At 40.3% G+C, this 230,686-nt stretch carries 207 protein-coding genes, 1 tRNA gene, 1 pseudogene and 1 other annotated feature (2 of these 210 running past the window's edge); of the genes and pseudogenes, 115 read left to right on the top strand and 94 right to left on the bottom strand.

Translation table 11 applies throughout. The annotated features are described in order from the left end of the window. Nucleotides 1-165 carry the 3' end of a LysR substrate-binding domain-containing protein gene (locus Q4600_RS01990; protein WP_303512267.1) on the top strand. Its footprint begins 771 nt before the window's first position, so the window shows 165 of its 936 coding nt (coding positions 772-936); its start codon lies beyond the left edge, outside the window; its stop codon occupies nt 163-165. Nucleotides 166-270: 105 nt separating this feature from the next. On the opposite strand, the gene Q4600_RS01985 is transcribed toward Q4600_RS01990, so the two are convergent. Together Q4600_RS01985 and Q4600_RS01980 are read right to left on the bottom strand one after the other, a co-directional pair. Further along, nucleotides 271-1,293, bottom strand: coding sequence for a hypothetical protein (locus Q4600_RS01985; protein ID WP_303512269.1), 1,023 nt, complete (start codon nt 1,291-1,293; stop codon nt 271-273). A 74-nt stretch (nt 1,294-1,367) separates the two neighbouring features. Continuing rightward, the gene (locus Q4600_RS01980) at nt 1,368-2,669 is read right to left on the bottom strand and encodes an anaerobic sulfatase maturase (RefSeq protein ID WP_303512271.1); all 1,302 of its coding nucleotides are present in this window, start codon (nt 2,667-2,669) and stop codon (nt 1,368-1,370) included. A gap of 222 nt (nt 2,670-2,891) precedes the next feature. Between Q4600_RS01980 and Q4600_RS01975 the strand changes: the two genes are divergently transcribed. From Q4600_RS01975 to Q4600_RS01965, 3 genes are read left to right on the top strand one after another with little or no spacing between them, the layout of a single operon-like run. Continuing rightward, a complete protein-coding gene (locus Q4600_RS01975) occupies nt 2,892-3,740 on the top strand; it encodes an SUMF1/EgtB/PvdO family nonheme iron enzyme (RefSeq protein WP_303512273.1) in 849 nt (282 codons plus the stop codon). A 46-nt stretch (nt 3,741-3,786) separates the two neighbouring features. Beyond that, nucleotides 3,787-5,481, top strand: coding sequence for an alkaline phosphatase family protein (locus Q4600_RS01970; protein ID WP_303512276.1), 1,695 nt, complete (start codon nt 3,787-3,789; stop codon nt 5,479-5,481). Between the two features lie 46 nt (nt 5,482-5,527). Beyond that, the gene (locus tag Q4600_RS01965; protein ID WP_229368010.1) at nt 5,528-5,938 is read left to right on the top strand and encodes a hypothetical protein; all 411 of its coding nucleotides are present in this window, start codon (nt 5,528-5,530) and stop codon (nt 5,936-5,938) included. Nucleotides 5,939-5,962: 24 nt separating this feature from the next. On the opposite strand, the gene Q4600_RS01960 is transcribed toward Q4600_RS01965, so the two are convergent. Beyond that, nucleotides 5,963-6,484, bottom strand: coding sequence for a prepilin-type N-terminal cleavage/methylation domain-containing protein (locus Q4600_RS01960; protein WP_303524341.1), 522 nt, complete (start codon nt 6,482-6,484; stop codon nt 5,963-5,965). 234 nt (nt 6,485-6,718) lie between these two features. Between Q4600_RS01960 and Q4600_RS01955 the strand changes: the two genes are divergently transcribed. Then, nucleotides 6,719-8,458 (top strand): ABC transporter transmembrane domain-containing protein, encoded by a 1,740-nt coding sequence (locus tag Q4600_RS01955; RefSeq protein WP_303512942.1) that lies wholly within the window; start codon nt 6,719-6,721, stop codon nt 8,456-8,458. 129 nt (nt 8,459-8,587) lie between these two features. Here Q4600_RS01955 and Q4600_RS01950 read toward each other — a convergent pair whose 3' ends face one another. After that, nucleotides 8,588-10,186, bottom strand: coding sequence for an AMP-binding protein (locus tag Q4600_RS01950; RefSeq protein WP_102529867.1), 1,599 nt, complete (start codon nt 10,184-10,186; stop codon nt 8,588-8,590). A 480-nt stretch (nt 10,187-10,666) separates the two neighbouring features. Here Q4600_RS01950 and Q4600_RS01945 point away from each other — a divergent pair, with 480 nt between their 5' ends. Then, complete coding sequence (locus Q4600_RS01945; RefSeq protein WP_102529866.1) at nt 10,667-13,234, top strand: TonB-dependent siderophore receptor; 2,568 nt, start codon at nt 10,667-10,669, stop codon at nt 13,232-13,234. Between the two features lie 97 nt (nt 13,235-13,331). On the opposite strand, the gene Q4600_RS01940 is transcribed toward Q4600_RS01945, so the two are convergent. Beyond that, nucleotides 13,332-13,862 (bottom strand): thioredoxin family protein, encoded by a 531-nt coding sequence (locus Q4600_RS01940; protein WP_102529865.1) that lies wholly within the window; start codon nt 13,860-13,862, stop codon nt 13,332-13,334. Nucleotides 13,863-14,035: 173 nt separating this feature from the next. Here Q4600_RS01940 and Q4600_RS01935 point away from each other — a divergent pair, with 173 nt between their 5' ends. Continuing rightward, entirely contained in the window at nt 14,036-14,653 is a 618-nt protein-coding gene (locus Q4600_RS01935) for a LysE family translocator (protein ID WP_102529864.1), read from the top strand. A gap of 74 nt (nt 14,654-14,727) precedes the next feature. Here Q4600_RS01935 and Q4600_RS01930 read toward each other — a convergent pair whose 3' ends face one another. Continuing rightward, a complete protein-coding gene (locus Q4600_RS01930; protein ID WP_303512287.1) occupies nt 14,728-15,051 on the bottom strand; it encodes a DUF3144 domain-containing protein in 324 nt (107 codons plus the stop codon). 71 nt (nt 15,052-15,122) lie between these two features. Then, nucleotides 15,123-15,668, bottom strand: a complete 546-nt coding sequence (locus tag Q4600_RS01925; protein WP_102529862.1) for a prepilin-type N-terminal cleavage/methylation domain-containing protein — start codon at nt 15,666-15,668, stop codon at nt 15,123-15,125. A 94-nt stretch (nt 15,669-15,762) separates the two neighbouring features. On the opposite strand from Q4600_RS01925, the gene ung reads away from it, so the two are divergent. Next, a complete protein-coding gene (gene ung / locus Q4600_RS01920; protein ID WP_102529861.1) occupies nt 15,763-16,422 on the top strand; it encodes a uracil-DNA glycosylase in 660 nt (219 codons plus the stop codon). A gap of 100 nt (nt 16,423-16,522) precedes the next feature. Here the strand turns inward: ung and ispB are convergent, their stop codons facing one another. Continuing rightward, nucleotides 16,523-17,494, bottom strand: a complete 972-nt coding sequence (gene ispB / locus Q4600_RS01915; RefSeq protein ID WP_102529860.1) for an octaprenyl diphosphate synthase — start codon at nt 17,492-17,494, stop codon at nt 16,523-16,525. Nucleotides 17,495-17,771: 277 nt separating this feature from the next. Here ispB and rplU point away from each other — a divergent pair, with 277 nt between their 5' ends. The 7 genes from rplU to Q4600_RS01880 all read left to right on the top strand — a co-directional run bounded on the left by rplU (nt 17,772) and on the right by Q4600_RS01880 (nt 22,027). Then, the gene (gene rplU / locus Q4600_RS01910) at nt 17,772-18,083 is read left to right on the top strand and encodes a 50S ribosomal protein L21 (RefSeq protein WP_102529859.1); all 312 of its coding nucleotides are present in this window, start codon (nt 17,772-17,774) and stop codon (nt 18,081-18,083) included. 16 nt (nt 18,084-18,099) lie between these two features. Continuing rightward, the gene (rpmA, locus tag Q4600_RS01905; protein WP_055024328.1) at nt 18,100-18,354 is read left to right on the top strand and encodes a 50S ribosomal protein L27; all 255 of its coding nucleotides are present in this window, start codon (nt 18,100-18,102) and stop codon (nt 18,352-18,354) included. 231 nt (nt 18,355-18,585) lie between these two features. Next, entirely contained in the window at nt 18,586-19,752 is a 1,167-nt protein-coding gene (gene cgtA, locus Q4600_RS01900) for an Obg family GTPase CgtA (RefSeq protein ID WP_102529858.1), read from the top strand. A gap of 62 nt (nt 19,753-19,814) precedes the next feature. After that, on the top strand, nt 19,815-20,579 hold the full coding sequence (locus Q4600_RS01895; RefSeq protein WP_102529857.1) for a threonine/serine exporter ThrE family protein: 765 nt from the start codon (nt 19,815-19,817) through the stop codon (nt 20,577-20,579). After that, the gene (locus Q4600_RS01890; RefSeq protein WP_102529856.1) at nt 20,576-21,043 is read left to right on the top strand and encodes a threonine/serine exporter family protein; all 468 of its coding nucleotides are present in this window, start codon (nt 20,576-20,578) and stop codon (nt 21,041-21,043) included. Before Q4600_RS01895 ends, Q4600_RS01890 begins: the two co-directional genes overlap by 4 nt. Before the next feature lie 27 nt (nt 21,044-21,070). After that, a complete protein-coding gene (gene folA, locus Q4600_RS01885) occupies nt 21,071-21,547 on the top strand; it encodes a type 3 dihydrofolate reductase (RefSeq protein WP_102529855.1) in 477 nt (158 codons plus the stop codon). An 87-nt stretch (nt 21,548-21,634) separates the two neighbouring features. Beyond that, on the top strand, nt 21,635-22,027 hold the full coding sequence (locus Q4600_RS01880) for a DUF3718 domain-containing protein (protein WP_102529854.1): 393 nt from the start codon (nt 21,635-21,637) through the stop codon (nt 22,025-22,027). A 435-nt stretch (nt 22,028-22,462) separates the two neighbouring features. Here Q4600_RS01880 and Q4600_RS01875 read toward each other — a convergent pair whose 3' ends face one another. The 7 genes from Q4600_RS01875 to lptD form a co-directional block, all read right to left on the bottom strand. Continuing rightward, on the bottom strand, nt 22,463-24,484 hold the full coding sequence (locus tag Q4600_RS01875) for a methyl-accepting chemotaxis protein (protein WP_102529853.1): 2,022 nt from the start codon (nt 24,482-24,484) through the stop codon (nt 22,463-22,465). A 122-nt stretch (nt 24,485-24,606) separates the two neighbouring features. Further along, nucleotides 24,607-25,422 (bottom strand): symmetrical bis(5'-nucleosyl)-tetraphosphatase, encoded by an 816-nt coding sequence (locus Q4600_RS01870; RefSeq protein ID WP_102529852.1) that lies wholly within the window; start codon nt 25,420-25,422, stop codon nt 24,607-24,609. Nucleotides 25,423-25,426: 4 nt separating this feature from the next. Beyond that, nucleotides 25,427-25,807: a Co2+/Mg2+ efflux protein ApaG gene (gene apaG / locus Q4600_RS01865; protein ID WP_303512301.1), complete on the bottom strand. Its 381-nt coding sequence runs from the start codon at nt 25,805-25,807 to the stop codon at nt 25,427-25,429. 48 nt (nt 25,808-25,855) lie between these two features. After that, nucleotides 25,856-26,662: a 16S rRNA (adenine(1518)-N(6)/adenine(1519)-N(6))-dimethyltransferase RsmA gene (gene rsmA / locus Q4600_RS01860; RefSeq protein ID WP_102529850.1), complete on the bottom strand. Its 807-nt coding sequence runs from the start codon at nt 26,660-26,662 to the stop codon at nt 25,856-25,858. A 7-nt stretch (nt 26,663-26,669) separates the two neighbouring features. After that, complete coding sequence (pdxA, locus tag Q4600_RS01855; RefSeq protein ID WP_102529849.1) at nt 26,670-27,656, bottom strand: 4-hydroxythreonine-4-phosphate dehydrogenase PdxA; 987 nt, start codon at nt 27,654-27,656, stop codon at nt 26,670-26,672. A gap of 9 nt (nt 27,657-27,665) precedes the next feature. Further along, nucleotides 27,666-28,970, bottom strand: a complete 1,305-nt coding sequence (gene surA, locus Q4600_RS01850) for a peptidylprolyl isomerase SurA (RefSeq protein ID WP_303512304.1) — start codon at nt 28,968-28,970, stop codon at nt 27,666-27,668. A gap of 134 nt (nt 28,971-29,104) precedes the next feature. Then, nucleotides 29,105-31,405 carry an LPS assembly protein LptD gene (gene lptD / locus Q4600_RS01845; RefSeq protein WP_303512306.1) on the bottom strand — a complete coding sequence of 767 codons (2,301 nt, stop codon included), beginning with the start codon at nt 31,403-31,405 and terminating at the stop codon, nt 29,105-29,107. A 176-nt stretch (nt 31,406-31,581) separates the two neighbouring features. On the opposite strand from lptD, the gene Q4600_RS01840 reads away from it, so the two are divergent. The 5 genes from Q4600_RS01840 to Q4600_RS01820 all read left to right on the top strand — a co-directional run bounded on the left by Q4600_RS01840 (nt 31,582) and on the right by Q4600_RS01820 (nt 35,816). Further along, the gene (locus Q4600_RS01840; protein ID WP_241906502.1) at nt 31,582-32,541 is read left to right on the top strand and encodes an aminoglycoside phosphotransferase family protein; all 960 of its coding nucleotides are present in this window, start codon (nt 31,582-31,584) and stop codon (nt 32,539-32,541) included. A 48-nt stretch (nt 32,542-32,589) separates the two neighbouring features. Further along, complete coding sequence (murU, locus tag Q4600_RS01835) at nt 32,590-33,270, top strand: N-acetylmuramate alpha-1-phosphate uridylyltransferase MurU (RefSeq protein WP_102529846.1); 681 nt, start codon at nt 32,590-32,592, stop codon at nt 33,268-33,270. Between the two features lie 57 nt (nt 33,271-33,327). Further along, nucleotides 33,328-34,104 carry a co-chaperone DjlA gene (gene djlA / locus Q4600_RS01830; protein WP_102529845.1) on the top strand — a complete coding sequence of 259 codons (777 nt, stop codon included), beginning with the start codon at nt 33,328-33,330 and terminating at the stop codon, nt 34,102-34,104. 123 nt (nt 34,105-34,227) lie between these two features. Further along, complete coding sequence (locus Q4600_RS01825; RefSeq protein ID WP_102529844.1) at nt 34,228-34,851, top strand: outer membrane beta-barrel protein; 624 nt, start codon at nt 34,228-34,230, stop codon at nt 34,849-34,851. 14 nt (nt 34,852-34,865) lie between these two features. Further along, nucleotides 34,866-35,816: a D-2-hydroxyacid dehydrogenase gene (locus Q4600_RS01820; RefSeq protein ID WP_303512317.1), complete on the top strand. Its 951-nt coding sequence runs from the start codon at nt 34,866-34,868 to the stop codon at nt 35,814-35,816. A 92-nt stretch (nt 35,817-35,908) separates the two neighbouring features. Here Q4600_RS01820 and purT read toward each other — a convergent pair whose 3' ends face one another. After that, the gene (purT, locus tag Q4600_RS01815) at nt 35,909-37,105 is read right to left on the bottom strand and encodes a formate-dependent phosphoribosylglycinamide formyltransferase (protein WP_303512320.1); all 1,197 of its coding nucleotides are present in this window, start codon (nt 37,103-37,105) and stop codon (nt 35,909-35,911) included. Nucleotides 37,106-37,392: 287 nt separating this feature from the next. Here purT and Q4600_RS01810 point away from each other — a divergent pair, with 287 nt between their 5' ends. Together Q4600_RS01810 and Q4600_RS01805 are read left to right on the top strand one after the other, a co-directional pair. Then, nucleotides 37,393-37,776, top strand: a complete 384-nt coding sequence (locus Q4600_RS01810; protein WP_102529841.1) for a DUF3302 domain-containing protein — start codon at nt 37,393-37,395, stop codon at nt 37,774-37,776. 2 nt (nt 37,777-37,778) lie between these two features. Further along, nucleotides 37,779-38,927: an HlyD family secretion protein gene (locus tag Q4600_RS01805; RefSeq protein ID WP_303512323.1), complete on the top strand. Its 1,149-nt coding sequence runs from the start codon at nt 37,779-37,781 to the stop codon at nt 38,925-38,927. A 65-nt stretch (nt 38,928-38,992) separates the two neighbouring features. Here Q4600_RS01805 and Q4600_RS01800 read toward each other — a convergent pair whose 3' ends face one another. Further along, nucleotides 38,993-39,535 carry a DUF4136 domain-containing protein gene (locus Q4600_RS01800; RefSeq protein ID WP_303512325.1) on the bottom strand — a complete coding sequence of 181 codons (543 nt, stop codon included), beginning with the start codon at nt 39,533-39,535 and terminating at the stop codon, nt 38,993-38,995. A gap of 235 nt (nt 39,536-39,770) precedes the next feature. On the opposite strand from Q4600_RS01800, the gene Q4600_RS01795 reads away from it, so the two are divergent. Beyond that, nucleotides 39,771-40,076: a DUF1289 domain-containing protein gene (locus tag Q4600_RS01795; RefSeq protein WP_102529838.1), complete on the top strand. Its 306-nt coding sequence runs from the start codon at nt 39,771-39,773 to the stop codon at nt 40,074-40,076. 125 nt (nt 40,077-40,201) lie between these two features. On the opposite strand, the gene Q4600_RS01790 is transcribed toward Q4600_RS01795, so the two are convergent. From Q4600_RS01790 to glnD, 7 genes are all read right to left on the bottom strand, one after another. After that, complete coding sequence (locus Q4600_RS01790) at nt 40,202-41,455, bottom strand: ATP-binding protein (protein WP_303512328.1); 1,254 nt, start codon at nt 41,453-41,455, stop codon at nt 40,202-40,204. Between the two features lie 17 nt (nt 41,456-41,472). Continuing rightward, nucleotides 41,473-42,186, bottom strand: coding sequence for a winged helix-turn-helix domain-containing protein (locus Q4600_RS01785; protein ID WP_102529836.1), 714 nt, complete (start codon nt 42,184-42,186; stop codon nt 41,473-41,475). Beyond that, nucleotides 42,186-42,602 (bottom strand): DUF3019 domain-containing protein, encoded by a 417-nt coding sequence (locus Q4600_RS01780; protein WP_102529835.1) that lies wholly within the window; start codon nt 42,600-42,602, stop codon nt 42,186-42,188. The genes Q4600_RS01785 and Q4600_RS01780 overlap by 1 nt, the downstream gene beginning before the upstream one ends. 2 nt (nt 42,603-42,604) lie before the next feature. Then, nucleotides 42,605-43,480: a MipA/OmpV family protein gene (locus tag Q4600_RS01775; RefSeq protein WP_303512333.1), complete on the bottom strand. Its 876-nt coding sequence runs from the start codon at nt 43,478-43,480 to the stop codon at nt 42,605-42,607. 178 nt (nt 43,481-43,658) lie between these two features. After that, entirely contained in the window at nt 43,659-43,919 is a 261-nt protein-coding gene (locus Q4600_RS01770; protein ID WP_303512335.1) for a hypothetical protein, read from the bottom strand. Between the two features lie 150 nt (nt 43,920-44,069). Continuing rightward, the gene (locus Q4600_RS01765; RefSeq protein ID WP_102529832.1) at nt 44,070-44,588 is read right to left on the bottom strand and encodes a YcxB family protein; all 519 of its coding nucleotides are present in this window, start codon (nt 44,586-44,588) and stop codon (nt 44,070-44,072) included. Nucleotides 44,589-44,619: 31 nt separating this feature from the next. Beyond that, a complete protein-coding gene (gene glnD, locus Q4600_RS01760) occupies nt 44,620-47,268 on the bottom strand; it encodes a [protein-PII] uridylyltransferase (RefSeq protein ID WP_303512338.1) in 2,649 nt (882 codons plus the stop codon). Between the two features lie 123 nt (nt 47,269-47,391). Between glnD and Q4600_RS01755 the strand changes: the two genes are divergently transcribed. The 4 genes from Q4600_RS01755 (at nt 47,392) to Q4600_RS01740 (ending at nt 53,169) form a co-directional block, all read left to right on the top strand. Beyond that, nucleotides 47,392-48,114 (top strand): pseudouridine synthase, encoded by a 723-nt coding sequence (locus Q4600_RS01755; protein WP_102529830.1) that lies wholly within the window; start codon nt 47,392-47,394, stop codon nt 48,112-48,114. Nucleotides 48,115-48,190: 76 nt separating this feature from the next. Next, a complete protein-coding gene (locus tag Q4600_RS01750) occupies nt 48,191-49,150 on the top strand; it encodes a LysR family transcriptional regulator (RefSeq protein ID WP_102529829.1) in 960 nt (319 codons plus the stop codon). A 381-nt stretch (nt 49,151-49,531) separates the two neighbouring features. Continuing rightward, complete coding sequence (locus Q4600_RS01745) at nt 49,532-51,901, top strand: OmcA/MtrC family decaheme c-type cytochrome (protein ID WP_303512343.1); 2,370 nt, start codon at nt 49,532-49,534, stop codon at nt 51,899-51,901. A 635-nt stretch (nt 51,902-52,536) separates the two neighbouring features. Then, on the top strand, nt 52,537-53,169 hold the full coding sequence (locus tag Q4600_RS01740) for an acetate uptake transporter (RefSeq protein ID WP_303512345.1): 633 nt from the start codon (nt 52,537-52,539) through the stop codon (nt 53,167-53,169). 78 nt (nt 53,170-53,247) lie between these two features. On the opposite strand, the gene Q4600_RS01735 is transcribed toward Q4600_RS01740, so the two are convergent. From Q4600_RS01735 to Q4600_RS01695, 9 genes are all read right to left on the bottom strand, one after another. Further along, nucleotides 53,248-54,774 carry an MFS transporter gene (locus Q4600_RS01735; RefSeq protein WP_303512348.1) on the bottom strand — a complete coding sequence of 509 codons (1,527 nt, stop codon included), beginning with the start codon at nt 54,772-54,774 and terminating at the stop codon, nt 53,248-53,250. Nucleotides 54,775-55,056: 282 nt separating this feature from the next. Next, a complete protein-coding gene (locus Q4600_RS01730) occupies nt 55,057-56,283 on the bottom strand; it encodes a hypothetical protein (protein WP_303512351.1) in 1,227 nt (408 codons plus the stop codon). Between the two features lie 40 nt (nt 56,284-56,323). Continuing rightward, complete coding sequence (locus Q4600_RS01725; protein ID WP_229367931.1) at nt 56,324-58,678, bottom strand: EAL domain-containing protein; 2,355 nt, start codon at nt 58,676-58,678, stop codon at nt 56,324-56,326. Then, entirely contained in the window at nt 58,678-59,241 is a 564-nt protein-coding gene (locus tag Q4600_RS01720) for a hypothetical protein (protein ID WP_241906501.1), read from the bottom strand. The genes Q4600_RS01725 and Q4600_RS01720 overlap by 1 nt, the downstream gene beginning before the upstream one ends. Nucleotides 59,242-59,633: 392 nt before the next feature. Beyond that, nucleotides 59,634-59,969 carry a PBPRA1643 family SWIM/SEC-C metal-binding motif protein gene (locus Q4600_RS01715; RefSeq protein ID WP_229367928.1) on the bottom strand — a complete coding sequence of 112 codons (336 nt, stop codon included), beginning with the start codon at nt 59,967-59,969 and terminating at the stop codon, nt 59,634-59,636. Between the two features lie 301 nt (nt 59,970-60,270). Beyond that, nucleotides 60,271-60,687, bottom strand: coding sequence for a DUF4402 domain-containing protein (locus tag Q4600_RS01710; RefSeq protein WP_303512357.1), 417 nt, complete (start codon nt 60,685-60,687; stop codon nt 60,271-60,273). Nucleotides 60,688-60,772: 85 nt separating this feature from the next. Continuing rightward, nucleotides 60,773-63,922, bottom strand: coding sequence for a carboxypeptidase-like regulatory domain-containing protein (locus Q4600_RS01705; protein WP_303512360.1), 3,150 nt, complete (start codon nt 63,920-63,922; stop codon nt 60,773-60,775). A 42-nt stretch (nt 63,923-63,964) separates the two neighbouring features. After that, nucleotides 63,965-64,759: a hypothetical protein gene (locus Q4600_RS01700; RefSeq protein ID WP_303512362.1), complete on the bottom strand. Its 795-nt coding sequence runs from the start codon at nt 64,757-64,759 to the stop codon at nt 63,965-63,967. A gap of 234 nt (nt 64,760-64,993) precedes the next feature. Then, entirely contained in the window at nt 64,994-65,461 is a 468-nt protein-coding gene (locus Q4600_RS01695; RefSeq protein ID WP_303512365.1) for a VCBS domain-containing protein, read from the bottom strand. A gap of 644 nt (nt 65,462-66,105) precedes the next feature. On the opposite strand from Q4600_RS01695, the gene Q4600_RS01690 reads away from it, so the two are divergent. Continuing rightward, nucleotides 66,106-66,600 (top strand): hypothetical protein, encoded by a 495-nt coding sequence (locus Q4600_RS01690; RefSeq protein WP_303512367.1) that lies wholly within the window; start codon nt 66,106-66,108, stop codon nt 66,598-66,600. A gap of 220 nt (nt 66,601-66,820) precedes the next feature. On the opposite strand, the gene Q4600_RS01685 is transcribed toward Q4600_RS01690, so the two are convergent. The 3 genes from Q4600_RS01685 to pepA all read right to left on the bottom strand — a co-directional run bounded on the left by Q4600_RS01685 (nt 66,821) and on the right by pepA (nt 71,944). Continuing rightward, nucleotides 66,821-69,736: a valine--tRNA ligase gene (locus Q4600_RS01685; RefSeq protein ID WP_303512370.1), complete on the bottom strand. Its 2,916-nt coding sequence runs from the start codon at nt 69,734-69,736 to the stop codon at nt 66,821-66,823. 58 nt (nt 69,737-69,794) lie between these two features. Continuing rightward, on the bottom strand, nt 69,795-70,247 hold the full coding sequence (locus Q4600_RS01680; protein ID WP_303512372.1) for a DNA polymerase III subunit chi: 453 nt from the start codon (nt 70,245-70,247) through the stop codon (nt 69,795-69,797). Nucleotides 70,248-70,435: 188 nt separating this feature from the next. Next, nucleotides 70,436-71,944, bottom strand: a complete 1,509-nt coding sequence (gene pepA, locus Q4600_RS01675) for a leucyl aminopeptidase (protein ID WP_102529777.1) — start codon at nt 71,942-71,944, stop codon at nt 70,436-70,438. Nucleotides 71,945-72,198: 254 nt separating this feature from the next. Between pepA and lptF the strand changes: the two genes are divergently transcribed. Together lptF and lptG are read left to right on the top strand one after the other, a co-directional pair. After that, entirely contained in the window at nt 72,199-73,317 is a 1,119-nt protein-coding gene (lptF, locus tag Q4600_RS01670) for an LPS export ABC transporter permease LptF (RefSeq protein WP_102529776.1), read from the top strand. Beyond that, nucleotides 73,314-74,372, top strand: a complete 1,059-nt coding sequence (gene lptG, locus Q4600_RS01665; protein ID WP_102529775.1) for an LPS export ABC transporter permease LptG — start codon at nt 73,314-73,316, stop codon at nt 74,370-74,372. The genes lptF and lptG overlap by 4 nt, the downstream gene beginning before the upstream one ends. A gap of 234 nt (nt 74,373-74,606) precedes the next feature. Here lptG and Q4600_RS01660 read toward each other — a convergent pair whose 3' ends face one another. The 3 genes from Q4600_RS01660 to Q4600_RS01650 form a co-directional block, all read right to left on the bottom strand. Then, the gene (locus Q4600_RS01660) at nt 74,607-75,698 is read right to left on the bottom strand and encodes a GGDEF domain-containing protein (RefSeq protein ID WP_303512376.1); all 1,092 of its coding nucleotides are present in this window, start codon (nt 75,696-75,698) and stop codon (nt 74,607-74,609) included. Nucleotides 75,699-76,064: 366 nt separating this feature from the next. After that, nucleotides 76,065-76,574, bottom strand: a complete 510-nt coding sequence (locus Q4600_RS01655) for an RDD family protein (RefSeq protein ID WP_102529773.1) — start codon at nt 76,572-76,574, stop codon at nt 76,065-76,067. Between the two features lie 14 nt (nt 76,575-76,588). Further along, nucleotides 76,589-76,855, bottom strand: coding sequence for a DUF2960 domain-containing protein (locus tag Q4600_RS01650; protein ID WP_102529772.1), 267 nt, complete (start codon nt 76,853-76,855; stop codon nt 76,589-76,591). Nucleotides 76,856-77,036: 181 nt separating this feature from the next. On the opposite strand from Q4600_RS01650, the gene Q4600_RS01645 reads away from it, so the two are divergent. Next, complete coding sequence (locus tag Q4600_RS01645; protein ID WP_229367892.1) at nt 77,037-77,606, top strand: DsrE family protein; 570 nt, start codon at nt 77,037-77,039, stop codon at nt 77,604-77,606. 119 nt (nt 77,607-77,725) lie between these two features. Here the strand turns inward: Q4600_RS01645 and Q4600_RS01640 are convergent, their stop codons facing one another. The 6 genes from Q4600_RS01640 to Q4600_RS01615 all read right to left on the bottom strand — a co-directional run bounded on the left by Q4600_RS01640 (nt 77,726) and on the right by Q4600_RS01615 (nt 84,652). Beyond that, nucleotides 77,726-78,535 carry a regulatory protein RecX gene (locus tag Q4600_RS01640; RefSeq protein WP_303512381.1) on the bottom strand — a complete coding sequence of 270 codons (810 nt, stop codon included), beginning with the start codon at nt 78,533-78,535 and terminating at the stop codon, nt 77,726-77,728. 6 nt (nt 78,536-78,541) lie between these two features. Continuing rightward, the gene (locus Q4600_RS01635; RefSeq protein ID WP_102529769.1) at nt 78,542-79,189 is read right to left on the bottom strand and encodes a DUF2913 family protein; all 648 of its coding nucleotides are present in this window, start codon (nt 79,187-79,189) and stop codon (nt 78,542-78,544) included. A 244-nt stretch (nt 79,190-79,433) separates the two neighbouring features. Then, a complete protein-coding gene (locus tag Q4600_RS01630) occupies nt 79,434-79,853 on the bottom strand; it encodes a VOC family protein (RefSeq protein ID WP_248954479.1) in 420 nt (139 codons plus the stop codon). A 316-nt stretch (nt 79,854-80,169) separates the two neighbouring features. Next, nucleotides 80,170-80,805 carry a peroxiredoxin-like family protein gene (locus Q4600_RS01625; RefSeq protein ID WP_102529768.1) on the bottom strand — a complete coding sequence of 212 codons (636 nt, stop codon included), beginning with the start codon at nt 80,803-80,805 and terminating at the stop codon, nt 80,170-80,172. A gap of 365 nt (nt 80,806-81,170) precedes the next feature. Beyond that, nucleotides 81,171-82,472, bottom strand: a complete 1,302-nt coding sequence (locus tag Q4600_RS01620; protein ID WP_102529767.1) for a DEAD/DEAH box helicase — start codon at nt 82,470-82,472, stop codon at nt 81,171-81,173. A gap of 395 nt (nt 82,473-82,867) precedes the next feature. After that, complete coding sequence (locus Q4600_RS01615) at nt 82,868-84,652, bottom strand: aminopeptidase P family protein (RefSeq protein WP_303512390.1); 1,785 nt, start codon at nt 84,650-84,652, stop codon at nt 82,868-82,870. A gap of 223 nt (nt 84,653-84,875) precedes the next feature. On the opposite strand from Q4600_RS01615, the gene Q4600_RS01610 reads away from it, so the two are divergent. Continuing rightward, nucleotides 84,876-86,093 (top strand): Xaa-Pro peptidase family protein, encoded by a 1,218-nt coding sequence (locus tag Q4600_RS01610; RefSeq protein ID WP_303512392.1) that lies wholly within the window; start codon nt 84,876-84,878, stop codon nt 86,091-86,093. 182 nt (nt 86,094-86,275) lie between these two features. On the opposite strand, the gene Q4600_RS01605 is transcribed toward Q4600_RS01610, so the two are convergent. The 5 genes from Q4600_RS01605 to Q4600_RS01585 all read right to left on the bottom strand — a co-directional run bounded on the left by Q4600_RS01605 (nt 86,276) and on the right by Q4600_RS01585 (nt 89,839). Beyond that, complete coding sequence (locus tag Q4600_RS01605; protein WP_102529764.1) at nt 86,276-86,746, bottom strand: FKBP-type peptidyl-prolyl cis-trans isomerase; 471 nt, start codon at nt 86,744-86,746, stop codon at nt 86,276-86,278. 256 nt (nt 86,747-87,002) lie between these two features. Continuing rightward, entirely contained in the window at nt 87,003-87,341 is a 339-nt protein-coding gene (locus Q4600_RS01600; protein WP_102529763.1) for a DUF1294 domain-containing protein, read from the bottom strand. A 12-nt stretch (nt 87,342-87,353) separates the two neighbouring features. Beyond that, the gene (locus tag Q4600_RS01595) at nt 87,354-87,968 is read right to left on the bottom strand and encodes a YceI family protein (protein ID WP_102529762.1); all 615 of its coding nucleotides are present in this window, start codon (nt 87,966-87,968) and stop codon (nt 87,354-87,356) included. A gap of 20 nt (nt 87,969-87,988) precedes the next feature. Further along, nucleotides 87,989-89,260: a DUF418 domain-containing protein gene (locus Q4600_RS01590; RefSeq protein WP_303512396.1), complete on the bottom strand. Its 1,272-nt coding sequence runs from the start codon at nt 89,258-89,260 to the stop codon at nt 87,989-87,991. Between the two features lie 102 nt (nt 89,261-89,362). Further along, nucleotides 89,363-89,839: a hotdog fold domain-containing protein gene (locus tag Q4600_RS01585; protein WP_102529761.1), complete on the bottom strand. Its 477-nt coding sequence runs from the start codon at nt 89,837-89,839 to the stop codon at nt 89,363-89,365. Nucleotides 89,840-90,135: 296 nt separating this feature from the next. Here Q4600_RS01585 and Q4600_RS01580 point away from each other — a divergent pair, with 296 nt between their 5' ends. From Q4600_RS01580 to Q4600_RS01520, 13 genes are all read left to right on the top strand, one after another. Next, nucleotides 90,136-91,068, top strand: coding sequence for a DUF368 domain-containing protein (locus tag Q4600_RS01580; RefSeq protein ID WP_303512400.1), 933 nt, complete (start codon nt 90,136-90,138; stop codon nt 91,066-91,068). A gap of 227 nt (nt 91,069-91,295) precedes the next feature. Further along, nucleotides 91,296-92,258 carry a DUF523 and DUF1722 domain-containing protein gene (locus tag Q4600_RS01575; RefSeq protein WP_303512945.1) on the top strand — a complete coding sequence of 321 codons (963 nt, stop codon included), beginning with the start codon at nt 91,296-91,298 and terminating at the stop codon, nt 92,256-92,258. Nucleotides 92,259-92,355: 97 nt separating this feature from the next. Continuing rightward, on the top strand, nt 92,356-93,852 hold the full coding sequence (locus Q4600_RS01570) for a deoxyribodipyrimidine photo-lyase (protein WP_303512402.1): 1,497 nt from the start codon (nt 92,356-92,358) through the stop codon (nt 93,850-93,852). 219 nt (nt 93,853-94,071) lie between these two features. Next, nucleotides 94,072-95,283, top strand: coding sequence for an NnrS family protein (locus Q4600_RS01565; protein ID WP_102529757.1), 1,212 nt, complete (start codon nt 94,072-94,074; stop codon nt 95,281-95,283). Between the two features lie 146 nt (nt 95,284-95,429). Then, on the top strand, nt 95,430-96,743 hold the full coding sequence (locus Q4600_RS01560; protein ID WP_303512948.1) for an ammonia-forming cytochrome c nitrite reductase subunit c552: 1,314 nt from the start codon (nt 95,430-95,432) through the stop codon (nt 96,741-96,743). A 415-nt stretch (nt 96,744-97,158) separates the two neighbouring features. After that, entirely contained in the window at nt 97,159-97,698 is a 540-nt protein-coding gene (locus Q4600_RS01555; protein WP_303512406.1) for a nuclear transport factor 2 family protein, read from the top strand. Beyond that, nucleotides 97,695-98,465, top strand: coding sequence for an SDR family NAD(P)-dependent oxidoreductase (locus Q4600_RS01550; RefSeq protein ID WP_303512409.1), 771 nt, complete (start codon nt 97,695-97,697; stop codon nt 98,463-98,465). Before Q4600_RS01555 ends, Q4600_RS01550 begins: the two co-directional genes overlap by 4 nt. 95 nt (nt 98,466-98,560) lie before the next feature. Continuing rightward, complete coding sequence (locus Q4600_RS01545) at nt 98,561-99,826, top strand: NAD(P)/FAD-dependent oxidoreductase (RefSeq protein WP_303512413.1); 1,266 nt, start codon at nt 98,561-98,563, stop codon at nt 99,824-99,826. Then, nucleotides 99,823-100,644, top strand: a complete 822-nt coding sequence (locus Q4600_RS01540; protein ID WP_102529755.1) for a DUF1365 domain-containing protein — start codon at nt 99,823-99,825, stop codon at nt 100,642-100,644. Before Q4600_RS01545 ends, Q4600_RS01540 begins: the two co-directional genes overlap by 4 nt. Before the next feature lie 89 nt (nt 100,645-100,733). Beyond that, nucleotides 100,734-102,005: a cyclopropane-fatty-acyl-phospholipid synthase family protein gene (locus Q4600_RS01535; protein WP_303512416.1), complete on the top strand. Its 1,272-nt coding sequence runs from the start codon at nt 100,734-100,736 to the stop codon at nt 102,003-102,005. Between the two features lie 3 nt (nt 102,006-102,008). Then, complete coding sequence (locus tag Q4600_RS01530; protein WP_102529753.1) at nt 102,009-102,533, top strand: DUF2878 domain-containing protein; 525 nt, start codon at nt 102,009-102,011, stop codon at nt 102,531-102,533. 61 nt (nt 102,534-102,594) lie between these two features. Next, nucleotides 102,595-103,161, top strand: a complete 567-nt coding sequence (locus tag Q4600_RS01525; protein ID WP_303512419.1) for a chalcone isomerase family protein — start codon at nt 102,595-102,597, stop codon at nt 103,159-103,161. Continuing rightward, entirely contained in the window at nt 103,161-103,706 is a 546-nt protein-coding gene (locus Q4600_RS01520) for a DUF3833 domain-containing protein (RefSeq protein WP_303512422.1), read from the top strand. The genes Q4600_RS01525 and Q4600_RS01520 overlap by 1 nt, the downstream gene beginning before the upstream one ends. Nucleotides 103,707-103,880: 174 nt before the next feature. Here the strand turns inward: Q4600_RS01520 and Q4600_RS01515 are convergent, their stop codons facing one another. Beyond that, entirely contained in the window at nt 103,881-104,225 is a 345-nt protein-coding gene (locus Q4600_RS01515; protein WP_102529750.1) for a DUF3634 family protein, read from the bottom strand. 278 nt (nt 104,226-104,503) lie between these two features. Between Q4600_RS01515 and Q4600_RS01510 the strand changes: the two genes are divergently transcribed. Then, a complete protein-coding gene (locus Q4600_RS01510) occupies nt 104,504-105,952 on the top strand; it encodes an NAD-dependent succinate-semialdehyde dehydrogenase (protein WP_303512951.1) in 1,449 nt (482 codons plus the stop codon). An 82-nt stretch (nt 105,953-106,034) separates the two neighbouring features. Continuing rightward, entirely contained in the window at nt 106,035-106,769 is a 735-nt protein-coding gene (locus Q4600_RS01505) for a DUF599 domain-containing protein (protein ID WP_248954494.1), read from the top strand. 213 nt (nt 106,770-106,982) lie between these two features. Here the strand turns inward: Q4600_RS01505 and Q4600_RS01500 are convergent. The 5 genes from Q4600_RS01500 to rpsU all read right to left on the bottom strand — a co-directional run bounded on the left by Q4600_RS01500 (nt 106,983) and on the right by rpsU (nt 111,718). Beyond that, nucleotides 106,983-107,059: transfer RNA gene (locus Q4600_RS01500), tRNA-Ile, on the bottom strand. 204 nt (nt 107,060-107,263) lie between these two features. Further along, entirely contained in the window at nt 107,264-109,093 is a 1,830-nt protein-coding gene (rpoD, locus tag Q4600_RS01495) for an RNA polymerase sigma factor RpoD (protein WP_102529739.1), read from the bottom strand. Between the two features lie 150 nt (nt 109,094-109,243). Further along, nucleotides 109,244-110,968 (bottom strand): DNA primase, encoded by a 1,725-nt coding sequence (dnaG, locus tag Q4600_RS01490; RefSeq protein WP_303512426.1) that lies wholly within the window; start codon nt 110,966-110,968, stop codon nt 109,244-109,246. An 83-nt stretch (nt 110,969-111,051) separates the two neighbouring features. Continuing rightward, on the bottom strand, nt 111,052-111,495 hold the full coding sequence (locus Q4600_RS01485; protein WP_303512428.1) for a GatB/YqeY domain-containing protein: 444 nt from the start codon (nt 111,493-111,495) through the stop codon (nt 111,052-111,054). Between the two features lie 7 nt (nt 111,496-111,502). Next, nucleotides 111,503-111,718, bottom strand: a complete 216-nt coding sequence (rpsU, locus tag Q4600_RS01480; protein ID WP_055024252.1) for a 30S ribosomal protein S21 — start codon at nt 111,716-111,718, stop codon at nt 111,503-111,505. Nucleotides 111,719-111,957: 239 nt separating this feature from the next. Between rpsU and tsaD the strand changes: the two genes are divergently transcribed. Beyond that, entirely contained in the window at nt 111,958-112,971 is a 1,014-nt protein-coding gene (tsaD, locus tag Q4600_RS01475; protein WP_102529736.1) for a tRNA (adenosine(37)-N6)-threonylcarbamoyltransferase complex transferase subunit TsaD, read from the top strand. A 104-nt stretch (nt 112,972-113,075) separates the two neighbouring features. Here the strand turns inward: tsaD and plsY are convergent, their stop codons facing one another. Then, complete coding sequence (gene plsY, locus Q4600_RS01470) at nt 113,076-113,693, bottom strand: glycerol-3-phosphate 1-O-acyltransferase PlsY (protein ID WP_102529735.1); 618 nt, start codon at nt 113,691-113,693, stop codon at nt 113,076-113,078. A gap of 240 nt (nt 113,694-113,933) precedes the next feature. On the opposite strand from plsY, the gene folB reads away from it, so the two are divergent. The 4 genes from folB to Q4600_RS01450 all read left to right on the top strand — a co-directional run bounded on the left by folB (nt 113,934) and on the right by Q4600_RS01450 (nt 116,685). Then, nucleotides 113,934-114,287, top strand: a complete 354-nt coding sequence (folB, locus tag Q4600_RS01465; RefSeq protein ID WP_102529734.1) for a dihydroneopterin aldolase — start codon at nt 113,934-113,936, stop codon at nt 114,285-114,287. Nucleotides 114,288-114,364: 77 nt separating this feature from the next. After that, entirely contained in the window at nt 114,365-114,868 is a 504-nt protein-coding gene (folK, locus tag Q4600_RS01460; protein WP_102529733.1) for a 2-amino-4-hydroxy-6-hydroxymethyldihydropteridine diphosphokinase, read from the top strand. Nucleotides 114,869-114,955: 87 nt separating this feature from the next. Further along, entirely contained in the window at nt 114,956-115,756 is an 801-nt protein-coding gene (locus Q4600_RS01455; RefSeq protein WP_102529732.1) for an undecaprenyl-diphosphate phosphatase, read from the top strand. 107 nt (nt 115,757-115,863) lie between these two features. Then, a complete protein-coding gene (locus Q4600_RS01450; RefSeq protein WP_303512431.1) occupies nt 115,864-116,685 on the top strand; it encodes an SAM-dependent methyltransferase in 822 nt (273 codons plus the stop codon). A 523-nt stretch (nt 116,686-117,208) separates the two neighbouring features. Here Q4600_RS01450 and Q4600_RS01445 read toward each other — a convergent pair. Beyond that, the gene (locus tag Q4600_RS01445; protein WP_102529730.1) at nt 117,209-117,475 is read right to left on the bottom strand and encodes an Lpp/OprI family alanine-zipper lipoprotein; all 267 of its coding nucleotides are present in this window, start codon (nt 117,473-117,475) and stop codon (nt 117,209-117,211) included. A 285-nt stretch (nt 117,476-117,760) separates the two neighbouring features. Further along, nucleotides 117,761-118,993: a multifunctional CCA addition/repair protein gene (locus Q4600_RS01440; protein WP_303512435.1), complete on the bottom strand. Its 1,233-nt coding sequence runs from the start codon at nt 118,991-118,993 to the stop codon at nt 117,761-117,763. Between the two features lie 201 nt (nt 118,994-119,194). Here Q4600_RS01440 and Q4600_RS01435 point away from each other — a divergent pair, with 201 nt between their 5' ends. Together Q4600_RS01435 and Q4600_RS01430 are read left to right on the top strand one after the other, a co-directional pair. Next, nucleotides 119,195-120,799: an ExeA family protein gene (locus Q4600_RS01435; RefSeq protein ID WP_102529728.1), complete on the top strand. Its 1,605-nt coding sequence runs from the start codon at nt 119,195-119,197 to the stop codon at nt 120,797-120,799. Next, the gene (locus tag Q4600_RS01430) at nt 120,799-121,953 is read left to right on the top strand and encodes a general secretion pathway protein GspB (protein ID WP_303512438.1); all 1,155 of its coding nucleotides are present in this window, start codon (nt 120,799-120,801) and stop codon (nt 121,951-121,953) included. The genes Q4600_RS01435 and Q4600_RS01430 overlap by 1 nt, the downstream gene beginning before the upstream one ends. Nucleotides 121,954-122,191: 238 nt before the next feature. Here Q4600_RS01430 and hemL read toward each other — a convergent pair whose 3' ends face one another. From hemL to Q4600_RS01415, 3 genes are all read right to left on the bottom strand, one after another. Next, nucleotides 122,192-123,484 carry a glutamate-1-semialdehyde 2,1-aminomutase gene (gene hemL / locus Q4600_RS01425; RefSeq protein WP_248954513.1) on the bottom strand — a complete coding sequence of 431 codons (1,293 nt, stop codon included), beginning with the start codon at nt 123,482-123,484 and terminating at the stop codon, nt 122,192-122,194. Nucleotides 123,485-123,513: 29 nt separating this feature from the next. Continuing rightward, nucleotides 123,514-124,533, bottom strand: coding sequence for an aspartate carbamoyltransferase (locus Q4600_RS01420; RefSeq protein WP_102529725.1), 1,020 nt, complete (start codon nt 124,531-124,533; stop codon nt 123,514-123,516). Between the two features lie 215 nt (nt 124,534-124,748). After that, nucleotides 124,749-126,473 carry a chloride channel protein gene (locus Q4600_RS01415; protein WP_303512443.1) on the bottom strand — a complete coding sequence of 575 codons (1,725 nt, stop codon included), beginning with the start codon at nt 126,471-126,473 and terminating at the stop codon, nt 124,749-124,751. Between the two features lie 66 nt (nt 126,474-126,539). On the opposite strand from Q4600_RS01415, the gene Q4600_RS01410 reads away from it, so the two are divergent. Continuing rightward, nucleotides 126,540-127,253: a DUF6776 family protein gene (locus Q4600_RS01410; RefSeq protein ID WP_303512446.1), complete on the top strand. Its 714-nt coding sequence runs from the start codon at nt 126,540-126,542 to the stop codon at nt 127,251-127,253. Between the two features lie 79 nt (nt 127,254-127,332). Then, nucleotides 127,333-127,683 carry an iron-sulfur cluster insertion protein ErpA gene (erpA, locus tag Q4600_RS01405; protein ID WP_055024237.1) on the top strand — a complete coding sequence of 117 codons (351 nt, stop codon included), beginning with the start codon at nt 127,333-127,335 and terminating at the stop codon, nt 127,681-127,683. 87 nt (nt 127,684-127,770) lie between these two features. Here erpA and Q4600_RS01400 read toward each other — a convergent pair whose 3' ends face one another. The 5 genes from Q4600_RS01400 to Q4600_RS01380 all read right to left on the bottom strand — a co-directional run bounded on the left by Q4600_RS01400 (nt 127,771) and on the right by Q4600_RS01380 (nt 133,012). Beyond that, nucleotides 127,771-128,190, bottom strand: coding sequence for a hypothetical protein (locus tag Q4600_RS01400; RefSeq protein WP_102529792.1), 420 nt, complete (start codon nt 128,188-128,190; stop codon nt 127,771-127,773). 250 nt (nt 128,191-128,440) lie between these two features. After that, entirely contained in the window at nt 128,441-128,827 is a 387-nt protein-coding gene (locus tag Q4600_RS01395) for a DUF2750 domain-containing protein (protein ID WP_102529722.1), read from the bottom strand. A gap of 141 nt (nt 128,828-128,968) precedes the next feature. Continuing rightward, nucleotides 128,969-129,670, bottom strand: a complete 702-nt coding sequence (aqpZ, locus tag Q4600_RS01390) for an aquaporin Z (RefSeq protein WP_303512449.1) — start codon at nt 129,668-129,670, stop codon at nt 128,969-128,971. Between the two features lie 382 nt (nt 129,671-130,052). Continuing rightward, nucleotides 130,053-131,177, bottom strand: coding sequence for an anhydro-N-acetylmuramic acid kinase (locus Q4600_RS01385; protein WP_102529720.1), 1,125 nt, complete (start codon nt 131,175-131,177; stop codon nt 130,053-130,055). A gap of 305 nt (nt 131,178-131,482) precedes the next feature. Further along, nucleotides 131,483-133,012 (bottom strand): peptidoglycan DD-metalloendopeptidase family protein, encoded by a 1,530-nt coding sequence (locus Q4600_RS01380; RefSeq protein WP_303512451.1) that lies wholly within the window; start codon nt 133,010-133,012, stop codon nt 131,483-131,485. Nucleotides 133,013-133,137: 125 nt separating this feature from the next. On the opposite strand from Q4600_RS01380, the gene tyrS reads away from it, so the two are divergent. Beyond that, nucleotides 133,138-134,337, top strand: coding sequence for a tyrosine--tRNA ligase (gene tyrS, locus Q4600_RS01375; protein WP_303512452.1), 1,200 nt, complete (start codon nt 133,138-133,140; stop codon nt 134,335-134,337). 149 nt (nt 134,338-134,486) lie between these two features. On the opposite strand, the gene Q4600_RS01370 is transcribed toward tyrS, so the two are convergent. The 7 genes and pseudogenes from Q4600_RS01370 to gltB all read right to left on the bottom strand — a co-directional run bounded on the left by Q4600_RS01370 (nt 134,487) and on the right by gltB (nt 144,001). Beyond that, the gene (locus tag Q4600_RS01370) at nt 134,487-134,897 is read right to left on the bottom strand and encodes a nuclear transport factor 2 family protein (RefSeq protein WP_102529791.1); all 411 of its coding nucleotides are present in this window, start codon (nt 134,895-134,897) and stop codon (nt 134,487-134,489) included. Between the two features lie 75 nt (nt 134,898-134,972). After that, the gene (locus tag Q4600_RS01365) at nt 134,973-135,605 is read right to left on the bottom strand and encodes a trimeric intracellular cation channel family protein (protein ID WP_198589622.1); all 633 of its coding nucleotides are present in this window, start codon (nt 135,603-135,605) and stop codon (nt 134,973-134,975) included. Between the two features lie 61 nt (nt 135,606-135,666). Further along, nucleotides 135,667-136,038, bottom strand: a pseudogene (locus Q4600_RS01360) (DUF2721 domain-containing protein); the annotation flags it as partial. 80 nt (nt 136,039-136,118) lie between these two features. Beyond that, nucleotides 136,119-137,120: a cobalamin biosynthesis protein gene (locus tag Q4600_RS01355; protein WP_133146666.1), complete on the bottom strand. Its 1,002-nt coding sequence runs from the start codon at nt 137,118-137,120 to the stop codon at nt 136,119-136,121. An 84-nt stretch (nt 137,121-137,204) separates the two neighbouring features. Then, nucleotides 137,205-137,897: a 5'-methylthioadenosine/adenosylhomocysteine nucleosidase gene (locus tag Q4600_RS01350; RefSeq protein ID WP_102529716.1), complete on the bottom strand. Its 693-nt coding sequence runs from the start codon at nt 137,895-137,897 to the stop codon at nt 137,205-137,207. A 237-nt stretch (nt 137,898-138,134) separates the two neighbouring features. Beyond that, nucleotides 138,135-139,547, bottom strand: a complete 1,413-nt coding sequence (locus Q4600_RS01345) for an FAD-dependent oxidoreductase (RefSeq protein ID WP_303512459.1) — start codon at nt 139,545-139,547, stop codon at nt 138,135-138,137. Nucleotides 139,548-139,552: 5 nt separating this feature from the next. Further along, nucleotides 139,553-144,001 (bottom strand): glutamate synthase large subunit, encoded by a 4,449-nt coding sequence (gltB, locus tag Q4600_RS01340; RefSeq protein ID WP_303512956.1) that lies wholly within the window; start codon nt 143,999-144,001, stop codon nt 139,553-139,555. 516 nt (nt 144,002-144,517) lie between these two features. Here gltB and Q4600_RS01335 point away from each other — a divergent pair. The 3 genes from Q4600_RS01335 (at nt 144,518) to oxyR (ending at nt 147,067) form a co-directional block, all read left to right on the top strand. Continuing rightward, nucleotides 144,518-145,453 carry a TIGR01212 family radical SAM protein gene (locus tag Q4600_RS01335; RefSeq protein ID WP_229367785.1) on the top strand — a complete coding sequence of 312 codons (936 nt, stop codon included), beginning with the start codon at nt 144,518-144,520 and terminating at the stop codon, nt 145,451-145,453. A 179-nt stretch (nt 145,454-145,632) separates the two neighbouring features. After that, nucleotides 145,633-145,998, top strand: a complete 366-nt coding sequence (locus tag Q4600_RS01330; RefSeq protein ID WP_102529712.1) for an Hpt domain-containing protein — start codon at nt 145,633-145,635, stop codon at nt 145,996-145,998. Between the two features lie 154 nt (nt 145,999-146,152). After that, on the top strand, nt 146,153-147,067 hold the full coding sequence (gene oxyR, locus Q4600_RS01325; RefSeq protein ID WP_102529711.1) for a hydrogen peroxide-inducible genes transcriptional activator OxyR: 915 nt from the start codon (nt 146,153-146,155) through the stop codon (nt 147,065-147,067). A 126-nt stretch (nt 147,068-147,193) separates the two neighbouring features. On the opposite strand, the gene Q4600_RS01320 is transcribed toward oxyR, so the two are convergent. Both Q4600_RS01320 and mutH read right to left on the bottom strand, forming a co-directional pair. Further along, a complete protein-coding gene (locus tag Q4600_RS01320; protein WP_102529710.1) occupies nt 147,194-148,279 on the bottom strand; it encodes an adenylate/guanylate cyclase domain-containing protein in 1,086 nt (361 codons plus the stop codon). Nucleotides 148,280-148,399: 120 nt separating this feature from the next. Then, the gene (mutH, locus tag Q4600_RS01315; RefSeq protein WP_303512464.1) at nt 148,400-149,068 is read right to left on the bottom strand and encodes a DNA mismatch repair endonuclease MutH; all 669 of its coding nucleotides are present in this window, start codon (nt 149,066-149,068) and stop codon (nt 148,400-148,402) included. 727 nt (nt 149,069-149,795) lie between these two features. On the opposite strand from mutH, the gene rppH reads away from it, so the two are divergent. The 9 genes from rppH to Q4600_RS01270 all read left to right on the top strand — a co-directional run bounded on the left by rppH (nt 149,796) and on the right by Q4600_RS01270 (nt 158,318). Next, entirely contained in the window at nt 149,796-150,314 is a 519-nt protein-coding gene (gene rppH, locus Q4600_RS01310; protein ID WP_102529708.1) for an RNA pyrophosphohydrolase, read from the top strand. A 25-nt stretch (nt 150,315-150,339) separates the two neighbouring features. Beyond that, on the top strand, nt 150,340-152,574 hold the full coding sequence (gene ptsP, locus Q4600_RS01305; RefSeq protein WP_102529707.1) for a phosphoenolpyruvate--protein phosphotransferase: 2,235 nt from the start codon (nt 150,340-150,342) through the stop codon (nt 152,572-152,574). A gap of 30 nt (nt 152,575-152,604) precedes the next feature. Continuing rightward, the gene (locus Q4600_RS01300) at nt 152,605-153,408 is read left to right on the top strand and encodes a sulfite exporter TauE/SafE family protein (protein WP_102529706.1); all 804 of its coding nucleotides are present in this window, start codon (nt 152,605-152,607) and stop codon (nt 153,406-153,408) included. A 97-nt stretch (nt 153,409-153,505) separates the two neighbouring features. Next, the gene (locus Q4600_RS01295; RefSeq protein ID WP_102529705.1) at nt 153,506-154,357 is read left to right on the top strand and encodes a thymidylate synthase; all 852 of its coding nucleotides are present in this window, start codon (nt 153,506-153,508) and stop codon (nt 154,355-154,357) included. A gap of 642 nt (nt 154,358-154,999) precedes the next feature. Then, a complete protein-coding gene (gene nhaA, locus Q4600_RS01290) occupies nt 155,000-156,172 on the top strand; it encodes a Na+/H+ antiporter NhaA (RefSeq protein WP_102529704.1) in 1,173 nt (390 codons plus the stop codon). A 14-nt stretch (nt 156,173-156,186) separates the two neighbouring features. Then, nucleotides 156,187-156,576, top strand: a complete 390-nt coding sequence (locus tag Q4600_RS01285; protein ID WP_102529703.1) for a hypothetical protein — start codon at nt 156,187-156,189, stop codon at nt 156,574-156,576. Between the two features lie 27 nt (nt 156,577-156,603). Next, on the top strand, nt 156,604-157,536 hold the full coding sequence (gene nhaR / locus Q4600_RS01280; protein WP_102529702.1) for a transcriptional activator NhaR: 933 nt from the start codon (nt 156,604-156,606) through the stop codon (nt 157,534-157,536). A 31-nt stretch (nt 157,537-157,567) separates the two neighbouring features. Continuing rightward, entirely contained in the window at nt 157,568-157,816 is a 249-nt protein-coding gene (locus tag Q4600_RS01275) for a succinate dehydrogenase assembly factor 2 (protein WP_102529701.1), read from the top strand. 76 nt (nt 157,817-157,892) lie between these two features. Beyond that, entirely contained in the window at nt 157,893-158,318 is a 426-nt protein-coding gene (locus Q4600_RS01270) for a protein YgfX (RefSeq protein ID WP_303512473.1), read from the top strand. 73 nt (nt 158,319-158,391) lie between these two features. Here Q4600_RS01270 and nadB read toward each other — a convergent pair whose 3' ends face one another. Beyond that, entirely contained in the window at nt 158,392-160,005 is a 1,614-nt protein-coding gene (gene nadB, locus Q4600_RS01265; protein WP_102529699.1) for an L-aspartate oxidase, read from the bottom strand. A gap of 224 nt (nt 160,006-160,229) precedes the next feature. Between nadB and rpoE the strand changes: the two genes are divergently transcribed. The 12 genes from rpoE (at nt 160,230) to Q4600_RS01205 (ending at nt 170,495) form a co-directional block, all read left to right on the top strand. After that, nucleotides 160,230-160,808, top strand: coding sequence for an RNA polymerase sigma factor RpoE (rpoE, locus tag Q4600_RS01260; RefSeq protein ID WP_102529698.1), 579 nt, complete (start codon nt 160,230-160,232; stop codon nt 160,806-160,808). Nucleotides 160,809-160,833: 25 nt separating this feature from the next. Beyond that, complete coding sequence (locus tag Q4600_RS01255) at nt 160,834-161,448, top strand: sigma-E factor negative regulatory protein (protein ID WP_102529697.1); 615 nt, start codon at nt 160,834-160,836, stop codon at nt 161,446-161,448. A 12-nt stretch (nt 161,449-161,460) separates the two neighbouring features. Beyond that, nucleotides 161,461-162,417 (top strand): MucB/RseB C-terminal domain-containing protein, encoded by a 957-nt coding sequence (locus Q4600_RS01250; protein ID WP_102529696.1) that lies wholly within the window; start codon nt 161,461-161,463, stop codon nt 162,415-162,417. 72 nt (nt 162,418-162,489) lie between these two features. Further along, nucleotides 162,490-162,957, top strand: a complete 468-nt coding sequence (locus Q4600_RS01245; protein WP_303512958.1) for a SoxR reducing system RseC family protein — start codon at nt 162,490-162,492, stop codon at nt 162,955-162,957. 163 nt (nt 162,958-163,120) lie between these two features. Next, on the top strand, nt 163,121-164,911 hold the full coding sequence (lepA, locus tag Q4600_RS01240) for a translation elongation factor 4 (RefSeq protein ID WP_102529695.1): 1,791 nt from the start codon (nt 163,121-163,123) through the stop codon (nt 164,909-164,911). Nucleotides 164,912-165,171: 260 nt separating this feature from the next. After that, a complete protein-coding gene (gene lepB, locus Q4600_RS01235; RefSeq protein WP_102529694.1) occupies nt 165,172-166,086 on the top strand; it encodes a signal peptidase I in 915 nt (304 codons plus the stop codon). Next, a complete protein-coding gene (rnc, locus tag Q4600_RS01230) occupies nt 166,086-166,766 on the top strand; it encodes a ribonuclease III (protein WP_102529693.1) in 681 nt (226 codons plus the stop codon). The genes lepB and rnc overlap by 1 nt, the downstream gene beginning before the upstream one ends. Further along, nucleotides 166,763-167,767 (top strand): GTPase Era, encoded by a 1,005-nt coding sequence (gene era / locus Q4600_RS01225; RefSeq protein WP_229367768.1) that lies wholly within the window; start codon nt 166,763-166,765, stop codon nt 167,765-167,767. Before rnc ends, era begins: the two co-directional genes overlap by 4 nt. A 48-nt stretch (nt 167,768-167,815) precedes the next feature. Continuing rightward, nucleotides 167,816-168,523, top strand: coding sequence for a DNA repair protein RecO (gene recO, locus Q4600_RS01220; protein WP_303512484.1), 708 nt, complete (start codon nt 167,816-167,818; stop codon nt 168,521-168,523). Between the two features lie 85 nt (nt 168,524-168,608). Then, nucleotides 168,609-169,346: a pyridoxine 5'-phosphate synthase gene (gene pdxJ, locus Q4600_RS01215; protein WP_102529690.1), complete on the top strand. Its 738-nt coding sequence runs from the start codon at nt 168,609-168,611 to the stop codon at nt 169,344-169,346. Beyond that, nucleotides 169,346-169,726: a holo-ACP synthase gene (gene acpS / locus Q4600_RS01210; protein WP_102529689.1), complete on the top strand. Its 381-nt coding sequence runs from the start codon at nt 169,346-169,348 to the stop codon at nt 169,724-169,726. Before pdxJ ends, acpS begins: the two co-directional genes overlap by 1 nt. A 226-nt stretch (nt 169,727-169,952) precedes the next feature. Continuing rightward, nucleotides 169,953-170,495, top strand: a complete 543-nt coding sequence (locus tag Q4600_RS01205; protein WP_229367764.1) for a DUF962 domain-containing protein — start codon at nt 169,953-169,955, stop codon at nt 170,493-170,495. A gap of 76 nt (nt 170,496-170,571) precedes the next feature. Here Q4600_RS01205 and Q4600_RS01200 read toward each other — a convergent pair whose 3' ends face one another. Both Q4600_RS01200 and Q4600_RS01195 read right to left on the bottom strand, forming a co-directional pair. Beyond that, complete coding sequence (locus Q4600_RS01200) at nt 170,572-171,858, bottom strand: HlyC/CorC family transporter (protein ID WP_102529687.1); 1,287 nt, start codon at nt 171,856-171,858, stop codon at nt 170,572-170,574. Between the two features lie 113 nt (nt 171,859-171,971). Beyond that, the gene (locus tag Q4600_RS01195) at nt 171,972-172,760 is read right to left on the bottom strand and encodes an inner membrane protein YpjD (protein WP_102529686.1); all 789 of its coding nucleotides are present in this window, start codon (nt 172,758-172,760) and stop codon (nt 171,972-171,974) included. 265 nt (nt 172,761-173,025) lie between these two features. Here Q4600_RS01195 and ffh point away from each other — a divergent pair, with 265 nt between their 5' ends. The 8 genes from ffh (at nt 173,026) to Q4600_RS01155 (ending at nt 179,474) form a co-directional block, all read left to right on the top strand. Beyond that, a complete protein-coding gene (ffh, locus tag Q4600_RS01190; RefSeq protein WP_102529685.1) occupies nt 173,026-174,399 on the top strand; it encodes a signal recognition particle protein in 1,374 nt (457 codons plus the stop codon). Nucleotides 174,400-174,614: 215 nt separating this feature from the next. Next, nucleotides 174,615-174,866: a 30S ribosomal protein S16 gene (rpsP, locus tag Q4600_RS01185; RefSeq protein ID WP_055025607.1), complete on the top strand. Its 252-nt coding sequence runs from the start codon at nt 174,615-174,617 to the stop codon at nt 174,864-174,866. Nucleotides 174,867-174,886: 20 nt separating this feature from the next. Further along, a complete protein-coding gene (gene rimM / locus Q4600_RS01180) occupies nt 174,887-175,417 on the top strand; it encodes a ribosome maturation factor RimM (RefSeq protein ID WP_102529684.1) in 531 nt (176 codons plus the stop codon). Between the two features lie 15 nt (nt 175,418-175,432). Next, entirely contained in the window at nt 175,433-176,179 is a 747-nt protein-coding gene (gene trmD / locus Q4600_RS01175; RefSeq protein ID WP_303512501.1) for a tRNA (guanosine(37)-N1)-methyltransferase TrmD, read from the top strand. A 34-nt stretch (nt 176,180-176,213) separates the two neighbouring features. After that, a complete protein-coding gene (gene rplS / locus Q4600_RS01170; RefSeq protein ID WP_055025610.1) occupies nt 176,214-176,567 on the top strand; it encodes a 50S ribosomal protein L19 in 354 nt (117 codons plus the stop codon). 209 nt (nt 176,568-176,776) lie between these two features. Continuing rightward, nucleotides 176,777-177,850: a 3-deoxy-7-phosphoheptulonate synthase gene (locus Q4600_RS01165; RefSeq protein ID WP_102529787.1), complete on the top strand. Its 1,074-nt coding sequence runs from the start codon at nt 176,777-176,779 to the stop codon at nt 177,848-177,850. A gap of 36 nt (nt 177,851-177,886) precedes the next feature. Further along, entirely contained in the window at nt 177,887-179,026 is a 1,140-nt protein-coding gene (gene tyrA / locus Q4600_RS01160; protein ID WP_229367758.1) for a bifunctional chorismate mutase/prephenate dehydrogenase, read from the top strand. Nucleotides 179,027-179,141: 115 nt separating this feature from the next. After that, on the top strand, nt 179,142-179,474 hold the full coding sequence (locus Q4600_RS01155) for a hypothetical protein (protein WP_303512961.1): 333 nt from the start codon (nt 179,142-179,144) through the stop codon (nt 179,472-179,474). 283 nt (nt 179,475-179,757) lie between these two features. Here Q4600_RS01155 and Q4600_RS01150 read toward each other — a convergent pair whose 3' ends face one another. Further along, nucleotides 179,758-181,713 carry a chorismate mutase gene (locus Q4600_RS01150; RefSeq protein WP_303512507.1) on the bottom strand — a complete coding sequence of 652 codons (1,956 nt, stop codon included), beginning with the start codon at nt 181,711-181,713 and terminating at the stop codon, nt 179,758-179,760. Nucleotides 181,714-181,776: 63 nt separating this feature from the next. Beyond that, nucleotides 181,777-181,890 (bottom strand) — a sequence feature (Phe leader region). Nucleotides 181,891-182,067: 177 nt separating this feature from the next. Then, nucleotides 182,068-182,421, bottom strand: coding sequence for a ribosome-associated translation inhibitor RaiA (gene raiA / locus Q4600_RS01145; RefSeq protein WP_102529679.1), 354 nt, complete (start codon nt 182,419-182,421; stop codon nt 182,068-182,070). Between the two features lie 549 nt (nt 182,422-182,970). On the opposite strand from raiA, the gene Q4600_RS01140 reads away from it, so the two are divergent. Then, entirely contained in the window at nt 182,971-183,651 is a 681-nt protein-coding gene (locus Q4600_RS01140; RefSeq protein ID WP_303512510.1) for a cytochrome b/b6 domain-containing protein, read from the top strand. A 174-nt stretch (nt 183,652-183,825) separates the two neighbouring features. On the opposite strand, the gene Q4600_RS01135 is transcribed toward Q4600_RS01140, so the two are convergent. Further along, the gene (locus Q4600_RS01135; RefSeq protein ID WP_303512512.1) at nt 183,826-184,275 is read right to left on the bottom strand and encodes a cytochrome c; all 450 of its coding nucleotides are present in this window, start codon (nt 184,273-184,275) and stop codon (nt 183,826-183,828) included. A 207-nt stretch (nt 184,276-184,482) separates the two neighbouring features. On the opposite strand from Q4600_RS01135, the gene trpR reads away from it, so the two are divergent. Next, nucleotides 184,483-184,761, top strand: coding sequence for a trp operon repressor (gene trpR / locus Q4600_RS01130; RefSeq protein WP_102529676.1), 279 nt, complete (start codon nt 184,483-184,485; stop codon nt 184,759-184,761). 52 nt (nt 184,762-184,813) lie between these two features. On the opposite strand, the gene Q4600_RS01125 is transcribed toward trpR, so the two are convergent. Both Q4600_RS01125 and slyD read right to left on the bottom strand, forming a co-directional pair. After that, nucleotides 184,814-185,203 carry a hypothetical protein gene (locus Q4600_RS01125; RefSeq protein ID WP_102529675.1) on the bottom strand — a complete coding sequence of 130 codons (390 nt, stop codon included), beginning with the start codon at nt 185,201-185,203 and terminating at the stop codon, nt 184,814-184,816. Between the two features lie 310 nt (nt 185,204-185,513). Continuing rightward, nucleotides 185,514-186,071 (bottom strand): peptidylprolyl isomerase, encoded by a 558-nt coding sequence (slyD, locus tag Q4600_RS01120; protein ID WP_102529674.1) that lies wholly within the window; start codon nt 186,069-186,071, stop codon nt 185,514-185,516. 693 nt (nt 186,072-186,764) lie between these two features. Between slyD and thrA the strand changes: the two genes are divergently transcribed. From thrA to Q4600_RS01100, 4 genes are all read left to right on the top strand, one after another. Continuing rightward, nucleotides 186,765-189,233, top strand: a complete 2,469-nt coding sequence (gene thrA, locus Q4600_RS01115; RefSeq protein ID WP_102529673.1) for a bifunctional aspartate kinase/homoserine dehydrogenase I — start codon at nt 186,765-186,767, stop codon at nt 189,231-189,233. After that, the gene (gene thrB / locus Q4600_RS01110) at nt 189,230-190,162 is read left to right on the top strand and encodes a homoserine kinase (RefSeq protein WP_303512516.1); all 933 of its coding nucleotides are present in this window, start codon (nt 189,230-189,232) and stop codon (nt 190,160-190,162) included. The genes thrA and thrB overlap by 4 nt, the downstream gene beginning before the upstream one ends. Nucleotides 190,163-190,191: 29 nt before the next feature. Continuing rightward, on the top strand, nt 190,192-191,475 hold the full coding sequence (gene thrC / locus Q4600_RS01105) for a threonine synthase (protein ID WP_248954537.1): 1,284 nt from the start codon (nt 190,192-190,194) through the stop codon (nt 191,473-191,475). Between the two features lie 209 nt (nt 191,476-191,684). Then, nucleotides 191,685-192,227, top strand: a complete 543-nt coding sequence (locus tag Q4600_RS01100) for a hemerythrin domain-containing protein (RefSeq protein WP_229368153.1) — start codon at nt 191,685-191,687, stop codon at nt 192,225-192,227. Nucleotides 192,228-192,313: 86 nt separating this feature from the next. On the opposite strand, the gene Q4600_RS01095 is transcribed toward Q4600_RS01100, so the two are convergent. The 5 genes from Q4600_RS01095 to Q4600_RS01075 form a co-directional block, all read right to left on the bottom strand. Next, on the bottom strand, nt 192,314-192,499 hold the full coding sequence (locus Q4600_RS01095) for a DUF3545 family protein (protein WP_055025622.1): 186 nt from the start codon (nt 192,497-192,499) through the stop codon (nt 192,314-192,316). A 199-nt stretch (nt 192,500-192,698) separates the two neighbouring features. Beyond that, complete coding sequence (pgi, locus tag Q4600_RS01090) at nt 192,699-194,336, bottom strand: glucose-6-phosphate isomerase (protein WP_303512519.1); 1,638 nt, start codon at nt 194,334-194,336, stop codon at nt 192,699-192,701. Between the two features lie 25 nt (nt 194,337-194,361). Next, nucleotides 194,362-195,315, bottom strand: a complete 954-nt coding sequence (gene tal / locus Q4600_RS01085) for a transaldolase (RefSeq protein ID WP_229367740.1) — start codon at nt 195,313-195,315, stop codon at nt 194,362-194,364. Between the two features lie 305 nt (nt 195,316-195,620). Then, complete coding sequence (locus Q4600_RS01080; protein WP_303512524.1) at nt 195,621-196,739, bottom strand: OmpA family protein; 1,119 nt, start codon at nt 196,737-196,739, stop codon at nt 195,621-195,623. A 339-nt stretch (nt 196,740-197,078) separates the two neighbouring features. After that, nucleotides 197,079-199,445: a phosphoketolase family protein gene (locus Q4600_RS01075; protein ID WP_102529785.1), complete on the bottom strand. Its 2,367-nt coding sequence runs from the start codon at nt 199,443-199,445 to the stop codon at nt 197,079-197,081. 551 nt (nt 199,446-199,996) lie between these two features. Between Q4600_RS01075 and Q4600_RS01070 the strand changes: the two genes are divergently transcribed. Together Q4600_RS01070 and yaaA are read left to right on the top strand one after the other, a co-directional pair. Continuing rightward, a complete protein-coding gene (locus Q4600_RS01070) occupies nt 199,997-201,433 on the top strand; it encodes a sodium:alanine symporter family protein (RefSeq protein ID WP_303512967.1) in 1,437 nt (478 codons plus the stop codon). 171 nt (nt 201,434-201,604) lie between these two features. Further along, the gene (yaaA, locus tag Q4600_RS01065) at nt 201,605-202,381 is read left to right on the top strand and encodes a peroxide stress protein YaaA (protein WP_303512525.1); all 777 of its coding nucleotides are present in this window, start codon (nt 201,605-201,607) and stop codon (nt 202,379-202,381) included. 119 nt (nt 202,382-202,500) lie between these two features. Here yaaA and Q4600_RS01060 read toward each other — a convergent pair whose 3' ends face one another. Further along, nucleotides 202,501-203,946 (bottom strand): M28 family metallopeptidase, encoded by a 1,446-nt coding sequence (locus Q4600_RS01060; RefSeq protein ID WP_303512526.1) that lies wholly within the window; start codon nt 203,944-203,946, stop codon nt 202,501-202,503. A 135-nt stretch (nt 203,947-204,081) separates the two neighbouring features. Between Q4600_RS01060 and Q4600_RS01055 the strand changes: the two genes are divergently transcribed. Beyond that, a complete protein-coding gene (locus Q4600_RS01055; RefSeq protein WP_102529665.1) occupies nt 204,082-204,378 on the top strand; it encodes a metalloregulator ArsR/SmtB family transcription factor in 297 nt (98 codons plus the stop codon). Between the two features lie 201 nt (nt 204,379-204,579). Here Q4600_RS01055 and rpsT read toward each other — a convergent pair whose 3' ends face one another. After that, nucleotides 204,580-204,846: a 30S ribosomal protein S20 gene (rpsT, locus tag Q4600_RS01050; RefSeq protein WP_102529664.1), complete on the bottom strand. Its 267-nt coding sequence runs from the start codon at nt 204,844-204,846 to the stop codon at nt 204,580-204,582. A gap of 255 nt (nt 204,847-205,101) precedes the next feature. Here rpsT and murJ point away from each other — a divergent pair, with 255 nt between their 5' ends. From murJ to Q4600_RS00990, 12 genes are all read left to right on the top strand, one after another. Further along, entirely contained in the window at nt 205,102-206,661 is a 1,560-nt protein-coding gene (gene murJ, locus Q4600_RS01045; RefSeq protein WP_303512527.1) for a murein biosynthesis integral membrane protein MurJ, read from the top strand. Between the two features lie 64 nt (nt 206,662-206,725). After that, complete coding sequence (ribF, locus tag Q4600_RS01040) at nt 206,726-207,661, top strand: bifunctional riboflavin kinase/FAD synthetase (RefSeq protein WP_303512529.1); 936 nt, start codon at nt 206,726-206,728, stop codon at nt 207,659-207,661. Nucleotides 207,662-207,693: 32 nt separating this feature from the next. After that, nucleotides 207,694-210,516, top strand: a complete 2,823-nt coding sequence (gene ileS / locus Q4600_RS01035; RefSeq protein ID WP_303512530.1) for an isoleucine--tRNA ligase — start codon at nt 207,694-207,696, stop codon at nt 210,514-210,516. 9 nt (nt 210,517-210,525) lie between these two features. Next, entirely contained in the window at nt 210,526-211,023 is a 498-nt protein-coding gene (gene lspA, locus Q4600_RS01030) for a signal peptidase II (protein WP_303512533.1), read from the top strand. 11 nt (nt 211,024-211,034) lie between these two features. Continuing rightward, nucleotides 211,035-211,469, top strand: a complete 435-nt coding sequence (fkpB, locus tag Q4600_RS01025; protein WP_283108210.1) for an FKBP-type peptidyl-prolyl cis-trans isomerase — start codon at nt 211,035-211,037, stop codon at nt 211,467-211,469. Nucleotide 211,470: 1 nt separating this feature from the next. Beyond that, on the top strand, nt 211,471-212,430 hold the full coding sequence (gene ispH, locus Q4600_RS01020; RefSeq protein WP_102529659.1) for a 4-hydroxy-3-methylbut-2-enyl diphosphate reductase: 960 nt from the start codon (nt 211,471-211,473) through the stop codon (nt 212,428-212,430). A gap of 287 nt (nt 212,431-212,717) precedes the next feature. Next, nucleotides 212,718-213,266, top strand: coding sequence for a type IV pilus modification protein PilV (gene pilV, locus Q4600_RS01015; protein ID WP_102529658.1), 549 nt, complete (start codon nt 212,718-212,720; stop codon nt 213,264-213,266). A 9-nt stretch (nt 213,267-213,275) separates the two neighbouring features. Then, nucleotides 213,276-214,247 (top strand): PilW family protein, encoded by a 972-nt coding sequence (locus Q4600_RS01010; RefSeq protein ID WP_102529657.1) that lies wholly within the window; start codon nt 213,276-213,278, stop codon nt 214,245-214,247. Between the two features lie 88 nt (nt 214,248-214,335). Beyond that, nucleotides 214,336-214,773: a PilX N-terminal domain-containing pilus assembly protein gene (locus tag Q4600_RS01005; protein WP_102529782.1), complete on the top strand. Its 438-nt coding sequence runs from the start codon at nt 214,336-214,338 to the stop codon at nt 214,771-214,773. Nucleotides 214,774-214,775: 2 nt separating this feature from the next. Then, complete coding sequence (locus Q4600_RS01000; protein ID WP_303512542.1) at nt 214,776-218,306, top strand: pilus assembly protein; 3,531 nt, start codon at nt 214,776-214,778, stop codon at nt 218,304-218,306. 4 nt (nt 218,307-218,310) lie between these two features. Continuing rightward, nucleotides 218,311-218,706: a type IV pilin protein gene (locus tag Q4600_RS00995; RefSeq protein ID WP_303512544.1), complete on the top strand. Its 396-nt coding sequence runs from the start codon at nt 218,311-218,313 to the stop codon at nt 218,704-218,706. Then, nucleotides 218,703-219,005 carry a TapY2 family type IVa secretion system protein gene (locus Q4600_RS00990; RefSeq protein WP_303512546.1) on the top strand — a complete coding sequence of 101 codons (303 nt, stop codon included), beginning with the start codon at nt 218,703-218,705 and terminating at the stop codon, nt 219,003-219,005. The genes Q4600_RS00995 and Q4600_RS00990 overlap by 4 nt, the downstream gene beginning before the upstream one ends. Before the next feature lie 139 nt (nt 219,006-219,144). On the opposite strand, the gene Q4600_RS00985 is transcribed toward Q4600_RS00990, so the two are convergent. Both Q4600_RS00985 and Q4600_RS00980 read right to left on the bottom strand, forming a co-directional pair. Then, nucleotides 219,145-219,669, bottom strand: coding sequence for a GspH/FimT family pseudopilin (locus tag Q4600_RS00985; RefSeq protein ID WP_102529653.1), 525 nt, complete (start codon nt 219,667-219,669; stop codon nt 219,145-219,147). Nucleotides 219,670-219,756: 87 nt separating this feature from the next. Continuing rightward, entirely contained in the window at nt 219,757-220,275 is a 519-nt protein-coding gene (locus tag Q4600_RS00980; protein WP_303512551.1) for a GspH/FimT family pseudopilin, read from the bottom strand. 226 nt (nt 220,276-220,501) lie between these two features. Here Q4600_RS00980 and Q4600_RS00975 point away from each other — a divergent pair, with 226 nt between their 5' ends. Beyond that, nucleotides 220,502-220,840 carry a P-II family nitrogen regulator gene (locus Q4600_RS00975; protein ID WP_144210077.1) on the top strand — a complete coding sequence of 113 codons (339 nt, stop codon included), beginning with the start codon at nt 220,502-220,504 and terminating at the stop codon, nt 220,838-220,840. Between the two features lie 97 nt (nt 220,841-220,937). Here the strand turns inward: Q4600_RS00975 and Q4600_RS00970 are convergent, their stop codons facing one another. Then, on the bottom strand, nt 220,938-221,948 hold the full coding sequence (locus Q4600_RS00970) for a LacI family DNA-binding transcriptional regulator (RefSeq protein WP_303512558.1): 1,011 nt from the start codon (nt 221,946-221,948) through the stop codon (nt 220,938-220,940). 443 nt (nt 221,949-222,391) lie between these two features. Here Q4600_RS00970 and Q4600_RS00965 point away from each other — a divergent pair, with 443 nt between their 5' ends. From Q4600_RS00965 to Q4600_RS00950, 4 genes are all read left to right on the top strand, one after another. Then, nucleotides 222,392-224,989, top strand: a complete 2,598-nt coding sequence (locus Q4600_RS00965; protein WP_303512561.1) for a TonB-dependent receptor — start codon at nt 222,392-222,394, stop codon at nt 224,987-224,989. A 94-nt stretch (nt 224,990-225,083) separates the two neighbouring features. Further along, nucleotides 225,084-226,613, top strand: coding sequence for a tryptophan halogenase family protein (locus Q4600_RS00960; RefSeq protein ID WP_303512564.1), 1,530 nt, complete (start codon nt 225,084-225,086; stop codon nt 226,611-226,613). 253 nt (nt 226,614-226,866) lie between these two features. Next, the gene (locus Q4600_RS00955) at nt 226,867-227,571 is read left to right on the top strand and encodes a SapC family protein (RefSeq protein WP_248954558.1); all 705 of its coding nucleotides are present in this window, start codon (nt 226,867-226,869) and stop codon (nt 227,569-227,571) included. Between the two features lie 659 nt (nt 227,572-228,230). After that, a protein-coding gene (locus Q4600_RS00950) for a family 20 glycosylhydrolase (protein WP_303512568.1) crosses the window boundary here: on the top strand, nt 228,231-230,686 show its 5' portion. 235 nt of this gene lie beyond the right edge of the window; the window shows 2,456 of its 2,691 coding nt (coding positions 1-2,456); it begins with the start codon at nt 228,231-228,233; the stop codon falls past the right edge of the window.

Genomic DNA, 230,686 nt, shown 5'->3' with positions numbered 1-230,686 from the left:
AAATCATTCGCTTTACCCCTCGACAAAAATACACTGAGTATCAAATTGTACTGGCATCCTTCTAGAGATACCGATGCTGGGCATGTGTGGCTAAGAAACTATTTAGTAAATGAAGCATCCCAGTTTGGTAAATCACAGTTTGGTCTAGAGAAAAACGCTGATTAAGTGTCAGATATTATGTGGCTGTGAATGACATAATATAAAAGCTAAAGCCTGCTATTTGCAGGCTTTTTCTTATGCGTTCTTTATTGTTCGTCTTTACTGTATGTGTTACTGCGCCTGTTTAGCGCGTAGGTCATTAATAACTTGTGGTGGGGCGATGTCAGCTAACGCACTGATGCATTCTTCTGTGTTTTTGTGGTTATTACGAATATAAATATCGCACATTGCATACAGGTTTTCAGGTGAGCCTGAAATTAAATATGCTTGCTCAAATGATTCAATAGATAATTCGATATCCAGTGGCTCTTGAAGCACACCATTTAAATACCAGTAATAGGCATTTTCAGGCGCTAATTCAGTGGCTTTACTCATCGAGATTGCGGCAATGTTTTTCTGATTTAAACGAACTAGCGTCAGCGCTTTAGAGTAATGCAGGTTAGCATTACTGCTATCAAACTCAATGCCTTTATCCAATGTACTCAGTGCGAGTTCATCTTGTCCCTGTGCATAGTAATTAGTGGATAGATTTAAATATAACTCTGTAGTCTTATCTACTGATGTTAATAAACCGAGATATATGTTTTGCGCCAAATTAGGACGTAATGTCCAACGATAAACATCAGCTAATAACAGTTGCTGGGTATAAGACTCATCAAGTTTAAGTTGTGCAATCAGCTTATCAGCTTGGCTTCTAAGCTCTGCTTGTTGTCCCATTTGTAATTGTTCAAAATCTTTTATCAAGCTAACTGTTGCGCTAAAACGTACAGACTCAACGTCATCTTGCAGTAACGGTGCGACCATACGGTAACGGTGTTCTAAAGGGTAGGGCATTGCACCTGCAATTGCTGCTTCACGGACTATAGGTTGGCTGTCCTTTAAAGCTCTAGCGACTGCAACCAGACTGTTTTCATTTGGGTATTGGGCAATAAATCGCAGTGCTTGAGCGCGTTTTTCTGCAGGCTCATTAATATTTTGGGCAATATAAGCCATTGCTTGAGGAGTTACTGTTTCACTTGAATCACTGGTTGTCGTTTCAGTTTGTGCAGCATTGGCTGGCAAGCTGATACTGATTGCAGGGAGCGACATTGAAAGCGCTACTAAGGTGAACAATGTCAATGGACGAAATGTCATAGTTAAAACCTATCAATTCATGTAGTGAAGGCATACAAATACCCTCTATTAAAAATAATATGTAAAGGTAAATGTTATCGGTTTTTTGTGGCTTGTTGGATTAACTTATCGCTATATTTACCGTGTGCGACAGGGTGGCCTGTATTGCGTAAAATGTACGCTAAAGGTTTATCGATATAGGCGAAAAACTTTTTCCAGCCTGCACATAAGTAATTCAGGCCAGGCTCACCATCACGGCTGCTGATAAAGCGGTTTTTAGGGCATTCGCCATAACATGCAAACTGATACTCACACTGGCTGCACTGGGAGTTTATCCCGCGTGATTTTGCTAAACCAAAACTTTGCTGTTTTTCTGAAAATGCCATATCAGCTAAAGGCGTGTCTTTTATATTGCCAATTTTATATTCAGGGTAGACATAGTGATCACAGGCAAAAACATCACCATTAGGCTCGAGCGCTAAGCCTTTGCCACAGACTTGACCTAAAGTGCATAACGGATTTTTATTGCCCATCCAGGCTTCAACACTGGCTTCGAAATATTGCACCATGATTTTACCAAAATCATGCATCACCCATTCATTAAATACAGCAATGAGGAAGTTACCCCATGCTTCATCTGAAACACACCACGGCTCCATTACAGAACTTTTGTTTCCCGGAATAAGACGTTTATCACCTTGACGATATTGCGGAGCTTTAGTGTCGGTTTGAGGTGCATCGGTTCTAAAGGTTTTTTGCTCAACAATTGGGATAAATTGCATTTGCGGAGACTTCACCACATCGCGTAAAAAGCGGTACACCTCAACAGGGCTTTGGCTGGTCACTTTGTTGACACAGGTTAATGTTGCGAACCTGACTTCATATTTATGCAGCAGTTCTACCGCAAGCATGACTTGTCTAAATGTGCCACGACCAGCACGGTTGGTGCGGTAAGTGTTATGCATCAACTCTGGACCATCAATGCTCAGTCCAATCAGGAAGTTATTTACTTTAAAAAACTGACACCATTCGTCGTTAAGCAATGTGCCGTTGGTTTGCAAGTCGTTAGAGATGACAACCCCTTTCGGACAATGCTTTTGTTGGTATTCAACGACTTTTTTAAAGTAATCGAGCCCCAGCATCGTCGGCTCACCGCCTTGCCAAGAGAAGATGATTTCTGGTGTGTTCTGCTGAAGAATATATTGCTGAATATATTCTTCTAGTAAGGCCTCATCCATTTCAGGGGAGCAGCCTTTTTTATATTCTAGCAAGTCTTGTTTACTGAGGTAGTAACAATAGTCACAATCAATGTTGCACACAGCGCCAATGGGTTTTGCCATGACGTGCATACGTTTTGAGGCTTTACCATTAAATTGTGGACCTTGAGTTATCTTCATATCACTACCTCTTAATGGCTGAGCGTGTCTGTTTCGTACAGAATTACTTTGTATCGTATGTAAGCTGACAGGTTTGTATCAATTGAGGTAAATTGTAAGCTATTCACTTTGACGATATAAGCTCAATTCGGCTATATCCAATATAACCATTAGTTTGGTTAACAAATCGATATAGCGTTTTATAATTGCTACTTAAAACAGCGGATTAATAATGGGAAATATATGAAACAAGCTGGTGAAAATCTTGGTCACATTAACCATAGTGTTAAACCGTCAATACTGCAGAGCACTCGCACGATAGTGTCGGGAGTGATTGGCGCTACATGTCTTGTTTTTTTAAGCGCTTGCAGCACCACTAACATTTCATCTCACCCTGTTTCTGTGTCGATTATGGCTGACATGGTGTTAGTTGATGGCGGCTCCTTCGTCATGGGTTCCAATTTGGAAACCGCTAAAAAGTCAGAACAGCCGGCTCATGAAGTCAGTGTAGATAGTTTTTATATTTCAAAATTTGAAGTGACTCAGGAACTGTTTGAGTCAGTCATGGGTGGTTCAAATAGCTTTTTTGTTAACCCTAAAGTGCCAGTTAATAATTTAAGTTGGCAGCAAGCGGTATATTTCATTGAGCGTTTAAATGAATTAACTGGCGATAATTATCGTTTACCTACGGAAGCTGAGTGGGAATTTGCTGCCATTGGTGGCAATAAGTCTAAAGGCTTTACTTACAGTGGCTCGAACAATATCGATGATGTTGGCTGGTATGCCCACAATGCTGATAATCGTGCACAAGCTGTAGGGCTCAAAAAACCAAATGAACTTGGCCTTTACGACATGACAGGTAATGTTGGCGAGTTTGTTATTGATAAATTTGATGAAGGTTTTTATCGAGTATCGCCTAAGCATAACCCTAATAACGCTCAGCACTCAGATATCAATTTAGCCCATAAAACTACCCGTGGTGGCAGCTTTGCTTATGATGCCAACGAGTCTGAAAACTTTCGACGAGACTTTGCAAGTCAGTCCATCTTAATGTCTGATTTAGGGCTAAGGTTAGCAAAAGATGCTAACTAGTTTTAAATGAATATGGAACGTTCTATTTTTAAATCACGGAGTCCTAATGAATAAACTTAGTTTGTCTTTATATGCTTTGGCGTGCATGACGAGTTTAAGCCCACTGGCGGCAATTTCAGCAGAAACACCACCTAAATTAATTCTACAAATTACCGTAGATGGTCTACGAGGTGATTTACTGGATCGCTACAAGCATAACTTTGGTGATAATGGGTTTAAGTATCTGCTTGATGAAGGCACTCATTATACTAATGCCCATTATCAACACAGTAACACTGAAACGATTGTAGGCCACGTATCGCTTGCGACAGGCGCGACACCCAGTGTGCATGGCATGGTGGGTAATGTTTGGTATGACCGAAGCCAAGAACGCCTCGTTTATAATGTTGAAGATGAAAATTATCATATGTTGTCAGCGAATGCTGGCGTTGATAAATCAACTGAAATAGACCCAACTCAGAAGACGGCTTTAATGGATGGTCGTTCTCCAATTCCAATGCTGAGTACTACGTTTTCTGACGAGCTGATGGTGGCGACCAATGGTCAATCAAAAGTGTACTCCGTATCCGTAAAAGATCGTGGCGCGATTTCACTTGCAGGGCATATGGGAAAAGCTTTTTGGTTTTCTAAGAGTCAAGGTGAGTTTGCCACCAGTAACTATTATTACCCGCAATATCCTCAGTGGGTTAATGATTGGAATGACAGTAAGCTTTTCAAGCGTTACTCAGATAAAAGTTGGCAGTTAAGTTTAGCGAAAAAAGAATATACCTTAGTCGATTCATCCGCGACTCATAAAATTGACTTAGCAGGATTTAATAACCAATTTCCTCACCCTTACGGCGCAGGTGATAGTAAGTATTTCACGACAAAATTAACTTTAAGCCCTGCAGGGGATGAGCTGACTGCAGATTTTGCTAAAACCTTATTATCTAAAGAAGCATTAGGACAAAATAAGCATACTGACTTTTTAGCGGTGAGTTTCTCGTCTAATGATTATGTCGTGCATATGTTTGGCTCCAATAGTCTGGAAACCGAAGATAATTTACTGCGTTTGGATAAAACCCTTGCTGATCTATTCAGTCATGTTGATAAGCAAGTCGGTCTAGAAAATACTGTGATAGTGTTATCGGCGGATCATGGTGTACCTGAAACTGCGCCACATGTGCATGATATCGGGTATCACGATGCGGGATACTTTGAAGTTGATAGCTTATTAAACCAAGGGGTTAAAAAACGCTTAAAACAAGAGTTTGGTTTAAATGGTGATGTAATAACTTTGTTTTCAGAACCTTATATTTATTTAGACCGTGAATTAATTGCCGAAAAGAATCTGTCTCTTGCACAAGTGCAAACCGCGATAGCCCAAGAAGTGATGAAAGTAAAAGGGGTTGAAATGGCCATTACGTCGACTGATATTGAGTTGAATAATGTTCCGCCAACCCGAGTCGGGCAGCTGGTAATGAACAACCATCATCGACAGCGTTCTGGCGACGTTTATATCGTGTTTGCTCCACGTAAGTATATTAATGATTTAGAAGGTTTGGTTATCGCATCTAAACACGGTTCACCTTGGCGATACGATACCCATGTACCAATTATTTTTGCTGGGTATAATATTAAAGGTCAACGCATTGATCGTGAGGTGACGCCATATGACATTGCGCCAACCTTATCGAATAAATTACGGATCACTCAACCAAGCGGTGCAACAGGGCAAGTGCTTGAAGAAGTAAGCCGATAAACACTCAATACAGAAATAGTAATTTTACTCAAAACAAAGGAATGATATGAACGGTGCAGGTGGAACATCAGGTGGGATTGGCTCATTTTTTATTGGATTAATTATGATGTGCGGTGGCTTTTATATGCTATTAAAAGCGATAAAAGTGACCAGTTCATTCGGCTTTAGTCATAGCCTTTATAATGTGGGCGGGGTTGGGTTAACCAGTGGCATGATCATGATCCCATTCATGTTTGGTATTGGACTGATGTTTTATAATGCTAAGAATATCTTTGGTTGGATACTCACTTTTGGTTCATTAGTCGGCTTGATATTTGGTGTGATAAGTTCAATCAATTTCCGCTTTAGCCATATGAGCGCGTTCGATTTAATCGTTATATTGGTGTTAAGTGTCGGTGGGTTAGGGATATTTCTACGCTCGTTAAAAAGTATAGAAAAAAGATACCCTGATGCTTAATGCTGTGAATAAGGTGGCGTGTCGTTAACAGCCATTGGTGACGACATTAATAATAGGTCTTGCACTTGCTGAAGTAGCTTGTCGATAACGTAAATAGCAAGCTGCTTGACCTGCATCTTCAGTGATAACGCCATGCCAATAAATCCAAGCGCCATCAAATATACTTGGACGTTTGTTCCAGTCTCCTTCTGGGAAATCCATTAGTAAATCAATACCTGCAGCGGTGCCATCTGGATAACCGTAGGCTAGTTCTACATCAATATTGTTAATGCTTAGAGTCGATGTGGCTAGTTTTTCAACGCCAGCGATAGATGCTTTTGAATAGGTTAGTGTTGCAGCCGACTGCATGGCACTTTCCATTCCATCCATTGTTGCGACAATAGAATCTTTTCTAAAATCAATAAATTTGCTGCTAGCTACTATGGCTAAAATAGCCAATATAATGATAACCACAACCAGTTCAATTAATGTGAAACCAAATGATTTTTTCGAATAACTGAATTGGGCTGAGTGATTTTTAGGTGAGCAAAATAATGTTTTATTCATATATTTTAAAATGTATTTCTATGTATTGTTATTATTTGGGGCTTACTTATGTTGTTAACAATAGTAGCAGCATTTTAGGTTGTGTTGATACATAACGCCGATTGATAATACATCTACATTACTTGTTTTTGTTGTTATTATCCTAATCAACTTAGTTTCTGGTGGATGTAAACTGTGCCGAATTCAAAAGAGAGAGCGTCAACAGAGGCTCTCTTATCTAATACTTCCTCTTCTATTGCTGTATTACCTTGGATATTTGATTTTCTCAAACCTTATAAACTAAAAGTGTTTGCTGCAATAATCTTTTTGTTTATTGGCTCCTTTGCTTGGCTTTCCTTAGGTCAAGGCGTGCGGATGATGGTGGATGAAGGCTTCTTGGCTGATAACGCTGAGCGCCTTAATGAAATTGTATTGTTCATATTAGTCATCACGGCCATTAGCGGCAGTGCCGTATTTTGTCGTTTTTACTTAATGACCTGGCTTGGCGAACGAGTTATCGCTGATATTCGTTTGACTGTTTACAACCATTTATTGAATTTATCCCCTGCATTTTTTGCCGAGCAGCGTACTGGTGAAGTCATATCAAGGTTTACCGCTGACAGCACACTATTACAAAGTGTTGTTGGCAGTAGTTTATCAATGGCATTTCGCTCAACTGTGACAGTACTCGGTGCTATTGTGATGATGGCGATAACCAGTCTTAAACTCACAGGACTAGTGTTACTCGCTGTGCCAATGGTGTTTATTCCGGTGATCTTTTTAGGCAAAAAAGTGCGTCAGTATTCACGTAAAAGCCAAGATAAAGTCGGTGATTTAGGCGCATACATTGATGAAACTCTGCATGAGATCCATACCGTGCAGGCTTATGGGCATGAGCGTAAAGATAGAACCGAGTTTAATAGCCAAGTTGAATCGGTTATGACCGCAGCGAAAGGGCGAATTTTATATCGGTCAATTTTAATCTCGTCAGTTATGTTCTTAAGTATTGCAGCAATAGCCTTGGTTTTGTGGGTAGGCGCACAAGATGTAATGCAAAATAATATCAGTGCGGGTGAATTGTCTGCCTTTATGTTTTATGCGGTGATGGCAGCAGGTTCTGTTGCCACAATCAGCGAAGTCTTTAGTGAAATACAACGTGCTTCAGGGGCTGCAGAAAGACTGATTGAGTTAGTACGTACTCCGGTTGATATCCCCGAAGTGACAACCCCTGTAGTTTTACCTGCCAACATCAATGGGTGTTTGAGTCTTGAAGCGCTTCGTTTTGCCTATCCAAGTAGTAAAGAAGACGTTATTAAAGGCATTGACCTTACTATATCAGCAGGCGAAAGGGTGGCCTTAGTGGGCGAGAGTGGTGCAGGTAAAAGCACGCTGTTTGAGCTATTACTGCGCTTTTATCAGCCTAAAGCAGGTTTGGTTAAGTTAGACGATATTGATGTATCGAGGTTAAGCCTAGAGCAGCTTAGGGCGCAATATGCATTGGTGCCTCAAGAGTCAGTCATATTTGCCACCAGTGTATTTGAAAACGTCCGCTACGGTCGTATTGATGCAACAAAAGAGCAAGTGCAGCAAGCTTGCATTACCGCAAAAGCGGATGAGTTTATTCAGGAGTTATCGGACGGTTATGATACTTATCTTGGTGAGCGTGGGGTTAAGTTATCAGGTGGACAAAAACAGCGTATTGCCATTGCTAGGGCAATATTAGCCGATAGACCAATATTGTTATTAGATGAAGCCACGAGTGCGTTAGATGCTGTGAGCGAAGTCAAGGTTAAGCAAGGGTTAGACAACCTAATGCAGGGGAGAACAACGCTCATTATCGCTCATCGACTCGCGACAGTGATTAATGCCGATAGAATTGTCGTGCTTGAAAAAGGCCAAATAGTTGCCATAGGGACACATCAAGAGCTAATGCAGTCTAGTGATGTTTACCAAGAGTTTGCCAGCTTGCAGTTACTGACAGAGCAGAGTAGTTAATCGTAATCGTAATTGACATGAGTTAAGCAATAACAACAAGAGTGTTAACATAAGCAAACGCCACTATCTAAGCTGATAGTGGCGTTTTTTATTAAGACTTGCCAATGAAATATTAGCGACTTAATGAGATTACTTTCTGAGTTCACGCCTTAGAATTTTGCCGACAGTACTTTTCGGTAACTGGGGTGTAAATTCAATGATGCGCGGCACTTTATAAGCGGTTAATTGACTGCGGCAATAGTCAGATATTTGTTGCTTGATTTGCGCTTCATCAGTTGTCGCTTCTTTTAATACAATAACAGCTTTGACTGCTTCACCTGACTTGTCATCTGCTACACCGACAACTGCACATTCAAGTACTAATTCATTTTGCGATAATACGTCTTCAACTTCGTTAGGGTACACATTAAAGCCTGATACGATGATCATGTCTTTTTTACGGTCAACTATTTTATGAAAGCCATCAGCTGTCGCGACAGCAATATCACCGGTTTTAAAGAAACCATCTTGGGTCATCACTTTGGCTGTTTCAGCTGGCTGTTGCCAATAGCCTTGCATAACTTGTGGCCCTTTTACTGCTAATTCACCCGCATCTGCGAGTGGTACTTCTTCATCATTGATATCAAGGATCTTTACTTGAGTCTCAAGTACGGGTTTACCTATGGTACCTAGCTGCTGAAAACCCGGAGCATTAAGGCTTACAACTGGTGATGTCTCTGATAAACCGTAACCTTCTGAGATCATGCAATTGGTGGTTTGTTGCCAAATATTGGCTGCAGCGCTAGTGAGAGCGGTACCACCAGAGATAGTAATGGTTAACTTACTGAAGTCGAGAGCTTGAAATTCTGGCTGGTGGCATAAGCCAACAAATAAGGTATTTAGGCCGGCAAAACCTGTAAATGGGTAGCTGGCCATGGTCTTTATAAGGCCACTAATATCACGTGGGTTTGGAATGAGTACCGAGCAGCTGCCTGATTCAAAATACAGGACTAGATTCACCATGAAGGCATAGATGTGATATATCGGTAAAGGCGCAACAAAAATATCTTCTCCCGGCGTCATGGTGCTAGCTATACGAGATTTAACTTGCGCTGAGTTAGCTAACATATTGCGATGACTTAACATTGCGCCTTTTGATAACCCTGTGGTGCCACCAGTGTATTGCAGTGCGGCAAGATCAGTTTGTAATGGTTTTACAGGAGTGTAATTTGATTGCGCGCCAAGTGCGAGCATCTGATTAAATTCAATCTTTTCAAATGGGGTATCAGCTTGAGGTTGTGGATTAATTAAGTCCAATGCATGCGTACTAATAACTAACGATACTGAAGTTTGTTCAATGACGTTATTTAGTGTTGGCAGTAAATCCGATAACACCACCAAGGCTTTGGCACCAGAATCATTAAATTGATGAATTAATTCACGCTCGGTATATAACGGGTTGGTATTAACAATAATCAGCCCTGCTCGAATCGCGCCGTAAGCTGCAATGACAAATTGGGTAATATTGGGAAGTTGAATTGCAATTCTATCTCCCACTTCAAGTCCACTGTGTTGTTGTAAGTAAGTGGCAAAATGACGTGATGCTGCTTCAATCTCATTAAAAGTGGTTTGCTTGCCTAAACAGGCATAAGCGACATTGTCTCCATACTGCTGACAAGTTTGTTCAATTAAATCTACCAGCGATTGATACTTTTCTAGGTTAAGTATTGTATCTGCGTCGTATGCCATGGTTATCACCTTTATTGTGTTTGTTCTTCTGATAATCAAACGAGCGTTTAGATTAGAGCTATTGTGCTCAAAAGGTCAACAGAATTCGCGATATATTTTTATTATCACATTAATATATATAGAGTTTTTACTCTACATGTGTAATTTTATACTTGTACAACGAAGGTATTAATGCTGGTTTTTTAAACTAAATAAAGTTATCTGGATGGTGCTACTAATTAAGTAATGCCTAATTTGCAGGTTAATGTGCTGCTTGGTTGTGTTTTTCTATATATATTTAGTTAATTTATCTTTTTTATTGACTGAAAGGCGTTGATTATTTTGATGAATAATAGAAATTATTAGCAATTGTGTTTTATTTGTTATAAAAATGTAACTGCAAATGGAGTTACTTCATTTTGGGAGAGACGATGTTTACGTCATTGAATTGATTTAAACACCTGTCACAAGCATGAAATTATAATAAATAAAGAGACACCAATGATGACTAATTTAAAGAAAAGGAAGTTTGGCTTAAATTCATTAAGCCTTGCTGTAACAGTGGCTTTAGCCGGCTCTGTTATGTCAACACAAGCAATGGCCGAAGATGAAGAAGTCGCAGAAAATGTAGAAAAAATTGCTGTTGTGGGTAGTCGCGCTGCACCTCGTTCAGTGGGTGAGTCCCCAGTACCTGTGGATATTATTAGCGCTGATGATTTAAGGAAAAATGGCTCAACTGACATGATTGATATGTTAGTTACTTCTGTGCCTTCTTTTAACTCTCGTGCACAACCAATTAGTGATGCTGCAACCTTAGTTCGTCCAGTAAATTTACGTGGTCTTCCATCAGATAGTACTTTGATTTTAGTGAATGGCAAACGTCGCCATCGCGCTTCGGTAATTGCTTTCCAAGGTGGTGGTATTAACGATGGTGCTCAAGGGCCTGATATTTCAGTCATTCCAAGTATTGCTTTAAAGCAAGTTGAAGTACTTCGTGATGGAGCTGCTGCACAATACGGCTCAGATGCAATTGCAGGGGTGATGAACTTCCAATTAAAAGATAGCGCTGAAGGTGGCTCAATTAGTGTCAGCCATGGTGAGTATTATGAAGGCGACGGCGCAACAACGACAGTTGATGGTAACATCGGGTTACCACTAACAGATGCTGGTTTCGTGAATATTAGTGCACAATATAAAACCGCTGATGCTACAAGTCGAAGCGTACAGCGTCCGGATGCTGCGGGTTTAATTGCTGGAGGCAACACTTTTGTCAATGACCCTGCACAAGTATGGGGTAATCCAGAAATAAACGATGATTACACCATTTTTGCTAATCTTGGTTTTGATTTTAATGACAAACACAGGGTTTATGCATTTGGTAACGTTTCATCAAGAGAAGCAATTGGTGGCTTCTACTACCGTAACCCTCACAATCGTGGCAATGTCTATTCAGTTGACGGCGGAGAAACTTTATTAGTCGGTGCGGTCAATGGAGACCAATCAACTTGTGATGTTGTTCCTGCAAATGTTCCTAATGTACTTGATACGCCAGAGTATGCCGCTATGGTTGCGGATCCTAACTGTTTCTCTATGAACCAAGTTCGTCCAGGTGGTTACACGCCACAATTTGCCGGTACGATTGAAGATATGTCTTTCTTCTTCGGCTTTGAAGGTGAGATGGGTGAATGGAATTATGATGCTAGTGCTGGCACAGGTTCAAACAAATCTAGCTTTAGTCTTTATAATTCTTTAAACCCTTCACTTGGCCTTGCTGCTAACCCTGAAGATACGCAAACAGATTTTGATACTGGTGCTTATGAGCAGGTTGAAACAACGGTCAATTTGGATTTCTCTCGTTTCTTTACCCTAGGTTCAGTTGAAGATATTAGCTTTGCTACAGGTTTTGAATGGAGAGAAGAATCATTTGAAATTACTCAAGGTGAAGAAGCCTCTTGGATTGCTGGTCCTTATGCTGATCAAGGCTTTAATATCGGCTCACATGGTTTTAAGGGCTTTGGTCCAGAAGCAGCAGGTAAAAATGATCGTAGTAACATTGGTATTTATGCTGATGTTGAAGCCTATTTAACAGATGACTGGTTATTAGGTGTTGCACTTCGATATGAAGATTTCTCGACATTTGGTGATACGTTAAATTATAAAATCTCAACCCAATATTCATTTACTGATTATTGGTCTATGCGAGCATCTCACAGTACTGGATTTAGAGCGCCGACTGTAGGTCAGGAAAATGTTGTGAATACGCAAACATCGATTGTAAATGGCGATTTGATTCAGACATTTATTGCACCTCCAACGGATCCATTGGCGGCATTTTATGGCGGTGAAGTGTTAGAACCTGAAGAATCTGTAAACTATGCAATTGGTACAGTATTTGAGTATGAAGATTTCTTCTTAACAGTTGATTACTACAATATTGAAGTGACAGGTCGTATTGCGCAATCAAGTCAAATCGAAGTGAAAGCTGAAGATTATGATGACTTACGTGATGCAGGTGTTGAATTTCCTGAGTTGATTTCAGCGGTGACCTATTACACCAATGATTTTGATACAACGACTCAGGGTGTGGATATTGTCGGCTCTTACGAGACAGAGTTGATGTCTGGTGACACAATGTTCAGTCTTGCTTATGGCTGGACAGATACAAACGTTGATAAGTTCGATCCGGATACAACTGATGAGGGTAAGGTACGCCGTCTAGAAGATGGTATTCCAGCTCATCGTGCAACCCTGACATGGAATCAAACTTGGGATGATTTAAACGTTTCATTACGTGGTAATTACTTCGGTGAATACTACGCTACTCATGCAGATGATACTTCTGACTGGGGTTCTGAAACGGCTGATTCTGCAGTGACAGTAGATTTAGAGGTTAGCTACACAATGTTCGATCAGTTAACCCTTTCTGTCGGAGCAAACAACTTGTTTGATCAAGAAGCACAAGAGTTAAAAGATGGTACTCAAGGTGTGCTAGGTGCAGTTTACTATGAAAGTGGTCCATTTGATTACAATGGCGGTTTTTACTACGGTAAAGTTAGTTATGTATTCTAAGTTTATGGATATGATTTAATAAAAAACCTTGCCAGTTGGCAAGGTTTTTTTTTGGCTGATAGGTAGGTTTACATTTAACTTATCTTAATCAGACTGATTACTTAGCTGCTTCTAAAGATTGAAATACAGCGTTCATGGTTAACTCTACAGGAAGTAGTATTCCTTGAGGATGACTGGGACCATAGACTTTGTTAAATGGTGTACCCATTCCACCATTTTTGCCTACATAGCTTTCAATCATGGGGTTGGGCTCTGTCCAGTTACCTTTCATTAGTACAATATTATCTGCTTCTAATGCATTTACTATCGTTTCACGACGAGTGACATTCGCTTTATTGCTTCGACACGGTAAACACCAGTCAGCGTATATATCCACAAAAACGGTATAACCTTGATCGACTAATGGGGCTATCTGTGCAGGGTTGAGAGGCTGCCATTGTAGTCGTTTATATGCATTATAATCTTCAGTTTTTTGTAAAAATGCATATATCCCAGTAAAGCATATCGTCATAAAACCTAACAATATAATAATGGCGGTAGGAATATTTTTCCCTTTGATTTTAAAGAAAATAAGTAACGCAATACCAGCAAGCAATAAACCAAGCAATATAGGAAACATTAAGGTCATGATGATGTTCTCTGAGATGTGTACAGTATATTGACATTCACTATATCAAGGATTACTTAATTTGAGGTTAAATGAATGTTGTTAATAGAAATTCATGGTAACGTACGGCTTTTAATGAGTTGATTCATACAGACTCAAAGAGTTAACAATGCAAAATATGGGAATCGAGTGTAATGGCGTTTAGTACTTGGTTAGGTTTACTAGCCATTTGTTGTTTAGGGGCGATGTCGCCAGGGCCAAGTTTAGCTATGGTATTGAGGCATACTTTGTCAGGCGGGCGATTACATGGCGTTGTTTGTGCTTGGGCGCACTCAATCGGTATTGGCGTTTATGCATTGGTGACGTTATTAGGACTGGCTGTTGTTTTAGAAAAATCACCCATTATTTTTAACGCCATTGCGGTTGTTGGGGCACTTTATCTTGCATGGATGGGGTTTCAAGCACTTCAATCTAAAGGAGGCATGGAGCAAAAACTGCAATCTGGTGAGCCAAGTTCATTGCTGCAAGCGGCGAGAGATGGCTTAGCAATTTCATTATTTAACCCGAAAATCTTATTGTTTTTTCTCGCCCTATTTAGTCAATTCGTTATAGCGGCTGAAACGCTTACAGGGCAAACTTTGATTGTATTAACCCCGCTTGTGGTCGATGGTTTGTGGTATACCATTATTGCAGTGGTGTTGTCTCACGGGCCTGTTTTGTCACGGCTTCGCGACAAGGCGGCGATAATTGATAAGTTGTCAGGGGTAGTACTTATTTTACTAGCTGTTAGGGTGATTATTAATTTGTTCTAGTGTTACAAGGTTGGTTTAGCCGAAAAATACAAAGCCATCGGTTAGATGGCTTTTTCGTATATCAAGTCTATCAATTAGCCTTTGAAGACTTGCACTGAATCATCAGTTTTTTCTTCTGTGGCTTTTTGTCCGCCTGGAGGGTTCTTGATATGATCATTCAAGTTTTCGTTCAGCATGCCTTTGTATTCATCAGAGAACCAATTTAAGGCATTTTCTTTTTCTGCTTCTAAATCTGAAGACTTGATTGCAGCTTCGAAGGCATTGTAGCGCGCAGCAGCAAAGCGAAGCGCAGTACCGACTTTACCGATATCATTTTCAGTTTGACCAAGTTGATTTGCCAGGGCAATAAATTGATCCGCTAATTGGTACATGGTTGTTTCTGTTTTTTCTTCAGACATGAAAATCTTCTCACAATGATTTAAAAATTAGCCAAGAGTCTACCTACTTTACCGACAGAATAAAGTAGCAATTACGTATTCGGGTCAGAATCTGTGATCACTTGACCATTGCGTGAGTCGTAATAGATTGAGAGTGTGGCTAATGGATTATAGAAATACCGACATTGATCTGGATTGATATAAGTGGCTCTGTAAACTGAGTCGTCAGGGTTAGTGCTGGTTGTAATGGAAGGAGCATCTTGCAAGATAGTCTCCCAAACGGAAATACAGTCATTGGTGTTATTGAGTCTTGGGGATGATTCAAAAGGAGGCCAATTTTGTGCCGGATAGCCCCATTGATTAATGTCTAGCTGACCATCAGTACCTGCGTTTTCAAAAATCTGAAGATTATCAGCAGGGCCAGAATTTCCTAACGCTGCCCATTTCATATTAGCCAATGAAATACCGCTGGAAAAAGCGCCGCCAGTCCCTTGGACTGTAGAAACTTCAGCATCTTGTTTAATATTGATAAACTTGGGTAATGCGATAACGGCAATAACGCCTAATATAATAATAACTACGACTAATTCTATTAGGGTAAAACCAAATGTCTTTTTGGTGTTCAGTTTCTTGGGCATCAACCAACATCCTTTTTATTTTGTTATGAAATTAATTTTAAGTTAAAAATATTTTTATGCGAGTTGTTGGCAATTCAATGGAGTAAATAATCTGATGGACAGTTGGATAGAGTTCATAGCACTAGAAAAAAAGAAAGCGTATTTTGTCGCGTTGGAGCAGTTTCTAGATAATCAAAGACGACTTGATAAAGTCATCTTTCCGCCATCGGAAGATATCTATAATGCGTTTGATTTAACCCCACTAGATAAGGTTAAAGTGGTGATACTCGGGCAAGACCCTTATCACGGCGCAGGACAAGCTCATGGCTTATGCTTCTCGGTCCAAGCTGGAGTGAAAACGCCACCTTCATTGGTAAATATTTATAAAGAGCTGAAACAAGATATTGCAGGTTTTGAGATCCCGAAACACGGTAACTTAACCCATTGGGCTGAACAAGGTGTGTTGTTGCTCAATACAGTATTAACGGTTGAAGAAAGTAAGGCTCACTCACACTCAAAGGCTGGCTGGGAGACTTTTACCGATAATGCCATGCAATGCCTTAATGAACGTGAGGAGTCTATTATATTTGTGTTGTGGGGCGCTCATGCTATTAAGAAGGGCAAGTTAATTAATGCTCCGCAGCATCAGGTTCTAACTGGGCCACATCCATCACCTTTATCAGCCTATCGTGGCTTCTTTGGCTGTCAGCATTTTTCAAAAGTTAATCAACTGCTGGCACAGAAGGGTAATATGCCGATTGATTGGCAGGTCTAGATACTCAGTAAATCTAACAAACATTTTTTGAACATAATAAAAATGCACTTGGCTAATGAAAGCGAAGTGCATTTTTTATCGCGAACTTAACAGCTATAAATTAGTTGTTACGTTGAACTGATATTTTAGCTAATGAAATTAACGCTGTTTTATATTCACTATCTGGGATCGGAGCGAGTGCTGCGATCGCTTTATCAGCTTCTTGGTCTGCTTTCTGCTTAGTGTATTCAAGCGCACCAGATTCTTTGAGTGCTGCAACAATCTCGTCGATAGCCTTAGTACCGTCACCTTTTTCAATGGCTTCTTTAATCAGTGCTTTTGCAGTGTCGTTACCGTGTGCCATAGCGTAAATCAATGGCAATGTCGGTTTGCCTTCAGCTAAGTCATCACCGATATTTTTACCAAGCTCATCAGCATCAGCAGTGTAATCTAATAAGTCGTCGGTTAACTGGAATGCTGTTCCGAGGAATTTACCGTATTCACCTAATGCGGTTTGCTGTTCTTGACTCACATCTGCAATCACACCTGTGAGTAAGGTCGCGGCTTCGAATAATTTAGCTGTTTTGCAGTAAATCACTCGCATATAATTTTCTTCCGTGGTTTCAGGGTCATTACAATTCATCAATTGTAAGACTTCACCTTCAGCAAGAATATTGGTGGTATCTGCTAAAACTCTTAGCACTTTCATGCTGTCGAGTTCAGTCATCATCTGGAAAGAACGGGTATATAAGAAGTCACCAACAAGTACGCTAGCACTATTTCCAAAAAGCGCATTAGCAGTTTTGCGGCCGCGCCTTAGGGTCGATTCATCTACTACATCATCATGCAATAAAGAAGCTGTGTGGATAAATTCAATAATGGCAGCTAACTTAAGATGTTCTTCACCTTTATAGTCAATAGCGCGAGCGGCTAATACAGAAAGCAGTGGACGAAGTCTCTTACCACCACCATTGATAATGTAAAAACCCAGTTGGTTTATTAATGCAACATCAGACTCAAGTTGTTTGTAAATTAACTGATTGACGGCTTGCATGTCATTATCAGCTAGTTGACGAATGGCGTTCAAATCCATAATGGTCTCTAGTTATTAGGCTATTGGGCAAATTATATTGCCCACTATATAAGGTTCAAATTGTATATTAACAAATTTTAACTAATTTTCATGCCTTAGACAGCTTTTGTTCTTAGATAGTGAGAGTTAAACCGAGCTTTTTTTAATGATTCAAATTTAACGCTTGCCAGACTGCTAATCTTGCCGTAGAATCCGCGCCCATTGTCATTAAAAGTTTTTAGCACCCGATATCTACTATTACGAATCGGAGTGTTAGTCCATTTGGAGTGAAATAGCTATGTACGCTGTTTTTCAAAGTGGCGGAAAGCAACATCGTGTTGCTGAAGGTCATACAGTTCGTTTAGAGAAAATTGAAGTTGCTACTGGTGAAACTGTAGAGTTTGATCAAGTATTATTGGTTGCTGATGGTGAGAACGTTCACGTTGGTACTCCTCTAGTTGCTAGTGGTAAAGTTGTTGCTGAAGTGGTTAGCCACGGTCGCGGTGAGAAAGTAACTATTCAAAAGTTCAATCGTCGTAAGCATCACGAAAAGAAAATGGGCCATCGTCAATGGTTCACTGAAGTTAAAATCACTGCGATCAGCGCATAATTTAGGAGTCTAACTCATGGCACATAAAAAAGCTGGCGGTTCTACTCGTAACGGCCGCGATTCAGAAAGCAAACGTCTTGGTGTTAAGCGTTTCGGTGGCGAATCAGTTGTTGCTGGTAACATCATCGTACGTCAACGTGGTACTAAGTTCCACGCTGGTGTAAACGTAGGTATCGGTCGTGACCATACTTTGTTTGCATTAACAGACGGTAAAGTTAAGTTTCAAGTAAAAGGTCCTAATAACCGTAAGTTTATTAGCATCGAAGCTTAATTCTAGACTCTAATCAGTCTTTGAAAGCCCCGCCTTCTGGCGGGGCTTTTGTGTTTTTTACCTCATTGTTGAATTTAGTTAACTAAACTTCAATGAAGTATTTCGATGTATCACATCGATAGTTATTTTTTTGCAGTAAGCGATTTATGGTGATTGTATCTTCTACGCTTCCCTGCACATCTCAGTCTTTTGAGGTTATAATTGGCACATTAAGTGGTGTCAGGAGTATGTATGAAGTTTATAGATGAGGCTAAAATCAAAGTTGAAGCGGGTAACGGTGGCAGTGGCTGCGTTAGCTTCAGACGTGAGAAATATGTGCCAGACGGCGGCCCAGACGGTGGTGACGGCGGTGATGGCGGTAACGTATTTTTAGTCGCAGACGAAAACATGAACACGCTTATTGATTTTCGATTTGTACGTTCTTATATCGCTGAACGCGGTAAGAATGGTCGTGGTCGTGACTGTACCGGTCATGGCGGCGAAGATACGTTATTAAAAGTACCAGTAGGTACGCGTGCAATGGATTTTGAAACTGAAGAGTTGCTAGGTGATTTAACCACTCATGGTCAGAAATTATTAGTGGCTAAAGGTGGTTTCCACGGTTTAGGTAATACTCGCTTTAAAAGCAGTACTAACCGCGCTCCAAGACAAAAAACCTTAGGAACAGCAGGCGAAGTACGCATGCTTAAACTTGAGTTATTGCTATTGGCTGACGTTGGTTTATTGGGATTACCTAATGCAGGTAAATCAACCTTTATACGTTCAGTTTCTCGTGCAACGCCAAAGGTTGCTGATTACCCGTTCACGACATTAGTACCTAACCTTGGTGTAGTAAACCCACGTCCAGGCCAAAGCTTTGTCATCGCAGATATCCCAGGTTTGATTGAAGGTGCTTCTGACGGTGCAGGTTTAGGTATTCGATTCTTAAAGCATTTAGAGCGTTGTCGTGTGTTATTACACATCATCGATATCGATCCTATTGATGGCAGCGATCCTGTTGAATCTGCTCGCTCAATTGTGGCTGAACTTGAGAAGTACTCTCCAAAGTTAGCAGCCAAACCTCGTTGGTTAGTGTTTAACAAAATAGATTTGCTTCAAGAAGATGAGCTTGCTGAGAAAATGGAGCACATCGTTAAGGAAATCGATTGGAAAGGCGACATTTATACTATGTCGGCATTCAACCGTACCAATACAGAAGACCTCAGTCTGAAATTGTTAGACTTTATTTCTGCACTTCCTGCAGAAGATGAACTAGCAAATCCTGAAGATGAAGTTGAATTCAAGTGGGATAATTATCATCAAGCAAACGTTGAATCAGTCAATGAAGATTATGATGACGATTTTGATGATGACTTTGACGAAGATGATTATGATGTAGAGATTATTTATCAACGTTAATATTGAGAGATAAAATCGCCTAGATTATTATGGTGTTATTAATAGGGTAATAAGAGAGACCAGTGTACGCAGAAACTCAAAATGATATCACTCGTCTTGTGGTACGCAGTGCGCAATTACTCTTAGCTTACGGCGCTGAATCTGATCTTGTTGAAGAGATCAGCCAGCGCTTAGGCAAAGCTCTCGGCTTAGCCAGTATCGAACTTTCCATCTCCTCCAACTCCCTCGTTTTAACCAGCCTAGTTCATGGGCGTTGTATCACCACCACAAGACGTATTAGAGAGCATGGCATCAATATGATGATTGTGTGTGAGGTGCAACGAATTTGCCTACTTGCAGAAAAGGGCATTTATGGCGCGAAGCAGGTCAAAAGACGTTTAGAAAAAATTGAACCGAGGAGCTACCCAGCCAAGTATGTTATTGGCATGATAGGCCTATCTTGTGCGAGTTTTTGTCACTTATTTGGTGGTGATGTCGCGTCATGTATCATTACCTTTATCGCCTCAGCTGTCGGGATGTCAGTACGACTGTCATTAGTTAAAAAGCATTTTAATTTACTGATTATTTTTTCAATAACCGCTTTCATCACCACATTAATCGCCCAGCTTGGCTATGTCATTGATGTAACTGATACGCCTAAAACAGCCATGGCAGCCAGTGTACTAATGTTGGTGCCAGGTTTTCCCTTGATTAACGCTATTTCAGATATGGTTAAAGGCCATATGAATGTTGGAATATCCCGGTGGGGACATGCCACGTTGTTAACTCTGTCTACAGTGATAGGGATTACGTTGGCGATGGCACTGGGAGGGGAGTTTTTTCTATGAATCTCTTCCTAGAGTTACTCCATGATGCTTTCTTTTCTGCTATACCAGCGATCGGCTTTGCAATGGTGTTTAATGTTCCAAAGCGATTTTTACCTTACTGTGGTTTAGCTGGCGCCATTGGCCATAGCTTTCGATCTTTATTGATGCACTTTGATATGCCTATTGAGTGGGCAACCTTTGCTGCAGCTGCACTTGTTGGCGTGATGACTATCCGTTTTGCTAAGAAACATTTAGCGCCTCCGCTTATGTATTCTGTTGCTGCCATTATTCCTATGGTGCCTGGCACATACGCATACAATACTTTGATATCAATTGTACAACTCAGTGTTCAAGAACAAATAAGCAGTGATTTAACTTCGCTAGTGATTTTTAACGGCTTAAAAACGGTATTTATTCTGGGTGCTATCGCGGTGGGGCTGGCTATGCCATCACTGGTTTATTATCGCACTCGACCCATTATTTAAATTCTTAAGCATTTATAAGGACTATACATGCGCATCGCAATGATTGCCGCCATGGCAAATAATCGTGTTATCGGTAAAGACAATAAAATGCCTTGGCATTTACCTGAAGACTTAAAACACTTTAAAGCCATGACATTAGGAAAACCTGTGGTGATGGGGCGCAAGACTTTTGAATCTATTGGAAGGCCACTCCCAGGGCGTCATAATATTGTGATAACTCGTCAGAATGATTATCAGCCTGAAGGAGTCAGTTGCGTAAATTCTTTTGAGGCAGCAAAAGAACTTGTTAGCGATTGTGAGGAAATAGTTGTGATTGGTGGTGGACAACTCTATAAAGAAATTCTACCGCTAGCCGATACCCTTTATCTAACCTTCATAGAGTTAACTGTTGATGGTGACACCTTTTTTCCTGAGTGGGATGATGGTAGTTGGACATTAACTGAGAAGGTTGTTGAGATAAATGAATCACAATTGCAATATAGCTTTAACACTTTGGTGAAATAATGTTAAATTGTGTCCTGTGTTACCCTGAATTGATACTTACCCTTGATGGTAGGTACAAAAATAAAAATACCTAAAAAGGAGTGTCAGATGCGTTTATTGCCAGTGGCCTTAGCAGCCCTAATTGCAGCATCTTTTGTGTCAACCCCTGCCGAAGCGAATACCGATCAACTTGTCGCAAACATTTGTGATTATGTAAAATCTAATGACAAAAACCGTTTACGTAAAAAGTTGAAAGAAAGCCGCGTAAAATTACGCAATATTTACACTGGTGTTTCTTGTGACGGTAACAGCTTATTAAGAACAGCTTACAACTCTAATTCATTAGAAGTAGGTGAGTATATTGCAAAGCGTCTTCCTGCCGGTGACTTAAGCACACCAGAAGCTGACGGTAAAAGCATTCTTGATTGGGCAAATGCAAATGGTCATAGCGGAAGTGCTATTACTGCTGCAGTTCAAGATCGTATCAGCGGTGGTGAATAAACGTTAGTTTACGTATTGAGTCATTTGTTACGGTTTGGTGCAATAGAAAGTGTATTGCGTCATAACGAGCTAGATTGATTGTTGATTTGCGTCTTTCGTTAGTACAAATAGCAATTAATCTAAAAACCGCCATCATGGCGGTTTTTTTATGGCTTTAATTTGATGATTAATAACCGTCTTAAAAATGCTGGATGTAGATGTTTGTTCACTGAACAAGCTAGCGTTACAAACTCACTTGCCTAACTAGTCAGCATAATTGAAGGAAGTGGTGGGTAAACGGCTTTATTCTTATCTGCTTCATGCTTCTTCGAAACCCTTTTCATCCTCTGAAGTGTTAAGTTGTGGCTGCAGGCGAAACGTCGGCTTTAAAGTGAATTTAAGGTATTAAAAAAGGCTCCTAAGAGCCTTTTTGTTTAAATGGTGATAGTTGGGTGTTTATACTCTAAATTCACCCACCGAGCTTTGTAGCTCTTCAGATAGCATTGCTACTTGATGGCTTGACTGCGCAGTTTGATCTGCACCTGTTGCCGTTTCTTCAGATATAGCGGCAATATGTTCTAGCATTTCTGATACTTGCTGGCTGACAAGGTTTTGCTCTTGTGCAGCTTGAGCAATATGATTACCAGAATCATAGGCTTTGTGAACCGATTGGCTAATGGTTTCTAGTGCTAAGTTCGCTTGCTCTGTTTTATCAACACAGCTACTTGCTTGTGAGCGACCTAATTCCATCACTGACACAGCTTGTTGAGCACCTTGCTGCAGTATCTCAATCATTTGCTGAATCTCACTTGTCGATTCTTGAGTTCGAGATGCTAAGCTTCTCACTTCATCTGCTACGACAGCGAATCCGCGCCCTTGTTCACCTGCACGTGCAGCTTCAATTGCAGCATTAAGTGCAAGTAAGTTTGTTTGTTCTGCAATACCACGAATAACATCAAGAATTGAACCAATAGAAGCACTATCAGAATGAACTTTATTAATCACTTGACCTGCTTTAGCAACTTCATCAGCGAGGGCAAGAATCGTTAGCTTGTTTTCTTCAGCAATTGTGCGCATATGCTGTGTTTCTTCATCAGCCTGTTTAATTTGCTCTAGTGCTTGATCAGCGCTCATTGACACTTGCTGAGCACTTGAACTTAATTGTGTTGTGGCTGTAGCGACTTGGTCAACTTGGCTCTTTTGCTCTTGGATACCACTGGTTGTTTGAGTGGTGATTGCAGACGTTTCTTCAGCTGCTGCTGCAAGTTGGTTTGAGCGGTCTAGAATACCAACAATCAGATTTCGTAGGCTATCGACTAAACTGTTACAGTTTTTAGCAAGCTCTGCAAATTCATCATGTCCCGTGTCATCAAGCTTATGAGTTAGATCACCCGAGGCGAGAATATTTAATGCCTGATTCACTTTCGCTAATGAACGAGTCAGTGGTTTAACCACTGCAATACTTACAACAATCGAAACGAGAATGGCAAGAATGACAACAAACATTGTTTTCAAACTTGCAGAGTCGATATTCTGAATAGCGCTGTCACTAATTTCACCTGTAAAACCTTCGATATTATTAGCTAAGTTAATCATCTTAGCGTTAACATCTAAACGGGCTTTATCGGTAGCAGCGAGCATTTTTTCAGCTTGTTGATCGTGACTCAGTTGCTGCCCTTTTATAGCAATAATGCCATTATTGTCGTTAATTAATTTAAAGACAGCTTCACTTTCAGCATTCAAGTCATTTAAGGTATTGTCACTGACGATACCGCGCCCCTGACGATTGATATGTTCAATCTTAACTCGTGTATCACTGACCATATAGTCAAGCTCATTAACTATTACGTTGTACTTGCTGTTGTCTTTTGCTGCAACTAAGTCGTATACCGTAGTGATAATGTTGATAAAGGTACTGTCTACAACGCTGGCTGTTGCAGCAATACTTTGCTCGGTTGCATCTTCACTCATTTCTAGATCAATCAGATCTAACAGAATTGACGATGCTTCATCTGCACTATCTTCTAAGTCACTTCGTAGTGATAAAAGCGTTTCATGCTTAATAAGTGCGCTTTCATGTTCTTCTAGCATGAGCTTGCTGTTTTTATCAAAACTTGAATAGCTAGATTTTAATTGCGAAAGATTACTTGAAAACTCTTGTCTATCGGAGATGAGGTTAGACAGCTTATTCAAGGTTTTAGTGAATTCTGCTGATTCTGTCTGGATCTTTTTCTCAACAGCTGGGATTTGTGCAGACTGATCTGTGTAATAGCCAAATAAAATTTGAATTTGCTGAGCACTTAAGTTTTGGGTTAATTCACCCGTTGCAGTGAGGGCTGGTAGGCTAACTCTTTGCAACGTTGTAGTGCTATCTTTAATGGTACTATTGGTAAGCAGTGATACACCTCCCAATATGATTAAAAGAAGTGTTACAACAGTAAAACCGCCAATGACTCTGGTGGCAACATTAATTTTCATAGCATACTCCGGCTGTTATTATTTTATCCCGAATTTATCTCTTGATCGCTCAGGGTAATGTGATCATGTGAGATCTATTAGCTTTATCGGCTAAGGTTATTATTAGTTTAACAATTTATTAATTATTTTAGTTTTTGCTGAATTAGTTTTTCATTGGTTTCAGCATGCCAAAGTGTCATATATTCTCCCCAACAACAGCCCGTATCCAATGCCAAAACGTTATCTTGTTGAGTCACTCCCATAAGAGCGGCCCAATGGCCAAATACTAAAGTGTGGTTGTCTTTAAGCTCTGAATCGAATTCAAACCAAGGTGTTAACCCTGAGTTTTTATCTTTTATTGGCTTTTTACATCCAAAATCCAAACTACCATCTGGATGTAAGTAACGCATTCGCGTCAGCGCATTAATGCAGTACCTTAATCTAGGTAGCCCTTTAGACTTACTATCCCATAAATCAGGCGCTTCAGTGTACATTTTTGCGATAAGAGAGTTTAGATAATCATTCTCTTTTAGCGCATTGCTCACTGCAAGGGCTTCAGTTTGCAGTGTGGTTAAATCCCATTGCGGTGGGACACCTGCATGGGTCATGATGATATTATGCGAAGGTAGGGTTTGTACCAAGGGCTGTTGTCTTAGCCAATCAATCAAGTTAGAAATGTCATCAGCCGCGAGTAGTTCAGCTAGGTTATCTTTGGGGTTAGCTCTTTTAAGCTTACCGTGTAAAGCCAGTAAATGGAGGTCATGATTACCAAGGGTGACTTTAGCGCTGCCTTCTAAGGATTTTAAATAACGAAGCGTTTGCAGAGAACCATGGCCACGAGCAACTAAGTCACCGACTGCCCAAAGTTCATCCTTAGCTGGATTGAAGTCTACCTTTGCTAGCAGCAATTTAAGTTCGTCAAAACAGCCCTGTATATCGCCAACAAAATAATGTGCCATAGTGCTACTGTAAAATACCTGGAATCGCGAGTCTAAAAGTAGGAATACTAGCTTTAAAAGGCTCACCTTGTTCGGTCACCATGCCGTAGCTGCCTTCCATAAAGCCAACAGGGGTTTCCATTACGGTGCCACTTGAATATTGATAAGCGGTATCAGGAGCAATAGTTGGGGTTTCACCGACAACACCAGGCCCTTTGACTTCGCTAGTATCACCATTGGCGTTAGTGATGATCCAGTGACGGTCTTTTAGCGTGATTGGGATTTCGTTGAGGTTAATAATGGTGATGGTATAACTGAACAAATACTTTTCATCTTCTGCTGATGATTGTTCTTCAAGGTAATTTGTTTCAACTTTTATTTTTACGTTAGCAGCTACAGAGGTCATCAAACTTCCTAAAAAAAGAAAGGGCATTTAATTAAAATGCCCTTGAATTTACTCACCTTTATCACAAACCAAATTGGCTAGCGCAACATATTGTTCAACGCTTATTTGCTCTGGTCTGAGTGTAGAATCAATGTTTAATTGACTAAACTCTTCGTCAGTGATCATTTGCTTTAAGTTATTTCTTAATGTTTTACGACGCATGTTAAAGGCTGTGGTACATAAATGGCGTAAAACATTCACATCTTTACAGGGGAAAGGCTTCACATCGTAAGGCAATAAACGCACCACTGCAGAATCTACTTTTGGTGCAGGCTTAAAGCTCTCTGGCGGTACTTCTAGAACAGGAACCACTTTACAGAAATACTGAGCCATGACAGTTAAGCGGCCATAAGCTTTTGTGCCTGGACTTGCAGACAAGCGTAGTACCACTTCTTTTTGCAGCATAAAGTGCATGGTTTCGATGATTTCGGCAAATTCGAAAAGGTGAAACATCAACGGCGTTGAGATGTTGTATGGCAAGTTGCCAAATACTTTCATCTTTTTACCGTCTTGTTGAAGCTGGCTAAAATCAAAATTAAGCGCATCACCTTGGTTAATGGTTAATTTATCTTTTAATACTGGGTGATTTTGTAAACGCTCTACAAGATCCTTATCCAGTTCAACAACAGTTAAATTATCAACTGCATCTGCAACGGGTTCAGTTAATGCACCTAAACCAGGACCAATTTCAACCATTACATGATCGTTGTCTGGTGAGATTGCGCCCACAATTCTACTGATGACACTTTCATCAGTTAAAAAGTTTTGCCCGAAACGTTTTCTAGCCGTGTGGCCTAAATGTACTTTATTGCTCATTGGAAATTTATTTACTTACTTTTGAGGCCAATTCAATGGCTTTGTTTAATGCACAGGTAAAACTACCGCAATCTGCTTCGCCAGTGCCCGCAAGTTCTAATGCAGTGCCATGATCGACAGAGGTTCTGATATACGGAAGACCTAAGGTGATATTAACCGATTTTCCAAAACCTAATGATTTAAGTACTGGAAGTCCTTGGTCGTGATACATAGCAAGAACCACATCTGCTTCTTGTAAGTATTTAGGTTGGAATAGTGTATCAGCAGGCAAAGGCCCGACAATATCAATACCCTGTTCACGCAGCTCATTAAGTGCTGGGATCATGATATCAATTTCTTCCCTTCCTAAGTGTCCATCTTCACCTGCATGAGGATTTAATCCACACACATATATTTTAGGTGAAGTGATGCCAAACTTTTGCACTAATTCGCTGTGCAAAATTTGGATAATATGGTGTAAACGTTCGCGAGTTATTGCCTTGGCAACATACGCTAATGGAATATGTGTGGTCATTAGCGCCACTTGTAAACCTGGCGCGGCAAGCATCATAACTACATCTTGGCAATTTGCTTGTAATGCAAAGAATTCAGTGTGGCCACTAAAAGGAATGCCTGCTTGGTTAATAATGCCTTTATGAACTGGGCCAGTGACCACTGCAGCAAATTCATTGCTCATGTTCTTCTCACCGGCGTAACGCAGGGTATCTACAACATAAGCGCTGTTTATTTCGTTTAGTTTTCCGCATTCAACTTCTGCGGCTAATGTAAACGGAGCGATGGTCAATGTGCCAGCTTCTTGCGGTTTAGCATCAAGTGTAGGCTGGTAAGGACGTAGACTCAGCGGCAAACCTAACATTTTAGCTCGGCTGGTTAATAATTCCGGATCTGCACAAACAACTAACTCAGCAGGCCAAGCCTGCTGAGCAAGTTTAATTACAATATCTGGGCCGATACTCGCCGGTTCACCCGGCGTAATCGCAATTCTTTGTGTCATTAAATTAGGTTAACCTCGAGTACTCTCTGGTTCAAAAACTTCAATGTAAGCTTCTGTACGCATTTCATCTAACCAGTTCTGCAGTTCTTCGTTAAATTTACGACGATAGATTAACTGATGAGCACGGTTACTATTAAACTGATCCGTTGCATCAGTTGTACGCTTTTCTTCTAATTGAGCTATGTGCCAGCCGTGTGTGGTGCGGAATGGCTCACTTATCTCATATATTTCAAGACTGTTTAGTGTTTGAGCAAACTCTGGTACGTAAACAGTTGGTTCAGCCCAACCTAATTCGCCGCCTTTAGCCCCTGAACCAGGATCTTCTGAATATTGACGGGCTAGATCTGCAAAGTCAGCTTCACCTGAACGAATTTGTGATAAGAAGCTTTCTAGCATTGCCTTGGCGCGATCTTCAGAAAGAATCGGTGACGGTTTCAGCAGAATATGGCGTGAACGTACTTCACTGATTTCTTGGGTTTGTAGACCTCGGGCATCCATGATTTTAATAATATGGAATCCAGAACCACTTTTAATTGGACCGATAACATCGCCATTTTTCGCATCAGTAACCACCTCAGCAAAAAGTGTAGGCATTTCATTGATGCTCATATAATCCCAAATACCGCCTTCTAGCGCTTTTGGTCCTGAAGAAGAGGCAATAGCTGTACGTCTGAAGTCTTCACCTTCATTTAAGCGTTCAAGTACGATGTTAGCACGCTTGCTTGATGCTTCAAGTTGTTCACTGGTTGGGTTGCTAGGCACTTCAATTAAGATATGACCTACTTGGAACTCAACATCTTTAAGGCCTTGCTCTTGAATCATCTTAACTAAGTTATTGATCTCTTGCGGAGAAACCTGAATACGACGCTGAACTTGAATACGTTGAATTTCACCAATGGTAATTTCTTCACGAAGTTGTTCACGGTATTGACCGAAGCTCATGCCTTCGCTTTCGATCTGTTGTTGCATTTGGCTAACAGTTAACTGTTGCTCTTTAGCAATATTTTCGATGGTTTGATCTAATTGTAAATCACCAATTGAAAGGCCGATTCGTTCAGCCATTTGTAACTGTAAATGAGTTAAAATTAAGCGTTCAATAACTTGAGTGCGTAAGGCATTATCTGAAGGCAGACCTTGACCCGCTTTTTCAGCATTTGATTTAACCGAAGTGATCATATGGCTGATTTCGCTTTCGAGTATGATACCTTCATTGATTTGCACGGCAACGCTGTCTAGCGGCACAGGAGCAGCTATCGATACTTGGCTTGCAGCCAGAGTAAATAAAGCAAAAATCATTTTCTTACAGTGTTTCATCCACAGAATCCTTGGCACTTAAATTTTCTAATTATTATTGGCACTGTCGCCAAAATAGTGTTGTTAACGTTTAATAGGACTATTTGTTTTCCACTAGGTTCAGCAATCTATCACAAATGGTGCATAAATGATGGCTAATTGCTTAAGTAAAGTGGTTTGCGATAGTTAAATAATCCTTCGTTTAGCATATCTTCAACACCGAGAGGACCAGAACCACCTAAACCTTTAATAATAAAGTTGAGGTATACGCCACTCTCAAATTGTTCTCTAGTATCAATACTAGGGTTTAAATCATCGTCGTAATTGGTCTTGATGCGGTAATGATAACTTAAACGCATTGCCCAGCAACAAGCCTCATATTGCACCCCAGTGTAGGTTTCAATACTACGAGATTCGTTGAGATCGTAATAAAAATTACCCACAAAATACAAATCGTCGCTAATAGGCCATGAGGTACGCATACCCACCTGAGAAATATCTACTCGGTCGTTGGTATTGGTATTTAATAGGTCTGGCACATAGCGATAACTAAACTGAAGCAACTTATCATTACTTGGACGAAAATCTAATGTCACTTCACTTTTCTTGGTTTCACCTTGTTCACTATCAAATTGCACAGCACCACTAATGAACCAATCTTGATAAAGGTTAGCATCCACTTCAGCGGCTAATACTGAGGTTGACGGTGATACTTCAACATTCTCATCAGCAAAGTTAATTCTACTGTCTTGGAAATAAATAATTTGACCAATACTGACTTTTAATTTCTCGATATTCGCGTCATCAAATAAACGCGTTGTGAGACCTAATGTCATTTGGTTTGCATCAGCGATTCTATCAAGACCTGAGTAACGTCGGTCGCGGAATAAACCAAAGTAATCTTCTTGTAATTTAGCTGAATCGTAAATGCCAATACCATCTTGGTCTTCATAGCCGACATAAAGGTATTGAAATTGTGGCTCTAGTGTTTGCCTAAAATCGGCGTCAAACATATGGGTTTCACGCTCAAAGTTAATTTGACCGTGCAGTCGGGCTTGAGGGATGGTACGACTCACCGTATCTTCAAGTTCACTATCACTGGCAATATTATTTTGCCAATATTGAGTTTGAAGTAACTTTATTTCACTGGTCAATGAACCCGCTGGGCCCTGAATAGGTAGGGTAATACTCGGCTCCATGTGGAAACGCGTTGCCGTTGAGTATTCATTTTCTTTGTGCTGAAAGTTTGTTAATTCAGAATTAAATTTGAAATCTAACCCTTCCCAGAAATCATTAGTTTGATAATTAAAGTTAAGCTGTGGCATGACTTGATACGGCACTTCGTCTTCGCCCAGCACTTTAATATCTTGGACTTTCATACCAAAATCCCAATCTTTTTCAAAGTAATTGATTTCACCCACTCGCGATAACTGATTATCGGTAGAACGATTGACATCTGAACTTAAATCATTGAAATAGTTATTATCTGATACGTCTGTAAAGTTCGCTTGTACACGCCAATTTTCATTAATTGAACCTTGGTGACGCCAGTGGTAAAGGTAACGATCTGGACTATTGTCTAATTTGTCATCATTGGCGAGATATTCTAGGTTAAATTGACCCTCTTGGTCTTCACCTGCTAAATATCGAAATTCTGTTTTAGAGTAAAAACCACGTGCAGACATATAAGTCGGCGTGAAGGTTAGGTCATACTCAGGCGAAATATTCCAGTAATAAGGCGTGCTAACTTCAACACCATTGGTGGTGCTGGTGCTAAAGTCAGGGAATAAGAAACCCGACTTACGCTTATCAGAAACTGGAATCGTCATATAAGGCACATACATCACGGGTACACCCGCAATACGGATTTTAGCATCCCAAATTTCGCCCCACTCTTCAGTGCTATCAATGCGGATTTCTTCCGCTTCTAACAGCCACGAATTATCGCCTACAGGACAAGTGGTAAAATTGGTATTGCGTAACTCAAGGTTATTTTGTTCAGTGACTTTTAGTTGTTCAGCATCGCCATGGATTTGCTGACCATGCAACCAATATTGCGCACCATTAAGTGTCGCGCTACTGGAAACCATTTGCGCATTGAGGGAGTCCGCTGTAACAGTGAACATCTCATCTGAGAAAATTAAGTTACCATTGGCATCTAATTGTTCATTTTTTTGGTCCAAAATAGCTTCGTCAGCGCTGATATGACGAGTACCTTGGCTAAAACTGACGTTACCTGAGAAATGTGCTTTATCGCCCATAGCAGCTTCTGAACGATCAGAAATGATCACAATATCTTCTGCTGATAAATTAGGGACTTGTTGGCGTTCGTCAATCGAACTAGAAACCGGTGGGTTAATCACACAATGAAGCTCAACCGCTTCTGTGTCAGTGGGTTCTTGTGCCGAGACTAGGTTAGGTAACAGGCTCAATGCCAGAAAGTAGCGGATCTGCATTTTAATTAATGATTATGAATTCTTAGTCTAGACAAAATGAATCGAAAAAAAGCCGCAGCTAACAATTTATCTTTAGCTGTTTCCAAATGTTATGTTGGCTATAATAAAGCAATTTTCCCATAAGAGCCATTGAGATGAGTTTATCAGATAGAAGATTTATTTTACTAAGGAGTTGGTTGAGTCAATATTTTAAGACAGAGGTGTCTATTGAACTCATTTGTGGGGATGCCAGTTTTCGTCGCTATTTTCGAGTTAAACATTTAGCAAACTCTTATATAGTCTCAGATTCACCGATTGAATTGGTGCCGATTATGCCTTTCATTTATATGGCGAAAGCTTATGAAAAGGCTGGTTTGATAGCCCCGAAGATAATTGCACAAGATGAGCTAAACGGGTTTGTTTTACAGTCTGACTTAGGTGATGAGCAGCTTTTAAATCAATTAAACGAGCACTCAGTGACCGATTTGTACCGCAAAGCCTTAGCGTTATTACCTAAAGTCGCCACCGTCACTGAAACTGAACAAGGCGTATTACCTGTTTATGACCAAGCATTTGTGGCGCGAGAATTAGACATATTTACTGAATGGCTGTTAATTAAACATTTGGGTTTGACTTTAAGCCACAGTGATAAAAAGATTATTGAGCATGCATTCAGTGTATTAACAACAAGTGCGCTTGAACAGCCAAGTGTCGGAATGCATCGAGATTTTCATAGTCGCAATATCCTCGTTGTTGATAATGAGCTAGCACTGATTGATTTTCAGGATGCCGTGTTAGGGCCGGTTACTTATGATGCTGTTTCTTTACTAAGAGACTGCTATATCAAATGGCCAAACGAGATCATTGATTCATTAAAACAAGAGCATTGGCAGTTGTGTCTACAACAAGGGTTAATGTCTAACAGTGTTACTTTTACACAATATCAAACATGGTTTGATTTAATGGGCTTACAACGACATGTTAAAGCCGCAGGCATTTTTGCTCGACTGAATCATAGAGATGGAAAAGCGGGTTACCTAAAAGATATTCCGTTAACTTTAACCTATATCGTAGAAGTTGCCGCTTTATATCCTCAGCTACATCAGTTTGGTGACTGGGTTAAACAACATGTATTACCAAAAGTTAACTGTGCGTAACAGCATGAATTCTAGATGTGTAAGCCATTTTTATTAAAGAGGTTATAGATGAAGGCGATGATTTTGGCTGCTGGGCGGGGAGAGCGCTTAAGACCTTTAACGGATAAAGTGCCTAAGCCATTAGTTAAGGCCGCAGGTAAATCCTTGATAGTTTATCATCTCGAAAAGCTGGCTAAAGCCGGCATCAAAGAGGTAGTGATTAATCATGCTTGGTTAGGCCACAAGTTGCCGGAAGCATTAGGTGACGGCAGTAGCTGGGGATTATCAATTCAGTATAGCGCAGAAGAAAAAGCCTTAGAAACAGCTGGCGGGATTAAGCAAGCATTGGCGTTATTGGGAGACAAGCCTTTCTTACTTATCAATGGCGATATATATATCGATGAATTACCTGATCTAGAGCAGGCAAAGTCTGTAATGCGTGCCAATTCAGAATTAGATGCTTTTTTATGGTTAGTTGATAATCCTAAGCATAATCCACAAGGGGATTTTGCTATTATTGATCAACAAGTGTCTGAATCTGAGAGTAATAAGTTTACCTATTCAGGAATGGGAATATATCACCCCAAAATGTTTACTGAATTAGCTCCTGGAAAAAGCGCTTTAGGTCCTTTATTGAGACAAAAAATATCGCTTGATAAAATAGCGGGTAGCTATTCTGGCTCATATTGGTGTGACGTAGGAACAGTAGAGAGATTGGCACAGCTCACACACTATATTGAAAATCATTAATGTATTCACTTAACCAAGACGTTCGTAGCAGCTTGGTGTAATTTAGCGGGAAGTTTGATGCGTATTTGGGGCAAAGTTTTTGGGTTTATCATTGGCTATATGTTCGGCAGAGGTTTTGGTGCTGTTTTAGGGCTGTGGTTAGGTCATTTATTTGATAAACGAGCAGGGTTTGCGGATATGATGCGCAAAGGTCAAGCCCGCCAAGCTCAGTTTTTTAATACGACCTTCACAGTAATGGGCCATGTCGCTAAAGCCTCTGGTCACGTCACTGATGTTGATATTCGTATCGCGTCAATGTTGATGGATCAAATGAAGCTCACTGGTGATGCCAGAAAGGATGCCCAGACGGCATTCAGAAAAGGTCGTGATGCCGATTTCGATTTAGTAGAAACCTTACGTGAATTTCGTGCTATGAGCCAAGGTCGAACAGAAATTCTGCAAATGTTTTTGGAAATTCAAATTCAAACTGCGTTATCCGATGGTGAATTACACAGCAAAGAAAAACAAATTTTATCTACAGTTGCCAAAGAGTTAGGTTTAGGCCAAGCTCACTTAGACGCGCTACTTAATCGCTGGCAAGCCGAGTTTCATCATCACCAGTCAGGAGCTGGCAGTGCAATGCAACTTGATGATGCTTATTCGATGCTGGGTAAAGAAGAATCTTCAAGTGACCAAGAAATTAAACGGGCTTATCGCAAATTGATGAATGAACATCATCCCGATAAATTAGTCGCTAAAGGTCTGCCAGAAGAAATGATGGAGCTTGCTAAAGCCAAAGCACAAGATATCCAGTCGGCATATGAAACCGTCAAAACATCCCGAGGAATGCGCTAAAAATATTCACGGAAAAAGTATGAGTTAGCTCGGGATTATTATTCTAGTTATTGTTCGAGCTGATATTCAAACAATTTTCCGAGCTATTTCAATGATAATTGCTTGTTGTATACGGAGTTACACATGAAATTAACCGCTATTGCGAGTTTCGTTACTATTGTCAGTACTGCTGCAATATCTTTTTCATCTCAAGCTGAAATTTATGTTTCCCCTTTTGGTGGTTATAGTTTTGGTAGTAGTGAATTTGATATTTCAGATCCTAATACCAGTGAGAGCGGTAAGTTAAAAATTTCAGAGTCAGAACATTATGGCGTCATGATTGGTACGACAACCAAAGATCCTGGCAATATCTATTTTCTATACAGTACTCAAGCAACTGATGTGAGAAATGGTGCTTTTAGCAATGAAGTGTTTAACGAGCTTGATGTTGATTATTTCCATTTAGGTGGCAGTTTATATTTTCCAAATGGCAAGTTTAAACCTTACGTAACAGTTACAGCTGGGGCAACGCATATGCGTCCAAGCGGTGATTACTCATCAGAGACACGCTTTTCGATGGGCTTTGGTGGTGGTGCAGCATATGAAATCACGCCGCAAGTGGCATTATTTGCTGATGTAAGAGGCTATGCGACATTCGTTAATTCAGATAACACATTCTTTTGTGGCCCTAATGAGTGCGTTTGGCATATATCTGCTGATGTCATGTGGCAAGGGCAGGCCAATGTCGGTTTAGAGATTAAATTTTAAATAGGTGACCGAGCATGAAAATAGTCGTACTTGATGGCTATACACTCAACCCTGGCGATCTTAAATGGGCATCTTTGTCTTCACTAGGTGAAGTGGAAGTATTTGAACATAGTTCAAATGATCAAATAATACCTCGCTGTCATCGAGCTGATATTGTGCTTACTAATAAAGCTGTAATCTCTGAAAATGTGATACTGCAGTGTCCACAACTTAAATATATTGGTGTCACAGCAACAGGGACGAACGTTGTTGATATGAATGCTGCTAGTGAACGTAATATCGTGGTAACCAACGTGCCTGCTTATGGACCTGATGCCGTAGCTCAGATGGTATTTGCCCTGATTTTACAGCACTGCCAACAAGTCTCTTTGCATGACTGCGCGGTTAAGCAAGGCCAGTGGACAAGCTCCCGGGACTTTTGCTTCACTTTATCTCCTTTAATGTCACTCAAAGGAAAGACCATTGGTATTGTGGGCTATGGTGATATTGGCCAACAAGTGGCTTCATTAGCGACTGCATTTAACATGAAAGTGATTATTACCAGTGCTCATGAAAAAACGGATTTACCTGAAAATGTTACCTGGCAACCTTTGGATGTTCTACTCTCTCAATCAGATATCATTTCATTACACTGCCCGTTAAATGAAGCGACTGATAAGATGATTAATCAAGGCAGTTTATCTTTATTGAAAGTGGGGGCGTTGCTAGTGAATACAGCACGTGGTGGTCTGATAGATGAAGCGGCATTAGCACAAGCGTTGAATCAGCAGCAACTCTTCGCCGCTGTCGATGTACTTTCTACTGAACCGCCAGAAAAAAATAATCCTTTGTTATCAGCCGATAATATTATTATCACTCCACATATTGCTTGGGCAACAATTGAAGCTAGGCAGAATCTATTGAACATTGCAGTAAATAACGTGAAGCAGTTTTTGAATGGCTCACCGATTAATACAGTGAACTAGCATTTCTTAAGCAATGCTCAAGTAAAAAGCCTAACACTCACATGTTAGGCTTTTTCGTTTTACCAATAAGGTACTCAGCATTCAAATGCGAGCTAAAAAACGACGTTTACTTCAGCTGCAGAGCGTTTGGCTTTAGCGATTGATGAGTCGATGTCTTTATCTCTTGCAAGCGCGACACCTAGTCTTCTGCGGCCATCGATGTCAGGTTTACCAAACAATTTAACTTGAGTGTCTGCTTCCAATAGAGCATTTTCTACACCTTGATATCGAATGTTACTTGATTGGCCTTCAGCAAGAATAACTGCAGATGCACTGGCACCATGCTGCCTGATTTCCGTGATTGGCAGGCCTAAAATAGCGCGAACATGTAATGCAAATTCAGAGATATCCTGGCTAATGAGTGTAACTAAACCAGTGTCGTGTGGTCTTGGCGATACTTCAGAAAAGTAAACTTTATCACCTTTGATAAAGAGCTCTACTCCAAAGAGGCCAAATCCACCTAAGGCTTTTACTACTTGTTCACCAATTTGTTGTGCTTTTTCAATCGCGACAGCTGACATTGCTTGTGGCTGCCATGACTCACGGTAGTCACCATCTTCTTGTCGATGACCAATCGGGTCGCAATAATGAATGCCATTTATAGCACTAATGGTTAGTAGCGTAATTTCATAATCAAAATCAATAAAACCTTCGACAATCACGCGGCCGCCGCCAGCACGTCCGCCTTCTTGTGCATATTGCCAAGCTTGCTCTATTTGCTGCTCGTTTTTAATGACGCTTTGCCCTTTTCCAGAAGAGCTCATAACAGGCTTCACGACACAAGGTAATCCAATTTTAATTATTGCTGCTTTAAATTCGCTTAAGTTATCGCAAAAGAAATAAGGTGAGGTTGGGATGCCTAACGTTTCAGCTGCAAGTCTTCTAATGCCTTCACGGTCCATGGTTAATTGTGTGGCTTTTGCTGTTGGAATCACATTGACCCCAGTGGCTTCGATTTCCACTAGTGCTTGTGTGGCAATGGCTTCAATTTCAGGGATAACCAGATGAGGCTGCTCAAGTTCAATTACCGCTTTTAATGCGACTTCATCGAGCATATTGACGATATGAGAGCGGTGTGCAATTTGCATTGCTGGAGCATTAGGGTAACGGTCGACTCCAATGACTTCAACGCCGAAGCGCTGCAGCTCAATGGCTACTTCTTTTCCGAGTTCGCCGCAACCTAGCAGCATGGCTTTTATAGAGCCTTCAGTACCGGCAGTACCAAAGTTGAAAGGAGTATGAGCGTTCATTGTTTTACCTTGTTAGGAAGCTTGTAGGGAGATCACTGATTCATTTTATCTTTTATTCGTAATCGATTGATTAGCAAAGGCTATAAATGTGTAAAAGATCACGAGAAAAGAGTTATTTTTTTAGCGAATAAACAGGGTATTACAGTTATTTTATTGTTGAGCGTATGCTATCTTTGAGTTGTAATTGGGTTGTAATTGAGTTGTAATTGTGTTGCTTGGTTGTCGGGTGACACTTTGGATTTATTTTGGTTCGATTAACTTGCTTTACCTTCTAGTAGGAGAGTTATATGTTTTTGGATTATTTTGCTTTGGGACTTTTGTTCTTTGTAGCATTAGTTATTTTCTATGGTGTGATTGCCATTCATGATATTCCCTATGAGATTGCCAAGAAGCGTAATCACCCACAACAAGATGCACTTCATATTGCTGGCTGGGTCAGCTTATTTACCATGCATGCTATTTGGCCATTTTTATGGATTTGGGCAACCTTATATCGTGAAGATAGAGGCTGGGGGTTTAGTAATGGCAAAAAGCGTGAATTAATCCTCGAAGGTGAGGTGAGGGAGCTGATGGAAAAAGTTGAACAGTTAAATCAACGTTTAGGCAATCTTGAATCTCCAGAAACCAAGCAGTCTCAAACAGAGACCACCACACCACAACAAGAGGCGTAATTATGGATCTGTTACTGATTTTAACTTACACCGCGCTATGTGTTGCTGTTTTTAAGATATTCAAGATCCCGTTGACTAAATGGACGGTCCCCACAGCTGTTTTAGGTGGCATAGCATTAATCGGTACCTTATTGGTATTGATGAACTATAACCACCCCTACACTAAGTATACACGTGAATACTTTGTGTCTATTCCAATTAACCCTGCGGTTCGTGGCTTAGTGGTTGAGGTAAATGTAAAGCCTAATGTTCCTGTAAAAAAAGGCGATATATTATTTAAAATTGACCCCACTCCTTTTATCGCGGAAGTTAAAGAAAAGCAGGCCGCACTGGAAGATGCTAAACAAGCTGTACCGCAACTGAAAGCGTCGTGGGACAGTGCGATTGCCAAAGTGACCCAAGCTGAAGCTAACCGTGATAGAGCTAAGCAAGCTTATGAACGTTATGACGAAGGTAAACGAAAAGGTGGCAAAAACTCGCCATTTTCTGAAATTGAACTGGATAATAAGCGCCAAACTTATTTAGCTTCAGAGGCTCAGTTTAAAGCTGCTCAAGCTGATGAAATTCGTTTCCGCTTAGCTTTTCAATCGAATATTGATGGCGTAAATACCGATGTTGCAGTTATTCAAGCTCAATTAGACGAAGCGCAATTTAATCTTGAGCGTACTGAGGTTAAAGCGCCTGTAGATGGTGTTGTCACTCAGATGGCACTTCGCCCTGGTGTTATGGCAGTGCCTATTCCACTGCGTCCCGCGATGACATTTATACCTGATGAAGATAGATATTTTGCTGGCGCGTTCTGGCAAAACTCATTGCTGCGTTTAAAAGAAGGTGACGAAGCCGAGCTTATCTTAGATGCTATGCCTGGAGTGGTTCATAAAGGTAGAGTCGTTAAAGTCTTACCTGCAATGGCTGAAGGCGAGTTGCAATTTGGTGGCACATTACGATCTTCAAATGAGTTGTTCAAGCGAGGCCGCGCGCTCGTGCTTATTGAACTTGATGACGAAAATGAATTGTTAGCCAATTTACCTGCGGGCGTAGCAGGGCAATCTGCGATATATACAGAGCATTTCACTCATGTATCGATCATTCGAAAAGTATTGCTACGAATGCAAGGTTGGCTGAACTACTTGTTTGCTGAAGGGCATTAAAACTAAGCTAATATAAAAAAGTCCGCGATTGCGGACTTTTTTATTATTATTAGTTGGTAGTTAGTTTAGCTTTTCGGCTGTGGCGGGAATAGAGCGAGTATTTGGTTGATAGTTTTGCTGGTTTCTGCCACTTTTTCATCGCCACCGGCTTCAAAATCGAATTCATCAGTGCCGCGCCAAATTAGTCGATTTTCTTTTGTATCAATCATATCAACTTGAATCACTTGAATTTTAGCACTGTCGCTGCCAATAGGAATGCCCATGCTAGTGCCAACACCCACTCCACCATGACTACCACTAGTGCCAGTACCTAGGCCAATAGAAAGGCCTGAACTCTTAGGTTTGTCTTTAGTGAGAAAGGCATAACTGACAAGAAAGTCACTTTGCTGTGCTTGTTCTGTGAAGCCTTTTGCAATTAATGTTGTTCGTATATTGGCTCGAATTCGTTCGGCGCTCAGTTGGTCACCTTGGTCGGGAGTTTCAATGAAGTGGAAACTCTTTAACTGACTAAAATCGTACTTTGTGTCGTAGTCGGAGTTACTTTTGGTACTTTGGCAAGCACTGATAGTGAGTATAAAAAAGAGTAATAAAAGATGGCGAAAAATCATAGGAACTCCAAAGGTGTTTGCTGCTAATAACCGATAAAAGGTTGGGGAAAGTTTCATCATTTTGACGGTATAGCCGTAGTCTTATTGTTAATAGCTTAATTCAATTTAGCCTAGTTAACCAATGTTATACCTATATTAAACTATGATTTATATGATGATTAAGGTCTTTCGAATATGCCTTTTACTAAATTAGTGCTAGATTAGAACAATAATTGTTCAATGATAAAGCGAGGATATGGAGCAGCTCAGTTTTCTTTCGGTACCAAGTCCGTGTGTAGGTGTGTGTCAAACTGATGCGCGCGGTTATTGTGTGGGCTGCCTTAGAAACAGAGATGAGCGTTTTAACTGGCTCCATTTCAATGATGCGCAAAAGCACAATATTATTCGTTTATGCTTGCAACGCAAACGTCGTCGACAATACGCAAAATATAAAGCTCATCAAATTGCTGTTAAAGAACAACAAGCTAAAGTGAATCCTCAGTTGGATTTTGAAGAAGAAAAAGAAGATAAATTAGATTTTGGCGATTTTTCTTTGGACTGAACACATTTGGACTTTTTGAAAAAAACCTCAACTGTAGCCCTTAAACCTTGCTCATTTTCTGAGTTAGTTATTGATTATGCTTGCGTTTAGATATCAGTCGCAGGCTTAAGTTTTACATTTCAATGTTATCTAGGCCAAATCAAAGTAAATGACGTGTTATCTTCATCACTCACTAGGTTCACTCTGCCTTTATGACGATGCATAATTCGCTTAATAATGGCCAAACCTAAGCCGTGACCTTTATTGCCTTTATGTTGTGACTTACTGCGGTAGAAAGGTTCAAATAATTTTTCTTGGTCTTCTTCTGGAATCGCTTCACCGTCATTAACCACAGATAAAAACACTAACCTTTCATCATAACTTAAATACAGCTCAATGCTGGTTTGAGTATATCTTTGTGCATTAGTGATAAGGTTTTGGATTGCACGTTCTACCAGTGGAGGCTCTGCCATGATGCACATTTCATTCCTCGCATAATGGAAATTAATTGGTTTATCACTGAGTGGCGTCAAGCGCGCTGAAAGTTCTTCAATCATGCTGATTAATTCGCATTTTTCTAGGCTTGGTTCTTGTTGAACTTCAAGGCTGGCGTAGGTAAGTAACTCCTGTAATAGCGTTTCCATTTCTTTGATATCTAACTGCATTTCATCAAGGAAATCTTGTCTTCGCTGCTCATCACTTTTCGGCTGACAATACTGTGGCAGAAGTGCGAGGGCAAATTTCAATCTTGCTAATGGCGTTCTAATTTCATGCGAAACGGCATTTGATAGATGCTTTTGGTTATCGATTAAGTCACTGATATGTTGTGCCATATCGTTAAAGGTATTTGCAAGCGGCGCAACTTGAGAGCTGGCATTTAGTTCAATGCGGGTATTCCATTTGGCTTCGCCAAAATTTTGAGTGGCCTTTTTTAAGGTTTTTAAATCTTTTGATAGCGGCCAAACCCAAATTAAAGCAACAAAAGCTAAGGATAAATAGAAGCCGATAGTGAATATGTTACGTAACTGTCCACGGGGATCAATATCCACAGGTCCAGCCATTAGGACTTGATCACCTACAGCGATGAATTGTAGTTCGTGACTATTATCTGCTGTGGTCGTGATAATTTGATTGGTAGAAAAGACCACATCCCCACTTAATGCAATTTCATTTTTTTCGAACAACTGCAACGGATAAGGAAACTGATTATTAATGAGATTTAACTGATGCTGGCGATCAGCTTTGGGCTGCTGAGCTAGGAGTAAGGCAAAGGCGATTAAAGGTGAGTCAATATTGTCGTTTTCTTCAACTTGTTGCTGCCAGAGGCTATCTAATGTCCAGCCTATACCCAAAAAGCTTAGGCTTAATAATAGGTATAGGCTGATGAAGAGTCTTTTCAAAGTCTTCTATAACTCGATTAGTTATTCCACGCTTCTGGCGCGAATAAGTAACCTTGTCCCCATACAGTTTTGATCCTGAATGGTGTTTCGATGCTATCGCCTAATTTCTTACGTAAGCGAGAAATACGCACATCAATTTTTCTATCTTTACCGTCAAAGTCGATATTAAGCAGGTATTGGTATATGTACTGACGACTTAATACTTGTCCTGCTTGCGATGCAAGTAGCCATAATAATTCAAACTCATGACTAGTAAGATCAACTTCAGTGTTACCTAAACGAATCGCTTGTGTATGAGGGTCAATACTTAATTTACCGAAACTTAAGCAGTGAGACTCAGGTTTTGATGGTTGTGCCTGACGGCGCAGTAAATTATTGATACGGGCAACTAATAAGCTAGGATCTACAGGCTTAACCACGTAATCATCAGCACCTAATTCTAGGCCTTTGATTTGGTCTTCCGGAGAGCCTAATGCGCTCATTAATAATATTGGACCCGAAAAATAATCAGGTAGTTTTTCACACAGGCTTAATCCATCAAGTCCAGGTAACATTATATCAAGTAAAATAATATCAGGCTTGTAACTAATCAATCGTGTTAAAACGGTATCGCCACGTCGTTCAACTTCAACGTGCATATCGTGTGACTTTAGGTAGTCCACAATTAAATTGGCGAGACGGATATCATCTTCTACCAACAAAACTCTATGAGTTGATTGGGGGGTTGCCATTAAAATAAACTCCAAGGGTTACGGTAACGTCGACGAACTTTCGTCTCTGACGTTGTGGTGACTTTTAATCGTACGTCCGCCAATTCATTATTATTATTTTTATTTATTAAGACAAAATGAATATTTTTGTCTGTTTTTACAGAAATTTGCAATGAGTGTTCATTAACTGAGTCACTACACCACTGAGCCATGGATGGGTAATTTGAAGTGATACACACCAATTGTTCAGTGTCGAGCTGCCATTTTAGCAAAATGTCAATTTCACAAATGCTGTCACCAGCATCAATAAGACATAAACGTGGGGTAGCCGAAAACTGTGCTTGCCCGGTAAGCGTATCAGCTTTGGCATAGAAAGCACTAAAAATCAGTATTAATATACCGAAAAAGTGATAGACCTTTTGCTCTTTAACGAACAAGCTTAAAACCTATATGCAGCTCCAACGAAATAGGAGCTCGAGTAATCTTCATCAATAATTGGGCTGTCGATTATTTCATCGGCTAATTGGGTATAACGCGCAGCAAGAAGCAAATCCCAGCTAGTTGAAATACTATAACGCGTTGTCAGTTCTATTGAATTACTCCAACCAGAACTCGGTTGGTATTCTTCGCTCCAGTATGCACTCTCACTGGCTCTAAGACCAAAGTAATAGTCAATAACTTCTGAACTTTTCCATGTTGTTTTCAAGGCTAAATCAAAGCGCCAATCAGTAACCGCAAGTGAGTAAGTCCAACTTACATCCACTTCCTGACCATTATGTACATTTAATAAGTCATGAGCAGCAGCAATTTTTAATATACCTAATTTGCCATACCAGAAAAGTTCTACCCCACCATATACGGTGAAGTTTCTACTTTCAAGTTCATTTAAAACAGGAGGTTGGCTAACATCCTGAGTTCCAAAACTACCTATGGGTGGTAAGTCTTCTGTGGTATCGAAATTTACTGATTGGGGTAGGAAAATATTTGCAGGATCCCAACGATAGAAATAGGCTCGTTCATCACTATAACTTGTGGCTAGGTTTATGGTGAAATTTTCTTGTTCGGTTAGTGTATAACCGAAATTAAAATTATCGAAAAACCAATTTTCACCATAGTAAGCTATTGATGGTATTACATAAAGAGGTATGTCGTCGTAGCTCGTTAACGGGTTTGTTTTGTTACCATAGCCAAAAGCTACACTGATATCCCATTCGCCCACAGCAATACAATCACCTTCACTTTGACAAGGTTCATCTGCCATTGCTGGTGCAACTGCTAGGAAAAAGATAATTAAAACAACAAAAATTCGATACATTAAAAACAAACGACCTATTTATATCAAAAATAAAACAGCTAATGAGTGCGACTTTATCATTAAATTAAGGTCGGAAATATTGCTTTAAATAAATTGATACAAACTGATACTTATGAGTGTCGAGTGTGAATGGTGTTACCTAGGATGTTATTTTGTGGTATCACTATGTTTTTAATGGTTATAAATTCTCTTTTGATAAGTTTGTTTTTGCTATCGCCTCTTGGCGTTGGTAACCCATTTCAATCAATTGTGCATTAACGCAATCAGATACAAATTGTTGCTTTTCAATCGAGTCAATTTGTTCTTCGCTGGCCATTTTAGTACACGCATCAGTGAGCGATATTAAGGTTTCTTTTGGTGCTTCAGCATTATTGGCAAAAGCTATCGGACTCAAAAGTGTGCCAGTCAAAATAGAGATTATTATAGATAGTTTTTTCATGGATTGACCTTTATGGATTGACCTTTATCGATTGACCTTTGCAGGTTGTCCTTTATGGGAACTTATTATTAATGATTAATTTTTCAAACTTGTTCTGTTTAATCTTTTCGCTTGTTAATTGAGCAATTATTTAGTCAAAAGAAAACGAAATTAGTTCAGTTTTTGTTGCACAAACGCTATAGCTGCATCATTTAGGCAGCGTTTAGAAACATAATGTTTAAGCTTTTCAGTGGTTAATAAGAAACCCTGTTCAGTTTCTTTACCGCGAACGATATCAGTCCATTTTAGTAAATGGTCAATATAAGCCGACTTAGAATGGATGCCTTGTTCACTGATGGTTAATGTTACCGGGTTATTGGCAGATTTACTGATGAGTTGTCTCATTAACCACCATGCACGATTGAAACGAACTTGTAGTCCCTCTACAGCGCCAAGACCAATAAAGAAGTATGCAAGGTAAGGCGACACGTCAGTTTGAGTCATTAAAAAGCCAGCCACAATAAAGGCGATAGCTTTTAAATATCGCTTGGGACTGTTATTGATGACGACTGACTGATCAAATGTCTCTGCGAAATGAGATTTATCTAAAATGTATTCTTGAGAAAAACTGAAACCGATATCAGTTAAGTTATCGGTTTCAGAAGTAGATGGTGTATTGCTAGTTGACATATTGCACTCATAATCGACTTTAATGGCGCAATTATAAGGTTGAAGTGATCGATTTGACTAATTTTTCCTGTAACTCTATTTGCTCTAACTCAGTTAACTGGGCCCCATGCTGGTTAGATAAGGCAAATACATTATCCGCACGCTCACCCACCGTACTGATTGCTGCAGAGTGAATGTTGAGATCCAGCGTTCTGAATGCACTCGCAATTTGTCCCATAAACTCATGGGTTTCTAATGCCAATATATGTACTAGAGTTCTATCTGCTTTTTTAGAATGAATAAATTCAATTGTCGGTTTATTGTCAAAGTTTTTAGTGTGTCTTGATGGTCGGTTTTTAGGTGGTGACATATTGTCATCTAATATTTGGCGTAGCTTTTTAGTCACTTGTTTGCGTCTTTGGTCACTAAAAATAGGCTTGCCGTCAAAATCGAGCACTTTAAATGCCTCAACAACATAACCATCTTTGGTTTTAGATATCTGCGCTTGGTTAACCGATATTTTTAGTGTCGACAGGGTGTTAAACAGCGAAATAAACAGCCCAGGTCTATCTTTGGTATAAACGAAGACGTCGCTACAACCTTTTACGCTACTGTCATCAAGTATAATTAATGATGGCGGCTCAGTGACATTTTCTTCTGTAGAGGATAACTGATGTTCAAAGGCTGACTCATGTTCTAAAATGCCCAACGTATATTTAGCTATTTCTGTTGGAATAGCATTACTGAAAAATGACAGCGGTAGGCGTTTCCATAGTCGGTTAACAGCAACGAGTTGCGTTTCATCAGCGTTAATTAATCCTAAAGCTTCTTGTTTATGCTCTCTGACTACAGTTCTTAATTGCAATACATTTTCAAGGCCATTACGTAAAGCTTTACGTGTTGCAAAGTATAAGTCAGTGAGTAAGCTGGCTTTCCAGTCATTCCATAAGTCATCATTTGTCGCTTGAATATCTGCAACCGTTAGACAATACAGTGCATCAAGTTTGGTAATACTCCCTACAGATTTAGCAAAAGTTTTAACCACTTCAGGATCGTGAATATCCATACGTTGAGAGGTGATAGACATTAATAAATGCTGCTCAACTAGCCAACTGATTAACTGTTGCTGGGACGTCTTAAGTCCGTGGAATTTGGCAAATAACTTAGCATCTACTGCGCCTAATTCGCTGTGATCTCCACCGCGGCCTTTAGCAAGATCATGGAATAATGCAGCAAATAAGATGGACTCTTTAGCTTGAAAACGTTCAAAAATATCCGCTGCTAATTTTTGATCGCTTGGGACGGTATCTTGAGTTAATTTATACAAGTTTTTAAGCAGTTTATGAGTATGCTCATCGACTGTATAGGCATGAAATAAATCAAACTGCATTTGACCAACGACTTCACGCCATTGGGGTAAATATGACGCTAAAATACCGTGCTGATGCATTAAGGTTATCGCTAAACCCATGCCATGAGGGTTCTTAAATAAGCTTACAAAAAGTTCGCGACACACCTGGTAATCTTGTAAATCGCCCATCAAACGTCGACGCACTTGTCTAAGCAATCTTAGTGTTTCAGGCGTTATCCCAGTGACTTTCTCATGATGGATAGCAATGTAGTTAAACATAGACATGATTTGTGAACGGTCAATAAATACATCTTGATTTTCAGCATGTATCTGACCGTTGTAAATTTGAAAGTTTTCATTTATTTGAATTATGTCAGGCTTTTTCTGCGGCACGATTTCACGTTCGAAATAGGCCATTAACATCAGGTTAAGTTCGCGAATACGCTTCATGGCTCTGAATAACTGACGCATCATTTTTTCAATAGCGATATTGCCACTATCGCCAAAGCCTTGCAGACGAGCGACTTCTGCTTGATGTTGAAGTAACAACCGGTTTTCAGGTCGGTTAGAGGCTTGGTGCAGTGCAAAGCGCACTCGCCAAATGAAGTTTTGACACTCCATTAATTCGGCATATTCATCATCGGTTAAAAATTTGAGCCGGCGCAAATCTTTAAGGTCATCAATGGAGAAATGTTTTCTTGCTATCCAGGTGATGGTTTGAATATCACGCATACCACCAGGGCTGTTTTTTAAATTTGGCTCAATATTGAATGCGGTGCCTTGAGCTTTATTGTGACGGCCTTTTTGTTCATCATATTTAGCCACAAAAAATGCTTCGCTTGACCAGACGGTTTCACCATATAGCTTACTAATGACTTGGTGTTGATGGTTTTCGTGGCCGCAAATATGTCTGATTTCAAGTAAGGTAGTAGCAATGGTGACATCTTCACTGCAGGCTAGATACGTGTCATCTAAACGCCTGACAGCATGGCCCAAATCTAAGCCTAAATCCCATAATTGAGTTAAAAAATCACTTAGCGTGCTGGCATCAGTCGCAGATAAATCGTCATCGTGAATAATACAAATATCTATGTCTGAAAAAGGGTGAAGCGTTTTGCGACCGTAGCCACCGACAGCATTGAGGGAGATAGTGTCGGTTTCGAATTGAAAGGCTTGCCAAAGGTGGTTTAGTAATATGTCGAAAAACTGCGCTCGGTGCTGCAGAATTTCTGCGATAGAACAACTGCTGATTTGTTGTTCTAACCAGGTATCAAACTCAGTAATGGCTTGTTTAAGCTCTACAATACTCATTTCTGGCTGTAAAATCGGATAAGCTGGTTGCAAAGACATATTACTCCTTATTGTTTTGCCCACAAACAGGGTATTCGATCTGGTTTATTAACTCAAACGAACCGATAAAATGAATAAGAATAAGTTAATTCTTTTAAATAGTTAAATGAGAACAAATTATTTATGCGTAGTAAAAGAAGTCGACTGGACCAATTCATCGCTCAGAAATTACAGGTTTCTAAAAAAGCAGTTAGGTTGCTATTGCTTGAAAATAGGGTGCAAGTCGATGGACAAATCTGTAAAGAGGTTGATAAGCAGATTAATGAATTTAGCCAAATCCTATTAGATGGAAATGGCTTACAACAACATTCTCGCCAGTACTACATGCTTAACAAACCGACAGGGGTTGTCAGTGCAACTAAAGATGATATTCATCCGACGGCATTATCTTTACTCGATGGCATCGATTTTGAGCTAATGCATATCGCTGGACGTTTAGATTTAAATTCGACAGGGTTATTATTAATCACCAATGACAGTCAATGGTCGCAAGCGCTAATGGCGCCTGAAACAAAGGTTGATAAACAATACCTTGTCACGCTTGCTAATCCAATTGACGATTCCTATATCAGTGCCTTTAGTGACGGAATGTATTTTGGTTATGAAGACATCACCACTAAACCTGCAAAGCTTGAGGTTGTGTCAGAATTTCAAGCAAGGGTGACTCTGCAAGAAGGTAAATATCATCAAATAAAACGAATGTTTGGTCGATTTAGAAACCCTGTGGTTGCACTTCATCGAGAATCCATTGGTAACATTTTGTTAGATAACGCCTTGAAACAGGGCGAGTATCGGCCTTTAGACGAGGTTGAGGTGCACGTCACAGAAAGCTTAATTGAAACTTAATTGTTTGGGGGCGGATCAATAAATCTTTACATTGTTCATGATATGTTTTGATGAATGTATCTTTTTAGGTTATCTAATGGACATAAAAGCGCTAAAAGAAATCAGTGAATTAGACATATTCAGTTTAATGGTGTTTAAACTTATTTACGAAACTGGATTTGCTAACCTTGCTGCCAGACAGCTAAACGTCTCAGCTCCTAAAATTAGTCGTTGCTTAACAACATTAAGGTTAACTTTTGATGATGAATTATTTTACCGGCGTCAGCAGGGGCTAAAACCCACCGCATTAGCTGAACATTTATACCTACCAATTTGCGATTTTTGTGAGTCGGCAATGAATATTGAACGAATTGCCTGCGAGGGCAACAATACCAACTCGTCAAAAGTGCTCAATATCGCCGTAACGCCAATCATTATGACTTCTTTGTCAATGAGCTTAGGCCGTGAAGAGATCATGGAGCAATTGGGGAAAGTTAGAATTCATATGTGGGATGAAAATACGGAAGAGCAAATTCATCAAGGTGATATTGATTTAGGCATCAACTTTGGTCCTGCTGCCATTTCAGAACTAGAGTCTGAAGTCATTGGAACATCACTATCGACTTCAATCATAGCGAGACGAAATCACTCAATTTGGGATAGCAGTCATATTAGTCTAGATAATGTCGCTAACCATCATTTTTTAATTCTCGAAGGTAAGGGGTTTAATGATAAATTGGATCCATTTCAGATATTTTGCCGTCAGCTCGGAGTAGAGCTACCAAACGTTAGTAGAGTAAAGTCTATCGAAGAGTGGTTTTGTCACTTACTGACAATGAGAAGTATCAGCTTTATGAGTACAGCTGAGTCTAATGCGTTAGTAAACTTTACCGACCTTCGCGTGGAGAAATTACCTGCGTATGAAAGGCAAAAGCTGGTAGGTAACAGCCTTATACCTGAGTACAATTTGATTGAAAGAGGATTGCCGTACAGGCGTTATTGTGAAACAAGTCGCAAAATAATCCTCGATTCAGTTCTTGAGTTAGTTGTCCAATAATCAAGACATTCATCTTTAGTTAGACATTTAAAACGAAGAACTTAGTTCTTCGTTTTTTTTGGTTTTCATCTTTTTTGATGTTCTTTTTAGCGCTGAAAAACTGTAAAAGTCAGCCACCGCTTTCAATTAGTAATGTTCTTAAGACGGTTTTATTCTGTTTTTGATATGATCTAAATCAATGTTTTTTGAATGTATCACATTGATAGTAATCTGGATTTTAGATATAGAAATTACCAAAATCGAATTGTAAAATTTTGTAGTAAGCATCTTTCAATTCTAGTCACAAATGCAATACAAGAATAATACATCTAAAGAGGTATCTTTTATATTTAGGTTACTGCTAAAGCAGAATCAAATACCTAAAAATAAAGGGATACGATAATGAGAACATATAAAAAGTCGATACTCGCGGTTGCCTTAATGGCAGCTATCGGGTTAACCGGGTGTAGTGATGGTGATGATGGACAAGATGGCGCACCAGGCGAACCTGGTGCCCCTGGCGAACCGGGTGCTCCAGCGGGGAATGTTGTTGAAACCGTTAATTCTGCTGCAGATTTTATGCTGACATTAGCGCCTGAAGATATCGTGGTAGTAGGAACAGAAGATTTCTCGGTTAAATTCACTGTCACTGGAAAAAACAGTGCAGGTAAAGAATTACCATTTTCTGGCTTAGAAAAAATTGCGCTTTACGTGATGAATGAAGCGCCAAATACTACCGATACCGGCAGCCCATATTTTTGGCAAAGTCACGGACTTGAAAATGACTTTAGCTATAGCATGTATTGTAGCTTAACCGGAACTACAACATCTTGGGGCAATGAAGTCGATGCCTGTACATTAGTCGAAGATACTGAAACCCCAGGTACTTATACTGGTACTTGGGAACATGATGGCAATGCGCCAATTGTACTTGCAAATGGCGATGCAAACCGTTTACATCGAGTAATGGTTCGTACATACGATATTACTGACGATGCCGGTAATGGTATTTCAGATAAGCTACTGACTAAGCCATTGGATTATATTCCTGCAACTGGCGAGCTTGCTGTATCAAACAAAGATTCGGTTTCAAATGCAGCGTGTATTCAGTGTCATAGTGCATTAGATGGTTTTGCTGAAGATGATATGCGAATTGGCAACATCGAAGCTCACCACAATTACCAAAAAGTTGAAAATTGTGTTGCCTGTCATAACCCGGCATATGCAGCTGATCAAAACGATCCAGAAAAAGGTTATAACCCGAACTGGAATGCCATGATCCATACTCTTCATGCAGGTCATCATTTAGATTTAGTCGGCGAAGCAAAAGAGATGTTTGGTGAGATCGGCTTCCCATCAGAATTGAACGAATGTACAGTTTGTCACGATAGCGGCACACAATGGAATGACAATGTATACGCTGAAGCTTGTGTGTCTTGTCATACGGATGTTGACTTCGAAACTGGCGATAATCACCGTGGTATCGTGCCAGAAAGTGATGCATCGTGTTCAGGTTGTCATGGCGCTGGTAGTTTGAGCCCAGTTGAAGCTCACGCAGTGGGTGCTCGTGGAACGTTAAAAGACGGTGTTGTATTTGATGTTATGTCTGCTGAAGTTGCAGCTGATCAATTAACTGTTGTTGTCGACGTAACGATCAATGGCGAAACACCTGCAGATGGTACCGTTTTAGCCGATTATTTAGCTGCTGAAGGCTATGCTCATGCAATTATGATGGGTACTTTAGATGAAAATGGTGATTATGTTCGTGGTTTAAGCCTTGATACTAGTTCAGGTTTATTTGTTACTACTGGCGGTAAACTCACTTTATCTCAAGCTATTGATGCCAACTCTCTTGACGGAAAAACCTTATCAGTAAGTTCTGAGTTCAACATGTGTGGTGACATTGAGTCAGGTATGGTCATTGATAGAACGACTTTAGGCACAGATGAAGAGTGTGAAATCGCTATTCCAGCTAATATCGTGACTAAGTTCTTCATGTTTGACGATGTTGCAGCTGTCGGTGTTGAAACAGAAGAAAATTTACGCTTTGTGCCTTCTTCACTTGAAAACTTCACCATGCCAACACAAGCGATGAATGATCGCACTAGTGCTGATGAAGCTAAGTGTAATGCTTGTCATGACAACATGTCTCACATTAAAGCCCCTCGCCATGGTGTGACTGACTTTACTCAGTGTGCAGATTGTCACAACAATAACTATCCAGGTTCGTATCATGCCGATGTTTATAAGCAAGCTGGTACTGACGAAGATGGCGAACCTACATTTGAACTAATTGAAGGTTTAGAGTACTACAACCGTGATTTAGCAACTGTAGCTCACCGTTTCCATAGTGGTATGTTTGCGGGTAGCACAGGCGGCGGTATCTACTTAGGTGAAGATGGTGAAACTTGGGTTAATTACCCTGCATCTAAAACTGACTGTCAAGCTTGTCATAAAGATGTCGATTCAAACGGTGATGACATGACCTTCTTTGCTGGTGACGGTGAATTAACGTCTGGACGCACTGCAATCGCTGAAAGTAATGATTACGGAGCTACTGTTAATTACATTTCTCCAGTAACAGAAGCTTGTCGTACTTGTCATGCTCACTCAGGTGCAGCAGCGTTAGCTCACTTTAAGAGTAATGGCGCGACAGTTTATGAAGATGGCGTTGAATCTGCCGCTGATGTACCAGTTGAGTCTTGTTCTACTTGTCACGCTGAAGGTAAAACTTACGGTGTTGATGTAATGCATTCTGGTGCAGCTCACTAGTCTTAAATGTTAAGTTGTAAAGTGAACATTTTTCTGTAGTCCTGCAAGATGCAGATAAATGTAAAAGGAGCCTTCTGGGCTCCTTTTTCTTTTGCTAAAACGATCATTAGTCAGTTCATTGCATCATCGTTTAACTAATGTTTGATAATGTGAACTTGAGCAATTATTCATCATTACAAGCTGACTTTACAAAGGCGTTTATTCACACAAAACCCCTTTAATTGTGAGTCAAGACAACCATTGTTTATAAATGTGACTTAAGCCCAACTGACGAGAAGTGATTATTTTCAGATTGTGAAGAGCACGCGTATTGTATTTTGTCAGTTGAATGTTTTAGGTCTGATACCAATTATTATTCACTCGAAATCATTCAGTTATCTGTATTTAAAGAGTTTTATATGTGTCAATTTCATATTGGCAATTAAAGCTGAGTTACGATTGTCCTGTAAAAATTGCTAATCATGGTCTTTTACTGCCAATTTGTCTGTTTTCGTTTGCTTCCTTACAATGCGCCGCAGTTTAATTAACTTATCTTAATGTTTGTGTTTATAGCGGGCTTTTATGCCGATTTATCTACCCACTAGCCCTACATTAAAACCTGCCCATACTCAGTGAGTATCATTTAGGAGCAAGCCATGTCGACACCGTTACCAGTATCTCAACCATTAGCTAACCCAGCACCCTTAGGTTTAATGGGATTTGGTATGACCACCATATTATTGAACATTCACAATGCGGGCTTTTTCCCGATTGATGCAATGATCCTTGCTATGGGGATATTTTATGGCGGTATTGGTCAAGTGATTGTTGGCATGATGTGTTTCAAGCGTGGTGACACATTTGGCACCACTGCATTTACTTCTTATGGTTTATTCTGGTTAACGTTAGTGGGCTTGTTAGTTATGCCTGAAATGGGCATTTCACAAGCAAGTCCTGCAAGCTTTATGGGGTGGTATTTAGGTTTGTGGGGCGTATTTACTGCGTTTATGTTCGTCGGTTCATTGCGTTACCCTCGTGCTAAGCAGGTGGTATTTGGTTCATTAACAATATTATTTTTCCTACTTGCAGCCCGTGATTTCACCGGTTCAGCACTAATAGGTACGATTGCAGGTTTTGAAGGCATTTTTTGTGGCGCAAGTGCAATTTATTTTGCCATGGCACAAGTATTAAACGCTGAATATGGCCGGGTGATTTTACCTGTTGGCGAGCTAAAGCAATCTCAAGTTGTCTCTGTAGCAGACACTAACGAGACATTAAAAGCAGCTTAATTACGTTTTAATTGCTCGGTTCATAATAAAAAAGCTGACCTTTTGGTCAGCTTTTTTGTTTGGGTTTAACTCTGTTTATTAGCTTTGCTGCAGACGATACAACCACTTACCGTACAAGAAAATACCCACAGCTGAGATAGTGCCAATAGCAGCAATGATGTACCACGCCATACCGATATTATGTGTGTTATACAATAATGTTGTTAGCTCTTGTGCTGGTTCACCAGTGTACGCGACTAGTGTACTAAAGGCTTCACCTTGAGGAATTGCTGCAACACTTGCTGCATCCATACCTCGTTCGCCTAACAGCTGCAAAGAGAAAATTTCTTTCGATGCATACATTTCATATAGCTTAGGGCCGAAATAACCTTCCAGTGTCCAGCCTATCCCTTGCGGAAGCATTACAAAGCCTAAATACATGGCTTTTTTGCCCTCAGGGGCGATGTTACCCATAAACTCATTTTTCTTAGGGCTAATCATCATTTCGCCAAAAGAGAAAAGCGCAATGGCCAAAACAATCATCCAAGCTGCATTGGTAGCTCCTATCAATACAAATGCCAAAATACTCAATAAGCAACCACCTAACATAGCGGTGGTAATCCGATATTTCGCAGTAAGCGCAGCCACTAAGAAACAGGTGGTCATGATCATACCGGCATTGAGGTTAAGCATTCCCTCTGGCATGACTTTTGTGCCTGTATTATCGAGTCCTAACCAAAACTGGAAGAAGCCATTAGAAGTACCTTCAGGGCCAAATAAAGAGGTCACAATCACGCTGGTATCAACCCACTCAGCAATATGAATCGGCAATACATCAAATAGGGCATTAAATAAGAACCAGAAGCCAGCAAACACTAACATGTAGTAAATGACCACAGGTTTTTTAAGTTCGTGTAAAGCATCACGCCACAGTGCTTCTTGTTTAATTTCGCCGCTTTTAATTTTGCGGTTGCGTTCAAGTCTTTCTTCTTTACCTGGCTCTTTATAAGCCAATAAAAACAAGAAATTGAATGAAATTATCGCTGCGCAGGCATAAAACACGTTATCCCAGGATAGCTGGCGCATATGTACAGCGACTAACGGACCAAGGAAACCACCAATATTGACCACTTGGTAAAATATCCCCCAAGCCATTGATGTATTCTGTCGTCCTGTAGATAAGACTAAGGTACCTTGGATACCTGGCTTAAATACCCCGGTACCCGCAGCGAGCAAAATTGCCCCTATCAAAAAACCATAAAAACTTGGAAACATAGCCATCACTAGATAGCCCATAATTTTGATTATGGTGGAAGCAAAGATGGTTTCTTTATAGCCGACGCGGTCAGAAATACCGCCGGTAAACACGGGAATGAAGGTTTGCATCATTGCCCATATCGCAATAATGACACCATAGTCGCTTAGGCTAATCCCTAAACCACCTTCAGAAACTGGTGTTTTAGCGTATAACCCCGCACTGGCTTTAACGCCATAGTAAGCGATACGCTCAACCAGCTCCATGCCGCCCACTATCCAAAATATATAGCTCAAGCTGGCAATGGACGCCCACATGCCTAGCTGTTTTACTTCACTTAGGTCGTTACCCGAGTGTGAACTTTCACTCATATGTCACCCTTTATTATGATTATTATTAACATAGGTCGGCTGACACTTTACCTAATTTGTAAGGAATTACCAAAGGAACGGTTACAGAAAGTTAGACTAGTTGTGATATTGGGATGTTTGGCAAACAAAATGAATAGAAAAACATCGAATTGGTCAAATTTTAATTTTGAGCGTCCGTTCTTCAATATACCCGTTAATCAGCAGTTCAGATGCCTTTTGGCGTCAAAGTAATGTGATTGATACTAATGAAATTGATAGCTGCAATAGAATATGTCCGAAATATTAAAAATACCAACGTGTAGCCAGTTGATATTGCTGTTCAGTTAACGTTGAAGGTAAATTCTGCTCAATGCGAGCAGGGCGTGTTGAATCAAGATAATTATACTCGGCTTGGATAAACCAATTTTTTAATAATCGATATTGATAAGATGCGGTCAGAGCTTGGCCTTTTTCATTATTGTCATCATCTGGCGTAAGATCATTATCAGTGACATCAAAATGTTCTACTCTCATTGTGAGACGGTGCTTATCCCAACGGCGACTTAACAGTAAAAAGGCTGATTGATACTCATTATTCACCACATCAATGGCCTGTGGTGATTGCATTAATGTATCCCCATTCATAAATTGACTGATAAGCTCAATTTTGTATGGAAGTCGAAATCTCATCCCAGCATGGTAAAACTGAGTTAACCAGGTATATTGGCCATTTTTGACAATGGTGGTATCGGCGTTGTTATCGTAGTAACCAAAAGAAAATTCACCTTTTCCTTTAATCTTCCATTTAGCATGTACGTGATAGCCAAAGCGATTATCTAACTCAATAAAAGGGTCCGAATCTCTAGCTTGTTCATCAAGGCTGCCCCCATCAAGGCTTGGCATATTACTTAAGGGTAAAGTTTCGTGGCTAAGGGTTTGCCTAGAACTTATTGTCCAGCCATGCCAAGCTAGCATGGCTCCGACAGTATCATTATTTTGGAATATCGCTGCCGAAACTGAAAAGTCATGCATAGAAGAGTGGAACTTTCCAAGACGCTCTAAAGTTAATTCAGCCCCAAGGTGGCGAAATTCTTCTCCTAGCCAGCTGTTAATAGCGGAGTAACTGAGCGTGTAAGGAGAAGACCAAGCAGTGGCAATATTTTCCAGTGAAATACTCGGGTACATTAAGCCTAATTTCGCATGTAATCTAAGCCCATTATCCAAGGGCAGGCCTCGGTATTTGATAAAGGCTTCTGTCAGTCCTATACCATCGCGAGTTCCATCAATATATCCATTAGCGGTAACTTGAGCTGAAAGTGGGTTTTCCCAATCGACTTTATAGGTTAGTCCTGCTTGAGCTAATGATAATTGGTTGCCCTCATCGAAACGAAACTTTCCTAAACCGCCGTTAGCATAAGAATCTATCCCTTGTGTATGACTGAGCCTTGTATCGATAATGGCTGAAACACTATGCTCAGCAGCTAAAGTGGTGTTGCTACATATAAGTAAAATCCAAATCCATTTTCTCATCCGTGAACCTTGTTGTTATTTTTACGGATTAATCGCTCACCTAGCTATAAGCTGATTGTGATAACCAAGTTGTTAGCGCCTTTGCTTCAATTGGCCTTGAGAGATAAAAGCCTTGCCCCATTTCGCAGCCTCTTTGCGTTAGCCACTTTAGTGAACCTTCATCTTCAATCCCTTCCGCTACCACTTTTAATCCTAGGTTATGTGCGAGCTGCAGCGTGGAGCTAACAATAATTTGGTCATCTTCATTAACCATAAGGTTTTGTACGAAAGATTTATCAATTTTAAGTTCTTGAACAGGTAATTGCTTTAACTGAGCCAATGATGAATATCCCGTACCATAGTCATCGATAGAGAGTGTCAGCCCTTGTTGTCTGAGCTCTGTAAGTTGTTTTATTGCATACTCAGGATCGGCGACCACAGCATCTTCGGTGATCTCTAATGTTAAGGCATCTATTGGGACTTGTTTATCTTTAATGGCTTGTAACACGTAATGACAGAATTGGTCATCTTTTAAGTTTTCCGCTGAGATATTTACAGCAATTGACAGTTCAATCCCTTGTTCTTTCCATTGAAGGTATTGGCTGAGTGCCTGATCAATGACCCATCGAGTTAAGGCATTCATTTGTCCCATTTTTTCAGCAATTGGGATAAAGCTATCAGGTGGGATCATGCCTCTTACTGGATGTTGCCATCTAACCAAAGCTTCCACATGAGTGACTTTGTTGAGTTTTAGATTAAGTTTAGGCTGGTAGAATAACACTAGCTCATCATGTTCAATGGCAGGTTTTAAGTCATTGACTAATTGCAGCCTGTCTAGTGTATTAACATCAATTTGTTGATGGTAAATCTGCAGATGTAAACGGTTTTTCTTTGCATGCTGAAGTGCTGTATCAGCTTGCCGAAGTAGCGTTTCGAGATCGCTAGGGTAATGAACAAAGCTAACCCCAATAGTTGTTTGTAAATGCAGAGATATGTCTTGATAGCAATATTCAGCTTCAATAGATTTTTGAATATGGTTTATTGATTGAATGAGCTTTTTCTGATCGGAGTGTTCAATCGCGACAACAAATTCATCGCCATTAAGGCGACAAATAGAATCTATTTCGTTAAAGCTAGCCAGCCTAAGTCCCACTTCTTTAATGACCAAGTCACCAACAACATGGCCGAGTGTGCCGTTTATCTCTGTCATACGGCGGATATTTATCTGGCAGATAGCGATAGGGGATTTCGCCTCAAACCAAGCAGAAGTGATCCGTGTTAGCTCATTTTTGTTACCAAGGTTAGTTAACGGGTCGTGATATGCCTGAAAAGCTATTTTGTTTTCTCTGCTTAATATGGCTTGTTGCATCACAGTAAACTCTTCTGCGAGTTCTCGCATTTCTGCACTATTTCCCACTTCAACTTTGGAGTTGTAATTTCCTTTGGCAATATACTTCGCTTGTTTGATCAGTAATGTGAGTGGTTTAGTGACACCTCGGGCGATGATAAATGCTACGAATAGTGAAATGGGTAATATTATTAACAGCAGCAATAATTGCTGAAACCAGTATTCTTGGGACGATTGAAGGGCGTCATTACGGCTCAGGAACATGAAAGCATGAAGTTGAGCTTGGTTGGCGCCGTTGAGTTCTACTTTACCTAATGCAGATTGCCATAAAATGTAGTCGTCATGAAGGTGATTATGTTGAATGAAACTATCAATTGCTTGGTTAGCATCTATAGAATAAGTGTTGCTTGATAAGCTGATTAGTTGATTTTTTTGCTGCTCTTTAGCCAGTATAAATCCGGTGTTTAAGCCTGTTTGATTAGATATTGATTGAGCTAATTCATCCCCAATAATAAAGCCGAAACCGACCCAACCAATGATATTTGATGCACCACTGGTTAAAGGTGAAAAACGTAATTGATAGATATAATTATCTAAAGAATACAGTGGACTTATCACTTCAAACTCTGTCGCAAGAGGCGTACGAAACTGCTTACCTTGTTCGGGGCCTACTTTGACTTTGCCCTTGTTTGCACCATCTGGGGTTGTTAATAACTGGCCTATAATATTGCCCTGTTTATCGACTGCAATGGCTAAGTCTGCATTAATTCGCTTACGATGATTGTTTAAGGCAACTAAAAAGCTTCGCCTATCATCATCAATAAAGACTTCTTTTAAACCAAAATCTTTTGCTGCTGTTTCGGCAAATGCCGTTAAGTAATAATTACGATTATCGTATTCTGATTTAAATACTAACTCGGCAATTGAAAGCTGGCTTTCGAGTTGTTGCTGTTCAAGACGTTTATTGGCGAAATAAGTCAAAGCAAAGGAAATTGCCTGAACAGCAATGAGTAGCAACATGAAAAAGGCGAATATTCTGGTTTGGATACTGCTAAAGAATTTAAGCATTAATAACCTTCCAAGAATTCGAAGTCATCTAAACTTTGTTGTGTAGGGATTTCATCCATTGACGCATTAACTTGAATCGTCAATGTTTCAAGTAAAGGCGTAGTGACAGTTTGGCTATAAGTATTATTGTTAGTTTGTAGCTGTGGGTGCCAAATGTCTAGGCGATATTGAACTTCCGGTATGCTATTAAATTCAACCATACCTAGGTTATTTGTCACGCCAAAAAATGGCGTATCAACCACAAGAACATGCCCACTCATCCAGTCATGAATATTGCAGCCCATAGAAATATGTCCTGCCTGATCGAAAACAAGATCTTTCTGAGAGCTGTCTTTACGTAATTTAAAAGAAAAGCGTTTTGGTCCAGATGCTGAATAGATATGGTGGGTAATGTCATCGTCATTAACAAACTTTAGCTGATAACCTTTTTGCATCACGGTGATATAGGGGCTGAACTGTTTATTTTCTTGATGAACTTCAACAGGTTTTTTAACCGGCATTTTCAGCTGTTGCTGCTTATATTCTTCATTTGTGGGTGTGAGATATACAACCATATTAGACATGGGGGTATTATTTGAATCAATGACCATAAAGTTATTACTGAGGACTGGTGAGCTTAAGAGGGGAAAGACTATTCCAGCTATGAGTCTGTATTTTACCTTTGCATGTTTGATCACATTTACCTCTAGTATTTTATTAGCTGGATGCCCTAAGTCGTGCTAAGTCACGACTCTATCGTTTAAAACAATCATGCTGTGCTTAAGTTGTTGTCTTTAGTAAGATAGAAGGTGGTTAAAATAATAAGAACGTGGCTAAGCAAAAAATATTTCAAAAAGGAGCTAAATTCCCTAACTCTTTTAAATATAGTAAAAAAAAAAGCAAAACCGAAGTTTTGCTTTAATAAATATTTATTATGTACACAAGTGGTTTTTGACTCTTTGGTCAAGGTCAGCTTCTAACCACAACATTTCTTATATTTTTTACCGCTGCCACAGGTGCATGGGTCATTACGGTTAATCTTAGCTTCCGCTGTTACCGCTGTGGGTTTATTTAATATACCTTCCAATTGCAAGATATCTTCAGCGACATCAGAGTTAACGGTTATGTTTGCAAGCAATTTACGTTGCTCAACCATTTGCTGAACTTCTTGCATGCGGGCTTCTGTTTGCACGCTTAATACTAACGGGTTAGCTTCAGTGCCTATTTTGGCTTGGCGCTTGGTATTGTAGCCACTTTGACCGTAAGCAGGTTTTGGCGTTTGACGGCCTTTAAAGAAAAATTTATCTGACATAATTGTACCTGCCCATCATTTAATATTAAGAGATTAAAACGGTTTTAATAACGGCAGTCATGCTTGTTTATAGCAACACCAGTCATACCATTAGTGAAAAATCTAAGTAGAGGCGAAGCTTATACAGGAATTAGGTGCATTTGACTAATTAAATGGCGAATAAATGCTGAATATTAGGTATCTGTGCTGAAATTGCGACGATTGATTTCAGATGATGGTGATTGGTGTGGACGATTGGTGTGGACGATTGATGATTTCGAAGTTGCTCATTTTATAATTAAATTCAATTGATAGTGAGTTTCTATTGATAGTTTACTTCGATGGTATACGACAAGGTTTGATGGCCACTGGCTTGCTCGTTTAATACATCGACCTTTCCACCGACTTCGAACATGGTGCTTTGCTGGGTTAATTGAAATGTTTGTTGCTGACTACCGTTAGGTAAAATAGGCGTAAATAAAATATCATCGCCGCTGTTAGCATAAACAATCACTTCAACATTGGATTGTTCATTACCAGTGAGCATGAACTGCCCCAGTTGATTATCAGAAGCAATACAACCATTACCTTGTCTTTGATGCTGGTCTAACTGACAATACACGCTCATTTGATTGGTAATATTACCTAAATTTAGTTCTTGAGTTTGTTCTATTGCGACAGGCGCAATGAGGGTGAAATTTGCTTGGGCAATGGCTGTTGCGAGCATAAAAAGTGACATCAGCAATTCCCTATTAGTGATTTAAATTTAATTCATCATATAGAGTGTAATAGCTGGTGGATTTATAAACAGTGTTATTGATTGATTATTGCTTTCTGGCGATCGTTTGTGTGGGAAAGGTCACATATTCACCAGGCGCTAAGGTTACGGTTTCTGATTGCAATTGGTTATTAATTTCTATTTGGTAATCACCTGGCACAAGTTGTTCAAAAATAAATACCCCATCATATTCCACCCGAGCATGATACTTTGTTTTATCGGCATGAATTAGGGTGACAGAGACACCTTTAGCGGCAACGTCGTTTTCATAATAAACCTCCCCATCAAGTTCAGCGGTAAATAGAACAGGAAATAGTACTTCGGCCACATTACCTGGGTGCGCTTCGATCATCAAAATACTATTGAGTGGTAATAGAAAAGGGTCAGGCAGTGAGCGCTCATTGAGAACTAATTTATGGGGTCTTGAGGTTTGAATATGGGTAATTAATAATTGACCGTTATCGTCAGTTTCATTATCTGAGTTGGTGTGACCAGAAAACCTTAATCCTGCCATCGGTAATTCATTGTCATCAAATTGACCATTATTGTTGTCGTCTTGAAAAGCGACAATTTTAACACTGCCAGTGTTTAAATGACTGACTCGATCTAGCAACCAAGTATTATCTGCCGAAATAAATAACGCTGAACTGCTCCATTTAAATTGCGCAAACCAATCACCTTCAGAGTCATTTTCTACGGTCAGTCTTAAGGTGCTAGAATCGAGGAAATAGGATAGTGAGTTTCTGAACGTGACTTCGGCCTCTGCTAAAGGTTGATAACGTACTTCAAACTGGTAGTTGCTTCTATCTGAAAAGGAAGTGCTCACATTAGAGACTAACTGAGTTAGCTCTGTAGTGGGCAATAAGGCGATATCTGCGTAGCTACGCAAGTACCAGTCATCAACCCGTCCCGAAAGAGCCAATCTATTGGCCCACTTTTCATTTTCGGCACTATTTTGCCAGCTGAGTTCATTGCTTAAGGATAGGTGCTGCAACTGCCCTGCAATCGTCGTAGCAAGATAGAGGCTATCATTAGCAACATTTTGGTCCTGCCAACGGCCATTGACTCCCCAGCTCATATTGGTGTCGCTGATGTTGCCACTGAGGTTTATATTCGCGCGTTGTTTTAGGCGATTATTTTCATTGTCCCAAGACTCAAAATTATCATACTGTGCCCATTCCGCCTGCCAATCCACCAAACTATTACTGCCTTGGGCGATAATATTGGCAGCCGATCCTGTATCGTTTCCAGTTAGGTTAATTTGCCAGACACTGTTATCAGTCAGAAAATTTACTGAGACTGTAGGACTAAATAGCCACTTATCTTGTGATATTTGTTGTTCAATTATTGCCACGCCAGCACTGAAGTTATCAGTCACAGCCCAATTTGCGCTGGCATAGACTTGTTGTAGATCATCTTGTTCTCGCTGCATGACACCGAAATTCATCCCGAAACTGTTAGCTTGCATTTGAGAAGGGTCTAATAACTTACTGAAAGATTCTGCACGGGTTTCACCATTGGGACCAAAGAAGCGCAGTTGATATTGATTTAAACCAATGTAGTAAGGCACTTGTTCAAATCGGTATTGGCCATTATCTGTCACTCTTTGAACTGAGATTAATCCACCATTTCGATACAATTCAACATCCCAGCCAGGTTCAAGTTCGCCATCGACAACAAGGTAACGAATATCATCGATAAAGCTATCTCCCGTATTGATAATAACTCCATCACCGGAGCTCGCACTGGAAACTAGCGCTAAATTATGGGAATCAATACTGCCTAAACGATAATAATTAACCCAAGTATCGGCCATTTCTTTCTCGATATAGGCGTTGAGGGATTCACCATATTCTGACCACGAATACCCTGCATATGCACTATGACCGAGGATATCGGTTCTAGCTTGTATAAAGCCATCAAAACGGACGCTATCAGTGTCAGTTTGTTTGCGTTGAGAAACGCCTAAATCTGCATGTACGGCTAAATCGCCAATAGCGGCGTAGCCAGTGTCAATATGACGAAGATTTGTTAACTCGTTTGCTTTTTTCTGGTCATTGAATTGTTGAAATCTTTTCTGTCTGGCCAATAGTTGGCTTAATGGAATTAAACTATTTTCGGTGATATTGATCAGTTGCCTTGCATTATCAAATGTAATTTCAAGCCCCAACATTTGTTTTACGACTGAAAGTTCCAAGTACATATCCCAGTCATCTTTGAATACTGAACTTGGGCTATGATTACACTGACTATTTTGCGCGATATAACGCATTAAACCTTGGCTTACATCAATACTGTTATCGGATGATAAGTACCAGCCTGTCAGCGTGAGAGGCGCTATTTCAACTTGTAATGGCAGCATTAAGTTGTCTGCAAGAAACTGCATGGGTAAATAGATTACGCCGTTATCGTGATAAATAAACATCTCATCACTTAGCCGTTCAGAACCATAGTTAAATTGGGTAACAAGAAACTGCTCTTCATTGGTTGTTGATTCAGTGTAAGTGCGGTTAATAATATTTGAGCAGGTTTCAAACGAGTTAGTTTCAGCGATGTTGGTGCTAGATTTCACTTCAGTGGTAATGTCTTTGGGAGCCACTTTATCTACTATGGGATTCGTCGGTGCTGATAGGGTAAGAATATTAGGCTCTTGAGCAACATGGTGCTTTTTATTGGAAATTGATTTAGTCACCACTTCAGGAGTTGATTGAGATGATATCTGTGGTTTGGCTTGAGCCTTTTCTATGAAAGGTGCAGCCACAGGTGTAGTTACAGACTTTTGCTTAGAGCTAGAGTTAGCGGAACTGATTTTTTGTTGCGACAAATTTGATTCAGTCTGAGTTTTAATGATTGTTTTGGGAATTTCTGACTTACGGAAAATCTGCTCTGAAGAGCTCTTTGGCACAATTTCTTTAACTGTTTCATTTATATGCGCAGTTTGATTTGGTAAGGCTGCACTGGCTAAATCAGGTGTTGGTGGATGCTCACTGGCGGTATCGTGAATATAGGCAGTATCGCGAATATAAAGAGTATTTTGCTGTGCAGGGATACTTTTTAATGTGGCTAAAAAAGTGTCAGAATCAGTTTTCCAGGGCATTGATGACTCAAGCCCTGGGTTCACCAGTTCGATATAAAGTAGCAGTATGACTATGGCAAAGGTGTACTTTAGTAATCGATTAACATGCTGTAATAGCATTTATTCTAGTTAATTCTCTATCTATATGATGCCTTTAAAGTACTAGAACGTTATTTTCTGTTCGATAGTTTGTGGCTTAAATAATCCGTCATTTTCAACGTATTTAATGACTAAATCAGTGCCAGGTTTAATCTTGTTATTAAGGGTAACCGCAAACGCCCGATGGGTCATTTCAGTATAAATCGCCGCATTTTTTGAGCTACCGATCAATTCATCACTCTTGGCATCAAATACTTCAATATCACCATAACTACTGCGTTCACCTTGGCGGGCAATAGACACAATAAGCTGTTGTTGCCCTTCAGTATCGGATATTTGATGATTAGCGATATTAAGTTGAGCGGTTAATTCGCCTACTCGCATAATGACAGGAATAGCGATGCGTAAGTAAGCTGTCACAGATAAGCTTAAACTATCGGTTTTATCGGTAGTTTGCTCGCTACTGGTAGGCGCGAGGGGAATTTGATGGAAGACAATATAACTGCGATATTCACCCTGTTTAATGTCTTTTGGCGGTCTCACTGCCAGTCTCACCCGCGTGCCTTGTTCAGGTGTTAAGCTCACTCTTCTTGGGGAATAACGGGTAAAGCTTGCAAGTGATGTGGTGCTCGTTTCAGAGTCTATGATTTCAAATTCACCAGAAGGTAATAACTGTTTGTCTTCAAGATAAATTTCATATCGTGATGTTTGGTTGCTCTTGTTTACTAAAGAAAATACCGCGCTTTTATCTCGTTTGTTATCGAGTTCAACACGGGTAGGTGTCACAAGAAGATTGGCATGTGCGAAAGAGGTGAGATTAATCACAATCGTGATTAGTAATATTATTTTAAGTTTCATGATGTTGCCCAGCTAAATTTACATGCAATAGTCTGCAATTATTATAATTTTTGTCGTTAGCTTACTTCGAGCTTACTTGAATCTAGATTAACGTATTATTTAAAAATTAATATAGCGCTTTATTGTTAAAGATTGAGATTAGATCAAAATCTCGCGGCGATCCATTCTGAATCTACACCGCGAAATTTTACTCACGACTAATCCGTGTTACTCAATAAAGAGGTAATGATGAGATTAGTAAGTAACTGAAAGTGTGTAACTTAATCCGTGGGTTCCAGGAGTTGCTGTAGCCGCAACGATATCTAACGTTCCACCAACATCAACAGCTAAAGTATTACTTGCAACAGTACCAGTTGCACTAGCAAGTGTTGGAGTGAATGTAACACCTGGAACTGAGGTATCTGCGGCTGAAACAGAAAGGTTAACGGTTCCGTCAGCAGCGGTTACAGTGAAAAGACCTGTATTAGCTGTTGCGCCGCCAGCAACACAAGCTGCACCAGTTACAGCATCTGAATAATCTAAAGCACATTGGCCATCAGCAGCGATAGATACATCACCAAATTCCATTTCTTCAGTTTCAGAAACAGTAATAGGGTACACAAGTTGGAAGTTAGCTATACCAGTAGCATCTTCTGCACCAGCTTGAGTTGAAAGTAGAAGGGTTGATGCGATAAGTGTAGATAATAGTAATTTATGAGTCATTTTAGTGTTCCAAGGTAATAATTTTATAGTTTTAGTATGCCCGCATTTTTTGTATGGGTTATTGTCTCTTGTAAACAAGGACTTATTTACTTGGGCAAAATAAAAGTAACAGCATTGAAATATTTTGCAACACTATTGTTACACTTGTAGCTAGGAATTCTGTTATCGCTAAATCTTATAAGATATAACGGATTGAGATTAAAGTTTTCTAATTCATTAGTATTAGATACTGGAAAAATTAATAAGTTACTGAAAATACATGTGATCGCTATCTTTAAGATTTAAAGACTCTTATTCTCAATTTTGTTGCTTTAGTAGTAATCAAGGTCAGTACTGGGTTTGTGGCAGGGTGACTGCAGTGATTAATAAGTGTTTGACTGCTTGTTAAATGTACAGCTAGTTTTGGTTTGAGTCATAAAGTTAGTCGGGAAAGGCTCGATTGGATCGCTTGCGGATCGTTTCTGTGTTGTTGACCTTTTGTAACACCGATGCAATGATGTCATTCAAATACGAGGGATATTGGTCATTAATAACTGCTAATTTTGAAGCTTTAAGCTATTTGTTGATTATTAATTGGTATTTTTGTGTGTTATGTAATTAAGATGCTAATAATAAGAATAATTTTATATGCAATGTGGTTTTATATGATTAAAAAAAATCTAATGATAACTTCGAAGTTGTTGAAGTCTATTTGCATTATTGGTTTGGTTTGTATAACGCAAACGGTATCAGCTCAAATTTCTATTACTGAAATTCAGCCAATTACTTTTCCGACGGTATTACAAAATAGCGGTAGTAGTACAACTGTTGTGGTTAACTGGAAGGGGGCAATTGGCAACTCTACCAATTCTACCTTGCTTGATAATGACTACTCACAAGGCCGATATTACATTACTTCAGACTCGACAGCCCCTATTGATATCAACTTTATTAGCCTAGCGAACGAACCTCTTATTCAACTAAAAAACTTCAGAGTACGCTATAAAAATGTAACCTACAAAACCTTTCCCATTCTTGGGCTAGAAAACCCAGGGGCTGCTGGAGAATATATTGATATTGGAGCCAAGGTTGTTGCCAATAAGAAATCTAGCCAAGGGGCTAAGTTTTTACAGTACTCCTTAAGTGTTGAAGAGCAATAAACCCTCATCATAAAATAGATGTTTAGGGTTTAGGGTTTAGGGTTTAGGGTTTAGGGTTTAGGTTTTAGGTTTTAGGTTTTAGGTTTTAGGTTTTAGGTTTTAGGTTTTAGGTTTTAGGTTTTAGGTTTTAGTTAAACCCAGGTTTAGAACAAAAAAAGCTATCAACCACTAGTAATAACATTGGTTGATAGCCTTTTTATCTCAGTTTTTATGCCGTTAATTAGCTTTCTAATTTCGCTAATTCAGCTTTCTGTTCAGTTAGCTTTTCAATATCGCGTTGATACTCAGCTTGCTTAGCACGTTCTTTCTCAATAACGGCAGCAGGTGCTTTCGCCACAAAACCTTGGTTAGATAACTTGCCTTCGATACGTTTAAACTCACCAGCGGCTTTTTCAAGTAGTTTGTCGATACGGGCGATTTCTTTAGCCACATCAATCAAACCAGCCATTGGGATTAATAACTCCATGTCGCCTACTAGCTGTGTCGTCGACATTGGCGCAGTTTCACCGTCAGCTAAGATGGTCATAGTGTCAAGTTTAGCTAAAGTCTTGAAGAACGTTTGGTTGGCTTCAAGGCGAGCTTTATCTTGTTCACTTACACCACGCAGTAGGGCATTGAGTGGTTTTGAAGGGGCAATGTTTAGCTCTGCGCGAATATTACGCACTGCAGTAATGACTTGCTTAACCCACTCTAAATCTTCCATCGCTTGAGCATCAACTTTAGCTGCATCGAACTCAGGGAACTCGGCTAGCATTAACGTGTCACCTTCAACACCAGCAAGGGGTTTAACACGTTGCCAGATGGTTTCTGTAAGGTATGGCATCATTGGGTGCATTAAGCGCTGCATTTTCTCTAACACTGTGACTAATGTATGGCGAGTACCACGAAGCTGCGCTTCGCTGCCACTTTGCATAACAGGTTTAGTTAGCTCTAAGTACCAGTCACAGAATTGGTTCCAAGTGAACTCATAAATAGTGTTAGCTGCTAAGTCAAAGCGGTAGTTAGCCATATGATCGTCGTAGGCTTTAACGGTTTGATTAAACAAACCAATAATCCAACGGTCAGCAAGCGACAGTTCCATTTCACCAGGCTTGCCATCAACAAGCAATTGACCACAATCTAATGCTTCGCCAATAACGTCTTCATCAGCACCTTCAGTTTGCACTTCAGTGTTCATTAACACGTAACGTGATGCATTCCAGATCTTGTTACAGAAGCTACGGTAGCCATCAAGACGTTTCATGTCCCAGTTGATGTCACGGCCAGTCGATGCCATAGACGCAAGCGTAAAACGCAGTGCATCAGTACCATGTGCTTCGATACCTTCGCTGAATTCTTTACGAGTACTTTTCTCAATTTTGGCGGCCATTTTAGGCTGCATCATGTTGCCAGTACGCTTTTCAACTAATGATTCTAAGTCAATGCCATCAATCATATCTAAAGGATCAAGGACGTTACCTTTAGACTTAGACATCTTATTACCGGCTTCATCACGGATAAGACCTGTGACGTAAACCGTTTTGAAAGGCACTTGTGGTTTGCCGTTTTCATCTTTAATGAAATGCATGGTCATCATGATCATGCGGGCAACCCAGAAGAAGATTATATCAAAACCAGTGACCAACACATCTGTTGGGTGGAATGCTTTTAGCTCTTCAGTGTTTTTCGGCCAGCCTAAGGTTGAGAATGTCCATAACGCTGAGCTAAACCATGTATCTAATACATCGTTGTCTTGGCGCAGTACTACTGATTCATCAAGATTATGTTTAGCGCGAACTTCTGCTTCGTCACGTCCTACATAGACTTTACCTGACTCGTCGTACCATGCTGGGATACGGTGCCCCCACCAAAGTTGGCGTGAAATACACCAGTCTTGAATATCACGCATCCAAGAGTTGTACATGTTCTCGTATTGCTGAGGAACGAACTTAATGTCGCCATTATCAACAGCTTCCATAGCCGTTTTAGCCATTGGTGCAACTGATACATACCATTGGTCAGTCAGTAATGGCTCAATGACCACACCTGAGCGATCGCCATATGGAACTTTTAGTCCATGTGGGTCGATTTTGCCTAACAGGCCTAGGGTATCAAACTCTTCAACAATTGCTTTACGTGCAGCAAAACGCTCAAGACCTGCGTAACGCTCAGGTAAACTGTTATCTAATTCGTTGTTTGCTGTGCCATCAGTATTAACCACTTCAGCTGAGCTACGAATGTCAGCATTAATCGTTAAGATGTTGAACATTGGCAATGCGTGACGCTTACCGACTTCGTAATCGTTAAAGTCATGAGCAGGGGTAATCTTCACACAACCTGTACCAAACTCTATATCAACATAATCATCAGCGACGATTGGTATAAGGCGGTTTACGATAGGCAGTAAGATGAATTTACCAATCAATGACTGGTAACGTTCGTCATCAGGATGAACCGCAACAGCACTATCACCTAGCATGGTTTCTGGACGTGTTGTAGCAACTTCTAAGTAGTCTTTACCATCGCTAGTTAATGCGCCATCAGCAAGCGGGTAGCGGAAATGCCACATGCTGCCTTGCTTTTCTTTGTTCTCAACTTCGAGATCAGAAATTGCGGTGTGCAGCTTTGGATCCCAGTTAACTAGGCGCTTACCACGGTAAATCAATTCGTCATCATATAAGCGTACAAACACTTCTTGTACCGCTTCCGACATGCCTTCATCCATTGTGAAGCGCTCACGCTCCCAATCAACAGATGCACCTAAACGACGTAGCTGCTTGGTGATGGTGCCACCAGATTCGTTTTTCCAATCCCAGATACGCTCGATGAAGTTATCACGTCCTAAGTCATGACGACCTAAACCTTCTTCAGCAAAGACCTTACGCTCAACTAGCATTTGGGTGGCGATACCTGCGTGGTCGGTGCCCACTTGCCAAAGGGTGTTTTTGCCCTTCATGCGTTGGTAACGCGTCAACGTATCCATGATGGTGTCTTGAAATGCATGACCCATGTGCAAACTACCCGTCACATTTGGTGGCGGGATCATAATGCAATAATTACCTTTTGACTCATCGCCATGTGGTTTGAAGTAGCCTTGCTCTTCCCAGTTTTGGTAAAGAGATTGCTCTATTGACTGCGGGTTATATGTTTTTTCCATGGGATTTTTGTTTTCTCAATCTAAATTAATAGTTGGTATTGTTAACGAATCAACTGACTTAAACGCCAGTGAACTCAGTTGTTGTGAGTTCAATGCCTAATTGCTTGTAATCACGGTAGCGAGCACGGGCAATTTGTTTAAGCGCATCATCATTAGCAACAAAATCGATAATATGCGGGAAATTAACCGCAAATGATGGCACTTGGTCTGCAAGATTGATCAGTAAATGACGACTTTTATTGGCGCCTAATTTATCAAATCCAATCTCGACAGGGGAACCTGTTACTGGTCCTTCCCCTTTTAAATTGTGGGGAACAAATGCCGTTGGCTCAAATTGCCAAAGCAATTCGTCAATAGCGTACGCCTGCTGTTTGTCTTGGCAATGAATATAAATTAATTGCTGCTGACGGTAATGCTTTTCTGCCAATTGGCAAGCGGCGAAAAATACACTTTCAATAGCGCTGGGCTGTGTATTGATAGCGGGCATTAAGTAAAACAGAGTCTTTGGCATGCTTTTACTATATTTGACGAAGTAAAGACGGATTTTACACTAAAAGCAACTCATGGGGCTAGGGCGGACAGAGGTTAAATTAACATTTAGATGTGATTTTTAATTCATTTAGAAAAACAAAAAAGGTGAAGAATTGCTTCTTCACCTTTTCTTATCAAGCTCAATCTATCGGCTTGTGTCAATAAGGCTTATTCGCCTTGGTCAACACCTGCACGATTAATAAGGAATTGGCTTAAGATTGGTACTGGGCGACCAGTTGAGCCTTTATTTGCACCGCTGTTCCAAGCTGTACCTGCAACATCAAGATGTGCCCAGTTATATTTCTTAGTAAAACGAGATAAGAAACATGCTGCTGTAATTGAACCCGCTGGACGACCACCTAAGTTAGTCATATCAGCAAATGGGCTTTCAAGCATTTCTTGATACTCATCCCAAATCGGCATACGCCATGCGCGGTCACCTGATTGTTCACCCGCATTTAATAGCTCGTGAGCTAATGGGTTATGAGACGAGAATAAACCAGATGCATGTTTACCTAATGCGATAACACAAGCGCCAGTTAAGGTCGCAGTATCAATCACTAATTCAGGGTCGAAGCGTTCAACATAGGTCAGCACATCACATAATACTAAACGGCCTTCAGCATCGGTATTTAATACTTCAACGGTTTGACCAGACATAGTAGTAAGAATATCGCCTGGACGGTAAGCATCACCTGCAGGCATGTTTTCACAACCCGCAAGAATACCGATAACGTTGATAGGCAAGTTCATTTCACATAAGGCTTTCATTACGCCGATAACACCTGCAGCGCCGCCCATGTCGTATTTCATCTCATCCATGCCATCGCCAGGTTTTAATGAAATTCCGCCTGAATCGAAGGTTAAGCCTTTACCGACTAACACAATAGGCTTTTCAGTTTCATCAACTGCGCCTTTGTATTCCATCACTGTCATGATTGATTCATTGGCACTCGCGCGGCCAACAGCTAAGTATGAGTTCATACCTAGTTTTGCCATTTGCTCTTCGCCAATGGTAGTCACGGTTAAGTTGTCATGCACTTCGCCGATTTGACGAGCTTGAGATGCTAAATATGCTGGGTTACAGATATTTGGTGGCATGTTCGCAACATCACGACATAAGTCCATACCGGCAGCAACAGCCATACCATGTTCAATTGCACGTTCGCCAATGGTTAATTCACGACGAGTTGGTACATTGAATACCATTTTACGTAATGGACGACGCGTCTCACCTTTACGGGTTTTTAAAGTATCGAAGCTATATAAACTGTTATAAGTTGTTTCAACAGCTTGGCGTACTTTCCAATAAGTGTCGCGACCTTTAACGTGTAATTCAGTTAAAAAGCACACTGCTTCCATTGAACCTGTTTCGTTTAAAGTGTTAATCGTTTTGGTGATAATTTGTTTGTATTGGCGTTCATCAAGTTCACGCTCTTTGCCACAACCGACTAACAAAACGCGCTCACTGAGTACGTTAGGTACATGATGCAACAATAGCATCTGTCCTGGTTTGCCTTCTAAATCACCACGTCGAAGTAGGTTACTGATGTAACCTTCACTGATTTTATCCAATTGCTCCGCGATACCAGACAAACGACGAGGTTCGTATACACCGACAACGATACAAGCTGAACGTTGTTTCTCGGGGCTGCCGCTCTTTACGCTAAACTCCATGAGCACTCCTAGATTATTAAAGACAAATTTTTATATTTATTAGATAATGTTTTAATTAGGCCTGTTTGGCCATATTTACAAACCTTTAAGGAAATAAATCCTTGGTAATTTCCTGCTATGCAGCTAAATGAATTACACTTAAGGAAGCTCACGAGCTGGTCAGAAAACTATCAATAACTGCTAAAAGCAGACATTTTATAGTGAACTTACTCTGATACCAGCAAAAAGACAAGTTTAGACAGTGGATCCTACCTGTGATTGTATTTAGATACTTGATCGTTGAAGTTTTAAAAGCCCAATTTGCGATACTTTTGGTGCTGTTAACTATTTTTATTAGCCAGCAATTTGTGCGTGTATTAGGGGATGCCTCAAATGGTGAATTTCCTGCAACGTTAGTACTGACATTGTTAGGCCTGAATTTACCGCAACTGACGGTGTTAGTACTGCCGCTGAGTTTTTTCTTAGCGATATTGCTGGCCCACGGGCGAATGTATGCCGAAAACGAAATGGTGGTTCTCCATGGCGTTGGGATCAGTGAATGGTATGTGACTCGGGTGACTTTGCTAATTGCTGTGGCAAACCTAGTGTTTACCGGTATTTTGTCACTCTATGTTGGCCCGTGGGCCGAAGAGAAACAAAACCAAGTATTGGAGCAAGCCCAGTCTGAAGCAGGCTTAGCAGCGATTGTCCAAGGGCGCTTTCAAGCAAGCCCTAATGGCCGCGCCGTATTATTTGTTGAAAAAATATCTAAATCCAATGAGTTACAAAATGTATTTGTAGCGCAACTCCCCGATCCTGAAGATGAAGAAGGCCTAACCAATGTGGTGGTCTCCGAGCAAGGTCGTGTTGTTGAGGACCGCTTTGGTAGCCAACAATTGCAACTGGATAATGGCGTCCGATATCAAGGTAGTGCTCATCATCTTGATTACCAAATGATTGAATTTGGTGGTTACCGGATGGAAATTAAAGAGCAAGAAGTGGATGAAAGACGACGTAAACTGTCCGCATTACCAGTCAATGAGCTTTTAACAACCCCTGGGCCTGAAGCTGTGGCTGAATTCCAGTGGCGATTAGCACTGCCACTTGCGATCCCTTTAATGACATTGATTGCAGTACCACTTGCTCGAGTTAATGTGAGACAAGGTAAATTTGCCAAGATGTTCCCTGCGATTTTATTGTACCTGGGTTATTTCGGCTTAATGGTTGCTGGACGTAAAGCGCTAGAGGACGAAGTGATTCCCTTAGCCTTGGGTATGTGGTGGATCCATGGCTCGGCGCTGGTGATGGGCTTGTTCTTGCTCGGTAAAGAACGTCCAAACGGTGCGAAAATATTGCAGGTGTTTAAACGTAAGCATAAGCAGGAGGCAGTATGAAAATATTAGATCTCTATATTGCACGCGTTATCATCAGTACATCAGCTTTGTGTCTACTTATCTTGACAGGTTTGTCGGGCATTATTAAATGGGTTGACCAATTGCGTGTTGTTGGCCGCGGTGCATATACCATGCTGGATGCAGTCATTTATGTCATCTTTCTTATCCCACGTGATATTGAAATGTTCTTTCCTATTGCGGTGCTGTTAGGTGCGTTAATCGGCATGGGCATGTTAGCGTCCAATTCAGAACTTGTGGTGATGCAAGCATCAGGCATGTCGCGTTTACAAATTACCATTTCAGCCATGAAAACCGCTATTCCGCTGATGATTATCGTGATGGCGTTAGGTGAGTGGGGCGCACCCGTTGCAGAGCGGAGCGCTAAAGAGTTGCAAGCGACCAAAGTATCAGGTGGTAGTTTAATTAAATCTCACCGAGGGGTGTGGGCTCGGGACGGTGACTTATTCGTTAATATTGGTGAAGTAGAAACCATCAATACCCTCAATAACATCACCTTTTACGAGTTTGGTGACGATTTAAAGCTGAAAACCATGACCCAAGCAATGCGGGCGCATTTTGCTAATGGTGTTTGGCGTTTAATGGATGTAAAAAACACTCATATTACTGAAGACCAAATCACCTTAGAGTACCAGGAAGAGCGGGTTTGGAATTCAACGTTAACGCCTGATAAGTTAAGTGTGGTATCGGTGAAACCTGAAGCATTAAGTATTCAAGGTTTGATTGGTTATTTAGAATATTTAAAAGTGAACCAGCAAGATCCCAGTCGTTACGAACTCGCACTTTGGCGTAAGGTTATGCAGCCGATTACCGTAGCTGTGATGATATTAGTTGCATTGTCATTCGTATTCGGCCCATTAAGAACGGTAACAATGGGCGCCCGAGTATTATTAGGTGTGGTTGCTGGATTTAGCTTTTATATCTGTAGCGAAATATTCGGCCCGTTGAGTATTGTGTACGGACTACCTGCTTATATTAGTGCCAGTATGCCTGCAGTATTGTTTAGCGCGGGGGCGTTATACTTCATTAGGAAGTAATTATCTGATTTTACTTTAAATATTAAAACCAGCCTGAGCATATTTATGAGTCAATGGCTGGTTTTTTTGTGTCTACTATTTATTTCTCTTATTGTTCACACTTAATACTCAGACATATTATTGATAGCTATTAGCCATTGAATGCTAATGACTCATTTAACGTTTGTGAGAAACAGCATAAAGGGAATTGAGGCTATATATAGCTAAGGTTATAGCTAAAGTGAGTGTGTAATTCTAACAGGCCATTTTGGGGTAAACACAGTTTCTACCGCCTTCTTTAGCTTGATATAGATGCTCATCAGCGCGGGTAATTGCTGAATCTACAGTGTGGTCTTTATCAGCGCTGCCAATGCCAATACTGACCGTGATAGGAATGGTGGTATTTTCGTACTCAATTGGATGGTTTTTAATGGTTAGGCGAACTTTTTCAGCAACTTCATAAGCATCATTAAGAGGAGTGAGAGGTAACAAGATTAAAAACTCTTCTCCGCCCCAGCGTGAAATCATGTCCTGTTTTCGTAACGTGCCTTCAAATAGCTTTGCTAATTTAACCAATACTTCATCACCATATTTGTGACCGTATTGGTCATTCACATGTTTAAAATAGTCTATATCAATCAATAATATGCTCATCGTGTTGTTGTTTCTAACTACTCGAGCGTATTCATAACTGAGCTGTTCCATCATCGCACGACGATTGGGAATATTGGTTAAATGATCTCGGCGTGCCTGTTGTTCAAACTTTTCGCTGAGCTGTTTTACATGTAAAAAAGATTGGTGACGGGAGTACTCATAATATCCTGCCAAAAACGTCAGTGTCATTAGGGAGTACAGCACACGCGTTTTGAATTCATAGGAATAACTGGCTTGCAGCAATTGATCGTCAGGGTAAAACATTATCACGCAGTAACAGAGTATAAAGCCTAAGGTATTTCTTAATCCGCCTTTTAATCCACCAAAAAACATCATTACAGGCGGGACTAGGAATACCCATAACGGCCCAGTGTTATTCGAACCACCGCTATACACTAGATATAACATTAAGGTGATTAAGCTTAACTGAATTAGGGTGCTAGACGTTTCAAAACGATATTGTTTTAGGAACAGCCAATGATTTTGTAACGAGAGGAAAAATAAAACACTCGACAGTAATAGCGTGATTGCCAGAGAGATATTGTTTTCTAGGTAAGCATTGATGCCCAATATGAAGGTAATAGAAAAGCCAACGGTGCCGAACCAATTGATAATTAGAATTTTATGACGTTTTTCAGGATCATCATAAAGCTCTGTACCACGGTTCAGATAACTTAAAAGTAATTGTTTCATCGCAATGAGGCTATTCAAAGTCTTATGTTCATCCCTTTACGCCCAAAATGTTCCTTTTATAAGCTTAAATGAAATCGCGCAATACTACTCATTGATACGCTGTATCTATTAATCTCATTATCTTCTTAAGATACTCCAGTAAATCGATTACGCCAAGTAACATTCGTATGCTAATCAATAGTCTGTTTAATGGACTAAGTAATGAAACATGTTATTGGTTATCGATAAGGCTCAAACTGGGACAGATATAACAGTAAAGGTAGAGTTTTAGGTAATAAAAAAGCCAACTGAATGAGCAATTGGCTTTATGGATATGGTTAATTGCTTCATTTTTAATGAAGCGAACAATACTGACTTTAACCTTGATTAAGCACCGCGCCAGTTACGCATTTGATTCGCTTCAAGGGATAATACTACGACTTCCGAGCGAGTCATTTTATCCTGCAGGGCTAATTTGTCAGGGTTGATAAGAATAAATAAGTTACCAATACCTGCAAAAGACCAAACAACACGAGCAATAGCAGTAATGAAACTTAAGTTTTGCCCATTAGGATGCTGCACTTTTAAGCGCCATGCTCTCATTCCCAGAGTTTGGCCACCGCGACTCCAGAATATGGCATAAAATCCGGCAACACATATGACTAACCAAAGCTGATAGAAACCTTGATAAAGTGGGGTTTGATTAAGCAAGTCAGAAACATGTTCATGGCCATTCATGCCAATCACACCTGTGCTGGTTAATCCAAAAAAGAGTCCAAATCCAATCACACCAGCAACCATATATACGGCTACGGCAAGTAAAGCATCATAAATTATTGCGCCGCAACGCTTTATAAAACTAGCTCTGGGAAAGTTAGCGTGTTCTGAATTAATCATGTAAACCCTTTGAATTAGCTGGCAGGTGTGTCTTCGTCTTCTTCTCGGACAAATTTGATACTGGTAAACCCGAATCGAGCAAACTCAGTTTTACGGAATTCCTTTTCAGCTTTCGCGCCTTTTTTTGACGTCATTGCCACTTGCTGTTCCATTGCTAAAAAGCCAGTTAAATCGATGCCTTCAGCTTCGGCTGCTGCTTCATATAAATCGTGATGAACGTCATAGCTAAATGGGATAACTTTGGTTTTACCTTTAAAGGTATAAATGACTTGGCGGGCCATGGAAACTCCTAAAATCGCAAACAGTAGTATGAGTGGAAATAAACTCATACGGCTAAAAATGCCTACAACATTTCAGATGCTGACATATGGGCATTTTGTTGGCTATTATAACGAAAGCTTTAGGTGCAAGATAGCTCAGAACTTGCGTGACAATAATAATCATCATTAAAAAGGAAAATGAATGTCTAGATTGATAACGTTAGCCGCCTTGTTACTTTGTTGTTTAGGGGTAATTAGCTTTTCAACTTCTGCCTATGCAGGTATGGAAGCATTTAAAGATGGCACCGCGATAAAAGGTTACGGTCAAATTGCTGCAATCGATTCACAGCTTGTTATCCCAAAGGGTATGCAATTCAAAGTCGCGTTTGATATGAGTAAAGCCGCTAAACCTAATGAGGTTAATCGCAATTTAAACACCTTAGCCAGATTTATCAATATGCATGAAGCTGTGGGGGTTAAAGCTGAGAATATACAGTTAGCTATGGTCGTACACGGTGCTTCAGTTGCCGATTTAGCAAATGATAGTTTTTATCAAAGTCAGCATTCAAGTAATAAAGAACTGACTAACGCCAACAAAGCATTAGTGAGTCAATTGGTAAAATATGGTGTAAAAATTTATATTTGTGGGCAAAGCGCTGCGTATTATGGTTTAGACAAGGATGCATTACTGCCAGGTGTGGATATGGCTTTATCGGCAATGACAGCTCATGCAATATTAGCGCAACAAGGATATAGCTTAAATCCGTTTTAAGTCTGAAAATGCTGACTGTCGATAAGGAGCTGCTTGCTTTGTTAGGGCTCTGCTTACTTTCATTTGGGCTCTGCTGACTGAGTTAGAAATACTGCTTGCTTGAGTTAGCCTTTTTTAATTTAATCCTCGCTAGGATTGAGCGCTTCTTTTATCTCATCACTGCCAAAGCCTTTGCGCATTAAGTAAGCATAGGCTTTTGATTTACCTTTATAGTCTGATAAATCATAGCGTTTTCTAGCCAACTGCTCGCGGCAGCTCTTATAAAAGTCTATATCTTCGCTAAGGCTTAGTTGGTAAATAATATTCTCAAACTCGCTGACATCAATCAGTCTTTGTTTGAGCTCTTGTAGGATAAGAGTTTCGCCTTTGCCTTTATTATATAACTTGATAATTTCAGTGGTTAAATCGACTTTGTCAGCTTTTACCGCTAATTTGCTACGCAGGGTGGCTTGCTGAGGATGCTCTGATAGGGCGTGATCTATTTCCGCTCTAGAGAAGCCTTTAGTGGTCATCTGTGAGTAAACTTTCTCTTTGGTCGTGCCATGAAAATGTTCAAATTTATTCAGCAGTCTTGATGTTGCCATAGCAAAGCTATCGACCTGCAGAGCATCCATGACTTGCTCAAGGGCTAATTCAATTTCAGCAGCTAAAATACCCCGTAGTTGCAGCTTACGTTTAATCGCGCCTTTGCCAATATCATCGCTAAAAGCCAACTCGCAATAACGCACAGCAAAATGATGATTGTCTTTCAAGTAACCATTTTCAATTAATGTGGTCAGTACCGTCTCAATCCATTGCTGATTGTCAGTTTTCCGCTCAAGCTTAGTGCGGATTTCACTAATCGTGAAATCCTGCTGGCTAAGATGCCAATAAGCACTATTGAAAACATTATCAATTGTTTTAGCTTGCCGAAGCGGTTGGCGTTGCATAGCGCTTTACTTAATTAACAAGCACAGTTGCTTAAGTTGATTGTTTGGTGCAATCAAATAAGTCTTATGATGTTTGATTAAGCTAGTTTTCTTATTACCTTGGCTGACTAATAAGCCTTTCGCTAAAGCTCTTTCAGCAAAATGATTTTCATCACCACGGACATAAATCGGTAATGACTTAACCAGCTTGTCGTCTTCAAAGTGGCTTTCCAGTTGAAGCTCACATACCACTAAGCTGGATTGGCCATTGCCTGCTAATTTGAGTTTGGTGCCACTATCATCAGAGAAAGCACTGTCAGAAATAACAAACCAATCATCACTTTCAAGTTCAGTAAGTAGCTGCCCAATAGCTTGCTGCTGAGTTAACTCTGGTTTTTCAACTGCGCGGTATTGTTTGGCAATACGCTCAAATAATTGCGGCAACATGGCGCCAGCACCTTGGCTACGTGCCATTCTTATCCAAGCAGATAGATCATCGGCAACCAATTTAGAAAAACGTTTTACGCGAAAAGATTCAACTAACCATGCACATAAAAAGTGGCTTTCTTGAGCGGGAGTTCGCTTTGCTTTTTGTTTTTCAGCAGACTCTTGTAAAGCTTGGATACCAGCTTCAGCGACATCTAAAATGGCTTGATTGTATGTTTGGGTTTGCACTATTTTTACACCGTTTAATTAATAATTTCATCACAGAAGCTTCATCTGTAATGTGGCGTTGCGACTAGACAACTTGCATAAGCTGTATTGTAGCAGAGGTACTTAAATTGCTGCTACAAACTTGGCTTGGAAGTCTTACTCAAGGCTAACATTGTATAAAAGGTGGGCTGATTTACTGAATCGTCGTTTATTCTCATTCTATTTATTAGTTTTGTTTATCCGTTTTATACATCAGTTCTGTTCGTCACTTTTGTTCATCACTTTTGTTCAGGTGTAATAAATCCCATTTGTTGCCATATAGGTCTTGGAACACCACAACAGTGCCATATTCTTCGACGCGCGGAGTTTCATTGAAGGTGACGCCTTTTGACTTCATAAGCTCATAGTCACGCCAAAAATCATTCGTTTGTAAAAATAAAAAGACTCGACCGCCGCTTTGATTGCCAACAGCTTGCAGCTGCTGATCATTACTGGCTTGAGCTAACAGTAGATTAGTACCATTTGAGTTAGGCGGACTAATCAATACCCAGCGTTTGCCACCACCGAGATCAGTATCTTCCACTAAAGTGAATTGCAGTTTTTGAGTATAAAAAGCAATTGCATCATCGTAATTTTCAACCACGAGCGCAATATTAGCGATTTGCTGCTGTACTGTTTGCGTCATATGCCTTTCACCATTTTTCATTCAGATAATTGTTATTATTATAATAACAATTATCGCTACTTGAATAGGACGCCAATCGTAGCAAAGAATCCAATGGCATCGATTGAACTTGCAGCAGATAAACTATCGCCTGAGCTGCTAGGGTAATCCAAGAGAGGGAGCTGTATAACGCTTTGCGATCCAGTTTGGGCGAAACGCTACGACGTTGATGTGTACCTGATTCGATATTTTATTAGAAAGAATAACTTAACTTGTTTTACAGTAGTCTGGAAAAATAAAAAGGCGATAGTGATAACTATCGCCTTTAAGTAAAAAATTACTGGTTCTGTAACAATTCAGCCGCAGCTAAAATTAACTCTGGTGCAGGACGCACTTTGTAGTTTGGATTAATGTATTGAAAATGCACTAAGCCTGCTTTATCCGCTACGTAAACAGCAGGAACTGGCAGCACTAAACGTTTATCACCTTCTGGTGTTGTCCAAAGCGTGTTATCAACGCTTAACTTTGCTTGATACATCGAAGTGACTTTTTCACTGGTGTAAAATGCGATGCCAAATGCTTGTGAAGCAGCCATTTTTTCATCTGACAACAACAAGTAATCTAATTCATTGTCGTTAATTGATGCTTTTAATTTAGCGGGTGAATCAGGTGAGATGCCGACTAATTGGAATCCCATTTCAATCAGTTTAGGCTCAATGGCTTTTAATTGACCCATTTGAATATTACAAAAAGGACACCAACCACCACGGTAAAAGAAGAATATGGTGGGCTTTTTAGCGGTTAGCTCTTCTAAGTTAACCTTATTGCCATCAACATCATGCAAGTCAACACTAGGAATTTGCTGACCATTCATCAATGGCATTACGTGGTATTCATCACTGGCAATGGGTTTAGCCATTGAAGGTAAACTAAATAAGGCCACTGCGGCGACTAACATCAAATTTTTTAACATGCTGAAATCCATATTCAATTAAAAGGGTCTATGTTGCGTGCTCTTCGAGGCATTTATTGCGCTCTAGTGCTCAATGTTGTTACTGATCCTTATCAATGTGCCTTATCAATCTGCTTTATCAAACTAGTTTATCAAGCCAGTTTTTCAAGCAAGCTTATCAAGTAAGTAAGGCAATCGATGAATTTTCACAGTAACGACTAATACTAGACCTGAGCATATCATTTTTTATTTCACTCGATTGAATAAAAGTGAATTTAGATTTACTTATTCTGTTTGACGTCTTTACGACTTAGTTTGTTCGAGGCAATAAAAAAGGCGCTATCAGCGCCTTTAATCATATTCAACTTAGGTTATTACTTTAGCAATTACTTCAGTTTTTTGTATTTAACTGTACTGCTTGATTTACCTACAGTCACGCGGCGACCTTGCATGTTGCGCTCTGCCACAACTTGCTCACCAGCATTGTCAGAACGTTGTTGTTTCTTAGCGAAACTACGACGCTTTTGAATTTGCTTAAGCAGCATTTCACGGCTGCCGACTTCATAGCCTGCAACTGTAATACGGCGAATTGGTTGACCGATTAACTTTTCGATATCCGCTAAGGTACGTTCTTCTTCACGACTTACAAATGAAATTGCAGTACCTGATTTACCTGCACGGCCTGTACGACCAATACGGTGAACATAATCTTCTGCAAGAAATGGTAAGTCATAGTTTACGACGTAACCTAGATTTTGAATATCTAACCCACGTGCAGCGACTTCAGTTGCAACCAGTACGCGTACTTTGCCTTCAACAAACTCACGTAAAGCGCGGCGGCGGCTACCTTGAGCTTTTTCACCATGTACAACCGCTGATGGAATACCATCAAGGTTTAATTCTTTTACTAGCACATCTGCTGCATCACGAGTTGCGGTAAACACCAATACTTGTTGCCAATTTTTAGTGCCAATTAACTCTGATAAAAGTTCACGTTTGCGACGCTGCTCAACGGGGTATACCACTTGGCTGACGGTTGCTGCTGTGGTGTTTTGCTTGTCAGCGGTAATCACCTTTGGTTTCTCTAGCATTTCATTAGCCAATTTTTTAACTGACGTAGAAAAGGTTGCTGAGAATAATAAGTTTTGACGTTGCTTATTAACTGCTTGAAGAATTTTTTGAATATCAGTGCTAAAACCCATGTCTAACATACGGTCAGCTTCATCGAGTACTAAAAATTCAACGTTTGATAAGCTTAAGTTACAAGCAAGAAGGTGCTCTAATAAACGACCTGGTGTGGCAACAATAATGTCAGCACCACGTTTAAGCTTTTGCGCTTGGGTTGCGACTTTAACACCACCATAAATGGTCAACACTTCGATGTTAATATTTTTACTGTAGTCGTTAATGTTTTCAGCGACTTGAGCTGCAAGTTCGCGGGTCGGCGTTAAAATCAATGCACGTGTATTTGAATGCTGTAATTCACGTGGATTTTCAAACATTTTTTGAAGCATTGGTAATGCAAATGCTGCCGTTTTACCTGTACCAGTCTGAGCACTCGCTAGGACATCTTCACCACGGCGAATAGCTGGAATAGCTTGCTGTTGAACAGGTGTCATAGTTTTATAACCACAATCAGCGATCGCACTTAATATTTCTGGGGCGAAGCTAAAAGATTCAAATTTCATCGGTGTATATTCCTATGGTAATCACGTTATTCAACAGTTTAAATGTTTGCCGATTGTAGATAGAAGTATAACGGCTATAACAAGCGGCGGCGGAGTATAACAAAAAAAATTGATTATTTCTTACCTAAATTATCTATTAAGCTGAAGTTGGCATTTTCGGTAAACCTATTACTTGCACCGCATAGAATTCTGACTGCTTAGTAAACATAAGCAATGTGCTAGCTGTAGGTGTTAAGGCTAAAACTAGTATCAACAAAAATGCCAAGCTCAGATTGAGCTTGGCATTATCAGTTTTAGCAAAATTATTACAGTTAGCTTTTAGCTTGATTATGTTAAAGCACTTTTTATAAGTGCTTTTATAAACGCTTTCTTAAACGCTAATTGTAAGCAGTAAATTAAATTGCTTGAGTTACTTCAGTTAACCACGCTAAGTCATCACCTTGCATCATAGGTGAAATTTTAGCGAAGACTAATTCATGGTATTGATTAAACCAGTTTACTTCCGCTTCGCTCAGTAATGATTTATCAACCAGTCTCTTATCCATTGGAATAAGGGTTAATGCATCAAACTCCATCATTTCTCTTTCAGGATTTGCAAGTTTCGATGGCACGATAGCCACTAGATTTTCAATACGGATACCAAACTCATCTGCGCGGTAATAACCTGGCTCATTTGACAGCACCATACCTGGAACCAATGCCACATTATTCACATTTTTACCAATACGTTGCGGGCCTTCGTGAACACTTAGGAAGTGACCAACACCATGACCTGTACCGTGGTCGTAATCACAGCCATGCTGCCATAAGTACTGACGTGCGAAGCCATCGAGTTGTTGACCTGATGTGCCTTTCGGGAATTTGGCTTGATCGAGGGCGATATGTCCTTTTAATACTAAAGTGAACATTTTTTGCTGTTCAGCGGTGACATCGCCAATAGCGATAGTACGAGTAACATCGGTTGTGCCATCGATATATTGCGCGCCTGAATCAACTAAATAAATGCTGTTCATGGTCATCTGACTTGGTGTGCCGTCAAGGTGGTTGTAGTGGCACATTGCGCCGTTACCGCCAGTAGCAGAAATAGTATCAAAACTCGGTTCACGGTATAGCGGGTCAGTTAAGCGGAATGATTCAAGTTTGTCTGCAAGTTCAGCTTCATCATGCATGATATTAGCTGCGACTTCTCGGTCAAGCCAAGCAAGGAAGCGACTGACTGCAACACCGTCTCTCAGGTGACTTTCACGCATGCCATTAAGCTCGGCAGCATTTTTTTGCGCTTTTGGGAGTGCCACAGGATCAGAACCTGCGATGAGTATTGCTCCAGCATTTTTAGCGGTGAGTTGGCTCCAAGCGTTTGCCGTATTAGGGTCAGCCAGTAACTTCACACCATTCAATTGTGATAATGCATCAGCCAGTAAAGATTCATCTTTAAACTCAACGCCACTACCTACATGCTCGCTAAAACCTGCTGGCAGTTTATTGCTATCTGCAAATAAGGTCATATCGCCATTGGTAGAAAGTAATGCACAACCTAAAGTCACAGGCAGTCTTGGAACATCGCTGCCACGAATATTCAATAACCAGCAAAATGAATCTAATGCTGAAATTAGCGCCATGTCAGCGCCTTGTTTTGCGACCAGTTCACCAATTTGCTGACGTTTTTCAATGCTGTTTCGGCCTGCGCCTTCGTGGCTGAACAAGCTAATGAGCTCGCTTGACAGTGCAGGGCGATCTTGCCAATGAACATCAATCGGGTTTTCATCAACGCTCACTAGACTTAAATTCGCTTTTACCAGTTTTTGCTCAGCTTGTTGGTACCAAGCTAATGTGTGTAAACGGCTATCAATGCCTACGCGCGCTCCTGCGCCTAGTTGTTCAATCAACCATTCAACTTGAGGTGTGTCGTACAAGCTTTCATAACTAAATAACTCAGCACTTACTTGCTGCTTCACTTGAACGGTGTAACGACCATCAATGAAAATAGCGGCGCTGTCTTTTAATACAATGGCCATACCAGCAGAGCCTGTAAAATCAGTCGCCCATAATAGGCGCTCGTTGCGCTCAGGGACATATTCCCCAAGGTATTCATCAGCTCTAGGAATAATGAATGCATCTAGATTGTGTTTGGTAAGTTCCTGACGAATAGCGTCAAGCCGCTGATTGATTTTCTCTGACATGATAGCTCCATTGGAGGTTGCTGATTGACTCAGTCTTATTGAGGAATGGCGATTATCGCAATTGCGTTAGGTTATTTGCAAGTAAAGAAGTTACCAGCGTAATAGTTGCATCATTGATAAGCGGTTAAACATAATTTGTAACTTTATATTGTATACATTTTAAATTAGCAGTTTACACTATGGCAAATATCTCATCATCAGTTAACTTTTTATGGAGTCATTTATGACTATTGGTGTCGGCACCCAAACACAAGAACAAGCATTCGCTAGCTTATCTGATATGACTACTGATGTAGCCCATATAGAATTAGCTGAATTCGAACAACGTATTGCTAAAGCGCAAAGCTTAATGCAGCAACAAGGCATTGAAGCCATTTATATCAATGCCGGCACAAACCTATACTACTTTACTGGTACCAAATGGTACGCCAGTGAGCGAGTGGTGGGTGCGATTATTCCTGCTGTAGGTAATGTTGAATATATTGCGCCTGCCTTTGAGCTAGATACCCTTGAAGGCTATATGGCGATTAAAGGCAAAGTGAATACTTGGCAAGAGGATGAAAGCCCTTATGCCTTATTTGCACAAACGCTCGACAATATGGGGATTCATAGCGGTAAAGTGGGTATTGATGAGTCAACAGCATTCTTCATTTTCGATGGAATGCGCCTTGCTAACGACAAGCTGAACTATATCAATGCAAAAAGTATTACAGCTGGCTGCAGAATGATTAAGTCATCAGCTGAACTTGGCTTACTGCAACGCGCAAAAGATATGACACTTGCTGTGCATGTGGCCACTGCAAGTATTTTACATGAAGGGATAACCACAGCTGAGGTTGAAGCTTTTATCCATGAAGCGCATAAACGTGTTGGCGCTCCAGCGGGTTCTTATTTTTGCATCGTGTTATTTGGTGAAGATACAGCGTATCCACATGGGGTTAAATCACCTAAAACTCTTGAGCAAAATGATACGGTATTGATTGATACGGGTTGTCAGCTTGGTGGTTATAACTCTGACATTACCCGTACTTATGTGTTCGGTGAAGCCAATGAGCGACAACGTAGTTTGTGGGATCTTGAACAGCAAGCCCAGCTTGCGGCATTCGCAGCAGCCCAAATTGGTGAAACTTGTGCCAATGTTGATAGAGCTGCCAGAGCGGTGATTGTCGATGCTGGTTTTGGTCCAGGGTATGATGTGCCAGGATTGCCACACCGTACAGGTCATGGGGTTGGTTTAGATATTCATGAATGGCCATATTTAGTGTTAAATGATCAAACGCCACTAGAAGCGGGTATGTGTTTTAGTAATGAACCAATGCTGTGTGTACCAGGAGAGTTTGGTGTACGTCATGAAGACCATTTTTATATGACGGATGCTGGCCCTGTTTGGTTTACTACACCGGCTAAGTCTATTGACGACCCGTTTGATTTAGCTAAGTAAGTTTAAGCGCTAAAACCAGACTGAGAGCCAGAGTGAGAACCAGAGTAAGAACTAGAGCAAGAACTCGTTGTTAATAAGTACAACCAACGCTAATGCAGAATAAAAAATGCCCTATTGGTGATTAAACCAATAGGGCATTTTTATGATTCAGATGAGTTAACTGTCTTATTCTTAGCTTCGTCTTAGTTAATCGCTAATAACTCAACTTCAAAAATCAGTACCGAACCACCTTCAATTTTACCTGCAGCGCGGTTGCCGTAAGCTAATGTGCTCGGAACAAAGAACTTAAATTTATCACCAACATTCATCAACTGAACACCTTCTGTCCAGCCTGGAATTACACGGTTAAGTGGAAAATCAATACTTTCACCACGGTCAACCGAGCTATCGAAAATCGTCCCATCAATTAATGTGCCGTGATAATGCACTGTAACCGTATCAGTCGCTTTTGGGTGTTCTGTGCCATCGCCTTTGTGCATAACTAAATACTGTAGGCCAGAAAGTGTTGTTACTACGCCTTCTTTTGCTTGGTTCTCAAGTAAGAAAGCATTGCCTTTCGTTATATTTTCTTGGGCAGCTTTTTTATTATTTGATTGAGTGAAAAAGTAAAAGATGAGTCCTGCGATGACGCATACAGCCAAAACGACTTTCATAGTATTAATCCCGATGTATTTTTTAGTAAGTTTTTTAGCTGAAACGGTATCGTTTCAACCTCGAGTAACTTTTACGTTAATAAGCCTGTTATTTAATAGGTAAGTAACAAGGAAGTTATGCGCAAGTCAGTCGATAAAAATTCTGATTGAGAACCTGATATGCATGGTACTGATAGAAATAAGCGGGGTAAAGCGAAAGCGTCATTTGTTGTACCTAGGCTTTATCGGCTCGCTGGTTTAGCAGCAAGATGTGACATTATTGAGCAAAAAAAGTGATATAAGCCATTAAAGAAGCAAAAGAAAAGTTAACTAATATCATTAAGCGATAAATCCACTTAAACGGCGTTTTCTGGGTTTTATGTCTGAACACCTCTTGCGCAATAATACCGGCGGGCCAGCCACCTATAAGTGCAAAACCATGCAGTGTTTGCTCTTGGATGCGCCACTTCTGTTTACTTGCCGCGCGTTTATCTCGCCATGTGATAAAGCCACTGATCAGATTGACTGCCAACAAGTAATAGCCAAGGTTCATCGATATCATAAAGCCGATGACTAACATGGTTGCTAAACTTATCAGGCCGAAAATTTTCATCATAGACTCGCTTTTTTATTTTAAAAATTCAGCATAAATTTCTAATTCAATCTCATCGCCAACAATCGGTATATAACTACTCATGCCAAAATCAGAGCGTTTTATTTGGCCTACAGCACTAAAACCGACAGTGTACTTGCCTGTCATCCAGTTATCTGCGCCGCCATGAAAAGTCGCCGTGAAGGTCACGGGTTTCGTCACACCGCGTAAGGTTAAATCACCACTGAAATTAAAGCTGGTGTCATTAATGGGGGTAACGGTATGACTTACAAATGCAGCTTGAGGGAATTGGGCACTGTGAAACCAAGTATCTTCTTGCAAGGTGTCGCTTAAGTCAGGGTTGTTGATGTCAATCGAGCTTATATCAACTACGGCGCTGAGCGTCGCAGCTGCCATATCGTTAGGATCAAAATTAAGTTCAGCGTCAAACTGATTAAAGCGGCCAACATAAGTTGATAAGCCCAAATGCTGAATTTTAAAAATTAGCGCGGCATGGTTTTCATCCAGTTGATATTCACCTGGTTGCAGCTCAAGCAGATCTGACTCAACATTGGGCGCTACCCAGCTAACACAGCTACTTAATAATAACAGCGCTATACCCGCAAATAATGCTTTGAGATATTGACTCATAGGCCTTCCTGGTTTGCCGTTCACGTGTTGGACTTTGCCATAACAAGTTTGCGCCACAGGGCTTCTAACGGGCCTTGGTTAAAAAATCGTAGATAGACTGGCGCTAACACTAACTGTAACAGGGTTATGATGATTGCGATAAGGAAATAGTCTACTCGATTCAAGCTCATGTATAAGTCACTTGCATAATGGCTTATAGCGTAACGAAAAATGCTGACACCAATCAGAGATTGAAAAATATAGCAGCTAAATGCAAGTTTACCGACAGCTTGAAATGGCGCTAAAACCCGTTGACTGTTTTGGCAAATTTTGACTATAAGATGCACATAAACTAACGCCATTGCTATTGCGCTCACCATCATCATGCTTGTCGATAATTCAACTAAAACGGGGTTGGATGAAAAGCTTAAAATTGAGTCAATGGTTGAAAATAATATCGCCACAATAATACATTGAAGCAGTGTTTTTCTATCCAAGCCATGTTCGAATACGCCTTGCTTATACAGGACCATGCCCCACATCATTAACCCGCCTGCATACCACATGATAGTGAGCGGGATGAGCATTAGCATAAAGCCCACTTGCATTAATTGTAGCAAAACGACATTAATATAAGCTGCAGACCAATCTAAAAGCTGCTGCTGATGCAGTTCTGAGCCTCTAAAATAATGTTCTTCTTCAATGGCAAGAGAGAATAAAGCCACAAGTACTAGTGCAGCAAAAATAAATTGATTGGCACGCTTTTTAATGGTTTCAATATCTGCGTTAACGTAATTAAGTGCTAGAAAAGCACTAATGCCATAAGTCAGTAGAATATCACCACCCCAAATGAAAATGCCGTGAATCAGCCCGAAAACAATGAGCCATTTAAGGCGTTTTTTAATCAATGGATAAGCGGGTAAGTTATTGGCTTCGAAGCGTTGATACTGAATCAGTAATCCTGCGCCAAATAAAATAGACAACAGGCTTAAAAAGCGTCCTTCTAGAAAGAAGTTACTGAACACTTCTAAAATTCTATCTGATGCTATTTGTGGTAAATGCGCTGCGTAACCATAAAAACTGTCATTCATAAAAAAGATGTTCATGAATAAAATGCCCAATATGGCTATGCCTCTAAGTGCATCCATATTGCTATTGCGGTTGCCGTGGCTTTCGTTAATGGTATTTGGGCGTTTGTTTGAGCTGGCGATGGCACTTGATGAGTTCGAACGACTTATTACAGTATTTGCTGCGGTACTTGCTGAATTGGGTGAGGTACCAATATGAGCTGCAGAATCCTTTTTGCTATTCATATCTTTATTTTTGTTGTGTTTTCTAATGATAAAAGTGCTGAAAGCGTAACAGCCTGTGATCGAAAAAGATACAGGGTTAAGCTTTCAACCTTATGATATCAATTACTTTTGCGGCTTTTCAGAAATCCATAATTTAATCGTGCCTTTAACCACAACATTTCCATCAGTATCGTAGGCGTTAACGGGGACGAGTAAATCTCCGACTTGCCATTGTTCTGGGGTGACTTCAGCAACGCACACAATGTCACTACCCGCTTTGGCGGTATAATCGACAGACATGCCTTTTGGGATCCAACGAAGGTGTTTAGGCACTGATGCTTCTGCCATCACTCCCATTGCCATTTCTAAACCGTTACAAATGGCGATGACATGAACGGTTTTAATATGATTATGAACCGCATTACGTTTTTTAATTAATACTGAGCATCGGTTAACAGTAAGATCGGTAACCAGTGGTTTTACCGTGGCAAAATATGGCGCCATTCTTGATACCATAATAGAGAAAATCTTATGTCCAAAAGGGTACTTAGTTACCTTGTTATATAAAGCTAATACATGGTTGGGTTTTGAGCTGCTCATATCAATCCTTGTCTTATTAGAATTATTTTTACATCTGGTCTGATGAGTTAGTTTGAAGTGAGTTTAACATCCTTGTAACCACTTGCACATAACCTATGTAAATTGAAAAAGATTAATTAGTCTCTTGCGCCGTTGCAGGTATAATTCGATTTGGTATTTTCACTTTGTTATTGGCTAAATGGCAAAGTGCTAAATCTCAGTCTTTATCTCAGTCTTAATTTGGGGCTTTATCACGACCTTTATCGCAAATAGGGTTAGATAAATTTAGATTTCAGGTGTTTTACTAAGGATTAGCTTTGCAGCAACTATTAAATTATTTCAAAGGAATGGCGATGGGCGCCGCAGATGTGGTTCCTGGTGTCTCGGGTGGCACGATTGCATTTATTACAGGGATTTTAGAGCCATTATTAGACGGGATTAAAAAGATTAACCCTTCATTATTAGGCGTGATAAAACAGCAAGGCATTAAAGCTGCATTCATGCACATTAATGGCCCTTTTTTAGTGGCTGTTTTTGGCGGTATTCTCACCAGTATATTCAGTCTCGCTAAGCTGATTTCATGGTTATTGACCAACCATCCTGTACCAGTTTGGTCATTTTTCTTTGGTTTAATTCTGTTTTCAGTGGTGCACATGCTAAGGCAAGTGGGCAGCATCAACCTATTGCGCTGCGTGTTGTTTGTATTCGGTGTAGCCTTTGCTTGGTTTATTACTGTATTAAATCCCATTGAATTAGATGCCGGATATTTGAACTTTTTCTTTGCCGGATGTATTGCTATTTGCGCAATGATTTTACCGGGTATTTCAGGAAGCTTCATTTTGTTGTTATTAGGGCTATATCCTGCAGTATTGGCAGCGGCAAAGGGGTTTGATGTTCTATTATTGGCATGTTTTGCAATGGGGTGCGTCGTTGGGCTATTAAGCTTTAGTCATGTGTTATCTGCCATGTTACGTAAATTCCATGATGAGACATTATTATTTCTAACAGGGTTAATGCTCGGCACCTTAGGAAAAATTTGGCCCTGGAAAGAAGTATTAACCTGGCGCGAAAATTCAAAAGGCGAGCAAGTACCGCTTACTGAGCAAAACTTATCACCGATGCAGTTTGAGCAACTAACAGGTGAGTCATCACAGCTTGCCGCAGCCGTTATTTGTCTGCTGGTGGGTATTGGACTCGTTTGGGGCTTAGAGATATTTGGACAACGCCACGCAGAAAAGGCCGATAGCTAATCTATTCATAGGCTTTCTAGCGTCGTTTATACTCTTACTCATGTGATGCTTGTTTTTTAAACATCACATGAGTTATAGGTTGGAACAGTAAACCTCCGATTTCATCTCTATCAAGATAAAAATTTACTTTTTATTATAATTTAATGAGTTAAAGGCTAATATCAATACAGGCAAGTGATCTAAACGCCATTACACAACGTAATGGTCTTTAAGCCACAAGGAGTCGTATCGTGAATAGAGAAATCTTTAATCCTGAAAAAATACAAATTGGTATCAGCAGCTGCCTATTAGGTCAAAAAGTGCGGTTTGATGGCGGCCATAAAAACTCAAATTACTGCAATATCGACCTCGCTCCATTTTTCGACTACATCAGTGTTTGCCCAGAGATGGCAATAGGTATGGGCGCGCCTCGCAAAACTATCCGTCAAGAGCTCGACGGCGATAAAATTTATTTAAAAAGTGCTGATGGCAGTATTGATGTAACAGATAAACTTGAAGAGTACAGTCAAAAACGTGTTGGTGAACTCGACTTTATTGGTGGTTACATTCTTTGCGCTAAATCGCCAACCTGTGGCATGGAAAGAGTCATTGAGTATAAGTACGGCACCAATAACGGTACCAAAAGCGGCGTGGGTGTATTTGCAAAAAAATTGATGGATACCTACCCAGAGTTACCTGTGGAAGAAGAGGGGCGCTTGCATGACCCAGTGATTAAAGAAAACTTTATCACTCGAGTATATGCGTATCATGAGTGGCATACCTTGCAAGCTGAAGGCTGGACCAAGCATAAACTAATGCAGTTTCACGCCCGTTATAAATACCTTCTAATGGCTCATAGCCCTCAATGGTATCGTGATTTAGGGCCGGTTTTAGCGAACATTGATGATCTTGATGCTGCTGCGCAAAGCTATTTTGTAGGTTTTATGACGGCGTTAAAGATTAAAGCAACTCGTAAAAACCACACCAGTACCTTGCAGCATATTCAGGGCTACTTTAAGAAGCATCTTTCTAAAGAGCAAAAACAAGAATTAACTGAATCAATCATGAAATACCGTGAAGGACTGTTACCTTTACTAGTACCTATTACATTGATTAATCACTATCTGCGTGAGTATCCAACACCATATATTGAAGGTCAGGTTTATCTAAACCCTCACCCTGAAGCATTAAGACTACGATACGCTTATTAAACTTAAACATTAAAATACAGGCCAATAATTTTTGGCCTGTATTTGTTCAATTAATTCTTCACTTCATCCTTGTTTTAATCTGAGTTAAGGCCCTGACATGAAATCACTTATTTGGTTTAGACAAGATTTACGTCTTGCCGACAACCTTGCTGTTTGTGAAGCATTTGCTTTGGCGAAAACAGAATTGGCCAATTTTGATAAGTCGACCTGTCCGCAGGTTGAAGCCTTATATATTGTTAGCCCTAAACAATGGCAAAGCCATGATGTTGCCCCGATTCAAATCGATTTTATTGAGCGTCATCTAAATATCCTTGCACAAGGTCTGGCGGCGTTAGGGGTAAAACTCACGGTAGTGACCTTGCCTTGGTTTGATGATGTGATGGATTGGCTGCCCAACTTTTTAACTGATAATCAGATAGATCAAGTATTTGCGACTCAAGAGCCTGAGTTTAACGAACGAAAGCGCGATCAACAATTACTCGATATTGGTCTGCCAATCACTTTTGTTACTCAAGACTGCATTATCAATGCGGGCGAGGTGAAAAACCTTTCGGGACAGATGTATAAGGTCTTTACGCCATTTTCCAAAAAATGGCGTCAAATCGCGTCGAGTAAAATGATTGCTCCTTTACCTGTCCCTGCGCCAATAGGACCTGCATTAGCTGAGCCAGATCCGATAGTGTTTGAGACTGACCATGTTGCTAAAAAAGTCTCAAGCAATTTATGGCGAGCAGGAGAGGGAGAAGCCAAACGAATATTGGATTATTTTTGTCAGCAGCACATTCAGGATTATCAACTCGAAAGAGATTTTCCGGCATTAGATAACACCAGTAAATTATCACCCTATTTAGCAATTGGTGTTATCAGTGCAAAGCAATGCTTAGCGACAGCTTTGAGCTATTACCCTGAAGCGCTAGTGGATGATACAAGCCCTGCTAAAACATGGATAAATGAACTGGCTTGGCGGGAATTTTATCGCCATCTTTTAGTCGCTTTCCCGAGGCTTTCAAAAGGCAAAAGCTTTAATGAAAAAGGCGATGATGTTCAATGGGTAAATGATGATGTGCAGTTCGCAGCATGGTGTGAGGGGCGTACAGGTTTCCCAATCATTGATGCAGCGATGAGACAGCTTAATCAAAAGGGTTGGATGCATAATCGTTTAAGAATGGTCGTGGCCAGTTTCCTCACTAAACATTTGCTTATTGATTGGCGCTGGGGTGAGCGATATTTTAGGCAAAAACTCATTGATGGTGATCTAGCTGCAAATAATGGTGGCTGGCAATGGTCCGCTGGAACGGGATGTGATGCTCAGCCTTATTTTCGTGTGTTTAATCCAATGAACCAAAGCAGTAAATTTGACCCCGATGCCAGTTTTATAAAACATTATGTCCCTGAATTAGCGCAGCAGTCACTTAAACTGATCCATCAGCCTTTGTTTATTGAACAGTCTGAGATTCGTTTTAATGAAGATGATTTGTTTGGAAATGTTGCGCCACAAGATAAGGTTACTAATCAGGCTTACCCATCACCAATTGTTGAGCATAGCGCAGCGCGAAAACGGGCTATAGAGGTGTTAAGTGCGCTAAAGCGCTAATACTGAATATCCCATGTAAGCCATTTGTTATTTGAATAAGCCACTTAATCGTGGCTTTTTTATTGAGCAATTTAGCTCACTTTCTTTGCGACAGATCACAGATTCTACTAGGTTTGTAAGGTGATGCATTTTTATCATTGCTGTAAAAGAAATAACGACATACAATAAACATATATTTCAAATGCATCTTTAGTGCGTTATTAAAAAGGTTTGATTATTATGCTAAATATTGACGATCCGGCAGAAACTGAGAAAACCGCTGCAATATGGCGATTAGCATTCAGACCTTTTTTCTTGGGCGGCGCTGCATTGGCAATGTTATATATTCCCCTATGGCTAATGGGTTGGTACACACCGCAGTACAGTTTATTTAATAGTAACTTTTGGTCGAATGTCTTGCCACTTTGGTGGCATCCACATGAGTTGTTATTTGGTTTTGCCATGGCGATTGTGTGTGGCTTTTTACTGACAGCGGTACAAACATGGACTAACCAACCTAGCCTTAAAGGTCCCACTTTAGCGATTACTTTTAGCAGTTGGTTATTGGCAAGGTTATTATTATTACTGCCATTTGATATCCCATTATTCTTACCTGCCATATTCGATAGTCTGTTTTTAGGTATTGCAGCTTTCACTATGTGGCGCTGCGTTTATCGAGTGAAACAGTGGCAAAATATTGGTTTCTCGATCATGCTTACTGTTGCTTTGATAGTGAATCTTGTGAGTTATTACGCATTACAAGAGCGTAATTTCATTTTAGCTAATCAAATCTGGCAAGGAATGTTATTTTGGCTAGCATTACTGATCACTATTGTCGGTGGAAGAGTGATTCCATTCTTTACTGCAATGAGAGTAAAGCAACCCAAAGCTGAGCCCATTTTTGCATTGGAAAAAAGCTTACTAGTGTTAATGATTGCCCTTGTTGTTCAGGCTATTTTTAAGGTTTTACCGATGGCCGTTGAACAAGTGCTATTGCTCAGTGCTGGTGTATTACACTTGATTAGAATCAGTCGCTGGCTACCCCACAAAACATTGAAAGAGCCAATGCTGTGGTCATTGCATTTATCTTACTTATCTTTACCTATTGCCTTGTTGGGTTTAGGTTGGTTTATTAACAATGAATTTGCTTATCGCAGCTTATTACATTTGTTTGCCATCGGCTGTTTAGCATCATTGTGTTTATCAATGATTTCAAGAGTGTCACTGGGTCATACAAGCAGAAATATATATCAAGGTCCTAACATGATATTAGCTTTTGTCTGTTTACCTATTGCTGCGTTATTGCGTGCAGTGATGCCCCTGATATTTCCTGCGCAAACCCAAACTTGGTTGTGGTTAGCAGGTGGATTTTGGTTTCTCGCTTTTGGATTGTTTGTTTGGCATTACAGTCCAATTTTATCTCGCCCACGTATTGATGGGCGTCCAGGCTAAGTAACGGCTTCATGTTATTACGCCATTTATTGATTATTTTTAAAGGAAGAATTGTGAATATGCAATTAGCATTGTTTGCTAAAAAACATCTAGCGGGTAAAGCGTTAAGCAAGAGTTTGTGTCAAGTCTTAGTGTCGCTTGTAGGGATGACAACGTGTGCTGCAGCGATCGCTAAAGCTGATGTCAATGAAGCTAAATTCCCTGATCAGTTTAAGACTTGGGCTGAAACTGAAGAGCAAACTGAACGCGAAGATATGCTCGCTAGTTATCCTGCCAATATTATTTTATGGGCTGGCTCTTCTTTTGCTAAAGAGTACCATAGCCCTCGTGGTCACCAATTTGCAGTAGCCGATGTCACGCAAACATTGCGTACTGGTGTACCGCCAAAAGAAGGTGAAATGGGCACATCAGCTAGCTGCTGGACTTGTAAAACCCCTGATGCACCTCGTTTGATTAAAGAAATGGGTTTTGAAGGTTATTCTGCTTCAAACTTTACTGATTTAGGCACTGAGATAAACAGTGTTGTTTACTGTACTGATTGTCATGTGGATGGTAGTGCAGAATTGGCTTTACCACGTCCGCATGCGCAAAACGCCATGCAGAAGACAGGTATTCCGTTTGAGAAGCAAGATGTCTCAATGCAAGGGGCGCAAGTATGTGGTCAGTGTCATGTGACGTATTACTTCCAACCTGAAAAAAGCAATGTGGTTAACATGCCGTGGATTTTCGGCAGTGATACCGACAATATTTTGAAATACTACGATACACGTCGTTTCTACGAGTGGATCCACCCGATTTCTAAAACCCCAATACTGAAAGCACGTCATCCAGAATTTGAGCATTGGAGTCGCAGTAAGCATGCTGAAGCCAATGTCACCTGTATTACTTGTCATATGCCGGTAGAAGAAAATGCCAAAGGCGAAGAGTTTACTAACCACAAAGTAGATAAAGCATTGCCGCATTTTGATAAAACCTGTATTGGTTGTCATGAAAGCAAAGAAGCTATTAAAGCTAAATTAGATGCTGATAAGCATGAAATTGAAACCATGGCCCGTGAAGTAGAAGGGTTATTAGTGAAAGCACATTATGAAGCCAAAGCGGCTTGGGATGCTGGTGCTAATTGGGAACAAATGAACAGTGCAATTATGGCTATTCGTCATGGTCAATGGCATTGGGATTTCGCTATGGCATCACACGGTTTATATGCTCATAACCCTGATGAAGGTCGTATGTTACTGAGCCGTGCAACATCGCAAGCTAAAATGGCAAGAGCAGTATTAGCACAAGTGCTTGAAAGCTTGAAAGTCACTAAGGTGGAATACCCTGATATTAGCTCTAAAGAATCAGCCCACGCTGCAGTGGGAATTAATGAAGCTAAGTTGAGTGAAGCGAAACAGAAGTTCATTAAAGAAGAAGTTGAGAAAAACTGGAACCCAATTGCGGTGAGAGGTTACGAGTAACTTTACTTATAAATACACAATAACTTACTCGCTCATATCATTTTGCCAGTGTAGCTAGTAGCGAAGTTCATAATAGCTAGCGAAGTATGCAGTGAAGTAAGCCATTCAGTGAGTAGTTAAGTAAGAGCTAAAGTAAAAACTAAAGTAAAAGCTAAAATAAATAAAAAGGCGCTTAGAGAATTCTAAGCGCCTTTTTTGATCTGCTTAAACAAAACCGACGTATAAACAATTAACAAAATTATTTTTTTTATTGTTTAAATTCTGTAAGACAAATCTTTCGACTAAGATTAATATCAATAGATAACTACTCGTTTTTGTTGTTAAAAATAGCCTGAAGGATAATTGGCGCATCATGCTTAGCAACAGCATGATTAGCAGCACATGATGTTTAATGAGATGGTTCAAGGAGAGTTAAATGCACAGTAGCACTAATAACGTTAGTGAATTACTTCAGCCGACGATGGCGACTTCAGCTGCCGAACTTGCTAGCGCTAAGCAGGTGAGTAAGGTGACTGAGACAACTGAACCTGAACAGCCGCAGATTATTGATGACTTTGTTAACATGTACCAAAGACTCAATAAAGACACATTGCACCTCTTAAAGCAGGTATACAGTGACGATATTGTATTTCAAGATCCATTGCATACCGTTAAGGGAATGAGTGCGCTAACCGATTATTTTGCCAATCTATATGCCAATGTCGATTCAATTAATTTCGATATTGAACAGATCTGCGCCACGAGCGAACAAGCTTCTGTGTTTTGGAAGATGACCTACAGCCACAGTAAACTTAATCGCGCTAATCCAATCCAAGTTGATGGCATGAGTCACCTTATCTTTTCAGACAAAATCACATCTCATCGAGACTATTTCGACCTTGGTCAAATGTTGTATGAGCAAATTCCTGTATTGGGCAAAGTGATAAGCATGGTTAAAGCTAAGGCATCATCATGAGCGCCTCAATGAAGCAAGCAAATAGTCAACACGCAGTGCTGATAACTGGTGCAAGCTCAGGCATTGGTTTTGCGCTTGCGATGCAGTATGTCGCTGAAGGCTACCAAGTGTTTGCTTGTGGTCGTAACGCCCAAAGACTAAATACCATCAAAGGCGCCACGCCGCTGGTATTTGATATCAATGATAAACACCAAATTGAGCAAGCGGCAGAACAGCTTACGCATCATTTACAGCAAGATAACCTGACCCTCAAGATGGTCATTTTAAATGCGGGGAGTTGTGAATACATTAATAACCCTGTTCAGTTTGATGGCGCTTTATTCGAGCGTGTCATTCAAACTAATGTTATTTCAATGGGTTATTGTTTAGAGCATTTTTTACCTTTAATCGCAGTCAATGGCCGAGTCGGCTTGATGAGTTCAAGTGCGACCTATTTACCTTTTCCTAAAGCTGAGGCTTATGGCGCATCAAAAGCCGCTGTGAACTACCTTGCAAGCAGCTTACGTTTGGATTTAAAAGCACATGGTATTGGCGTAAGTGTCATTTGTCCTGGCTTTGTAAAAACGCCACTGACGGATAAAAACGACTTTGCGATGCCAATGCAAATATCAGCCGATAAAGCCGCCACTGCAATTATGCATGGCATGCAAACGGGTAAGAGCGAAATTCATTTTCCTAAGCGTTTTACCTATTTACTTAAGTTAATGAGTTGTCTGCCATCAGTAGTGATTAACAATATGCTGACGCCAAAAGCAGACAAAGCATAAAAGATGACAACTTGAGAAGGCCTCATAATGGCGATTATTAGTAACCATTATTAGGCGAGTTAATAAAATAAAAAGAATAAGCCTGAAGGATTAATATGAAAAAAATTGCCGTAGTTGGATCGGGTATTTCAGGGTTAACCTGTGCACATTTACTAAGTGAGTTGCATGAGGTTACCGTTTTTGAAGCGAATGATTATATTGGTGGACACACAGCTACAATTGATGTGGAAGTGGCAGGAAAGCCTTACGCTATCGATAGTGGTTTTATTGTGTTCAATGACAGAACCTATCCACGATTTCAAAAATTGATGGCGCGATTACAGGTTAAGTCTCTGCCAACGGAGATGAGCTTTAGCGTGCAAAACACTCAAACAGGGCTTGAATACAATGGCCACACTTTGTGGAGTATGTTTGCCCAGCGACGTAATTTATTAAAGCCTGATTTTTATCGTTTCCTTGCTGAAATCGTTAAATTTAATAATCAATGTAAAGCCATATATGAAGCAGAAGACTATCAAATAAACAGCTTAGGTGAGTTTTTAGACACTCATGGCTTTTCTGACTTTTTCAGTGAGCATTATATCCTGCCGATGGGGGCCGCGATTTGGTCAGCCAGCATCAACGACCTGCGTGCTTTCTCATTACGCTTCTTTATTCGCTTTTTCCAACACCACGGTTTACTCAATATCAGCGACCGTCCGCAATGGTATGTGCTTGAAGGTGGTTCTCGCAGTTATATCCCAGCATTGATAGCCCCCTTTAAAGAACGATTATTTTTGAACTCACCAGTTACATCTATTGAGCGTAAAGAAGATGGCGTGAATATCAAAATCAATGATGAAGTGCATTATTTTGATGAAGTCATATTGGCCTGTCATAGCGACCAAGCTTTAGCGATGTTAACCGATGCCACTGAAGATGAGAAAGAAGTTCTCGGAGCAATGGCTTATCAAAATAATGAGGTGGTATTGCATACGGATATTAATTTATTGCCGAAAAGAAAAGCTGCTTGGGCAAGTTGGAATTACCGTTTAGAAGGTAAAGACGCTGAAGATATTGCTAATAAGCCTGCTAGCGTGACTTACAATATGAATATTCTGCAACGCTTACCTAAAGATGCACCGACATTTTGTGTCACTTTAAATCAGACTGATTTAATTGATAGCAGTAAAATTTTGCGTAAATTTAACTATGCTCACCCTGTGTTTAACGAAGCCAGTATGAATGCACAAAAAGAGCGAACAAAAATTTGCGGTGTGCGCCATACGCATTTTGCCGGAGCATACTGGTATAACGGTTTTCATGAAGATGGTGTACGCAGTGGTCTAGATGTTTGTAATAATTTCGGCATCAGCCTATGAGTTCAAGCATAGCTGAAGACCGTTTTAATAGTGGCGTGTATCAAGGTGAAGTAAGTCACAGGCGTTTTACTCCTAAAAACCATAGTTTTGCCTATGAAATGGCATTATTGGCCATCGATTTAGATGAGGTTGATAATTTAGCCAAAGTGAGTCGACTGTTTGGTACAACGAAGTGGTCTTTGCTTAAGTTTAATCCCAATGACTACTTAAACTCCCTTGCATCGCAATTTAGTGATACAGAGATACCTGACAGTGTCTCTTTAAAGCAAAGCAGTAATACCACACCAGATAAAGCACTAAAGCAACGAGTGTTGTGGACCATCGAACAATTGGGGGCAACTAAATCGTGTGAGTCAGTGATTTTTGCCGGTCAAGTGCGTCATTTTGGTTTTTACTTCAGTCCAGTTAATTTCTATTTTTGCTATCAAGATAAGCAGCCGATTTACATGTTGGCTGAAGTCAGTAACACACCGTGGGATCAACGCCATTGTTATCTGGTGAATCTTGAGCAAACAGAAACCACAGATAAAGTTTTTCATGTGTCGCCATTTATGGATTTGGACATGCATTATCAATGGCAGGTCGTTGCACCCAGCAAGCGACTTAATGTGACCATTCAAAATCGAGATGATGCCAATAATAAGTTATTTGATGCCAGCCTTCAGCTGAGAAGGAAGTCATTTAATGCCAGTAATATTCGCAACATGTTGATAGGGTTTCCTGTGATGACACTGAAAATCATGTGGGGCATTTATTGGCAAGCGATGAAGCTATTTGTAAAAAGAATCCCATTTATTGCTCATCCCCACACTGATTAAACTTAAATTAAACCAAAAGACAGTTTGTTACGTACTGAAAGACATCATTGTAAAAATTGAAATGCTAAAAGTAAGAATCGGAGAGATATATGGACAATACAGCGATTAATGCGAACGTAGAGCAAGCAAGTATTTCAGATAGCTTTGCAAAGAAAATTTTATTACGTGCGTTAAAACACCTCTCTGGTGGCTATTTGACCATTGTTAATTCAGGCAGGGACGATACGGCTGAGCAAAGTTTAACATTCGGGGATTTTGAGTCTGACTTACACGCGACCATTCAAGTGACTCACCCAAGTTTTTATAAGCAAATTATTTGGGGCGGCTCTATCGGTGCAGGTGAAGCTTACATCCAAGGTCATTGGTCTAGTCCTGACTTAACCAAAGTCGTGCAGTTATTCGCGCGCAACTTAGCATTACTCGATAATATTGAACGCTACTTTTCATGGTTTAGTGTCGGGATGAACCGATTAACTCACGTCTTTAATCGTAATTCTACCGCAGGTTCTAAACGAAACATTCTCGCTCATTATGATCTAGGCAACTCAATGTACGAGCAATTTCTTGATAAAGAAATGCTTTATTCGAGTGCATTATATCCTCACAAAGACGCGAGTTTAGAAGAAGCTCAACTGCATAAACTGCACACAATTTGCGAACGTTTAGATTTAAAAGCTGGGCAAACGTTGCTTGAAGTCGGCACCGGTTGGGGCGCATTGGCAATCTATGCCGCAAAGCACTTTGATGTAAACGTTACCACTACCACGATTTCAGATGCGCAGTATGATTATGCTGTCGACAGAGTGAATAAAGAAGGTCTGCAAGATAAAGTCACTTTACTCAAAAGTGATTATCGATTGCTTGAAGGTGAATATGACCGCGTAGTGTCTATCGAAATGATTGAGGCTGTAGGGCATGAGTATTTACCTGGATTCTTTAAAAAATTAGAAACCTTGCTAAAGCCATCAGGAAGAATGTTAATTCAGGCGATTACCATTGCCGATCAGCGTTATGACAGTTATCGCAAAGGCGTTGACTTTATTCAGCGCTATATTTTCCCAGGGGGCTGTTTACCATCTGTTAGCGAAATGAATAAACATGTAGCGAAGCAAACTGACATGGTGGTGTGGTCTGTCGATGACATGGGCAAAGATTATGCGCAAACCCTGTATCACTGGCATGAGCGTTTTGATAAGGCGCAAGACACCATTAAGCAACTTGGTTACGGTGATGACTTTATCCGTATGTGGAAGTTTTATTTAAGCTATTGCGAAGGTGGCTTTTTAGAACGTACAACGAGTACGGTACATTTGGTTGCAGTGCGACCACAATACCGCACCACTTTAGCTGGCGGCGTATAAATAATGCCACATTCTGCCCATACCAATATTATCAATGCACTGGCATTTCAAGTGATTTGGTGGGCAGGTGTACTTGCAGCTAACCAACTTATTATTATCCCAATTATTTTGATTATTTGGCACTTTGTCGCCAGTCAGCAAAAGAGTTTTGATTTTAAAGTATTAATGGTGTGTGCCTCGGTGGGGATCTTGTTGGATACCGTGCTTGTAGGTATAGGGTTGTTTGAGTTTCAGGTATTTCCATTGTGGTTGGGTTTACTATGGGGTTATTTTGCTCTGTCACTTAATTACAGTTTAGCCTTGTTTAATCATTTTCCTATTTCGATACAAGCCCTTCTAGGGGGCATTTTTGGCAGCTTAAGTTACATCGGTGGAGCCAATTTAAATGCCGTAGAGCTACCCTATGGCACAGTGACTTCTGGTTTAGCACTTATGTTGATTTGGTCATTGATGTTCCCTTTATTTCTGTGGCTGTCAAAGGTGATTGGCTTAAAACATGCTCGTACCGATTTTGAAAAATTGGTATGAAATGTTTCATCTTTTTCTTTAATCGTTCAATGAAAAATATTACCCGAGAGGAGTTAACACAATGAAAGTCTACACCTTATTACTTTGTATTGTATTGACGCCATTATCTGTGTCATCAGCTCAGTTTGAGAGGGATTTGATTGAGAAAGAACAAGTCAATGTTAACTTATTGCAGGTGTATGATAATAAGCATATAGAGCTGCAGATGGTCGGTGAAGCAGACATGGACTTACTCTGGTTCTCAATCTATAGCGCGAGGTTAATGTCGGTAGATGGTGACTATCAGAATAGTCAGCTACCGTTAAAGCTTGAGATTCAATACCATCGTGATATTGAAGCTGAAGATCTTATCGAAGCAACAGTGGATCAGTGGCAACACATTGGCATTGCCAATCAAGATATTCCAAGATTACAGCAGCAAATAGAGCAAGCGTGGCCAGACGTTAAAGAGGGCGATAAGCTAAGCTTTATGATGCATAGCGATGACTTGGGCCAATTTTATTATAATGACAAACCCTTACCGATAATCGAAGAACCTGGATTTTCAAAAGCGTTTTTAGGTATTTGGCTATCAGAGCAAACCAGCAGACCTGAATTACGTGAGCAATTGATTGGAGCAAACAAATAATGGGTCTTCTAAGCAAAATAAAATCATACTTTTTAGTGGTAATCGCAGGATTGGTGTTGATGTCTTGCTCTTCAGCATCGATTGAGGATTATGATAAAACGACCCCCGTATTAAACCTTAAAACATTCTTCGATGGCCAGTTGACCGCATCAGGCATTGTTCAAGATTATTCTGGCACAGTGACGCGAAAATTTACCGTCACCATGGAAGCCAGTTGGCAAGGTGATGAAGGGGTGATTAATGAATGGTTTATTTACGATGATGGCGAAAAACAAACCCGCATTTGGAAAATAACCGATTTAGGTAATGGTAAGTATCAAGGCACTGCTAACGATATCTTGGGCATAGCTGAAGGTGAAGCGAGGGGCATTGCGCTTCGCTGGGCTTATGATATGAACTTAGTGGTTGATGATTCAGAATATGAAGTTCATTTTGATGATTGGATGTTTTTAGTGGATGAAAATACCATTATTAATAAAAGCGACATTATTAAATTCGGTATCACAGTGGCTGAAGTCACTTTAGTCATTCAAAAGGTTAACTAATTAGCAGTGTGTACGAGTTTCATTTCCTGTGACTATTATGAGTTAACTACAATAATCTAACTACAATAAATTAACTCTGATTGTTTAACGTTCATCGTGTGCAACTTCACAATGCAAAAATGGCGCTGATATTGAGATATCAGCGCCATTTTATTGCTTGATTGTTCAGCTTAATTAACCTTTGAGCTTTGAATTATCAGGTTGCTTCTTATCGTAGTATTCAAATGGAAACACATTCCTAATTCGTTGTGAAATCTTGTCATCGATATTGGCCGAAATGTGCAGTCTGACACCATTAAGTTTTTCGGCTCTGACAGTACAAGTGAGCTTTTCATGTTTAGCGATAGATTTACATTCACGTGAGAAACGCTCAGGAATTTTTCCTGAATGCTTATTGAGTTTTCCGTCTTTAAAGTGCATTTCGAAAACTTTTAAACCTCGAGCTCCAGAAAAGATAAGCTTGTAGGCAATGACGAAAAATACCAGCACAAACAATACTTTTAATCCCGTTTCGAGCATGGTTAATTCCTTATGTATGACAACTTCTTTACTATTTAAGATACTCTGCTACCCGAGGATTGCAATTTTTTTTGCAGCTTTATAACCAAGCTCACATTTGTGATTAACCAATAAAAAAGTCAATTATTTTAAATGATTAACTTATAGTAAGTTATTCTCGTTATCTGAGGGCAAATTCGCTAACATCAATATCAATGTGTGCGTCTTTATGCCAAAGCACCACCTAATTTACGCCAATCTCTTTGCCATTTTTTGCTAATTGTTATGAGGCCATCATGCTGCAACTTCGCGATTCAAATCTATTTCGTCAACAAGCCTACATTAACGGTCAATGGTGTGATGCAGTATCTGGCGAGTCTACTGTGATTACTAACCCAGCAACCAATGAATCAATTGGGACTGTACCTGAAATGGCAGCTGAAGAAACGCAGTTAGCGATTACATCAGCCCAAGTTGCTTTGTCTCAATGGCAAGCTAAAACAGCGAAAGAAAGACAGCAGGTGTTATTAGTTTGGTATCAATTGATTATTGAAAACACTAATGACTTAGCCTTAATCATGACATTAGAGCAGGGGAAACCCTTAACAGAGTCTGCAGCAGAGGTTGGCTACGCAGCGTCATTTATTCAGTGGTTTGCTGAAGAGGCTAAACGAGTTTACGGAGAAACGATTCCTGGCCATCAAGGTGATAAACGCATTGTTGTGACGAAACAGCCTATTGGGGTAACGGCTGCTATAACGCCATGGAATTTTCCATTAGCGATGATCACCCGTAAAGCTGCGCCAGCACTTGCTGCTGGTTGCTCCATGATTGTAAAACCTGCCCCTGACACCCCTTATAGCGCGTTAGCACTGGCAGAGTTAGCTGATAGAGCTGGCATTCCCGCAGGTATTTTTAATGTGGTCACTGGTGATGCGAAAGCAATTGGTAAAGTGCTATGCAGCAGTAAAACCGTGAGAAAACTTTCGTTTACTGGATCTACAGCCGTTGGGGTTAAATTAATGGCTCAATGTGCACCAACCATTAAAAAGTTGTCTTTAGAGCTCGGTGGCAATGCGCCGTTTATTGTCTTTAATGATGCAGATATTGATGCTGCAGTCGAAGGAGCACTGCAAGCAAAGTTTAGAAATGCAGGCCAAACTTGTGTATGTGCAAATAGAATTTATGTGCAATCAGGCGTGATAGACCTCTTTACTGAAAAATTTGTCGCAGCTGTAGCGCAATTAAAAGTTGGTAACGGTATCGATAAATCTTCAGATATTGGTCCGTTAATTAACAGTAATGCCATAAGTAAAGTTGAGTCGCATATTCAAGATGCCCTAGCACTCGGTGGAGAACTTTTATTGGGAGGGAGTAATCATCCCTTAGGCGGTTATTATTTTGAACCTACTGTCATAAAAGGCGCAACACAGGCAATGAAAGTCGCCACTGAAGAAACCTTTGGCCCGTTAGCGCCTATATTTGAATTCGAATCAGTCGAGCAAGTGATCAACATGGCTAATGACACTGACTTTGGTCTCGCTGCATATTTATATGCTCGTGATATCAGTTTAGTGTATCAAGTCTCTGAAGCCTTAGAGTTTGGTATGGTTGGGGTCAATACGGGTTTGATTTCAACTGAAGTTGCGCCTTTTGGAGGGATTAAGTCATCAGGACTTGGCCGAGAGGGTTCAAGGCATGGACTAGATGAGTATCTAGAAATGAAATACGTGTGTTTAGCGGTTTAAATTGATAAATGATGAAAAGCTATTTATGCCAAGGTTAATGTGTTGCATAATTGAGCATTAATCCAATAATACATTGAGCCTTATGCTTTTTTCCTTTTTAGATCTTGTTGCATTAGCTTGTTTTTTTTCCTGCTGGGTGGGCTACACTTTTTTTGCTCGTAAAAAAGCCAAAACGACTAACTGTATCGCGCGCTGTTTACATCAACATCGTATCCATTGGATGGCTGAAGTGATGAAGAAGGAAATCCGGGTTGGTGAAGCTTCTTTACTTGCCAATTTAGAGCGAAATATTGCGTTTTTCGCGTCAACCACCTTACTGGTGCTAGCGGGTGTATTAACTTTATTCGCTCAAGTTGAACGCCTTGAAGAAGTCATTAGTTCCATTCCATTTTCAGCTGAACCTAACCATGCTTTAGTGCAAGTGAAGTTAGCCATGTTGGCATCTATTTTTGTATTAGCCTTTTTCCAATTTACTTGGTCTATGCGTCAATATGGCTTTTTGAATGTCATGATTGGCGCTGCGCCAATTGATCTCACTGGAAAAAATAAAAACTTATTGGCGTATTCCCGTCAAATGGCCACAGTAGGCGATCAAGCTGCTCACTCATATAATTATGGCCTGAGGTCATATTACTTTTCTATGGCCGCTTTATGCTGGTTCTGGAACCCTATCTTATTGATATTGGCAAGTTTGCTGGTGGTATACACTTTATATCGTCGAGAATTCAAGTCTCGTGCCGTAAGAGCCTTTACTGCAGCACAAACACATTTGGAAATTGCTAAATCGGCGAGAGATAAAGACGCTCAACAGCCTTAGATTATTGGCTTGCATATAGAGCCTGAGTGAATTCGAGACATGAAAAAGCCGCATAAATATCTTCATACGACTTATCAAGTATTTGTTGGATTTTCCCAGCCTCGAACTGCATGAATTGTTGACGATTATGTTATCAATGGACGTAAGGGGAGAGTCATTTAAATTTTTGACATGAAAAAGCCGCTTAAATTTCTTTAAGCGGCTTATCAAAATTGGTGGCCCCTCCCAGACTCGAACTGGGGACCTGACGATTATGAGTCGTATGCTCTAACCAACTGAGCTAAGGGGCCGACTTAAGACAGTCGTCACTATCAAAAGCGGAGGGAAGTATACGAAGTTTATCGGTACTTGTCACCACTCAATTCGCTAGAAATTCATTTCTACGTATCGTTTGGTTATCTGTTAAGCAATTTGCAGGTAGGTTCAGGTTAATAGCCCTGATTTATAACAATAAAAAAGCCCGCTAGTTGCGGGCTTTTTATCAATCTTTAGACTTATTCGTCTAAGAAAGACTTTAAGATTTCAGAGCGAGAAGGGTGACGTAATTTACGTAACGCTTTTGCTTCAATCTGACGAATACGTTCACGTGTTACGTCAAACTGCTTACCGACTTCTTCAAGTGTATGGTCAGTGTTCATATCGATACCGAAACGCATACGCAATACTTTAGCTTCACGAGCAGTTAGACCTGCTAATACTTCGTGAGTGGCATTCTTTAAACTTTCGCTTGTTGCTGAGTCTAAAGGAAGCTCTAAGGTATTATCTTCAATGAAGTCACCTAAGTGTGAATCTTCATCGTCACCAATTGGCGTTTCCATTGAGATAGGCTCTTTAGCGATTTTCAGCACTTTAAGAATCTTATCTTCAGGCATTAACATGCGTTCTGATAATTCTTCAGGTGTTGGTTCGCGACCCATTTCTTGTAACATTTGACGTGAAATACGATTTAGTTTGTTAATCGTTTCAATCATATGTACTGGAATACGAATTGTACGCGCTTGGTCAGCAATAGAACGTGTAATTGCCTGACGGATCCACCATGTTGCATAAGTCGAGAACTTATAACCACGACGGTATTCAAACTTATCTACAGCTTTCATCAAACCGATGTTACCTTCTTGAATCAAATCCAAGAATTGTAGACCACGGTTGGTGTACTTTTTAGCAATCGAAATTACTAGACGTAAGTTTGCTTCAACCATTTCTTTCTTCGCACGACGAGCTCTTGCTTCACCGATTGACATACGACGGTTGATGTCTTTAATTGCACGAATGATTAGACCTGTTTCTTTTTCGATTGCAGCCAATTTAGTGCTACAACGAATCACGTCTTCTTCAACCATTCTCAAACCTTCAGCGTAAGGCTTGTTACTGTCTTTTTCTGCATGGAACCAAGCTAAATCAGTTTCGTTGCCAGTGAAGAACTTAACAAAGTTTTTCTTCGGCATTTTAGCTTGATCAACACATAACTTTAGAATTAAACGCTCTTGAACACGTACGCGATCCATCATGGTGCGCATGCTTTTTACTAAGCGATCAAACTGTTTAGGAATTAAACGGAATTCTTTAAAGAGTTCGCCGATGACAAATAAAGCACCAATGGCTTCAGGGTGGTCACGACCTTTCTTTTCAATTACCGCTAAGCCTTTTTCATAAGACTCACGTAATTGAGTGAACTTTTCTTTAGCTTCTTCAGGACATGGACCTTTTGGGCCTTCCTCTTCTTCTTCGTTGTCACCGTCATCATCTTCGTCTTCAAGTTCTTCTTCTGATAACTCAGAACCTACGTGAGTAGCAGTAGGCGCTACGTCATCGTCATCTGGGTTAACGAAACCTGCAATGATGTCAGTTAAGCGAAGTTCATCCGCTTCATACTTATCAAATTGTTCAAGAATCATCGCAATAGCTTGCGGGTATTCTGAAACAGAACTTTGAACCGTATTAATGCCTTCTTCAATACGTTTTGCGATGACGATTTCGCCTTCGCGGGTCAATAGCTCAACAGTACCCATTTCACGCATGTACATACGTACTGGGTCTGTAGTACGACCTAATTCACTCTCTACCGTAGCAAGTGCAGCTGCTGCTTCTTCTGCTGCATCTTCATCGGTGTTGTCCTCAGACATCATAATGTCATCGGCATCTGGCGCTTGTTCGTAAACGCGGATGCCCATGTCATTTATCATCTGGACAATATCTTCAATCTGATCTGAATCGACCATGTCAGCTGGCAAGTGGTCATTGACTTCAGCGTAGGTTAAGTAACCTTGCTCTTTACCTTTAGCAAGCAACAATTTAAGTTGCGACTGCGGAGTATGCTCCATAGATATCATCCAAGTTGGGGAAACTGAAATAACGACTGGACACCTGCCGAAGCATAAGTGTCAAGCAAATCGTCAATTATAGCTGTATGAACTAAAGTACGCTAGTCCATGACATTGCTTAACTGAACATTTTTAAAATAAAAAATGCAATTATGCGATGCCTTTCATTATCGAAATAAGCTTCGTTAGCTGAATTTTTTCAGCTTTCGTTAGAGTTTGTTTAAGACTCAATTCCTGATAACGCTGTTCAATATATTGATTGTTCAACCAAATCAGGGTTTGTTTAAACTCTTGAACTAAGTTCTCATCCGCCACTTGGTGGTCCCATTGGGCCAATTTAATCAAGGCACTCTTTTGCTCGTGCTCTCGATATATCTCAAGTAGTTGTGCGCTGTTAAACTGTTGTTCGCGAGTTAAATTTAACAAATCAATTAGCAAGTCAATGCCAGCAATTTGTAAGTGGGCTAAAGCAGGTTGGGCAGCTAAGCCGTAACCTAAATCAGGTCGTTGCACTAACAAAGCAATGGCTAATCGCAATGGTGTACCGCGCCCTTGTAAGCCCTTTTTATTCATAGGCTGTTGCTGTTTTACGGCAAAACCTAATTTTTTCTTTAGATCGTCTGCGCTGTTCATACCAATTTTATGCGCAAGATTCTCTAATAATAAATTCTGTAAAACGGTATCTTGTACTCGTTCAATCAGTGCCATAGCTTCTTTAGCCAGTGCACTTTTATCTGTGCCGTATTGGCTGGTTAATGTCTCAAATAAGAATGCGGGTAAATCAAGCGCATCGAGCATTAACTTTTCAAAGCCTTCTTTACCGACTTGGCGAACCATCGTATCTGGATCTTCACCTTGTGGTAAAAACATAAATCTAACGACATCACCAGGCTTAAGTAATGGCAGAGCGGTTTCTAAAGCGCGCCAAGCGGCTTTCTTACCCGCTTTATCGCCGTCATAACAACAAATCACTTCTTTTGCACTACGCACTAACAACTGAAATTGTTCAGCTGTTGTTGCTGTGCCAAGTGATGCAACGGCATAATCAACGTCAAATTGGGCTAATGCAACGACATCCATATAACCTTCAACAATCAATACTTGCTGCGGGTCTCTATGTCTTTGCTTGAGTTCATATAAGCCGTAAAGCTCATTACCCTTATGAAATATGGGCGTTTCTGGCGAATTCAAGTACTTCGGTGTGCCATCGCCTAAAACTCGACCACCAAAGCCAACTACACGACCTCGACGGTCACGAATGGGAAACATTAATCGATCGCGAAAGCGGTCGTAACGTTTTCCGTTATCGTTGGCAATCAACATGCCTGCAGTCAGTAATTTGTCTTGTGCTGACTGATTTTGGCGATAGCGACTTAATAGTCCATCCCAACCGTCAGGCGCAAAACCAATCCCAAAGTACTCAACCACAGTGGATGAAAGCCCTCTGAAATCTAAATAATCTAATACTTTTTGTTTGTCTGAGTGCTGACGTAACTGACTTTGATAAAAGAGATTCGCTTCTTCCATCAATTGGTATAAGTCGCGGCTCAAACCTTGATCTTTTTTAGGACCAGTACCTTGTTCTCTGGGTACATCTAATCCTAATTTACCTGCGAGTTCTTCGATGGCATCAACAAATTCCAGCCTATCGTATTCCATAATGAAATCGATGGCGTTGCCATGAGCACCACAACCAAAGCAGTGATAAAACTGTTTATCTCGACTGACAGTAAAAGAAGGTGATTTTTCGCTATGAAAAGGACAACATGCAGAGTGATTTTTCCCTGCTTTTTTCAAAGGTACACGATGATCAATTAGATCAACAATGTCGGTGCGAGCTATAAGCTCATTGATAAAGTCACGAGGTATCGCCATTTATGCTATAGGTCTCGCATTACCAAGTAGATAAAACAAACAAGCCGCGCAAGATGCACGGCTTATTCAACACTAAAATGTTATTAGTTTAATTTAGCACGAATTTGGCTGCCAATGGCACCCATATCTGCACGTCCTTGAACCTTAGATTTTAATGCTCCCATTACTTTGCCCATATCCGCCATGGTTGATGCGCCTACCTGTGAGATAGCTTCATCAATGATTGCGGCAACTTCTTCTTCTGTTAAAGGAGAAGGCAAGAAAGTTTCAATAACTTGAATCTCTGCTGCTTCAGTTGCTGCTAACTCCGGGCGACCTGCTGACTCATATTGAGTAATAGAATCGCGACGTTGTTTCACCATTTTGGTTAAAACGGCTATTGTCTGTTCATCAGTCAGAGTTTCGCGGGTATCCACTTCAATCTGTTTAACGGCAGACAATGCCATACGAATAGTCCCCAAACGTGCCTTATCTTTGGCACGCATGGCTTCTTTCATCTGGTCTTTTAGCTGTTCAACTAGGCTCATAATGAGATTAGTATAAACGTACGCGACGTGCGTTTTCGCGAGAAAGCTTCTTAGCTAGACGCTTAACAGCGGCAGCTTTTGCGCGCTTACGTGCAGAAGTTGGCTTCTCGTAGAATTCACGAGCGCGAACATCAGCTAAGATACCTGCTTTTTCACAAGAGCGCTTGAAACGACGAAGAGCTACGTCGAATGGTTCGTTTTCACGTACTTTAATTATTGGCATACGCCATCACCCCTTAGGTGTAGTTAATTTGGCACTACCAGTAAAGGTAGATTAACCAAGGCTATTTAATAAAATGGTGCGGAATTCTACACCGAGATATGTGCTTTTGTAAACCCCCTTTGTTACTGAGTTTGCGTAATTCGCTTGTCATATTTTTGCAGATAGTTGAGCTTTACTGGAATAACGCTGCATCAACAGGTAGAATTGCCGCCCTTACAATTTTAGGAATATGAGCTGCTATGCGGGTTTTAGGTATTGAAACGTCTTGTGATGAAACAGGTATTGCTGTCTTTGATGATGAGCAAGGATTGTTGTCACATGCTTTATATAGTCAAGTAAAGTTACATGCTGATTATGGCGGCGTAGTACCAGAACTAGCCTCACGTGATCATGTTCGCAAAATTGTGCCACTGATTAAACAAGCGTTAAAAGAAGCTAATTCTTCAGTGGATGACATTGATGGCATTGCTTTCACAAAAGGCCCAGGCTTAATCGGTGCTTTACTGGTTGGTGCATGTGTTGGTCGTTCTTTAGCTTATTCATGGGATAAACCTGCAATTGGGGTTCATCATATGGAAGGCCATCTACTCGCGCCTATGCTTGAAGATGATGCACCAGAATTTCCATTTTTGGCTTTATTGGTTTCTGGCGGTCACTCAATGTTAGTTAAAGTTGATGGTATCGGACAATACGAAGTGTTAGGTGAGTCGGTTGATGATGCAGCCGGAGAAGCGTTTGATAAAACAGCCAAATTGATGGGCCTAGATTACCCTGGTGGTCCAAGACTTGCCAAGCTTGCTTCGAAAGGTGTGGAGGCAGGTTACAAATTCCCAAGACCCATGACAGATAAACCTGGGCTGAACTTTAGCTTTTCTGGTTTAAAAACATTTACTGCCAATACTATTGCAGCTGAACCTGATGATGAACAAACTCGGGCTAACATTGCTCGCGCTTTTGAAGAAGCTGTGGTTGATACGCTCGCGATTAAGTGTAAACGTGCATTAAAGCTGACGGGTTATAACCGTCTTGTCGTTGCAGGTGGAGTGAGCGCTAATAGCCGCTTAAGAGAAAACCTTGCTGAAATGATGCAACAGCTCAATGGTGAGGTGTTCTATCCACGTGGTGAGTTCTGTACAGACAATGGTGCGATGATTGCTTATGCTGGCCTACAGCGTTTAAAAGCTGGTCAGACAGAAGACTTAGAAGTTAAAGGGCAGCCGCGCTGGCCACTCGATACGTTAGAAGCCGTGTAAAAGAATAAGCATTCTAATAATAAAAAACCTAAGCCATGGCTTAGGTTTTTTAGTTTTAAAACTTAACATTTTCAAGTTAGCACTTGGTTTAAGTGAAAGCTTGATTAGCTTTGCTCGTTGTTCGCTTTCTTTTTTCGCGACAACTTGCTTTCTTCGCCAATTCTTAAGCGCTTAATGTTGTCTTTGTGTCTGATGACAATTAACAGTGACAGCATCGCAACAGGGATGATAAATCGATCATCTAGCCACCATGTATACACAGGTGCGAGCATTGCGGTGAGAATCGCAGCAAGGGATGAATAACGTGTCAGTAATACAAACACAATCCAAGTTGCGATGAGTGATAATGCTAAATCACCACCAATAGGGGCCATTGCACCAAATGCCGTTGCAACGCCTTTACCACCCTGGAAATTAAAGAAGATAGGGAAGATATGCCCAAGACAAGCTGCGATAGCAATTAAGCCCAGCGATACAGCATCTTGCCCTAATAAATAACTGAAATAACTCGGCGCAGCGCCTTTTAGCATGTCAAAAAATAACACTAATGCAGCTGAACTGGCGCCTCCAATTCTCAGCACATTGGTTGCACCTGGATTTCCTGAGCCTTCTGTACGCGGATCTGGCAACCCTCGTAATTTGCATACAAGAATAGCGCTTGAAATTGAACCGGCTAAGTAGGCGGTTATAATCATCAAAATAGTGATTGTAACAGCGCTCAAATTGGTTTCCTTACTCGTCTTAGGGTATTATCGCCCATTAATTAATTTCACTTGAGATTAATTGTAATTACAGGGTTAATAAGCACTTTTGAATCGTGAGATGTTCCTTAGTGCAGCCGCTATCCTACTGCTTAAATTGCTCAGGAAAAAGGCTAAAACTATAATAACCGCTATTTGATGTCATTTTCAGCCTTTTAAGTTGAAATATTTTGGGTAAGACGTGTAAAGCATGGAGTTCACATGGACAAAGTTTTAATTCGCGAGCTAAAAGTCGAAACGGTAATTGGTATTTATGAATGGGAAAAGCAAATTCATCAAACCTTGCTCATCGACTTAGATATGGCATGGGATAATAAGCTTGCAGCAGCGTCTGATGATTACCAATATGCGCTTTGTTATGAAACCGTTTCGAATCGATTGACTGCATTGATTACAGAAAAGCCGATAGAACTCATAGAGACCGTAGCTGAAATGACAGCCCAATGTTTGATGTCTGAATTTAATGTTTTATGGGTTAAAGTCGCAGTTATGAAACCCGGTGCAGTGCCAACGGCTAAATCAGTTGGCGTTGTTATTGAACGCGGTCATATATAAATCACATTTTATTGACAGCTTTCATGCTGAAATTAATTAATTTTTCATAATTGCTCTGTATATTACCGGATGAGTTAATGGCACGTATTTATATCAGTTTGGGAACGAACATTGATCCTGTAGAGCATATGCAGTCGGGGTTAGTGGATTTACATGAACATTTTGGTGATTTAACCTTATCGAGAATGTTTGAAAGTGAAGCGGTTGGTTTTCAAGGTACAAATTTCTTAAATATGGTAGCAGCAGCAGATACTGATATGAGTATTGCTGATGTTGTTGCCACATTTAAGGGAATTGAGAAACAAAATGGACGTATTAGAGGCGAAAAAAAGTTTAGCCCTCGAAGTTTGGATATAGATTTACTGCTTTACGATGATGAAGTCTGTCATCAGCCGATTGAGTTACCTCGTGGTGAGATCCTTTATAATGCGTTTGTATTATGGCCCTTAGCTGAGATAGCTCCTATGCTGACGCATCCTATCACTCAACAGTCGTATCAATACCTTTGGGAACACTATGATAAATCGAGCCAACATATTTGGCCGATTGAGTTTGAATTTCCCGTGCTTGTTTCTCGTTAAGCTTGGGTGTTTTTAGTGTTAGTGAGTGATGCATTCACAATTCATCAATTAGTCAGTTTTATCAAAATTTTATTTTAAAGGAACATCATGGAAACGCTTCAGATTATCTTTTTAGCGCTTATTCAAGGGCTAACAGAGTTTTTACCCATTTCAAGCTCTGCGCATTTAATTTTACCTTCGCAAATTTTAGGTTGGGAAGATCAAGGTTTATTTTTTGATGTTGCCGTACACATTGGTTCGTTGCTTGCTGTAGTGATCTACTTTAGAACCGAAATATGGGCGATGTTAACGGCTTGGATTGCGAGTATTTTTAAAGGCGTTCATACCCAAGATAGTAAATTAGCTTGGTGGATTATTTTAGCAACCTTACCTGCGGTATTCTTTGGCTTTATGGCGAAAGACTTAATTGAAACCTATTTACGTGGTCCTGGTGTTATTGCTATTACAACCGTTATCTTCGGCTTAATGTTGTGGGTAGGTGATAAAATGGCTCGTAATGAATTAACTGAGTATCAAACCGGCTGGCGTAAAGCATTGTTGATTGGTTTTGCACAGGCGATGGCAATTATTCCAGGTACGTCTCGTTCTGGTATTACTATAACAGCCGCATTAATGCTTGGGCTAAACCGAGAAGCTGCAGCACGTTTTTCATTTTTAATGTCGATTCCTGTGATCCTAGGCGCAGCAATATTAATGAGCAAAGATGCTATCGCAGGTGACTTAGTCATGGACTACACTGAGTTGTTATTAGGTGTCGCTGTGTCATTTGTTGCGGCTTATACCTGTATTTTCTTCTTTTTGAAAATCATTAGTAAAATCGGTATGACACCATTTGTATTGTATCGCTTAATGTTAGGCGCTGTATTATGTGGGTTTATTTTCCTGTAAAATAATCCAATTCGTCTAAATAAGAAAACGGGTATTGTTACCCGTTTTTTATTCTCTTAATTTCAGCAAATTGACCCATTTTTTATCTCAAAGGAAGCTTGCCCGTTATGAACTCAATTTTGATATGTCCAACATGCGCTGCTAAGTTGAATTTCCACGAGTCATCATCGGGTTATTATTGTGATAACAAACATCATATTGATAAGAACTCGCAAGGTTATTGGTCGTTTGTGACTTCAACTAAATTTAAAGGCTCAAGCGATACACGCCAGCAGTTACGCTCAAAACGCTTTTTAATGACATCAGGTATTTTTTCGCCTTTAGTCGAGCAATTGTCAGCGGCATTTAACTTAGCTGTAAAAGACAAAACCCATGTTAACCATCTCAATTACCAATGTGCTGATGGCTTTTACTTACGCGCGCTTGTTCAAGGGACAGATAACTCATCTGTAACCCATTGGGGCGTATCAGAAGCTGAAAATGCACTGTTTGCTGCCAGTAAAGACAGTACACCTGCTAACTTATTGCTTAGCCCTTTCAAGAAGTTGCCATTTGCAAATGAGTCACTGGATGTGATCACCCTGTTTGATGCACAACTAAAAGGCAAAGAGTGCTTAAGAACACTTAAAAAAGATGGGGTGTTATTGTTATTAGTACCAGCTCCAAGGCATTTATGGCAGCTAAAGCAAAAAGTGTATGAAAATTTATCTGAAAAGCCGCAACAGCTAAACCTACCTAAAGATGTCGAGTTAGTTTCATCGATGCCAATCACGTTTGCTGCTGATGTAACTGGTGAACAAGCGATAACATTATTAGACATGAATAACCTTAGCTGGCGAATTAATGATGAGCTAAAGCATGATATAAAGCAGAAAACCATCGAAGCGTTGGAATTTGATTATTTATTGCTGACTGCAAAAGTAAAATAGCTGTCTGGTTAGCACTGAACTATTTACCGTTTAATACCCGCACTTTGTATTACGTGCCTATAAATATTAGTCCGAGGTTATTTATTCCTAGGCTGTTTTTATCAGGGTATTTTTCAGGGGTATTTTATCAGGGGTATTATAATCAGGGTTATTTCAAGGTTATTCATTTGGTAGCGATTAACCTGACGGCTTTTAAAGTCATGACATTTAATGTGGAACATAGGGATAACGCTATTTCACTTGTTTAGAATGATGCATTCTAGAGTGAAGGTAAAAGTGTGATGATTTTTACATAGTCAGACTATTAGCAAAGCATTAGATAAACTTTTGTTCTCAGGCAATGAAATTAAGTGAGCATAAGCGATAGGTCGAAAAGACTTTATGGTGAGTGCGAAAGGGTAGGGATTAATTTATTAAACGCCAGAAACAATTAAGGCTTGAAATGGTAATTGACGAAACGTCTTATTACTATTATCAAGCCCTAATAATCAACCTATATAAATAAGCTAATTTTCATGTATTCTTACTTTTTGTAAGAAGAAGCCATGTTGTCGATACGGTCGTTAGCACGAGATGCTTCAGCTTGAGCGTCCATAGCTGCAGCTTTAGTATCTTTAACATCAGCAGCAAGTTTGCTTTGATCTGATTTTAGTGAACTAACTTCAGCAGATAGTTGATCTACTTTGTTACCTAGGTTAGCAACACTTTCTTCTAGAGCAGTAGTGTTTGCACAGCCACCTAAAAGAGCAGTCATAGCAACACCAGCAATCATTAGTACTTTCTTGTTCATGGAAAATCCCTTCATTATAGGTTGTAATAAATTGCTGAAGCATATTGCCCAGCAGCGCTTTAATTATGTCACAGCTTTTAGAATTTGCTATACCAAAAACTAATAAATATGACAAAAATCAACGTAAATCTAATAGATTGGAGCATATTCTTCGATTATTTCACCAATATTTCATCAAAGAGGTGTTTATTTATTAGCCTGATATTTTTTCAGTTTCCTAATCATAAGGTATTAGTTTGTACAAATAATGACAAGGTTGATTTTTAGTACTCAAGTATTAATGGATTATAATTGTTTCAATGATTGCTTATATTGGTTTATTGCTTCAACTCTGCGGTTTGATAACTGCAGTTTTATTTCTGCACCTCTAAACCCTTCAGATATTATTTGTTGCACATCTATATCTTTGGCAAGTTGATAGCAGTGGGTTAAATATTCACTTTGTGGATATTCAGCTGCTTCAAATCCTGTTCTGCCAAGGATGTCTGCGTGACAGCAAATAAGCAAGTCATCTAAACGTTGAGGTTTTCGCCATACATCTGCTTTATCGAAAATCTTTATAATCGTTTCAGCTCTTAATTCTTGGGCATTATGAATGTTTTGATGTTGGTCGCTACACAATAAAGACAACTCTTTGTACTCGTTTGGTACTTTTATCCGCTGACATAGCTTTTTAATCACGGGTAAGCCTTTTTGACCATGACCATGATGTTTTGGCCACTGCTCTTTTGGCGTGATAGCTTTACCTAAGTCGTGCACCAAAGCAGCAAAGCGGATGGTTTTTTTACCTGTTAATTGTGCCGCAGACTGCAGTACCATCATAGTGTGGACGCCGGTATCGATTTCAGGGTGCCACTTTTCAGGTTGTGGCACACCAAATAGCGCATCAATTTCAGGAAACAGCACTTTTAAAGCGCCACATTTACGTAACTGTAGGAAAAACACCTCTGGGTGCTCTGTACTTAGGGCTTTATCAAGCTCTTGCCAGACTCTTTCTGGCGTCAGGTAATCTAGCTCACCTGACTCACTTATGTGTCTCATCAGTTCAATGGTTTCATCTGCGATTTCAAATCCGAGATGGGCAAATCTAGCCGCAAAACGAGCGACTCGCAATACTCTTAAAGGATCTTCAATAAAGGCATCAGACACATGACGCAGGATACGATTCTCAAGGTCTTGTTGGCCTTTGTACGGGTCGAAGATTTGGCCGTTATCATCTTTAGCCATTGCATTGATAGTTAAGTCCCGTCTAAGTAGGTCTTGCTCTAATGTCACATTTTTATTTGCTTCACAGCTAAATCCACCATAGCCTTGACCGCTTTTTCTTTCTGTACGAGCAAGTGCATACTCTTGTTGTGTCTTAGGGTGTAAAAATACCGGAAAATCCCTACCAACTTGGCTGAAGCCTAAATCAAACATCTCTTCTACAGAGCCACCCACCACAACATAATCTTTATCTTTTATGGGCAAGGATAAAAGCTGATCTCGAACTGCGCCGCCCACTAAATAGATTTCCATAAACGTCTTTACCCTGATTAAATTAACTCATCACAGTTTATCATTCGGCATTAATCTAGAATGCCTTGTGTAAACACAGTTTAAATTGTGCATTATTAATGTAAATCTTAGCACGACTAACATTTCTGCTGCTAAATTTTGACAAGCACTACAGCAAGCTATAACTTGAGCCGTCAGTTTTAAATAAGGATTTTTGGCCAGATGTATAAAGCATTTTATGGATTGAATGATAATCCATTTTCAATCGCGCCCAACCCGCATTATTTATTTCTCAGTGATCGTCACCGAGAAGCATTAGCTCACTTAACTTATGGTTTAGGAGAAACGGGTGGCTTTGTATTATTAACTGGTGAAGTCGGTACAGGTAAAACTACAGTATCACGTTGTTTATTAAAACAATTACCAGATAATACTGACACTGCTTTTATTCTCAATCCTTCTTTAACTGAACAAGAGTTATTAGCAACGCTTTGTGATGAGCTAAAGATTCAATATGGTGAAGACCCATCGATTAAGCAGCTAACTGATTTAATTAGCCAGTACTTGTTGAATAATCATCAAAATGACCGTAATACCGTGCTTATTATTGATGAAGCCCAACATCTTCGTCCTGAGGTGTTAGAGCAACTTCGATTATTGACCAACTTAGAAACTGATACTAAAAAATTGCTCCAAGTGATTTTAATTGGTCAACCTGAATTGCAGCAGTTGCTCAAACGTCAAGAATTAAGGCAGCTAGCACAACGTATTACAGCTCGTTACCATTTGTTGCCGCTAACAGTTGAAGAAATTCAATTGTATGTTCAACATCGCCTACAGGTTGCTGGCCGGTTCGAGCCGTTATTCACTAAAAAGGCCTGTAAAGCGCTACATAAATTCAGTGGTGGTATTCCAAGATTGACCAACCTTTTGTGTGAACGAGCATTAATGGCGGGTTATGGCCAATCTAAAGTGCCGATTGATCACCACATGATTAAGCAAGCAGCAGCAGAAGTCTTAGGTGATATTCCTGTTGAAAGCAGCAATAAATGGCCAATGGCGATAGCGGCTTCGTTAGTTGTGGCTTTCGGTGTGTCATTTTATTTATTCCTGCCTGAATCACAAACTGAACCCCAAACTACACCAAGTGCAACAACAAACTCATCAGTTCAACAAGAACAGAAAAAAACACAGGCTCCATCAAATGGTAGTCAAAGTATTGTTCGCTCAGCGATGGCACAAAGTCGCAGTATTGATAATGCCTTTGCAGGCCTGTTTGCACTTTGGGATAAGCAACCTATTATTGGTTTAACAGCGTGTCAGGCGGCGAAACAGCAAGGTTTACAGTGCCATCAACAGCAAGGTAATTGGAATAGCATTGCACGTTTAAATTACCCTGCTGTTGTTTACCTTGAAGATCAGCAAGCCAATCAGTTTTACGGTGTGGTTGTTGCTCGAGAAGGTGAACAAATCTTACTCCAGTTGAGTGAGCAGCAATTATGGGTGAATAAAGATTGGTTTAATCGCCACTTTAGCGGCACGTTTGAATTACTTTGGAAAGCATCTGGTGATATTCCAAGAGAGATTAGCCGTACTTCTAACTTGTCTCAAATTCAATGGTTAGAAACAAGCTTAGCTATTATTAGTCAACGAGCACCTAGACTGGTTAATTCTTTTGATAATAATTTAGAGCAGGAACTAATGGCCTTTCAGCGTCAACATGGTCTTAAATCAGATGGCATTGCCGGTAATCAAACCTTAGTACAAATTAATTTATACCTTAATCAACAAGGCCCTAGATTAAGTCGTCAAGCAGGTCGTAGCTAATGTCTATATTGCTAGATGCGGTGACAAAAGAAAAACAACAGCAAATGGGGGAGCTCCCTGATGCTGTGTTAACACCTAGAGCGAATTATCAGCATGTGAATGGTCAACGCCCTTGGCTTAAGTATGTGCTGTTAGCTGTGGTTATTGCGCTAGGTATCGCTTCAGCTTGGGGCTTGTCTAAACTTATTGTGCCAACGAGCAATATAGGTCAAGCGAAAGAGACGCAAAATAATACAGGCAACGAGCAGACTCAAACTAGTCAAAGCCAATCAATGACTCCTGCTAGTCGTTCTTCAGAGACGCAAAGTGAAGTTCGTATCGCCAATAAAGTTGCACTGCCTATCGCTAAATCCTTATCGCAAGTGAATGGGACAACACAATATGTATCCCGCAGCAGTCAGCCGGCGACGAATGAAACAACCTATGATTATCGACTGAGCAATCAAGGTGGCGAAATGACACCAAGTCAGTACAGTGGGCAATCTAGTCAGCAATATCAAACAGAACCTAAACAGCAGTCTCAAGCAGATAATAGACAAACAGCACCTGCGAAAAATCAATCCGTTAGCCGAAATATTGACGCTGAAGCAAGTGGTGCTAATCAGCTAACAGCTGCTGAGTTACAGGCTTTATATGGCGATGATGCGATTATATTAGGCGCTAACTCTAACTATAAAAAAACGTCAGATCTTGATGCTCTGCGGATGAAAGTGAGTGCGGCGGCAAGTGATGTCAATTATGAACAGCAAAGCCAAACGGTTTCAAACATTGATGCAAGTAACTCAACTGCAGATGATGCGAGTAATGCGAATAACTTAATGGCTGCCTTTGAAGCTGCGCTAAAAGAAGTAGAGTATGAAAGCTCTGCTAATGCACCTGTTACAGAAGAAAAGCTTGATCCTATTCCTACCACTAGCAAAGATGAAATCCCATCTTATGGTCAACTGCCTGCAAGTGTGCAGTTACGGGTCCCTGAATTTAATATTCAGGCACATGTGTACTCATCAGCTGCTGAAAACCGTTGGTTGAATGTTGATGGTGAAGAACTGCAAGAAGGGGATAGCATTCAGGGTAGTCTCAATATCATAGAAATAAGGCCACGAGATGTGGTGCTAGAAATTGATGGCGAAAAATTTAAAGTACCCGCGATATAAATCACTTAGTTTTTGATGACTATTTAGCAATATAAAAGGCGCCGATAGCGCCTTTTTTTATATGCAAATTATGCGCTTTAAGTGTTGCAGTCATTTGATTTTAACTGTGTTCAACCTAAAGATTGAACAGTTGATTTAGTATTAGCAGCAATCAAACGATCAATAAAAAAGGACTGGCCTGAGCCAGTCCTTTATCAAGTCTCTAAAGTGCTATCTTAGATAGCTAACTTGTAAGTACTTAAAGTGCTTTTAAAGCAGCAAATGCTTTATCTGCAGCTACAAGGGTTAACTCAAGTTCTTCTTCACCGTGAGCCATTGATAAGAAGCCTGCTTCATAAGCGCTTGGCGCTAAGTAAACACCTTCATCTAGCATTAAGTGGTAGAAGTGACGGAAGTGATCCATGTTGCACTGTGTTACTTGGTCAAAACTGGTGATTGGGTTAGTGTCTTCAGTGAAGAAGAAACCGAACATGCCGCCCACTTGGTTAATGCTCAATGGGATACCGTGCTTATCAGCTGCAGCCTTGAAACCTTCAGCAATGCGCTTAGTTTTAGCATTTAGCTCTTCGTAAAGGCCTGGTTGGCATAAGGCGTCCATTTGCGCTAAACCTGCAGTCATTGCAATTGGGTTACCCGATAAAGTACCTGCTTGGTAAACTGGACCTGTTGGTGCGATGAATTGCATCACGTCTTTACGACCACCGAAAGCGCCCACTGGCATGCCGCCACCGATCACTTTACCTAAGGTTGTTAGGTCTGGTTTAACGTTGTAATGACCTTGCGCACCGCTTTTAGATACACGGAAACCTGTCATCACTTCATCAATGATCATTAACGCACCGAACTCATCACAGATAGTACGCAGGCCTTCAAGGAAACCTTCAACTGGTGGGATACAGTTCATGTTGCCTGCAACAGGCTCAAGAATGATACAAGAGATAGCTTCTGGATGCTCTGCGAAGATAGCACGTACTGAATCAAGGTCGTTATAAACCGCAGTCAGGGTGTGTTTTGCGAAATCTTCAGGGATACCAGGAGAGCTAGGTTGACCCAGTGTTAATGCACCTGAACCTGCTTTAACCAATAAACAGTCAGCATGGCCGTGGTAACAACCTTCAAACTTTAAGATTTTGTCACGGTTAGTAAAACCACGAGCCAAACGGATTGCGCTCATTGTCGCTTCAGTACCTGAACTCACCATACGAACCTGTTCGATTGATGGCACCATTTCGATGACTTTTTCAGCCATTGTCACTTCAAGTTCAGTTGGCGCACCAAATGATAAACCGTTCTCAACCGCTTCTAATACTGCTTGACGAATTTGCGGATTGTTGTGACCTAAAATCATCGGGCCCCAAGAACCAACATAATCGATATATTTTTTGCCATCAGCATCGTAAATATAAGCACCATCGGCTTTTTCGATGAATAGTGGTGAACCACCAACACCGTTAAAGGCACGAACTGGTGAGTTAACGCCACCAGGGATGGTTTGTTTTGCTTGTTCAAAAAGCGCTTCTGAGCGGGTCATGTGAAATCCTTCTAAAAATCGTTAGCTGACTATCTATCAGCCTTTCGTGAATACCAATTAACAGGGCACTCATGCTGTTGTAGCTGGTTTTCAACACCAAGCGTCAACGCAAAAAGAGCCATTCGAATAAGTAAGCCATTATCTGCCTGTCTGAAAATAGCAAGGCTAGGATGACTATTTAAATCATTATCTAATTCATTTGCTGCCGCACGTGAATCTCGTGGTAATGGATGCATAATCACAGTATTAGATTTACAGTGTTTGGTATAAATACTGTGGTTTAACCTAAACTTGCCACGATATTTGTCCGCTTCATCTTGTGATGCGAATCGTTCTTCCTGAATGCGAGTCAGATAGAGTATATCAGCTTGATGTAAATTACCTTCTAACTGATCTGTTATTGTGATCTTATGACCAGCATTTTCAATGTCATTGATCACATAGTCAGGCATTGCTAAGTCAGATGGTGAAATTAGTGTAAATTGAATACCTTTATACATACACAATAAACGTGACAACGAATGGACAGTGCGCCCATGTTTTAAGTCGCCTACCATCGCGATATGCATGCCGCTAATGTCTTGTCCGTGGTGACTTAACTCTTTTTGAATAGTAAATAAATCCAATAAAGCTTGTGTCGGGTGCTCGTTAGCACCATCACCACCATTAATGACTGGGACGCGGCTGCCTTCAGCAAACTCTTTTACCGAATAAGCCTCTGGGTGGCGCATGGCAATAACATCCGAGTATGTCGATAACACGCGAGCGGTGTCGTATAAAGACTCGCCCTTTGATAGTGATGATGAACCCATGCCGACTGTTTCTCTGACATTGCCGCCGAGTAGGTTAAAAGCACAACCGAAGCTGACTCGAGTACGAGTACTGGGTTCAAAAAAGAGATTACCTAAAATGGCACCGTCAAGCACCTTGGTGCGTTTTTCGCGCAGCGCATAAGGCGTCATATCTTCGGCAACATTAAAAATGGTGTTAATAGCATCAAGATCCAGTTGATTAACTGAAAGGATGTGAGAACCGCTAAACTGTGTCATCAGCCTGATTTCCAATTATTAGGAGAGTAAATAAGGGCTATTTACCCTGTGGTTATGTAGGGTGGCTGAGGCGAGATTTTAACAGAGAGTGAACGAATATTAAATCTCGCTAATGATTATTTACCGCTTTTTAGACATAACACTGATTAGCGAAATAAGAACAATAGTTCACTCCCTGAATCTGGAGGAATTCAGTGGGGGGTTCTTTGTTTAAATTAGACTTGTCCTGAACGGATCTCTTGCCATAAATTAGCCCAGCTAATAACACCGACAATATTATTAGTATTTCCGCGATATATATACACTTCACCACGCCGTTTGATGGCTAATAGTTCGTAGACTTCATTTAAAGTGGCAGTGTCAGAAAAGCCTTCCATTTTATGTCGGGAAAGTGTCGTAGAATCTTCAATTGATTGCATTTCGATACTGAGCATTTCTATTTGTGCCTCAGCATTACGAACGAGCACGGGCCTACCTTCTGCACGCTTCATTACTTCAAGGAGTAAAGCATCGTTATCATTTACGATAACAAAGCGTTTATCCATGATTGCTCGTACACCTTTCTTTTGTAGACCTTGATTTACAGGCGGTACTTTGTAGCCTAACCCCATAATGTCTAACTGTTTTAAAAATACCGAACTGGTATTAAAACCTTGGTAGGCGATGAGAAATGCAGGAATGGTGACAAACATAGCAGGTAAGATAATAGCGGCATCATTGGTGAGCTCAAGAAGCGCAACCAATGCGGCTAAAGGCGCACTTAGGCAAACACCCATCATCGCAGTCATACCGATGACAGTATATAAACCTACATATGGCGCGATAGAGGGGAAAAACATCGCACTGACAAGGGCTAAAATTGCGCCAATCAATGCACCAATGCCATAAAGTGGACCGATTAGCCCACCAGGAATACCAAAACCAATGGCTGCAATAGTGGCGATGATTTTTGCAATTAATAGCGCGAAAAGAAACATTAAGCTTGGGTTGTCTATGATGGTTGCTTGAATCGCTAAATCACCGGCACCTAACGCTTGAGGTAAAAATAAACCGATTAAGGTGGTAACGCTTGCCGCGATCATGAGTCGATAAATCAAAGGCCAATGCTGGCCAATAGCAGTCATTTTTAATAATGAATGATTGAAACCAGCAGCTGCACAACCTAAGACAATGCCACCAATGGCCAGAATGGGATAATGATCCAATGGAATTCGGGTGACAGTGATTAAGTCATATTCGTGGATATTGCCGAACACTAATTGGCTAGAGAGTGCACCGCAAATGGCCGATAGCATTATCGGGAAAAAGTAATGAATTTTGTACTCACGAACAATCACTTCAAATACAAACAGTACAGCGGCAAGTGGCGCATTAAAGACCGCTGCAATGCCAGCAGCGATACCGCTCGCACACATAATACGCACACTATTATCAGGTAACTTAAATTTTTCCGCGAAATAGCTCGCGCTAACCGCTCCTAAGTGAATGGCCGGTCCTTCTTTACCAACTGAGAAATTTGCGATTAACGCGATCAGCGCCTGAAAAAACTGTCCAGGTGCTGATTGCAGTGGGATTTTGCCGTAATGGAGTTTGAAACGGTGCATGACGTAGGCGATACCCATACGGCGATATCGCTTAGAGCCGAGACCTGCCACCAGCCAAATAAGCAATGCACCTACAATAGGCAAATATGTACGCCAATCGGTAACGGTGCTAGAAAAGTCGGTGGCTTCAGGCACTGTGTAGACTTGCGCCCAACTGAGCAACAAACGAAATAAGATGATGACACTAGAGGCAATAATGGCAAATAGTAGGGCTAATCCACAAAGTTGCACACTTATCTTCGACTGAGAAAGCTTATCTCTCAATTCATTACGAAGATATTTGCGTGTTGCAGCTTTGGCGTGAATAATAGCGGCTTTATTTCTTTTGATTTGCACTGTATTGCCTAAGATCCTTTATGGGCGATTCGTTGTCATTGTATTTTATTAAAGGCTTGTTACCTAATGCTAAATTATCATCGCTTGCTTGACCGCTTGCAAGTTCAAGAACGCAAATTTCGTTCATCAGGTTTATATTTATCTGCGTTAATCATTATCAGTTTTATTGTTGGCGTTCTTAGCCATACTATTTTTATATCTGAAGTTGTTGAGCCGCAGCATGAAGCAGTAGAAATTACAGCGCTAAAAACCGAGCTTAGGCAGCAGTCTCATGTCGTTTCTCGTCTTGATATTGCCCTTTCGATTGAAAAGGAAGCTAATGTGAATATGAAACAAATGTTTTCTAAGCAAATACAGCAACAAAAAACACTTGAACAAGAATTAGCTTTTTATCGCAGCCTAGTCTCACCAGAGAAAGAAGTTGATGGTGTGGCAATACATGGACTTGAACTTTCTAAAGGCTTATTGCCAAACAGTTATCAAATGCGCTTAATTTTAACCCAATTACAAAAGCGTAAGAATAGCGTTAAAGGCGTTGCCGACATTGTTTTGGTGGGTGTGCAAGGCGAAAAGCAAGTTGAAATCTCGTTAAGTGATTTAGATATTGAGACATTTAAATTTGGCTTTCGTTATTTTCAAATGTTTGACGCGGAAATAAGTTTGCCACAAGATTTTGATTTGCAAAGAATTAAAGCTGTAGTTCAGGTGCAGGCCAATCGTGGTGTGAAAGGTGGAAGCATTGAACAAACATTCGAGATCGCAGAGTTACTAGAAAGCTAAAAAAGAACTAAGAGTAATACTTGAACAAATTAGTCAGGTAATAGATAATTCCGACCTGAAACTGAAGTAAGAGGTAGTAATGACTGAACAAACAGATGCAGCAATGCCAATTCAATTTACCGATGCTGCGGCAACTAAAGTGAAGGGACTGTTAGAAGAAGAGCAGAACCCAGAATTAAAACTGCGTGTGTATGTCACAGGTGGTGGTTGTTCAGGTTTCCAGTATGGTTTTACTTTCGATGAAAAAGTTAACGAAGGTGATTTCACGATTGAAAAGCAAGGGGTTCAACTGGTTGTTGATCCTATGAGCCTTCAATACCTTGTTGGTGGTGAAGTTGATTATACTTCAGGACTTGAAGGGTCTCGCTTCTTTGTTAAGAACCCAAATGCAACGACTACTTGTGGTTGTGGTGCAAGCTTCTCTGTCTAATTTAACATTTCGTATATCGCGATTAAATGTAGATAGTGGAAGATAAAAAAAGCCGTCTGATGACGGCTTTTTTGTTTTTTAATTTTATCAGCTGATGATATTAAAGTTCATTCTCGGCTTAAACCACTTGAATACCGCTTTGTTGAAGCTTATCCAGACTTGCAGTATAGCCAATAGAATTAGTACGCTAAAAATAATCCAATCTGGCAGCACCATTTGCATAAAGCCAAAGTCTACTGTTGTAGGCCCAGCGACAAGGTTGTCAGGATCATACATGATAATGGGTAATACGCTGTACAAGGCAAGTTGTAAAATGCCGTAGGCACGTAGCATATAAAGCGCCGCTTTTTGTCTGCCAGCTACACCTAATACCATGAGTAAGGTTAATACACACAGTAAAACACCTTGCTGCGCCATTAAGCCGCTAACAGAAGTCATCACATATACCGCCATTAATGCGATAAGCCGTTTTGGAAAAACCGCTTTTTCAGTAGCGCTTTGGTTGATGACATCTGTGCTAGTGGCTTCTAGTTCAGTGACTTCTAGTTCAGTGACTTCTAGTTCAGTGACTTCTAGTTCAGTGACTTCTGATTCGGTAGCATTTTGTCCGGAGGCTTTTTTTTCGGTGCTACTGTCAGTGTTTGCTTCGACAATATTTATCTCTTCAGCATCTTGCTGTTGTAAATTTTTATCCGTCATAAGGCCTTAACTTATCGCTTGAGTGTAAGTGCAGTGTTGGTATCAGCTGAAGATATCATTAGTGCTTAGATTGCTTTTTCGGCGTTAAACGTGAATCAAGTTCATATGGTGGGATAACCACACCTAAGTCTTCTTGTACTGGGAATACAGCAACGAATAAATCATCCTCAGACATACCACCGACCCAACGCTCTTGAAATTCATTAAGCGGAATAGATAGTGGTTCACAATCGCGCCATTCATCAACAGCCCATAGTTTTGCAGCTTCTTCTGAAGGCCACATTGGAATGCAATCCTCGTCTTCAGTGGTTAGCATAACGCAACCATCTTGGTCTTGCAGGCTCCAAATTTGTTGCTCTTGCTTAACTTGTTCAACAAGGTAATCGTAGCGTGCTTCTGGTGTCATGTTGAGTTGATCTTCAATTGATTTTGGTTTGCTGCTCATGGTGGACTCTCATTGCAAAGTGGGACTAATTTGGCGCTTATTCGCGCGAATAGGGCATGATAACATCGACTGTTAGTTTTAAAAAAGAAAAGAGCACATTGGGTGCTCTTGTAGCAGGCTAATTGAATCATTCTGCTTTGATTAGTTCTCAGCTGGTTTGTCAAAAAAACGGTAAATCATGCCTGCCAATATTGCGCCAGCAATGGGAGCAACCCAAAATAGCCATAATTGCGATAAAGCCCAATCACCGACAAATAGTGCAGGTCCAGTACTTCTAGCCGGGTTAACTGAGGTGTTAGAAACTGGAATACTGATTAAATGAATTAAAGTTAAGCCTAAACCTATGGCAATTGGGGCAAAGCCTGCTGGTGCACGTGAGTCTGTTGCGCCAAGAATGATCAGTAAAAAGAACATTGTCATCACGATTTCCGTAATTAACACTGACATCATGCCGTAGCCACCAGGAGAGTGCTCTGCAAAGCCATTTGATGCAAACCCGCCAGCTAAACTGAATCCGTCTTGGCCGTTAGCTATGAGAAATAGCACAGCGGCTCCAGCCACACCACCTGTAACTTGGGCAGCAATGTAAGGGGCTAATTCCGCTGTTGGAAAGCGTCCGCCAGCCCATAGACCAAACGATACCGCAGGATTCAAGTGGCAACCTGAGATATGGCCAATGGCAAATGCCATTGTGAGTACGGTTAAACCGAATGCGAGTGAAACACCAAGTAAACCAATGCCCACTTCAGGGAAAGCGGCGGCTAACACAGCGCTGCCACACCCGCCAAGTACAAGCCACATAGTGCCGATAAATTCTGCTAACATTTTTTGCTGGATGGTCATTTAACTGTCCTTATTAAATTGAAGATGATTAAGTCCATTTATTAATAACTGTGTTGATTGCAACTGACGCGAGAAATGATGCTGTTAGTTGATAAGTCCCTTTGTTAAGGAGCCTATTGGTTTCCTTATCAGTTTTTCTCTGCCAGTTTTTCTTTACTAGTGATTCATCTAGCAAAAGTTAAGCAGTAAAAGCCTATAAATTCAATGATGCTTATATGAATTTTATATAGTTTGAAACAGAAGATGAGATATCAAGCGCTAACAGACATTTAAAGAGGGGGCTCATCGAGAGAATATTGGGTTGAACCTTTGATATGGAGCGAAAGATTTTTCGCTCCAATGGGCATTGTTAATAAAAATAAATGTGGTGCTTAAAGAAGAGCTAGTTGGCTTGATAAAAACTACCTAGCACCGCAAATCGACTTGCACCCGTCACTACAGGTAGGTTGCCACTTAAACCATGGTGATTGCGCATCGCTAACCAAGCAAATGCAATGCCTTCTACCCACTTTGGATCCATGCCGATTGCAGATGTGGTTGAAAGTGCAAGATTGGGTAATAGTAAGTTTAAACGTTGCATTAAGGTTTTATTTAACGCTCCACCACCGCAAACAAATACACTGCCTGAGTCAGTTAAACGATTTATATCGTTAGCAATGCTATGGCAAGTTAAGTCCAATAACGTCGATTGAATATCAGCAAGACTTAAGTGAGAAAAATTAGCTTTTTGTTGTTCTAACCATGCTTGGTTAAATAGTTCTCTACCTGTGCTTTTAGGATAAGCCATAGCAAAATATGGGTGTGACAATAAATGTTGTAGGAAATCATTATCAGTGGTGCCTGATGCGGCCCATTGGCCTGATTCATCAAATGGAAGTAGTTGCTCTTGTAGAATGAATGCATCCATCAAGGTGTTTCCTGGACCTGTGTCAAAACCAATAACTTGATCACTGTCGCCAGGCAGGTAAGTGATATTAGCAATACCACCAATATTTAGGATGACTCTTGGATAGTTATTTCTAGCAAACATAGCTTGATGAAATGCTGGGACTAATGGGGCACCTTGTCCACCTAAAGCGAGATCTTTTCTGCGAAAATCCGCAATCACATTAATCCCTGTTTCAACAGCGATGGTTTCTGGGTCACCAATTTGGAGGGTAAAGCCATGTTCAAGGTTTGGCATGTGTCTGATGGTTTGTCCATGGCTACCGATTGCAATAATGTCTGTTTTATCAAGTGCTGTTTTGGCTAATAGCTCATTAACAGCCTGGGCAAACAAAAGTCCCATCGCTCTATCCATGCGTCCCATAATATTAATTTCATCAGTATTAGGAGTACATAAACGGTGTAGTTGTATTAAAAGGTGTTCAGGTATTTCAATACTATGACTGGCAATAAGGTGGCTTTTGTTATCTGAGAAGTCCACTAACACAGCATCGACACCATCCATACTGGTGCCTGACATTAAACCGATGAAATACTGAGGTTGATGATGGGATATTGTCATAGTGAATAGCTCAAATTAAGGGAAAGTGGAGAGTAAATGTTTTTTTGCTCAAGAGTCTAATAAGCTCAGTACTGAGTTTTATTGATTTTGTCTAGTTCCGTATTACAGTGTACTTAACTGCCGTAAACCTAAATTGAACTGTACGGCAGGATTGTCTAATTATAACAGGTAAACTGATATGCTCATTGCGGTTAACAGTAGCCGCTAACGCTGGTGAGTCATAGTTGTAATAAATATAAGTGACTCCCACTCAATGCCTTAAATCAGCGGCCTAAATCAGGGCCCAAATAAGCGCCCACAATCAGCTATTCAAATGAGTTGTTTGTACTGGCGTAATGGCGCTGTTTATTTTGCTCGATTTTTGCCATAAGTTGTTTACTCAAAACCGCAAATTGGCTCTTCTCTTTTTTATCAATCGGTTGAGATTTGGGTAATTTAATCGTTCTAGGATTACGGTGTACGCCATTCACAATGAACTCGTAATGCAAATGAGCGCCAGTGACTCGGCCTGTTTTGCCCAAAGTTCCGATAATCTCGCCTTGTTTAACCGTGTCACCGCGTTTAACTTTGCGTTTGTTTAAATGTAAGTACTTAGTGGTGTAGGTGTCATTATGCTTAATGAAGACATAGTTACCATTGTATTTATTGTAGCTGGCTTCAACGACTTTACCCCGGCCTGCCGCTTTAATGGGTGTACCTATCGCGGCAACATAATCCACGCCTCTATGGGCTCTGACTTGTCCTGTTACAGGGTGTAAACGTCTAGGGTTAAAGCTTGAGCTGACATATTTAAAATCAACTGGCGAGCGTAAAAAAGCTTTACGCATACTATTACCAGATTCTGAATAATATTCACCGTCGGTATAGCGCACTGCGGTATAGCGCTCGCCTTGATTATAAAATTCAGCCGCTAAGATGTTGCCCGTGCCAATGAATTGACCATCAACAAACTCTTCCTCAAACATTAATGAGAAATGGTCATCTTTACGAATATCGAGTGCGAAATCGATGTCCCAGCCGAAGATATTAGCCAGTTGCATAATGTGGTTAGCTGACAAACCTGCTGTCGCTGCAGCATTCCAAAAATTACTACTGATATTGGCGGTGATAAATTTATTCTCTAAGGTGATGGTTTTCACATTCACTTTTTCTTCAAATTTATCTTTATTTTTACTGATTAACAGGGTTGAAATCTTGTCCATTTGATAACTGATTTGCGTTATTTCATCCTGGGCATCTTTCGTGACTATGATTTCTTCGCCTGGCATGATCTTAAGTAAGTTCTTTTTCGATTTTGGCAGACGCGTTATTTGATAAACATCTCGTGGGCTTAAGCCTGCACGATTGGCTAAGCCACCAAAAGTATCACCTTTAGACACTTTAAATGACTTGTGTGACAGTAGGTCGGCTTCGCGGTAAGGCACAGCATTTTCAACATCGTCATTATGGGATAATAAGTTATTATCAGAAGTCGATAATGGATCTAAGTTAGCAATAGGGCTGCTATCTTTTGACGGTGCGAGAGATTGTTGTTTTTGCGTCGATTGACTCGACGGAAGACTATTTTCGTTCGGGGGCGTTGGTGTTCTAAAAGCTAACGGCACCGAGTACTCGGATTGCTTGTTTCTTGAGCTGGTTTCAGCGTTTTCATCATCGTTATCTTGCTGTAAGCCAAGACGGTCAGAAATATCGACAGTACCACCGGTAGTTTGCTTGGATGCTTTAGCGTCATCAGAGGGGAATAACACGATAATTACCGTGAAAATAACTAATAAACTCAGTGCTATTTGATGCACTTTTGGCAGTAATTTGAATAAAGTGATTAGCTTTGCCATCGACCTATGTACCAGTTTCTCTTTTTCGTTGTAATCCCCTTAGTGTACACACTTTCAATTAGCGTGGCTAACAAGTAATATAGGCCTCTTATTTTTTTATCAAAGCTGCAGGAGTAGGTGCCGAAATGGCTGATTTAGACCAAGTGTTAGCAGAAATTAAACGTGGTACCGACGAGATATTACTCGAGTCAGATCTGCTAGAAAAACTTAAAGAGGGACGTCCTTTAAGAATCAAACTAGGTGCAGATCCAACCGCTCCAGATATTCATTTAGGCCATACGGTCATTTTAAATAAGCTGCGTGCGTTTCAAGAGCTCGGTCACGAAGTGATTTTCTTGATTGGCGACTTCACTGGTATGGTCGGCGATCCAAGTGGTAAAAATAGCACTCGTCCACCGTTAACACGCGAAGATGTACTTGCTAACGCTGAAACCTATAAAGAGCAGGTTTTTAAAATTCTAGACCCCGCTAAAACGCGCATCGAATTTAACTCAAGTTGGTTAGAGCCATTAGGTGCAGCTGGGATGATCCGTTTAGGTTCAAAGCAAACTGTTGCTCGTATGATGGAGCGTGATGATTTTAAAAAGCGTTATGCATCAGGGCAGGCGATTGCCATTCACGAATTCATGTACCCACTGTTACAAGGCTATGATTCAGTAGCATTGAAAGCCGATGTAGAGTTAGGTGGAACGGATCAAAAGTTCAATTTGCTAATGGGCCGTGAGTTACAAAAAGCTGAAGGTCAAAAGCCGCAAACAGTGATCATGATGCCTTTATTAGTCGGCTTAGATGGCGTTAAGAAGATGTCTAAGTCAGCTCATAACTATATTGGTGTGAGTGAGCCAGCTAACGAAATGTTCGGTAAAATCATGTCTATTTCAGATGACCTAATGTGGAGCTACTTCGAGTTGCTTTCATTCCGTCCATTAGCTGAAATTGCCCAATTTAAAGAAGACATTGCTAACGGCCAAAACCCGCGTGATGTGAAAATTGCCCTGGCTAAAGAAATCATCGCAAGATTCCATGACCAAGAACAAGCTGAAGCAGCTCATCAAGAATTCATTAATCGTTTCCAGAAAGGGGCGATGCCTGATGATATTGAAGAAATGGACATTGCAGCTGGTGAAGAAGGTATAGCGATTGCTAACTTGCTTAAAAGTTCAGGTTTAGTGGGCTCAACTTCAGATGGCATGCGTATGGTTAAGCAAGGCGCTGTGAAGATGGATGGTGAAAAACTAGCTGATACGCGTCAAGTGTTTGAAGCGGGTTTAACGGCTATCTTCCAAGTGGGTAAACGTAAGTTTGCTAAGATCACTTTGGTTTAAATCAGTTTGGTTTAAATCGCATCATTAAACATTGATTGCGGTTAAATAAAAACGACTCATTTGAGTCGTTTTTTTGTTTGGGTACTGCTTATTACTTATTGCTTCTTTTGGGAGGCTTGTCGAATAGTGCTGACAAGTCTTAGGTCTATTTATTGAGTTTGCAGTTGATCCGACATGGTTTGGTAATCCATTAAATCGACTTGTTCAGTCATTCTGTCGGTATTCATATCAAATTTTAGAGTGGTTACACCTGGTATGGCGATTTCAATAATTTTACCCGGTTTACCAAATTGCTCACCAGGCCCGCGAAGATGATAGTTACCAATCATCACCACTAATGAACCTGTGTTAAACATGTGCTCAATATTGAACTTGTATTCGAGTACACCTTCATGGGCCCGCTCGAAAAAATCAATAATATGCCTGCCACCTTTATAGGTGACATTGGCGGTTTTATCATAAAAAACACTATCACGGTTGTAAAAGCTTCTAAGCGCACGATAATCATGATCGGTAAGCGCTTGCATATACCGGACTGCCATTTGTTGCTCTTTAGGCATTTCACCCACAACAGCATGACTGGTTAAGCTATATAAACCACAAAAAATACCACATAACAAACCAACAATTCGCACTTAGGGCCTCTTACTTTTTAAATCAAATGCAGGCAACGACAAATGCCAACGTATTGCACTTAGGCGAATAATTAAGGTACTGAACATAGCAAAGAATAAGGCACTGGTCTTATCCATTCCTACTTCAATACTTAAGGTATAACAAATACCACCAACGATTGAGGCTGTTGCATAAATTTCTGTACGCAACACCATAGGAACTTGGCGGCAAAGTAAATCACGAATAATACCGCCTCCAACACCCGTAATCAGTCCCATAATAACAGCTGACATACCAGATAACCCCATCATTAACGCTTTTTCTGCTCCGATGACTGTGAATAATGCTAGACCAAAAGCATCCGCAATGGGGAGAGTTAATTGGGGTAATTTGTGCGGTTTTCTGACCAATATAAAACAAGCCAACACGGTCGCTAGAATTACGATAACGTAATTAGGATCACTTATCCAAAATACCGGTGTCGCGCCAGTAAGGGCATCACGAATACTGCCGCCGCCAATAGCGGTAACCGAAGCAAGCACGATGACACCAAATGGGTCCATGCGGTGTTTCCCTGCAGCGATGGCGCCCGAAAGCGCAAATACAGCAGTACCGCAAAGGTCAAAAAAGTAAATCCATTCAAAATTAATCATCAGATGGCTCTTGGGTATGTGACTTGCTCTCGTTAAGTGTATTTTTACAATGCTGCTGGCAGCTTAATTCTTTGATATGAATGTTGAGCGCATCGACAGATATTCTAATTTCTATAACCGATAAAATAAGTGAATACAGTAAAAAGAGTAAGCTGAGACCGAAAACAATCGAGCCTGTATGGAAAAAGCCTAAATAGATAAATATCATGCTTATGACACAGATAGCAAAGCTGACAACACCCGCTTCTTGCATCCTTCTTATGATGCTAATTCGTTGTCTGAGATTTTTAATTTGTTCGTTATCGACTGGTTTTCCCGAAGCACTTAAGTTTCTAATTAACGCCGCTAACGAAAAAAAACGGTTGGTGTAGGCCAGTAACAATAATGAAATGGCAGGGAATAATAAACCGGGGGTTGTTAACGATATTTGGATGTTATCTAACAAGACGTTTTGCCTCAAATGGAACGGGATAAATCATTTAGCTAAATATAATAACGCTTTTATAAATAAAATCACATTGCTTGTACCCATCTTAATCCAGTCCATAACATAGGAATGGCGATGGTAAAGGAAATCCAAAAAGTGACCGCCCATGAGGTTAAGCTAATAGCATTTTTGATATCACTGACCTCTGGCATTCTTGAAGGGTTGATTTTACTTACATCAACCCGCTGCTCTTGTTGGTTGAAGACAAACTTTTGCGGGCCGCCTAATTCAACTTCTAAAATTCTACTGCCGATATATAAACTTGAATAACCGTATATACCGCCAGTATGACTAGGCTGGTTTATTAGTGACGAGATATTTTTAAAACCGCCTTGAAGCACTAAAGTGAGGTTCCATAACATCGTTGGCACAGCATAAATAATTCGGTTGAAAAGATATATTGCTGCGCTAAAAAATCGGTACTGAGGGACATAGTTTGGCCAGCAATGCTCAAGTTGTTTAATGAGGTGAAGTAACAATACTAGTGGTGTGCCACCAATGGCATAAAATAATATAGTGGCGACGGTGCCATAGCTTGGCGAAATAAGTAGTCTTTCTATGGTGGCTTTTGCAATACCGATTTCTGATAACGAACGGGTTTGTTGCGCAAACCAAGGCGCTAAGTCTGCTTTAGCAGTGGCCTTTTGACCATGTTCAAGTGCGCTAATGACATCTTTCGCCACGGGTTTAAATCCAGCGTCGCTGATGCAGAAATACAACAGAATACAATCGAAAAACCAAGGGTAAGCAGCTAAGGAAAGTATAAAATAAATCGTAAACCAGATTGGTACCACTAACAACATACTTGCCAGCAGACCTGCTGTTACTTGCTGCTTAGGGCTACGTTGTGGATGATTGACTTTTTGGCTAAGTAAATTAGCCAACTGATGAAACAAAACAACCGGATGATACTTCCTAGAAATAGGCGCAACTCGTGAAATAAATAACGCCATAAATAGCACCAAGCAACTTTGTAGTAAGTTGCCATCTATTCGAATTAACTCTTCGTAAAAGGTGCTATCAATCAATTTAGTGTGACCATCCCATTGTTTTTACTGCACTGTGCATTTTGTTTTGAGCAAAGTAATGCGTTTAATCAGCCGATAACCGGATTATAGCTGTTTTAATAACGCAATGACCATGAGTGCAGAATAGTGACCTGCTTTAACAATGTAAGTATCAAAGTCGACTGCAGAGTCATTGTTGGCATTATCTGAAAGCGATCGGATAACCACAAAAGGAACCTCAAACTGGTGACATACTTGCGCAATTGCAGCCGCTTCCATTTCACAGGCCGCCATTGTAGGGAAGTTGTTCAACATGATTTTTGTACGCTCAGGATCGCAAATGAAGCTATCACCAGTAGCAATTAATCCTTCAATCACCTGTGCTTCGCCTAAAGATGAAATCGCAGCTTTTGCAGCTTCAACTAGTTTTGCATCAGGGATGAAAGCAGCTGGCTGAGAAGCCATTTGACCGATTTCGTAACCAAAAGCGGTAACGTCGACATCGTGGTGACGTACTTCTGATGAAATCACAATGTCACCGATACTTAAGCTATCAACAAATCCGCCAGCTGAGCCAGTATTGATAACAGCGTTAACATTGAAGTTATTGATAACTAGCGTTGTTGCAATACTTGCAGCGACTTTACCAATCCCAGAACGTGTCACTACAACATCTTGACCTGATAATTGACCTTCAACAAATTCAATACCTGCAACGGTTGAATGTACAGGGTTAGTCATTGTTTCAATTAAGTGAGCAACTTCAGGTTCCATTGCACCGATGATAGCGATTTTCATAAACTGATTCTCATTTTTGTAAGCCAATTAGTTAATTATTGGCATTAATATAGCGAAGTAGAGCTGTTTGAATAACGCCTAGCTGGCAAACAGACACTTAGCGGCAAATATGGCGGCTAATATAGCATAGATGGGGAAAGTAGAACTGGGAGCGATATAAATTTTATCGATAAAAAAAGCGCATTTTTCAATGCGCTTTTTTGACTTATTTAATTGCCTAAACCTATTCAGCTAAAGTTAGGCATCTTCAAAAGAGTTTAAAATCCCTTGTGCTGCATCACGGCCTTCAGCAATAGCGGTAACAACAAGGTCTGAACCGCGCACCATATCACCACCAGCAAACACTTTCGGGTTTGTCGTTTGAAATGGATTGTCATCAAACTTACTGGCTTTTACTAAACCCCATTCGTTGGTTTCAATGCCAAAATCATTGAACCAAGCAGCTGGGCTTGCTTGGAAACCAAACGCAATGATGATGGCATCAGCTTCAAGAATTTGCTCACTTCCTGGAATGACTTCAGCTTTTTTACGGCCAGACTCATCCGCTTCACCCATTTGGGTTTCAACGCATTCAATCCCAGTTACAACACCATCTTGTTCTTTAATCGCTACAGGTTGGCGATTAAATAAGAAGTTAACCCCTTCTTCGCGTGCATTTTGCACTTCACGGCGAGAACCTGGCATGTTGGCTTCATCACGACGGTATGCACAAGTGACATTTTTAGCGCCTTGTCTGACTGCTGTACGCACACAATCCATCGCAGTATCACCACCACCCAATACCACTACATTTTTGCCTTCAAGGCTTAAATATGGGTTGTCTGGACATTGTGTGCCCATCAATTCATGGGTATTACCAATCAAATATGGTAATGCTTGAATGACACCTTGACTGTCTTCACCGGGCAGACGCGCTTTCATTGCTGTGTATGTTCCCATACCTAAGAACACGGCATCGTATTCATCAAGCAGGGTTTTAAATGGGATGTCTTTACCAACAGTGACACCCATTTTAAATTCAATTCCCATTCCTTCGAGGACATTACGTCTGGTTTGCATAACGTCTTTATCAAGCTTGAATGAAGGAATACCGTATGTCAGTAAACCACCAATCTGTGGGTACTTATCATAAATCACGGCTTTAACACCATTTCGGCTAAGAATATCCGCACAACCTAAACCAGCTGGACCCGCACCAATAATCGCAACGCGCTCTTTACGAGGAGTTACCGTGCTCATGTCTGGTCGCCATCCTTGGCTAATAGCGGTATCAGTAATGTATTTTTCAACATTTCCAATAGTAACTGCGCCAAAGTCGTCATTGAGGGTACAAGCACCTTCACAAAGACGGTCTTGTGGACAAACACGGCCACAAATTTCTGGTAGCGTATTTGTCTCATGAACTAAATCAGCAGCTTCAAGAATACGACCCTGCTCTGCAAGTTTTAGCCAATTTGGAATATAATTGTGCAGTGGGCATTTCCACTCACAATAAGGGTTACCACAATCTAAACAGCGGTCTGCTTGCTCTGCCACTTGTGGCTGAGAGAAAGGCTGATAAATTTCGATAAACTGTGTCGAACGCTCTTTGGCCGAGTGCTTAGTCGGATCTTTACGATCCACCTCGATAAATTGAAAATCATTACTCATTTAAATTACCCCGCCTTCACAGCTAATTCCGGGCTTTTTTGCTCAATTTTAAGCAAGTCGGCAACGGCAATATTCTTAGGCTTAACTAATACAAAACAGTCTAACCAGTTTTCAAAATCACTTAGGATCATCTTGGCATGTTCACTGCCAGTGGCTTCAACATGTGCTTCAATCAGCTCTTTAAGATGCTGTTGCTGAATTTTTGATTCTAATTTTTGCGTATCAACAAGTTCCGTATTTACGCGGCGACTAAAGTGATTAAATCTGTCAAAAATGTAAGCAAAGCCACCAGTCATACCTGCGCCAAAGTTCACACCTGTTTGGCCAAGTACAACAACAATACCGCCGGTCATGTATTCACAACCGTTATCACCCACACCTTCAACAACAGCGATAGCACCAGAGTTACGTACACCAAAACGTTCACCGGCTTGACCTGCAGCATATACGCGTCCACCCGTTGCACCGTATAAACAGGTATTACCCATAATGGCACTTTGTTCACTTTGGAAAGGGCTACCGACAGGTGGATTGATAACAATCTTACCGCCAGACATGCCTTTACCGACGTAATCGTTCGCATCGCCAACCAGATTCATCTCAAGACCTGGGCTGTTCCACACACCAAAGCTTTGACCTGCACTACCGTTGAACTGTAGCGAAATTGGCTCTTTAGCACCTTTGACACCGATATTGGTAGCAATGTAACCAGAAAGCGCAGCACCGATTGAGCGGTTAGTGTTATTAATTGCGTATTGCTTGCTGAACGCTTTGCCTTCAAGGATTGCTTGAGCAGCGTCAGTGACAATTTGTAAGTTAAGTTCACCTTTATCTGATGGTGGATTTAACTCTTTCCAGGTAATTGCGCTGCCTTCCGCTACTTTAGGCTGATATAAAATAGGCGCTAAATCTAACCCAAGTTGTTTGGCTGTTTGGCCTTCAAGAGCATAGAGCCAATCAGTGCGACCGACTAAGTCTTCAAATTTAGCCACACCAAGGCTTGCCATCCATTCACGGACTTCTTGTGCTACAAACTCAAAGTAAGTAATCACTCGCTCAGGTAAGCCATGGTAATGCTTATCACGTAAGTTTTTATCTTGAGTGGCTACACCGGTTGCACAGTTGTTTAAGTGACAAATACGTAAATATTTACACCCTAACGCAATCATAGGCACGGTACCAAAACCAAAGCTTTCAGCACCTAACAAAGCAGCTTTAACAATGTCTAAGCCTGTTTTTAAACCGCCATCAACCTGTAAGCGAATTTTATGACGCAAGCCATTTTCAACCAATGATTGATGCACTTCTGCAAGACCTAATTCCCATGGAGAACCAGCATACTTAACTGAAGTGACTGGACTTGCGCCAGTACCACCGTCATAACCAGAAATGGTGATCATATCGGCATAGGCTTTTGCGACACCTGTAGCAATGGTGCCGACACCAGGCTCTGAAACGAGTTTCACCGACACGAGCGCTTTAGGGTTAATTTGTTTCAAATCGAAAATCAGCTGAGCTAAATCTTCAATTGAATAAATATCGTGATGCGGTGGCGGTGAAATCAAAGTAACGCCAGGACGTGCATGACGTAAACCTGCAATTTCAACACTGACTTTATGACCTGGTAATTGACCACCTTCACCCGGCTTAGCACCTTGGGCTACTTTAATTTGCAATACGTCAGCATTAACTAAGTAATGAGCGGTAACACCAAAGCGGCCTGATGCAATCTGTTTAATGGCTGAATTGCGCTCGCTATTAAAGCGACTGGCATCTTCACCACCTTCACCAGAGTTTGAGCGACCACCAATACGGTTCATCGCAACAGCAAGTGCTTCATGAGCTTCTGGGCTTAATGCACCGATACTCATTGCTGCACTATCGAAACGCGGGAATAGGTTTTCTGCTACTTCGACTTGTGACTCTTCAATGGCTTGGTTAGTCCCTTTAACGCCAATTAAATCACGTAATGTCGCAATAGGTCGGTCATCGACTAACGCGGCAAATTTTTTGTATTTTGGATAGTCTTGATCTTTTAGGCTCTGCTGTAGTGTATTGACTACATCAGGGTTGAAGCTGTGATATTCACCACCTTCAACATACTTCAATAAACCACCTTGCGGTAATGGCATATGGGCACGATATGCAGCGGTATGAAGTTTCTTTTGATCGGCAGCTAGATGTTCAAAGCTCGCACCTTCGATACGGCTAATAACACCTTTAAAGCAAAGTTCAATCACATCTGACGATAGACCCACTGCTTCAAATTGTTGGCTACAACGGTAAGAACCAACGGTGCTGATGCCCATCTTAGACATGATCTTACGCAGGCCTTTTTCAATGCCTTGACGGAAGTTAAGCATCAAGATGCTGTCATCTTCTACTTGGTTTTTCTTCGCCAGTGCCGAAATTGACTCGTAAGCTAAATAAGGATAAATAGCCGTCGCGCCAAAGCCGAGTAAAACAGCAAAATGATGAGGATCACGTGCTGAAGCGGTTTCAACGATAATGTTAGTATCACAACGCAAACTTTTATCAACAAGACGTTGCTGCACCGCACCTACAGCCATAGCAGCAGGAATAACCTGAACATTTTTAGCGGTTGCGCGGTCTGATAAAATCAGTAGGGTTGTGCCACTTCTTGCTAGGCGTTCTGCATCATCAGTGATGCGCTCAATCGCTTGTTGCAAGTCTTCATGGGCGTCATAGTTAAGATCAACCGTGTTAGCACGATAATAAGTGCTATCTAAGCCAAGCAATTGGTTGAAGTCACTGAATAAAAGCACTGGCGACTCGAACATCACGCGATAAGCAACACCGGTAGTTTCACAAAATAGGTTTTGCTCTCGACCAACACAAGTGGTCAATGACATTACGTGTTTTTCACGTAACGGATCAATCGGCGGGTTAGTGACCTGAGCAAACTTTTGACGGAAGTAGTCATAAAGTGAACGGGATTTTTTAGACAATACAGCCATTGGGGTATCGTCACCCATGGAGCCTGTTGCTTCTTCACCTTTACTAGCGAGTACCCAAATAACTTGTTCAAGTTCTTCACGGCTGTAACCAAATTGTTTTTGGTATTGAAGTAATACGTCAGCAGAGAAATTACTTGCACCTTGCTGAGCTGATTCAATTTGATTGGCTGGAACTAATGTACGGCTATTCTTAGCCATCCATTCTTTGTAAGGATGACGGCGCTTTAAATCGTTATCGATTTCGAATGACGAATATAGACGACCATTCATGGTATCTAAAACTAATAACTCGCCAGGGCCAACACGACCTTTCTCAACCACTTCATCTGCAGAGTAATCCCAAATGCCGACTTCTGAAGCCAGTGTTAGGATTCTGTCCTTGGTTATAACGTAACGAGAAGGGCGTAGACCGTTACGGTCGACAGCACAGGCTGCATGACGGCCATTACTCATTACAATGCCGGCAGGGCCGTCCCACGGCTCCATATGCATTGAGTTAAAGTCGTAGAATGCTTTCAACTCGTCATCCATTTCTGGATTACTTTGCCATGCTGGTGGGATCAACAAGCGCATAGCACGATAGAGATCCATCCCGCCAGATAACAGCATTTCTAGCATGTTATCTAATGACGATGAATCTGAACCTGTTTCATTTACAAAAGGGGCTGCCTGTTGTAAGTCAGGTAAAAGTGGTGAATTAAACTTGTATGCACGAGCGCGTGCCCACTGACGATTACCTGTAATGGTATTAATTTCACCGTTATGAGCTAAAAATCTAAACGGTTGTGCTAAAGGCCATTTAGGCGATGTGTTAGTCGAAAAGCGTTGATGGAATAAGCAAATAGTACTTTTTAAACGAATATCAGCGAGGTCAGTATAAAACGAAGGCAAGTCCGCAGGCATCATTAAGCCTTTATAGACAATGACCTGACCCGATAAGCTGGCAACGTAAAAATCGTTGTCATCAACAATTTGTTGCTCAAGACGACGTCTCGCCATATATAGACGGCGTTCTAAATCTTTTTCTCGCCAACCGACTGGCGCATTAATCAGTACCTGATAAATTTGCGGTAAACTTTTACGGCCTATTTCACCAAGTACGTCTGGATTAACTGGGACCTTTCGCCAGCCTGCGACACTCAGCGTTTCACGTTGGAGTTCTTTTTCTAAAATTGCTTTTGATGTTTCTGCTTTTACTGGATCTTGACTTAGAAACAACATACCCACTGCAAACTTGCGGCTTAAATGCCAATCGTTTTCTGTTGCAATGGCTGCAAAAAAATCTTTAGGCATCGACATTAATAGTCCACAGCCATCACCTGTGCGGCCATCCGATGCAATACCGCCACGGTGTTTCATTCTGTCTAATCCGTGGATAGCGGTACGGACAATACGATGGCTAGCATCGCCATCCATTTGGGCTATTAAACCGAAACCACAATTGTCCCGCTCAAAGCTGGGATGATATAAGCTCATACAAAAACTCCCTAAACCTAACTTAATACGACTCGGATAATGCGGAGAAGTTCTCATAGATATGCACCCGAACCACCCAAATTAGCCCGATAATGAATAAAGGTCAAACTTAAATTACTCAACAAAATGAATTGTTATTGCAATTACAAATGTTAAAAAAAAGCTTGTTGACGTTAACGTAAACTGTGGTTTTGTTCGTATAACCTTATGAATAAAAAGAATTTTAAAAGTCACTAAAAAGTTTTGTTACTTTTCGTTAACACTTAGGTCTAATTGATTTAGTTTTATAAATAGTGAATTTATTTTCAAGTACAGTGTTAATTAACTATTTGGTCAATTTGAATATAAATTCACTTGAGAATAATAAAATTGACACAGGGATATCTAAATTTGTAACCCAGAATTTTACCTGTGGATAAATTAATCAATTTATCTAACCATTTATTGATATAGCACCAAGTTTTAATCTCCTAAGCCGATTACTATCTGCCACTTTTTTGAGTTCGAGGACACATTGTGGGTTTAGATGATTACGTAAATACATTCGGCGCTGTGTGCAAAAAGCAATACGGTGGCAGGATCAGAAAACTTACAATTGATGCTAAATTCACCTGTCCAAATCGGGATGGTACATTAGGTAAAGGTGGCTGTACTTTTTGTAATGTTTCATCTTTTAGTTATGAGCAGGGAACAGAAGCCAGTATCTCAGATCAGCTTTCTCAAGGTAAGCAACGTTCGGTGCTTGCTAATGCCCCAGCTTCTACCTCTAAATATATAGCTTACTTTCAGGCTTACACAAGTACCTATGATGAATATCAGGTTTTAAAGCAGAAATATGATGAAGCAATAAAAGATGCAGACATCGTGGGGCTTCATATTGGGACACGCCCTGACTGCGTACCTGATGATATTCTTGATTTACTGGTGAGTTATCAAAATAAAGGCATCGAGGTTTGGTTAGAGTTAGGTTTACAGACTGCTAATGATGAAACATTGAAAAAGATAAATCGTGGCCATGATTTTTCTGCTTATCAAGATACTGTGAAACGGGCTCGAGAAAGAGGAATAAAAGTATGCGCTCATTTAATTTTGGGGTTACCGAGCGAAGATTATCAAGATTATTTGAATAGTTTACAGCAGGTTATCAGTACCGGTGTTGATGGCATCAAATTACATCCCTTGCATATAGTCGAAGGTAGTGTAATGGCCAAAACGTGGCGCCATAAAGGAATGGCGTTACTGTCTCAAGAGGATTACGCCCATTATGCCAGTGAACTGATAAGAAATACCCCTAAAGAGATAATATTTCATCGTGTTACCGCCTATGCTAAGAAACCGATGTTACTGGCACCTGATTGGTGCGCATTTAGATGGGATGGCCTGGTATCAATTGTCAAAAACTTAGCTGAAAATGGTGGTCAAGGCCATTATGTTCCCTCTGTAACAGTTTAAAAAGTAACCGTATTGCATATTTCTTAGTGTTTTATATGGGGTGATTTTAAATATTTGTTAATTTTTTGTAGTTTTTTATCTAAAAATAGACTTGAAAAGCGTGGAATTGTTGCATAGGCAATTATTGCGAGTATTATAAATTCCAATTTTACAGTTATGAATTTGAAAGAGGTGCCACAATGGCCACAGTTCAGCTAGAGTCTATCTTGGATCTCAATACTTTAGAGCAATATTGTAGTGCTATTGGTGCAGGTACTTTATTAAAAAGCGTCGTATTATTTGAGCAATTAATGCCTGAGTATGTGGGCAGCTTAGTAAAAGCCAATGAAGTAAATGATAAAGATACTTTGTGTGCAGAAGCGCATAAATTTAAAGGTGCTGCTGGTTCAGTAGGTTTAAAGCGTATTCAACAATTTGCACAACTTTTACAGCACGGTGAAGAATCAAGCTGGGAAACTGAGCATAACGCTTGGTTAGCTGAGATTGTCAAGCATGCAAGTGCTGATCTTCAGCAATTAAAAGAATTTCTTGAAGCAAAAGCTTAATCGTTTTTGTTGAGTTAAAAGTCCCGTAAGGGACTTTTTTTTGGACATTTTTTAGTAAATGTTCATTATGAGTCGTTGATCGTGTACTGAAGATTGTTATTTCAGGTGAGTTAATTCATTATTTAAATGAAATCTTAATAGGGTAATCGATTAAATGAAAAACCTGCCAAGTCTTAAAAACTTATTTTATCTGGTTAACTTGCATCAAGAACAAAACTTCAATCGTGCTGCTAAGTCTTGTTTTGTAAGTCAATCGACTTTATCAAGTGGCATTCAAAACCTTGAAGAGCAATTGGGTTATCAATTGATAGAGCGGGATCATAAATCATTTATGTTCACTGCCATTGGTGAGGAAGTGGTAGAAAGAGCACGTAAACTACTTACTGATGTCGATGACCTTGTTGAGTTAGTTAAAAATCAAGGTGAGCCAATGACGGGAGAGATCCGACTGGGTTGTATTCCGACGATTGCGCCATTTCTTCTGAGTCGAGTGGTCAAGCAATGCCAGCAAGATTATCCCCAACTGAGCTTATTATTAAAAGAAGACACCACTGAGAGCTTATTGGATTCATTGGGTAAAGGTGAGCTGGACTTACTAATTTTAGCTTTACCTGTTGATACAACTGGTTTTCATAGCATGAAAGTAGGGATAGACCCCTTTAAAATGGTGGTACATGAAGAGCTTTCTGATGGTATTATGACCCCCATTGATTACCAGAAAATGCCAGACGAAAGTATTTTCTTATTGCAAAGTGAGCATTGCATTACGGGCCATGCCATCACGGCTTGTCAGTTAGGTAATAGTGCTAAAATCAACCCATTTGCAGCAACTAGCTTGCACACGTTAGTGCAGATGGTCGACAGTAAACTAGGCACCACATTTTTACCACAAATGGCGATTGATGCTGGTATTTTGAATGATACTGAACTGAATATCATGAACCCACCGGGTGAGGCACCTTACCGTGATATTGGCTTAGTATGGCGTCAAACAACCAGTCGCATCAGTACATTTAGAACATTAGGCTTAATGCTAGAGTCACTGTTAAGTGATAAAAAGAATGATTAATTGAAATCTCTGTGACTAGAAATTATTAAGCCTTGAAGCATTGTTTCAAGGCTTTTTTATTTGTAAAAATGAAAAATGGTTTGTAGTTCGAGGAGTTACATAGGCTAAGTAACTCTTTACATAGAATTAAGCTGGAGGTGGGACTTTTTTAGGTGTGACACCGTACACTTCAATCTCGTGTTGTTTGCCTTTGAGTTTCATAGCGCCAAGATCGGCTAAATCAAATTGACTATCATGCCTTGCAAGTCGGTGAGCAACTTCACCTGAAATCAACATGCGTTGACCGAGCGGATTACACTGATCTTGCAGTCTAGCAAGTGTGTTAAGCACGTCACTAAAGAAGCTAATTTCTTGTTTTTGTACACCCACAACGGCAGCAACAACTTGTCCACAATGGGCCGCAGCTTTGAACTTAGGGACAAAGCCGTAATGCTCTTCAAAATAAGGTCGGTGCCAATTAAGTTGCTGGCTGAACTCATAATAAATGTTCATACAGCGATCTTCTTTAATGCCTTCTTCAAGTGGCCAATGGATTAATACTGCATCGCCCATATAGCGATATATCTCAGCATCATTATTGGTTACGGTATCCGCTAACATGCTAAAGCTATCTTGGATTAATCGACTGAATCGATAATCGCCTAATGTTTCTGCATGGGACGTAGATGAAACCATATCGACAAAGAGAAATAATCGATGTTCGTATCGGGGTTGGTGATACTTACCTAAACCAATATTCAGTAATACGCGAGGGCCGACTAACAGCGCCATTTGTTCAACAAATGCTAGGCCTACTCTAACAGCCACTAAGTAGATGACTAAGGCTTGAAAAGAGGGGCTGTATAAAATGTGCGCAGTGAGCATTTGCCGTAAAGTGACAAGATGGTTCTCAATAGCCCACATATTCAAAAACTGTGTCACATAAGCTAATGTCATTGCACCAAGCAATAAAAATAACCCTTTGAATATCACTGAGAAAATATAGGGGAGGCGACTGATTGCACTGAAATCAGCAATGAGATTAGACATCCAATGTAAACAACCAAAAACAAAGCCCATGAAAATAGCCAGAGTCGCGAGATCTGATTTTCCTATGGCCCATTGTGGCAGTTCGGGAGCTTGTGAATATCGAAAAAATACAAATGCGCCCATGGCTGCACACCATGCAACTATTGCAAATAGTAGTTTTCTCGTCTGTCGACGTGCTTTCACTGGTTTATATCTAATCCGTTGATATTTGAAGACAGGCTAGTTTATAGAAAATTCCCATACTTGTCATAGTGGTATTTAAATTAGTTTTGATTTCTTTTTTTATGTTGGCTTTATGTGATCTTAGTTGAAGGCGTTTGTTAGTATTTGGTGGGTGAAGTTGATCTTTAAATAGAAGCCACGAGGATTTGAGAGCTTTACTGTGCCATCTTCGGCAATTGATTCTGTTAATGCTTTGCTATTGGCAGCTTTTGGACGCAATTGTAATACCTCTCCATGGCGAGCCGTTACCTTGTCAACTTTACCCATGGCAATTAATTCCATTATTTCTTCCCAGTCTTGCTGTAGCGCATGTGCTTCATTCGCATTAGGTCGCCATAATACAGGTGAACCAATTCTTCTTTCCCCTACAGGAATGCTTCTGTCACCTTCTACAGGGATCCACAATACTTGGCTTAACTTATGACAAACAACACTTTGTTCCCAAGTCAGACCCTGGATATTCGTTAGTGGGGCTATGGTCACGTAAGTTGTTTCAATGGGGCGTCCATTATTATCGATAGGAATGGTTTTTAGCTCTACACCCAAGTGTAAAAAGTCTTGCTGGGGTTTAGAACCCGCTGTTGCGCCTAATTCCATTTCTATTAATTGTCCAATCCAACCCTTATCACGTTTAAGGTTAGCGGGTACTGGGGTGTTATGCTCCATGGCAACATCGCCTAACGTTACCCCTGCCATATCGTTTGCTCTTTGCATTAACTCTTCAATGGTATTGGGCTGGCTATTCATCATAAAGCGTCTTTTAGATTGAAAATAATGGATGATGAAGTGTACTTGTTTATCTATTTATTCGCAGCATTTGTATGTGGTTAAAAAACGCTCACACTGTTTAGTGAGAGTTATTCACTAAGAACGATTTTAATAATAATATGAAAATTAACAGTTTTTTTTGAGATTGGTTAGTTTTTTTAACCATAAGCTAAAGTTACTCTCGTTTTGCACTAACCTTTCACACATAGTTATCCACAGATTTGATGAATAACTTTATTAAAAGCATGCTTAGCGGATATAAAATTGTTCGTCAATGGCAGAAAATCGCTTTATTTTATTATTTTTAAAATATTGTTCTTGTTTTTTGTGTATAACTTAAAACGCTATGGAAACTATAAATGGCAAACACGTCAACTGGTTAAATATTGTTCTTTTTGCTTTGTGGAGTTATAGTTTACTAATGCCTTCTTGTTTAAGTTTATGAAATTAAAGGTTTAAATTGTTCGTTTGTCTTTGGTTTTTTAATTTATTTTCCTCGTTTAATTTACTTCAATTACACTTGTTTCAGAGTTTCGAACAGAGATATCCACAGATTTTGTGGATAATGTCGGGTTAACATGCCTTCATCTGTTGATAAAAGAATAAAACTGAGCGATTTATCCAAAGACGCGGTGTAAATCCTTGTTTGCCCGTAGGCAAGCTTTGTGAAACAATCTAGTCATTAATTTGTAGTGTAATTGGAGTCCATGTGATTGATAGCGACGGCTTTCGCGCAAATGTGGGCATTATTATCTGTAACAAATATGGTCAAGTTATGTGGGCCAGACGGTTTGGACAACATTCATGGCAATTTCCTCAAGGTGGCGTAGATGATGGTGAAAGCCCAGAAGAAGCTATGTATCGAGAGTTGTATGAAGAAGTGGGTCTGAAACCTGAAAATGTGCAAATTTTAACGTCAACACGTTCATGGTTAAGATATCGTTTACCAAAAAGATTGATCAGACAGGAAAGCAAACCTGTGTGTATTGGCCAAAAACAAAAGTGGTATTTATTACAGCTCAAAGATAGCGATGACAGTATTAATCTCAACTCATGTGGTCATCCTGAGTTTGATGACTGGCGTTGGGTGAGTTATTGGTACCCTGTAAGGCAAGTAGTTTCTTTCAAACGTGATGTTTATCGTAAAGTAATGAAAGAGTTTGCTTTCACCACATTGGCATTTCAAGGGCGTGAGCCTAGCCGAAAAAGAGGTCGACATCGCAGCTAATTAGCGTTTAAAGAGGGCAAGGAAAGTGTTAAACACGCTCAGGGATATCACTCAAGCTGTTGCAGGAGCCAGCAGCCTTGAATCAGCATTAAATGTGTTAGTGTCGCAAACTAAGTTAGCGATGCAAACACAATGCTGCTCAATCTATATTCTTGAGCAACAACATCTTGTGCTTTCTGCAACCGATGGACTTGCTAGTGCAGCCATCAATAGTGTAAAAATGCCTTTATCTGAAGGATTAGTTGGCTTAGCTGCTGAAAAGGAAGAAGCAGTTAATCTTGCCGATGCAAAGTCTCATCATCGTTTTAAATTTTTCCCAGAAGTTGAAGAAGAAGAGTATCGTGCTTTTCTTGCTGTGCCGATCATTTTTCAAAAGCAAGTCGTCGGGGTTATCGTGGTGCAACAGCCACAGCCAAGACAATTTAGTGAAAATGAAGAAGCTTTTTTAATGACACTTGCCGCGCAACTAGCCGTTGTGGTGCGCAGCTTAAAAAATAAAGCGGCTATCAGTAACGTTCAGCAGCAAGTTGTGTTTAAAGGCACAAGCGCATCTAAGGGCATTGCAATCGCAGATGCGTTTGTTTTAGGTGGCGAAATCTCGCTAGTTCAAGATGAGCGTAAATCTTCTGATACTGAAAAAGAGTTACAAAGATTAAAGACCGCGATGCAGCGCTGTAGTGACATTATTAGCACATTGTCTCAACGTTTTGATCGCGAAAAAGTAGACGATATCGCTTCGATATTTTCAGCTTTGCAACTACTACTCAATGAAGCAAGTTTAGGTGGCGAATACTTACGTGAAGTAGAACAAGGCTGGCAAGCAGAGTCTGCAGTAAGCCGTGTGTCAATGCGTTATATTGAGCAATTCATGGCAATGGAAGATCCTTACCTTAAGGAAAGAGCCAGTGATATCCGTGAATTAGGCCAAAAGGTACTTCGCCAACTTATTGAGCCTGATAAATTAGACCTAGCCCCTGCAAAACCCGTTATTTTAGTCGCTAAAGAAGTCGATGCCACGTTATTGGCTGAGTTTCCGCGTGGAAAACTCGCAGGTATTGTGACCGAACTTGGCGGCGTGAACGCCCATGCAGCAATTCTTGCTCGCGCTTTGGGTGTTCCCGCAATTGTGGGTGCTGATCAAGTACTAGCTGCTAACATTGATGATAAAAAACTCGTTTTAAATGCCAACAGTGGCCAGCTGTTGGTCGATCCATCAGATGCAGTGCTTCACGAGTATTACACGCTCATTTCAGAAAACCAGGCGCAGCAACGTCAGTTCTCTGCTGAGTTATCTTTACCAGCACAAACACTCGATGGTCATCGTATACAGTTGTATCTCAATGCAGGTTTATTAAGTGGCTTGAGTACTGATATGGCAGAAGGGGCTGATGGCATTGGGCTGTACCGTACTGAAATTCCTTTTATGTTGCATCAGCGCTTTCCAAGTGAAGTAGAACAGGTGCATGTCTATAAACAGGTTTTGTCAGCTGCTCGCGATAGACCTGTCGTCATGCGTACTCTTGATGTTGGCGGCGATAAACCGTTACCTTATTTCCCGATTAACGAAGATAATCCATTTTTGGGTTGGCGCGGCATTCGATTATCTTTAGATCACCCAGAATTGTTTTTAATGCAATTGCGCGCAATGCTAACCGCTAATGCAGATTCTGCACAGTTGCAAATCTTACTGCCAATGGTCAGTAATCTAGATGAAATTGATCGTACTTTACTGTATCTAGAGCAGGCTTTTAGTGAGATTACTGAAGAATTAAATAGAAGTATTCCTAAGCCTAAAATCGGCGTCATGTTAGAAGTCCCTTCATTATTATTCCAATTAGAAGATGTTGCCAAGCGTGTCGATTTTGTGTCTGTGGGCAGTAATGATTTAACCCAATATTTACTTGCAGTAGATAGAAATAATCCCAGTGTTAGCCCTTTGTTTGATAGTTTTCATCCTGGGGTATTAAGAGCGTTAAAATGGACGATTACCGATTGTAATCGCTATCGTTTAGATGCCAGTATTTGTGGCGAGTTAGCTGGAGAGCCCATGGGCGCTTTGCTATTAGTTGCAATGGGATACCAAAAGTTGAGTATGAACCAAGGCAGTATCGCAAGGATCAACTACTTACTAAGACGAATTGATAAGCAGTCTCTTGAACTTTTATTAGATAAAGCACTGACTTTATCTAATGGAGAACAGGTACGCCTCTTACTCAACGAATACCTTAATGAACACGATTTAATATCAATCTTGCATTAAGTTCTGCTTTTACACGGATAAGGTTTTACTGTGGACAATATTTTATTGGTTTTTTCTATATGCCTAGTACTTGGCGGCTTCGTAGGTTTTATGGCTGGGTTACTGGGGATCGGTGGCGGCTTAATTATTGTCCCAGCACTTATATATCTCTTGCCATGGGTCGGTGTTGAATCAAGCCAACTCACCCATGTAGCTATTGCGACTTCACTCGCTTCGATCATTTTAACCTCGCTTTCTTCTGCTGTTGCGCATAATAAAAGAGGCAATGTGCCTTGGACGCTGTTTAAACCTATGTTGCCAGGTATATTAATTGGCGCACTAGCTTCAGGTTTTATCTCTGAACAAATTGCTTCTGATGATCTGCAACGTGCTTTTGCCGTGTTTGTAGTGTTAATGGCAATACAAATGGCATTTCCCTTTAAACCTAAAGCGAATAAACAAACACCGAAGTTTGTGGTGCTATTTTTAGTTTCCACATTAATAGCCATCATTGCTGGGTTAATGGGAATTGGTGGCGGTGTTTTACTGGTACCTTTTTTAACTTTTTGTGGTTTGCAAATGCGGCAAGCGGTTGGATTTTCATCTGTGACAGGTTGTTTGATAGCAATATCAGGTACAACAGGCTACATCATCGCCGGTATGAAGGTTACTGATTTGCCTGAAGGGACATTTGGCTTTATTTATCTTCCCGCATTGGCAGGGATTATTATCAGTTCAATGTTAATCGCGCCATTGGGTGTTAAAGCTGCAAGTACTTGGCCTACACCAATTTTAAAGCGAGTTTTTGCCGGGCTTTTGATGATTGTTGGAATAAAAATGGCTTTATCGGTGTAGATTTATTGGTATCATTGTTTTTTGCCGACAGTCCCTATGTGAACGTCACTTTTGACATTTGTTGGTGGGTTAAACCTTATAATAATAGGAATGAAGAATGCGTCAGTATTTAGATCTTTGTCAGAACATCGTCGATAACGGTCATTGGATTGAAAACGAACGAACAGGAAAGCGCTGTTTAACCGTGATTAATGCTGATTTGCAATATGACGTCAAGAATAACCAATTTCCTATTATTACAACTCGAAAAAGTTATTGGAAGTCTGCAATTGCAGAGCTAATTGGCTATATAAGAGGTTATGATAGTGCCGCTGATTTTCGTGCTTTAGGAACCAAAACTTGGGACATGAATTCGAATGATAATCAGAGTTGGCTAGCTAACCCACATCGTAAAGGGGAAGACGATATGGGTCGTGTGTATGGCGTTCAAGGCCGTCGCTGGCAGAAAACCTCTGGTGGTACTGTTGATCAACTAGCTAAAATCGTTGATAACTTATCTAAAGGTGTGGATGACCGTGGTGAAATTATCACATTCTATAACCCTGGTGAATTTGATATGGGCTGTTTGCGTCCATGCATGCACACTCACACCTTTTCATTATTAGGCGACACGCTTTATTTAACCAGCTACCAGCGTTCTTGTGATGTGCCGCTTGGACTCAACTTTAATCAAATTCAAGTTTATACCTTCCTTGCGTTGATGGCGCAGATTACTGGCAATAAGCCTGGAATGGCTTATCACAAAATTATCAATGCTCATATCTATGAAGACCAATTAGACTTAATGAAAAATGAGCAATTGACGCGTGAACCTTTCCCGTCACCACAACTTAAGATTAATCCTAAGATTAAAACCCTGAAAGATCTTGAAACTTGGGTAACAATGGATGATTTTGAAGTGGTGGGCTATCAACACCATGAAGCGATAAAATATCCCTTCTCAGTATAGTTAGCGAAATGCTTCCATAGCCAAAAATTAAATATCTAAGACTGATGAACTCATTTTAAATGGGTTCATTCATTTAAAATCATTAGTGCTAATACTGACCAAGTAGCACTTAACTTGTGCTTCTATGTCAACAAAAAATAAGTCATCTACATTTGATGCCTAAATGTATCGCGTGAAAGATGGCTTTTCCCAACAAAGTAACCTAAGTGAAAAATAACAAGCCTTAGCTCTCAGCTAAAAGATGATCGTTTTCTTAAAATATTTTAATAGTTATGCAATCAGTTTTAGTTAGTATTAAATGTGGCTAAAACCACAAGCTATATTGCACTAGTCTAATATTCTTGTGTAAAAACTAAACTAGCGTATTGTTATTTTATTAGTTACTAATTCAGTTAATTGTATTTAATTTCGTCAAGCGCACGATTATTGCTCAGTTAAATAAATATGCGCTTATTTCTGTTTTGTGTGCAAACTTCCGCTCAAACGTAGATCTGAGTCTCAATTGGCTTTCATGTTGTGACTTGGTGCTGTAAAAGTTGATTAACACATCGGAAAAACCGAGCTATAAGAGCGAAACTAACGATTATGATTGTTTGAAAAAATCCGATAGACTGATAATAATTGTTTTTTATGGAGTTATATATGGAACGTGCAATTAAGAATTTCTTAAGTCAAGAATCTGCAGGGGGTATCATTTTAATGATCTCTGTAGCACTGGCTATGATAATGGCAAATTCGCCATTAGCGGGTTTATACAGTGGTTTCCTTGATACAGAAGTCCAAGTGCGTGTGGGTTCATTAGATATTGATAAGCCATTATTATTATGGATTAACGACGGACTAATGGCTCTATTCTTCTTACTTATTGGTTTAGAAGTAAAGCGTGAACTATTAGAAGGTGCACTTTCAAGTGTTGCCAAAGCATCTTTACCTACTTTTGCTGCTATCGGCGGCATGGTATTCCCTGCTTTATTCTATCTGGCATTCAACTATTCAGATCCTGTGACGCAAGTTGGTTGGGCAATTCCTGCTGCGACTGATATTGCATTTGCTCTAGGTATTATGGCTTTATTAGGCAGCCGTGTTCCTGTTGCACTGAAAGTGTTCTTATTAGCGTTAGCTATTATGGACGATTTAGGTGTGATCGTGATTATCGCTCTGTTCTACAGTGCTGATTTATCAATGACGAGCTTAATCGTTGCAGCAATTTCAATTTCATTGATGGTTGCATTGAATCGTAAGGGCGTTAGTTCATTAATCCCATACGGTTTATTAGGTGTGATTCTATGGGTTGCTGTTCTTAAATCTGGTGTGCATGCGACATTAGCAGGTGTGATTATTGCTTTCTGTATTCCTTTACGTGCTAAAGATGGGTCTTCACCATCTGAACACTTAGAGCATAGCTTACACCCATGGAGCACATTCTTCATTTTACCTGTGTTCGCATTTGCTAATGCTGGATTATCGCTATCAGGAATGAGCATCACTTCATTGGCTGAGCCTGTAACTATCGGTATTATCCTAGGTCTGCTGCTTGGTAAGCCAGTAGGTGTATTATTGTTCAGTTATACTGCTGTAAAACTAAAATGGGCTGAACTACCACCTGGTATTACTTGGAATCAAATTATTCCAGTCTCTATCATGTGTGGTATTGGTTTCACAATGTCAGTGTTTATTTCTTCACTTGCATTCGAATCAGCCCCTGAGCATTTTGGTGACTTTGCCCGTTTAGGTATTCTAATGGGATCTATGCTAGCTGCTGTTATTGGTTATGTATGGCTTGATAAAGTGCTTCCTAAAGCTAAAGCAAAATAGGGCTGGTGCAAATAATGAAAATAAAACTGTTGATGTTAGCTCTAGCAATGGGCGTGGTTACCATGCCAGCCCAAGCTACTTCGTTTAACGTATGTCAAACAAGCGTTGAATCAAACGAATGTAAAAGCTATTTAGATGGCGTTGTTGATGGTGCTTTGATGTATCACACTGATGCGTCAGGTAGTCGTTTAGAAGCTGATGATGGATATGAGTCTCGTGCACTTAAGTATCGAGCTGGTAAGCGTTATCAAGAGGCTAACCGCAGTTTTTGTGCTGACAGAAAACCGCATAAAGATGATATCGTTTTAGCTATTCAGGAACAAACTGCTGCTAAAAACGTTAACAACTTAAGCGAGTTGTCGATATTAATTGATAGCTTGTTGGACTGTCAGCGATTAAAATAAACCATCTTTCTTAGCTGGTTTATATGCATGCAACATTTAAATTATAACCATCTATATTATTTTTGGATGGTTAGAAAAAAAGGTTCGGTGGCTAAGGCCGCCGAAGCTTTATGTCTCGCTCCGCAAACGATTACAGGTCAAATTCGCGCTTTAGAAGAACGCCTAAATGGCAGTTTATTCAATCGCGTAGGCCGTTCATTAGAACCCACCGAATTAGGCGAATTAATTTTTCGCTATGCTGATAAAATGTTTAGCCTCAGCTATGAGATGCTAGATTTATTGGCTTATCATAAAGATGAATCAATATTATTTGAAGTTGGGTTTGCTGCAGCTTTGTCTAAAGCTTTAGCTAGCCGTGTGCTGTTAACAGTGATCCCTAATGATGGCTCGATGCATTTGAGTTGTTATGAATCTACCCATGAAAACTTGATTCAGCGCTTACGTGAACACAAATTAGATATGATTTTGTCTGACTCAGCAGGTGAATCACTTAAATATCCTGAGATTTTATCTAAGAAGCTCGGTGAGTGTGGTATTAGTTTTTTTGCTGCTTCAAAACCCTCATTAGATTTCCCTGCATGCTTAGAACAAGAAAAGCTATTAATCCCAGGTAAGCGGACATCTCTTGGGCAGCAGCTACATAGATGGTTTGCGGAAAAAAATCTCGATGTAAGCATATTAGGTGAGTTTGACGATGCAGCGATGATGAAAGCGTTTGGACTGTTTAAGCGTGGTATATTTGTTGCTCCATCAATTTATCGTCATGATATACTCTCACAAGGTATGGTTTTAATTGGTGAAACAGACGATATTAAAGAAGAATATCACGTTATGTTTGCCGAACGGATGATCCAACACCCGGCAGTTAAGCGGTTATTAGAAACTGATTTTACTGATTTGTTCGCAGGTGTTGATCCACAGGTACAAGATGTTGAACACCGTAGTTCACATCAAAGATAAAATATCCTCAGAAGATGTTAGGAGAAGTGCGTTGGAATTAATGAATATTGCTAGAGTTCGCTGGGCATGTCGTAGAGGGATGCTCGAGTTAGATGTCCTGTTTCAGCCTTTTGTAGATGCACATTACGAAGCGCTTTCTGATATTGATAAACAAACCTTTATTGATCTACTCGCTTGTGAAGACCCAGAGCTATTTGCATGGTTTATGGGCCATGAAGTGTGCCCTAATAACGCGATGGCTGAAATGGTAATTACAGTACGTGGCCGTCCTCAGCCTTAACTGTGTCAATAAAAATAGAATCTCTATTTTGCCTATCTTATTAATGCTGTATCAAGTAAGAAATGGCGCTTAACCTGTGCATGTAACTTTAAGCGCCTCTTTTAACCAGTTCCTCTCTCATATTGTCCTCATTTGTGTTTGCTTAACCAGTTTTCTGTTGTGGCCTGTAAGCCACTTTGTTGGTTTGAGTATATTGCGTGGTTTAACCTTGTTAGCGGTCACAGCCTTCTTCATTTGGCATATAAACCAGCTTAGGCGGCAACGTTGTGATTTATACCTTTCTGAAACGGGAGATGGAACACTTGATCATGATGCTTTTGTCGTTTGGCGCTCAGCTATCGTGACAGTGTTTGCTTGTGTGATATTTATTGAGTTTGAATCATCAAGTTCAAAAAAGAAGAAAAGGCAATTGTTGATAGTGTGGAGCGACATGCTCACGGATAAAGATTACCGACAACTTTGTCGGCACTTAAACAAACTTAAACGAAATCAAGACAATTAATATTGCTAGCGCAATGATCAAATCATAGCTCCTGACATTTCTCAGGAGCTATCTCAATCGTCTTTATCATTCGTTATCTTTCAGGTTGTAAGATGGTCGGCTGTGGGTTTTCTAATTGTTCCGGATAATCAGCATTATAGTGCAACCCTCGACTTTCCTTTCGCTCCATTGCGCAGCGAATAATTAATTCAGCCACTTGAACCAAGTTCCTTAATTCCAGTAAGTTATTACTGACTCGGAAGTTGCTGTAATACTCTTGGATCTCTTGTTGCAACATAGCGCAGCGACGTAAAGCACGCTCTAAGCGTTTGTCGGTTCTTACAATACCGACATAATCCCACATGAATAATCTCAGTTCGTGCCAGTTATGGGCAATGACGACTTCTTCATCTGAGTTGCTCACTTTACTTTCATCCCAATGAGGGACAGGGCCTGGCGTTGGGATTTTTGTTAATAAGCTTTCTATGTCATGTGCAGCCGCGCGTGCAAAGACGAGGCATTCCAATAATGAATTACTTGCTAGACGGTTTGCACCATGAAGACCTGTATAAGCCACTTCGCCAATGGCGTATAAGCCATTAATGTCAGTTTGACCATGTAAGTCAGTCATGATCCCACCACAAGTATAATGCGCAGCAGGCACCACTGGAATTGGGTCTGTAGTGATATCTATGCCAAATTCTAAACAGCGTTTATGAATAGTAGGGAAGTGCTTTATCACGAAATCTGCAGGTTTATGGCTGATATCAAGATATAAACAATCAGCACCTAAGCGCTTCATTTCATAATCGATGGCGCGTGCGACGATATCACGAGGCGCAAGCTCGGCTCTCTCGTCAAACTCTGGCATAAACCGACTACCATCGGGACGTTTAAGGTATGCTCCTTCGCCGCGTAATGCTTCAGTTAATAAGTAATTACGCGCATCTGCATGGTATAAACAAGTTGGATGAAATTGATTAAATTCCATATTGGCAACACGACAACCCGCGCGCCAAGCCATAGCAATACCATCGCCGCTGGCAATATCAGGGTTAGAAGTATACTGATAAACTTTTGAACTACCGCCTGTAGCGATTGCAACAAACTTTGCTGTGACAGTTTCTACATGCTCAGCGTCTCGATTCCAAACGTAGGCACCGACAACGCGGTTACCGGGTCGGTTTAATTTACGAGTCGTAATAAGGTCAATAGCATTATAACGCTCTAAGACTTGGATGTTTGGATGCGCTAATGCTTGATCTTGTAAAGTCGTTTGCACCGCTTTGCCTGTGGCATCAGCAGAATGCAAAATTCGACGATGGCTATGTCCGCCTTCGCGCGTAAGATGATAAGGCGCTGTGCTTTGATCGCCGTCAGGAGTTTCTTCCTTATCAAAAGCGACACCACATTGAATTAGCCATTTCATTGAAGCTTTGGCATTTTCGGCAGTATAAGTCACCACTTCTTTGTCACAAAGGCCCGCACCAGCAATCAAGGTGTCGCTTACATGGGACTCAATTGTATCCGATTCATCAAATACAGAAGCGATTCCGCCTTGGGCATAGTAGGTTGAGCCTTCAGCTAACGGCCCTTTAGAAAGAAGAATAACTTTAGACTTTTCAGCTAGATGGAGTGCCAGCGTTAACCCGGCTGCGCCACTACCTATAACCAAAATATCAGATTGGTGTTCAACTGCTTGTTTCATAAGGTATCATGGGTGACTTAATATGGTTCTATAATGGTAAAACAAAACCGCTTTATTGGGTACTGAGACATTACTATTAAGCGATATTTAACCATTTTTTATAAAAAATTAAATTTTTTTCATTCAATATCGAACTTTTTCAAAGCATGCGAGTCTACTTTATTGTGAATATGATTCGAGCGACTGAGAAATCAGTATTATAGATTTAGGAGTAGTCGGCTCGGATGAGTGGACAAATAAGTGATCAACAGTTAGTTGAGCGTGTACAACGCGGTGACAAAAACGCATTTAATCTGTTAGTTCAGAAGTACCAAAATAAAGTAATGAGCTTGATATCACGTTATATTCGAAATCAAGCTGACATCGCCGATGTGGCACAAGAAGCCTTTATTAAAGCTTATCGTGCATTACCTAATTTTCGTGGTGAAAGTGCGTTTTACACTTGGTTGTACCGAATTGCAGTAAACACTGCAAAAAACCATTTGGTTTCTCAGAGCAGAAAAACACCGGCTAACAGTGTTGATGCAGAAGAAGCTGAATATTACGAAGGCAGTGATGCGTTAAAAGAATTTGCATCTCCAGAACGTTTAGTTTTGTCGGATGAAATTAATAAGGTGATTTTTGAAACCTTAGAAACGTTGCCAGAAGAATTGAAGATTGCAATATCACTTCGTGAACTTGATGGTATGAGTTACGAAGATATTGCCAATATCATGGATTGTCCTGTTGGAACGGTAAGATCAAGAATCTTCCGAGCCAGGGAATCAATCGATAAAAAACTCCAGCCTTTGCTGGAACAGTAATAGTCTTTATTGACACAGGTGAAAAATGCTTAAATCAGGTCAAGAATGGGTTTCATCAGCAGTTGACGGCGAAGTAGATGCTAAAACATTAGCGGAACTGTCAGCAGACGAAAACTCACACAAACAGTGGCAAAACTATCATATGATTGGTGATGCTATGCGTGGTGAGTTACCGCAGACAATTGATTTAGATCTTACTGCAAACATTGCAGCAGCAATTGAGTTAGAACCTGCGATTATCGCGCCTCAAACTGAAACTACGTCAACTCATGATGCCAAAGTGGCTACTACTGAGACTAAGAAAGACAATGTTGTGCCTTTCTTTAAGCAATTTGGCCAATATGCAATTGCTGCTACTGTCGCTATGGTTGCTATTGTCGGTGTACAAAATTACGGTCAAGACCAAAACGCTGATTCACCATTACCTGTGTTAAACACGCGTCCATTAGTGGGTACCGCTTCTCCTGTGAGTTTACAAACTGGCGCAGTGCAGAATCAATCTAGTGTTAGTAATGACAATGTTGTTGAGCAACGTCGTAGAATTAATTCTTATATTCAAGACCATATGCTACAACAAAGGTTGAATTCAGGTGTCGTTGTGCAGCACAATGACGCTATTGAACAAAACGTTAATAAATAATTTGGAGTTAGCTTGCGTCTAATCCTGTTAGCCCTTGTTGTATTGGCATTTCCTACATTTGCCAATAGCAATACTGAAAGTATTGCTGAAGAAGAAATGTCTGCAAAAGCTTGGCTTGAAAGTATGAGCCAAGCGCTACAAACCAAACAGTACAAATCCTCTATAATTCAGCTTCAAGCAGACCATATTCGTCCATTAGTTTATCTTCATGGTACGGTGAATGATAAAGAAGTTGCCTTTTTAGAATACCTCAATGGTCCACCTAAAAATGCAGTAAGAGTTGCTGATACTGTCACTTTTATTGAGCACGACCAACCCGCTTACAGTATAAATGCTCCTCGTATTCAAGGTGTTTGGCCAACTATTTTTGCAACTGATGTTAGCTCTTTAGAGCAAGGTTATCAGTTTGTCTTAGGTGGTCGCAGCAGAATCGCTGGCCGTCCAGGTCAGATGATCCGTATTATTCCCGTAGATGATAATCGCTTTATGTCGCAAGTGTGGATTGATATGGACACACGTTTACCACTTCGATATGACATGGTGAATCAAGAAAAACAATTGCTCGAACAAATGATGGTCATTGAGTTACTTGAACTTAACGAACCTGCGAAAATTTTAATCGAAGCGGAAAAACAAGGTTTACCGCCAGTAATGAATCCTGCTGAGCGCATTAAAGGCCAGAACTGGGAGTTCAGTTGGTTACCTGCAGGTTTTCATATGGTGGTAAAAGATCACCATCGTTTAATTGGCAGTGATGAATCAGTTGAATATATTGCTTTAAGCGACGGTTTAGTGAATATTTCGGTTTATGTTGCGCGCATGGGTGACAGCCCAATGCCAGATGAACTTATTACCCGCAATGGCTTATCTATGGTCGTTGAGCAAGTTGGGAACGTTGAAGTGGTCGCTGTGGGTAAAGTACCAGCAGAAACTCTAAATCGTATTGCTAAAAGTCTCATTTTGAAGTAACTATCTAGCATGTCAGATACGCCTTCAACTCAAACTCCTTCAACGCCGCCGCAACCCGCATTGTCAAAATCGATGCTGGAAGAGGTGGCAACTGTCACAGCTTATGATCCTGATGGTTGGGTAACCGTAGAAATTGAATTGAAAAGTGCTTGTAATCATTGTTCTAGCAGTGAGAACTGCGGCACTTCGACGGTAGCAAAAGCGTTTTCAGTCAAGCGGCAGCGGTTTTCATTGATGAGCGAAAAACCTTGCGAAGTGGGTGATTTACTCAAATTAGCTTTACCGGAGAGCGTTATTATAAAAGCGGCTATGCTTGTTTATATTGTGCCGCTGTTCGGTTTGTTTATGGGCGCGGCAATGGGTTTGTGGCTTGGTGATTTACTCAATGTTAATGCTGATTATAGTTCAATGTTGTTCGCTGCATTGGGCGGAGTGAGCGCTTGGTTTGCTGGCAAACAGCAAGCAGCAAAGTTAGAAAAGTCTTCTACTCCAGTAATAACCGCTTATTTAGGGCAAGCAGTGAGTTTACATCGCGGTTAAAAATGTCTAAATTCTTTGTAAAAACATTAAAGTTTGCCGCTTAAACTGTCTATTTTTACACTGATTTCTGTTGGCCTATTGATTCTGATTGGTATTAACCCCTTATTCAGGTACAATTTGGCACCATTATTTCCATCATTTTAGTAGTAGTCATTTCATCCAAATGAAACACATTAGAAACTTCTCAGTTATTGCTCATATCGATCACGGCAAATCAACATTGTCAGATCGCCTTATCCAATTTTGTGGTGGTTTATCAGACCGTGAAATGGCCGCTCAAGTACTTGATTCTATGGATATCGAGCGTGAGCGCGGTATTACCATTAAAGCACAGAGCGTTACGCTCGATTATAAAGCTGATGATGGCGAAACCTATCAATTGAACTTCATTGATACTCCGGGCCATGTTGATTTCTCATATGAGGTATCACGTTCATTAGCCGCTTGTGAAGGTGCATTGTTAGTTGTTGATGCTGGTCAAGGCGTTGAAGCACAAACACTGGCTAACTGTTATACCGCCCTTGAAATGGACCTGGATGTGGTACCAATCTTAAACAAGATTGATTTACCACAAGCTGATCCTGATCGCGTTGCTGCTGAAATCGAAGACATTGTTGGTATTGATGCCATGGACGCGGTTCGTTGTTCGGCGAAAACGGGTATTGGTATCAAAGATGTTTTAGAAACGATTGTTTCTGACATTCCACCACCTGAAGGCGATATTGATGCGCCGCTGCAAGCTTTGATTATTGATTCATGGTTTGACAGCTATTTAGGTGTAGTTTCTTTAGTACGTATTAAGCATGGTGTACTGAAGAAAGGTGACAAATTTAAAGTGATGTCGACAGGTCAGAATTATAATGCTGACCGCGTAGGTATCTTTACACCTAAACAAACTGATACACCTGAATTAAAAGCAGGTGAAGTTGGCTTTGTTATCTCTGGTATTAAAGAGATTCATGGTGCACCGGTTGGTGATACGTTAACTCACGCCAAAAATGGCGCAGAAGAGCCACTTCCTGGTTTTAAAAAGGTCACTCCACAGGTTTACGCGGGTGTATTCCCAATTTCAACCGATGAGTTTGAAAGCTTCCGTGATGCCTTGAATAAACTAAGTTTGAATGATGCGTCATTATTCTTCGAACCTGAATCTTCTTCAGCATTAGGTTTTGGTTTCCGTATTGGTTACCTTGGCTTATTGCACATGGAGATCATTCAAGAGCGTTTAGAGCGTGAATATAATCTTGATTTGATTACCACAGCACCAACAGTAGTTTACGAAGTTGAAATGACTCGTGGCGAAGTGCTGTATGTTGATAATCCATCAGATTTACCGGCAATTAATAATATTGAAGAAATTCGCGAACCTATCGTTGAAGCGAATATGTTGGTGCCAAAAGAATACCTAGGTAATGTGATTACTTTATGTGTTGAAAAGCGTGGTGTTCAAACCAATATGGTTTATCACGGTAATCAAGTATCTGTGACTTACGAACTGCCTATGGCAGAAGTGGTTATGGATTTCTTCGATCGCCTAAAATCAACCAGCCGTGGTTACGCTTCACTCGAATATAACTTTATTCGTTTCGAGCCAGCTGACATGGTGCGCTTAGATATCATGATTAATGGCGATCGCGTCGATGCATTAGCAATGGTTATTCACCGTTCAAACATTCGTCACCGTGGTCTAGCACTTGTTGATAAGATGAAAGAACTTATCCCAAGACAGATGTTTGATATTGCGATTCAAGCGGCTGTTGGTAGTCAGATTATTGCCCGTTCAAACATTAAAGCGATGCGTAAAGACGTAACGGCGAAATGTTATGGTGGCGATGTTTCTCGTAAGAAGAAACTACTGCAGAAGCAGAAAGACGGTAAAAAGCGCATGAAGCAAGTTGGTAATGTTGAAGTACCACAAGAAGCGTTTTTAGCAGTATTGAAGCTTAATGATTAACCTCTTAATTAATATGCCTGATTGAGGCTTTTATTAAGAGTGAAGATAACGCCGCAGTTTGCGGCGTTGTTATTCCTAAAAATAATTATTATTTTTCACCAAAGATGATGAGCAAAAGTTAATTTTGCAATCGAAGTGATTTTGTATATTTTGTAACACAACAGATAGTGATTCTGCATGTTATCCGTCGGATACTCATTATTTAGCAGTGTTAATCACTGAACCCATTTAAAAGTGTAAAGGCAGGAGCTTAATACCCAATGGCAGCCCATTTTTCTCTTATTTTAGTCATCGTCACGTTAGTCAGTGGTTTGATTTGGCTAATTGATGTTATTTTCTTTGCTCCAAAGCGCCGCGAAGCGCTTGCTTTAGCCGAAGCAAAACAAGCAGACCTTAGTGAGGAAGCAAAAGAGAGTATTATACGTGAATCAACGGTTGTTGAATTTGCTCATTCTATTTTCCCTGTCATTGCTTTTGTGTTGATTTTACGTTCGTTTATTTATGAACCATTTCAAATTCCATCAGGTTCGATGAAGCCGACTTTACTCGTGGGTGACTTTATTTTAGTTGAGAAGTTTAGCTATGGTTTACGTGATCCAGTATGGCGCAGTAAATTAGTTGAAACGGGTGAGCCTGAGCGCGGTGATGTGTTCGTATTCAAGTACCCAGAAAACCCACAAATAGACTATATTAAAAGAGTTATTGGTTTACCTGGTGACCGAATTGTTTATCAAAATAAGCAGTTTTTGATTGAACCAAAATGTGACGATGGTGCAAATTGCCCGCCAGCGAAAGCAGTGAAATTAAGCAGCGTTAATCGTGGTGAGTTTTCTCAAGAAGGTATCCCATTATCTCGTTACACTGAGCAACTTGGTGATATTGAACATGACATTTTGATTAACCCATCTCGACCAGATTTTAGTAATCATTTTTATGAGCAAGCTGGCACAGCTGTGGGTGAGTTTATTGTTCCTGAAGGTGAGTATTTTGCCATAGGTGATAACCGCGATAATAGTACAGACAGTCGTTTTTGGGGCTTTGTACCTGAAGCGAATCTAGTTGGTAAAGCAGTCGCTATTTGGATTAGTTTTGAGTTTGAGCGACCAGCAAGCAGCTGGTTACCAACTTGGGTGCCGACGGGTGTGCGTTTTGACAGAGTAGGTGCAATTAAGTAATGGAACCAATTAAGAACTTACCACGTTTATGTAGAACACTTGGTTATGAGTTTACCAATGTAGATCTGCTAACTCAGGCGTTAACCCATCGAAGTGCCGCTTCAAAGCATAACGAACGTCTTGAGTTTTTAGGTGATTCGATTTTATCAATTATCATTTCAGATGCGTTATATCACCAGTTTCCAAAAGTCACTGAAGGTGACTTGAGTAGAATGCGCTCTACATTAGTAAAGGGTGAAACCCTTACCGTTATCGCGAAAGAGTTTAAATTAGGTGATTACCTTTATTTAGGCCCAGGCGAACTTAAAAGTGGCGGTTTTAGACGCGAGTCGATACTCGCTGATGCTGTTGAAGCTATCATCGGTGCTATTTATCTTGATGCCGATATAGAAACATGCCGTGGTCTATTGTTGACCTGGTATAAGCAACGCTTAGCTGAAATCAAACCAGGTATTAACCAAAAGGATCCGAAAACGATCCTTCAGGAATATTTACAGGGTTATAAAAAGCCATTACCAGAATATCTTGTTGTAGATGTTAAGGGTGATGCGCACAATCAAACATTCACGGTTGAATGTCGAATATCAGAAATAGATAAAGTAGTGACAGGTGTCAGTACTTCTAGAAGAAAAGCTGAGCAGCTAGCTGCGGCTCAGGTATTGGAGCTAATTAATAAATGACCAAAAAAACAGACTTGCCAGAAAGCTCGCCAGCAGAGCCAAGCTTGGATGAATTATTGGCAAGGATGAATGGTGCCGCACCCGCTGCTGAAGCGAAATATGAAGTGACTTTTTGTGGCATGGTTGCCATTGTAGGTCGCCCAAATGTGGGTAAATCAACTTTACTGAACAAGTTACTTGGTCAGAAAGTGAGTATTACTTCTAAAAAGCCGCAAACCACACGTCACCGTATTATGGGTATTCATACAGATGAAGCAAAACAAATCATCTTTATTGATACGCCAGGTCTTCATATTGACGAAAAACGCGCTATTAACCGTTTGATGAACCGTGCTGCTGCCAGTTCATTAGCTGATGTGTCTATGGTTGTGTTTGTTGTTGATGGTATGACATGGACTGAAGATGATGAAATGGTGCTTAATAAGCTGCAACAAGGTAGTGGTAAGCGTAAAACTGTTTTAGCCATTAATAAAGTCGATAACATTAAAGATAAAGAAGCCTTATTTCCTTATCTTGCAGAGCTCTCTGAAAAGTTTGCTTTTGATGAGATTTTGCCGATTTCAGCCACTAAAGGCACGAACGTGCAACGTATTTTAGATTTAGCGCAAGAGTCTTTACCTGAAGGGCAGTTTTATTTCCCTGAAGATTATGTGACTGATCGTTCTCAGCGCTTTATGGCATCTGAAATTGTGCGTGAAAAGCTGATGCGCTTCTTAGGTGATGAACTACCTTATGATGCCACTGTCGAGATTGAGCAGTTTAAAATGATGGACAATGGCGTTTATCAAATTAATGCTTTGATTTTGGTAGAGCGTACAGGCCAAAAACGCATGGTCATTGGTAACAAAGGTGAGCGTATTAGAACCATTGCTACCCAAGCACGCCTTGATATGGAGACCTTATTTGATAATAAAGTTTTCTTAGAAGTGTGGGTGAAAGTGAAATCAGGTTGGGCAGATGACGAAAGAGCGCTGCGCAGTCTAGGTTACGGCGAAGACTAATACAATGTCAGCCTTGATCTCATGCTATAGCCGTTAGTCGTCTCTTCGATGTTACGCGGCTATATACTCCATCATCGTCCTTACAGAGAATCCAGTGTGATTGTCAATCTGTTGGTCGATGGTGTGGGTCGCCTTGATGCATTAGTCAGGGTAGGCAGCGGTAAAAAATCCATTAAAAGTATCATCCAGCCTTTTCAGCCTCTGATATTTCAATTCAATAGTAAATCAGACTCAGTTGATTCTTCACTTAAGTTTATTACCCAAATTGAACCTGCAGCGCCAGCACTTCCCTTAAAATCAGATAGTTTATATTCTGCGATGTACCTTAATGAGCTTCTGGTGAGAGTACTTAATTCAGGCCAACATGCCGAAAGCTTATTTTTGCATTATCATCGCAGCTTGATGGCGTTAGCGAGCGAGTTTAGCTCAGAGCATTTACGCTATTTTGAAATGGAATTGCTTAATGAACTGGGCGCTTTGCCTTCACTTGAATATGATACTCAAGGGGAAAGTATTATGGCTGATATGAGTTATCGGATTATTGCCGATGAAGGCTTTTTACCTGTGGCTCAGCAGGCATCAGCAAACGTGACAAATAGCCGCCATTTATTATCTGGTGATATGCTGATTAACTTACAATCCAAACAACTTGTTGAAAATAATTTAGTGCAGGCGAAAGGATTAATGAGGTTATTATTAACTCCATTGTTAGGTGGAAAACCACTACTAAGCAGAAAATTATTTATTAAGAAGTAACAGATTAGCACTGATATTAGAACGATATTAGTTCTGATAACAGTGCTGAAATTAGACAAGAACAAAAATATATAAGGAGCCCACAGTGAGTGGAATTTTATTAGGCATTAACATCGACCATATCGCCACTTTACGCCAAGCTCGTGGTACTGAATACCCTGATCCTGTACATGCCGCAGCAGTGGCAGAACATGCTGGTGCTGATGGCATCACCATTCATTTACGTGAAGATCGCAGACATATTGTTGATCGTGATGTTTACCTACTGGCCAAAACCCTAAAAACACGGATGAACTTTGAGTTTGCTGTGACTGAAGAAATGATTTCAATTGCCTGTGATGTTAAGCCAGCTTATGCCTGTTTGGTACCTGAAAAACGTGAGGAATTAACTACCGAAGGTGGTTTAGATGTTGCGGGCCAACTTGATAAAATCACCCAAGCTGTCACACGTCTTGCGGCACAGGGTATTAAGGTGTCTTTATTTATTGATGCAGACAAAGCACAAATAGATGCTGCAGTGGCCTCGGGAGCGCCTTATATTGAAATTCACACAGGCTGTTATGCTGATGCGAAAACTGATGCAGAGCAATTACAAGAGTTAACGCGTATTACCGAAATGGCAAAATATGCTCACGGTAAAGGCCTGATTGTTAATGCAGGTCATGGCTTGCATTACCATAATGTCAAACCAATTGCGGCTATTCCTGAGTTGTATGAACTTAACATCGGTCATGCTGTGATAGCGCGCGCAGCAATTGACGGCTTAGCTGTTGCAGTAAAAGACATGAAGCAACTGATGCAAGAAGGTCGCAGAGGCGAATAATGGCTGTTATTGGCTTAGGTACTGATATTGTCGAGATTGCTCGTATTGAGACCCAGTTTATGCGCCTTGGTGATAAACTGGCTAAACGTGTATTAACGCCAGCAGAACTTGAAATTTATCAGAGTTCTAAAATACCGCATCGATATCTTGCAAAGCGTTTTGCTGCTAAAGAAGCTGCAGCCAAGGCCTTAGGCACTGGCATTGGACGTGGGGTGTCATTTCAGCATATTCATATTGCCAATAATGACAGTGGTGCCCCCATTGTGAGTTTTACTGATGGTGCCTTAACGAGAATGAATGAACTTGGCGCTAGCCATGTTCACATCACCATCGCCGATGAGCAACACTATGCTGTAGCGACAGTTATCATAGAGTCTTAAATCGGTATTAGGATGATTTCACTACTTGATTGCACAAGTAATCTATTAAGGCGCTTCGGCGTCTTTTTTGGGCGCCTTTTTCGACTTCTATCAAAAGGTGTTTGCTGGTATTTATTTCTTATCGGGCATTAAATTACAACTGCGAATGATTCTAGAGCTTGAGCTCCATAGTTGAAGTAGGGTAAGTTAATAGGATGTTACTTGATAAAAATAATAAGGACTCGTAATGAAATCGGCCGTTGAGCAACTTGCCACTTATAAAAGTGTGCATTTAAACCCCAAAAATATTAAAACTCACTTTGTTGGCGTACCGCTAATTATTTGGTCTGTTTTTTTATTGCTAAATCTAATCCCAATTAATTTTGTTTTGTTAGCCGAAGATGGATTTAAGATTAATATCGCAACCATCTTCGCTTTGGGGACATTGATATATTATTTTATATTGCATAAAGGCTTAGCGCTTGGTTTAACCATTTTTATTATCCCAGTCCTGATGACTTCTTCAATGGTGGCTGAATTTGATAATGCTTGGATGGTGGGTGTTGGTGTATTTTTTGTCGGTTGGGTTATTCAGTTTATTGGCCATAAATATGAAAAGGCGAAACCTGCATTCATCGATGATTTAAATCAGTTATTGATAGGCCCTTTTTTCTTAATGGCTGAGTTGTACTTCATGATGGGCTTAAACAAAAATTTAGAGGATGAAATTACGCCTATCGCTCGAGATAAAAGAAGAGCATTAGAAGCCAACCGCCGTCAGGCAGCGTAATGTAAGCGAAATAAAGTTTATACGAGCAATAAAAAAGGCGCTTATTAGCGCCTTTTTTGATGGCGTTTGAATTGGACTAATCAGTCAACTCTTCAGTCGTATCTTCTTTAAGTCCAGGTACTACTTTCACCGCTTTAATCATGTTGTCAGAGACCTCAATCACTTCAATATTATAATTATCGATAGTGACGTTTGTTCCCGCATCAGGAATATCTTCTAGATACTCGATGATAAGCCCGTTGAGTGTCTTAGGGCCATCAATTGAAAAGTCCCATTTCATTTCTTTGTTCAAATCACGGATGTTGATCGTTGCATCAATGACAAAACTGCCATCTTGTTGAATATCAATATCCTCGCTGGCAGTGGTGATCATTGAAGTGGTAAAGTCGCCGACAATTTCCTCTAGGATATCTTCAAGCGTCACTAGCCCCTGAATGTCACCATACTCGTCAACCACTAAGCCAAAGCGTTCTTTATTTTGCTGGAAGTTAGATAGTTGTACGGTGAGCGGTGTACCTTCAGGAATGAAGTACAACTCTTTTACTGCCCTAAGCAAAGAGGACTTACTGAATTCTTCTTTCGAGCGAAGTCTAAGGGCATCACGAAGGTGAATAAAGCCGACGGCATCATCAATATTGTCACGATATACCAACACTCGAGTATGTGGGCTTTGAGTGACTTGCTTATTGATTAACTTGAACTCGTCATTGACGTTAATTGCATAGATGTCTGATCGCGGGATCATAATATCTTCAACGGTGACCTTTTCTAAGTCGAGAATGGATATCAACATCTCTTGATGTCGCTGAGGGATCAGTGCACCAGCCTCATGAACCACAGTGCGCAGCTCTTCTTGGCTTAATGCATCGTTGACACTGATATTTTTTATACCTAATACACGCAAAAAGCCTGATGTGATCAGATTAATGACTTTAACCAGTGGCCATAACACTGATAACAGGGCTTTTAGTAAGAAGCTAGATGGAAAAGCGATACGTTCAGGGTGAAGAGCTGCAACCGTTTTCGGCGTTACTTCAGCAAATATCAGCACTACTAATGTCAGCACCCCCGTTGCGATTGCCACACCCATATCGCCGAATAAGCGCATACCAATAATGGTGGCAATGGCCGAGGCTAAGATGTTGACGAGGTTATTACCAATTAGAATTAAACCAATTAACCTGTCTGGCCTTTCAAGCATCTTTAATGCTCTTTGCGCCCCTTTATGCCCACTAGAAGCAAGGTGACGAAGGCGGTAGCGGTTTAATGTCATCATGGCTGTCTCAGACCCAGAAAAGTAGGCTGAGATTAAGATTAACACTAGAAGAGAGAGGAGGAGTGCGCTGGTAGAAATAGCGTCCAAAAAGGGCTCCAGTAAACGTAATTAAAAACTGAGTAAAAAAAAGACGAATGATGAGTATCAATCATTCGTCATGAGTGTCAAGTCTGGGAAGGTTAACCTGCCAGAGTTGTAGTTTATCTTAAAATGATTTCAGTCACTATTCGAGCGCCAAAATAAGCTAAAGATAATAATGTTGCACCTGATAATGTGTAGATGACGGCTGTGCGAACACGGCAACCAATGGTGTAGTTTTGCCATAGCATAGCGCCGTATACTAACCAAGCTAAGATGGATAAAATTGCCTTATGACCTTTACCATCTTCAAACATATCTTCTAAAAACACAAACCCCGTGATTAATGAAAGAGTCAGTAAGAACATACCGATAGTGACTAAATGAAAAAGTTGTTTTTCAACTGTCATTAAAGGCGGCATGCCAGGGCTCATCATGGTTTTCTTGTTTTTAAGCTTATTTTGAATCAATAACAATTGAATCGCATAGAGCGCGGCAATCATTAATGCACTGTAAGCCATAAGAGAAAGCACAATGTGAGCTAAGATCTCAGGGTGGATATCAAAATGAATAATGTACTGTGGCGGTATGAGCCATAACACTGCAACTGAAATAACAGAGCAGGCATAAACCACAGGTACCACAACTATCACCTTTAAGCGGTGCATAATAATGGTAAAGCTGAAGGCGATAATCCAGTTAACTAATGAAATCACATTCGTTAAACTGAAGTTTTGACCGTCAGCAGTATAAATAGTTTGCGAAAGTGCAATGCCGTGAAGCACAACGGCAATAGATGCAAAAATTGCGACCAATCGACGATTCGGCCCTTCTGCATGGAACAAACGACTCGTCACTAATACGAGTGCAATGCAATAAAACAACATAGCCGAAGCTGAAAAAATGACCATCTGGAATAAACCTATCAAGTTATGAGTGCAGGTTGTTTTTAAAAATAAAATCAGCACATCTATATTTATCTTAGATTAACATGAACCCTACCCATTAGGGCAGTGACCCAAGACTCAAAATTTAACAGTTTCCACCATTTAACTCCAAATAATTTACGAAAAATGACATACATCAATAGACAGGCCTCAGGCTAATCTCGCATCTTGAAGTAGTTTGGGTATAATAGGCGACAATTATCGAATCGTTTAAGGTAAACAGCAGAGCATGTTTGAGAATCTAACCGACAGACTGTCACGAACCCTCAAGAATATTAGTGGTCGTGGTCGCTTAACCGAAGACAACATTAAAGAAACCTTACGTGAAGTGCGCATGGCACTACTTGAGGCTGATGTTGCTTTGCCCGTTGTACGCCAATTTGTAAACAGCGTAAAAGAACGTGCAGTCGGTCAAGAAGTCTCTAAAAGTTTAAGTCCGGGACAAGCATTCATTAAGATTGTCCAAAATGAACTTGAAAAAGCGATGGGCGAAGCTAATGAAGCATTAGATTTAGCCAGCCAGCCACCTGCAGTATTAATGATGGCGGGTTTGCAAGGTGCGGGTAAAACAACCAGTGTTGCAAAACTGGCAAAATTTTTACGTGAGCGTGAGAAAAAATCTGTTTTAGTTGTGAGTGCCGACGTTTATCGTCCTGCTGCGATTAAGCAATTGGAAACATTGGCTGCAGAAGTTGAAGTGGATTTTTTCCCATCAGACGTAAGCCAAAAGCCAATTGATATTGCGACAGCTGCAATTGCGCATGCAAAATTAAAATTCATTGATGTTGTAATTGTCGATACTGCAGGTCGTTTGCATGTTGATGAAGCCATGATGGATGAGATTAAAGATCTCCATGCGGCAGTAACACCTGTTGAAACGTTATTCGTTGTCGATGCAATGACAGGTCAAGATGCGGCAAATACTGCTAAATCATTTAATGAAGCACTACCTTTAACCGGTGTTATTTTAACAAAGGTTGATGGTGATGCCCGTGGCGGTGCTGCATTATCAATTAGAAACATTACCGGTAAGCCAATTAAGTTTTTAGGTGTCGGTGAGAAAACTGACGCATTAGAGCCGTTCCACCCAGAACGTATCGCTTCACGTATTCTTGGTATGGGTGACGTATTGTCACTTATCGAAGAAGTTGAACGTGGTGTCGATAAAGACAAAGCGATGAAGCTTGCTTCAAAAGTGAAGTCAGGCGGTGGATTTGATCTAGAAGATTTTCGTGAACAACTGCAGCAAATGAAAAACATGGGCGGCATGATGGGCATGATTGAAAAGCTACCTGGAGTAGGACAACTGCCTCCAGAAGCATTAGCTCAAGTTCAAGACGGCAAAATGACCAATCAAATGGAAGCTATTATTAATTCAATGACGCCTGGTGAACGCCAACGTCCTGATATCATCAAAGGTTCGCGTAAGCGCCGTATTGCATTAGGTTCGGGTACTCAAATTCAAGACGTCAATCGTTTATTGAAGCAGTTTACTCAAATGCAAAAAATGATGAAAAAAATGTCAGGCAAAGGCGGCATGAAGAAAATGATGCGCGGCATGGGCGGAATGATGCCTCCTGGAATGAAGTTTCCAGGGCGTTAATTCGCTTTAAAACTCCAAAAAAATTATCTACATCAGTTCGTAAGACTGATTATCAACTATGTGGCCATAAGCCCTTTGGTTTTTAAAACAACGGATTTGGTTGCAATAGTTGAAAAATCAGGTAAAATCTTGCGGCTTTCTCTGGGGCCCTTCGCGAACACGGAGTCCCAGTTTTTATTTTTGCTTACTAGCAAATCATTAGAGGAATAAAACGCATGGTTACCATTCGTTTAGCTCGTGGCGGCGCAAAAAAGCGTCCATTTTACAATATCGTTGTTGCTGATAGCCGCAATGCTCGTGACGGTCGTTTCATCGAACGTGTTGGTTTTTTCAATCCTTTAGCTAAAGGCCAAGAAGAAACTCTACGTTTAGATCTAGACCGTGTAGATCACTGGGTTGCTACAGGTGCAGCAACTTCAGAACGCGTAGCGAAATTGATCAAAGACGCTCGTAAAGCTGTTGCTTAATAGCGTTAAGGTATAAATAGATGAGTAGTAACCAACAACCAATCGTACTAGGCAAAATTGGCTCTAGTCATGGTATTAAAGGTTGGATGAAAATCACTTCTTATACCGATTCTGTTGAAGGTATTTTTGATTATTCTCCTTGGTTCATTAAAGAACAAGGTGAATGGCGTGAAGTAAAAGTCACTCAGTGGCGTTTTCAAGGTAAAGCACTTGTTGCCTGTCTTGAAGGTGTAAATACACGTGAGGATGCGCAATTACTTACAAATTGTGAGATTGCAATTCAGGCTGACCAAATTAAAGACTTGTCGGAAGATGAATTCTACTGGCGAGACTTGATTGGTTGTACTGTGACCAATACTAAAGGCTATAACATGGGTGAAGTTGAACAGATCGTGGAAACAGGATCTAACGACGTACTACTTGTTAAAGCTAACGTAAAAGATGCATTCGGCAAAGCGGAACGAATGATCCCCTTTGTCCCTGAGCAGTTCGTCCTTGAGGTGAACGTGCAAAGTAAACAGATATTAGTGGACTGGGATCCAGACTTTTAAGTCGAGGTACAACATATGTGGTTAGGGGTAGTAACCCTGTTTCCTGAGATGTTTCGTGCTGTTACAGACTTTGGAGTTACGGGTCGAGCCGTTAAAAACGGCCTGTTAGAGTTGCAAACGTGGAATCCTCGTGATTTTACGAATGATCGACATAATACTGTTGATGACCGTCCTTATGGTGGTGGTCCAGGTATGTTGATGATGGTGCAACCGTTACGCGATGCTATTCATGCAGCGAAAGCTGCGGCAGGTGACGGTGCGAAAGTGATTTATTTATCACCTCAAGGACGCAAGCTGGATCAGCAAGGTGTCAGTGAGTTAAGTAAATCATCTAGTTTGGTATTGGTATGTGGTCGATACGAAGGTGTTGACGAACGTATCATCCAATCTGAAGTAGATGAAGAGTGGTCGATTGGTGATTATGTGCTTTCGGGCGGAGAGTTACCTGCGATGACTTTAATCGATTCAGTTGCAAGGCTAGTACCTGGTGTACTAGGTAAGCAAGCGTCAGCAGAGCAAGATTCTTTCTCTGATGGCTTATTGGATTGTCCACACTATACTCGCCCAGAAAACTTAGATGGTGTCGTTGTTCCAGCAGTGTTATTAAGCGGTGACCACGAAAAAATTAGACTCTGGCGGTTACAACAAAGTCTTGGTAGGACTTTTTTGAGACGACCAGAATTATTTGAAAATCTAGCTCTGACTGGCGAACAAAAGACTCTTTTAGCAGAGTTTGTTACCAATATGGACAAGCCTGTTTAGTCGAAGCTCAGTTAATCCTAGAACGGAGTAAGTTATGAACAATATCATTAAAATGCTCAACGATGAGCAAATGAAAACTGACGTACCTGAATTTGGTGCTGGTGATACAGTAGTAGTTCAAGTACGTGTTAAAGAAGGTGAAAAAGAGCGTCTACAGGCGTTTGAAGGTGTGGTAATCGCTAAGCGTAACCGTGGTCTTCACTCTGCATTCACTGTACGTAAAATCTCTAATGGCGAAGGTGTTGAGCGTGGTTTCCAAACTCACAGTCCACTAGTAGCTAGCATCGAAGTTAAGCGTCGCGGTCGTGTTCGTCGTGCTAAGCTTTACTACCTACGTGAGCGTTCAGGTAAATCTGCACGTATCCGTGAGAAGTTGGCAACTAAGTAATAGTTACCCGCTTGAAAAAATAAGATGCAGTGTTCGCACAACAACCCGCCTATATGGCGGGTTTTTGTTTATTTGGAGAAAATGTCATTTATAGGTTGCTAAGCCTTATTGAAAAAGGCATAGTTAGCACAAGTCTGTAATGGTGTAGCGTTACGCTAATATTTATTGAAGTGTTATTGATTAGAAACCTTAAGAAGTGAGTAATGAGCATGCAACAAGATACGATTAATAACGTCCACATTAGTTCTGAAAAAGTGTTGGTAACCCCAGCTGAGTTAAAAAAAGAGTTACCGTTATCTGATCATGCTTATCAGTATATTTTAGACGCGCGCCAAACCGTGGCGGATATTGTCCACAAGCGTGATAACCGTGTCTTAATTGTGACTGGGCCTTGTTCTATTCATGACATTGACGCAGCAAAAGAGTATGCATTGAAACTTAAGAAGCTGCATGATGAATTAAGCGGTGAGTTCTACATTTTAATGCGGGTTTACTTCGAAAAGCCACGTACCACCGTTGGCTGGAAAGGCCTTATCAATGATCCTGATATGAATGAATCATTCGATGTCGAAAAAGGCTTAAGAATGGCGCGTGAGTTGATGATTTGGCTTGCTGAATTAGAGTTACCTGTAGCTACAGAAGCGCTTGATCCAATTAGCCCACAATACATGTCTGAGTTAGTGACTTGGTCTGCTATTGGCGCACGAACCACTGAATCGCAAACTCACCGCGAAATGGCATCAGGTCTATCTATGCCTGTTGGTTTCAAAAATGGTACTGATGGAAAACTTGATGTAGCAATTAACGCCTTAAAGTCAGCAGCTAGCAGCCACAGGTTTATGGGAATTAATCAGAAAGGACAAGTATCGTTATTGCAAACTGCAGGAAACCCAGATGGTCATGTTATTTTACGTGGTGGTAAAACGCCGAATTATGATGCAGAAAGTGTTGCCACATGTGAAGAACAATTACACAAGGCTAAGCTCAATGCGCGATTAATCATTGATTGTAGTCATGGTAATTCATCGAAAGACTATACAAGACAGACCATAGTTTGCGAGGATGTATTCCAGCAAATTCAAAATGGTAATCGCTCAGTGATTGGCGTCATGCTTGAAAGTCATTTAAATGAAGGTAATCAGTCTTCTGATAAACCTTTACCTGAACTTGCTTACGGTGTCTCAGTTACTGACTCTTGCATTAACTGGGCAACTACTGAATCACTTTTGCGTCGTAATGCCGATTTATTAAAACCTGTTTTACCGAATCGCTTTGCTGGTTAATTTATAAGTAAGTTGTGCGATAGATGGATATAAGCTATGAATGAAAAAACCACATTAGATTTAGAAAATTTACGAGACCTGATTGACGGCGTTGATCAACAGTTATTAAATTTACTCCGTAAACGTCTCGATCTAGTCGCGCAAGTTGGTACTGTTAAGCATGCTGCAGGGGTGCCAATTTATGCACCACAACGTGAAGCTTCGATGTTAGCTAAGCGTCGTAAAGAAGCCAGTGAAATGGATATCTCTCCGCAATTGATTGAAGATATCCTAAGACGCTTAATGCGTGAGTCGTACCTTAATGAAAAGGATGTCGGCTTTAAGCAGGTTAAAACCGATCTCGGACACATCGTGGTTGTCGGTGGTGAAGGTCAATTAGGTGGTTTGTTTAGTCAAATGCTAACCCTTTCAGGTTATCAAGTGAAAAGCTTAGATAAAGATGACTGGGATCAGGCTGATGCACTTTTTGATGGTGCAGGGATGGTGATTGTTACTGTGCCAATTAACGTGACTTGTGAGCTTATTCGTAGCAAATTAAACAATTTACCTGATCATTGTATTTTAGCTGACCTCACCTCAATTAAGTCAGAACCGCTCAATGCAATGTTAGAGGCCCATAAGGGACCTGTAGTGGGTTTACACCCAATGTTTGGACCTGATGTGGGTAGTTTAGCCAAACAAGTTGTAGTGGTGTGTGATGGACGTGATACCGATAAATACCAATGGTTTTTAGAACAAATTACGATTTGGGGAGCCCGCATTGTTAATGAAGATGCAGAGCGACATGATAAAGCCATGCAGCTAGTGCAAGCAATGCGACATTTCTCAAGTTTTGTGTACGGAGTTAATTTGTGTAAAGAAGAAGCTGATATTGAAAGTTTATTGCAATTCAGTTCGCCTATTTATCGATTAGAGCTTGCCATGGTAGGCCGATTGTTTGCTCAAGATCCTGAGCTCTACGCCGATATAATCTTTGCACAAGAAGGTAGTCAAGTTGCCATCAGTGATTATCTGGACAATTACCGCGATGCATTAGATTTATTGAAAAGCGGTAATAGAGATGCATTCGTTGCACAGTTCAGAGATGTGGCTAAATGGTTTGGCGATTTTGCACCGCAATTTCAACATGAAAGCCGTGCAATGTTGCAATCAGTGAACGATATGAAGACAAATTAAGTCATTTTGCTGGATAAGTTCGCAAAATATTGCGAAACCAAAGATCTAGGATTATTGTTATAAGGGAGTTACGATGAGTAACTCCCTTAATTTTAACGCACTAGGAGTGAATCTTATGACAGAAGCTGAGGTCTATACCGCAGAAGATTTATCGCTTGGGCATTTTTTATATGCGTTGATGAGTGCATTTCCGTTATTTTTTTTACCGGTTTTCTTTAGTTTAGTGATTAATATCTCGCAGACTAATGTTGCTTCTCAATCGTTACTGGCATCACACCTTAGATGGCAACGTAATAGTATTACAGGTTTAATACCATTATTGATCATTGGCTACTTTATGCCGCAACTTTGGCTGAGTATTCCTGTATTCACTTTTGCTTTAATTTGGTTCAGTTATCGTATTTTCAAAGGTTGGTTAGGCCTAAACGATAACCTCAGTATGTATTAGTGATTAATTAATCAACCTTTGTTAAGCAGAAGACATAAAAAAACCGAACCCATGAGTTCGGTTTTTTATTGTCTTCAATTTAGCTATAGATTTGCTTATACAGTACTGAGTCTGTGCTAAGTCACAGTCACAGTCACAGTTATAGCCTAAGCAAGATGTTAAACAAATCGCTTAGTACCGATAATTTAGGTTACTAGCAATTTTGGTTAACAAGATTTTCGTTAGCAAAAATTTCAGTTAACAAGAAACCCCATGCCTTTAACGACAGTGATGAACATAATCTCTATTGATGCAGTCGGTGTAATAACTCGGCCTGTTGTTCAGGACAGTTGAGTTGGTTGTCGTTAATAATGACACCGTTTGCGTGCAGCTGTTTTAAGGCTTTTGCTTGCTGACAGACTAGTTTATCTTCAACGGCATAGCTCACATTACCTAATACAGGTAAATGGCTCTCAGACAGTACTTCAATAAGCCCTGCGAGATCTAAAGCAAGTTGCTCAGGGTTACTAAAACTTCTTATTCCCGCCTCAACCAATATTAATTGTTGGTTGCCTTGGGTTAATATTTTATTTGCTGATGCTAACCAATCTGTTGTGCTTGCCATTGTATTGCGCTCTAGCAAAACAGGTGTGCTAACAGAACCTGCTAAACCAAGTAATTCCTCGTTATACATCTCTTTACCTGCAAGGTAGATCATGTCTGCCACTTTGACGATTTCGTTAAAGTGATTCACAGAATCAATTTGAACAGCACTCGTTAGGCCTGCTTGATCGATTAAGTGACAATATTCTTTTATCTCAATCGCACTGAGACTGGCGGTTGTAGTATCGAGTAATAATACCGCCTGAAAGCCTGACTCTTTAATTTGCTTAACTTTAGTGGCAAATACATCCTTGTCTATTGGTAAATTGACTTGTTGCATTGCCGCAAAATCGCTGCCGCCGACATTAAATTGCTTCAACTCAATTTGAGTATTTTGCTGGCGATATCGTTTTGAAAATTTGGGTGCGTCATTATCTTCTGACGGGGTGCTAATAGATTCTTTTGAACTATTAGGCTCGATCACTAATTGGCTGTTATTAAGCTGAGTTGGTTTGACTGTTTCACAAGGGTAGCAACCTAATACTTTGATAAAGCGGGTGAGACGCTCTAACTCTTTAAGTGCTTGCTGTAGTTCAGTTGTCGCAAGATTTGCATCAACATCGAGATAGAACATTTCTTCCCACGGTGTCCCCGGAATAGGGCGGGATTCAAGTTTGCTCATATTGATATTGTGCGCTTTAAGCACTAATAAAGTTTCAACTAATGCACCTGGCTTTTGTCCAGTGGCCATAATAAGCGTGGTTTTAGCGGGTAATTGTGAAGGGACAGCAACCGCTTTTCTTGCAACCACAATAAAACGACTCTGGTTTATTTTTTGATTTGCTAAACCATTTTCTGCAGCGGTTAACTGATATAAGGCGCCGCCTTCAGCGCTGCCAATGGCCGCAACACTGCTATCTTCAGCATCGATCACTTTCTGCATCGCTTCAGCACTGCTAGAGCAATAGGCTAGCGTCAGGCTTGGGTGTTGCGATAACCAATGACTACATTGACTAATAGGCTGTGGATGAGCAAATACGGTTTCAATACTATCTAAACCTGCGCCATCTTTGGTTAATAGGCAATGCCCAACCTCGATAGTGGTTTCGCCAACAATAGATAACGAAGTGTGCTGAAGTACGTCGTAAACTTCATTAATTGAACCAGAAGAAGTGTTTTCAATCGGCAGAAAGCCTAAGTCAGCATGTCCAAGTTCTACTGATTTAATGATTTCATCAAAGCTTTGGCAACCGAGATCTATCATGTCTATCTGACGACGTTGACAAAAACGACTTGCGGCTAAAAAGGAATACGACCCTCGAGCGCCAAGGTATGCGATGGTTGATTGCTGTTGCTGGATCTCTGGGTTCGCCCTGCCGTGTAAATAGGCTTGCTGGTTTAATACCGAGTCCTCGATGATGCTTTGATATAAAGAAATAACGAAATGAGCATCTAAACCGTGCTCTCTTCCTTGTTCAACTAACCTTGCTAGTAGTTCTTTTTCTCGTTGGGTATCTCGAATCGGTCTTACATCGATTTCTTTGCTGCGAGCGACATCTAAACTTAAGTCACGACGTTTAGATAATAAAGACAGCAGTTCTTTATCTAAGGCGGTAATTTGCTTGCGGGTTTGGTTTAATTCTGGCGCTTTGTTCATAATTGCCTCAATGACGACTGCTTAGCTGACATACCTTCAAACAGGTAGCATTTTAAAGTTAATAATAAAAAGCCCCCCAAGTGGGAGGCTTCATATTTCATTTTCGTTTTTACACAAAAAATCCGCCTCAATAAGGGGGCTGAATAAAAAAGAAAATAAAATCGTTCTGAGTAAATGTTTTCATCACATTAAAACTAAAGGGCTAAGGAGAATGTGTCAATCAAATAATGCTGAAGATTGTTCATATTCTGCTGTCGGGAGAGGATGTCAGTAATCATTTAGCTTCTTAGCAGATGATTAGGCATTAAAAAGCGCATCCGAGGATGCGCTCTTGGTTAATCAGTAAATAAATCGTCAAGCTGCAGTTTCCTCCTTATAGTCATACTCAAAATCATTATTCGTTTCAGCTGTTGGCGAAACGTGACGTTGAGATTGGGGTTTATGTGTCAGGCGATTTAGCTGTTTTTCCAGCTTTTTACCCATTGCAGTAATAGCTGCGTAAAGGTTCTCGTTTTTCGCCTGGGCAAATAGTTCTCCACTTGGCAAGCCTACAGAAGACTCAATCTTAAAGCTCTGCTTTTCTTGAGTGATGATGACGTGCGGGTTTATTAATTGAATATCGTGTCGTGTTAACTTTTCAAACTGTCCTTCGATGCGTTCAAGAATTGGTGCAGTGACTTCAAGTTGCTTGCTAGTGATTTTCAGCATATTTCGAACCTTCTGTTGTTTGCTTGAATTCAGATTACCAAGCTTACAGACAAAAATCGTGATCTAAGTCACATTTTTATCGCTGTTTTAATCTGTTTGATTCATATTTGATCGCTTAGACAAAATGGAGCAAAAAGTCTCTTAAAAGCCTTGTAATCTTATTTTATTAGGCTCATATTGGAATAGATAACAAGGGACGAGAAATCTAAACCTTCGTTAATTTTGGTTAAAATTCACACTCCTCTTCATTCCTATATAGCCTAATTCATCAATTCAGTTCTAAGCCAATGAGCAACTCAATAATGTATGTTCAATTCAGCTAAACGATAGTTGACTTGAGGATGACCCATTAACGGTTATGTGCAAAAAGTTATGTATTGTTTATTACACCCTGTATAAAGTACTTCGCTTGTTACAAACTACGAAATTTTCACACATAAATTACCTTTCTTTACGTTCCTACCCTATGAGAGCTAGCGCTGTATCTTTATAATCAAAATTGAACAATATTGAGTACGTTTAACATGAATAGAATTAACGGCGAATAATATGAGTATAGAACAAAAAAAAATTAAGGTATGGGATATACCCACTCGATTATTCCATTGGCTTACTGTTGGCTTATTGATTTCACTTTGGTGGACAGCTGATAGTGGCGAAATGGAGTGGCATCAAATATGTGCATATAGCCTGATGGTGTTAGTTCTTTTTAGGCTTTTGTGGGGCATTGTTGGCAGTGAGACTTCACGTTTTACTGACTTTGTATCTGGACCTACAAAGGTTTTGAATTACCTTACGGGTAAGCATACGTCTACTGTCGTTGGCCATAATCCTTTGGGTGGCTACATGGTATTATTCATGCTCACAGTTTTATCTTTACAACTGTTTAGTGGTTTATTCTCTAGTGATGATATTTTTACCGAAGGCCCTTTATATTCAACCGTTTCTTCTGATCTAGGTGCCTGGTTTACTTGGCTTCATAAAGTCAATTTTAATGTGATTTTAGCTTGTATCGTACTCCACATTTCAGTCATTTTGCTTTATGCCATTAAAGGAAATAATTTAGTGACTGCGATGATTTCAGGGAATAAAAAAATGACAGATAAAGAGTATAATATGTTATCTCAAGAACCTAAAATGACATCATCAGTATTAGCTATCATTATCGTTGCAGTTATTAGTCTAGTGATTGGTTATTGGTTGATCGCACCGATTGTAGCGTACCTTTAACAGCAATAAGGCTAGCTTGTTTATTTCACATCAGCTTAAAAAATAAGTTGTACTGAGGCTAAATTGAGCATTTAACTGTAGCGTCTGTTAAATAATAAAAAGCCCACAAAAGTGGGCTTTTTATTACTTGTGATTAATCATCTATTCAATCACTGGCATTCTATTGAAAGAGACTTAGTCTTTCTTGTACATATCGTGACAACCTTTACAGCTTTTACCTGTATTGCCAAAAGCTTGTTTAATTTGCTTTTTGTCACCAGTTTGCGCTGCGACATTCAATTTAGCCGCATTCTCTTGGAAAGTGGTCATTTGGCTATCGAAATCAGCTTTGTTGCTCCAGATTTTAGCAAGTGCTTCTGTATCACCTTTATCTGAACCGTCGATAAAACCTTCATGAGGAATATTTGCAAGACCAGCTAAATTTGCCGCGCGGGTTTGAAATACGTTTAAATCAAAATCCTTCTTACCCTTTAGCATTGCGCCCATATCGCCGAACTGGTAGCGAATTAAACTGAAGGCAGATTGACGGTATTCAATTGCGTCATTAGTATCTTCGAAGTTATGTGCATTAACAGTAGGGATGAGTAGTGCGCTTACAGCAATTGCAAAAATTTTGTGTTTCATAAGTTTTCTCTTATTTTCTAATTATATGACGGTGGTTTAAATCACATTTTACACATAAATTTGAACTGAGTGCGAATCTTGTTTGTGTCTATTTGTAAGTAATCTCGTGAAATGTTCAAAAATAAAATTATTTTTAAATTTTCTTATTGCTGGATAAGAAATATTGGTACACTTTGTACTGTTGAGGCATTACTAAAAGAGAGTGTTATGCGAGCCAATTGGGAATCTGTGGTTGAGAAAGTGTTAAGTTATCCAAATTCTGATGAATTAGGAATATTATTCCAATTGTTATTAACTGAAGAGGAGCGTAGTGCTGTAGCTGGCCGCTTAAAAGTGTTCCAATTACTTCTTCAAGGCGATTTAAGTCAAAGGCAAATTTCCGCAGACTATCAGGTAAGTATTGCGACTATTACGCGTTGCTCAAATTATTTAAAAAACATGCAGCCGGAACAGAAACAAAAAATCCAGCAACTATTACTTGACTAATAATTACTGGATTTATGGCTGCTTAATGAGTTCTGTCTAACCTAAGATTCGGCTAGTTAAACTTTGCTCTCGTTTGTACGCCTGGGATTTTGTGGTGTCGGTAGCTGATTCTTCTTAACAGTACATAAGCACCATAAGTAAAGAGACATATAGAAATAACAACACCAGAGTCTTTTGGAAGAAAGCGAAAGATTAATCCAGCTGACATGATATAGATGAATGGTAAATATCCGTAAATCGATTCAGGTAATATCCCGTCAATACGTTTTCTTTTTCTATCTGTTCGACGGTTTTTAGATCGTTGATTCCAAATATGAGCGCCATAAAAGAACACGAGTAGTGAGGCTATGATTGCGTAGGGCTCTTTGAGCAAGGCAACACTTCCGGCACCTATAATCATATAAGTGAATGGCAAAATTTCATAAATCGGTTTAATTAACATAAGCACTCCGTCGCTTGTGATTAATCATAAGTAAGTCTTTTTAGGCTAAGTCTATAGCCTCATCTAGTACCTACTATTCATAAACGTCATACCTAACCGACGTATTATTAAGAATCAAAGGGTGAATAAACTAGTGTTAGCTGATTGCATTTAGGCAGGTAAATGTTAATCAACTAATATGAATAATAACGCAAAAAAAATACGTTACCCAAGGATTTGGCTAACGTATCTTTGATTTCAAACTTTCGGTTTAGTCGTTTATAGCTAAGTTATTGAATTAGGCTTAATCAGGTTTAGCTATTTTTCACTATTAGTGACAGCCGCAGCCGCCATTACCATCACAACCTGGCTTTTCTGTATCACATTGTTCATGTTCTTGAGCATGGTCGTGACCACAACCGCCTGCTGCATGAATGTGTCCGTGAGCGACTTCTTCAGCTGTTGCTTCGCGAATATCCATGACTTCAACGCTGAAGTTTAATGCTTGACCTGCTAATGGGTGGTTGCCATCAACCACGACAACACTATCTTTAACTTCAGTTACTTGAACTGGACGTTGGCCCATTTCAGTTTCAGCAATAAAACGCATACCTGGAACGATATCTTCAACATCACCAAACGCTTCTAAAGGTACTTCTTGCTTTAGCCCTTCATGGTATTCACCATAAGCTTGCTCAGTAGGAATGTTGGCGTCAAATTTATCACCAACCACTTTGCCTTCAAGTTCGACTTCTAAGCCTGGGATCAGGCCTTCAGTACCATGAAGATAAACCATTGGTTCTGCTTCAAATGAGCTTTCGATTAGCTGGCCATCTTGGTCTGTTAAACGGTAGTGAATAGTCACTGCTGAATGTTTTGTGATTTTCATAACGACTCCAATTCATAATGTGCGCGCATGATAATACTTTTTATAGTAGGGGGGAATGATCAGTATCAGCTTTTGCTTATTCAATCACATGTTTTGTAAATTCAGTTAGATGAATCAATTTCATCATCGTGAGTGAGCCTTTGATTATTGAAATTTATCATTTGTGACCTTGATGCTTTTTTAGCGTTGTAAGTGACTTATTAGATAGTTATTGAGTTTTATTTGATCAGTTGTCGCTGTAAGTGATTGTAATAGAGATATTTTTAAGTTCCCGCCAATTAGCCTTACGTTAACGTAAAGTGTTACCTTGGGCGTTATAAGCTTGTTATTTTTGTATAAAATATAGGGTTTAGTTCATTTCGGTGCTAATTTAGATTGATGTGGAATATACATGCTCAAATAAAGCTATGTTGAGGGGTTGACAACAGGCAGGTAAAAAAGCAATTCTATTATTAATTCAAAACAAATACATAAAAATTAATCGAGTGTCATGATGAAAATCCAGTTCCACGTTGTAGCTACCATTATTACAACCACCACAATTAACATTGTGGGGGCGGGCTGAGTACACCCTAAAGATTTTTACAACAAGCCCGCTTCCCACAAAGAAGCGGGCTTTTTGTTTTCAGACTTAAAAATAATGATTTCAGGAATTAAATTTAACTTAGCGCTAGCGAGTCAAGGGAGTAGAAAATGAAAGTAATGAAATTTGGTGGGACTTCGTTAGCCAATTGGCAGCGTTTTTTGATGGCTGCGGATATCATAGAGCAATCTGCGCAGACAGAGTCAATTGCAACTGTGTTATCTGCTCCTGCGACTGTCACGAATGGATTGCTTGAGCTAGTTGATTTAGCTCAACGTGGTGAAGATTATTCAGCGGTATTGACGCATATTGAAACCGTGTTTAATGGTTTGTTTGAACAAGCTGCTGCTGAGTTAATTTCTCATGAACAAAAACATTTACTAGAAAATAAGTTAGCGAACCAGCTTGATGACTGGAATGACAAGCTAACAGGGATTAAGCTGCTTAATGAGTGTCCAGATCATGTGCAAGCGCAAGTGGTTGTTTCTGGTGAGCGTTTGTCTGCTGCGCTAATGGAACAAGTGATGTTGGCTAAGTCGTTAACCGCAGCACAATTTGATCCAACAAAGCTATTTTTAGCACACGGTAAAGCGTTAGAGTCAGTAGTCGATATCAGTGTCAGTAAGCCACGCTTTGCTGCGCTTCAGCTAGCTGATGCAAGAGTGTGGATCATGCCAGGGTTTACTGCAGCAAATGAACAGGGGAAAACGGTAACTTTAGGCCGCAATGGCTCTGACTATTCTGCTGCTGTGTTAGCTGCCTGTTTAGATGCATCAAGCTGTGAAATTTGGACCGATGTTGATGGCGTATACAATACAGATCCTCGTGTGGTGACGGACGCAAAACTACTTGAACAATTGAGTTATCAAGAAGCGATGGAGTTGTCATATTTTGGCGCTAAAGTACTTCACCCTAAGACTATCGCCCCCATTGCTCAATATCATATACCTTGTTATATCAAAAACAGTTTTAATCCTTCTGCACCAGGTACTTTGGTATCCAATGAGGTTGATAAAACCGGTTTACAAGTTAAGGCCATATCTAACCTTGATAACCAAACCATGTTTAACATTTCAGGCCCAGGCATGAAAGGCATGGTTGGTATGGCTAGCCGTACGCTTGAAGCCATCTCTCGAAGTGGTATTTCTGTCTCATTAATTACTCAAAGTTCATCTGAATACAGTATTAGCTTTTGTGTTAATACTGATGAAGCTGAAAAGGCTAAGCAAGCACTTGAACTTGAATTTGAATTAGAGATTCAATCTGAGTTATTAGAGCCAATTGAATTAAGACAAGACTTAGCTATTGTGTCATTAATTGGCGATGGCATGAAGACTCATAAGGGCGCTGCAGCGAAATTCTTCAGTGCACTGGCAAAGGCAAGCGTGAACATTGTTGCGATTGCACAGGGCTCTTCAGAGCGCTCAATTTCAACGGTAATTCAACAGCGAAAAACAAAACACGCCATTGCAGCTTGTCATCAAGCATTCTTTGATGTGCAGCAATACCTTGATGTGTTTTTAGTCGGTGCAGGTAATGTTGGCGCTGGTTTGTTAGAACAAATCAAACAACAAGCTGCGATGCTTAAAGAGCAACATATTACTATGCGTGTTTGTGGTATTGCCAACTCACGAAAAATGCTACTCAACAGTGATGGGGTTGATTTAGCTAATTGGCAGGCATTACTTGCAGATTGTGATACCCAATATGATTTAACTGAACTCTTTAATTGGGGCAAAGAGCAACAGTTGTTGAACCCTGTATTGGTTGACTGTACTTCAAGTGAACTGGTGTCAGACAGATATGTCGATGCTATGAATGCTGGTTTTCATGTGGTAACCCCTAACAAGAAAGCCAATACGCGTGATTATCAATATTACCAACAGCTTCGTACTACAGCACTATTACAGCGTCGCCAGTTTTTATATGAAACCACCGTAGGAGCAGGGCTCCCAGTTATCGATAATCTGAAAAAGCTCTTATATGCCGGTGATAAACTGCAACGTTTTAACGGTATTTTATCGGGTTCACTCTCTTACATCTTTGGTATGTTAGATGAAGGGATGAGTCTATCTGCTGCAACCTCAATAGCCCGCGAGAAATGCTTTACTGAGCCGGATCCTCGTGAAGATTTAAGCGGTATGGATGTCGCACGTAAAGTGCTGATCTTAGCTCGTGAAGTTGGCATGGAGTTAGAGCTTGAAGACATTAACGTAGAGTCCGTTTTACCTAGCTCATTCGATGATTCAGGTGATATTGACACCTTTATGAGCAACCTACCGAAATTGGACGCTGAAGTGAGCGCCCGTGTAGAAACGGCCAAAGCTGAAGGTAAGGTACTGCGTTATGTTGGTCAGATTGAGTCAGGAAAATGCTATGTCCGTATTGCAGAAGTCGATGCGACAGATCCCCTATACAGCGTCAAAGGTGGCGAGAATGCATTGGCATTTTACAGTCGTTATTATCAACCTATTCCATTTGTACTAAGAGGTTATGGCGCAGGAACAGATGTTACTGCTGCAGGTGCTTTTGCTGACGTGCTTAGAACACTCAACTGGACGCGTGAGGTGGGCTTATGAGCATAACGGTTTATGCGCCAGCCTCTATGGGCAATGTTGGGGTAGGTTATGACTTACTCGGCGCAGCACTCGCGCCAATTGATGGCAGCTTATTGGGTGACAGAGTGATGATTGAGGCTGCAGATTCTGGTGTTCATTATTCGCAAACAGGGCCATGGGCACATAAGTTACCTGAAGACGGTAAGCAAAATATTGTTTATCAATGTGCTGAATTTTTCCTAGAAAAGCTAAATAGCACTCAAGGTGTTGCTATTGGCTTAGAAAAAAACTTACCTGTAGGCAGCGGCTTAGGTTCTAGCGCAAGCTCAGTTGTCGCTGCGCTTTACGCACTCAACGAATATTTTGAACAACCATTTGATGAACAAGCTTTATTACTTCTAATGGGTGAGTTCGAGGGAATGATTTCTGGTAGTGTGCATTTTGATAATGTTGCGCCATGTTACTTAGGCGGTATGCAGTTAATGTTAAATACGCCTAAACAAGTGTGCGCAGCTATTCCAAGTTTTAAGCAGTGGTATTGGGTTGTCGCTTATCCTGGTATTTCATTATCTACCGCTAAAATGCGTGAACTATTACCAAGTCAATATGACAAATCGGTGGCAATTGATTTTGCACGTCATTTAAGTGCATTTGTACATGCAAGCTATCAGCAAGATGCTGATTTGGCCATTGCAGTGCTTAAAGATGTCATGGCTGAACCTTATCGAGCAGAAGCTATTCCGGGTTACACAGATGCGCGTAGTGAGCTTGAAAAATTAGGCATGTTAACGACTGGCATCTCGGGTAGTGGCCCGACGTTATTCTCTGTGACTGATTCTCTCGAGACAGCCCAAGCTGCTCAAGTGTGGCTTGAGCAACATTATTTATCTGAGGCTGGTGGTTTTGCCCATGTCTGTAAACTGGATGAGTCTGGTACTCGTCGGGTTTAATACTGAATTATTTTATAAAGGCGTTCAAAATGGAATTATATAATTTAAAGCATCCTTCACAAGTCGTGAATTTCAGTGAAGCAGTACAGTTAGGACTAGGTAAAGATAGAGGGTTATTTTTTCCTAAGTCTATTCCTGTGCTTGAAAATATGGACGAGCTATTGGCTCTCCCTTTTGCTGCACGAAGTAAGCGTATCCTAGGTGCTTGGCTTGCAAGTGAATTGGGGCAAGAAAGTGTAGATAAATTAGTTGATCATGCTTTTACGTTTGATGCACCTCTAGTCAAAGCTGACGACAATCGTGCTTGTCTTGAGTTATTTCACGGCCCTACGTTAGCTTTTAAAGATTTCGGTGCCCGTTTTATGGCTCAGTGCGTTAATTTACTCGCAGGCGATAATAAGTTAACTATATTAACGGCAACTTCTGGCGATACTGGCGCTGCAGTAGCTGATGCTTTTTACGGTTTAGATGCCGTTCAAGTTGTTGTGATGTACCCCAAGGGTAAAATTAGTGAACTGCAAGAAAAGATGTTCACGACGTTAGGTAAGAATATCCACACTGTCGCTGTGACTTCTGATTTCGATGATTGCCAGACGTTAGTTAAACAAGCTTTTGATGATAGTGACATTCGTGATGGCTTGCATTTGAATTCTGCCAACTCTATTAATATCAGTCGCTTATTAGCGCAAATTTGTTATTACTTCGAAGCTGTTGCGCAAGCTAAACGTCATAGTGATGATGAAGTTGTCATATCAGTACCCAGTGGTAACTTTGGCAACTTAACCGCAGGTCTATTTGCAAAGGCAATGGGGTTACCGGTTAAGCGCTTTATTGCAGCCACTAACTCTAATGACACAGTACCGCGCTATTTAGCCGCAGGCGATTGGGCGCCAAATTCGACAGTAGCCACGATGTCAAACGCGATGGATGTGTCAGAACCATCAAACTGGCCGCGCGTTGAGGCCATTTGTGAAGCGATGGGCTGGCCTTTATCATCAATCACAGGTTTAGCCTTAACAGAGGCACAAACGTCTGCTGCGTTAGCTGAGTTATATCAATTAGGTTATCAATCAGAACCGCACGCAGCGATTGCAGCCCAAGCCTTATCAAGTGAACTTAAAGCTGGGGAAACCGGAATATTTTTAGGCACCGCACACCCTGCTAAATTTAAAGATGTGGTCGATGTGCAATTAAATATCAATCTGCCTTTACCCCCAGAGCTCGAAGCTGTGGTTGATAAACCCATTTTATCCGCACAAATAGCGGCTGATTTTGAGCAACTTAAAACGCACTTATTTAAAACCTTAACTTAAAAAGGCTAAATTTGTGTGTAACTAAAAAAGCACCTTTGGGTGCTTTTTTATTTTTAATATTTCTTTTTCTTTGTTTTAAATGGCTTTTTTGAAAAATTTCTATTTTATGATCTTCGTCATAACATCATCAATACCACTAGTGTAGATTGAATATATTCAATGTTTGCTTAATCTTTATACATGAGGGAATGGTGATAATGGATAAGATGATACTGAAAAGGCTTATGAATGATCATAAGCATATTGCTATCTTACTTGATGTATTAGCGAAGAAAAATATCAAACTTTCTGAAGGAGAAGCGGTTAATTTTGCGCTTATCAGAGATGTTGTCGAATATATGCAAGTTTATGCTGAGCATAGTCATCATCCTTTAGAAGACATTACGTATGATTACTTTGTAAAAAAGTTTTCTAGTCCATGTAATACACAATTACACGAAGAGCATAGCCGCCTCGCTGAGTATTCTGGCGCGTTAATGTATAGTTTGAATTTAATCTTATCAGACGTAGTCATTTCAAGAGAAAAACTGGTGACTGACCTGCAGGCTTATGTAGAAATTCAACAAAAGCATATGCAGTATGAAGAAACAGAGTTATTTCCTTTGTTCGCTAAACAACTGAAAGAAGAAGACTGGCTAAAGATTAAGTCACAATGCGATAAACAATTGGTCGAAGATCCGTTATTCAGTGATAATGACGAGACGATATTTGATGAGCTTAGAGAGCATATCTTTCATGCTGACAAAAGTTAATTTAACAATTCCGATACAAAAAGAGCGCCTAAGGCGCTCTTTTTTTACTTCTATAACTGAATAAATATGCAGTTAGTTGTTTATGCCTAAAGTGGCATAGTTTCAAAGTCAAAATCAAAACTTGTATCAATGTCTTGAAGTTCTTTTAGTAGACGCTGTTTGTCCTTTAACGCTTCTATCTCCCGCCATTTACGTTTTTTGTTCGAGCTTTTTGAGCGAGTTGGTCTTTCAACAACTTGGTCTAGCGCACCACCATAGTCTAATCGATCCATGGTAAACCTCCCTTGTTATTATGATGTCTCTATGCAAATAAGTATCATATTTCTTCGCTATAGTGCAATAGTTATGTTTCATTATTGTTAAGGGGGTCTGACGGTTTAATGAAGCTGGACTGGATAAAATAGTGACATCTGCTACCGACTTGCATGAACCACATACAAAAAAGCCAGCTTGCGCTGGCTTTTTTAGTGTTTATATCTGACCTTGTCGATATAAATTAATTAATGCATTACTGGAAGAATCTAGTTCGGAAGCGTCATTTTCAGCGCCAATCCGATCAAGTACATCATTGCCTAGCAACTTACCGAGCTCTACACCCCATTGGTCAAATGAGTTTATTTGCCATATAGCGCCCTGTACGAAGGTTCTGTGCTCATAAAGTGCGATGAGTGAACCTAAGGTGCTCGGAGTCAATTTATCCATTAATAAGGTGTTACTTGGCTTATTGCCCGTCATCACTTTATGTTTAGAGATAAGTGCTTTTTCAGTATCAGGTAAATGCTTACCTGATAACTCAGCCAATGCTTCATCAAATGTGCGTCCTTGCATTAATGCTTGAGTTTGCCCAAAACAATTAGAAGCAAGCTGGTTGTGATGCTCGCCTAATGGATTGTGACTTTGCAAAGGCATAATGAAATCAGCTGGAATTAATGCAGTACCTTGATGCAATAATTGATGATAAGCATGTTGACCATTGGTTCCTTCACCGCCCCAAATTACGGGACCTGTGCTGAAGTCAACTTCAGTGCCATCTAACATGACTGATTTACCGTTACTTTCCATATCAAGTTGCTGGAAGTAAGCTGGTAAGCCACGCAAATAGTGATCGTAAGTGAGTACAACATGAGATTGAGCATGATGAAAGTTACCATATAGCACAGACAGCATGCCCATGATCACTGGCATATTTTGCTCAAATGGGGCGTTGGCAAAGTGGTTATCCATCTGGTGGGCACCATCAAGCAGTTGCTTAAAGTTATCCATACCTACTAGTAGTGCGATGGGTAATCCGATTGCAGACCATAATGAATAGCGACCGCCAACCCAATCCCACATAGGGAAAATGTTACTCGCGTCAATACCAAAGTCAGTTGCTTTAACGACATTTGAAGTGACTGCAACAAAGTGCTTGGCTACATCTGCTTGAGAGCCACCATTTGCAAGGAACCAGTCTTTTGCACTCAGAGTGTTGGTTAAAGTCTCTTGTGTGCCAAACGACTTAGAAGACATCACGAACAAAGTTGTTTCGGCATCTAAAAGTTTAAGCTTTTCACATATAGAGCTTGCATCAACATTGGCGACAAAATGACAATTTAGGCCCTTAACCCAATATGGGCGAAGTGCTTGAGAGACAATTTTGGGCCCTAAAAAAGAACCACCAATACCAATACTGACGATATCAGTAATGGTTTTTCCGGTATGTCCTTTCCAGTGACCTTGTTGAACGGATTCAACAAATTGTGTCATTTTGGCTAAGGTCTGTTGCACTTCAGGAACAATATTACAGCCTTCAGCCATAATGACTTGCTCAGGCTTGCTGCGAAGTGCGGTATGCAATACCGCGCGTCCTTCAGTATTATTAATAATATCGCCGTTAAACATTGCTGTAATTTTATCACTTAAGTTTACTTCTTCAGCTAACTTAAACAGCAAGGTAAGGGTTTCATCATTAACGCGGTTTTTAGAGTAATCTAATAGTAAACCGCAGTCTTTAACACTAAGTTGCTCAAACCTTGAAGGGTTTTGAGCAAACAGTTCGCGCATATGTGGTAATGCTGCTGCATTTTGAGATAACTGCTGCCAGGTATTACTCTGAGTTAAATGTGTCATGCAAATCACTCCATTGAATTTGGATTTAGCCAAGTTTCTCGTTTAACATGACCTCTAGTTTTCCTTGGTCAATAGCAAAGTTACGTATACCTTCAGCAAGTTTATCCACTGCCATAGGGTCTTGGTTATACTCCCAGCGGAACTCAGCTTCAGTCAGCGGTGTTGGCGCTGCTTCAACTGAAGTTGCAGTTGTTAGCTTTTGAGTAATCGCTACGTCGCTGTTAGCTAATTCTTCTAGTAATGCAGGGCCAATCGTTAAACGATCGCAACCTGCAAGCTCAATGATCTCGCCGATATTACGGAAGCTTGCGCCCATAACAACAGTGTTATAACCATGACGTTTGTAGTAGTTGTAGATTTCAGTTACTGATACAACACCAGGGTCTGTTTCTGCAGTGTAATCAAGACCTGTGTCTTTTTTGTACCAATCTAAGATACGACCTACAAACGGTGAAATAAGGTAAACACCGGCTTCAGCACAAGCTCGAGCTTGAGCAAAGCTAAATAATAATGTCAGGTTACAGTTGATACCTTCTTGCTCAAGCTGCTTAGCGGCGCAAATGCCTTCCCAGGTTGAAGCAAGCTTAATCAGAATGCGAGATTTATCGATACCCGCTTCTTTATAAAGCTGGATAAGTTTATGTGCTTTTTCAATTGAGCCCGCTTTATCAAATGAAAGACGTGCATCAACTTCTGTTGAGATACGACCAGGAACAATTTTTAAAATTTCTACGCCGATATTGACCGCTAATTTATCGCCTGCATCTTCTACTTGTTGTGCAACATCATTTGACTGAGCTTTAGCCCAAGCAATTGCATCATCAATGAGCGGTGCGTATTCAGGAATTTGTGCAGCTTTTAAAATCAGAGAAGGGTTGGTGGTTGCATCTTCAGGTTGGTAACGTTTAATTGCTTCGATGTCGCCAGTGTCTGCAACGATGGTTGTCAGTGCTTTAAGTTGAGCTAACGTGTTCGCCATGGAAATTTCCCTCTCAAGTAACAAAGTTATTTTGTTCAATGCGGATATTAGATGCGATTTTACTGTATTTTCCAATACAATTTGTAAAAAAATTACATAAAAAATGCCATTCAGAGCGATTTAAAAGTAAAACATGTCATTTAATACCTGAATTTATTGGTAGTAAAGCCAATTTACTAATGTGTAAAGCCAATTTAACTTAGTAAATATAAAGAGTTACCATTTTTTATTTGTATGATGAAAGTTTTAAAATAAAAAAGTCGCTGTAAGCAGCGACTTTTTAATCTAGTACCACAGTTCTGTGATTATTTTAGTACAGGGCGTTTCTCTGCACCACTAACAACAGCGTCAATACGACGGTTTTGCTTATTAGCTTCTGCAGATGTTCCTTCCATTAATGGATTATCTTCACCAAAACCAACAGCTTTTAAACGGCTTGCATCAATGCCATATTTATTAACTAGTGCATCAACAACAGCTTGAGCACGTTGTTCTGATAAGTTCATATTGTAATCAGCATTACCTACAAGTGATGCATGACCTTCAATTACAGCTGTAGTATGTGGATTTTCTTTTAAGTATTTCGCGCCTTTCTCAAGACGATCGTATGATTCAGGTTTCAATACTGCAGAATCGTTGTCGAAATATACACCTTCCATGCGTGAAGAAATTGGGGCATCTTCATAGACAGTACATCCTTGCGCATCGACCTTATGAGTCGACGGCGTATCAGGACACATGTCTTTGTCATCAGTAACACCATCATTATCAGAATCGATTGGTGCAGCAACAACTGCTGCTACAGCAACAGGTGCGACAACAGCCGCTGGCTTTTCAGTGCCAAAGCGGTAGCTAAGCTCAAGTCCCCAGTAGTTACTTTCCATATCTAAGGTATTGTACTTGTCGTCATCAAGGTTTTCATAACGACGGTATTTCGCTTGTAACTTTAAGTTTTCAGTAAAGTTATAACCAACACCGACACCCACGTATGGAGCAATACCACTGTCACTGTAGTACTCTGTGTTGTAGTTCTTTTTATTTGAAATTAGGTAGTTCATTGCACCAGCTTCTGCTGATAAACTCCACTTTTCTGCAATTGGCATAAACGCCGCTAAACCTAATGTCATGCCTCTAGCGCCGACATCATTACGTTTATTACTATAATCAGTCCATTCAGCTCGGCCTAGGTCACGGTAGCCAAGCTCAACACCAAAGTAATCATTGAATAAATAACCACCGAAAACATCCCATGCATATGGGTCATCTTCGCCACAAATTTTCATTGTTTTAAGGTCACAGTTAGGCTCGTAGTTATTGATACCTAAACCACCACCAACGTACCACGGCGTTAACTCTTGCTCTGCAACAGCAGCAAAAGGTAACAGTGAGGTGAGTAATACTACTTTTAATGTGTTCTTCATCATGTATAAGTCCATTGTTATGTTACTTCACCAAAACACATGTAAATGAGTTGTTTATGACATGTGCCGCCGACGCTTATGTGGTGTTCCTATTATGTTTTTGTCAGCAGCGTAATTATCGTCGTAAATTCAATGGTTTTCCATAGTAAAAAAGCATAATGTTGTAATTTGTAGTGAATTATATTGCTTGCTTGTTGTGATTGTTGTGCTATGTCAAAATCGTATTCTCTCATTTTTTACTGATATTTTTATTGATTCACATAAATTTGAGGTCTTTAAAAGCAATCACAAAAAAAAGCGCCCTTAGGCGCTTTCGTGAGTTGTTTAAATAGAAATGGGTAGTTAACGGGTCCAAACCCAGTTTTCAATTTCTTTAGGGTCAACACCGTTAGCTTTGATGTAGTTACGGTGTTCAACTAATCGCTGCAGCATGTCTGTGGTGATAGCCACGTGCTGTGTTTCATCTATTACACCTTGTTGGAACAGCTTATAGGCCATATCAATCACTAAATGGTAGCGTGATGTGCCATTACGAACGCCCATATCAAATGGCGTTGTCGTTGAACCTTCTTCTTCATAACCTTTAATTCTGAAACGGCGGCTACCTTTATAATCAAAGACCAATTTCTTAATTGTATTTGGGTAACCATGGTAGTTAAATACTACGCCTTTATCTTCAGTAAAGATTTCGTCCATCATCCAAGGTTTATTTTGGAATGCTCTACTGCCTAAGCCATTACTATTTAATTCGGTAACGCTAACAAAGCGGATCCGCACTCTTGGTAATAGTTCTCGGATGAGTACCAGTGATGCCATACATTCTTGAGTGACGTAATCACCACAACCTGCAAGCACGACATCTGGGTTTTCATCTGAAGCGAAATCCCAAACCATTACACCATCTTCAGTTTGTTTACGTGACTCATCAAGTGACAACCATTGAGGTAAGTCTTTTTTACCTGCGACTAGAATATTTAGCTTGTCACGGTCTTCATAAGCACGTTCAGTGTAAGTAAGAGTAGTGTTTCCGTCTGCTGGTAAATATGCAGAGATGATATCAGGATGTTTCTCGAGCATTGCGCCTAAGAAAGAAGGGTTTTGATGAGAGTAGCCATTGTGATCTTGACGCTCTAGTAATGAAGACAGTACCACATTACAAGAAGGTACAGGTTTACGGAAATGAACCCCTTGGCTTGCGTATACATATTTACAGTATTGGTCTGCCATTGATGAAACGACTTGTGAGAAAGCTTCATAGGTCGGGAACATTGCATGACGACCTGTGACAGTGTAACCATGCATCATCCCAAAGAGTAAGTTCTCAGAAAGCAATTCAATCACACGACCGTCGCGAGCCATGTCTTGATCCCAGCTCTTGATTGGCCATTGCCAAGCACGATCTGTTTCTTCGAAGACCGCTTGCAACTGGTTAGAGTATGTTTCGTCTGGACTGAAAATACGTAAGTTGCGTTGGTCGCGATTTAATTTAAACGCATCGCGCATCCATTCACCCATTTTATACATTGAAACACCGCGAGAACCACGAGGCGTCTCAGGGCCATAGCTGAGCTTTTTAAGATCTGGTTGCGCAAGCGCGCGTACAATTTCGCCGCCGTAGCTCAAATGCTGACGGCCACAACAAAGATGTTTAGGTGGGATCAGAGATTGAATGTCTTTATCAAAGGTAATTTCACCTTCAGCGTTGATGTCACACAACTCGTCAAATTTGTAGCTGTCTAACCACTCGTTTAACGCGGTTAAATGACTAGGGTCAGTTGCACATTTATTAACGATAACTTGATGTGACTCGCAGTTGCCTTCAAGTTTTTTGCCGCCATGTTCAGCGGTACCCGTCCAACCTTTGGCTGTACGCATTAAAATCACTGGCCAGCGAGGCTTACAAACATCTTCGCCATTACGAGCGCGAGTTTGAATGTCATTGATCATTTCGTAAGAAAGGTCCATGGCTTTGGCCATTTGTTCAAATACGTCTTCTTCAAGTTCATCATCAACAATTATAGGGTGGTAACCTAAACCACGAAATTCTAAATCCAGTTCTTCATGATCCATGCGACCCATGCGAGTCGGACCAGAGATCTTATAACCATTAATATGGACAATAGGTAGTACAGCTCCATTGGTAGCGGGATCGACTAAACGGTTTGCATACCAAGATGCAGCAAGAGGGCCTGTTTCTGATTCGCCATCACCGACGAGACAAGCAGCAATTAAATTAGGGTTATCAAGCACAGCGCCCCAAGCAACTGACAACGAGTAACCTAATTCACCACCTTCAAGTATTTGACCTGGTGCTTCAGGGTTTGCATGAGAAGGGTAGCCGTAAGCGGCAGAGAACTTTTTACAGATGTCTTCGATCCCAGCTTCATTATATGGAATTGTTTCTGGGTAAAAGTGGCTTAATGAACCTTCCACAAACAAGTTTGCCTGAACTGCTGGAAAACCATGACCTGGACCGACAAGATAAATGAAATCTCTTTGATGTTTTACAATAAGTCGATTGACGTTGGCATAGACAAAGTTGATACCTGGGCATGTGCCCCAATGGCCAAGTAGTCGTGGTTTGATGTCTTCGTGTTTCAAATCTCTTTTAAATAATACATTTTGTTTTAGGTAGATTTGAGAAGTAGCGAGGAAATTTGTAGCTCGAACAAATTTCTTTAGCGACGTGATTTCATTTGCATGCGTCATATTGACCTCAATGTGTAAAGTAAAATTCATTTAACCTTTAATGAGAACACTGTATTCCTTAAATCGTTGCAATAATGTGGTCTTTGTCTAAGTTTTTATTAAATGTTTTTATTAAAAAAATGGGCACAGGTTGATTTAGTGTTAATTCTTTTGAGCTTCAGGCCCTAAGAATGTTATTTGTGATGAGGGGAAAGGTGAGTAATTAGATAAATGTGATAAAGATCACCTGACGGTTCAGATCATCTATGCTAGTTTTTTGCTCCGAAAAAATCGGAGATAATGAATTGAGAAAGTTTGCTAGGCATTCGTGCTTAAAAAAAGTAAAGTTAACTCGATCAAATCCTAAATAATAAATAACTAATATTTTCGCTCACTGAAACTCAATCTAGGCAGCTAGCCTGAAAAGGGCTGTTGACATAGACCTTGAGTGTTTTTATTAAAATAATACGATAATTTTATTTTGTCTGAAGCTATAAGCCATTGGGGTAATTAACTACAGGCTGACTTCCTGCAAAATAAAGTTATTCCAAGGAATAAATAAAGCAATGGCAATGTTAGAAACGATTGTGAATTTCATGAACGATTTACTCTGGGGTAAATTGTTAGTTTACGGGCTAGTTGGTGCAGGTTTATTTTTCACAGTGCGTCTTGGCTTTATCCAAGTTGCGCATTTTACACACGGCCTCAAGATCCTCGCGATCAGCCGTCGTCCAGGCCGTCATGGTCTATCTTCTTTCCAAGTCTTTTGTACCAGTATGGCTGCCCGTGTCGGTGCCGGTAACATGGCAGGTGTTGCTGTAGCGATTGGTATGGCAGGCCCTGGTGCAGTGTTCTGGATGTGGGCAATTGCCGTATTGGGTATGGCAACCGCGATGATCGAATCCACTTTAGCGCAAGTTTATAAAGTGAAAGATTCAGACGGACAATACCGTGGCGGTCCTTCTTACTACATGGAGAAGGGCCTAGGTCAACGTTGGATGGGGATTTTGTTCTCAATCTTGTTGATTATCTGTTTTGGTCTTGTCTTCAATGCGGTTCAAGCGAATACAATTACTGGCGCAATGACTGCGGTATTTGGCTTTGAACCTGTCTATGTAGGTATTGCCATTGCGTTATTTAGTGGCGTTGTGATTATGGGCGGGCTTAAGAAGGTTGCTAAAGTTTCTGAAGTTATCGTGCCAATTATGGCTGTAGCTTACATTGCTATCGCATTGGTTGTTGTATTAATGAACATTGAGCAATTACCAGCTGTCTTTACATTAGTGATTAAGAGCGCATTTGGCTGGCAAGAAGCAGCTGGTGGCGCGGTTGCCTACAGTATTGCTCAAGCGATGCAAGCGGGTATTGCACGTGGTTTATTCTCAAATGAAGCGGGTATGGGTAGTGCAGCAAATATTGCAGCGAGTGCTTCACCAAATCCAAATCACCCAGCATCGCAAGGTTATATGCAAATGATGGGTGTTTTCTTTGACACTATCGTGATTTGTACTGCAACTGCGGCGATTATTTTATTGTCTGGCGATGCTGCTGGTAGTGGCGATGGTATTGAGATGACAATTAATGCGTTATCTTCTCATGTTGGTGATTGGGGCGGTGCATTCATTGCTTTCGCTATTTTACTATTCTGTTTCACTTCTATTATTGCTAACTACTCTTACGCTGAAACTAACGTAATGTTCCTTTCAGGTAATAAAAAAGGTGCTTTACCGTTATTCCGTTTAGCAGTTTTAGGTATGGTAATGTTTGGTGCTATTGCGAAAATTAATATCGTATGGAACCTAGCTGATGTATCTATGGGCTTAATGGCATTAGTTAACATGATTGCATTGTTACTATTATCAGGACTTGCTGTGCGAGTGATTAATGATTACCGCCAACAGGTTAAAGCGGGTGAAGAGCCGGTGTTTGATACAGATAAGTTCCCTGAACTTGCTGATCAACTTGAAGATGGTATCTGGAAAAATAAGCCAGTTGAATCTGATAAGTAACTAATATTTTCTGAAGAGGGTGCTTAATTTCTGAGTATTCAGTTACTAAAGTAAAACTCTATTAGAACAATCTAAAAAACCATGCATATATTGCATGGTTTTTTTTATTGAGCCCAGTATCATAGAGAGCATTAAAGTTAAATACTGTATGGCTTAATAGGATAGTTAACGATGTTAGTATTAGTTTCTCCTGCAAAAACATTAGATTTCGAAACCACGGCTAAAACCACGTCATTTACTCAACCCACTTTATTAGATCATAGTCAGCAATTGATTAAGGTTTGTCGTGAGCTTACACCAATGGACATTGCTTCATTAATGAAAGTAAGCGATAAAATAGCAGGCTTAAATGCGGCTAGATTTAGTGAGTGGCAACCTAATTTCACTCTTGAAAATGCGAAACAAGCCATGTTTGCTTTTAGAGGTGATGTGTATACCGGACTTGATGCAGATTCTATGTCGGAACATCAAGTTGAAAAAGCTCAAAAGCATCTGCGAATTCTGTCTGGGCTTTATGGATTATTAAAGCCGCTTGATTTGATACAAGCTTACCGCTTAGAAATGGGCACAAGTTTAACGAACCCTAAAGGCAAAAACCTCTACGCCTTTTGGGGAGACACCATAACTGATGAAATAAATGCAGCTGTTAATGAGCAAGCTGATGACATTATTGTAAATTTAGCATCGAATGAGTACTTTAAAGCGGTTAAACCAAAGCAACTGAAGGCAAGATTAATTACTCCAGCTTTTAAAGACTGTAAAAATGGTCAATATAAAGTCATTAGCTTTTACGCTAAAAAAGCCCGTGGTTTAATGGCGAGGTATCTGATTGATAATGACATTAACACATTAGCAGGGATCCAGAAGTTTGATGCTGATGGTTATTACTTTAGTGAAGAATTATCTACACCAGCTGCACCTGTGTTTTTACGTGAAGAAAGAACGTAACGTCAACGATCTTGATTAAGTAAATTTATAATTAGCTATGTGTTTTGAGCTAATGTGGTGTTAAACAAAAAGCAGCTAATTAGCTGCTTTTTGTTTGGATTAAATAAAGTTTAGAAGGACTACTGTTTATCATCTTTTTTGGCAAGTGGACGTAAATCTAATTCTGATTGCGCCATGATATAAGCAAATTGGGCATAAGCTGCAACATTTTGAGCTAGCGCCTTAGGATCAATCTTATCTAAGGTATCATTTGGCGTATGGTGATAATCGAAGTAATCAGTACCATCTTGCCTTAGTGATGCGACTGGAACGCCCAGAGAAGGCATCATTGACACATCTGGGCCACCAGTTGCTTTATTGTTACCGAGCTTAACGCCATTGACAGTCATCGCGCTGTGTTCTACTTTTACTTGTTCAAATACAGCTGGGTTAACATTAAAGTCGATTTGATAAATCTCGCCTGCGCCAAAATCAGACTCTGCGGCAATATAGTGTTTTGTCAGTTCGTCAGCATGCTGTTTAGCGTAAGCTTTACCACCAACTAGGCCTACTTCTTCAGCCGCGTATAAAACGACTCTGATGGTTCTTGCAGGCTTGTTTGGCAAGTCTTGAATAAGTTTGGCTGCAGCAGTAACGATGGCTACACCAGCGCCATCATCAATTGCGCCAGTGCCTTCATCCCAAGAATCTAAGTGAGCACCAATTAGCACGACTTCATCAGGCTTACTGCTTCCTGTTACCTCTGCAATGACATTGTAAGAAGTCGCGACGCCTAAGTTCTTTGAAGTAAGATTAAGTGACAGTTGAATATTGTCATCTCGTTTTAGCATGGCATTAATCATGTCGGCATCAGGTGCAGACAACGCAGCTGCAGGTATTTTTGCTACGCCGTCTTTATATCGCATCATTCCAGTATGCGCCATGCGGTCATGATCGGTTCCTATTGAGCGAATGACGACAGCAACAGCTCCTTTTTCGGCAGCTGCAACAGCGCCTCGTGAGCGACCTCCTACTGATTTACCGTAACCTTTGCCTGTAATGTGTCTTTCCGTCTTATGATCAATAAAAGCAATTTTACCTTTTACGCTATCTGGATCGGCAGCTTGTAAGTCGGCGAGGGTATCGAAACGCACTATTTGCGCTTGTATCCCTGAGTCAGGTGTCGAGACGCTACCGCCTAATGCACTAATAACCAGTGGTTGCTCAAAAGGAGCGATAATAGAAGCCTTTGCACTGCCACGATACCAAGCGGGTACTTGAACAGATTCTTTATAAACTTTATCAAAACCTAATGATTCTAGTTTGTTCATCGCCCAGTTAACGGCGATGATATCTTTCTCTGAGCCCGCTAATCTAGGGCCAACTTCTACAGTTAATGACTCAACGATGTCATAACTTAATGAAGACGACAGGGCTTTTGTCGCTAGTTGTTGACTAATTTGGTTATTCTTATTGTTCTCTATTACCGTTTCGTTTGTTACTTGTGTATCACTTTGGTTACTTTGACAGCCTGATAATGCTGTCAAAATCATCGCGGCGCAGAGAGTCTTATTGTAGTTTTTCATGAGTTTCCTTCATTTTTATTAGCTAAGTCTCATTTTTAAAAACAATCTACCAAAAAGTGTGCTTCATGTCGCTGCCCTATTTGTTAGGGAAGGCTATATTAGCCATGGAGATGATTGAGGAGAACCAAGCGCGTGATGAATATTGAATTAATGCAACAGCGTGCAGATCATGCTGTAGTAATGCTGAAAGCACTAGCAAATGAACGTCGTCTGTTTATTTTGTGTCATTTGCTTAATGAAGGTGAAATGTGCGTTGGTGAGATGAACAAAAAGCTAGGTCTAAGCCAGTCTGCGTTATCGCAGCATTTAGCTTGGCTAAGAAAAGATAATCTCGTTTGTACACGTAAAGAAGCCCAAACTGTTTTCTATTCACTGAAAAGTGAAGAAGTACGTGAGTTAATCAAAGTATTGGACAACTTATATTGCCACTAGTGGCTCAGTTTAAAATACTCAGATTGAACATACTCAAAGCGTCTTAATTATACTTACGTGATGTAAGTTATGATTAAGGCGTTTTTTTATGCTTAAAATTTATGATGAATAGAGAAACAGAGAGCTTGAATGCAAGGGATGGTAAATTACAGATATAAAAAAACCGACCTAAGTCGGTTTTTTAAAAACTAAATCACAAAATTAAGCAGCGATTGCTTTGATTCTTGTGTTTAGACGTGCCTTTTGACGAGCAGCTTTATTCTTGTGAATAAGGCCTTTAGTCGCCATACGGTCAACAATTGGTTGTGCTTCTGCGAATGCTTCTGTAGCCGCTTTATGGTCACCGCTCTGGATAGCAGCGATAACACGTTTAACGTATGTACGTAACATTGAACGACGACTAGCATTATGCTGACGACGTTTTTCAGATTGAAGCGCGCGCTTCTTTGCAGACTTGCTATTAGCCAAGGTGCAACTCCTAAAACTGGGATTAATACTTTGAGGGCGAGGAATATGCCTGCTTTTATTCATTTTGTCAATGGATATGGCAGAAATATCCTCAAAAAGACAAATAAAACTACCTTGCTCGGTTATCTTCAACCCAACTCGTGTAAGATGTGGCGCATTCTACCAGTTCTTGTATTGCATAAACAGTATTAGAATTGAAAAATTGAGATATATCCACGTTTAATCATTCGTTAGCAAACTGCTATGGAGGGGTGTTTGAGTAAAAAGCTATTAAAATCAGGTGCAATTGTCAGTGTGATGACATTAGTTTCAAGAGTATTAGGCCTGATAAGAGATGTGGTAATTGCAAACTTAATGGGCGCAGGTAGTAGTGCCGATGTGTTTATCTTTGCTAACAAGATCCCTAACTTTTTACGTCGCCTTTTTGCTGAAGGAGCTTTTGCACAGGCATTTGTGCCGGTTCTGACTGAGTATCAACAAAAAAATACCCCTGAAGAAACACGAGAACTTTTAGCTAAAGTCGCAGGAACACTGGGGGGAATAGTCAGTGTTGTGACGTTATTAGGTGTGATTGCTTCGCCAATACTTGCGGCACTATTTGCTGGTGGTTGGTTTTATGATTGGCTAAATGATGGGCCGAATGCTGAAAAATTTGAACTTGCAGCATTAATGCTAAAAATTACCTTTCCTTATTTATGGTTTATTACTTTTACGGCATTAGCAGGCTCGATCCTTAATACCAGAGGTAAATTTGCAGTCTCAGCTTTTACTCCAGTATTTTTAAATATCACCATTATTGTTGCAGCTCTTTATTTTGCGCCTACGATGGAGCAACCTGAGTTAGCGCTAGCATGGGGGGTATTTACTGGTGGCTTAGTGCAGTTTTTATTTCAACTGCCTTTTTTATTGCGTGAAAATGCATTAGTTAAACCTTCTTGGGGCTGGAACCATCCTGGGGTGGTAAAAATTAGAACCTTGATGATCCCAGCTTTATTTGGCGTTTCGGTTTCTCAAATAAACTTGTTATTTGATACCTTCATAGCCTCATTTTTAATGACGGGATCCATAAGTTGGTTATATTACTCAGACAGATTACTTGAATTTCCACTAGGGTTGTTTGGTATTGCCATTGCGACGGTCATTCTGCCAGCATTATCAAAAAAGCATGTTGATGCCAAAGGAAGCGGTTTTAGTGACACCATGGACTGGGGGGTTAGAGCCATTTTATTACTTGGCGCCCCAGCGATGCTTGGGTTAATTATTTTAGCTCAGCCAATGTTAATGGTGTTATTTATGCGAGGCGCATTTTCTGTCACAGATGTAGAGATGGCATCATATAGTTTGGTTGCATACGGTTGTGGTTTGTTGAGCTTTATGATGATTAAGGTTTTAGCGCCAGGTTACTTCTCTCGTCAAGATACGAAAACACCGGTTAAATACGGCATTATCGCCATGATAAGTAATATGATATTCAATATTATTTTTGCCATTCCTTTTGGCTATGTTGGTCTTGCTATTGCCACCTCTATGTCAGCCTTACTTAATGCAAGTCTTCTATATCGTGGATTACATATCGCTGGGGTGTACAAATTTAGCCGCGCGACATTAGAGTTTTTCTTGAAAGTGGTTATTGCTACGGCGATTATGGCACTACTGCTGCTATACACATTACCTGTCCAATCGATATGGTTAGATATGTCGATGATGGTGAAGGTATTAACCTTAGTTAAATTGATCGCTTCGGGTGCAGGTGTTTATTTATTAAGCTTAGTATTGATGGGACTGAGACCTTGGAAGATGAAACGTCAATCATGAATGCTGATTATCGAATCTATCTAGTATATAATCAGCCGATTTACAGTAGCAGTTAATTGGCGTAATGGAACTAATTCGCGGTATACACAATATTTTACCTTCGCATCATGGATGCGTGCTCACTATTGGTAACTTTGATGGTGTGCATCGTGGTCATGCGCAAGTGCTTAATAACTTAGTTAATAAAGCAAAACACTTTCAATTACCTGCAGTGGTTATGACGTTTGAACCTCAACCTCAAGAGCTATTTCGTCAACAAGATGCCCCAGCAAGAATTAGTTTATTGCGTGACAAGATTAGTTTGCTTGATGAGCTGAATATTGATCGATTGCTTTGTGTTAATTTTAATAGTCATTTTGCCAATCAACCGGCTGAGCAGTTTATTGAAGATTTGCTGGTTAAAAAGCTTGGGGTGAAATACTTAGTTGTTGGTGATGATTTTTGCTTTGGTAAAAACAGATCTGGCACCTTTGAGATGTTGCTTGAAGCGGGTAAAAAGTTCGGCTTTACGGTTGTGAGTACTCAGAGTTTTATTCTAGGCTCTATTAGAGTAAGTTCTACAGCAGTGAGGGAGCAACTTGCTTTAGGTAATCTAGAGCAAGCAAGACGATTATTAGGTCACCCCTTTGTATTAACTGGCCGTGTTGCACACGGACAAAAGTTAGGCAGAACCATAGGTTTTCCTACTGCAAATATTGCCCTAAAGCGAAAGGTTTCACCTGTTCGTGGTGTGTTTGCGGTGAAAATGTATTGGGATGACAGCGATATTTATGAAGGCGTTGCCAATGTAGGTTTTAGACCTACGGTTGATGGGCAAGTCTGTCAGTTAGAAGTCCACTTATTTGATTTCAACGGCGACTTATATAGTAAGCGTGTTGAAGTTGAACTTGTGGCTAAAATCCGTGATGAACATCCGTTCGAGTCACTGGAAGCACTAAAAAAACAAATTTTGAATGATGCAAATGAAGCAAAAGCTTTGTTTGGCAATGATGCAGGCTGAAATAAATCAGCCCAATTAATGGTATAGGATCAATGACCGACTATAAATCTACGTTGAATTTGCCGGAAACAGATTTTCCGATGCGCGGTAATCTGGCTAATCGTGAGCCAGAAATGTTAAACCGTTGGACTCAAAACGAACTTTATCAAAAGATCCGTGATAGTCGTATTGGACGCAAACCATTCATTTTACATGATGGCCCTCCATACGCGAATGGCAATATCCATATCGGTCACTCAGTAAATAAAATTTTAAAAGACATCATCATTAAATCTAAAACGATGGCAGGTTTTGACGCGCCATATGTTCCAGGTTGGGATTGTCATGGTCTACCTATCGAACTGATGGTAGAAAAGAAAGTCGGCAAACCTGGTCAGAAAATTTCTGCAGCTGAGTTTCGCGCTGAATGTCGTAAGTATGCAGCTAAACAAGTTGATGGTCAGCGAGATGACTTTATTCGTTTAGGTGTCTTAGGCGACTGGCATAATCCATATCTAACAATGGATTACAGCACAGAAGCGAACATTGTTCGTTCATTATCTAAAGTTATCGATAGCGGCCATTTACACAAAGGTGTAAAGCCTGTTCATTGGTGTACTGATTGTGGTTCAGCCCTTGCTGAAGCAGAAGTTGAATATGAAGACAAAACATCGCCAGCGATTGATGTTGCATTCAATGCTGTAGATTCTGCTGCAGTTGCTGCAAAATTTGGTGTTGAAGGTTATGCCCCAACAATTTCAGCTGTTATTTGGACCACGACGCCTTGGACTATTCCAGCTAACCGCGCGTTATGTCTAAGCCCTGAGCTTGATTACAGCCTTGTTGAGTTTGTAAAAGAAGGCGTAACTAAAACTTTGATTTTAGCTGAAGTGTTAGTTGAGTCTTGTATGACTCGATTTGAAGCTGAAAGTCATACTGTCATCGGTACAGCTAAAGGCGCAGAACTTGAGCTGCTTCGTTTTAACCATCCTTTATCAGCATTTGATGTGCCAGCTATTTTAGGTGACCACGTAACAACTGAAGCAGGTACTGGTGTTGTTCATACTGCTCCTGGCCATGGTCAAGACGATTACATTGTTGGTCAAAAATACGGTTTGGAAGTTGCCAATCCAGTTGGTGACAACGGTGTATATAAAGCTGATACAGAGTTTTTTGCTGGTCAACATGTATTTAAAGCAAACAAAAGCGTAGTTGAACTTTTAGAAGAAAAAGGTCAACTATTACATCATGTGGCTTACCGTCATAGCTACCCGCATTGCTGGCGCCATAAAACACCAATTATTTTCCGTGCTACGCCGCAGTGGTTTATTTCGATGGATAACCATGGCTTACGTAAGCAAGCATTAGGCGAAATTGAGCAAACTCAATGGATCCCAGATTGGGGTCAAAGCCGTATTGAGAAAATGGTTGAGAACCGTCCTGATTGGTGTATTTCACGCCAACGTACTTGGGGCGTACCGATCACATTATTAGTTAATCGTGAAACGGATGAGTTGCATCCAGATAGCGTGGCTATTATGGAACGTGTTGCACATCGCATTGAACAAGAAGGCATCCAAGCTTGGTGGGATCTTGAAATCAGTGAGTTGATTGGCGATGAAGCTGAGCAATACCGCAAAGTGACTGATACGTTAGACGTTTGGTATGACTCAGGTTCAACGTTCTCATCAGTTGTTGCATCACGTCCTGAATTTAACGGACATGACATTGATTTATACCTTGAAGGTAGCGATCAGCATCGTGGTTGGTTCATGTCATCGTTGATGATTTCAACTGCTATGAATGGTAAAGCACCCTATAAACAAGTATTAACCCATGGTTTTACCGTTGATGGTAAAGGCCGCAAGATGTCGAAATCAGTTGGTAACGTCATTGCACCTTTGCAAGTTATCAACAAGCTTGGTGCTGATATCTTACGTTTATGGGTCGCTGCTACTGATTACAGTGGTGAGATGACGGTTTCTGATGAAATTCTAAATCGTAGTGCTGATTCATACCGACGTATTCGTAACACTGCTCGTTTCTTATTAGCTAACTTAAATGGCTTTAATCCAGAAACAGACATGATTGCGACTGAAGATATGGTATCGCTTGACCGTTGGGTTGTGCGCCGCGCGGCCGCGCTTCAAAGTGAAATTATTGAAGCGTATGAGCAATATAACTTCCATTCAGTAACGCAGAAATTAATGCAATTCTGTTCAGTTGAGTTAGGCAGCTTCTACTTAGATATCATTAAAGATCGTCAATACACAGCGAAACAAGATGGTCATGCTCGTCGTAGCTGTCAATCAGCGCTTTACCATATTGCCGAAGCGATGGTTCGCTGGATTGCACCAATCTTAAGCTTTACTGCCGATGAAATCTGGAAGTTGTTACCAGGCGAGCGCACTGAGTTTGTGTTCACTGAAGAATGGTATCAAGGTCTTGAGTCTGTCACGTTAGAAGGTGACTTAAGTGATGATTACTGGCAGCAGTTGCTTACAATTCGTAATGAAGTGAACAAAGTACTTGAACAAGCACGTCGTGATAAGCGAATTGGTGGTTCATTAGAAGCTGAAATTACTTTATTTGCTGATGCAGATTTAGCATCGCAACTTGCCAAAGTTGCTGATGAGTTACGCTTTGTATTACTTACATCTAAAACAGCTGTTGAAACGTTAGACGCCGCGCCAACTGACGCAATAGAAACCGAACTAAACTCACTGAAATTAATAGTCAATAAAAGTGACGCTCAGAAGTGTGATCGCTGCTGGCACTACAGTGAAGACGTAGGAACAATCGAAGCTCATCCAACGCTATGTGGTCGTTGTGTAACCAACATTGAAGGCGATGGTGAACATCGTGACTTTGCTTAAGGACTAATAATGCCTCTTACTTGGAAAGAAAGTGGCATTCGTTGGTATTGGGTAGCTGTATTGGTATATTTTGCCGATCAGCTATCTAAGCAATGGGTGTTAGCAAACTTTGAGCTGCATGAATCCATACAGCTTTTACCGTTCTTTAATTTTACCTATGTTCGAAACTATGGTGCTGCATTTAGTTTTTTAAGCGAAGCGGGTGGTTGGCAGCGTTGGTTCTTTGCCATTATTGCAATTGGCTTTAGTACACTTCTGACTATTTGGTTACGTAAGCAGTCATCTTCGTTATGGCGTACGAATTTAGCCTATACCCTGATCATTGGTGGTGCTATTGGTAATTTGGTAGACCGTTTAATGCATGGTTATGTTGTCGATTTTATTGATTTCTATTGGAACACTAGCCATTACCCAGCGTTCAATATTGCAGATGCAGGTATTTTTATCGGTGCAGTATTGATAATTTGGGAATCATTTAAGCCAGAAGAGCCAGTAAAAGAAAGATAGGGAGAATTACTTTGTCAGAACAACAAGCCTCATCTCGTTCAATTTTGTGTCATATGAATATCATTTTAGAAGATGGTTCGACAGCTGACAGCACTAAGTCATCAGGTAAGCCTGCAAGATTTAATGTTGGTGATGGTAGCTTAAGCCCAGCATTTGAAGCAGAGATAAATACTTTGCAACTAGGTGATAAACATAATTTCACCTTGGAGCCAGTAGACGCATTTGGCGAGTCCAACCCTGATGCTATTCATCATATGGATAGAAGTCGTTTCCCTGCGGATATGGAGCTTGAACCAGGTGTAATCGTCAGTTTTGGCGGCCCAGGTGGAAGCGAAATCCCTGGCATGGTCAGAGAGATTGCTGGTGATTCAATTACTGTAGATTTAAATCATCCACTAGCAGGTCAGAAAGTGACTTTCGAACTTGATGTGGTAGAGGTACTTTAAGATGCTTAAAGTTGATCCGACGTCTCCTGAACTTAATATATTACTTGCTAATCCAAGAGGATTTTGTGCTGGTGTAGACCGTGCAATTAGTATTGTTGAGCGCGCATTAGAGTTATTTGAACCACCAATATATGTTCGTCATGAAGTCGTTCATAACCGTTACGTGGTTGAAAACCTCAAAGATCGCGGTGCAATATTTGTCGATGAACTTGATGAAGTACCTGATAACTGTATTGTTATTTTCAGTGCTCATGGTGTTTCTCAAGCTGTTAGGCAGGAAGCCAAAAGTCGTGGACTAAAAGTGTTTGATGCAACTTGTCCTTTAGTGACCAAAGTTCATCTTCAAGTGACTCGTGCAAGTCGCAAAGGGATTGAATGTATTTTGATTGGCCACGAAGGTCATCCGGAAGTTGAAGGCACCATGGGTCAGTATGACAATGCTGAAGGTGGTGTTTATTTAGTTGAATCGCCTGAAAGTGTTGCTCAGTTGAAAGTGAATGACCCTGATAACTTGTGCTTTGTCACGCAAACCACGCTTTCTGTTGATGACACATTAGATATTATCGAAGCATTAAAGGCTAAGTTCCCGTCAATTGAAGGGCCGCGTAAAGATGATATTTGCTACGCAACACAAAATCGTCAAGATGCTGTGAGAACGATGTCATCTGATGCTGATTTATTCATTGTTGTAGGCTCAAAGAACAGTTCTAACTCAAATCGATTACGAGAATTAGCTGAAAAAACGGGCACTAAAGCCTATTTAGTAGATACCGCCGCTGATGTTGATGAAGCATGGTTTACTGGTGTCGTTAAGGTTGCAGTGACTGCGGGCGCTTCTGCCCCCGAAGTGCTTGTTCAGCAAGTAGTGGATGCTATTGCCAAATTTGAACCTTCAGTTATTACAGAAGTTGAAGGCCGTAAAGAAGACACTGTTTTTGCAGTGCCTGCTGAATTAAGATAATCCTGCAACTTTTTATCTAAATTTCATATCGTTACTAAAGCCGTAAACCCTCTGGGTTTGCGGTTTTTTTATGCCTACAACTATTGGACTATTTCTTAGGCTATACTGTAAAGATCGCTAAAATTAATCATTAACTAATATTTAGTATACAATAAGTGACCTTTTTGTTTACATCTTGCTCGACTATTAATATGCAGTATAGTATTTTGTATCTAAGTTTAGGATTTTAAACAAATATTTTTAATTGTCATGTCAAAGATATGGCAATCGATGGAGGTTTGACACATATGTCAGCTAAAAGGAATGGATTTTCCTTAATTGAAGTCATGGTTTCGTTAGTCATTTTAACTGTAGGGCTGGTGGGTATTTTTAACCTACATATTGTTGCTAAACGTGGTAGTTACGAGTCTTTTCAGCAAACTCAAGCTTCGTATTACGCCAACGATATTATAAATAGAATGAGAATGAACCGTAGCGAGCTTATCAATTATCAAGGTACTTACTCGGGCATTTCATCTGCACCTGCAAAGTCGTGCGATGTCAATGTTGGTGGTAATAGTATTTGCACAAGTGTTGAGACGAGAGTTTGGGATCTCTATCAATGGGAAAGGATGTTTCAAGGGGACAATGAAAAGTCTTCAGGAACCAACGTTGGGGGGCTTGACACTTCTGTCGCTTGTATTGATGTTAGCGGGCGCGATGTAACTGTAGTTGTTACATGGCGTGGAGTAAGAGCATCATCCGATGGTTTGTCAGAAGCTGGTACTTTTGCGAAAAGTTGTGGTTCTTCAAGTGATAGGCGTCGAGCTTTAGTTCTTGAAACGGCAATTATATAGGGAAAAATAATGCCAAAAAAGCTGAAAATACAGGCTGGTTTGTCGCTTGTTGAATTAATGGTAACTATGTTGATCAGTTTATTTCTAACTGTTGGCATTTTTACCATGTTTAACATGTCCTCAAGTAATGTTACTTCTACGAGCCAATTTAATCAATTACAAGAAAATGGGCGGATAGCATTATCCATTATTGAACGAGACATGAGTCAATTAGGTTTTACTGCAGATATAACAGGCACTGATTTAAACTTTGGTGTGAATACAAGAGTTTCAGCAACAGCTGTAGCAAATGATTGTATTGGGGCTGGAGCTAATAACGCTAGTTTCCCAAATAATCAACCAGCTCATTTTAGAAGACTTTGGGGATATGAAGTTGGTGTTAGTGCTGAGAGCTTAGCTTGCATTACACCTAAATCCAATACTGATGTAGTTCAACTTAAGCGATTAGTTGGTCCATCTGTATTAGCCGCAAGCATGAATGCTACTCGTTATTATGCTGCTGCGACTTCAAATGAAATAGAATTCTTCAACGGTAATGTAGCCCCACCATCTTTACTAAATAGTCGAATCTGGGAATATCAACATCATGTGTATTACATAGAAACAGATGGTGATATACCAATATTAAAACGCCGAACACTTTCGATTGCAAATGGTATGAATAACGATGAGCAATTGGTAGAAGGCATTGATAATATGAGAGTTATGTATGGGTTTGATAGTAATGGTGATGATACTGCTGATAGTTATATGCCTGCACAAAATGTTACCACATTAATGTGGGATAACGCTTTCTTTCAAAGGCTTGTATCGTTAAGAGTATATTTGTTAGTTCGTACGGCTAATGAAGACAAGAAATATACTAATGACGTGACATATCAATTAGGTGATAAAACAGTTGGACCTTTAAATGATAATTATCGTCGGAAAGTGGTTTCAACAACTGTAGTTTTAGAAAACCCAGTTCTAATACGCAATTAATTTTTCGTATTAATAACAAAAATTAACTTGATATGAAGGGCTATTGAGGCTGAGTGTCAATTTATTAGGTGAAAAAATGCAAAACTCAATAAAAAAGCAGCAGGGAGTAGTACTATTTTTTTCATTAATAGTGCTTGTAATCATGACTGTGATTGGTGTTGCTCTAGCTGTCAATTCAACCCAGTCGCTAAGGATGTCTGGCGCTGGTTCTGAGCGAATTGAAGCTATGGTTTCTGCACAAGGGGGTCAAGAGAAAATGATTGCAGATAATAGTGGAGCGACAATGGCTAATATGGTTGCCGAGACAGTTATGAATGATGCAGCTTTGGGGGTTGTCAATACAGTTACTCCTATGACCGTAGGGGTCGGTGATGATGATTGTCAACGTTCACCTAAAGCAAATTCTGCCAATATGATTAAATGTAAAAGGCTTGAAGTGTCTAGCTCAGCAAATTTTGGCCGCAGTAATTTAGGCCGAGTAACCATTGTTTTAGGTTTTGAACAAGAAGTGTTGTCAGGGAGTTAACCATGATGAAATTTATATTAAGTACATTATTTTTCGCTGTAATTTGCATTTGTGCAAATAGCTTTGCTGATGACACAGAGTTATATGTCTTTGAATCTACTGCGCGTTCAGGTTCAAGACCTCAAGTATTAATTATTTTTGATACTTCAGGCAGTATGGGGACCAACTTTACAACAGATGAACCTTATGAGCGAGGTGATGAAAATGTCAGCGATAACGGGTCTTTATTAACTTCGACTAAGCTATTCTTTACCCGAAGCAGTACAGATATTCCCACTGCGTCAAGTGAACAATATTTTTTACATGGGGTAAATGGCTGTGATGTTGGTGAACAATATTTAGAAGATTACGGCATGTTTACTGGATATATTCGTGAACATAAATACATTGGGGAAAATGGAACTTGGTCAGAGTTGCCGCTAACTGATGGCTCAGGGATTCAACAGGTAGATTGTTATGAAGATATCGCAGAAGGGGTTTATTATAACAACAATACTAACTTTTTAGGCTTCCCTGTTGATGGTCTTGGGACTAGTGCAGATCCAATTAGATATACAGCAGCAGACAACAGTTCAAGTGAGACGGAACTAGAGGCGGCTATTGAAAAAGCCAAGTTAACAAATTTTGGTATTGGGCAACCGATTACACTATATACCGAGAAATATATAAATTGGTATCACAGTACTAAAACTCAAAAAAGCTATTCTAGAATGGATATTGCTCAACGCGTTATTGAGGATACGATCGTTACAACGCCAGGAGTTGATTTTGGATTATCAGTGTTTAATAGAAATGACTCTGATGGCACAAGAAGTGGTGGTCGTATTGTTTATGGTATTTCTCAGACAACAGAAGAGAACAAGGGGACATTGCTTTCGACGATTGGTGATTTAAATGCCAATGGGTACACGCCACTTTGTGAAAACCTATATGAGGCATATAGATATTTTGCAGGTAAGAGTGTTTACTATGGTAATGATGACCCTAATAGAACCCCACTTCGGGATACGAGCGAAACAGTCGAAAAAAATGGTAGTTATGTTTCGCCATTTGTTGGAAAACAATGCCAAGACAAAGCTTATGTGATTTATGTAACAGATGGTGAACCAACTCGTGATAACAATGCCGATGATAAAGTTTTAGCACTTAGTGGAGTTACCACTGCTGATAAATATAGTGGTAATTATCTACCTGCGTTAGCTGGTTGGATTAGCGATAATGATGTAAATACCAATTTAGACGGTACGCAAACAATCAATACTTATACTATTGGTTTTAGTTCTGGTGCAGCAAGTGCAGCTCCGATTCTTAAAGAAACAGCATTAAGAGGAAACGGTGCTTATTATTCAGCAGCTGATGCGCAAAAACTTCAAGAAGCTTTACAGGCAATTTTCTCTAATATTCTAGAGACAAATTCTAGTTTTACCTCTCCTTCTATTTCAAGTAACAACTTTGATAGAACGCAAACACTTGACTCTGTTTATTACGCAATGTTTTTACCGAATAAGGGGCCTCGCTGGTTCGGTAATCTAAAAAAATTCAAAGTGACAGGTTCTGGAGATGTAGTTGATCAAGATGGAAACAATGCCATTGGAGAAGATGGGAACCTAAAAGCTTCAGCGTGTTCTTATTGGACTGCTAAATCCGTTTGTGAAGCCACTAGTGGTGGTGGTGATGGTAATGATGTTGCAATAGGTGGTGCGGCTTTAATGCTGCAAAATACATCTAGTAGAACTTTATACGGAAATTTTGGTTCGGGTGGCGGACTTGAAGCATTCTCTAAATCAAACGCGAGTAATAGCCCAGGTATATCAGGTGATAATGAACTTGCATTATTTATGGGAGTTGACGAGTCTGAGCTAACTAAATTATTTGACTGGGCTGCGGGTATTGATGTTGATGATGAAAATACTAATAGCTCTAGTTCTGACATTCGTCCAGATATTATGGGTGATCCATTACACTCTAAACCATTAGCTATTAACTATGGCACAGATGGTTCTCCAGATGTAAGGGTATTGGTTGGTACCAATCAAGGCTTTTTACATATGTTCAAAGATAAAGGTGATGAAGTAGAAGAAACTTGGGCATTTATGCCTCAAGAGTTACTTCCAAACCTAAGAGAGCTCAGAGCAAACGTGCCTACAGGAGTTCATTCTGTTTATGGTATGGATAGTTCTCCTGTTGCTCATGTAAAAAGGACCGCAAGTGGAGCTGTTGAAAAAGCATGGCTATATGTTGGAATGCGTCGAGGAGGAAAATCTTATTATGCCCTTGATATCACGAATCCTGATTCACCGACATTTATGTGGAAAGTAGATCCTGATTCTCAAGGTATGTCTGAAATGGGCCAATCTTGGTCAGAGCCCGTTATTACTTATATCCCAGGTTTCCCTTCAGGGAATACTTCAGCTGATACAGCATCACCTGTTGTTATCATTGGTGGAGGGTACAATCCTTCAACTAAGGATGGCGATGGGGTTGGATCTGATGATACTAATGGTCGTAGTGTTTATGTTTTAAATGCAGAAACAGGAGCATTAGTACATCACTTTGGTAGTGAGGCTGGTACAAATAAAACCAAGCTCGATGGAATCGTTGATAGTATCCCAAATAGCATAGCCGTCCTAGATAGTAATAACGACAGATTAGCCGATAGACTATATGCGACAGATACAGGTGCTAATATTTGGAGAATGGATTTACCAGGTGGCTCACCAGATGATTCTACTACCCCATGGACTGCCCATAAATTTGCCAGTTTAGGTGGGTCTTCACAAAGTAATGATAGACGTTTCTTCGCTGAGCCAGCAGTAGCACAAACAGTGTTTACTAATATTTCAGATGTTACAGTTAGTACTCCTGATGGTTCTAGTACAATTCGTTCTTATCAAAATGTTCCATATGATGCAGTTACAGTTGGAACAGGGCATCGACCTCACCCACTAGATACCTCTCGTGCAGATAAGTTTTTTGTTGTACAAGACAGAAACGTTGTCACTAAATCATTTACTGGCGCTACAGGTAGTGAGATACCTGATGTATTAGATTTGTCTAACTTGTACGATGTAACTAGTGCCGCTCCTTCTACTGAGGATGATAATGTTGCATTTGGTAAAAAACGAGGTTGGTATTACAGTTTTGGTGGAGCTGGTGAAAAAAGCCTTTCTGCATCAACAATTGTCCAAGGGAGAGTATTTTTTACTTCTTACTTACCAGGTGAAGCGACATCGTCTAATCAATGTTTAGTCTCTGGTAAAGGCCGTTTGTACGGCTTTGATCTTCATAAAGGGACTCGCTCTTACACAAAAGAGTATTTAGAGATGGGTGATAGAGTTCCTGATACTCCTCAGCTTGTTGTTCCACCGAATGGCGATGGCGAAAGTTATATGTACCTTATTGGTATCGGCGCTGCGGGAGATGAAATGGAAAAGGCTGATGATCCTAGTGATGATGGCTGTGCACAAGGTGATGATAAATGTATCGGTGGCGGTTTAGGTGTGAATAAAATTTATTACCATATAGATGAGTAGATTGATGAGAAATGAAAATGGTTTTACATTAATAGAACTTATGATTGCTGTGATTATTATTGGCATCTTATCTTCTATTGCTTACCCAAGTTATACCCAGTTTGTGGCTAAAGGAGCTAGGGCCGATGGTTTAGCGGGTTTAATGGATGTTGCCAACAGGCAAGAACAATTCTATTTAGATAACCGTAAATATACGACTGACATGACGAAGCTAGGATTAAATGCAGACCCTTGGGTTGTCGACAATACGTATTATTCGATTGATGCAGTCGTTGTAAACAATACTGATTTCACTTTAACGGCATCTGCAAAAGGTACCCAAGTGACACGTGATCCTAATTGTGTCTCAATAACATTGAATGCTACGGGCATTAAGTTGCCAGAGGAGTGTTGGAAATGATTCGGTTAATTATTGGTATTTTCTTTACTTTATATTGCTTTTCTCTTGTTGCTGAGGAACAAGAACAGACAAGCACTTATAAATGTTTTATAGAAACAAGCTATGGAAATGACATAGCTATGTTTACTTGGTTTGCAAGTCAGAAAGTTGAAGCACAAGCTTCAATATTGACTCTAGAAGTGAGTACTGTTTCAGGCAAGCGTGCAGTAGTTAGAGGCGTTGAACAGTGTGTAATGACTAGTGAAATGTTTAAATCCAAACAAGCTCGTAAAATGGATGAAGAAATAAGTAGTTATTAAAGTTAGTTAGTCTAATTATTGATAAAAAACCTTCCTACATTATAAGGTGGGAAGGTTTTTATTATAAATACGTAGAGTAAAATCTGTATTGGTTTATAAAAAATACATCTGAATTAGAAATAACCCTTTGAATTGTTACTTATTGGCAGGTAACAGCAGTTTCTATATTTGAAATGCGCCCTGAAACACCAATGGTAATTCCCCTAGAATCCGCATGTGTTTTCTTTCCAGGGCAATATATAATATTACCCGTTTGACTAAGGTTCATTAAACCATCCGCATTAAATGTGTATCGGCTTAATGATGAAGAAATAAAGTCATCACTATTAAACCCTTCAACACTTCTAAGCACAGTATCTTGAATTCCATTGGTACTATCTAATGAACCTAATGTACCGTTATCGATGAATATACTGAATCCTTGGGTCCAATCTGAATCGCAACTCGTACCATTAAAAGGGCATACTGACACTCTGCTGCCGTAGCTAACAGCCTGACTGCGAGCAAATTGCATGCTCGAATTGATCTTACTGATATTACTATTAGCACGTTGGCCTTCATAAAGAGAAACTAACGATGGAACACCTACAGTTAACAGAATAGCTGCAACAGCCACAGTTACCATTAATTCAACAAGTGTAAATCCTTTCAAATCATGCTTCATTTTTTATTATCCTTGGTAATGTTATATCAGTATAACCAAGAGAATAAATAAAATCAGCGAATTGTTAACAGATGTGGACGGTTGTAATTACTTGCAGCTGATATTATTTTTAGTCGAATAACGTACTCTACCTGCTTGATTGACAATTATAGCTTTTGAGTACGGGCTATCGATAGTCTCTGGGCAGTATGTCAAGGTTCCGTTTGTGCCTGATGCTAAGCCATCGGGCTGATATCTAACGGCAAGTCTATTATATTGAATGATGTCTTCTTCATGAAACTGACTTACTTCAAGCATGATGACATCATTGGTATTTACTTGGTTAGTTTTACCTGAATCAATAAACACTGAAAACCCGCTATTCCAATCATCTCCGCATTTATTATTAAGTATGGGGCATACCGTCACCCTTGTTCCGTATGTTATGGCAATATTTCTAGCAAATTGCATAGCTTGTTGTATGGTTTGAAGGTTACTTTCAACTCTAAGTTGCTGCTGTAGGGATTTAAAGGAGGGGAGTGCAATAACTGATAGTAAACTGAATATAGTTAATGTGATCATTAGCTCAACTAAGTTAAATCCAAAGCTCTGGCGATTGTTTATCATATTTTCATCCTTGATATATGGAGGTACCGCATCCTGCAGTATCGGGATTAACTATAGTTCGAAATTTGATGTTTAACTGAAAATTATAATCATAAAATAAATCTAATATCCGGCTGTAACTTAGTGTTCTTTCAAGTAGTATTAATAAAATTATAAATTTTGATAAAAACTCTAAAAGTTACATTGTCTTAAATGATTAGCTTTGAGAATAATTAGGAGTGAGTTGATGAAAAAAGTAGAAGCCATTATTAAGCCCTTTAAATTAGATGATGTGCGTGAGTCACTTGCGGAAATAGGCATTACTGGTATGACAGTATCGGAAGTTAAAGGTTTTGGTCGCCAGAAGGGTCATACAGAGCTATACCGTGGTGCGGAATATATGGTCGACTTTCTTCCTAAAGTTAAAATTGAATTAGTGATCCAAGATGAGCAATTAGATCAGGCGATTGAAGTGATTGTCGATACCGCACGAACAGGTAAGATTGGTGATGGTAAGATTTTTGTCACTGATGTTGAGCGTGTTATTCGTATCCGTACTGGTGAAGAGAACGAAGAAGCGGTTTAATTTGCTTTTAGAATTTATTTAACGATAAAAAAAGCCTCTAACAGATAATCTGTAGAGGCTTTTTTAATCTGGATATTACAGCATGATTTAACCAAGCTTAACGCATCGATGATGAATCTCGAATCACAGGCTCTGGTGTAAATACCATCGACTTCTTATCCACTGTTTCTTTACTATTTGCGATCAGAAGTTCGGTGGCAACTTTTGCAATTTTCACGTTAGGTTGATGTACTGTCGTCAATTTAGGCCAGGTTTGACGTGAAAATGGACTGTCCTCAAAACCTACAATTGACAGGTCCTTTGGGATATCTAGCCCGGCTAATCTTGCTGCAAATAATGCTCCTGCCGCGATTTCATCGTTACAAGCAACAAGCGCAGTTGGCCGTTTAGGTAAATTAATAAGCCTGTTTGCACCTTCAACCCCTGATTCAAATGAATATTGCCCATCTAAAACCCAGTCGTTAACTACTGATAACTGATTTAGTCTTAATGCATCTTTAAAACCAGTTAAACGTTCTTTAGTTGATTCATGGTGCTGATCACCACTTAAAAAGCCAATATCAGAATGCCCCATGTCGATAAGGTGTTGAGTAATTTCTAATGCACCATGTTTATCATTGACGAGTACAGTAAGCCCGTTTTCTGCATCAGTGCTTTCGCCTGCAATAATTCTTACATAATTAGCATCTATTTCATCAAGTGCTGCAAGTATCTTCGGGTCTTCAGACATCGGAGGAGTTAGCACTAGTCCAGATAAACGTGAATGTTTAACCATTTTAGTGAGCTCATCACAAATATCTGGAGACTTGGCATCACAAGGGTGGATCAACAACTCGTAGCCTTTATCCTGGCAGGCTGACAGTATGCCATTTTGCATATCAATAACGTAATAAGCATTGGGGTTATCATAAATGAAACCAATAACATATGACTTGGTACTGGCTAAGTTTCTGGCTGCTAAATTAGGTTGATAATTAAGTTCGCTAATTGCTGCGTTAACTTTATCTACAGTAGTTTGTCTCACTGAGGACTCTTTATTGGTCACCCGTGAAACTGTTTTTATTGACACACCAGCATGTTTGGCGACGTCATTGATGGTTACTTTCATTATTATTTTGCTCTTTGATTCAGGCTATTAACTTAGCAGATATTTATCTGTGTTTGATGACATTTATCCCCCAATAATTGTTATCAAAGCATCTAGCAGATGAAATAAAGTAAGTTCAATTACCTCTAATAGTGCTTATTTTTATTGAAATTGGCAATCTTCAATTGTCTTGCTGGTTGGATGAGTCCTTGAATTAAAATAAATGTAGCAAAAATGATACAAGATATTAATTCTTGTAAAGCATTGCTTTTATTGGGTTTGATTGTTATTGCTGTTTGGTTTTCGATTGTTTTCTGACTAAAAAAAACACGCCAAAGTTATTTTCTTGTGGCAAGCCTGTTAATTATTGTGTAATGTTTGCTCTAGACATGACAGCGTTGTCATTCCGGGTGGAATGGTTATGTATCCAAAAACGATAATAAAGTTATGGAAGGGAAATGAAGATGCGACCTATTAATTTTAAGAAAAATGTTTTAGCAACTAACATTGCTATTTTACTTGGCAGTATGGTTTCAGTAGGAGCATTAGCTGCTGATGCTGAAACCGCAGAAGAAAACATTGAGAAAATTGAAGTAAAAGGCATGCGTGCCTCGATGAAGGCTTCAGTTAACGAAAAACGTTTTTCAAACTCTGTAGTTGATGCTGTAACAGCTGAAGATATCGGTAAATTTCCTGATGGTGACGTGGGTGAGTCATTAGGACGTATACCAGGTGTAGCTGTAAGTCGTCAGTTTGGTCAGGGACAAGGTGTTTCGATACGTGGTGCTTCAAGCAGCCTAACTCGTACATTATTAAACGGCCATTCAGTTGCTTCAACTGGTTGGTTTGACCAACAGTCAATCGACAGAAGCTTTAACTACAGTTTATTACCGTCTGAAATGGTTGGTGGAATTGAAGTTTATAAATCGTCTCAGGCTGATTTACCTGAAGGTGGTATTGGTGGTACGGTTATCGTTAAAACACGTAAACCATTAGATTTAGATGCAAATACCGTGTTCCTTAGCGCTAAAGGTGACTACGGTACAATTTCTGAAGAAACTGATCCTGAATTATCAGGCTTATATAGCTGGAAAAACGAGAATGAAAACTTCGGTTTTCTAATCTCAGCAGCGGGTTCAGAAACAACATATCAACGTAACGGAATAGAATCATTAGTCGGTTGGGGTGATATTGTTCCTACTACATTTGAGCAAGACCGTGAACGAACTGCGATTAACGGTGCGCTTCAATATAGTCCGACAGATAACTTAAACTTTGGTCTAGATTTCATGAGTCTGGATATGCAAGCAAATAACGCTAATACCTCGTTATTTGTTATGTTCCCAGATGATAAAGATGAAGCATGTGAACAACGTAATTCGTTAGGAACTTGTACTTTTTATCGCCGTGATGGCAATGGCGCAAACCCAGGTTGGGCACAAACTTGGGCTCGTCAAGCAAGTATGGATTCAAATACTTACGACTTCAATTTCGATTACGAAAATGAAAGTTTTAAAGTTGAAGGCCGTGTGGGTAATACCAAGTCTGAAGGTGGTACCGAATTAACTTCTAACTATGGTTTTTGGTTAGGTACAGCTGCTGATTACGCTGGTACTTACGATGCAACTGGTGAAGTGATTAAAATTGATGTCGCTAATAAAAACTTCACAGCAGATGATTTTGGTGGTCAATTGTCACCTGCAGGTTGGGCGCTTAAGAAGCAACCAAACTCAGATGAAGAAACTTATGCTCAAGTAGATTTTACCATTCCTACTGATTTAGGCGCTATCACTGCAATTAAAACCGGTGTTCGTTACGCAGACCATGATGTCACTCAGGAAACACTACCAGCAATCGTTAATGCTGATATAGCGGCAAAAGATGCTTCAGCTTATTACAATGGTCAAATTTCATCGGGCGCAGGCTATACTTTACCTAAGCCAGATATGGATGCCATGTTACGAGATGCCAAAGCAGCTATTGGTGGTTTTTCTAAAGAAGGACCAGTTTATAAGTCAGGTTACGGCACGATTAATGAAGAAAACCTTTCTTTATATTTAATGGCTAATTTTGAGTCTGACGGTATCCGCGGTAACTTCGGTTTACGTTATATCTCAACGGACGCAACATCAGATTACTTTGCTCTTCAAGATGATGGTTCATATGCTGATAATTTAAGTACTGCTGATGCAAGCTACAGTGACGTATTACCAAGTGTAAACATTGCTTTTGATGTGGCTCCTGATGTCATCATCCGCTCTTCAGCATCGCAAGTTATCTCACGACCTAATTACGCAGATATGTTTTCTTCGTCAGCGCTTGTAGGTTATGCAGATGGTACTGCAGGAAATGAAGTTGTTAATACTGGTAACATTGCACTTGAGCCATTTAAAGCGACTCAAGCTGATTTAGGTGTTGAATGGTACTTTAGCCCAGATGGTTTAATGGGTGTATCTTACTTTATTAAAGATGTTAGCTCGTTTGTTACTTCTTCACAGACATTAGATGAAAGCATTGGCATTACGGATCCTGATTCAGGTGAAGATAGCTGGACTGTATCGAGTAAGAAAAACGGAACAGGTGGTCAAATCCAAGGTATCGAGTTACAAATCCAAGATGGTTTTGATAACGGCTTTGGTTACTCAGCTAACTATACTTTCGCAGATTCAGATGCAGCAGCTGAAAACTACCCTGATGAAGTTAGCGTATTCTCTGACTCTTCAAAGCATACAGTTAACTTAGTCGGTTACTACGAGATGGAAGACTTTTCAGCTCGTGTTGCTTATAACTGGCGTAGCGAATACATGATGCGTGAATTACCAGGTTTCTACGGTAACCGCGAACATCAAGATTTTGGAACACTTGATTTAAGTGCAAACTACAACATCACTGAATACTTAGGTATATCATTTGAAGTGGTTAACTTACTTGAAGAAGACAGTGTTCAATTAGGTGTTGCACCTGATGATGCTGAAGTTAAACCTGAGCTTAAAGGCGGATACCCAGCTTGGAGTTTCGAAGGCGAAGCTCGTTACAAAGTGGGCTTAAACCTACGTTTCTAAATATTGTTTAGTTTCGTATATTTGATAAAAAGCCTAGCAAATTGCTAGGCTTTTTATTTTAATAACAAAAATAATAATAAAATATGAGGTCGATATGGAAGTACAGCACATTGTCATAATTGGTGGTGGAACAGCTGGATGGCTAGCGGCAAACCATATCGGAAAAGCAGCACAATTACTTCCAAATGTGAAAGTGACATTAATTGAGTCTCCCGATATTCCAACTATCGGTGTCGGTGAAGGAACAGTACCTGCTATTAAGCAGTCACTACAAAGCTTTGGTATTCGAGAAACTGACTTTATTCGTGATTGTGATGTCAGTTTTAAGCAATCTATTAAGTTTTGTAATTGGTTAGACAAGCATAAACATGGCGTGGGTAACAGCTACCACCACCTATTTGATGTTCCCAGTCCTCTTGGTACTGATTTAACCGATTACTGGCTTAATCAAGCATCAGAGCAAGCCTTTACTCAAGCTGTATCACCGCAACACTATATTTGCGAGTCACTCAAAGCACCTAAATTAATTACTACGCCAGAATACAGTGGCAAAGTGAGTTATGCCTATCATCTTAATGCTGCCAAGTTCGCCAAATTACTCGCTGGCAATGCGACTACAAAATTTGGTGTAAAACATTTGCATGCAAACGTTCTCGATGCAGATATCGATCAGCAGGGTAACTTAACGCAATTGAAAACTGATAAATTCGGCGATTTGAAATTTGATTTCTATATTGATTGCAGCGGTTTCGAATCGATTCTGTTAGCTAAGAAACTTAAGGTTCCTTTTGTTGATAAATCGAAACAATTATTTGTTAATAAGGCGATAGTGGCACAAGTGCCAATAACAACAGAGGATGCTATTCCGCCTTACACCATCGCCACAGCACATCAGGCGGGTTGGATTTGGGATATTGCATTACCAGAGCGACGTGGAACAGGGTTTGTTTATTCAGATAATCATATGTCATCAGCGGAAGCTGAAAAGAAGTTCGATCGTTATTTAGGTGGCAAGTTAGCCAATCTAGAGTCCCGTGAAATCCCAATGAAAGTAGGTTATCGAGAGCAGTTTTGGTTTAAAAACTGTGTAGCGCTTGGTCTTGCTCAAGGCTTTTTAGAGCCCATTGAAGCGACATCTATTTTATTAACAGACTTTGCAGCAGGTTATTTAGCTAAGCGCTTGCCGCAAACCATGGGGCAAATGCTGAGTTTATCAGCGCGATTTAACGACACCATGACTTATGCATGGGAACGAGTTGTTGAATTTGCCAAACTGCATTATTGCATTTCGGACAGAACTGATTCTGATTTCTGGATTGATAACCGGCATCCGGATTCTATCCCTGAAGCGTTGAAGCAAAAAATGATGTTATGGCAAGACTATAGCCCTATAACTGATGATTTGTTTTCTCGCTTTGAAGTGTTCAATATCGATAATTATTTGTATGTACTTTATGGAATGAAATACCAAACTCAATCATCTCAACTCGATCGCCTCTATTGCAACACTGCTAAACAGCAAGTGGCTCGAATTCAGCAGATTGGCCAATCTTTAGCTGCTGAATTACCTGAGCATCGGGCGCTATTAAATAAAATTAATCAGTTTGGCTTGAAAACAATCTAAACAACCCCAATAAATCTATATAGCTGGTGGTACTTTATTTCTCTATACGGTAACGTTAGCAGCAGATTAAATGATAATGAGCTTTATTGTGTATTGACTTACTGAAAGTTGATAAGGCGTCATTTAAAAATTTTGGGATTTATATTTTAATCTACAAGCGAAAATTAAAGCTAAAATTTTAAACAAAAAGGGACCTGAATCCCGAATTTTTTATGTAAATCATTATTGATTAGAAGCGCCTGAAGGAGCCAAGATGTCTAACCAAATTACGTTACTTGAACACGCAAAACACGGTGATTTAAAAATCACGCCATCAAGCTACAAACATGTTGAAGATCAGCATATTGTTCCAGTAACTTTGCACGAAATTGGTCGTGCAGCCACTGAATACCCAATTGTATTCGTTAAAAATAGTGACAATGGCGAGTTTCAAGCTGTTGCAATGCTAGGTCTTAAACCTGGTCAAAACTTAAGTGTTAAAGACGGTAAGTGGCAAGGTCTTTATATTCCTGCTGTTGTTCGTGACTACCCACTTGGCCTTGTACTTAATCCAGATATCAAAGATAAAGTTTGGATCGGTATCCGTGAAGAAGCTGCTGAAGTAAGTAAAACTGAAGGCCAAGCATTATTCGAAGGCGAGAAAGAAACTGAATACTTAGAAAGCCGTAAAAAAGCGTTAATTGCGCATTTTGAGCAAGACCAAGCTAGCCGTAATATCTTAGGTTTCTTAGCTGAAAAAGAATTACTCACCACACAAACATTGACAGTAGATGTTGCTGGTGAAAAGCGTAATATCAATGGTTTATACCTAATTGATGAAGCTAAGCTGAATGAGCTTTCTGATGAAGATTATTTAGAACTTAGAAAGCGCGGTTTACTAGGTCCTATCTATGGCCACCTATCATCGCTAAATCAAGTTAATCGTTTAGCTCGCACTGAGATTATGTCTAAGGCTTAATCTTTGCGCATCAAAGAAGGCATTGTGAACTACTTATTAATAGTAGTTAGCAATGCCTTTTTTATTGGCTGACTTTTCATCTGCAATATTAAACAACCTTAGCACTCGTAAAGTTTCATACATTTCAGTTTATTTTAATAAATTAACCCCCCTTAAGTCTCTGTTTTAATTTGTATAAAATACTTATTGTTAAATAACTGTAGCTATTTATTAAAAAAGTGTAGAAATCTAAAATTTATTTCTGTAGATTACCAATGACAGCGTTGTCATCGCTTGTGTGATTCGTTGTTTTAAGGTCCACATGGGTAAGGAAGAGGTCTTTTGTCCATGTTTTAATTGTATTTCGGTCGGGCGAGGTACAATTATTTTTATACTTTTAGTCTCTCCCCAGAAACGAGTATAAGCTGGGTTCATCCTATGGTTCCCAGCTATTTTTTTATCTTTTTTAAAACAAACAGTCTTTATATCAGCCTGTTATTTGATAAAACTAGATATTGATTAAAAGAGACCTAATTCAATTGCGCTTAAAATTATTACGCTTAAAGCCACTAGGCTTAATGCTATTAGATTTACGCTTAAAGCTTTAGTATTAAAGCCATTATGCTTAAGGCTCACCGAGCTGTTGGCTTTAGACATAACCAGGGATAACTGAGGAATTTATGAATAAGACTATCATTGCATCAGCTTTATTATTGTCATTAGGGGTGGTTGGTTGTCAGCATTCATCTTCAGATAAATCCTCACAAGTTAAGCCTGATGTGCAAACAGCATCAATAGCAAGTGCTGTTAATCATAGTTGGACTCAAGCAGCACTTAATGAGTTTGCACAAAAGCTTGATGTTACTTATCGCATGGTGAGTAATGTGCCAGATGAAGCTTGTTCAGAAGCGCAAAAAGATCAACGCTGCTTTATCGCTGAAATCGACTTTACTAGCACTGACAATATTAACGATACCAATTGGTCAATATTTTATAGCCAAATGCGTCCCGTTCAGGATGTGTTAACCCCAGAGTTTGCAATTACTCGAGTGCAGGGGGATCTACATCAAATATCCCCTACAGATCAGTTTACTGGCTTCAAAGCTGGGGAGACTAAAACCCTTGGTTTTAGAGGCGAGTTATGGCAATTATCTGAAACGGATCCAATGCCAAACTATTACATTGTGGTTGAGGGGTTAACGCCAGCAATCATAAAGAGTACACAAGTTTCAATTGATGCTGAAACAGGCATGGAGCAAAGACCTTACGTTGAAGCTTTTACAGATGCCAAGAGGCAGTATCGCCGCACTGGTAAAGATCAATTAGTGTGGGCAAAAGCTGAAGTGTTATTTGAAACAAACCAGCAGGTTTCTCTGAACAATCAAGTGATTGACAACCGTATTATACCAACACCAGCATCTGTAAATGTAACCTCGACAGATAAACCTGTGGATTTAGCCCAAGGCATTAACGTTTTATATAATCAGGTTAAGCCAAGCTCTGTTGCTGCGGCATTAAATCGACTATCGCGCTTAGGTGTTAAGGCGAGTGAATCAGGTATTAAGTTATCCTTAAATACGGTCAATAATATCAATGTACCTGAGAGCTATCAGTTAGCTGTCGCAAAAGATGAGATTGTGATTAGCGCATCAGATGAAGCTGGATTCTCATACGGCATCGCATCAATCGCTGCGTTAATCACACCTGATGACTTAAGTCTTAACACCTTAGAAATTAAAGATAGTCCTCGTTATGATTTTCGTGGCATGCACGTAGATGTCGCACGAAACTTCCATAGCAAACAAATGATCTTAGATTTAATCGATCAAATGGCAGCCTATAAACTCAATAAGCTGCATTTGCATATGGCTGATGATGAAGGCTGGAGATTAGAGATTGACGGACTACCAGAACTAACAGATATAGGCAGTAAGCGCTGCCACGATTTAACTGAAACAACATGTTTGATCCCACAGTTAGGCAGTGGCCCATTTGCAGATAGTAAAGTTAACGGTTTTTATTCTAAAGCTGACTATATCGAAATACTCCAATATGCTACGGCTCGTCAGGTAGAAGTGATCCCATCAATGGATATGCCGGGGCATTCTCGCGCTGCGATAAAATCAATGGAAGCACGCTATCGTAAATTGATGGCGGCAGGGAACGAATCTGCGGCAAACGAATATTTACTCTCAGACGCTAACGATAAAACGGTGTATTCATCAGTACAATATTACAGCGACAACACTTTAAATGTTTGCATGGAGTCAACGTTCCACTTTGTTGATAAAGTGATCAGCGAGATCGCTAAATTGCACCAACAAGCCAATCATCCTTTACATCGTTATCATATTGGCGCAGATGAAACCGCTGGTGCTTGGAAGCAATCTCCCCAGTGCCTTACGTTTGTTGCCAATAACGATAAAGGTGTGACGTCAGTTGATGACTTAGGAGCCTACTTTATCGAACGCTTATCTAATTCATTAGCAGCCAAAGGAATCGAACCAGCGGGCTGGAGTGATGGCATGAGCCATACTAATCCAGCGAACATGCCAGCTAAAAGCCAGAGTAATATCTGGGATGTTATTTCCCATGATGGCTACAGACTGGCGCACAAACAGGCAAATCTCGGTTGGGATGCCGTTCTTTCAACCCCAGAAGTACTGTATTTTGATTTCCCTTATGAAGCGGATCCTAAAGAACACGGTTATTACTGGGCAGGCCGAGCTCAAAATAGTCAAAAGATTTTCAACTTTATGCCAGACAACTTGCCCGCAAATGCTGAACAGTGGCAAGACATTGAAGGTAACCCATTTACTGCAGACGACACCGTTAAGAAAGATGAGACAGGTAAAGTGATATCGGGTCCACTACAGCAAGGAAAAGGCTTTAGCGGTATTCAAGGTCAACTGTGGAGTGAAACTGTTCGAAGTGATGATGTTGCAGAATACATGATCTATCCAAGAGTCTTAATGCTTGCTGAGAAAGCTTGGCATCAAGCTGATTGGGAAGTGCCTTATCAATATTCAGGTGCTGTATATGATGCTAATTCAGGCTTCTTTACTGCAGAACTACGGGCAAAACAACAACAGCAATGGAATGAACTAGCAAATACGCTCGGGCAAAAAGAATTCGC

The sequence above is a fragment of the Shewanella sp. 2_MG-2023 genome, from assembly GCF_030548905.1.
Lineage (GTDB): Bacteria > Pseudomonadota > Gammaproteobacteria > Enterobacterales > Shewanellaceae > Shewanella > Shewanella electrodiphila.
This window is presented reverse-complemented; position numbering and strand designations above follow the sequence as displayed.

Bases quoted from the DNA above. Each gene is read 5' to 3' on its own strand.
- recO (WP_303512484.1), top strand. From the start codon at position 167,816: ATGTTACGCGGCTATATACTCCATCATCGTCCTTACAGAGAATCCAGT.
- rpmA (WP_055024328.1), top strand. From the start codon at position 18,100: ATGGCACATAAAAAAGCTGGCGGTTCTACTCGTAACGGCCGCGATTCA.
- Q4600_RS01980 (WP_303512271.1), bottom strand. From the start codon at position 2,669: ATGAAGATAACTCAAGGTCCACAATTTAATGGTAAAGCCTCAAAACGT.
- Q4600_RS01725 (WP_229367931.1), bottom strand. From the start codon at position 58,678: ATGCTTAAATTCTTTAGCAGTATCCAAACCAGAATATTCGCCTTTTTC.
- Q4600_RS01555 (WP_303512406.1), top strand. From the start codon at position 97,159: ATGCACAGTAGCACTAATAACGTTAGTGAATTACTTCAGCCGACGATG.
- Q4600_RS01295 (WP_102529705.1), top strand. From the start codon at position 153,506: ATGCGTCAGTATTTAGATCTTTGTCAGAACATCGTCGATAACGGTCAT.
- Q4600_RS01000 (WP_303512542.1), top strand. From the start codon at position 214,776: ATGATGAAATTTATATTAAGTACATTATTTTTCGCTGTAATTTGCATT.
- Q4600_RS01655 (WP_102529773.1), bottom strand. From the start codon at position 76,574: ATGATTAATTCAGAACACGCTAACTTTCCCAGAGCTAGTTTTATAAAG.
- Q4600_RS01535 (WP_303512416.1), top strand. From the start codon at position 100,734: ATGGACAATACAGCGATTAATGCGAACGTAGAGCAAGCAAGTATTTCA.
- Q4600_RS01285 (WP_102529703.1), top strand. From the start codon at position 156,187: ATGAAAATAAAACTGTTGATGTTAGCTCTAGCAATGGGCGTGGTTACC.
- trpR (WP_102529676.1), top strand. From the start codon at position 184,483: ATGCGAGCCAATTGGGAATCTGTGGTTGAGAAAGTGTTAAGTTATCCA.
- Q4600_RS01560 (WP_303512948.1), top strand. From the start codon at position 95,430: ATGACAACGTGTGCTGCAGCGATCGCTAAAGCTGATGTCAATGAAGCT.
- thrC (WP_248954537.1), top strand. From the start codon at position 190,192: ATGGAATTATATAATTTAAAGCATCCTTCACAAGTCGTGAATTTCAGT.
- Q4600_RS01805 (WP_303512323.1), top strand. From the start codon at position 37,779: ATGGATCTGTTACTGATTTTAACTTACACCGCGCTATGTGTTGCTGTT.
- pilV (WP_102529658.1), top strand. From the start codon at position 212,718: ATGTCAGCTAAAAGGAATGGATTTTCCTTAATTGAAGTCATGGTTTCG.
- Q4600_RS01960 (WP_303524341.1), bottom strand. From the start codon at position 6,484: ATGAATAAAACATTATTTTGCTCACCTAAAAATCACTCAGCCCAATTC.
- Q4600_RS01195 (WP_102529686.1), bottom strand. From the start codon at position 172,760: ATGGTCATTTTTTCAGCTTCGGCTATGTTGTTTTATTGCATTGCACTC.
- Q4600_RS01395 (WP_102529722.1), bottom strand. From the start codon at position 128,827: ATGAGCAGCAAACCAAAATCAATTGAAGATCAACTCAACATGACACCA.
- Q4600_RS00970 (WP_303512558.1), bottom strand. From the start codon at position 221,948: ATGAAAGTAACCATCAATGACGTCGCCAAACATGCTGGTGTGTCAATA.
- nhaA (WP_102529704.1), top strand. From the start codon at position 155,000: ATGGAACGTGCAATTAAGAATTTCTTAAGTCAAGAATCTGCAGGGGGT.
- glnD (WP_303512338.1), bottom strand. From the start codon at position 47,268: ATGTCTTTGCAACCAGCTTATCCGATTTTACAGCCAGAAATGAGTATT.
- oxyR (WP_102529711.1), top strand. From the start codon at position 146,153: ATGAAAAACCTGCCAAGTCTTAAAAACTTATTTTATCTGGTTAACTTG.
- dnaG (WP_303512426.1), bottom strand. From the start codon at position 110,968: ATGGCGATACCTCGTGACTTTATCAATGAGCTTATAGCTCGCACCGAC.
- Q4600_RS01685 (WP_303512370.1), bottom strand. From the start codon at position 69,736: ATGGAAAAAACATATAACCCGCAGTCAATAGAGCAATCTCTTTACCAA.
- Q4600_RS01445 (WP_102529730.1), bottom strand. From the start codon at position 117,475: ATGAACAAGAAAGTACTAATGATTGCTGGTGTTGCTATGACTGCTCTT.
- rpoE (WP_102529698.1), top strand. From the start codon at position 160,230: ATGAGTGGACAAATAAGTGATCAACAGTTAGTTGAGCGTGTACAACGC.
- Q4600_RS01060 (WP_303512526.1), bottom strand. From the start codon at position 203,946: ATGAAAAACTACAATAAGACTCTCTGCGCCGCGATGATTTTGACAGCA.
- Q4600_RS01410 (WP_303512446.1), top strand. From the start codon at position 126,540: ATGCTAAATTATCATCGCTTGCTTGACCGCTTGCAAGTTCAAGAACGC.
- Q4600_RS01245 (WP_303512958.1), top strand. From the start codon at position 162,490: ATGCTGGAAGAGGTGGCAACTGTCACAGCTTATGATCCTGATGGTTGG.
- rnc (WP_102529693.1), top strand. From the start codon at position 166,086: ATGGAACCAATTAAGAACTTACCACGTTTATGTAGAACACTTGGTTAT.
- apaG (WP_303512301.1), bottom strand. From the start codon at position 25,807: ATGACCTCTGTAGCTGCTAACGTAAAAATAAAAGTTGAAACAAATTAC.
- mutH (WP_303512464.1), bottom strand. From the start codon at position 149,068: ATGATGAATAGCCAGCCCAATACCATTGAAGAGTTAATGCAAAGAGCA.
- Q4600_RS01785 (WP_102529836.1), bottom strand. From the start codon at position 42,186: ATGGCAACCCCCCAATCAACTCATAGAGTTTTGTTGGTAGAAGATGAT.
- era (WP_229367768.1), top strand. From the start codon at position 166,763: ATGACCAAAAAAACAGACTTGCCAGAAAGCTCGCCAGCAGAGCCAAGC.
- Q4600_RS01640 (WP_303512381.1), bottom strand. From the start codon at position 78,535: ATGCAACGCCAACCGCTTCGGCAAGCTAAAACAATTGATAATGTTTTC.
- aqpZ (WP_303512449.1), bottom strand. From the start codon at position 129,670: ATGACCATCCAGCAAAAAATGTTAGCAGAATTTATCGGCACTATGTGG.
- trmD (WP_303512501.1), top strand. From the start codon at position 175,433: ATGTGGTTAGGGGTAGTAACCCTGTTTCCTGAGATGTTTCGTGCTGTT.
- Q4600_RS01150 (WP_303512507.1), bottom strand. From the start codon at position 181,713: ATGAACAAAGCGCCAGAATTAAACCAAACCCGCAAGCAAATTACCGCC.
- Q4600_RS01925 (WP_102529862.1), bottom strand. From the start codon at position 15,668: ATGCCCAAGAAACTGAACACCAAAAAGACATTTGGTTTTACCCTAATA.
- ung (WP_102529861.1), top strand. From the start codon at position 15,763: ATGGACAGTTGGATAGAGTTCATAGCACTAGAAAAAAAGAAAGCGTAT.
- Q4600_RS00995 (WP_303512544.1), top strand. From the start codon at position 218,311: ATGAGAAATGAAAATGGTTTTACATTAATAGAACTTATGATTGCTGTG.
- Q4600_RS01970 (WP_303512276.1), top strand. From the start codon at position 3,787: ATGAATAAACTTAGTTTGTCTTTATATGCTTTGGCGTGCATGACGAGT.
- Q4600_RS01985 (WP_303512269.1), bottom strand. From the start codon at position 1,293: ATGACATTTCGTCCATTGACATTGTTCACCTTAGTAGCGCTTTCAATG.
- murU (WP_102529846.1), top strand. From the start codon at position 32,590: ATGAAGGCGATGATTTTGGCTGCTGGGCGGGGAGAGCGCTTAAGACCT.
- lspA (WP_303512533.1), top strand. From the start codon at position 210,526: ATGCCTCTTACTTGGAAAGAAAGTGGCATTCGTTGGTATTGGGTAGCT.
- Q4600_RS01935 (WP_102529864.1), top strand. From the start codon at position 14,036: ATGGCGTTTAGTACTTGGTTAGGTTTACTAGCCATTTGTTGTTTAGGG.
- Q4600_RS01255 (WP_102529697.1), top strand. From the start codon at position 160,834: ATGCTTAAATCAGGTCAAGAATGGGTTTCATCAGCAGTTGACGGCGAA.
- Q4600_RS01650 (WP_102529772.1), bottom strand. From the start codon at position 76,855: ATGGCCCGCCAAGTCATTTATACCTTTAAAGGTAAAACCAAAGTTATC.
- Q4600_RS00975 (WP_144210077.1), top strand. From the start codon at position 220,502: ATGAAAAAAGTAGAAGCCATTATTAAGCCCTTTAAATTAGATGATGTG.
- djlA (WP_102529845.1), top strand. From the start codon at position 33,328: ATGCGTATTTGGGGCAAAGTTTTTGGGTTTATCATTGGCTATATGTTC.
- ileS (WP_303512530.1), top strand. From the start codon at position 207,694: ATGACCGACTATAAATCTACGTTGAATTTGCCGGAAACAGATTTTCCG.
- Q4600_RS01485 (WP_303512428.1), bottom strand. From the start codon at position 111,495: ATGAGCCTAGTTGAACAGCTAAAAGACCAGATGAAAGAAGCCATGCGT.
- folA (WP_102529855.1), top strand. From the start codon at position 21,071: ATGCGCATCGCAATGATTGCCGCCATGGCAAATAATCGTGTTATCGGT.
- Q4600_RS01940 (WP_102529865.1), bottom strand. From the start codon at position 13,862: ATGACCTTAATGTTTCCTATATTGCTTGGTTTATTGCTTGCTGGTATT.
- Q4600_RS01525 (WP_303512419.1), top strand. From the start codon at position 102,595: ATGAAAGTCTACACCTTATTACTTTGTATTGTATTGACGCCATTATCT.
- Q4600_RS01565 (WP_102529757.1), top strand. From the start codon at position 94,072: ATGCTAAATATTGACGATCCGGCAGAAACTGAGAAAACCGCTGCAATA.
- Q4600_RS01630 (WP_248954479.1), bottom strand. From the start codon at position 79,853: ATGACGCAAACAGTACAGCAGCAAATCGCTAATATTGCGCTCGTGGTT.
- thrA (WP_102529673.1), top strand. From the start codon at position 186,765: ATGAAAGTAATGAAATTTGGTGGGACTTCGTTAGCCAATTGGCAGCGT.
- Q4600_RS01820 (WP_303512317.1), top strand. From the start codon at position 34,866: ATGAAAATAGTCGTACTTGATGGCTATACACTCAACCCTGGCGATCTT.
- Q4600_RS01740 (WP_303512345.1), top strand. From the start codon at position 52,537: ATGTCGACACCGTTACCAGTATCTCAACCATTAGCTAACCCAGCACCC.
- Q4600_RS01775 (WP_303512333.1), bottom strand. From the start codon at position 43,480: ATGTATCGAATTTTTGTTGTTTTAATTATCTTTTTCCTAGCAGTTGCA.
- Q4600_RS01950 (WP_102529867.1), bottom strand. From the start codon at position 10,186: ATGGCATACGACGCAGATACAATACTTAACCTAGAAAAGTATCAATCG.
- tyrA (WP_229367758.1), top strand. From the start codon at position 177,887: ATGAATGAAAAAACCACATTAGATTTAGAAAATTTACGAGACCTGATT.
- rpoD (WP_102529739.1), bottom strand. From the start codon at position 109,093: ATGGAGCATACTCCGCAGTCGCAACTTAAATTGTTGCTTGCTAAAGGT.
- yaaA (WP_303512525.1), top strand. From the start codon at position 201,605: ATGTTAGTATTAGTTTCTCCTGCAAAAACATTAGATTTCGAAACCACG.
- lptD (WP_303512306.1), bottom strand. From the start codon at position 31,405: ATGCAGATCCGCTACTTTCTGGCATTGAGCCTGTTACCTAACCTAGTC.
- Q4600_RS01695 (WP_303512365.1), bottom strand. From the start codon at position 65,461: ATGACTCATAAATTACTATTATCTACACTTATCGCATCAACCCTTCTA.
- raiA (WP_102529679.1), bottom strand. From the start codon at position 182,421: ATGCTGAAAATCACTAGCAAGCAACTTGAAGTCACTGCACCAATTCTT.
- Q4600_RS01875 (WP_102529853.1), bottom strand. From the start codon at position 24,484: ATGAAAATTAATGTTGCCACCAGAGTCATTGGCGGTTTTACTGTTGTA.
- Q4600_RS01440 (WP_303512435.1), bottom strand. From the start codon at position 118,993: ATGGAAATCTATTTAGTGGGCGGCGCAGTTCGAGATCAGCTTTTATCC.
- Q4600_RS01570 (WP_303512402.1), top strand. From the start codon at position 92,356: ATGAAATCACTTATTTGGTTTAGACAAGATTTACGTCTTGCCGACAAC.
- erpA (WP_055024237.1), top strand. From the start codon at position 127,333: ATGACTGAACAAACAGATGCAGCAATGCCAATTCAATTTACCGATGCT.
- rpsP (WP_055025607.1), top strand. From the start codon at position 174,615: ATGGTTACCATTCGTTTAGCTCGTGGCGGCGCAAAAAAGCGTCCATTT.
- Q4600_RS01205 (WP_229367764.1), top strand. From the start codon at position 169,953: ATGAAATCGGCCGTTGAGCAACTTGCCACTTATAAAAGTGTGCATTTA.
- Q4600_RS01930 (WP_303512287.1), bottom strand. From the start codon at position 15,051: ATGTCTGAAGAAAAAACAGAAACAACCATGTACCAATTAGCGGATCAA.
- Q4600_RS01870 (WP_102529852.1), bottom strand. From the start codon at position 25,422: ATGGCACATTATTTTGTTGGCGATATACAGGGCTGTTTTGACGAACTT.
- Q4600_RS01890 (WP_102529856.1), top strand. From the start codon at position 20,576: ATGAATCTCTTCCTAGAGTTACTCCATGATGCTTTCTTTTCTGCTATA.
- Q4600_RS01505 (WP_248954494.1), top strand. From the start codon at position 106,035: ATGCTTTTTTCCTTTTTAGATCTTGTTGCATTAGCTTGTTTTTTTTCC.
- pgi (WP_303512519.1), bottom strand. From the start codon at position 194,336: ATGACACATTTAACTCAGAGTAATACCTGGCAGCAGTTATCTCAAAAT.
- surA (WP_303512304.1), bottom strand. From the start codon at position 28,970: ATGAAACACTGTAAGAAAATGATTTTTGCTTTATTTACTCTGGCTGCA.
- Q4600_RS01075 (WP_102529785.1), bottom strand. From the start codon at position 199,445: ATGACGCATGCAAATGAAATCACGTCGCTAAAGAAATTTGTTCGAGCT.
- ispB (WP_102529860.1), bottom strand. From the start codon at position 17,494: ATGGATTTGAACGCCATTCGTCAACTAGCTGATAATGACATGCAAGCC.
- Q4600_RS01710 (WP_303512357.1), bottom strand. From the start codon at position 60,687: ATGTCACTTTTTATGCTCGCAACAGCCATTGCCCAAGCAAATTTCACC.
- Q4600_RS01585 (WP_102529761.1), bottom strand. From the start codon at position 89,839: ATGAGCAGCTCAAAACCCAACCATGTATTAGCTTTATATAACAAGGTA.
- rplS (WP_055025610.1), top strand. From the start codon at position 176,214: ATGAACAATATCATTAAAATGCTCAACGATGAGCAAATGAAAACTGAC.
- folB (WP_102529734.1), top strand. From the start codon at position 113,934: ATGGACAAAGTTTTAATTCGCGAGCTAAAAGTCGAAACGGTAATTGGT.
- nhaR (WP_102529702.1), top strand. From the start codon at position 156,604: ATGCAACATTTAAATTATAACCATCTATATTATTTTTGGATGGTTAGA.
- Q4600_RS00980 (WP_303512551.1), bottom strand. From the start codon at position 220,275: ATGATAAACAATCGCCAGAGCTTTGGATTTAACTTAGTTGAGCTAATG.
- Q4600_RS01350 (WP_102529716.1), bottom strand. From the start codon at position 137,897: ATGAAAATCGCTATCATCGGTGCAATGGAACCTGAAGTTGCTCACTTA.
- Q4600_RS01645 (WP_229367892.1), top strand. From the start codon at position 77,037: ATGTCTAGATTGATAACGTTAGCCGCCTTGTTACTTTGTTGTTTAGGG.
- Q4600_RS01140 (WP_303512510.1), top strand. From the start codon at position 182,971: ATGAGTATAGAACAAAAAAAAATTAAGGTATGGGATATACCCACTCGA.
- Q4600_RS01080 (WP_303512524.1), bottom strand. From the start codon at position 196,739: ATGATGAAGAACACATTAAAAGTAGTATTACTCACCTCACTGTTACCT.
- Q4600_RS01825 (WP_102529844.1), top strand. From the start codon at position 34,228: ATGAAATTAACCGCTATTGCGAGTTTCGTTACTATTGTCAGTACTGCT.
- Q4600_RS01095 (WP_055025622.1), bottom strand. From the start codon at position 192,499: ATGGATCGATTAGACTATGGTGGTGCGCTAGACCAAGTTGTTGAAAGA.
- Q4600_RS00960 (WP_303512564.1), top strand. From the start codon at position 225,084: ATGGAAGTACAGCACATTGTCATAATTGGTGGTGGAACAGCTGGATGG.
- Q4600_RS01770 (WP_303512335.1), bottom strand. From the start codon at position 43,919: ATGAAAAAACTATCTATAATAATCTCTATTTTGACTGGCACACTTTTG.
- lepA (WP_102529695.1), top strand. From the start codon at position 163,121: ATGAAACACATTAGAAACTTCTCAGTTATTGCTCATATCGATCACGGC.
- Q4600_RS01690 (WP_303512367.1), top strand. From the start codon at position 66,106: ATGATTAAAAAAAATCTAATGATAACTTCGAAGTTGTTGAAGTCTATT.
- folK (WP_102529733.1), top strand. From the start codon at position 114,365: ATGGCACGTATTTATATCAGTTTGGGAACGAACATTGATCCTGTAGAG.
- Q4600_RS01370 (WP_102529791.1), bottom strand. From the start codon at position 134,897: ATGCCTAAAGAGCAACAAATGGCAGTCCGGTATATGCAAGCGCTTACC.
- Q4600_RS01165 (WP_102529787.1), top strand. From the start codon at position 176,777: ATGCAACAAGATACGATTAATAACGTCCACATTAGTTCTGAAAAAGTG.
- hemL (WP_248954513.1), bottom strand. From the start codon at position 123,484: ATGACCCGCTCAGAAGCGCTTTTTGAACAAGCAAAACAAACCATCCCT.
- nadB (WP_102529699.1), bottom strand. From the start codon at position 160,005: ATGAAACAAGCAGTTGAACACCAATCTGATATTTTGGTTATAGGTAGT.
- Q4600_RS01965 (WP_229368010.1), top strand. From the start codon at position 5,528: ATGAACGGTGCAGGTGGAACATCAGGTGGGATTGGCTCATTTTTTATT.
- Q4600_RS01135 (WP_303512512.1), bottom strand. From the start codon at position 184,275: ATGAAACACAAAATTTTTGCAATTGCTGTAAGCGCACTACTCATCCCT.
- Q4600_RS01800 (WP_303512325.1), bottom strand. From the start codon at position 39,535: ATGATTTTTCGCCATCTTTTATTACTCTTTTTTATACTCACTATCAGT.
- Q4600_RS01755 (WP_102529830.1), top strand. From the start codon at position 47,392: ATGCGTAGTAAAAGAAGTCGACTGGACCAATTCATCGCTCAGAAATTA.
- tsaD (WP_102529736.1), top strand. From the start codon at position 111,958: ATGCGGGTTTTAGGTATTGAAACGTCTTGTGATGAAACAGGTATTGCT.
- Q4600_RS01545 (WP_303512413.1), top strand. From the start codon at position 98,561: ATGAAAAAAATTGCCGTAGTTGGATCGGGTATTTCAGGGTTAACCTGT.
- Q4600_RS00985 (WP_102529653.1), bottom strand. From the start codon at position 219,669: ATGAAGCATGATTTGAAAGGATTTACACTTGTTGAATTAATGGTAACT.
- ispH (WP_102529659.1), top strand. From the start codon at position 211,471: ATGCTTAAAGTTGATCCGACGTCTCCTGAACTTAATATATTACTTGCT.
- Q4600_RS01540 (WP_102529755.1), top strand. From the start codon at position 99,823: ATGAGTTCAAGCATAGCTGAAGACCGTTTTAATAGTGGCGTGTATCAA.
- Q4600_RS01810 (WP_102529841.1), top strand. From the start codon at position 37,393: ATGTTTTTGGATTATTTTGCTTTGGGACTTTTGTTCTTTGTAGCATTA.
- Q4600_RS01430 (WP_303512438.1), top strand. From the start codon at position 120,799: ATGTCTATATTGCTAGATGCGGTGACAAAAGAAAAACAACAGCAAATG.
- Q4600_RS01385 (WP_102529720.1), bottom strand. From the start codon at position 131,177: ATGACAATATCCCATCATCAACCTCAGTATTTCATCGGTTTAATGTCA.
- rpsU (WP_055024252.1), bottom strand. From the start codon at position 111,718: ATGCCAATAATTAAAGTACGTGAAAACGAACCATTCGACGTAGCTCTT.
- thrB (WP_303512516.1), top strand. From the start codon at position 189,230: ATGAGCATAACGGTTTATGCGCCAGCCTCTATGGGCAATGTTGGGGTA.
- Q4600_RS01615 (WP_303512390.1), bottom strand. From the start codon at position 84,652: ATGTCAGAGAAAATCAATCAGCGGCTTGACGCTATTCGTCAGGAACTT.
- Q4600_RS01880 (WP_102529854.1), top strand. From the start codon at position 21,635: ATGCGTTTATTGCCAGTGGCCTTAGCAGCCCTAATTGCAGCATCTTTT.
- lepB (WP_102529694.1), top strand. From the start codon at position 165,172: ATGGCAGCCCATTTTTCTCTTATTTTAGTCATCGTCACGTTAGTCAGT.
- Q4600_RS01945 (WP_102529866.1), top strand. From the start codon at position 10,667: ATGATGACTAATTTAAAGAAAAGGAAGTTTGGCTTAAATTCATTAAGC.
- Q4600_RS01380 (WP_303512451.1), bottom strand. From the start codon at position 133,012: ATGGCAAAGCTAATCACTTTATTCAAATTACTGCCAAAAGTGCATCAA.
- tyrS (WP_303512452.1), top strand. From the start codon at position 133,138: ATGGCTGATTTAGACCAAGTGTTAGCAGAAATTAAACGTGGTACCGAC.
- Q4600_RS01795 (WP_102529838.1), top strand. From the start codon at position 39,771: ATGGAGCAGCTCAGTTTTCTTTCGGTACCAAGTCCGTGTGTAGGTGTG.
- slyD (WP_102529674.1), bottom strand. From the start codon at position 186,071: ATGAAAATCACAAAACATTCAGCAGTGACTATTCACTACCGTTTAACA.
- rsmA (WP_102529850.1), bottom strand. From the start codon at position 26,662: ATGAGCAATAAAGTACATTTAGGCCACACGGCTAGAAAACGTTTCGGG.
- cgtA (WP_102529858.1), top strand. From the start codon at position 18,586: ATGAAGTTTATAGATGAGGCTAAAATCAAAGTTGAAGCGGGTAACGGT.
- Q4600_RS01720 (WP_241906501.1), bottom strand. From the start codon at position 59,241: ATGTCTAATATGGTTGTATATCTCACACCCACAAATGAAGAATATAAG.
- gltB (WP_303512956.1), bottom strand. From the start codon at position 144,001: ATGAGCTTATATCATCCCAGCTTTGAGCGGGACAATTGTGGTTTCGGT.
- Q4600_RS01420 (WP_102529725.1), bottom strand. From the start codon at position 124,533: ATGACACAGTTTAGCGGTTCTCACATCCTTTCAGTTAATCAACTGGAT.
- Q4600_RS01715 (WP_229367928.1), bottom strand. From the start codon at position 59,969: ATGTCAGATAAATTTTTCTTTAAAGGCCGTCAAACGCCAAAACCTGCT.
- Q4600_RS01345 (WP_303512459.1), bottom strand. From the start codon at position 139,547: ATGAGTAATGATTTTCAATTTATCGAGGTGGATCGTAAAGATCCGACT.
- Q4600_RS01595 (WP_102529762.1), bottom strand. From the start codon at position 87,968: ATGAGTCAATATCTCAAAGCATTATTTGCGGGTATAGCGCTGTTATTA.
- tal (WP_229367740.1), bottom strand. From the start codon at position 195,315: ATGGCGAACACGTTAGCTCAACTTAAAGCACTGACAACCATCGTTGCA.
- Q4600_RS01520 (WP_303512422.1), top strand. From the start codon at position 103,161: ATGGGTCTTCTAAGCAAAATAAAATCATACTTTTTAGTGGTAATCGCA.
- Q4600_RS01155 (WP_303512961.1), top strand. From the start codon at position 179,142: ATGACAGAAGCTGAGGTCTATACCGCAGAAGATTTATCGCTTGGGCAT.
- Q4600_RS01515 (WP_102529750.1), bottom strand. From the start codon at position 104,225: ATGCTCGAAACGGGATTAAAAGTATTGTTTGTGCTGGTATTTTTCGTC.
- acpS (WP_102529689.1), top strand. From the start codon at position 169,346: ATGGCTGTTATTGGCTTAGGTACTGATATTGTCGAGATTGCTCGTATT.
- Q4600_RS00965 (WP_303512561.1), top strand. From the start codon at position 222,392: ATGCGACCTATTAATTTTAAGAAAAATGTTTTAGCAACTAACATTGCT.
- ffh (WP_102529685.1), top strand. From the start codon at position 173,026: ATGTTTGAGAATCTAACCGACAGACTGTCACGAACCCTCAAGAATATT.
- Q4600_RS01700 (WP_303512362.1), bottom strand. From the start codon at position 64,759: ATGAAACTTAAAATAATATTACTAATCACGATTGTGATTAATCTCACC.
- Q4600_RS01625 (WP_102529768.1), bottom strand. From the start codon at position 80,805: ATGTTAAAAAATTTGATGTTAGTCGCCGCAGTGGCCTTATTTAGTTTA.
- rplU (WP_102529859.1), top strand. From the start codon at position 17,772: ATGTACGCTGTTTTTCAAAGTGGCGGAAAGCAACATCGTGTTGCTGAA.
- pdxA (WP_102529849.1), bottom strand. From the start codon at position 27,656: ATGACACAAAGAATTGCGATTACGCCGGGTGAACCGGCGAGTATCGGC.
- Q4600_RS01750 (WP_102529829.1), top strand. From the start codon at position 48,191: ATGGACATAAAAGCGCTAAAAGAAATCAGTGAATTAGACATATTCAGT.
- rimM (WP_102529684.1), top strand. From the start codon at position 174,887: ATGAGTAGTAACCAACAACCAATCGTACTAGGCAAAATTGGCTCTAGT.
- Q4600_RS01975 (WP_303512273.1), top strand. From the start codon at position 2,892: ATGAAACAAGCTGGTGAAAATCTTGGTCACATTAACCATAGTGTTAAA.
- Q4600_RS00955 (WP_248954558.1), top strand. From the start codon at position 226,867: ATGTCTAACCAAATTACGTTACTTGAACACGCAAAACACGGTGATTTA.
- Q4600_RS01765 (WP_102529832.1), bottom strand. From the start codon at position 44,588: ATGTCAACTAGCAATACACCATCTACTTCTGAAACCGATAACTTAACT.
- Q4600_RS01745 (WP_303512343.1), top strand. From the start codon at position 49,532: ATGAGAACATATAAAAAGTCGATACTCGCGGTTGCCTTAATGGCAGCT.
- Q4600_RS01680 (WP_303512372.1), bottom strand. From the start codon at position 70,247: ATGCCAAAGACTCTGTTTTACTTAATGCCCGCTATCAATACACAGCCC.
- Q4600_RS01730 (WP_303512351.1), bottom strand. From the start codon at position 56,283: ATGAGAAAATGGATTTGGATTTTACTTATATGTAGCAACACCACTTTA.
- pepA (WP_102529777.1), bottom strand. From the start codon at position 71,944: ATGGAGTTTAGCGTAAAGAGCGGCAGCCCCGAGAAACAACGTTCAGCT.
- Q4600_RS01365 (WP_198589622.1), bottom strand. From the start codon at position 135,605: ATGATTAATTTTGAATGGATTTACTTTTTTGACCTTTGCGGTACTGCT.
- Q4600_RS00990 (WP_303512546.1), top strand. From the start codon at position 218,703: ATGATTCGGTTAATTATTGGTATTTTCTTTACTTTATATTGCTTTTCT.
- Q4600_RS01590 (WP_303512396.1), bottom strand. From the start codon at position 89,260: ATGAATAGCAAAAAGGATTCTGCAGCTCATATTGGTACCTCACCCAAT.
- Q4600_RS01660 (WP_303512376.1), bottom strand. From the start codon at position 75,698: ATGAAACAATTACTTTTAAGTTATCTGAACCGTGGTACAGAGCTTTAT.
- Q4600_RS01530 (WP_102529753.1), top strand. From the start codon at position 102,009: ATGCCACATTCTGCCCATACCAATATTATCAATGCACTGGCATTTCAA.
- Q4600_RS01705 (WP_303512360.1), bottom strand. From the start codon at position 63,922: ATGCTATTACAGCATGTTAATCGATTACTAAAGTACACCTTTGCCATA.
- Q4600_RS01455 (WP_102529732.1), top strand. From the start codon at position 114,956: ATGGAAACGCTTCAGATTATCTTTTTAGCGCTTATTCAAGGGCTAACA.
- purT (WP_303512320.1), bottom strand. From the start codon at position 37,105: ATGAACGCTCATACTCCTTTCAACTTTGGTACTGCCGGTACTGAAGGC.
- Q4600_RS01605 (WP_102529764.1), bottom strand. From the start codon at position 86,746: ATGAAAGTCGTTTTGGCTGTATGCGTCATCGCAGGACTCATCTTTTAC.
- Q4600_RS01330 (WP_102529712.1), top strand. From the start codon at position 145,633: ATGGCCACAGTTCAGCTAGAGTCTATCTTGGATCTCAATACTTTAGAG.
- Q4600_RS01055 (WP_102529665.1), top strand. From the start codon at position 204,082: ATGAATATTGAATTAATGCAACAGCGTGCAGATCATGCTGTAGTAATG.
- Q4600_RS01735 (WP_303512348.1), bottom strand. From the start codon at position 54,774: ATGAGTGAAAGTTCACACTCGGGTAACGACCTAAGTGAAGTAAAACAG.
- Q4600_RS01450 (WP_303512431.1), top strand. From the start codon at position 115,864: ATGAACTCAATTTTGATATGTCCAACATGCGCTGCTAAGTTGAATTTC.
- Q4600_RS01070 (WP_303512967.1), top strand. From the start codon at position 199,997: ATGTTAGAAACGATTGTGAATTTCATGAACGATTTACTCTGGGGTAAA.
- Q4600_RS01125 (WP_102529675.1), bottom strand. From the start codon at position 185,203: ATGTTAATTAAACCGATTTATGAAATTTTGCCATTCACTTATATGATT.
- Q4600_RS01610 (WP_303512392.1), top strand. From the start codon at position 84,876: ATGACTATTGGTGTCGGCACCCAAACACAAGAACAAGCATTCGCTAGC.
- Q4600_RS01600 (WP_102529763.1), bottom strand. From the start codon at position 87,341: ATGATGAAAATTTTCGGCCTGATAAGTTTAGCAACCATGTTAGTCATC.
- Q4600_RS01550 (WP_303512409.1), top strand. From the start codon at position 97,695: ATGAGCGCCTCAATGAAGCAAGCAAATAGTCAACACGCAGTGCTGATA.
- lptG (WP_102529775.1), top strand. From the start codon at position 73,314: ATGAAAATATTAGATCTCTATATTGCACGCGTTATCATCAGTACATCA.
- Q4600_RS01620 (WP_102529767.1), bottom strand. From the start codon at position 82,472: ATGAAATTTGAATCTTTTAGCTTCGCCCCAGAAATATTAAGTGCGATC.
- Q4600_RS01435 (WP_102529728.1), top strand. From the start codon at position 119,195: ATGTATAAAGCATTTTATGGATTGAATGATAATCCATTTTCAATCGCG.
- ribF (WP_303512529.1), top strand. From the start codon at position 206,726: ATGGAACTAATTCGCGGTATACACAATATTTTACCTTCGCATCATGGA.
- Q4600_RS01010 (WP_102529657.1), top strand. From the start codon at position 213,276: ATGCCAAAAAAGCTGAAAATACAGGCTGGTTTGTCGCTTGTTGAATTA.